Source organism: Nostoc sphaeroides (assembly GCF_003443655.1).
Taxonomy (GTDB): domain Bacteria; phylum Cyanobacteriota; class Cyanobacteriia; order Cyanobacteriales; family Nostocaceae; genus Nostoc; species Nostoc sphaeroides.
This window is the reverse complement of record NZ_CP031941.1, coordinates 1,210,928-1,441,613: the sequence shown is the minus strand read 5'-3', so window position 1 is coordinate 1,441,613 and position 230,686 is coordinate 1,210,928. Positions and strand designations below refer to the sequence as shown.

The window sequence follows — 230,686 nt, the reverse complement described above, 5'->3', positions numbered from 1 at the left end:
TGTAGAGGTTAATCTCTATGCACTCGAAGGTTTAGATGATGAAGCTTGGCGACAGTTTTTTAGTAGTTGCCACATCAACTGCGATTGTAGTATTCTCGGTGAAATGTGCAGAGCTTATGGAGGTAACGCCAAAGCAATGCAAATTCTGAGAGGAGCAATATTGACAGATTTTTATGGTGACATTCACGCCTATTGGCAAGAAAATTGTACAGATTTATTAGGAGAAAGAGAGTTAAAAGATTTAGTCGCCAGCCAATTTACTCGTCTTCAAGAACGTGACTTAGAAGCCTATCGCCTCCTCTGTCGTTTAGGATGGTATCCTTATCAAGATATTCTTACTTCAGTACCTATTGAGGGAGTTTTATGTTTGCTTTGGGATGTAGCAGAACAAAAACGTAGAGGTGTGATTAAAGCTCTGCAAGATTTGTCTTTAATAGAAGCGAAAAAAGGACAATACTGGCTGCATCCTGTCATCCGTGATGAAGCAATTAGTAGGTTAAGGTTAGTTAGTGAAGAATGGGAATTAGTAAATCTAAAAGCCGCAGAATTTTGTACGCAACGAGTTGCAGCTATTAAAAATATCACAGATGCTTTAATTAGAAGTTTATTATAGCAGTCCTAAATCATTCGTGAACAATAAGATCCCCGAAAACTTTTACGAAGTCGGGGATCTGAGACATCTCCGAAAAAGAATGTAGAGACGCTAAATTTCGCGTCTCTACAACGGTTGTGGATAATGCATATTTAATTTCTGGAGATGTCTATTAGATTTTAATGTTTATTCCTATTCCCGAATCACCTGACTAAACTCATTAACTGCATCATACTGATCAGCCATACGCGAATACTGGGCCAGCAATTCTATATCTAAATCTGGGAAAAAAGAACTTTTAGATGCTTTTTCATATTCCTCATCTCGCAAACAATAGACGGAAAGTAACCCATCTTCCCAAAACCAGACTTCGGGAACTTTCAGACGCTTGTATATCTCCAACTTATTAATGCCGCCACTGGTGACAGTAATTTCAATAATCAAATCTGGAATCGGTTTTTTAGCCCCAAAGTTATAAGACTCATCTGGTTCTCGTCGCGTACCATCTTTGCGTTTGCCGAGTGTAGCACTTCCTCTAACGTAGAAGCGAATTTTCTTTTCTCTCAGATATGCCTCTAACAAACGACTTGTAGTACTTTTAGCATCTTCATGGTCATCGGAAACTGGGGACATAATTTCTAAAATTCCATCTAAATAAGTTAGTCGCGCACCTGTACCTTCTAGGTCTACATCTAGCTTTTCTAGTTGATCCCAACTGACGTTATACAGCAAAACATAGGAAGTCTTTGGAGTGACAGGTTTGGCGATGACTGGGGAATTCATGGGGCGATCGCTCCTGGAGAGGTCTATAAGTATTACGGTATAGTAATTCTAGGCAAAATAAAGCGATCGCTCCTATAGAGGTTTTATGTCCCTAACCCTTGAAGACTTGGAAAAAATGCAGCAACAGCATCCTGACTTTCGCATGGAGCTAGTTAAGGGTAATATTATTGTTATGAGTCCATCAGGATACGAATCAGATGAGGTCGCAGCCGAAATGGTAGCCCAGTTACGTAACTGGGTTAGACCGCGCAAACTGGGGCGAACAGCAGCTTCTAGCGCCGGTTTTAGATTGCCTAATTCCGATTTACGCGCACCAGACGCCTCATTTGTTTTAGCCGAACGCTTGCGTCGCAGTCCCAAGTCTTTTGCTCAATTGGCTCCCGATTTGACTGTTGAGGTTAAGTCCCCTAGCGATAATTTAGACGATCTGAGAGCCAAGATTCAAGAATTTCTGAGTTTGGGAACTAAAGTAGGAATTTTGCTAAATCCAGATGAGCGGATTGTTGAACTTTACAATCTTGGACAAGAAGCAATAATACTTCGTGATGGCGATATTTTAACAGTTCCCGAACTGCTCCCAGGATGGGAAGTACCAATTGCAGATTTGTGGCCTCCAGAGTTTGACTAGGATAGTATGAAAAACACGGGGAAAGGGAACCCATATTTAAAAATATGGGTCTAAATTCCCATTACATACAAAACTTAATTACGTTAGCGTAGCGGTAGCGAGTATTCAAGCGTCATTACGAATTATTTAACCTTCACGAGTTTAAAAACTACCGAATAGGGACGTGTTTTGGAATTAAATAGCTTCCGATTGTTTTCTGCAAGATGGTATCGCTCTGGGGTAATTCTTGGTTCTTCAAATTCGTCCACAGAAAAACCTGCTGCCTTGAAAGCTTTCCAGTAATCGGAAAGAGGGCGGTGAAACCAGATAAATGGTGTTGTAAAATGGTTCCAAGGTTGGTCGCTATGTTGTGTCCTTTCAAAGTAAGAAGAAGTCCAACCATAAAAAACTGTTCCATCTTCATTTACAGTCGTCGAGTTACCTTGGGGAAAACAAGGATGTGAGAACACAAGGATTGCAATACCACTAGACTTCAGAACACGATTGAATGCCCTAATTGCTCCTTCGAGATCAAGCAAATCCATGAGAACATAATTCGAGATAATCATATCAAATTGTTGATCTGGAAGCGACTTGAGTTCAGTGCATGAATCCAAATGAAAATCTATATCTAGATTATTTTGGCTAGCTCTGAATTGGGCAATTTCTATCATCTGAGGAGAAAAATCTATACCAGTTACACTGGCCCCTTTAAGACAAAGCTGCCGTGCTAAATATCCTGTGCCACAACCAGCATCGAGGACAGACAATCCTGCAACATTACCAGCGAAACTCCATAGGACTGGATCTGAGTTCAGAATTCGATTGCTGTCGCCATCTTCGCCAACTTGAATATCCCAGTCTTTAGCTCTATTATCCCAGAGTTCAAGTATTTCTTTATCGTCAAAGTTTGCCATTATTTCTTCAGTCATATCTTCCTCCTGAAAACAATAACTTAATTATTTTCACAGATGGATCTGCTAAATTTATGCTGCATTTAACAAGTGGTGGGGGTTTAAGTCCCCAGTAAGACAGACAGCGCGTTTTGTGTCGGGGTCTAAATCCCCTTCACTTTCACGTATTGCGTTAGCGTAGCGGGGCGTTCGCTTTTAGCGTCTCCAAGAGTTGCCCATTGCGAATTGCGAATTGCGAATTGTTTTAATACCTAGCTGAATTGGCAGAGTAAACTCCAAGAACAAAATTTTACAATATACAGCAGATTGCAAGTTGGTGAGGTACAGATAATTGTAAGGGCATGGCAGTGCCATGCCCCTACGGGTGTACCTCATTTACCTGAAATACGCTGTAGCGATCGCTAATCCAAGAAAAAGGATAAAACTATCAAGATTTGGCAACTGCGATAGTTATTTAGTCCCGGATTAACTAAGGGACGGTAGAATATACCTAATTTTCGTAGCTTCAAAAGCCAAACTATGACGATGCATTCCCCACTCCAACGTGCATTTACTAACCGCCGCGTCCTGAAAGTGATTAGCGGCTTGAATAACTTCGACGCCGCTAGCGTCGCTGCTACCGTGAAAGCTGCTGAATTTGGCGGTGCTACTTTTGTCGATATTGCCGCCGATGCAGCCTTAGTCCAACTAGCTAAAAGTTTGACAAATTTACCAGTTTGTGTTTCAGCAGTAGAGCCAGAAAAATTTGTGCAAGCTGTAGCAGCTGGTGCTGATTTAATTGAAATCGGGAATTTCGATTCCTTCTATGCTCAAGGACGCCGCTTTGAGGCTCCAGAAGTGCTAGCACTGACTCAGCAAACCCGCGCTCTCTTCCCGGAAATTACCCTATCTGTTACCGTTCCCCACATTTTGGAACTAGATCAACAGGTGCAGTTAGCAGAAGAACTGGTGAAAGCTGGAGCAGACATTATCCAAACCGAAGGCGGTACTAGCAGTAACCCAGTTAACGCTGGAACACTAGGATTAATTGAAAAAGCTGCTCCCACCTTGGCAGCAGCTTTTGAGATTTCCCGTGTGGTGTCACTACCAGTATTGTGTGCTTCAGGCATTTCTAACGTTACCGCACCATTAGCGATCGCGGCTGGTGCTGCTGGTGTTGGTGTTGGTTCCGCCATCAACCAACTCAATAGCGAAATAGCAATGATTGCTGCTGTGCGTGGCTTAGTAGAAGCCTTAGCGACTGCAAATAATGAGTTAAGAGTTAAGAGTTAGGAGTTAGGAGTTAAGAGTTAAGAGTTAGGAGTTAGGAGTTAAGAGTTAAGAGTTAGGAGTTAGGAGTTAAGAGTTAAGAGTTAGGAGTGATGAGTTATGAGTTGAAGGATTTATTCATTCCTAACTTCAAACTTTAAACTCCTAACTTCAAACTCCTAACTTTAAACTCCTACCTCCCAACTCCTAACTCCAAAATTAAAACTCCTAACTCCTAACTCCTAACTCCTAACTCCAAAATTAAAACTCCTAACTCATAACTTCTTTCAGCGCATAAATCACCTGATCTTGCTGTTGTTGTGTCAGTTCTGGATACATAGGCAAGGATATAACTTCATGGCAAGCTTGCTCTGCTATTGGTAAATCCCCAATTTCATAGCCCAGATTTTGATAAACTGGCTGCAAATGTAAAGGGTGGGGATAGTAAATCATTGAACTCACGCCCTGTTCTTGCAATTGACTACGCACCCAATCTCGATATTTGGCGCTAGAACCATTGCGCCCTTCGCCGGAGATGCGAATAGTGTATTGATTCCATACCCCAATACCCTCAGGTAACTCTTGGGGCGGCACAATCCCCGGAACTTGAGACAGATACTGGTAGTAATAGTTGGCGATATCTCGTCGGCGATTGTTCCAAATATCTAAATAACGTAGCTTAATTTGCAAAATAGCTGCTTGGAGAGCATCCAAGCGGCTATTTACACCGATTTCTTCATGTAAATATCTAACTTTACTGCCATGATCTCGTAGTATTCGCAGTTTAGTAGCGATCGCAGGGTCATTAGTCGTTATTGCCCCGCCATCGCCGCAACCACCAAGATTTTTGGTAGGGTAGAAACTAAAGCAACCAATATGTCCAATGCTTCCTACTTTTTGATTAGCCCACATTGCCCCTGTAGACTGAGCGCAATCTTCAATTATTGCCAAATTGTGAGACTGAGCGATCGCCATCAATAATGCCATATCCACAGGTTGTCCAAATAGGTGAACTGGGATAATCGCTTTAGTTTTGGACGTAATCGCCGCCGCTACTTGCTCCACATCCAAATTAAACGTAGTAGCGTCAATATCAACGAAAACAGGCTTTGCACCCACGGCGCTAATTACTTCAGATGTAGCAATAAAGGTAAAAGGCGTTGTAATCACTTCATCGCCTGCACCAATTTCCAAGACTCGTAACGCTAAGTAGAGCGCATCAGTGCCAGAATTACAAGCCACACATTGAGTAACAGTATTATAAGCAGCAAACTGTTGTTCAAAGCCTTCGACTAAGGGGCCGCCAATATAGCGGCCAGAAGCCAGAACCTCTAAGACAGCTGCACTTACTTCTGCTTCGATGGTGGTGTATTGCTGCTTGATATCAAAGGCAGGGATAGGATTTACACTTTGGATCATGAGTTCTTATTTTATTGGGAGATACAAAGGATGCACTTCGAGAGTCAATTTTTGCTGATTGAATTGTTAATCAAAAAGGAGCTACTAAAAGACTATCGCCCAAGATACGCATCTATTAGGGTTTTTACTTAAACTGTGGCGCTAGAAACTACCGCACATTTAATTTACAGATAATAAGCATACTAGGTGTTTGCCACGTTAAGGTTGTACCATTTTTGAATTTTGAATTGATGAAGGTGATATATATCAACCAAGATCCAACACATCGGATCAAAGTTCCTCTTGTGTGGGCTGCTTTGAGAAGAAAATACCAGGAGATAGAGAAACCATGCAGGAGTTGATCAAGCTGGATTTCGTGGATTTAGCTATTGCTGTGGGATTGATGGCGATCGCCATTGGTTTATCTGCCTGGGAAAAATTAGGACTAGAGTTAAATTTAGCCCTTGCTACTGGGAGAACCATCTTACAACTACTTGTATTGGGATACATTTTAGATTTCATCTTGGCTTTGGACAATGCTTGGGCAGTTTTGGCGATATTAACAATAATGCTGACAATTACGGCGATTGTCGCACGAAATCGGATCAGCCAAAAAATTCCTTATGTGTTGCCTTTAGTGTGGGGTGCAATTTTAATTAGTACCGCCCTGACAGTGCTTTACACCAACTTCTTGATTATTCAACCAGAAAGATGGTATGAACCACAGTATATAATTCCCTTAGCAGGGATAGTTTTAGGTAATGCTACCAATGCAGCTGCGATCGCAGGCGATCGTCTTGTCAGCACCATCAATTCCAGCCATCTCGAAATAGAAACCCATTTGAGCTTAGGCGCAACACCCGAGCAAGCAGTTAGCCAGTATCGCAAAGACGCCATCAGAGCCGGATTGATTCCGACTCTCAATCAAATGATCCTCATCGGTATGGTGGCAATACCAGGAATTACCACCGGACAGTTGTTAGCTGGTGTGAAACCTCTGGATGCTGTATCCTACGAAATTTTGATTATGTTCATGGTGGCTTTTGCTAACTTGTTGACAACAGTTTTAGTCACAAAGGGGTTGTGTCGTCAATTTTTTAATTCCGCCGCGCAGTTGGTGAGGTGAAGCGGTTAATCTACCTGACAATTCAGGTTATCTGGAAAACCTCACTTCTATTTCTCTCTTCCTTTAAGGAGAGAGACTTTGAATTTTCCCCCTTAGAGCGACGAGTTGAGGGTTATACCAATTTAATGTGAAGCTGCACTAAATGAGTAACTCTCTATTCTTGGCGTCCTTGGCGTACTTGGCGGTTCGTTTAATATTCTGTGCATCTTCATACAGAATTGGTATTAGGGGGTTAGGTTTTTCATGCCCTTACGAAAGATGTGGGTTTTAAACATCTTGCTACTCAAGCCAAAATCAAATATTTAGATCGCGCAGAGCCAGACGAATTTGCTCCAAACGCCTGCGATTAACACCAAGATCCGACTCTCCCACGCGAGCGGCCGATCGCACATGAATTACTGACTCATTAGGAGGGAAATAAAACTCTACATCATCAATAAATTTGAAGATGCGGCTTTTAGAAAGAGCGTGGATGTAATTATCTGTCTGTTCTATAACTTCTGTGCGTGGAACAACGGTGAGAGCTTTGAGTAAGGTTTTTCGTGCTGCATCGCGATCTATATGATAAGCAATTGGGTCAATGGCATGTTTGGGATCACCATCTTGACTAACAACACAGTTGTCTGAAGCTGGACAAGAACTAAGATGACCATTATCAACTCCCAAACCAGAAGAGGCAGCCCAAGTGGCGGCAGGAAGTATTAAACTATTAATCAAAGTTAGCAATATTACCAAAGCGAGACTCCGCAGGAGTCGCTGCGCCAAAGCTGTTAGTAGACGAAACATTATAAATTCGCTCCTCAAGGTTTGAATAGCAGACAATCTCTAAATACTGAATCGGTGTTCTAGTGGTCTGTCTCATTAAATATCATGACTAAACTCATTCTTAGTTTTTCTTCCTTTGCGTTCTTCTCTGACGAGACGCTGCGCGTAGCTTGCTTCCCCGGAGGGGTATGCGTCTTCTCTGCGAGACGCTTTGCGAATGCGGTTCGTTTCTCAACCCCTTCAAAATTAAAGTCTTTTGAATGAGTGACTTTTGCCTTGCGCTACTAGTAGAGTATCACCCCTTGGTTATAAGCATTTACAAAACTCGTGTAGTCATACTCAACTTGAGTTGCATAGTCTACCGCAAAGTTAACAATTTCGTCTTTGAATACAGCCTTGTTACCACTGACAATATCAGTCACTTCTTTATCAACGCTTACGGGAATAATCGCAGCATCATAGTCTTTATCAGAGATTGCATGGTTCTTGGCAACCACCTTCCCCGCATATCCCATCGCATCCATGAATTTTGACTTAGTAGTTAGCAATGTATAGTCAAAGTCCACTTGGTAGGGTGATTTTTCATGTACCATAAAGGGGATGCTATTAACCGTAGTGTAGCCAACCAAAGGATCAGTATTAGAGAGCATTGCTTTAGTAGCGATTGCCACTCTGGCCCCTTCTTGATTGCCGTAAACTGAAGTTGGTAGCAAACCTGGAACTGCGATCGCAACTGCGCTACTGCCTTCCTGCTTCATCTGCAAAATGCGATCGTCGTCGGTTACTGAACTTGGCCCCTCAATCAGCAAGTAATATCGGTACTTACCAAGACTACCAGTGCCTGAACCTAATTTTAGCCGAATGTCTTTAAGAGCATAATAACTATTGTTGTAGCGTTTAATGCTAGGAATTGAGGCAATGTAACTGCTCATAGCCCCAGCAATGTCTGAATAGGTGCTGCTGGATACAGGCTGAAGTTCTGAGGTAGTCTGGAATACTCGATTGTTAGTGTTATTTAACTGCGTGTACTTACTTAGCAACCTAGAACGGTTCTTGTCTGATGCCTTTTGAACGCATCGCGGCAGTCCCTACCCTCAACTCTTAGTAGGGTAGGGATCAGAGCGGGTTATTGGAACGAAGTGGAAATAACCAATCCATATTTATTCGATTGGCGCATCTTGATCTTTAATGTATTGTTTTAATTTGTCGATTGGTGCGCCTCCACTTGACGCAACATAATAAGAGCTAGACCAAAACAGGGGTTTCCAGTAAAACTTGTCAATATGTTCTTTAAATTCTTTGCGAATAACCCTACTACTAGCAGACTTTAAACTAGAAGTGAAATCAGAAATATTGTTATCTGGATGGTAGTCTACCAACAAATGAACGTGGTCTTGTTCACCTGAGAATTCTATCAAAATACAATTAGTTTTAATGCAAATATTTGCAAAAATCTCATGCATCCTTTCAAGGATTGGTGCAGTAATTACCTGTTTGCGATATTTGGTAATAAAAACAAAGTGCAAGTGAATAGAGAAAACAGCATGTGACCCTTTGCGAGGAAGCATTTGACAAGTAACCGTGTCTGATGTATTCTGACTAATATACCAGATTTCGGAGGTTTACCCTGAGCGTAGTCGAAGGGAAACAAAAACATACTGTGGCAACAAGACGAATGACCTTTCGTTTATACCCAAATGAAAAAACTGAATTAACATTGCGGTATCACCGAAAGCTCCACAAGGACTTGTACAATGCCGCAGTAAACAACAGATTTAACCAGTACAAAATCTATAATCACAAAGTTGATTATTTTGAGCAGCAAAACTGTTTACCTGCGTTTAAAGAAGTTTGGTTAGAATATAAAGAGCTTCCAAGTCATGCACTACAAGCAACTTTAAAACGTGTTGATTACGCCTTTGAACGTTGGTTTAAGGGATTGGGTAAACGACCTAGATTTAAATCAATTCGGCATTATTCGGGATGGACTTATCCAGATTGTGCAGGTTTTAAGCTAGAGTCAGACGGAGAGAATGGGTATTTGGGTCTGTCTAAGATTGGGCGTATTCAAATGCGTGGACAGGCTAAATATTGGGGCAAACCAACTACTTGCACCATTCTTTATCGTAATGGTAAATGGTACGCCTCAATTACTGTCAATGTATTAGACCAAGCTCTCAAACCAGAGATTCTACCCTGTGGTGCTATTGGTATTGACTTTGGATGTAAATCTGCTTTATCAATTACTGATGGTGAAAATCACCAACAAATTGATGCTCCCAAGTTTTTGAGGAATGCAGAACATCTAATCAAAAAAGCATCTAAGGATAAAAGACGTAAACGTGCGCCGAATAGAAAGAAAAAAATAAAAGCTTCTAGACGGTTTAAAAAAGCTCAATTAAAGGTTAGTAAACTTAACCGCAAAGTTGCTAACCAACGCCAAAATTGGGTACACCAAGTTGCCACACAAATAACACGCAGTAATAGCATGGTGGCAACTGAAACTCTAGTTGTCAAAAACATGACTAGTAAACCTAAAAAAGGCTCTTCGCATAAACAAAAGGCTGGACTAAATAAGTCTATCCTTGATGTTGGATTTGGAATGCTACGCAACGCCATCAAATATAAAGTAGAACAAATTGGTGGTGTATTTATCGAGGTTCCAACCCGCCTTGTAAAGCCTTCTCAAACCTGCCCTAAATGTGGACACCAGCACAAGAAAACACTCGATATCCGAGTACATGAGTGCGGTGTTTGTAGTTATCGTCAGGATAGAGATATTGCTGCTGCCCAGGTTATGCTTTATTGGAGTAAAGGGAATCTGCCGGGGTCAGGAACTGTCCTCGCAGACGCAGAGTCGTCTAGCTCTACTTCATCCACCAAGGCGCGAAAGCAAGCTGGAAGTATGAGGCAACTAGGGGCGAAGAAGCGTCAGAAATCTCAAAGCAACTTTGCTAAAAACAAGCTAGAGGATGCAGAAACCTCTAGCTCAAGCGAAGCTAGCTAGAGGTAGTTCATTCAAATCTTTGACCACACCATTCGTATTGCCAGATTCCAAACGGTATGAAAGTTCGTCGTTGGTTCCCTTAAAGTCACTCATCTTGTTCAAATAAGCATCCAAAAAATTACGGACAATATCTTGAGCGTCACTTGAGTTAAGATTGTTCTCTCTAGCTGCCAACAGAATGGACACTGCCATCCGTCGCAAATCCCAAATGTAGGGGCCAAGATAGGCTTCATCAAAATCGGTGGTGTCAAAAACGTTGTTGTCGTTGCTATCTCTCATCCCTCCAAGATTTTGCAGATGCATATCTCCCTCTAACCAGATAGCTGAGGTTGAAGAATTCACAAATCCTGAACTTGGCAAGGTCTGTATATCACGATAAAAAATGTGAGCTGTTCCTCGATAAAAGGCGAAAGGGCTAGCTGTCATCTTTTGCATTTTTGTTGCCAGTTCTTGAGGCAATTGAGAAGCAAAGGGATGATTGTATTGATAAATTTCATTCTCGACCCAAGTTGAACGGGGAGTTGCAGCTTGAGTTGGAGATGCAAACCCTAAAATTAAAATTAAGACAAATACGATTGCAGATATCCGTTTGGGCATGATAGTCGCTTAGGTTTAAAAAAATTGACTCTTGTGTAGAGACAATTATTCAACAAAAATTCTTTTACCACCTTGAGGTATAGCTTAGAAAGTAAATTAAAGCACAATGCAACAACTATTTATGGCAAAGAATTCAAAAAGGTAAAATTATAAAGAACCGTCAGAATGTAATCATGTCAGCTATTCAAACAACTGTGGTTCTTGCGATGACGGCCGATGGAAAAATTAGCGCCGTAGATCCTAAAGCGCCTCGTGATTCCGATCCAGTTGATCAAGCACACCTAGAGTATCAAGGCTCCCTTGCCGATTTAATCCTGGTAGGAGCAGGGACGATTCGGGCTGAGGGGGGAACCTTTACAATTAGCAATCCCGAACTGTTGGCAGCACGCGAAGTTCGGGGTCAGTCTCCCCAGCCCATTACCTGCGTTGTCTCAGGTTCCCTTGACCTATCGCTGGACTTGCATTTTTTAAGCCAGGACATTGAGCGATGGATATTTACAACACGGACTGGTTTAGAGCGCAATTCTGATGTGACAAGCTTGCAAAAGCTGGCTGAATTAATCGATTTGGGAGAGACAGATATAGACTGGGATCGGGCCTACAGCTTGATGGCAGAGCGGGGTATTCACAAAGTCGTTGTTTTGGGAGGCGGCTCTTTAACAGCTGCTCTAGTAAAGGCAGGGCGAATTGACGATTGGTGGTTGACAATTTGGCCAGTCATTTATGGAGGAAAGGATGCCCCTACCCCAGTGGAGGGAGAGGGTTTTCTTCCCCAAGCTGCTCCTCATCTCCAACTCGTCGAAACTCGTCAGGTTGGAAGTCAGTTGTTTTTAAACTACCGCATACTCAACTAAGAATGCCCTGCCAGAATTAAGCGCTGTTAGGGGCTGACAAATAAAAAAATATCCAACTATTTATTGTGGGGTGGGCGCTCGTGTCGCCCACCCCACAAGATTGGATAATTTATTTCTTGGAAGTCCCTTATCATTTAATACGCTTGGGTTAAGCATTTTTTTGTTCTCTCTGTTCCCTCTGCGGTACCCTGCGGGAAGCCAGCCGTTCGCGTAGCGTCTTGTAGAGAAGCGTCTACGTTAAAAAATTTGACTTTGATAAAGAGTTTTAGCCTTAACCCAAGCGTATTGCCTTATCATTGATACTAAAAAGCGCCCTCCCTTTTGGGAGAGCGCTTTTTGATTTAGTTAGAGCTTAGAATTAACCGTTGATAGCAGGAGCGGTAAGAGCTACAGGAGCAACATCACCAGCAGCCAAATCTAAGGGGAAGTTATGAGCATTGCGCTCGTGCATTACTTCCATACCCAGGTTAGCCCGGTTGATTACATCAGCCCAAGTGCTGATGACGCGACCGCTTGAATCAATGATTGATTGGTTGAAGTTGAAACCGTTCAAGTTGAACGCCATTGTGCTTACACCCAAGGCGGTGAACCAGATGCCGATTACAGGCCATGCTGCTAAGAAGAAGTGCAGTGAACGGCTGTTGTTGAATGAAGCGTATTGGAAGATTAGACGACCGAAGTAGCCGTGGGCTGCAACTATGTTGTAGGTTTCCTCTTCTTGACCGAATTTGTAACCGTAGTTTTGAGATTCGGTTTCAGTGGTTTCACGAACCAAAGAAGATGTAACCAATGAACCGTGCATCGCAGAGAACAAGCTTCCGCCGAATACACCTGCTACACCTAATTGGTGGAAGGGGTGCATCAAGATGTTGTGTTCTGCTTGGAACACGATCATGAAGTTGAAGGTTCCGCTTATTCCCAAGGGCATACCATCAGAGAATGATCCTTGTCCGATGGGGTATACGAGGAATACTGCACTTGCTGCTGCTACTGGAGCAGAATATGCGATCGCAATCCAAGGACGCATACCTAAGCGGTAGGATAGTTCCCATTCACGACCTAAGTAGCAGAATACGCCAATCAGGAAGTGGAATATTACCAATTGGTAAGGGCCACCGTTGTACAACCACTCATCAAGGGATGCTGCTTCCCAAATTGGGTAGAAGTGCAAGCCGATTGCGTTGGAGGAAGGTACTACTGCACCGGAGATGATGTTATTTCCGTAAATTAAGGAACCTGCAACAGGTTCACGGATGCCATCGATGTCTACTGGAGGTGCGGCGATGAAGGCGATTACGAAGCAAGCGGTAGCGGCTAAGAGGGTGGGGATCATTACTACGCCGAACCAACCGATGTAAATCCGGTTGTTGGTGCTGGTGATCCACTCGCAAAACCGATCCCATACGTTGGCGCTTTCGCGACGTTGTAAGGTTGTTGTCATTGTTTTATAAATGCGATTATTTGTGAATGAATTAGGTAGGTTTGACTACCTGTTACACATCTTAAAGAATTTATTGCGTTTTGTAAAGTACTTTGAGAAAAAATTTTCTCTTGGGATTTACGCACCCAAAGTGGAAAATCCCTAACTCACTGAAAAAAGGGAGGCTCTGCTAATACCATTTCACTTTAATAATGATACAAATACCCTGGTAGGGGCATGGCAATGCCCACTGGTGTCAACTTAAGCAAAAACTCTTTTAAAACCTCGTTTCCAGCCTCTTGCTGGAAATGCACATCATTGGGCTGCTGCCGCAAGTCTTGAGGCGGAGCCTCTAGGACGGCATTCCCAGTCGGAGACTGGGAACGAGATAATCTCTAAAAGCTGATTATAGACTGGCTTTCACCTTAAGTTGACACCAATGGGCATTGCGCCTTGCCCCTACGAGAAATCTATATGTATCAGGATTTTCGTGAATTGGTATAAATCCCCGACTGAAACTGTCTTTAATTACGAATTACAAATTGCTTTAATTTACAGCTGGCTGCTGACTGGGTATTGCCTCTACACCCACTTCTGGTAGAGGTGGACGCACACACAAATAAATCAATGGCCCGAATAGCGGTATCAACGCTATTAACCGGAATATCTGTGGATTTTTCCAAACGCGACGCGCCATATCATCCTCTAGCAAAGCTGGAAATAATAGAGAAAGTAGACAGAAATCTAAACTCATCACATTGATGAAGCGGTTAGTTTGCCACTGTTGCACAAAATTGCTCCAATCTCCTCCTCTTAAACCGTAGGCAATTAGAAGAATCGTGGCTACAGTTAACACAACCCCAGTCACACGAGAATCTAGCAGCTTCAGCAAGGCATTCTTTTCACCAACAAACTTATTATTTGGTTCTCTAAGGGCTAAATAGGGTAACAAAGCAAATGCCCCGACTCCAAAAGAGGCAGTAGCAAATAGCCAAGCAGGTATTTTTTGTCCTCTACCATCAATAAATACTACTGCGCTGTAGATGAGAGGCCAGATGCCCATGAGGTTGAATAGTGCTGTGATTAACGGGTTAACGCCTTGCCACTGGCCAGTAGAAAGGGTTTTAATTAACTCGAATGTACCAGGTTGCTCAGGAGGAGCTAGGAAAAAGGCATAGATAGTGAATCCCAGCCACAGCAGGCCAAAGGCAATTTTTCTAACCATGAAAGAGTTAAAAGGTATTAATTATTGATTTTGCCACTATAAATTAGGCTGATCTACCTGCTATGGTATTGTTCTAGGGATTGAAATAACTGAAAGCTTCGGAGAGGTAATCAGCAGCAGATGCTACTACTGCGATCGCACTTTCATAATCTAGACGCGTTGGCCCCAAAACTCCCACACTTCCTACTGGTATTGAACCTCGGCGATAGGTAGAAGAAATCAAGGTGCAGGTGCGTATCGGTTCTAGAAGATTTTCTGCGCCAATGCGAACCGTTACTTTTGACTTACCCACATCCTCAAGCTCTGGTTCCTCAAATATTAATCGCCATAGTTGGTCTTGTTCTTCTTCCAGCAGATGGATAATTGTTTGTACCTGCTGTAACTGGGAAAATTCTGGCTGGCGCAAAACTTCTGACACACCCCGAACCATAATTTGGGTTGCAGTCGGCGCATGAGTACGACGAGTCAATTCGGCTACTGAATTTTTCAAGAATTCCCCGTAGCGTTGGAATTCCTGATCTAGTTCGCTCCAGTTGAGGTTGGCTAATTCTAACAGACTTCGCCCCCGTAAGTGGGTATTCAAAAAGTTAGAAACAATTTGTAACTCGCGATCGATTACCTCTGAATCCCGTTGTGTTTCCTCTGGTATTGGTGACAAATCCATCAACTTGGAATGTGTCTCATAACTATCGGTAACAACAATTAACATGATCCGCCCCGCTTCGATTTGCACTAGTTGCAGATGTCGCAATAGTGCTGTGGTAGTTTGCGGCATAGTAATCAAGCTAATGCAACCACTTAAGGTTGCTAAAATTTGTGCGGCTCCTTGCAGTAGGGTTTCTAAACTCCAATCTTCCCACTGGAGGCGCTTTTGTAGTGCTACCTCTACTTCTCGTCCTAAACTTTCCGTTCGCGCAGCGTCTCGCAGAGACGGTGTAATTAGCTGGTCAACATAAATGCGATATCCTGAATCTGAAGGGACACGTCCAGCAGAGGCGTGTGGTTGGTAGAGTAAGCCGGATTTTTCTAAAACGCCCATCACATTACGAATTGTGGCTGAACTTACACCCAGGTTGTACTCATCGACCAAAGCTTTTGAACCAACAGGCTCTGCTGTAGCAATGTAGTGACGTACCGTTGCCCAAAGTATATGCTGTTGTCGATTTGTTAACTGGACTTCCATAGGGTATGTAATGCTTGGCGGCAAATTTTAATCAAAGTCTGGAAAAATTTCTGGATTTGATTGAAAACTAAGAATATTAATAATTTATTAAGATAACAAATTATACAATTATATTGCGATCGCTAATCTTAAGGTTCATCTAGACCATTCTTTTAATGGATCTTTGGAGCAAAAGCTGAGAGTTTGAATTTACAACATCTTTTTATAGCTTATTTTTGCATAATTCTACACTTATAAAAGTATTATTGTATACGTATTTTTGCGGCGATCGCAGCTAAGATTGGGGTCGAAAAATTTCGTAAATATCTAGCCAGTGGAGAAAGTTATAAGCTTTCCTGGCAAGCCCCTAAGTTTATTTACTGCTATTTTTAGCATAGCAAAAGCTAGATGGAAGTTATTTATTCTTCCATCTAAGTAATGCACCTAGACACAAGTTAGTACTGGGGAATTGAATGGTCTACTAAGACGGAATAAGCATCAATACCACCCGAAATATTTTGCACATTTGTAAAACCTTGAGCAATTAACCACTGGCACATCTGGGCAGAGCGGATACCGTGGTGGCATAGTACAAGGGTTTCAGCTTGGGGATTGAAGAGGCTAGGGACTTGATCTCCCCATTCGGCAAATTGGCTTAAGGGTAGGTTGACAAAGCCCTCAATGCTAGCAATTTCCAATTCTTGTGGTTCGCGTACATCTACTAGCTGAATACTTACATCACCAGAAGAAAGACGTTGTGCCAGTTCTTGTACACTAATCTGGTTCATGGGTTAACTAAAAGAATTCCCTATAAACAGTCCTAATCCTATTTATGGTGACAGAAAATCTCTGCCTTTGCATGAGTATCCATTCTCAAGAAGGCTGATAAATCCTGGTAAGCTTTCTGCTTAAATGGCTGTAAACCGTCTTTTTAAAGGTTAAATGTGAATAGACAACGCTCATTTATTGGTTTTATCGTAGCAGGTGCGATCGCACTGCTAGTAATTGCGATCGCTAGTTTTTACTGGTTTTTCGCCAAAAGTCCGGCTAACCTCATCGCTTCTACCTCTCAGCCTAATGCAGCCATATTCGTGTCGAAACTGTCCCCTGTAATGGTTTCATTGCTGACGAATCCTGATCGGTTGCAGGCGTTGGAGGGTGAAGGAGAACTATCTAAACTCAAAACCAGTTTATTCGCCAAAAGTGGCATAGATTACAAAGAAGACGTTCAACCCTGGTTAGGGGACGAAATTACCTTAGCTATCACCACCTTAGATATTGATCGCGATCTAGAAAACGGACAGCAGCCAGGGTATCTATTGGCACTAGCAACCAAGCAACCCCAGAAAAGCCGTGAGTTTGTTGAGTTGTTATTTTCCAAACGGGCGTTAGGTGGGGCAAACTTAGCTGTTGAACAATACAAAGGTGTAAAGCTAATTTCTGACAATTCTCAACCAGAGCAGGATTTGCTTGCTGGTGCGGTTGTCGGTGAAGGCTTTGTGTTGTTTGCCAACGATCCGAAAGTGTTGCGAGATGCCATCAATAATGTCCAAGCGCCCGATCTGAATTTGACTAGCTCCCCCGAATACCAAAAAGCAACAAAACAACTTCCCAAAGGGGGTTTAGCTGTAGCTTTCTTGAATCTTCCCATCGTGGCAAAATGGCAAGGTTTAGAATTGCCAGAACAAACCTACGACAGCGAAATTATTTCTCTGGCGTTGAATCCTAAAGGTTTGCTAGCAGAAACCAGCTTTTTAACTTCATCGGAAATTGTTTCTCCATCTGCACCACTATCTAAACCTGTAGGAGCATTGCAATATGTTCCAGCGTCGGCAGGTTTGGCAATTTCTGGCTCAAATTTAAGTAATTTGGGTAACAGTGATTTAGCTAAACTCTGGAGACAAGCCACAGCTACTATATATGGTTCTGAGGAAGATGTAGTTTCTCGGTTAGCAAAACCTTTGGTGGATGTTCAAAAAAGCTGGGGTATAAACTTACCAGAGGATATTTTTAGCTGGGTACAAGGAGAATATGCGATCGCATTGTTACCTGGGAAAGAGCAAACAACCCCTCATTGGATTTTTGCGGTGGAAAAATCCGAGAGTGTGGAAAAAGGTGTTGCTCGATTAGATGCGATCGCTTCATCAAATGGACTCAGTATTAATTCCCTAACTCTGTCCAAGCAAAAAATCTCTGCTTGGACAGAGTTAACTACGGCTACAAAAAAAAGCGATGTTAAAGAGGGAACATCTTTCAAGATTGAAACAAAAGTACGAGGATTGCATACAACTTTAGGAAATTACGAAATTTTCACCTCTGACTTAGAAACGATGGATGAAATTCTCACAACTAAGGATAATTCTTTAATTGACAATCCCAATTTCAAAGATAGTATTGCTGCGATTCACCAACCAAATCAAGGCTATATATATCTTGACTGGACAAAAAGCCAGAATTTGTTAGAGCGTCAAGTACCGATTCTCAAACTAGTGGAAGTTTTAGGGAAACCGTTTTTTGATAATCTGCGATCGCTCACAGTTAGCAGTTATGGAACTGATACGCGATCGCTCAAAGGTGGCGTTTTCTTCAAACTCAATAATTCGTGAGATTTTCATGGAGATAGGACTTAAATCGAACCACAGAGCCGCAGAGGGCACGGAGAAATGAGAGTTTGAGAGGTATTTTGCGTAAGTCCTGAGAGAGTCAAAGTGCAGAAAGTTAAAAATTATTTTGCCTTCTGCATTTTATTATCCCGTGATATTTACGTAGATTTTCTGTAGCATTTGCTATTTGTATTTGTAATCTTTGGATAGGTACTGGCTGCTGCCTTAGAAATTTAGGTTCGATGTGGCAGTGAGTCTCAAATACATCAGAAATAATTTACACAATACCCAGGTAGCGATCGGTAATGGGCAAAGCAATTGGCATTGATTTAGGGACGACTAATTCTGTCGCCGCTTTTAAGTTAGCAGAAGTGGAAGTGGTGACAGCTAACGATAACACTCCCCCAGATAGGAAACTGACGCGATCGGTTGTTGCTTGTGAGCAAAATAAATTTTTGGTAGGAGATCCAGCTTATAACCAACTCAGGGCTAATCCTGAAAACGTGGTTGTTTCCATCAAGCGCCTAATAGGTAGAGGTTTTGGCGATCCAGCCGTACAAAAACAAAAGTCGGAATTTGGTTACAAAATTGCTGAACCGAGTCAAGGAACAGACAACGGTATTGCAGTGTGGCTAGGAGGTAAAGAATATCAGCCAGAGGATATTTCTGCTGAAATTCTCAAAAAAGTTGTGCAAAATGCCCAAGCTTATCGCCAAGGAATTGGTAAAACAGGCGAAGTCATAGATCAAGCAGTAATTACCATTCCTGCTTACTTCAACGATAAACAACGCCATTCTACCCGCACAGCTGCACTCAAAGCTGGAATCACTCCCTTAGAACTGCTACCGGAACCCACAGCCGCGGCCATATCTTACGGCTTTTCTCCAACTGGGGAAGATTTTAAAACGATTTTAGTCTTTGATTTTGGTGGTGGTACTTTTGATGCTTCGGTGATTCAAGCAGCAGGAACTTCATTTATTGAATTGGGAAAAGCTGGAGATTTATGGCTGGGAGGCGATGACATTGATTCTCGGATTATCAAATTTGTTAAACAGCAATTTGCCCAGCAAGAAAGAATTACTGATATTGATGGCTTGATTGCCAAAATGCCCCACTATCAACGGGTGCGATTTAATGCCGATTTGAAGTTAGCAGTAGAACGCGCCAAAGTTGAACTAAGCACTGCTACAGTATCTTGCATTGCTCCTGCGACTCAATTATTAGATGAACTGGGTATTGCTATTCCCATTGAAGTAGAAATCACCCGCAAGCAATTTGAGGAACTAATTTCTGATTTGGTAGAGCGATCGATTCAAATTTGCCGCCAAGCAGTAAAAGATGCTGAATATCACTTAGAGATGGTAGATGTAGTGTTATTAGTTGGCGGTTCTTGCCAGATTCCTGTAGTCCAACGCAAAGTCAGAGAAGCTTTTGGAGCAGATAAAGTAGTGGTACATCCCCGTCCGATGTATGCGGTGGCGGAGGGTGCAGCAATTGTCGCGGCTGGATTAACAGAGAAAGTCACAACAGTCTCTCGTGATTATTTTATCAAGCTGGTGGATGGCAAAGAGAAAGTAATTCAGAGGGGTGATATCTTACCACTGACCGAATCCCACACTTTTACTTTTAAAACTGCTGCTGATGGACAACGGTTGATTCACTTTCAATTTTTCAGCCCCGATCAAGTAAGGCAAGATTTGGATGGAATATATGAAGATGACAGTATTGGGGATATTTGGTTGGGTTTAAATCAATCCTATCCACGCGGGACGGAAGTCTTAGTCAAGTTGGAGTTAGATGAAAAACATAGTGGGCTAAAAATGACTGCCACATTAAAAAGTGACCCTTCAGAGAGAGTGAGTTGCACCTTTTCGCGGGGACGTTCAGACGAGAAAATATATAAAGAATTAGAGGAAACGATCGCAGAACTCAATAACCAAAACCTAACTCCTCTCGGTGTGGAAGAAGCGCTGAAGTTAGCATTACCAGTGGTGGAGTCAACCAACAAAATTATCGATCCGGATACGGGAGAAGAACGCGGCTATTTACGCGATGACGCTATTGCAAACTTGAAAAAATTTCAGGTATCCATGTCTAAGGAACGCCTAGAAGCAGAGTGTCTTGTCAATGAATGCGATCGCGTAGTTAAACTTTGCGGCTCGATAATTCCCCAAGCACAGCAGGAACGATTGCAAAAGCTGAGTCAAGAATTGCAAGATGCCATCAACACCAATAACCTCTCTAAGATGGAGTCTAAGAGTGAAGATGCAAGACGAGAACTTGACAATCTACCTAATGAAGTCCATATCATTGAAGCTTCTCTTTTAGCAATCCGTCAAGCCCACGCGGTTGCACCGACTCAAGCAAATGCCATGTCTGACAAACTTTCTCGGATGCTTGCAGCTATGAAAAGTGATGAGCAACAAGAAGCCAATCGCTTGTGGAGTGAATTGCAACCAGATATCCAACGTTGGCTAAATCAGGAGTTACCCAGCAACAGCATTGTCACAGGACTAATGCGATGAAGATTAAGCTGAACTGTCCTGTGTGTGATTACCAAGAAATTGAAGGTGACACTTGTCCTAACTGTGATACCGATCTTTCTGTAATTCGGATGCTCAAAGAATTACCGCAGGTGCAAAACCCTCTGCGACAATTAAAAATTACCAAATGGCAACTAGGAGTTGCTTTACTGCTGCTCATTATCGGGATTGGGTTGGGTGTAATAGGCAGTTTTATCTTCCTGCAACCACAGTTACCACCTGTCTCTTCTCCCAATCAAGTTAATCATGCCCCTGTGACAGCTAAGGAACCCCCAAAACCAATTACCTATACTGTCAAATCGGGAGATCACATCAGCGCGAATCGCTCAACAATTTTGTGGTGAGGGAACCTCTTGGCAAGTAATGGTTAAAGCTAATCCCCGACTCAAAGGACGGGAGGACTATATAGATGTAGGGGAGGTGTTAAAAATCCCCAACTGCAAGGAGCGCAATTGATGAGCATTCTTGATAGTTTCAACGCTTTAACTAAAACTTTGCTGGGAGTGGGTATTATTGATGCCTGGAAGCAAGCACCACAGACTAAAAAAGCCAGCGAAAAAGCATTACAATTAGCCCAAAAAAAACATCTGCGAGAAGCAGTAATTATTGCAGAAAAAGCTCTCGCTGTCTGGTCTAAAAAACCAGGTTTTTGGGAGCGTTTGATTTGTCAATTGCTACTGGGTAAACTGTTAGACAATCTTACTCAGCAACTAAAGCAGTGGCGCTATCAAGTGGCGCAAGTAGATAAACTAGCTGCTAATGCCAAAACCTTTCTCAAACAAGATACGGGCGATCCTTTAGAAACGCAAGCACTTACAAATGCGATCGCAATTTATCAACGCTGTACCAAAATTATCCACGACGATCGCATATCGCGGGTAATCAAACAGTGCCAAAAAGAATTGCAACGGCGACAGCAGTTCTTAAGTTTAGTGACAAAGGCACAGTCTCAGGCAGAAAATCGGTTTTATAAAAATGCGATCGCAGTTTACCGAGAGGCTGAAAAGCTTTATTCTACGGAGTCTCTACGACAGGCGATCGCTGCAAGTGTTGCTCAAGTCCAACAAGAAGAAATTTATGATGCTGCTTTTGAAAAGGTGCAACAAGCTGAAAGTGAAGGAAGATTACAGGGAGCGATCGCACTTTTAAAAAATGCTCTGACTAACTTTTCTCGCTCTGACGGAATTGATTTACTCCAAAAACTACAACAAACACTTAAAGGAAGAGAAAAGTTTCGCCAAGGACTAGCAGCAGAAAAAGCGGGTGATTTTAAGGCGGCTGCATCTTTTTATAAAAATGCTAAATTGCTCTTGCCTAACTCTACATCCTGCCAAATCCGGTTAGCACTTGTGGCAATTAAAACTCAAGCATGGGCGATCGCACTAACTTACCTAGAAGCTATACCTGGAGAACAAGCTGCTTATTTGCGGGGATTTGCCTACGCCCAACAAGAAGATTTACAGGTAGCTTATAAAGAATGGCAAAGGTTATCTACTGCTAACATTGCCAAGCAACGAGAGATTCTCAAAAATCTTTCCCAACGTCAACGCCTGCTAAAACTACAGAATATTGAGCAGTTGGTAGCGGCTGAAAATTGGGAGAAGGCTAAAGCAGAGAGTACCCAATTTCTCCAAAAATTTGGTTCCGATACTTTAGTAGAAGAAAATCTAAATGAGCATATTCAGCCACGTTTAGAAGCAGAACTATGGAAAGATAAGGAATGGAAAATTATTGCCGATCAAACTGAAGAAGCTTGGATTTCACAGCCGAATATTACTACATTACATAATTTGGCAGTAGCAAATTATTATCTTGCTCAAACTTCTCCGATAAATCTGTTAAATTTAATATTTTCTTTATCAACAGCTTTAGCAAATATAAGTGAAGATCCTAGCCTTCAAGATGTGCCTTGGCTAGAAAATAAACCTGTAGAATTTGCCGCCGTCTCTTTAGAATTAAAACGTCGAATAAAAACCGCAATAGACATGAAAGATACAAATATTATTGAGTATTTGTATCTGCGCGATCGCTACCGATTAGAAGTAGTATCTCTAAATCTCATGGGTGAGCCGCCAAAGTGGGGAATGAAAATAAAAGATGTATTTATCACACCTATTTGTTATCAATATTACCTTCCTCAATGGCAAAGTATTTTCGAGAATAAAATACATGCTAACCAAAAAATCTTAAGTTCCCTTTATACAAATTGGGGATTGGCTGTGGCTGCTTGTTTAGAAGGAGATTATCAAAGAGCAATTCAACTTAAACCCTCAACTACAGATAAATCTGATATTGCAGCATTTGCTCAGAAATTTGTCGCTTATCATGAAGGTTACTATCAGCTACAGCAACAAAAATGGCGAGAGGCAATTATTCCTCTCAAGCAAGCAAAGCCAGAAATTAAAGCTAATAAAGATTGGCAACAAGAAATAGACAGACTTTGCGGATTGCAACGTCAAGTTCTATCAAACTTTCAAGAGCATTTAGAGTTTGCCCAGTTTTGGTATAACCTTTTAGAAAGTCGAGATGCTAGAAGTTATCTAGCTGAGTATAAGGCGGAACAAATACGCGAACAAATTGCTAATGAACAAATTTCATCAGCAACAGCCCTGAGAGAACTACAAAAACTTAAAGAAATTGACAATCAAAATCCTATTGTAATTGACCTAATTGAGAGAATTGAGTTTAACCAAGAATTAGAATTAATTGATAATCTATTAAAAAATAATAAATTTGAAGAAGCTGTTCAACATGCTAAAGAATCCCAGCATCAACGTCTACGTAATATTGTGTCAGACATTTGCATAGAAATATTAATTAAGGGTTTCAAAAATCGTGATTTAGGATTTGAAGATATTTATCAATTAGGCTATTGGGCTTATGAACTTTGTCCAGATGATCCAAATGTCCAAGAAATTTACAGGTTTAGCCAAGAACTAAAGGATATTCAAAATCTGATGAAATGCGATCGCTTTGATGAAGCCGTTCATCGTGCCAAATACTCAGAACATGAATCTATTCGTTACTATGTCGCTGACTTTTTTATTAAGACATTACTTAAAGGTATCCAAAACCGCGATTTATCTTTTGATTTAGTTCAGCAATTAGGTAGCTGGGCTTATGAACTTTGTCCAGACGAACCTGCTTTTCAAGAAATGTACCATAGCCTGAAAATTCGTTAATTCAAGGTATCTAATGGAATATAATCCTTATGACATTCTGGGTGTATCCCCAGCAGCATCCAAAGCTGAAATTGCAAAAGCTGTAGCAGTGGCAATGAAGCAAAAAAAACATCCTGTGGATATCATTGCTAAAGCTCAAAAAAGCTTACTAAAACCAGAAGAACGCATCATAGCCGATTATTTGCGTCCCATACTGCCCACTATTAAGCACTTCAAATATAGTGATTTATCGGCTTTGCTTCAGCCAGCACCTAGACTAGTATTATTACCAGAATTTGATGGATTAGAGCAAGCGATCGCTCAATCTGCCCAAGAAGAGCGCCTAGAGCGATCGCCTTTACCAATGACCCTATCAGAGTTATTCACCAAGGGCATTATAGCTTGTAAAGAGGAACGCTACCCCAAAGCGATAAAATACCTCGAAGGCTACTGCCAAGGCTGTACAAACCGGAATAGTAAAGATTATATTCAAGCCCAAATGTGCCTGATTAAAGTGTATAAAATAGTTGGACAGTTAGAAAGAGCGATCGCGCTTTGTCAGCTTTTGAGTAACCATACCCATCCCCAAGTACAAACTTGGGCAACTAAAACTTTAGCGATGTTATCAAAAGAGGTTTCTCATGTCTAATTTTATTATCAGTCAAGAACAGCTAGACTTGACCACACAAGAAATTAACAACCTCAAAAAGGACAAAGTTTTACTACAACAGTCCTTGCGAGAACAGCAAACCAAAACCGCAGCAGATACAGAAGATTTATTCTTAGAAGTGCTAGAAATTGGTGATGCACTAGAAGCCTTATTGGACTACCTGAAAAACAACGCCGATCCCAACCCAGAATTTATCCAGCGTTTACCTCAGTCTGTAGGAGCGGTTAATCGTAAGTTTCTCAGTGTACTAAAAAAGCGCCAAGTCTTACCTATAGAACTGCAAAGTACACAGCCAGATTTTAATTTATGCCGTGTTGTTGATCGTGAAGTCAGAAATGATGTGGCAGACCAAACAATTACTAAAATAGTCCGTCGAGGGTTTTCTTTGGGAGAAAAGACCCTGCGTCCAACAGAGGTAATCACATCCAAATTAGAAGTTGGAGAATTGTAGCTGCTGTTTAATCAAGAAACAGCCTAGCAATTATCCTGACTTTTCACGTTATGTGGAAAAGTCTACCAAAAACCTAACCCCCAACACGTAGCGGGAAAGGGGAAAATTCAAAGTCTCTCTCCTTAAAGGAAGAGAGAAATAGAAGTGAGGTTTTCCAGATGCCGCTGAATTGTCAGAGCATTATCTACTTGCTTGAAAAATCTTTCATTGTGGCACATTTGAATGTGGCACAACCAACTGAAATTTCACTGGATTTTTTTCATTAGAATATGTATATATCATTACTAATCTAACAGCCTGTTGGAGGGCTACTATGAAATACTGTCGCCCCCGACTTAACTTTAGCGGCGGCTGGTTGTTGGCTATAATTGCCGCCATCACAGCTACGCCTGTAATCGCAGAGACAGCGAATTTTGGTACTATTACCTTGCCAACAAACTCTAATGCAGTACCAGTAACAGTGCAGGGGTTTACAGGTGGTTCTTACTCATTGTCTGCCAAAAGTAACCGCGATCGCGATCAAAAAGCATGTATTGGTTTTGCCGATCCCAATCCAGATCATATTATGGTTTTGGAAAAGGACTTTCCCCAGATGACAATACAAGTCGATAGCAACGGCAACGATACCACTTTGCTAATTCAAGGGCCAGACCAAAATACGATTCGTTGCGGCGATGACACTGGCAAAAGTAAAGATGCTAGCGTTAGCGATCGCAACTGGAAAAGTGGCACTTATCGGATTTGGGTAGGTACATTTAATCCTGGGGTTAAGCACGATTACACTTTGAAAGTAGAGCAGCAGTAAAGTGGGGAGTGGGGGATGAGGGAGCAGGGGGAGCAGGGGGAGCAGGGGGAGCAGGGGGAGCAGGGGAGGATGAGGGAGATGAGGGAGTGACGGACAAATGACAAATCCCCAATCCCCAATCCCCAATTTTTAGGTATAACGCCTGAGAGGATAATATGGGAGAGTAGCTTGTTGTGCTTTCCGAGGGTGCTATCTGGTGCTATCTATACTGCGTGCTGACTTTCGTATCATATTTGAACGTGACCCAGCTGCCCGTAACTGGTTGGAAGTTTTATTTTGTTACCCTGGTTTGCAAGCCCTGATATTCCATAGGCTAGCTCACTGGTTGTATAGTGTTGGTCTTCCCTTTATTCCCCGCCTGATTTCTCACTTGGCTCGGTTTTTGACTGGAATTGAAATCCACCCTGGTGCAGCAATTGGAAAAAGTGTGTTTATTGACCACGGGATGGGTGTAGTAATTGGTGAAACTGCGAATCGTGGGAGACTATGCCCTAATTTATCAAGGTGTCACCCTTGGAGGTACTGGTAAAGAATGTGGCAAGCGCCATCCCACTGTGGGGGAAAATGTCGTAGTTGGGGCTGGAGCGAAGGTTCTGGGCAATATCCAAGTTGGCAATAATGTCCGTATTGGCGCTGGGTCTGTTGTTCTCAGGGATGTCCCTTCTGACTGTACAGTAGTGGGGGTGCCTGGGCGTATTATATATCGTTCTGGAGTCCGAGTTGCACCTCTTGAACACAATAACTTACCAGATTCAGAAGCCGAAGTAATTCGTGCTTTAGTAGACCGGATTGAGGCGCTCGAAGAACAAATACAAACTCTTCAACGCACCAACTCTTCTGAAAAAACTCCTGTATTGGTAGGTTGTGTAGCTTCTAACCAAGCTGATTTTTCACAAAATGCTCCTGTGTGTAGCCTTAAAGATAAGTCAATACAGCAGTTTCTAGATGGTGCGGGTATTTAAATCAAGTTAGGAGTTAAGAGTGAGGAGTGAGGAATAAAAATTATCCTTGTACTTTCTAACTCGTGACTCCTAATATTATGTCCGGGTAATTAGTTAAGCTAATCGTCATTCATTTTTCCAAACTGATTCGCTTGTAGTAAGCGGCTCCAGCCCTGGTTTTATCGAACTTAAATGCTCATTAGCTTATGATTCCCATAGTTATTGCACCCCTTCCCGATGCGGGAAGGGGGAAATTCAAAGTCTCTCTCCTTAAAGGAAGAGAGAAAAGGAAGAGAGAAATAGAAGTGAGGTTTTCCAGATGACCTGAATTGTCAACCTGAACGAGAGCCACTTTTAAGAAGTGGGGCACGTAAGAACATGTTCCGCTTTGCTTCACGGCTCTTGGTTGGGGTCATTTCCCCCAGCTAAAAAGCCCCCTGCCTCTTCGTTGAACGAGTGAATGCGTGACTTCCCCAAACGCGAATTTACAGCGTATTTCAGGTAAATGAGGTATGGAGGTAGGGGCATGGCACTGCCATGCCCTTACAATTATCTGTACCTCACCAACTTGCAATCTGCTGTATGTTGAGCGAAGTCGAAACACAGCGTCTCCAAGAGTTGGGGCTGACCAAGCATAAGCGTAAAACGCTGACTGTAATGCAGTTTGTGAAGTTTTGTAAATAATTGGCTGACTCTGCATAAAACCATAAGCGGGAACTGATAAGTCAACAGACACTACACTATGCACTTATCAGGCAGGATTTTTTTATGAACTTTCTTAAATAATTGGCTAGCTCTGCATAAAACTTGTGCGCCCAACGTAAAGTAAACAGGCACTAGCTTGACGAACTTCAATAGTAAACAACTAATGATTGTAGGTGAAAGTTCAACATGAAAAAAGTGTTTGCATTAATTGAAAAAGAATCAGCCAAATTTGCTCAATTACCCTTTTTTGAGTTGATAGTAAATAAAAGCAATGCTTTTATACAAAGATTATCTTTTGGTTTTTGGTTTGCACTTTTTGTAATGGGATCTGGAGATTTCAACAAATTTCTTTGGTTAAAAGAAGCCACAGTTAACCCAATTCAATATATTGTTAACAAACAAATCCGTGAAGAAGAGAATCATTGGATATGGTTTTTAAAAGATTTAGAATTCTTCGCTTTTAACTTATTTTTAGATTTCACCGACTCTTTAAAATTTATTTCTAGACAAATAATTTATGAACTATATAGGCGAAGTTTTCAAGTAAATCCCCTTTATCGAGGAAAACAGGAGGAAAGCTGCCCTCTGTCTCCTGCCTTCGTTGATAAAATTTTTGGCGTTGCTGAATTGAAGTATGAATCTGGATGTAGAGACGTAGTTTTTATTCGTCTCTACAAGGATTTTGGTATTATGCAAAATCATTTTCATACATGGAATCAGCAACGCCAAATTTTTGAACTTTTTACAGCCTTGATGGTTGTTAATTTTGCTGAACAATATAATATTAAAAAATTATTAACTCGAAGTTTCGATGGCTCCGATTTTGCTCAGTTACTCTGCAAAAAGAAAGTTACAGTCGGGGTTTAAATTCCCTGATGTAACTCTCTTCTCTACGAAACGCTGCACTTCGGCAAAGCTCAGTGACCACGCGAACAATGTGTAAATTTTGAATTATTATAGTCGTTCTCAATGGCGATGGAATACAGGAAGGAATCTACACATCCGTTAGCAGTCTTGCTTTTCTCAGAATAAATGTCAGTAGGGTTTCTTTTTTGGAAATGATTTCAGCTGTAACTTCCATCCCTGCTTTAAGAGGATATGATTTATCGCTCTTTTTTAAATAAAGTTTCTCTGGCTGAATTGTCACCTCATAGTAAGGCGCAGTTGGAATGTTACCGTTACCCTGAGATGTAATGGCATCGGCACTAATGCCTCTGACAGCACCTTTGAGGATGCCATAATCTGGGTAAGGATAAGCAGAAACCCGCATTTGTACTTGCCCTTCTAAACATTTTGCTACTTGTGCGACTTTACACATCTGCACTTTACTAATATCTGAAGAGGGAACACGGGCTTTGATTACAAAAGGGGCATTGTTGGGAGCAATTTGAGCGATCGCATCTCCAACACGGACAACTTGCCCAGTATTTCTTAATACTAGTTGGAGAATTGTACCGCTCTCAGAGGTACGAATTACAGTTTTTTGCAGTTCCATAAAAACTTGTTTAAGTTCTTGTTGAGCGCTGCTAATTTGATTTTGGATTTCAACTTGACGCCTGATGAGTTCTTCTTTCTCTTTATTTAATTGAGCAATAGTAGACTCACCCTTTGTCAGTTCTTGAGAAATACGTTCTTGTGCGATCGCTACATTAGCATTACTGGGATTGAGTGCAGCTTTAGCGTTATCGAGTCTAGCAGTAGCAGCTTTAAAAGCTTGTTCTTTTTCTTTAATTTGGAGAGCAGCGATCGCCCCCGTATTTCCCAGCTGCTGATATCGCTTCAGTTCCTCTTTAGCTAATTCAACACCAGCTTCTATTTCTTGTACTTGTGCCAGACTGGTGATTTGTCTATCTTGATAATCTCTTTTGTTTCGACTCAAGTCTGCTTTGGCAGATGTGATTGCCTGCCTCATTGCATTAGATTCAGCAGCCATTTGATTTTCTAACGCTTTTAGTTGTGCATCAATTTGCGCTCGTTGTAACTGATTTTGTTCGATAGTTCCGAGTAGTTGGCTTTTTTTAGTTTGCAATTGCGAGTTGTCGATGAAGGCGATCGTATCTCCCTTTTTCACAACTTGATTTTCTTTTACTTTGATACTTGTCACCGTTCCCTCAGATGCTGCTTGCACTAACCGGATTTCTCCGGTTGGGCGGACGGTAGCATCAGCTTTTACTATTACGTTGTATTGAAATACACTGGCAAGGCTGAAGGCAGCGCCAACACTTCCAATTAAAAATATTCCTCCCAACCTCGTCCATATACTGACTGAGGGAAGATATTCGTCGTTTTGGACTAGGCGGAGAAAGTCTGGTTGGGGGTCTATGAGCATGAATACTAAAAAACATTTTGGTTCCGTAAATAATCTAACAAAAAAATCTACCTAGCGTTAGCGTGATGATCAAGATTTAGGTAGATACAAAAAAATAAAAGCTCTCTTCTGTTGCAAGAATATTTTTGGCAAAAATCTTATAATTTTGGCGTTTTTGCCTTTCAGGGCGAAACCAACAGCTTTTACTTTTATTACTGATAAGTCCCTTATCAGTATATAGTTAGTATGTAAATACAAGGTTTATATACAGCTAAATTTAAATAACAATTAGGCATTTTATTACGAACATGAAATCTTTATAATCTTTATCTAATATTTCATCTTTTCTTGATTAATTTACAAAAAAATAGGATAGTGACTACAACTTTTTTACAACTATATTTTCATTTATAAAATATTAAGTGAATTTACGCTCTTCTATATTAAAATAATTTATATAAATTCATTTTAGTTTTGTATATAAAAAGTTTTTATAAATAATTTTTACGTAAACACACTTACTTAAGAATGGATAACCCCAGTTGTGAGATTTATTTCTTGTTTAAGTACATATTGTATAGAAAATACACCGATTTTACTAAGTTTGTCTTGAAGTACGGTTATTTGCGTGATTTCTCAGTATTAATACTAAATATGTTTAACTTATGTATTTTCGGAAAAATACATCTTTTGGTTAGCCATATTTATATGAATATGAATATTGGCACTATCTGCTATTTTTTGATAATTGAAATTTTTCTAACTAAATTTGTATAAAGAAGAACTATGTAGTATTTTTTTTGAAGAGGTGTAATACATATTTCTTCAAAAATTAATTGCTTGACCTATTGAGCAAGAGTCGTATAATACTTTTAGCGGAACAAAAAAGTAATTAAATATACTCTTTAAATGTTTATATTAATGACTTTGAAGTGACGCAGTTTTAACCTCAACAATCAAGCGAGAACTAAGATTATGGAAAGCACATTGTTCACCACATTAACCGTTACCGAAGAAGCTAGTTTGTCTGGTGGTACTAGGAGGAAGTATCGCAAGCCCGCTCATAACCCCACCACTTCCACTCCAAGCACCCCCGCTCCAAGCACCCCCGCTCCAAAACCCCCAGTTACTATTACTGTAAACCTTCCTATCACCATTACACAAACCGCCGTTAATGTTAACACTGGTGACGTTAAGGGTGGTCTGACCCAAACAGCTGCGAACCAGATCGGAGTGTAGAACTGCGGTTTAGTTGAAGAGAAAGAATAAACCTAAAAACATCAACAATCAAGCGAGAACTAAGATTATGGAAAGCACATTGTTCACCACATTAACTGTTACCGAAGAAGCTAGTTTGTCTGGTGGTACTAGGAGGAAGTATCGCAAGCCCGCTCATAACCCCACCACTTCCACTCCAAGCACCCCCGCTCCAAGCACCCCCGCTCCAAAACCCCCAGTTACTATTACTGTAAACCTTCCTATCACCATTACACAAACCGCCGTTAATGTTAACACTGGTGACGTTAAGGGTGGTCTGACCCAAACAGCTGCGAACCAGATCGGAGTGTAGAACTGCGGTTTAGTTGAAGAGAAAGAATAAACCTAAAAACATCAACAATCAAGCGAGAACTAAGATTATGGAAAGCACATTGTTCACCACATTAACCGTTACCGAAGAAGCTAGTTTGTCTGGTGGTAAGTACCGCAGGAGTCACAAGCCCGCTAAACCCTCCACTCCAGCCACTCCAGCCACTCCAGCCGCCCCCGCTCCCAAACCCATTACTGTGACCCTGAATCTTCCTGTGATCATTACACAAGTAGCGATTAATGTTAACACGGGTAAAGTTGGTGGTGATCTGATCCAAACAGCTGCAAACCAGATCGGAGAAGTTTAAGATTTAGTATGAGGGAAAGAATAAACGTAAAGACACTATTAACAGCGTCTTTACTGAAGTGAAGTGTCTTAAACAAACTAACCTGCTTGAACAGAGTAGTTTGCCTTCTTACAAGACATTATCTTTGTTGCTTATCGCAGTTATTCTAGCATTACGTTTATTCCTACCGCATACTTTTGTTGAACAAAGTTAATAAAGTCTATCAACAGTTCCTATTAGGCAACTGTTGATAGACTCACTTAATGCTTTTGCTAAAAATACTGCTCACCTTGAACAGTTAAAGTAGAGAACTAAGGGCTGCTATTTGAGAAATCGCTCATATCCATGTTGAATCACTCTCGGCAAAGTAAAATCTCAAAACCTTTCATATTTAGGGTTATGTTTATTTGCCTTAGTTTCGGGGTTTATATCAAAATATGAGCATTTAATCCCTAACTATATCTGAAACTTCGGCATTTAGCCCTAATTGTTTTCATTCGAGAGTCATTAAAGAGGAATATTGATCAAAATTTACTAGTTTGCAAAAAAGAGCGAAAAAGATATAGCCATTTTTGTACGTGCTAACTCTCTTTATCTTTCAGTTGATGCAGATTTCCATCAAGTTGAAAACTCATAATTAACATCTGAGGTTAATTATAATCATGAAAAGCACTCAAATTTTTCCAATGTTTACCTCCCTGACTGAAGCTCAATAAGTAACTCTGTGTGGTGGTGAAATCAAGGCGGTTTCTTATACTCAAGTTACAATTGAGCAAAAAGGAGTAAAGAAACAAATTAAAAAAGTTGTGAAAACGAAAACTACCAAAGGAACAACTTCAGTATCAGGAATATTAAAAAGCCTGGGAATAAAGCTACCCTCCCTACTACTAAAATTTGATTGGTAGTGATAAGTAAGAGGGCGTGAATAATTAAAGTTTTGTGGTAAGCGGCTGGAGTCGCCTCAATATGGTTCGGTTAAGATCCCCCCGCCTGCGGCGACCCCCTTAAAAAGGGGGTAAAAGAGGGTTACGAGCAAGCCTTTTTTAAGGGAGGTTGGGGGGATCTTCGAGGAATAAACACGTTAACCGAACCGTATTGAGAGTCGCCTACTACTAAGGAATTTAATTAATTTTACATTACATAACATAGTTTGATTTTTTTGCTCAGTTACTTAGTAAAATTAAACTGTTGGTCAAATTATTAACCACGCAGGGACTAAACCCTGCTATTTTTTTAAGTTTTTTTACAATGCTATTGGGTAGTGGAGTCTGAAATGAAATACCAAGTTGTTACACAACATAGTGAAGAAGATTGTGGAGCTGCTTGTCTTGCTTCCGTTGCCAAACATTATCGACGTAATTTTACACTAAATCGCATCCGGGAAGCGGTAGGCACGGGGCAACTTGGAACAACATTGTTGGGATTGAGGCGAGGAGCGGAAGCACTTGGTTTCAATGCGCGTTCGGTCAGGGCATCAAAAGAAATATTAGACCGAATGAACCAAGCACCACTCCCAGCAATCATTCACTGGAAAGGCTACCACTGGGTTGTTTTGTATGGTCAGAAAGGCAAAAAATATGTAATTGCTGACCCAGCCTTTAACATCCGTTATGTCTCTAGAAATGAATTAACGGAGGCTTGGTCAGATCAAGTCATGCTTTTACTAGAGCCAGATGCGGTTCGCTTTTATGCTCAACCCGATGATAAAGTCAATGGTCTTTGGCGCTTTGCGCGGCGGGCATTGCCTTATGGGGGCATAATATTCGAGGCTTTTCTGTGTGCTATAGTTATCGGTCTGCTTTCGTTAACGTCTCCTTTCCTGCTTCAAATTCTAACGGATGATGTACTAGTTCGAGGTGATACCCAGCTTCTTATTGGTGTAATTATTGCAGTTGTGGTGATGAATTTGGTGGCAAGTAGTCTGCAATTAGTTCAATCTAACCTGATTGCCAATTTTGCTCAAAAGCTTGAGTTAGGGCTAGTTCTAGAATTTGCTAGGGCAATCTTGCGGCTGCCTCTGGCTTACTATGAATCACGTCGCAGTGGCGAGATTGTAAGCAGATTGCAAGATATTCAACAAATTAATCAGCTAGTTGCTCAAGCAGTTATCAGTCTGCCTAGCCAATTGTTTATCGGACTGATTTCTTTGGGTTTCATGGTGTTCTATAGCTGGAAACTCACCTTTGTTGCCGTCGTTGTTGCTATTGTGATGAGTTTATCTACGGTGGTTTTTCTGCCTACACTTCAACAAAAAATCAGAAGTATGTTGGTCTTAGATGCGGAAAACCAAGGTGTTCTCGTTGAAAGCTTTAAAGGAGCGCTGACACTCAAAAGTACTACTGCTGCTCCTCAATTTTGGGAAGAATTTCAAAACAGATTTGGTCGGCTCTCAAACATAACATTTCGCACAGTTCAGATTGGAATTATTAATAGCACCTTTTCTGGGTTAGTTTATGCTATTGGCAGCGTTAGTTTGATTGGTTTCGGCAGCGTCCTAGTTATTAGTAAAGAACTCAGCATCGGTCAACTGCTGGCATTTAACGGGATGAATGGGAATTTTTTGGCATTAATCAGTACTGTGATTGGATTTATAGATGAATTCACGCGTGCCAAAACTGCCACGGAACGCTTAACAGAAGTTATCGATTCCACACCTGAAACTCCAAGCGATAGTACCAAACCCTTTGCTCAAATTCCTAGTGATGGTGATATTATTTGCAAAAACCTAAACTTTCACTACGCTGGCAGGCTAGAGTTACTGGAAGATTTTTCCATCACAATTCCTGGCGGTAAAGTTGTTGCCCTAATTGGTACATCCGGCTGTGGAAAAAGTTCTCTTGCTAAACTGATTGCCGGATTATATACACCTAATTCTGGCAATATTCGCTTTGGGATGTATAACATGCAAGACCTAGCTCTTGATTGTTTGCGGCAACAAGTTGCTCTGGTTCCTCAAGACGCTCATTTTTGGAGTCGTACAATTATTGAAAATTTCCGCTTAGGTTCTCCTCACCTCACCTTTGATCAAATTGTCAAGGCTTGCCAAATTGCTGAGGCAGATGATTTTATTAGTAGATTACCTGAAAAATATCAAACTGTATTAGGTGAATTTGGGTCAAATATTTCTGGTGGACAACGGCAAAGACTGGCTTTAGCAAGAGCTATTGTTAACGATCCACCAATCTTGATTTTAGACGAATCAACTGCTGGACTCGATCCAGTTAGTGAAGCTCAAGTTTTAGATCAACTGTTGTTGCACCGCCAAGGTAAAACCACAATCCTGATTAGCCACCGTCCTAGAGTAATTACCCGTGCTGATTGGATTATTTTGCTTAATCAAGGCAAGTTACAAATTCAGGGGACAGTAGAAGATTTGCTTGCCCAACCAGGAAACCATTTAGACTTTTTAACCCCTTAATTGCTTTCAGTTTTAATTTGCTGGGTTGTAGACGCGAAATTTCGCGTCTCTACAGGGTTTTGGTAACAAACTAATCAATCAGAACTTATGAGACAGACCATTAGTGGTCTGTCTGATTAAATTTGATGAGTTCGTAGTAAGCACTGAAGTGCTTAAAAATCTAGTCGTAGTTACCAATAGCCCGCCCAGAAATAAATTTCAGGGCTGATAGCTGAAGTCCACTCAAGTGGACTAAATAATTAATTCAGTCCACTTGAGTGGACTTTTGCTATTAGACTCGGAATTCATTCTGAGGCGGGATAGAAACGCAGTGCAAGATTTATCTTAAGGTAAAACTCATGTCCCACAAGGAACTGAAGTTCCTTACTAATAGCTAAAGTCTACTGAAGTAGACTTTAGCTATGAGTCTCTGAAATTCATTTCTGGGCGGGCGTGGAAGCCAATAGATAAGCGATTTTTAGCTTAAGTTGACACCAATGGGCAAAGACCATTGGTGTCAACTTAACGTGAAACCCTTGTCAAGACGTGATATTCAGTTCTCTCGCTTAGTTTACTCACTGCGTTACCCCACCCTAACCCTCCCCTTATAAAGGGGAGGAAGCTGCATTTCTTTTCCCCCCAATCTATCGGGGGGATTAAGGGGGGTAAAACGTATCCCAGGTAAGTATTTGAGCTTAAGTTGACACCAATGGGCAAAGACTTGCCCCTATCAGCGTATTTATATCATTAGTAAAGTTAAATGGTATAATCCAACATTTCGGGTGCTTTGTTGGATTGCGCTTTGCTTAACCCAACCTTCTATTTTACAGGATCGGCAAGGGGGTTAGGCTAATCGTTAGCTTTTCAAGATGGCATGAATTGTCATACACCAGACAAGTCTCAAGCATTCCTTTGATGGACTCAAAGCTAACGCAAAGCAAGTTACCCTTTTTACTAAAGTTTTGGCAGATAAACATGCCGTTTTAATTTGCATTAAAGACAATAATTTGACTCTTTTTTATTCTTTAAAATAGAAATATCAGAAACCTATATTTTAAATAAAACCGTAAATATACTGATGTAAGTCTGCGAAATAGCTGAAAAACTGAGGTGTTGCAACAATAGACCAAAACCTCTATGTCTTTTTTGTTTCTTGGCTATGACTGAGATATTACAATTTCTCAAAAGAGGGCTTAATGTCAGGAAAGTAAGATATTTGTACTTAGGTATTCATAAAAACTTATTTAATAAAATCTTTGCCATATATATGCTTAGAGCTAACAACTATTAAGAAATTCTGATTAAAGAATATTGCAATAGCTTGATTTTATTGCTAACGTGTGTATGACAACGATGCTGATGAGCGCTCGGATCTAGGAGAAGTAAAATCTATGAGCTATATGCATTCAGCCAAGTCTGTTAGGCTTTGACAGCTTAAAAACGATAAATTTCTGCCTCGCATAGACAATTATGAGCGATCGCAGATTAACCAAGAAATATCTCGTTGCTTTCATGCTTAGTTTGAGTTTGATTTCAATTGCAATTGATTATTTGTCTTACCTTGTGCCGACAAGCGAGTAGCTCTTGCTTGTGTGTATCGGCAATAACGAAGAGTTTGGTAAGACTTAAATTTTGGAGGATAAAACCAATGGAGATTCAAGGTAAAGTTGCTCTAATTACAGGGGCTTCGCGTGGAATTGGACGAGCGATCGCTCTCGAACTGGCGCAAATCGGCATCAAGCGACTGATATTGGTAGCACGCGATCGCCAAAAGTTAGTTGAGGTAGCTAAGGAAATCGAAGCGATGGGAACAGAAACTGCGATCGTACCCTTAGATTTGACTCAAACAATAGAAGTAAATATCGCTGTTGCCCAACTGTGGCGCAATTACGGACAGATTCACCTGCTGGTTAATTGTGCAGGAGTGGCATACCAAAGCTCGTTTTTGCAATCTAAAATGCCCCAAGTTCAAGAAGAAATTTCTGTGAACTTGTTAGGAATGTACAATCTCACGAGTCTGATCGCTCGACGCATGGCCAGCCAAAGGCAAGGGACAATCGTCAATGTGTCGAGTCTGATGGGGAAAGTTGCAGCACCAACGATGGCGACATACTCAGCAACCAAGTTTGCCATCTTAGGATTTACCCAAGCCTTGCGCCAAGAATTAGCTGATTACAATATCCGCGTCATTGCATTACTGCCTTCCCTGACAGACACAGACATGGTGCGCGACTTAAAATTATTTCGCTGGGTGATCCCCATGACTCCCCAGCAAGTGGCTAAAGCACTCGTCACCGGAATGCAAAATGATTCAGCAGAAATTTTAGTCGGATGGCAAAGTCATTTAGCCGTGTTGTGTCAACGCCTCGCCCCTTGGTTGCTAGAGCTAATTTTACGAATAGCAACTCCGCCAGCACCAAGCAGACAACGGCCGAGTCAAAAACTTATCCCTTCGCGTAGCGTCTCGTAGACAAGGGGAAACGCCGAGGGCGATCGCGGACTCAACACTCCTGAACAAACTTGTCCAAAATCTTCAGTCGTTTGGCTTTACCCTTGTGCAACAAAGTAATGCTCACAGTGCCAAGAAATGCTAATAAGCTGAAAGTAGAAGTAGATTCAGGAACAGACTTGGGATTCTCAATTTTGAGAACTTGTCCCTGTCCTGGGCGATCGCCTCGGTTTGTTACGTAAATATCACCATCAGCACCAATAGTCAAAGCAGTAGGAGACTCTAATCCATTGCCACTAAGAATAGTTGTGCGAGTTCCATCGCTCGCTATTTTAATCACAGAACCATCTAGATTACCTTTCCAGAGTGACTGATTAGCGTACTGCAAAGCATATAAATTACCCTCGGTATCAAAATCTAAGTCAATAAGTTGGGTAAAGCCATCGGTATAAACTGTTGGTTGACCATCAGCACCAACTCGATAGATTTTTGCTTCACCTTCTGGAAAAGGAAAACCAGTTAATTGGCTAATATAATAAGCGCCATCTGGGCCTTTGGCGATATTTGTGGGTACTGCTTGGATTTCAAATGGCAATGATAATGCGCCAGAGGGGAAAATTGGATTAGTTAATGTCTGCTGGGGAATTGTGGCGATCGCCTTTAAATTTCTTCCATCAGTACCTACGCTGAGTAACTCATTGGCACCAGTATCAACCGCAACAATATTATTTCCATCTACAAGAAGAGAGAAGGGATTGCTATTTATATCACCTTGATCGGGATTATTTGCAAGTTCATAATTAGCTAAATCAGCAACACTAGTCCACGAATTTGTATTGAAATTAGCAGTGATGATTTTTCCTAAATCAGTGTTACCTAATGTGGCGCGAAATGTGGGATTTGAACCATACCCAATTGCAATATAAGGCTTGCCAGTAGCATCAAATTTGATATCTTGAGGCCCAGAAGTATCAGTACCATCTGGTAATGCTAAAGAAGGAAGTCCTGTAAGTATACGTTCTTGGATACCATTTCCAATTTTGGTGACTGCACCAGTTGTGCCATAACATAAAGATTGGCTTGCAACGCTCGGCGAAGGAACACAAGCTCCACTGCCGCCTGTTCCTGCTTCGGTGACGTAGAGACTCCCGTCAGTACCAAAAGTTAGACCCCGTGGACTATTAAGACCATCGGCAATTACCGAAAATGATGCCGCATCTGCTGCTTTAATTCCCGAAAAAGCAGCAATACAAACACTCAAAAATGTAATTCCAAATTGTTTTAGTTTCATTAGACCTGTCCTAAAATTAAATTTGCGTAACAAAAGATAGAATATAAAATTTTATCTTGATAAATACTAATATTTACTGTGTATAGTTTTTCGGGATTTTATAGCTTATTTAAAAGAACGAAACAGATTCCAACTCAGGAACCCAGATGAAATCTGAATTTTTCATTTCGAGTTGATCATACCATTTGCAAAAATCTTTGCAACATAATGAATCGGCTGTAGGGCGTACAGATGTAAGCTTATAGCAGCAGAATTAAGGATAGCTAGTGTATATTTTTCAATAAGTTTTGTATAAGTGTAAGATCCAAACTATTGAATTACACAGATATCGCGGGACTACAAGGCGATCGCAGTTTGCATCAATAAATAAAGTTGTAGATCAGAAATTGCTGTGCGATCGCATAATTAGACATACCTTGTTTCGGAGCAATCAGAAATGCTTTCCTTGCCCAAAATTCTTAGTAATTTGCCCGAAATCATTGATGGCTTGCCGAATATATCTGGTTGGGAAACAGAGGTTCTCTCTGTGGTTAACCATAATCAGCCAGTATTTTTACCAACAACGAATATCCGCTTAGAAAACGTAAATGCTGTGTTTGCGATCGCCTTACACATGCATCAGCCAACTATACCTGCTGGAAATGGTGGTACGCTGATCAGCAATCTGCAATATATGTTTGAACATCCTCATGAAGGGGATAATCACAATGCAGATCCTTTTGCATATTGTTACAGCCGGATGGGAGACTTGATCCCCGAACTTGTCAGTCAAGGTTGCAATCCCCGTGTGATGTTGGATTACTCAGGTAATCTTCTGTGGGGACTGAGACAAATGGGACGCAGTGATGTTCAGGGTAATCTCAAACGGATTACTTGCGATCGCACTTACCAACCTTATGTAGAATGGCTGGGTACAATGTGGGGCCATGCAGTTATTCCTTCCACACCCATAGCAGATATCAAATTGCATATCATCGCATGGCAACATCACTTTGCAGCAATTTTTGGCTGGGAAGCATTAGCGCGAGTCAAAGGATTTTCGCCCCCAGAAATGCACCTACCAAATCACCCTGATGCTCTCTTTGAATTTGTGAAAGCGCTGAAAGAATGTGGATATCGCTGGTTACTCGTTCAAGAACATTCTGTAGAAACTATTAGCGGTCAATCTCTCACTCATAAACATTTACCACATCGTCTAATTGCCCGTAATTCTCAAGGCGAAACAATTAGCATTACAGCTTTAATTAAAACCCAAGGTTCGGATACTAAATTAGTTGCCCAAATGCAGCCTTATTATGAAGCAAAAACATTATCAAAACAGCAAATTGGCAGTGTTTTTGTACCACCAATAGTTAGCCAAATTGGTGATGGTGAAAATGGCGGCGTGATGATGAATGAATTTCCTAGCGCTTTTAAACAAGCTTGGGGGGATATGGTCAATAATGGGGGAGGAAAATCTGGTGTAGTCGGGGTGTGTGGTACAGAATATTTAGAATTAATCGAAGCTGCTGGATGCAAACCTGAAGACTATCCAACTTGTCAACCACTGGGACAACATCAGATTTGGGAGCGAGTTTCATCAGACAATTGTCAACCGGAAGCTGTAGAGAATGCCATTCAAGAATTAAAGCAAATAAACTCTAATTTTCATTTGGATGGAGCCTCGTGGACAAATCATATCAGTTGGGTAAAAGGATATGAAAATGTGTTGTCTCCCATGTATCAACTAAGCAGTTTATTCCATCAAAAATTTGATCCATTACTGCAAACTGACTCAGCAGAACCTGTTACCAGACAATCTCATTACCGTAACGTTCTTTTACATAACCTGTTGTTGCAAACCAGTTGTTTTCGTTATTGGGGACAAGGTGCTTGGACTGATTACGCGCGGGAAATTTATCAACGTGGCGAAAATTTATTGCAGTGAAAAGGCAAGAGACGCGATAAATCGCCGTCTTTACAATAATCAGTCCTTTGTAGAGACGGCGATTTATCGCGTCTTTGTGATATAGGGTCTGTCATGAAATAAACCTTATCCGAACCGTATTGTCGTTTGTGTAGCCGCGAATTCCATTCGCCCTAGCTGTGGCTCCAAAATTTTTCATGCAGTTTTTGTAAATCGTTCTTGAGGCGGAAAATAAAAAGTCAGGTGAATTGAGATTTAGTTAAAACTTACTATGAGGTAGCTGTGTTTCAAGTTGTAGTTGGTCATAGCGACGATCCTGATTCTGAAAATGCGATCGCTGACAATGGATCTGGGATTCCTGAATCGATTCAAAAACAGATTTTTAATCCCTTCTTCACAACCAAACCTGTTGGTAAGGGAACAGGAATGGGAATGGCTATCAGCTATCAAATCATCACCGAAAAACATGGCGGCAAGTTAGAATTTTTTTCGACACCTGGAAAAGGAACGGAGTTTGTGGTTCAAATTCCTATCCAGCAGCAACTTTGTCCAGTAATCTAACGCAACGTTAATTCGTAATACTTCGGCTCCCTTCGGCTTACCTCGGCTTACCTCGGCACAAGTCGCTCGGCACAAGTCGCTCGGCACAAGACGCTCAGTACAAGTTCGTAATTCGTAATCAATTAAACTAAAGGCAATAAAATTTCAAATTTTGTACCTATACCAATCTGTGAATTGAAATTTAATTTTCCGCCATGTCTGAGGGTGATAATTCGATAACTTACTGCTAAACTAGTATTTTTACTATTTTTTGTTTCAAGAGAAAAAGACTCTATAATTTGCTGTTGCAATTCTTGAGACATTCCAGGCCCATTGTCGGCAATGCGAACTAATATCCAGCGAGAATCTGGTGCATTTGGGTTACTTGCTTCTTGCGAAATTACTTCTGTAGTAATCTCAATTCGGGGTTTTTGAACAGTCATTGTATCTTCTCGATGCAACTGCTGTCGCACTGCTTCATTGAGTAAAGTATCTACAACTTCGCTGAAAATATTCATCAAAACCTGGTTTATTTGCCCCATAAAGCAATACACTGGGGGTAATTGACCGTAGTATTTGACGATTTCAATTTCTCCTTGAAGACGGCTATTAATTAATAAAATAATACTATCTATACAAGCGTGTAAATCTACTGGTTTGGGATAAAGTTCATCGATATGACAGAAATTTTGTAAGCTGGTGACGAGTTTTTTTAATCTTTCCGCTCCCGTGCGAATACTAGCAAGCGATCGCGACAAATCTTGTTCTAAAAAATCAAATTCAATCTCTTCTTTAATCTGATTAATTGCCTGGGAAGCTGATGGTAATTCTTTGTCGTAAGCTGCTATCAGCTTGAGTAAATCTTGGCTGTAGGTTGAAACATAAATTATGTTACCCCAAATAAAACCCACTGGGTCTAAAATTTCGTGAGCTACACCGTCTACCAAACGTCCCAAATTTGCCATTTTATCATTTTGAATCATTTGGGCTTGGCTGCGTTCATACCGCACCAGATTGTCGATTCCTCGAATTTGCCAAGAAATAATATTCAATTCTTGGACATCTAACAATCTATAAGCACCAGATTCTGTTTCTACTACAATTGGTTCTGCTAATAATTCTGGCGATCGCTTTAAGCTAAGTTGCATCGCAGTTAAAATCGATGTTGTATCAGCCAGCAGCAACATCGGTATCCGCGCATAGCTGTAGAGAACAGCTAATGATTGCTGAACAAATAACTCTTGTCCGAATGGGCGAATCAAAAATTCCAGCAGTCGCCGCCGCGAAATCATCCCAATGAACTTTCCCTCTTCTACCAAAATTACTCCTGGTAGCAGGGGGTATTTTTCCAAAAAACTAGCCACTTCCATACCAGTGTGATTGATTTCCACTGGGAAGTTGTACATTGGTAGTTCTTGGAGGGTTGAATCTAAATCGATATCGCGATCGCTACCAAGAGACACAAATGGCGGTGAGATTTGGTAACTGAATTCTTCTGGCACTATACACCCTGAATTTTACAAATATTGGGTAAACAATAAGTTAATATTTTACATTTTGTCACCCTCTAAATCCGGTTTTGGTTTAGATATCTACCGCAAGGCGGAAGTCCATCTTAAGCCAGTGCGCTCTTGCAGCTCATCGCAAGCTACACTAAAAACAACCTTTACAAAAAGTGCAAAGGTAGCATTATGACCTCTGCAACCAATCCATCCACCGCCCTCACTCCTTTTCCTGACCATACACAGCTTCCTGAGTCTGATTGCACGTTTGTTAAAAATTGGCAAGAGCATCCCCAAAGTATCTTACTAACTGACTCGATTACACCTGTCATCAAGCAAATAAATCCTGAAGGTCAATATTGCATTGGCCAGGATTTAGGCATTTACTGGCGCTTGACTGATCCCCCTGAAAAAGGCGCAGAAGCACCGGATTGGTTTTATGTACCGAATGTACCGCCTACACTAGATGGGCAAACGCGACGTTCTTATGTATTGTGGCGAGAGTTTATTGCCCCGTTGATTGTCTTGGAATTTATCTCTGGGGACGGTAGTGAAGAACGAGATAAAACTCCTTGGAAGGGGAAATTTTGGATTTATGAGCAGGTGATTCGTCCTCCCTTCTACGGCATTTATGAGGCGAGTAAAGCCAGCCTAGAAGTTTATCATTTGATTGAAGGACAGTATCAGCTTTTAGCAGCAAATGAACGAGGACATTATCCCATAGGCCCCTTAGAAGTTGAATTAGGTTTATGGCTAGGAGTTTATCAGAATGTGGAATTACCCTGGTTGCGTTGGTGGGATTTACAAGGTAATTTGTTGTTGAGTGGCGATGAAAGGGCTGAACAAGAATTCCAAAGAGCAGAACAGGAATCCCAAAGAGCAGAAAAGGAACGCCAAAGAGCCGATCGCCTAGCTGCCCAATTGCGATCGCTCGGCGTTGAACCAGAAAGCTAATATTTTTCTATGAATTACGAATTACGAACTACGAATTACGAATTACGAATTAAATCTGTGGCTTAATTTGTTTAGACACAAATTTTACTCCTACCAGGGTAATCACGATGACAAATAGACCTCCTTCCGAACCTGAGTCATCCCAAAGAACTGCCCTTGGCTTTGATGAATTTATAGCCATTATGGTTGCCTTCGCCACTATCGGAGCAATTCTTTTTTGGTCATTTTCCCGCAGGGATTCTAGCTGGAACTTAAACGGGTTGCTGTCGCCTTCCTCTACTCCTTCTAGAAGTGTTCAACCAAATCAAGTATTGCCCTTCCCTACTGGCAAGGTAGAACCAAATGCAGCCCCCAAGAACGTTTTGCCGTCATCCCCACCTGAGGCTGTTGTTGAACCCAAGACACCTGAATTGCCAAATAACAGCGCAACTTCTTCTGGCGCAGTGTTACCATCGGCTCAGGTAATCCCAAGTCAATCCCCACAGACACCTGTATCCTCTTCAACAGGGCTTGAGTCATCAATTACATTATCAGCGTTGCCTTTAGTAACTCCGGCAAAACAAAAATCTATTATTCCGCCGCCAATTGCATTTAACGATGTGCCCAATAACTTTTGGGGTCGGCGTTTTATAGATGTTCTTTCTTCCCGTGGTATTCTCCAGGGGTTTCCTGATTATTCTTTTAGACCAAATCAGCCTGTAAACCGCGCCGAATTTGCTGTTATCCTGCAAAAAGCCTTTGAGCAAGAACCCTCTAAGACTGCGATCGCATTTCAAGATGTACCAGCAAAATTTTGGGCTACTTCAGCAATTGACCAAGCCATCAGTGCCGGATTTCTCAAAGGCTACCCGAAAAAAACCTTCAACCCACAACAAAATATTACGCGAGTGCAAGTTTTAGTTGCCCTTGTTAGTGGATTGAATTTGAAAGCACCCACTTCCCCAAATCAGATTTTGAGTGTCTATAAAGATGCTAAAGATATTCCAACCTATGCTACCAGCAAAATAGCTGCTGCTACAGCCAATAGTCTAGTAGTTAACTATCCAAATCCCCAAATTCTTGCTCCTAATAAAGTAGCTACTAGGGCTGAAGTGGCGGCGATGATTCATCAAGCTTTAGTAAAACGGGGCAAGTTGGAGAGAATTTCATCTCAAAACATAGTGCGTAGGCGTAGCCTGTCTCCAAAACTCTCGCCCACTCCAAAGCAGAACCTAAAAGGTAACTTGTCCACAGGAGGCTAGTGCCGCAAGTCAAAAGTCAAAAGTTAAAAGAATTGCTACCGCTTTTAACGTAATTCCTAATTCGTACAGGACTTACGCAAAATACCTCTCAAACTCTTATTCCTCCGTGTTCTCTGTGCCTAATAAGGTTCGATTTTCCGTTACCTGTGCGTAAGTCCTATCGTAAATCAAAAGATTTCTAAGAAGTTTTACTAGGCAAAACCCTCCCTCTCCGATTCGGAGAGGGACAGACTTGAACTAAAGTTCAAGCCAAGGAGAGGTTCATCGAACTTAGGTTAAACCGGAAGTCTGAGCGCCAGAAGTCGGCGATCAGACTTCGGTGATTTGCAATTAGAGCGTACTCCTACACAGGAGCAAGCTACGCATAGCGTCTCTAAGAGTTGCGATAATCACTATTAAGCTTCTGGAATTTGTTGACCAACCACTTGTGATTTAAGAGTGGTGATTTCAGTAGTTAACTCTTTCCTGGTTGAGGCTTTGAGTAAATAGCGGTAAACAAACCAAGCAGAGTAACCAATACCGATCAACTCAAAAGTAGGTGCTACCAAGGGGATATCATTCAAAGCATCTAATATTGCCAAGAGTACTTTAACCCCAACAATTGATCCCACAATTAAACCAACAGTGATCAGGGGTTGCTTATATTGATTAAAGAAGCTTCCCAGATATTCCGGCAATGTTGCTAAAAAGGTAGAAATTTGCTCACCATATTTTTGCCATTCATCTTGAGACTGTGCGGGAGGCTGGAGTTTGGTGATGGTTCCTGTTTGGCTGTTGATCTCTGCCACTGTAGTCTCTTTGGATGCGGTTTCGGTAAATTCTTGTTCTGGCATTTTCACTCCTATAAATTTGACAGTTGAGTTTTTCTAATCTGGATAATTACAACCAAAAGTCTGTTGATTAGGTAATGCACAAGTACATTAGTACAATTGCGTCAAGGGCACAAAAGGGTTTTAGTGTCCTATAACTATAATTGCCCCGTAATATCTACTGCATCAACTACAAGGTAGACACTCAGGAGGAGGATAGAACTAAGAACGCAGCAGAATGTATTCCGATCAGCTTTCTGAGTTCTTTTTTTCAATCAACTGGAATCCTCAGGTTGTGATTATCCCATTGCGTGTCATTCGCTCATAATCGTACTAAATTTAAGTACAAATCTGGCAAAAATCAGCCCACCTCTCATTTATATAAGCCTAAAACCCGATTTTAGCCGAGATTAAAGCTATCTTAAGCCGTGTCCGTCAATTAACGCATTCGTATTGATATTAATACGTAATAAAAATTTTTGTGTGTTCACATAGACTAGACTTTTAAGCTATTTTATGATAAACCTGCCTTGGAGATGAGGGAGCAGGGAGTAAGTAGCAGGGGGAGAAGAATTAAGGGAACTCCAAAAAATAAATTATTCCACATTCAAGTCGTTGACTGTTGACTGTTGACTGTTGACTAAAAACTCGTGAACCGTCAACGGTCAACAGTGAACAATAGCAATGGAATATTTTTTTACTTGGAAGTCCCTAATAACCAATGCCCAATGCCCTATGCCCTATGCCCTATGCCCCATTCCCAATGCCTAATGCTCAACGAATATCAAAGCTTTTGTTTTTTTCCTGATTGTATTAATTTTATAAGGAAGCAGTTAAGGTAGAGTAGTGGCATACCTGATGGCAAGAACTCATTGTTATCAACCGCATATTGAGGAAAGTGTTGTGTTAAGGCAAAGACAGTCTCAGATAGGTCTTTAGTGCAGGGAATTATTTATTGCTGCTAAAAAAAGTGAATTCTATTCGTTCTCAGTAATTGTATTTAGCGGAATTGCTATCAAAATTACTGATACTATACAACGTGATGTAAATTATATAGTAAGTAATGATTTGCTATTGCTATAAAAGAAGATAATGTAAATGTTAATCACCAATTAAAGTGTTTGCACAAGCTAAACTGATTTGGTGATTTTTGCGGGAAGGCAAGGAGGTTTGAGAAATGCCTACTCAAAAGCCAACCCCTATCGACAGCAGTTCAGAAAGCAAAAAAGTGTCAGCCGAAGAGCCATCGACAGACGAACTCCCGACCATAGAATTTCCCTCACAAGGGAAACTCAAAGCCAGTTCCTGGCGCATCCATCAAAAAATTGGCTATGGGTATTTTGTAGCTATCGGAATCGGCTTTTTTGGCTCACTGACTGGGTTAGTGATCGCCAATTACTACCGGGGAAGGGAAGTTAGGCAATTCAATCAAGCTTATGAACAAGGGCAACTACTGAGTAATTATAAAGATGCAGTAGTCGGGGCACAATTACATAGCTCTAACCTAGTTGCTGTGTTGGAAAATTCACAACAGCTACAAACCAAAAAAGCCAATTTTTTGAAGAATGTTGAAAAAGCCAAGCAACTAGAGTCAAAAATTGGCGGATTTATCGACAGTAAACCTAAAAGACTAGCCGCAACAAGTTCGACTTTACAGATGTTATTGGAGGATTACAAGACTAATTTAAAAGCTTACGTTGACCAAATAGAGGTCGTCTTACAGAAAATTGACTCCCAAAAAGTGCAGCAAGAGCAGATTTCTTCTGCCCGATCGCAGTTATTGATAATTATGCGTGGTGATACAGCCATCCGGCTAGAGCAGCTTTCTCAGAGCTTGACTAACATCCTGCAAACTGCCGAAGAACAAGAGCAAGAAAGGCAAAAAGCCGTTGAGCAGGCAAAAATAGTTGAGCGATTTATCGTGATCATCAGTATGCTGGTTTCGGTGGCGATCGCAGCCATTGTAGCTTGGCGTACCAGTCGAGCGATCGCTGAACCAGTTATCACTGTTACCCAAGTAGCGGAGCAAGTTGCAAGAAAATCTAATTTCGATTTGCGAGCGCCCGTCACCACTGAAGATGAAATTGGCCTACTCGCCAAATCTCTAAATCGTCTGATTGAGCGAGTATCTGAGCGAACAAAAGAACTACAACAAGCTAAAGAATTAGCGGAAGCTGCTAGCAAGGCAAAAAGCGTATTTTTAGCCAATGTCAGCCACGAATTACGCACACCATTAAATGCAGTCATTGGCTTGAGCCAACTTTTAGAAGACGACGCTACCGATCTTGGTTTATCAGCAGACTTTATCACAGACTTAGAAACAATTAACTCTGCTGGTAAGCATCTACTGCACTTGATTAACGAAATCCTCGACTTGTCAAAAATTGAAGCGGGGAAAATGACTCTTTATCCAGAGACATTCGAGATTGCGACGCTGATTCATAACGTTGTCCTCACAGTCAAACCAGCTATAGAAAAAAATGCCAATGTTTTAGAAGTGCATTTTGATGAGCAACTTGGCATGATGTACGCCGATCAAACTAGGATGCGGCAGGTGTTGTTAAACTTACTCAGCAACGCCAGTAAATTCACTACAAACGGCAAAGTGACGCTGACAGTCAAAAGAGAAAAGGATGAATTTCGACTGGAGGCTCCTTTGGGCATGATTACTTTTACTGTTACTGACACAGGCATAGGTATGTCTCAAAGTCAACAGCAGCAGTTATTTCAACCTTTTACACAAGGAGATACCTCGACTACGAAAAAGTATGGAGGTACGGGACTGGGGTTAGCAATTAGCCGCCACTTTTGCCAGATGATGGGTGGTGAGATTATTGTCAAAAGTCAGCCGGGAGTTGGTTCTACTTTCACCATTCGTCTGCCAATGACTGTCCAGGATTAAAGAAGGATGGGGCATAGGGCAATACAGTTCAGTTAAGGATTTGTGGCAATACTGCTCGGATAAGCAGGGGAGGCAGGGGAAGCAGGGGAGGCAGGGGAGGCAGGGGAGGCAAAAACTCAACGCCAGCCTCCATTTCTCCCCCTGCTATTGAACAGCTTGCCTCAACCAAGAAATTCCTTAACCGAGCAGTATTGGGATTTGTGGTACTGATTTTAAACCTGTAGAGACGCGAAATTTCGCGTCTTTACCAAGGTTTTTGGGCTTAACTGAACGGTATTGGGGCATAGGGCAATACGCTTGGGTTAACGCCAAAAACCTTAAACCGCGTAGGTTGGGTTGAGGAACGAAACCCAACATTTACCGAAGTTTTGTTGGGTTGTGCTTTGCTTAACCCAAGCGCATTGGGTTAATAAGTAATCAAGCGGACAAGTCTATTCGTTCAGAACACAAGTCCGTTCGTTCAGAACACAAGTCCGTTCGTTCAGAACACAAGTCCGTTCGTTCAGAACACAAGTCCATTCATTCAGAACACAAGTCCATTCGTTCAGAACACAAGTCCATTCATTCAGAACACAAGTCCATTCGTTCAGAACACAAGTCCATTCGTTCAGAACACAAGTCCATTCGTTCAGAACACAAGTCCATTCTCAACCATTTGTTCTTTAGTCTCGTGTAATTACTGAGCTAACAATTCGATATCGTTATCTCGTTCCCAGTCTCCGACTGGGAATGCCTTCAGGGAGGCTCCCGCCTCCCTGATTTGCGGCAGAGCCGCAATGACCAGCATTTCCAGCCAGAGGCTGGAAACGAGATTTTAAAGGGGTTTTAACTTAAGTTGAATTGTTTAATTCTTGGAAATCCTCTACCAAACTAAGTAATAATATTTACCTTACCTGTATCCAAATCATAACGACCGCCCACGATTTTCAATTTACCCGATCGCACTTGCTCAGTTAAAAGTTGCGATCGCTTCAACTGTTCAATTTGATATTGGACATTTGCCACCACAGCATTTTCAACCGCGTCACCCGGCTGACTCTTGACTTTTTCCACTGCTGGCTTAATTGCCTTCACAAAAGTACTAATATCACCGAGTAACGATTCGTTTTGCACGGCGGCGGTTACAGCCCCGCAACGTTCATGCCCCATCACCATCAATAACGGAGAGCCTAACAAAACAACCGCATATTCAATACTACCGATCGCTTCATGTGTAGCGATATTTCCGGCAATCCGAACATCAAAAATGTCTCCAATGCCTTGATCAAAAACAATTTCTGCGGGGACTCGTGAATCCGCACAACTAAGAATAGTTGCAAATGGATGTTGAGCAATAGCCACTTCTTGCAACCGCAGTGCTGACTGATCGGGGTATTGGGGTTGATGATCAATAAATCGCTGATTCCCCTCCATCAGCTTTTGCAATGCTGCATCGGGACTGAGGGATTCAGGGGAAGTTGAGGGTATTTCGGCAGCTTTAGCCTGTTCTACCCGCCAAAGCAAATCGCTGGCGGATAGCATCATTCCAAACGCCCCAGTCATTCCTAACTTTAAAAAGTCACGACGTTCCATGAAATGCTTCATTGATTTATAACTCTCTTACATCGACGCGACACATCTGACAGAGCGAATTTCCATGACATCGGAAACGTAGCAAGTCCCTCCAAACTTATTAAGGAGTGGTTTGATATTTTCTACAACCGGCTTGAGTTGTTCTGGCATACAAAAGGCGAGGATGTAAACATTATCAAGCATGGTCATGTCTAAATCTTCTGTCGTTCCTCGTAATCCTTTACCAGCAACATTGCGAATTACGGCATGGCTATGTACACCTGACTTGTCTAAACTATCTAAAATTTTGGCAAGTTCAAAGGAGTTGGCGATAATTTCTATCTTTTTAACTACGTGCATATTATTACCTCCAGAATAGGTTAATTCCGTAGAGATATAACGGAATTCCCACAATAATATTGAACGGAAATGTCACTGCTAGAGCGGTAGAAACATACAGACTAGGATTTGCTTCGGGAACAGTCATCCGCATAGCCGCCGGGACAGCGATGTAAGAAGCACTGGCACACAATACAGCGAATAACAGCGAATCTCCGCGAGGCATACCGATAAATTTGGCGATCGCTAACCCAATGCCTGCATTGAGTATAGGAATTAGTATGGCAAATAAAATTAGGAAAACTCCGGTTTTTTGCAAGTCTTTAATTCTTCTAGCAGCCACCAATCCCATGTCAAGTAAAAAGAAGGTGAGAACGCCATAAAATAACCCTTGAGTAAAGGGTTCTAATACTTTCCAACCGTGTTCTCCTGTCAACACACCTATTAATAGACTACCTACTAATAGAAAAACTGAACTATTAAGAAATGCTTCTTGCAAAACTTCCGGCCACGAAAACTCTCGCTTTCCATCGTTAGTGAATATATTCACCAAAATTAGACCAACTATAATCGCTGGAGATTCCATCAGGGCAAGGGCTGCCACCATGTAACCATCAAAAGCAATGCCAAGCTCAGTTAAAAAAGCGCTAGCTGTGATGAAGGTGACAGCACTGATAGAACCGTAGGTTGCAGCGATCGCAGCCGCATCGTAAGTATCCAATTTCCACTTCAGGATAAAAAAGGTGTAAATTGGCACAACACAAGCCATCATCATTGCTGCTGCGAGTGTTAGAACGACTTCCTGAGTTACACCGCTTTTGATTAGTTCTACCCCTCCTTTAAAACCAATGGCAAACAGCAAGTACAACGAAAAGAGTTTGGGCATTGGTGCGGGAATTTCTAAATCAGACTTGACAAAAACAGCAGTCATGCCTAAAAAGAAAAACAGGATTGGCGGATTCAAAATATTGGATACAATTAAGCTGATATCCATATCCACCCCTTTTTGTATTGGTTAAACCTGAAATTAAAGAAATTTTTCATCTTTAAAAACTTAACGGTTGAATCGTGATGTATTGTGTATCGCTACCCCATGTCAATTGGGTACTCAAGGAGTGAATTGTCCTATTTGTGACAATACTTATTGATTAGGTGTTAAACAGCGCTGAGAATAGAAAAAGTGAGAGCTTGCCCAACATTTTTTGATGTTGGATTCCCCGTCGCTGATCTTACGACAGAAAGTGTAGGGAGAACTCGCTATCAACGTATTTAGCGTATAAAAAATTAACGTATTGTAGGGGCAAATCATGAATTGCTCCTACAAAAACCTTGCTTAAATCCCAATATTTTTTGATTTACAACAGTTTTGTAAATCCTGCTTGCTCAAAATGACCAATATCTGTATCAACTGCACAGTTTTTAATCAACTGCCTCAGTTTATCCCAATCTGAGTCTTCTGGCATTGCTGGCTCAGGTGTGCGGTTTTCTTCGACAAACACAATTATCACTGACTGCCCCTCATGCCCTTCAATTGGTTCATTAGGATGAACCACACCGTTTTGGAATGTGCCTTTGACTGACAGCATAGCTTTCTCTTGCTTCTACATAAATCATGATAGAGTACCATTCTGGTTAAGAATATTGCCACACAATCTTTGTTGACCAAGTTTCGTTAGGATATTGTAACCTGGGCAATAGCAACTCTCTATTGATGTGACACCAGGCAATCGCTTTTTCACATCCATGACTACAACCCTCGACTTTCTCAGTCACCTTAACCCCAGCCAACGTCAAGCTGTTGAACATTACTGCGGGCCGTTGCTAGTCGTTGCTGGCGCAGGTTCCGGTAAAACACGGGCGCTGACTTATCGCATTGCCAATCTGATTCTGAAACACCGTGTTGATCCAGAAAATATCCTGGCGGTTACTTTTACCAACAAAGCCGCGCGGGAGATGAAAGACCGGATTCAACGCCTGTTTGCTGAACAACTGGCGATGAAACAACACGGTCAAAAGTTTGATTTGTTGACAGAATACCAACAAACACTACTGCGATCGCAAGTTTACAAAAACACTATCAAAGATTTGTGGTGTGGCACTTTCCACAGTCTATTTTCTCGGATTCTCCGTTTTGATATTGAAAAATACGTAGACGAAAAAGGACGGCGTTGGAATCGTAATTTTTCTATCTTTGATGAATCAGATGTTATCAGTCTGATCAAAGAAATCGTTAATAAAGAGCTAAATTTAGACGATAAAAAATTTGACGCTCGCTCTGTCCGCTACGCTATTAGTAACGCTAAAAACCAAGGTTTATCCGCCCAAGAATTTGAGCAAGAACAACCCAATTATCGCGGACGGGTGATTGCTCAGGTCTATAGTTTATATCAAGATAAGTTAGCACAAAATAACGCTCTCGACTTTGACGATCTGATTCTCGTACCAACTAGATTATTTCAACAAAATGAGCAAGTTTTAGGTTACTGGCATCGCAAGTTTTGCCATATCCTCGTAGATGAATATCAGGATACTAACCGCACTCAGTATCAACTCATCCACTTATTGGTTACTAATGGCGAAACCAGAAAGAGCGAATGGCAATGGCAAAATCGCTCAGTTTTCGTTGTTGGCGATGCCGATCAATCAATTTACAGCTTTCGGATGGCAGATTTCACCATCTTATTAGGATTTCAGGAAGACTTTGGCGACGGTTTAGTAGACGATGACACCCGAACGATGGTTAAGCTGGAAGAAAACTATCGTTCTTGTGAAAACATTCTGCAAGCAGCTAATGAACTGATTGAAAATAACACCCAACGGATTGATAAAATTCTGAAAGCGACGCGGGGGCCGGGTGAGCAAATTACTTGTCACAAAGCCGATGAAGAACTCGCAGAAGCGGCATTTGTGATTAATCAAATTAGCACTTTAAAAAACCAAAATCCAGAGTTAGACTGGGGTAGTTTTGCCATACTTTATCGGACGAATGCCCAATCTCGACCCTTTGAAGAATTGCTGGTGAAATATCAAATTCCTTACACAGTTGTAGGAGGAATGAGATTTTACGATCGCAAAGAAATTAAAGATGTCATTGCGTATTTAAGAGCGATCGCTAACCCAGCTGATACAGTCAGTTTATTACGAGTTATCAATACTCCCCGCCGGGGAGTTGGCAAAACCACTATTGATGCTTTGATGAACGCCTCCCAACAATTAGGGACAACCCTGTGGGAAATCCTCAGCGACGAAACATCAGTTAATACATTAGCTGGAAGGGCGACAAAAGCTGTAAATAACTTTGCCGCAATGATCAGCCGTTGGCAAGCACAAATCGCCACGCTTCCCGTAACTGAGGTTTTGCAAGGAATATTAGAAGATTCTGGTTACGTTCAAGACTTGATGAGTCAAGGCACAGATGAAGCCACAGATCGGGTACAAAACGTCCAGGAACTTTACAACGCCGCGCTGCAATTTCAAGAAGAAAACGAAGAGGTTTCCCTACGAGACTTTTTGAGTAGCGCCGCCCTCAGTTCCGATTTGGATAACTTAAAAGAAGGGCAAACGTCCGTTTCTTTGATGACTTTGCACGCTTCCAAAGGTTTGGAATTTCCCGTAGTATTTCTAGTGGGATTAGAACAAGGTCTATTTCCCGGCTACCGATCGCTGAGTGATCCCGCATCTTTAGAAGAGGAACGCCGCTTGTGTTATGTGGGAATTACTCGCGCCCAAGAAAGGTTGTATTTATCACATGCGCGGGAACGGCGTTTGTATGGTTCTCGTGAACCCGCCATGCGATCGCAATTTCTCGACGAATTACCAGAAGAGCTATTAACTACTAAACGTTTGAGTCGTCAAAGTTATACCAAAAGTGCCTCTACTTCTAATGATAAACAAGACTTAACACAGAATTGGCAAGTAGGCGATAGAGTATTACATAAAACTTTTGGACTTGGTGAAATCACTCATGTTTTCGGAACCGGTAGTAAGATGTCTGTAGCAATTAAATTTGCCAGTTTGGGACAGAAAATTGTTGACCCAAGAGTAGCGCAGTTGCAACGAGTAGAGTGATACAATCGCAGATCCCCGACTTCTTTGAGAAGTCGGGGATCTTGTTTTTCATATTTCAATTTCTTCAAAGTGTTCAACAGTGGGAAATGGCTCATAAAAATGATGTAGAAGTTTTTTCCACTCTTGATACTCAGCAGAATTTCTAAATCCGACAGTATGAGATTCTAAAGTTTCCCATCTGACAAGTAATAAGTATTTACTTTGGACTTCTATACATTTATGCAATTCATGTGATAAATATCCGTCCATTGAGGAAATTAATTTAGAAGCTTTTTTGAAAGTAGTTTCAAAATCTGATTCTAGACCAGGTTTAACATTAAGAATAACTGCCTCAAGAATCATAAAGTTTTGCGGTGATAATTAACCATAATTTTTACCCCTAGTTAATTAAAACTTTGTTTATCCGTGGTTAGTTGTTTTGTTGCTAAACCGCCAAGTCATGATTATTGCAGCGATCGCTAAACCCATAGCCAGTCCCCACCAAAGACCAATAGCTCCATACCCCGACGAGATTCCGAAAGTATAACCAGTCAATAAGCCAACACACCAATAAGCGAAAATACCAATTAACATAGGAATTCGAGTATCTTTTAATCCGCGTAATGCTCCCCCCGCAGTAACTTGCACACCGTCAACTATTTGAAAAATCGCTGCCACTCCCAGCAATTTCACTGCAAGGGCAACTACATCTGCATTGTTTGGATCGTTAATGTCAATATAAAGAGAAATAATCGACTTTGGCACTAACCAAAATGTAATGCCTATTACACCCATAAATAGAGCTGCAATGGCAATACCTACATATCCAGCCAGACGAGTAGCAAGCAGGTCATTCTGTCCAACTAACTGCCCAACACGTACTGTTGTCGCTAGAGAAATGCCTAGTGCAAGCTGGATTGATATCGAAATTGTTTGTAAAGCAATTTGATGGGCAGCCAGGGCACTTGTTCCTAATTGTCCTATTATGAAAGTAACAACGGTGAACAGTCCCCCTTCGACTGCAATCAGCCCCCCAATGGGCAATCCAACCTGAAAAATCTCGCCAATGATCCGGCGATGTTCTAGGGGAAAAGCTTTTTTAGATAAAGGTCGAAAAATATTATAAACTGCAAAGCGAGGCTGATTACATATATAAACTGTCAAAGCAATAAACATACTCCAAAGTGAGAGTGTGCTTGCCCAAGCGATACCAGCTAAACCCAGCGCCGGAAATCCCAGTTTGCCAAACATCAGCACATAGTTAGCTGTGATGTTGAGTAGAGTACCCAAAACCACAGTCACCATCACTAATTTTGGTTGGAATAGAGCAGAAAGAAAGCTTTTAAGTACTGCAAAGCCTAAAGCAGGAATAAAACCAAATGCGATCGCCCTTAAATAAATCTCTGATAGTGCTACTGTCTTAGCATCCTGCCCTAGTAGATGTAGTAAAGCACCTCCATTGTAAAGCAGCAATGTAATTGGTATTCCTAGTACCAGAGATATCCCTAGTCCCAGGCGGACAATTGTGCCAACTTTCTCTCTATTTCCGGCTCCGTATGCTTGGGCAGCTAACGGACTGACAGCAGAAACGATAGCAGTAACAATCAACAGAAAAAAACTAAAGATAGTAACTCCCAAAGCTCCAGATGCAATAGTCTGACTTCCCAACCAGCCCATCATCACCGTATCCACAAAACCAGTTGCAGATTGAGCCAGTTGTGCTGCTGCTAAAGGTACGGCTAAAACGAGACATTTTTTAACTTCAGAAAACATACGCTTATAACCCGATGTGAAGAACAAAGGGTTTTTCCAAAATCTAAACCCATGTTCAGAAGATGCTGCTCCTGTGAACTTGAATCTATCTTAATGGGATTTAGACAAACAAGAGGAGTAAAAAGGGGTATAATTCTTTTTCAGCCTAGCTTTCACCTCAAAGTAAGCTCCCATGAAAGAGACAACTCCCGCCGCCATGCCATATCACAATTGAAGGGAAAGCGAAATATTGCCATCGTCATGAATGCAGCGACTTTTTCACCAGCCACCGATATCGAATATTTTATCACCAATGTTTCTTCATTTTGGGCTTAATTTTCGTTTAAGTCCCGCTAGTTGAACAGTAAATATTTTGACGACAAGTTTTTGAACAAAAGACTAGGCACTGCAATTATTAAGTAACAGTAGTTATGGTAAAACCAGCAATTTTAACCGTAGATGATGATCCAGAAGTCTTACAAGCGGTGTCACGAGACTTGCGGCATCAGTATGGCCCTTCTGAGGGATTGAGTACAGTCTCAATACTTCTCGGTTAAGGGGAAAAGGGGAAGGGGAAAAGGGAAAGAAAAAACCTTTAACCCAACCCCAGTAACCTTTTCCCCAAACCAAATTCTGAGTTCAAAATGCTTAACCGAGTAGTATTAAGTACAGTCTTAATTGAGCGTGAGGCTCCGGGCGGACAAGCAGGCACGAGTTCACGCATTGAGAACTATCTGGGGTTTCCTGTTGGCTTGAGCGGCAGCGATTTAGCCAGGCGGGGAGTCACCCAGGCACGGCGATTTGGGGTAGAAATTCTCACTCCTCAAGTAGTAACCAAAGTTAAGCTGCAAGATCCTTATCGGGTTCTGCAATTAGGGGACAGCAGCGAGATTAGTTGCCATGCACTTTTAGTTGGGGACTTCCAAGTAAAAAAATATTCCATTGCTATTGTTCACTGTTGACCGTTGACGGTTCACGAGTTTTCAGTCAACAGTCAACAGTCAACAGTCAACAGTCAACGACTTTAATGTGGAATAATTTATTTTTTGGAGTTCCCTTGCAACGGGTGTTTCCTACCGTTGGCTAAATGTCCCAGGAGCCGAGAAGCTTACAGGGGCAGGAATTTATTACGGTGCTGCCATGACAGAAGCGATCGCCTGTAGCAATGAAGAGGTTTACTTGGTAGGCGGGGCAAATTCTGCCGGACAGGCAGCAATGCACTTTTCTAAGTATGCCAGCAAAGTGATTATGTTGGTGCGGGGTGAGTCACTTTCATCAAGTATGTCGCAATATTTGATTGACCAAATTGCAGCTACTGCAAATATCAAAGTTTGCAGTAGCTGCAGCGTCGTGGAAGTGAAGGGAGATGAACATCTTGAAGAAATTGTAATTGCCCATGCCAAAACTGGACAAACTGAAACTGTGCTGGCGCGTAGGCGTAGCCCGTCGTAGACATCGCTTTTTATCTTCATCGGTGCTAGCCCCAAAACTGATTGGCTCGATGGTGTTATTCAACGCGATGCTCAGGGGTTCATCCTCACAGGCCCCGACTTAATGCATAATGGCAAATCTCCTCAAGGTTGGCCTTTAGAACGCTCTCCTTTCTTACTAGAATCTAACGTCCCTGGAATATTTGCAGCCGGAGATGTGCGCTTTGGGTCAATTAAGCGGGTAGCATCCGGTGTCGGAGAAGGTTCGATTACTATTCAATTCGTTCACCGCTACCTGAGCAATGTTTAGCTACAAGACAAACTAAGGAGGTTGATTGATGATTGGCATTCCCCCAGATGAAATTAAACACATCTTTGAACCCTTCCATCGCGCTAGTAATGCAAGTAATATCCCAGGAATGGGACTAGTACAAGTCGGCGTAAATACGCCTACCATTTTCAAAGACTGCAAAGGTTGATTTTTTCAGGGTTTGTAATGGTGGGTTTATTTCCGCCATGCTGTACTAGGGATGTCCATCGTCAAGCAGGCTGTAGATTTACATGGCGGCGAAATTTCTGTCGAAAGTGCGATCGGTGCAGGAACTACCTTTACCGTAACTCTGCCATTTTCGAGAAATTTGAATATATAGCGGCTTGCACAGCTTTTAAGTCAATTTGGACTTTAGAAGACTTGATAAAAAATCAATCACTTTTATTTATTGAATTAAAAATAAAATATAATTGCTTCTATGCTAAAAAATCTTTAAACTAAGGTTAGCCGGTCGATAATAAGCTAATTGTAAAGTTTTTGTTAACAGTAGCTTAGGGAAAGCAACTGAAATACTTTGTATATTTAAGCATGAGTTTAAAATATTACGCCTGTGGTAATCTCTAACAAATCAGAATACGCACTTCTAGCCCTGTTAGAGTTGGCAAGCTGCTACTCTAACGGTGAAGCCCTGCAAATTCGGGAGATAGCGGCATTACAAGACATACCAAACCGCTATTTGGAACAACTTCTGGCCACATTAAGGCGTGGAGGTTTAATTAAAAGTATACGCGGAGCCAAAGGTGGCTATGTTCTAGCACGAGATCCCGGAAAGATTACAGTGTTAGATGCTTTTAGCTGCATGGAAGGATCAGATATCGTAGTCTCTAATCCTGAACCGACTCCCAACACGGTAGAAGGTGAGCTAATTCAGGAAGTCTGGCAGGAAGCGCGTCAGGCTGCTAACTCAGTTTTAGAAAAATATACACTGCAAGACCTTTGCGAACGAAGATCAATGCGAAAGCAAAAGGAACTCATGTATTACATTTAGTATTACCAGGTGTCTTCAGGAGAAAGAAGAATGCAATTAGTTGAGAGACATATCATAAAAAAATCACACAAAAATTACCCAGAAATAGACAGGCTTAGGACTTACCCATTGACATAAAAGCAAAAACAACAGGTAGAGCTTTCAAGGCTTCTATCTAGGTTTTTCAATCATATTTTGGCGATGCCTGCGGCGGGCTGCGCCTACGCCAGCAATCAAAAGCAACCTCCAAAAGCCTGGAACAAGGTATTTAGGTTAACACACAAGATGGTTTTTTTGTAAAGTGCGTAAGTCCTAAGGCTATGTTTTTTATCAAATCGCTGTAATACCCCTGCCTCAACGCTTCGTAGTTCGTGGATGTAAAGCGGTCAAAAACGAAACACCTTCTGACCAAAATTGAGCGTAAGCGAAATTAGGGAAGAAGGTAGTTGAGTTTTTGACAATCATGATCTACTATTTATGTAGCAAGAATAGACATAAATGATCGTATTTGAGGCAAAACTTGAAGGACAAAACGAGCAGTATCGAGCGCTTGATGAAGCGATTCGTACTGCTCGTTTTGTGCGTAATAGCTGCCTGAGATACTGGATGGACAATAAGGGCATTGGACGCTATGACCTAAATAAATTTTGCGCTGTACTTGCAGCCAGTATTGAGTTTCCTTGGGTTGACAAGCTGAACTCAATGGCAAGACAAGCCAGTGCTGAAAGGGCGTGGTCTGCAATCGCTCGGTTCTTTGATAACTGCAAAAAAGGTAAACCAGGGAAAAAGGGATTTCCAAAGTTTAAGAAAGAACAAACGCATGGTTCTGTTGAGTACAAAACCTGTGGATGGAAACTTTCTGATGACCGCAGGTATATCACTTTCTCGGATGGATTTAAGGCAGGAACCTTTAAACTCTGGGGAACTCGTGACCTGCATTTCTACCAGCTTAAACAGTTTAAAAGGGTGCGGGTTGTACGTCGTGCAGATGGCTATTATTGCCAATTTTGCATTGACCAAGAGCGAGTTGAAAGACGAGAACCAACAGGAAAAACTATTGGTATTGATGTTGGACTGAACCATTTCTACACCGATAGTAACGGAGAGACAGTCCCCAATCCTAGACATCTTCGCAAGAGTGAGAAGTCTTTGAGGCGGTTGCAACGCCGGATGTCTAAGACTAAAAAAGGTTCTCAAAACAGAATTAAGTTTAGAAATAAACTTGCACGGAAACACCTCAAAGTAAGTCGCCAGCGTAAAGACTTTGCCGTTAAGACAGCAAGGTGCGTGGTGAGGTCTAACGACCTTGTGGCGTATGAAGATTTGATGGTGCGGAATATGGTGAAAAATCACCCCTTGGCTAAGTCTATTAGTGATGCTTCGTGGTCGTTGTTTCGTGATTGGGTTGAGTATTTCGGTAAGGTGTTTGGTGTGGTCACGGTTGCCGTTCCACCTCACTACACCAGTCAGAATTGCTCTAACTGTGGCGAGGTTGTCAAAAAGACGTTCTTAACCAGAACTCATGTTTGTCCTCATTGTGGGCATACCCAAGACAGGGATTGGAACGCAGCGCGGAACATATTAGAAAAAGGATTGAGTACGGCGGGTCACGTCGGAACTAACGCCTCTGGAGAGACTGACCAATACTTGAGTGAGGAAACTCCTTCAAGCAAGTCAACTCGTGGAAAGAGGAAACCCAGAGAGCGATCTTTGGAATCCCCACCCTCAACGAAGTAGGGTGGGGAGGATGTCAATTAGATATTTGTCTATATAATTAGCAACTATAAAAGTAACAATCTGTGAGGCTGTTATATGCCTGAAGTCAATTCTCAACAGCCCATAAATAGTGCCACTACTCTTGTGGAGAGTTATGCAGCAGGAAAACGGGACTTTAGTAAAGCAGAACTGGGTAATGCTGATTTACAAGGCATTAACTTGAAAGGTTCTGATCTTAGTTATGCTGACTTGAGTGAAGCTAACCTGAGTGGCGCAAATTTGAGGGGAACTGATCTGAGTTTTGCCGATCTGGGTCAAGCTAATCTGAAGGATGCCGATTTGAGGGGAGCATTATTGATGTCAGCGAATCTTCGCCAAGCCGATCTCAAAAGAGCGAATTTAGAAAAAGCAGACTACGATCGCAGCACTCATTTTCCTCAAGATTTCGACCCAGTGAAAGCGGGTATGCAGATTAAATCTGAAAATTAATTAAATAAAGTTCACTGATCGTACTTGCCTCAAGATAGAGATATTTCTCCCAAAAGAGTTATATTTTGGTGAATAAAGCCTATCTATGAGGTTGACAATGGAGGCGAAAAGTGAAACCCTCAACCGACGCGCACCAATAATTACTGCTGGAATTTTCCTTGGTGTAGGTATTGGAGGGTTTATAGATGGAATTTTACTGCATCAGATCCTCCAGTGGCATCACATGCTCAGTAATATTCGACCTCTGACAAACATGGCGAATATAGATTTGAACATGGTATGGGATGGGTTTTTTCATACCTTTAATTGGGTATTCACCGTGGTAGGAGTTGTCTTGCTATGGCGTGCCGGAGGGCGTGAAGATGTTCCTTGGTCATCACAGACCTTTATTGGGTCAATATTGATTGGTACTGGGTTGTTCGACTTCGTTGAAGGTTTAATTGACCATCAAATTCTCGGTATCCATCATGTAAAACCAGGCCCAAATGAGTTAACTTGGGATCTAGGATTTCTTGCATTCGGTGTGCTACTTATTGTCATCGGCTGGATAATGATAAAAAAGTCAAGAGTCAAGAGCCATTAGTCATTAGTCATTAGTCATTGGGCATTGGGCATGGGGCATTGGGCATTGGGCAATATCATAGTTATTCTTCCCCTGCCTCCCCTGCCTCCCCTGCTCCCCCTGCTCCCCCACTCCCCACTCCCCACTCCCCACTCCCCACTCCCCACTCCCCCCTATGACAGATACTTTTGAAAAAACTAGCTGGAGTTGGCAGCTTTCTCAATTTCAACAACAAGTGGGAGAATGGTGGGAATACCAGTTTTACCGCTTTGAACGTGCAATACCCGAATTGCCTAGTGGATGGTCGATTAGCCCAAGGCTTGCTGAATTCCTGAAATTCCTGTTTTGGCTGGTAGTAGGTTTATTTATCGCTTGGGTGGGTTGGCGATTATGGCGAGAATTTAGTCCTTATATATATTCTTGGCTGAATAGAAGTGGCAATATCACTGATTTTCGTGTAAAAGCTCCCTCTAGTGAGGCATCCACTGCCCTTTTGTTGGAGCGATCGCAACAATTTTACCGTCAAGGTAACTACCGTGAAGCTTGCCGTTGTCTCTATTTAGCTATGTTACAGCAGTTACATCAAAACGCACTCGCACCCCACAAACTCAGCCGCACTGATGGAGAATATCTGCAATTGCTGCGATCGTCTGTGACTCCCATACAGCCTTATGAAACTTTAATTACCACTCATGAGCAATTATGTTTTGGTAATGCCGAGATTTTGCCAGACAATTATGAACAGTGTCGGCAAGCCTATCGAGAAATTTCCCCAGATTGAAGAGAACGCTGTGATAGTGATAAGTAGAGCGGCGTAAATAATTTGCATGTTCGTAATGTACCCCTGCGGGGAAGCAAGCTACGCGCAGCGTCTCGAAGAGAGGACTTTAGTCCTCAAATAAGGACTAAAGTCCCCACTACGAACTAATTTCAATATTTTTTACATTACTTAACTTAGTTTGATTTATTCTCGCCTACTTATTTACACCACCGCAAGTCAAAAGTCAAAATGCTTTAATTTTGGGCTTTCTGGATGTAATGAAATGGTAGATTTATTTTCGCCGATCTCTACTCAACACATAAATAGAGCAAAAAATCAATACTTTTATTGAAAATTAATCTAAAAATCAGAAAAAGCGAGAGATAGGCACAAAGACTTATCCTCGCTTTTTGATTACCTTAAGCTGTGAGAGTTGCGATCGCCTTATCTACAGCTTCTAAAGCAGTGTTTACTTCTGCTTCTGTGACAATTAGCGGTGGCACAAATCGGACTACTTTTGGCCCGGCTGGTACAAGTAATACACCTTCCTTGATGGCAGCATTGACGATATCTGCTGCGGTTAATTGAATATCGGCTCGCAACTCCAAACCGTTGATTAAACCCCAACCCCGGATTTCGCCAACCTGCTGAGGATATTTCGCTGCGATCGCCTTCAATCCAGATCGCAATTGTTCACCCCTGTCTTGCACATTCTGCAAAATATTTTCCCGTTCCAATGTCTGGCAAACACTGAGTGCTACACCACACACAAAAGGATTTCCACCAAAGGTGCTGGCGTGTTCCCCTGGTTGAAAAACATCACAGAATTTCTTGCTCATCATTGCACCAATGGGGATACCGCCACCTAAGCCTTTGGCACTGGCGAAAATATCTGGTTCAACGCCGAGATGTTCGTAAGCCCATAATTTGCCACTGCGCCCCATACCAACTTGCACTTCATCAAAAATCAATAAAATGCCAGTTTCGTCGCAAATTTGCCGAAGCTTTTTGAAATAGGCAACATCTCCCGGACGCACACCGCCTTCTCCCTGCAATGGCTCAATCAGAATTGCCGCTACCCGATAATCGCCTTCATCCAACTCGCTAATCGCCACTTCCACAGCGTTAATATCGTTGTAATTTACGTAGTGGAAACCAGGTACTAAGGGATCAAAATATTTTTGATACTTCGCTTGTCCCGTAGCGGTAATTGTTGCCAAAGTCCGTCCGTGGAAGCTGGCATTGGCGGTTAAAATAATCGGTTTGTCAATTTCTAATACTGTGTGAGCATATTTACGCGCCAGTTTAATTGCGGCTTCGTTAGCTTCAGCACCAGAATTGCAGAAAAATACGCGATCGGCACAGGAATGATCAACGAGCCATTTTGCCAATTCACCTTGCTCAGGAATGTAGTACAAATTAGAGACATGGTGCAGCTTCTGGATTTGGCGTGTCACCGCTTCTACCATAACTGGGTGGGCGTGTCCCAAAGTACAAGTAGCAATTCCCGCCACAAAGTCCAGATATTCCCGCCCCTGCGTATCCCAAACCCGGCATCCAGCACCCCGGTCTAGGGCTAAGGGAAACCGGCCGTAGGTAGACATGACAGCTTCATTAAAGCTATCTGTATCAAAGAGACTAGATGCTGACCCTGAATCTGGCGGGATGGTGGCTTGGTCAACGAGAGTTTGTAGGCTCACTACCGCTCCTCCTGAAAGTTTTTCATTATATAGTTATTTACTAGTTTCCTAGAAATCCCTAAAAAATACTTTTTATTTAGCACAACTTGTACTTCACTCTAACAATTTATTGTGGACTTGAATCAGTTCTCTAAACAGTAACCTTGCTCCTTTGGCTGCAATCCGATTTCTAACCAGCTTTACCGGACGACCCGCCAATTTTTCAGGGTCTAACTGTTCACCAGACACCTCGCCCCGTGGAAGCCCCCGGATTCATCCGTGGGGGCAAGGGGTAGGCGAATTTAAACGCCTTTCAAAAAATATTCTTCACATGTGATACAATTGATTGTATGGAACAAGTGCTGACATTGGTTTGCAAGCTTAACCCTACATCTGAACAAATTGTCAAAATAGAGGCGACATTGAAGGCCTACACTAGCCTTACCTGCCACCAATGTTTGCACATTGGATTGAGGTCTGATAAACGTTTCAAATGTGGTAATTGTGGTTGGCATGGTGACGCTGATTTGAATGGTGCGAAAGTGATTTCTTTATTGGGGCAATCTGTAAGTTTGCCCGGAGGTTCGAGATGTCTATGTTGTTCTCTCAATATAGATAGCTCAGGGCTACTACAAAGCCCCGCCCTAAAGGGCTGGGGTTAACTTACCCAAGATTTTACCAATATCATTTTTGAGACGCGACGATCGCGGTTCGATTCTCGTAAAAACCCACTGCCACAAAGACTTGCGACACAAATCAGATCCGCCTACAACTTTGGCTTTACGGCAATACGTTTTGCATCAGCGCTCAATTTCAAAAACGGACATTCGTAATAAAATTGACGTGGGTCTTCGGGCTTATCCGTGAGCAGACAAACCGAAACCGAGGACTAGTTCACGCAGTTCTTTTTTCCGTTGTCTGATTTCTTGCTCGAACTTTATCGCTGCATCCTCCCTAATTTTTCGCTCTACCATCTCCATGACGCGGGAAATTGACTCTTCTACGTCGTCCCCTTCAAAGACTTCTTCAGACAGTTCTAGACGCTTGGATTCGTAATTCCCCAGATTTAGTACCCGTTGGTAAGTAATGTTTTTAATTGCCATGATTATGTGATATTTTTTACTTGTCCACTGAAGTGTGGGAATCGATAAAGCGATCGCGTTCCTCCCAAAAGCGCGATCGCAATTTGGTTTTATCCCCCGAACTGCCTCCTCAGTCGCTCTAACTGGTAAGTGTCGTTTCTGTTTCGAGTTTTTGGGCTTATCTTCGGTCTTTGGTGCTGCTTTATTGCCGTTATAGGTGGTTTCTAGTGTTTCCATAGTCATTGCATAAGGGTATGATGCACGGTGTTAGTCTGTGCATAAGGCGGTTATAGTCCGTGCATAGCGGGGTTTAAGTGCCACTATGCACGGGCTTTAATACTGCGATCGCACAATCCAATTGAGTTTTATCAGGCGAGTCTAGCAATGCCTTGCATAATGTGATTTGTCACAGATCGGGGTAAATTTGGTCAACCTCATCCCACGCCTGAGAAGCAAGATTCTCCAATGCCATAGCCAAATACAGGGGATGGTCATATTCCCCCCGTTGCAAGCGCTCGAAGAATATCTCAATTTGCAGGAATAGGAGTTTGGCGTTCATAGAGCGTTGATAGCTCCCTTGACGCGATCGCTGTCAATTTCCATATACCGTTCTAGAGATTTGAAATCTTGGTGTCCGGTAATCTGCTTGATTGTGTACAAATCCGTTCCGTTGCGGTGCAGCTTAGTTATAAAAGTCCGGCGGGTGCTGTGGGTGCTGATACCCTTAACCACTAAACCGGCTCTATCAACAGCTTTACGTAAAATCGCGTCAGCCCAACGGCTAGTAATTGGTTCATCCCCTTCACGGTTAGGGAACAGCCACAGAGAATTAGTAAGAGCAATGTAACTCAGCAGTGATTCAGCCAATCGCTACTCCTGAACCTTTGCGCCGATAGGCTTCGAGCGCTGTTTTGCTGTTATGAAGCATTTCGGCTTCAGTAAGAGGTTGAAAATTTAATGCTGCGTCTATCTCACCGGACTCAAATGATTCTTCTGTGGTTTGAGTAGCTTGATTTGTTAGTAAGCGCTCAAAATCTTCTAAGGAAGCAGATGTATCAGTGAGCCATGTTAACAGGAGAGTTTTCACCTGTTCTCCGGGTAATGTTTCAATATGCTCTAAAATTTGCTGCCTAATATTGCTTGCTGTCATAAGCGTTTAATTGTGTAGTAGCTCAAGTAAGAATTCAGCAGCCAGGAGTCAGAATTCAGAATTTATAAGGAGTTTAGTATGATTGGAATATTCATTTAGGGAACTCCAAAAAATAAATTATTCCACTTAAAGTCGTTGACTGATGACTGTTGACTGTTGACTGAAAACTCGTGAACCGTCAACGGTCAACAGTGAACAATAGCAATGGAATATTTTTTTACTTGGAAGTCCCTTATCAAATCTTCGTCTTGATTTTTTAGTCGAATGTATATGGCAGATCCTTGCTAAAGTAATGGTTATGAACCTTCAAAACCACCACCCATCTTATATAGGAACTTATGGATCGCTATTAAATTATGTAGGGCGAACGATGGGAATTGAACCCACGAATGGTGGTACCACAAACCACTGCCTTAACCACTTGGCTACGCTCGCCATTCAACAATTTGAATTATAGCAATAATTTGCCAAGCGATCAAGAGTTTTTATTCAAGGAACGGACTCAGTTGATTTAGAGTCTCTGGAATCTAAGCAATTATAATGAATTTTTGGCAAATATGAAACCCTTAACGATCATTGCATATACTGGAGCAGCAGCAGGACTCGCCGCCTTGGGTGTGGCAATGGCGAAGACTAATCCCAGTCAGGTTGAGTATGAAGAATATGCAGTGCAACGGCTGACAGAATACTTAAAAAGCGATGTATGCAAAAAAACTACCAATATTATAGAAAATTTAATTCATTTTAATTGTGATAAGTTAGTTGACTCGGCTAACCCGCAAATCCAAGAAATTATTGCCAGGACTACAGAAAGACAAAATTATCTTATTTTTAGCATTTACCGTACAGATTTAAAGATCAACTCTTGGATACCTTCTTACAAATTTGAGACGGTGGGAGCTTTCGATCAATTTTATACTTACACTGCTGAAAAACAATAAGGCAGACGGTGGGAAGAAAATATGGCAGTCGTTGAGAATATTTTTAAATACAGATTCCTCAAAAAACCCTAGTATCGCTTGGCAAAAGTCAAAAGTCACGCATGTTTGAATTTTGAGCTTTCTGGCGTTTAAGCCACACACTAGAAACTTCTCTTTTAGGCAAAGTAGTAAGCTGACGCGCATCTAAATTTGATAATTTAGGGCTTGAAACCGTTTGCTGCTTTAGATTGCCCTGTAAAACTAGATGACGAACAGCTTACAACTTTTCCCCAGGTGACACCAACCCTCATATAGGACTCCTATTTGATTCTTGAAAAAACTTGCCCTCAACTCGAAAGGGCTGATTTCCTATTCTCCAGTACAGAGGCGATTAATCGCGTTTTTCTGCCTACGGAAATAATTTCAAAAATCAAATCGGATTGCTATGTCTCTATTTGATACTTGCAATATTAATGCTACTGAGTGATTTCGGCTGACGCTTGAGCATGAAAACTACACCTGAAATCCCAAACATTAATAAACTTAATACGGAGGAAGGTTCGGGTACACTGGCAGTCTGATCAATGCGGACGTTATCAATGCTAATAAATAAAACTCCCTCGTCTTCAGATCCAGATGCTACAAGTCGAAGTTTATCAAAGCTAACATCTGATATAGAAAGCTGGCGATAAAGTATACCTATATCATCAGTTTTGTCGAAATTCACTGAATTACTACCAACAAGTGTTCCATCCAAGTATGCTTCCAGCGTCAGAATATTATCAGTTGCAGGAAACTGCAAGTTGAAGATGTCTAAACTCGCAACCGATGCTAATTCTCCTGTGCTTATAGTAGCAGAACCAAATCGTCCAAAACTGGCACCAGGCCCAGGAGCATAGCCACCAACCGTGAGAATATTTGGTGGAGAGAAAGGCGATGTGAGCGATTCGTCAGCTCTTTCTATACTAAAGGTAGGAGTTGAACCCGATAGACGTTGATCCAAATCCGAGAATGTGATCCCTCCATCCGTCAGTACTGGTGTAACAAAACCTTCTGTAAAACTATCGAACGTGGCAAGAGCGGCTGTTGCAGGTGAAGCCACGCCACCAACACAATACACAAATCCAATTACAGAGAATCCCTTGCAGAGATAATGTTTTAGCGTATTTGATAGCTTTTTCATGATTGTCACAAAAACTACTATATTAGTGTATCGTATTATTACTGTTAACTGGAGTTTAAAAGTATTACGTAAGCAAGTCCAAAAAATAACAAATGCCCACAAAGCCGATTACTCACTCGGCGTCAAAAGGCTATAGCACAAATCAAAAACATTTATCCCGCAAATATGCAACCCCAAGAAAAGGTAGGATACTCCAGTTTTTCTTGATAGACTCTAAGATCAGAAAAATAGCAACTGAGAGTTCAAGCTTTGCCGATGTCATCTGCCTATCTGCTAGTATCTCACGGAAGTCGCGATCGCCGCCCAGAAATTGCTATGCAGCAACTAGCAAAGCTGGTATATAACAAATTGCCAGAAAGCCACAATGCATTAAATGGCGCACATCTGGTTGGCATAGCTGCTTTAGAAATGAATCCTCTGCCTTTACACGAGCAGATTCAAGAATTTGCTAAGAGAGCTTTTTGCGAGGGCAAACTCTCTCAAAACGAGAATCGCCTCAAAATCGTACCGCTATTTCTGCTGCCGGGAGTGCATGTAATGACAGATATTCCGGCCGAAGTAGCACTAGCACAACAGGCTATTAATCAGGATATCATCATTGAGTTGCAACCATACTTAGGCTCTCACCCTAATTTAGAGAAATTGCTGGCAAAGCAAATAGCTACTATAAAAGCAGAAGCATGGATTCTCTTAGCTCATGGTAGCCGTCGCCCAGGTTCTAAAGAAACTATCGAAGCAATGGCGGGGAATTTGTCAGCTGTGACTGCTTATTGGTCTGTCCCTGGTAGTTTAGAATCACGGGTGAAAGAGTTGGTAGCTGCTGGTTATAAAGAAATTGCAATTCTGCCATACTTTTTATTCGCTGGTGGAATAACCGATGCGATCGCAGCCTCAATAGAGGAGCTAAAATTACAATTTTCTGCGGTGAATTTCCAATTGGCAGAACCACTGGGAGCAAGTGCAGAATTAGCCGAGATAATTTGGGATTTAACAGATAGATGAACCGCACAGAAAAACAGGAGAACAAGTATTTGGGAAAGGTTTATTTAGTAGGTGCGGGGCCAGGAGATCCAGGATTAATTACCCTGAAGGCAAAAGGTTTATTAGAATGTGCAGATGTTGTTATCTATGATGCCTTGGTGAGTCCGCCAATTCTGGCAATGATTAATCCCGAAGCCGAGCAAATTAACGCTGGTAAGCGCAGGGGAAAACATTCGCTGTTTCAGGAAGAAACAACTCAATTGCTGATTGAGAAAGCGCAGGATCATGCAATTGTAGTGCGGTTAAAGGGTGGCGATCCTTTTATTTTTGGTCGCGGTGGCGAAGAGATGGAAGAATTAGTCAACGCGGGAATCTCAACGGAAGTTGTGCCAGGTATCACATCGGGTATTGCAGCCGCAGCTTATGCAGGTATTCCATTGACTCATCGGCTGTATAGTTCTTCAGTTACATTTGTTACTGGTCACGAGGCGGCGGGTAAGTATAGACCGAAAGTGGATTGGAATGCGATCGCTCACGGTTCCGAAACCATTGTAATTTATATGGGAATTCACAATCTGCCTTATATTGTGGAACAGTTAAGTGCGGCTGGGTTGAATTTAGAAACGCCCATTGCTTTGGTGCGCTGGGGTACACGCCCAGAACAAGAAGAATTGATTGGTACTTTAGAAACAATTGTCGAGCAGGTAGAGCAAACTGGATTTGGTGCGCCTGCGATCGCAGTTATTGGACAAGTAGTAAATATGCACAGTATTTTGTCTAGTTGTCGTCCAGTTTGATGGTTGGCGTATAACTTGATATATTAAGCGATCGCTCATTTACCAACTACTTTTGACCACACCAAGCGTCACTCAACGGAGGCTAAGTGTTTTAGAGGTATTCAATGCACACGCATACACAGCGCTCAAGTTCCAGCGTTTTTTAAAAGCTTTAAAGGGAAATTCCGTAACAATATGAAGTTTTGTAAAGGAATGCGTAATTGTTACTATTATAGCTGTATCCGCAATTATGAGCATTCATGAAAGAAACCTAATTCTTTCCTGTTCCTCTAAACTTGTTCCTTCATTGGCAAACTGTACTAATCGAATTTCTGTTAATTAGTACATTACAAAGTAAGTTCACACAATTACCAGAGTGCAATAAAAGTAAAAGTTATGGAATCTCAGAAAAAACAACAGTTAGTAGACGATATTAAGAGCGAATTGAGTGAAAGCCTAGACAATTGTGATCCAAATTCAAGTGATTCTAAGAGTGCTGTTAAGAAGCAAAAAATTCAGGCTTTTGCAATAGCATTTACATCTGAAAATAGTGCGCCATCAATGTGCGGAGTAGATGATGATGGTAATTGGGTATGTCACGAGTCATAATATTGTCTAGTCAATTACTCTCGCCTAAACTTATTAACAAGACTTAAACATTTTTGAGGACAAAACAAGCCTCAAAACCATACAGGGCAAGGGAAATACACTCTTCTGCCTAAAAACGTCTGAAACCCAGATATAGCAGTCTTAAATCATTCGGGAACAATAAGATCCCCGACTTCTCAAAGAAGTCGGGGATCTGAGCCTCTCGATTCTTATTAAATCTGCTATTCTGACAACAGATATAACATTTGCTAAGTTAAGCCTAATTGAATATATCTAAAACGTCATATTTATTCAGCAATTAGTATTCTTTTAAAGGGGTGTATATTTGGTATGAGTACTTTTTCTAACTTGTTTAAAAGTTTAGTGCTTGCAATAAGTGGTGTAATAACTTTATCCGCAATTCCTGCTATTGCTCAAATTATCCCAGATGGTACTTTACCTACTAATTCTCTTGTCAAAACACAGGGCAATACCATAATTATTGAAGGTGGAACTCCAAAAGGCAATAATCTGTTCCATAGTTTTAAGGAGTTTTCCTTAATTAATAACGGAAGTATAGCTGAGTTTGAATATGTTGGGGATATTCAGAACATTATTAGTCGGGTGACGGGGAAATCTGTTTCTGAGATTGATGGTATCCTTAAAGTTAACGGCACAGCCAACCTGTTTCTGATTAATCCTAACGGGATTATTTTTGGCCCCAATGCTTCTTTACAAATTGGCGGTTCATTCGTAGCAAGTACGGCGAGTAGTCTGAACTTTGCCGATGGAACCTTTAGTGCCACGGATATTCAAACAAAACCCCTCCTAACAGTAAATGTTCCCATTGGTTTACAATTCGGAGCAACTGCCGCCCCTATCAAAAATCAATCCCAAGCATTAAATTCAAATGGCGCAACTGTTGGTCTACAAGTACAGCCAGATAAAACCTTAGCACTTGTAGGAGGTGATATAACGCTCTCAGGCGGAAATTTAACAGCAGCGTCAGGACGAATAGAGCTAGGAAGTGTCGCTGCCAATAGTTTGGTCAGCCTGAAGCCAACAAACCAAGGTTGGCTCTTGGGATATGAAGGTGTCCAAAATTTCCAAAACATTCAATTAATCCCACGAACTGATAAAGGTTCTCAGATTCCATCTCAGGTAGATGCTAGTAACAAAGATGGCAGTGGAGGCAATATTCAAGTGCAAGGCAACTCCGTTGAACTTACTGGTTATCTTGTTCGTTTAAGAACTCAGACAACGGGTGCAAAAGATGGTGGAGATTTAACAATTAACGCCAATAAGTTAATCGTTCGGGATGGTGCAGCCGTATCAACTACTACTAGAGGTACTGCGAATGGAGGAAAGTTAACTGTGAACGCTTCTGAGTCTGTAGAGGTTATTGGTAGCTTTCTCTCACCAGATACTGGTTTAATTACACCAAGCTCATTATCTAGTGGAACTACTGTTGCAGGAAAAGCTGGTGATATAAATATTAAGACCAAGAGGCTGCTTATTCAAGATGGGGGACAGATTATAACAGAATCTAGTGCAGCGTTTCGGAACGGACAATTTATAGCAGGTACAGGTACAGGAGGAGATTTGACTGTGAACGCCTCCGAATCGTTAGAAGTAAGAGGTAAGAACAGCGGCTTGTTTGCTTCGACTAACACTTCTGGAGATGCTGGAAATCTGACAATCAATACAGGACAATTGATTGTCCGTGACCAAGCTGAAGTAACTGTGAGCAGTCTATTTAACAAACGCTACATCTACCCAGGAAACACAGTCAACTTAGGGAAGGCAGGCAATCTAAATGTAACAGCTCACTCCATACTTTTAGACAACCAAGGGACACTTACATCTAACAGTGATTTAGGTCGGGGCGGTGATATTACGCTAGAGGTGCGGGATTTATTATTGATGCGTCACAATAGTCAAATATCCACCAACGCAGGGAAGACAGGAAATTTAGGTGGCAATGGCGGTAACATCAATATCAACTCAAGATTTATCGTTGCAGTTCCCAACGAAAACAGCGATATCAGCGCTAACGCTTTCACTGGAACTGGTGGAAACATCCAAATCAACTCGCAAGGTATCTTCGGTATCGAGTCTCGGACAAAACCAACCGAGAAAAGTGATATTACTGCAAGTTCAGAATTAGGCGTATCTGGTGTCACAAATATCAATGCACCCAATAACAGTTTTATTCAAAACAGCTTCATCGAATTATTACCAAACGTCATCGATACCAAGGCACTTATTGCCAATAGCTGCATTTCACGCGGCATCAAGCGAGAAGAAAACTCTTTTACCATTACAGGTTCCGGTGCTTTACGCAATAGTCCGGGAGATGTATTAATTTCCATCTACCCAACTGGGGAAGTACGTAGTGTTGAACCAATATCGCGCCCTTGGAAAAAAGGCGACCCAATTATTGAGCCACAAGGATTGTATCGATTACCCAATGGGCAATTAATCTTGAGTCGAAGTTGTTAAACAGAAATATTGCACATCTTGCAAAAATCATATAAGGGACTTCCAAATAAAAAAATATCCAATTAATTCTTGTGGGGTGGGCGTCTCGCCCGCCCATGATTAGGGGCGCTCATGTTGCCCACCCTACAATATTGGATAATTTATTTCTTGGAGTTCCCTAATACTGAGCGCAGCCTCTCGTAAAGAAGTATGAGGCTGAATGCGTGACTTTTGACTTCCCCAAACGCGAATTTATGTTGAGCGGAGTCGAAACACAGCGTCTCCAATAGTTGGGGCTGACTCTTGTTAATGACCAAATTCTGTAACAATGGTTAACAATAAGCCAGAATACTGAATCAAAGCTACTCATGAGCCAGAGTTCTCAAAACAGCCCTTTGCCACGCAAAGCCGTTCAATCATATTTCCAGTGGTTATACGCTTTCTGGAAATTCTCCCGCCCTCACACGATTATTGGTACAAGTCTAAGTGTGTTGAGCTTGTATTTTATAGCCATTGCAAATAGTAAAAGTACTGATTCCCTATTCCCTACTCCCCATTCCCTATTCCCTGTCTTAGGCGCATGGATTGCTTGTGTGTGTGGCAATATCTACATTGTGGGGCTGAATCAATTAGAAGATGTTGATATTGACAAGATTAATAAGCCTCATTTACCGTTGGCATCAGGTGAGTTTTCCCAACAGACGGGGCAATTAATTGTTGCTTTGACTGGGATTTTGGCGCTAGTTGTGGCGTGGCTAACTGGGCCATTCTTATTTGGCATGGTAGCAATTAGTTTAGCCATTGGTACTGCTTATTCTTTGCCGCCAATTCGCTTGAAACAGTTTCCATTTTGGGCAGCGCTGTGCATTTTTTCGGTGCGCGGCACGATTGTTAATTTAGGATTGTATCTGCATTATAGTTGGGCGCTGAAACAAAGCCAAGGAATTCCACCTGTGGTGTGGGTGCTGACGTTATTTATCTTGGTGTTTACCTTTGCGATCGCAATCTTTAAAGATATACCCGATATAGAAGGCGATCGCCTCTATAATATCTCTACTTTCACTATCAAACTCGGTTCGCAAGCTGTGTTTAATCTAGCTCTTTGGGTGATAACTGTCTGCTATCTGGGAATAATTCTGGTTGGTGTGCTAGGTGTAGCATCAGTTAACCCCATATTTGTGGTAATTACTCATTTAGGGCTGCTAGCTTGGATGTGGTTGCGGAGTTTGGCGGTAGACTTACAAGATAAAAGTGCGATCGCTCAATTCTACCAATTTATCTGGAAACTATTTTTTATCGAATATTTAATTTTTCCTATCGCTTGCCTTTTGGCTTAGACAATGCTAGAAACCTTTCCCACTAGTTCTATTATCCCTGCTCTTGTAGTTGTTCTTAGTCTGTCAATTCTTGGCTATTTTGCTTGGAAAACTTTGATTACCTCAGACTTGTTTCAAAAAGGAATCAATCTTTCTCAAGCCAAAGATTACCAAGGTGCAGAAGCAGCCTTTCGTAAGGTGATTTCCCTCAACTCAACTAATGATGTGGTGCGCTTGTTTTTGGGAGATGTTTTAAACCAACAAGGCCAAATAGAAGAAGCAACAGAATTATTTCGGGAAGTGATTCGCCGCAGTCCAAAAAATCCTGATGCTTACTTGCGTCTGGCAAATATTCTCATGCAGCAAGAGCGAGAAGAGGAAGCTAAAATTAACCTACGACAAGCTAAAGATTTATTGCAAAAACAACGCCAACCTGAAAAAGCTAAAAAAATCACTGAACTGTTAGATAAAATGAGTGAGAAGTCAAGTAAATCTTAAGTCAGAATTGCGGAGATGAAATTTTTCTGTTCCTTCTCCTAATTTTTTTACCATTCCCCTCATGATGGGGAGAATGGGTTTTGTTTTGGAATTTACCAGTGTCTTTCGTAATTATGTCCGTAGCTTTCGCAAGTTTGACTACTCCCTTCATAGCCCTTAAAATTGCTATCTGATGCGCTATAAGCTCCATAGGCACGATAAGTTGATTTAAGGTTTAGAGGATGAAGGAATTTAGTATTAGATTCTATAGATTAAAAAAAATAAAGTGTTTATGTCAGACATGATATCAGAATTGTGGACTAATTTTTTTACATCAGGATCATTTATTCCACATGGACACTGCTATCTATGGCAAACAAATTTAGTTGGGTTACACATATTATCTGATGCGTTCATCGCACTAGCTTATTACTCGATTCCAGCTACACTTTTCTACTTTGTCCGCAAGCGGCAGGATTTGCCCTTTGATTGGATTTTTCTGCTGTTTAGTGCATTTATCGTAGCTTGTGGCACTACTCATTTAATAGAGATTTGGACGCTTTGGTATCCAACCTATTGGCTGTCGGGGTTTGTCAAAGCAGTAACTGCAATGATATCTGTAATTACAGCAGTACAACTTGTACCTCTAGTTCCCCAAGCATTGGCACTTCCTAGCCCTGCTCAACTAGAACAAGCAAATCAAGAACTTCAAACACAAATAGGCGAACGCTTACGGGTAGAGGAGGAACTGCGAAAATATCAGAATCATCTCGAAGAAATGGTTGCTGTTCGCACCAATGAAATTACCAAGACTAACGAGCAATTACAACAAGAAATCCTTGAACGCCAACGCATCTTAGAAATTCTTCGACAAAGCGAAGAACGCTACCGTTACTTGGCTGAGGCAATTCCTCAACTTGTATGGACAACCAATCCTAACGGTGAATGTGATTTTTTTAATCAAAATTGGTGCGAATACACTGGGTTAACATTAGAGCAATCCTTGGGTTCTGGTTGGTTGGCTGCATTGCATCCAGATGATATCCAAAATGCTGATGAAGTTTGGTCTAATGCTGTAAAAAATAGCACTATATATAACAATGAATATCGCTTTAAACGGGCTTCTGATGGCTCCTATCGTTGGCAGCTAGCGCGAGGTTTACCACTCAAAGATGAGCAAGGTATTGTAGTAAAGTGGTTTGGAACATGTACAGATATCCACGAACAAAAACAAATACTTGAAGAACGGGCACACCTGCTGGAATTAGAACAAATAGCACGAGCTAAAGCAGAAACAGCCAATCGAATTAAAGATGAATTTTTAGCTGTTCTTTCTCACGAACTACGCACTCCACTAAACGCAATTCTCGGCTGGTCAAAGTTGTTGCAAACTGGCAGGTTAAACCAAGCGAAAACATCTGAAGCACTAGCCACAATCGAGCGGAATGCCACCTTACAGGTTCAACTCATTGAAGACTTGCTAGATATCTCCAGAATTTTACAGGGCAAACTGACACTGGATATTACGAAGATTAATCTAGAGTCTACGATATTGTCTGCACTACAGACAATGCGTTTAGCAGCAGAAGCAAAGTCGATTGAGGTAAGTACAGTATTTGAACCCCTTATGGGGGAAGTTATGGGCGACTCTACTCGTTTGCAGCAAGTGGTTTGGAATCTCCTTTCTAACGCTGTCAAATTTACACCCAAAGGAGGAAAGATAGAAGTGCGACTAAAGCAAGCCGATGGCTATGCTCAAATCATAGTTAGCGATACAGGTAAGGGAATTAGCGCTGAATTTTTGCCATTCGTGTTTGATTACTTCCGCCAAGCAGATAGCACCTCTACGAGAAATTTTGGTGGATTAGGATTGGGATTGGCAATTGTGCGTAATATCATCGAGATACATGGCGGCATTGTCAAAGCAGATAGCCACGGTGAAGATAAAGGGGCAACATTTACTGTTAGTTTGCCACTTCTGCAAGATGAAAACCTAAGATTGACGGATGAACAAAACTATCCTGTATTATTAATTCCTAAGTCTTTACCTCTCGCTGGCATTCGGGTTTTAGTTGTCGATGATGAGCCTGATTCTCTAGATTTTACTGCTTTTGTTTTAGAGCAAGATGGGGCTTTTGTTATCTCTTTATCTTCTGCTTATGAAGCATTACAAACTCTAGCACAGGTAAAGCTAGATGTGTTGGTCAGCGATATTAGTATGCCCGATATGGATGGCTATATGTTAATACGTAAAGTGAGAACTTGGACACCAGAACAAGGTGGACAAATTCCAGCGATCGCTTTGACGGCTTTTGCTAGAAATGATGACCAGGAAGAAGCACTAAAAGCTGGGTTTCAGATGCATTTACCTAAGCCTTTTAACCCAGAAGAATTAATTGCAGCCATTGCTCAACTTGTTGAAGCAAAAGTGTCAGCAATTACCTAATTAATTAAAGCCTCAGCTATTGTGTACAAATGGACAATTATATGGAAGTAGACTTGTATCAAGTTAGGTTAATAACTTATAATTCCTGGTAGAACTCCGCCAAAGGTACGTTTTTACTCCCCTCCTGTCACACACACAGGCAATCCCGCCCAGAACTGAAGTTCAGGGCTGATAGCGAAAGTCCACTAAGCGTGGACTGAATTGATCATTTAGTCCACGCTTAGTGGACTTCAGCTATGAGACTCGGAATTAATTCCGAGGCGGGATAGAAAAGCAGTGCGAAATTTATATGTAAACCAAGCAGATAAGGTAATAAAAATGCTGAAAAACAAGAATCTAATGGTAGCAGCTATTATCGGCTTGTGTTTGAGTAATGGGAATACTGCCTTTGGTAAAGATATTCGCGTTGTTTTATCAAAAATTCCAAGCTCAGATCACGCAGCAGCTGCTAATAACAAAAACGCAGTTGCTAACTTTGAGCAAGGAACCAATCTCTATAAACAAGGAGATTTTAAAGGAGCAGAAGCGGCTTTTCGCAAAGCAATTGAACTAGAACCCAACTTTGCCCAAGCTTATATTGCTTTGGCAAATACTCTCGACGATCAAGGTAAACCACAAGAAGCGATCGCTATTTACAAAAAAGCCATTAGCCTCGATCCGAAAAACTCTGGAGCATACTTTAATTTGGGTTTGACTTTAGCAAGACTCAATCAGTTAGAAGCTGCGATCGCACAATATAAAAAAGCTATCACCCTTGAACCCAACTATGCAGACGCTCACTATAACTTAGGAAATGCTTTCTACGCTCAAGGCAAGCTCACAGAAGCAGCCACCGAATATACAGCAGCTATTCGCCTCAAACCCAATTATGCCCCAACTTATACCCGTCTGGGAAATGCTCTGTACGATCGAGGTGAGCTAGCAGAAGCGGTTACTCAGTACAAAAAATCTATTAGCTTTGATCCCAAATATGCAGAGGCTCACTATTACTTAGGGAACGCCTTGTATGCTATAGGATTGCCAACAGAAGCAATCGCCGAATATACAGTAGCGATTCGCCTCGAACCAAAAAATCCCGCAGGTTATAACGCCTTGGGAAATACTCTGTACGCTCAAGGCAAACTAGAAGAAGCGATCGCAAATTACCAAAAAGCCATAAGCTTCGATCCCAACTATGCAGACGCTCACTATAATTTAGCAAGTGCTTTTTACGCTCAAGGCAAGCTAACAGAAGCGATCGCCGACTATACCGAAGCGATTCGCCTCGATCCCAAACATGCACAAGCTTACACAGGTTTGGGAAATGCGATGGACGATCAAGGTAAACCACAAGAAGCGATCGCCCATTACAAAAAAGCCATTAGCCTTGTACCCAACGATGCATTCACTTACTATAATTTGGGGATCGCTTTGGGAAGAGAACAACAGCTAGAAGAAGCGATCGTTAATCTCAAAAAAGCCAGAGAGTTATTCCAAGCTGAGGAAAACAAGGAGATGGTTGAGCAAGTTGATCAGCTAATCGAAAAAATGAATATCCGAAGAATTGAATAATGGGGATTGGGGATTGGGGATTGGGGATTGGGGATTGGGGATTGGGGACTGGGGATTGGGGACTGGGGACTGGGGACTAGGAAAGAAGCACAGGAACAAGAACTATTGACTAATGACTAATGACTAATGACTAATGACTAAGACTCAAGAAAATGGCAAAGTTTATCTCGTAGGTGCTGGGCCTGGAGATGTAGCATACCTGACGGTAAAAGCTTACAATCTCTTAGCTGCTGCTCAAGTTTTAGTCTACGATGCCCTGGTAGATGCTCAATTGTTGCAGTGCGTACCATCTGATTGTTTGAAGTTAGATGTTGGGAAACGCGGTGGTAAACCCAGTACAACCCAAGCTGAGATTAACAAGTTATTGGTAAAGCATTGCCAGCATGGGAAACAAGTTGTACGGCTAAAATCAGGCGATCCGTTGATTTTTGGGCGTTGTACTTCCGAAATTGAAGCGCTGAAAGCATCTGGTTGTGATTTTGAACTAGTACCAGGAATTTCCTCAGCCCTTGCAGCACCTTTGTTAGCAGGAATTCCCCTCACAGATCCGGTGTTGAGTCGCACTTTTGCAGTCCTTACAGCTCATGAACCAGAAGTTTTAGACTGGGAGGCACTCTCACGGCTAGAGACACTGGTAATTTTGATGGGAGGGCAACATCTGCCAGAAATTGTACATCAACTGGTGCGACACGGGCGATCGCACTTAACACCCATTGCTATCATTCGTTGGGCAGGAACTCCTCGCCAACAAATTTGGACAGCACAACTGGGCAATATTGTAAAACAAACCACCGAATTATCCCTTTCTCCAGCAGTAATTGTCATTGGCGAAGTTGTTGGGCTACGGAAGTACTTACAACCTGAGAATATATATTTAGACGAAATTATCAGTCAGGAGTCTGGAGAAAGGCATTTCCAGGTTCCGGCTGTGAACGCGAGTATTTTTATACCCAAACCTATGTTAAGTAACTTCCCCTCATCTCCTCTTCCGCTCAGTGGCAAAACAATCTTAGTGACACGTTCAGTTGGACAATCGAGCCAATTTAGCGATCGCCTGATCGCATTAGGTGCAACAGTCATCGAAATGCCTACCTTAGAAATCGGCCCGCCCTCCAGTTGGGAAGCTTTGGATAATGCGATCGCTCATTTATCTGACTTCGACTGGTTAATTCTCACTTCTACCAATGCCGTAGACTACTTCTTTGAAAGGTTAAACGCCCAAGGTAAAGATAGCCGGGCCTTAGCAGGCGTAAAAATTGCCGTCGTTGGTGAGAAAACAGCCCATTGTCTCAAACAACATTCTCTCCAACCAGATTTTATTCCCCCCAATTTTATTGCCGATTCTTTAGTAGAAAATTTCCCAGAGGATCTGCATGGTAAAAAGGTTTTATTTCCCAGAGTTGAAAGCGGCGGCAGAGAAATTTTGGTTAAGGAATTAACTCTCAAGGGAGCAAAGGTGATAGAAGTTGCCGCATATCAATCTTGTTGCCCTACTAATATTCCACCAGAGGCACAGTTAGCTCTCCAAAATCGCAAGATAGATGTGATTACTTTTGCCAGTTCTAAAACTGTGCAATTTTTCTGTCAACTTACTGACAAGATATTTTCCAACGACTCTGATCCTAGCCAATTCTTAGAGGGCGTTTGTATTGCCTCTATCGGGCCTCAAACCTCGAAAACGTGTCATTTTTTATTCAGGCGCGTGGATGTAGAAGCCCAAGAATATACTTTAGATGGTTTAACCCAAGCATTGATAACATGGGCGACAAATTATTAGATGAGGGAGATGTGGTTCGACTTCGTTCACCAACCGGGAGATGAGGGAGCAGGGAGAGCAGGGGAGGCAGGGGGAGAATAACTAATGACTAATGACTAATGACTAATGACAAAACGTATAATCGGCTTAACTGGAGGTATTGCCACAGGCAAAACCACTGTCACCAATTATTTGGCTAGCGCTTATAACCTGCCAATTCTGGATGCAGATATTTATGCTAGAGAGGCAGTATCTTTAGGTTCGCCTATTCTTGGTGCGATCGCAGGGCGTTACGGCGAACAAATTTTATTACCAGATGGCAGCCTCAACCGCCAAAAGCTAGGCGAAATCATCTTTAATCGTCAAGATGAACGCAACTGGATAGACAATTTGATTCATCCTGATGTGCGCGATCGCTTTGAGGAAGCGATCGCCCTATCTTCCTCACCAACCCTGGTGCTAGTAGTGCCTCTATTATTTGAAGCTGGGATGACTGATTTAGTTACAGAAATCTGGGTAGTACGTTGTTCTCAAGAGCAACAGCTACAAAGATTGATACAACGAAACCATTTAAATAGAGAACAGGCACAAGCCAGGATCAACAGTCAATTATCTATAGAAGAAAAAGCGGCCCATGCAGATGTAGTTTTAGATAACTCTTCCACCCTAGAAGTACTACTGAAGCAGGTAGATGTAGCTCTAAAAATCATAAGTAGGGACTAAATACTATTTATCTTAGAAAAGATACATAGAATACATTCTCACAATATAAAAGGTTTATAAATTAAACATTAATGAATTGTTTTGACGTAGCACTGCTACGTTTCTAGAAGGGTTCTGAATAACGCATATTTAATTTCTGGAGATGTCTATTATTTAGTTAAGTAAAAAATACTCCTATCTAACCCAGATTTGTCCAATAATTCGGTGGTTTTACAGTTGAAGCTATAGTTTATAGTAATGTAAATTTAAATGGTTAATCAATGCTGCTATAGACCTCTGATATTATACTGGATAATATAATTTGAATGATACTTAAGCTTAAAAGGATAAAGTAATAAATAGTTAGCTTTTACCTGATATATGCAAAATAATGAATGACCTCCAAGGGTTATTGAGCAAAATATATCATTGGGTAAAAATTAAATCTTCATAACTCATAACTTAAGATTTAAGAAAACTTAATTGTAAATTATTAATCCTATTTTAAAATTACTTTATAAGTACCTTGTCAAAGAAGTGCTTATAATTTATTTTTTGCTCCTAGTGGGTGCAGGCACTGAATTAGACATTGGGTCATGTATTGGCTTTAATAGCTGTCAATGCGGTTGATTCCTAACTATATTGTCCACCTGTTCGGTTCTGGATTAATGATTGAAAGGAATTGAGATTCACCTAGAGTCCAGAACTCTTCGTTATAGATTTCTTCTTTGAGAGAACTCACTTATGTCTTTGCTCAGGACAGGTATGAACTTAAATTTGAATTTTTTCAGTAAGTTAAGTCTAGTTAGCTTTCCAGGAAACGAATTAAAACGCAAGCATAAAGTACACGATTATAGCCAACTAGTTTGTGGAAGCGACTACGTATTTGAGCGCCTCAATGAAGGGATGCTGGGGTATATGACTGGAATTGGGAAAGGTATTAAACCCCGCGATCGCATTGTTTTACGACAAGGTTGTGAATCTTCTCAATATCAAGTGGAGGAAATTGATTATTACTCAGATCCATCTGATATGTGGATAGCTTTACTCAAGCAAGTACCGATTGACTAAATATTAAAGTCAATATAATTCATAATTTATAATTCAGAATTCAGAATTCATAATTTAAATTTTGTTCAACGCGAATCGGTTTAAGGGACTTCCAAGTAAAAAAATATTCCATTGCTATTGTTCACTGTTGACCGTTGACCGTTGACGGTTCACGAGTTTTCAGTCAACAGTCAACAGTCAACGACTTGAATGTGGAATAATTTATTTTTTGGAGTTCCCTAATATTCTTTAAAATTAATCAACAGAAAAAGTTCTACGCCCTAGTCCAGAACTTTTTTTTACCCAATAAAGTGGGCTACTTGTTTTAATTAGATAAAGTCGAATTAAGCTGTCGAATAAACTGGATATTCAAATCTAGCTTTTCTCCTAACCATAAAGAATGAACTGCATGATCTGCTACAGCATCGCCTGTCTCAGGGTGAACGAGAATATCCAATCCCTCACGATTGAGCATTAACCAGGGAACGACTTTATCAAACTGATTCGGTAAGAAAGCAACTTGATACATTCCTTTTGGGTGGGGGCCGATGGGCTTGTCAAACCAGCGTCCGAGTTGCACGTCAAACCCAGCGCCCAATCCTTCACGTACACGCGCAGCTACATCCCGACTGGCGGGATCGAAATAAACATGAGCATGAAAACCAGTGATCTCGATAGTATCTTTATTCATAGATCCACTTTTCGCTCTCAACTCTAATTTTGGGTAGCGGACTTTTTCTTTCTTACTGAAAGATGTGTACGACGGGCTATGCCTACGCTCAATTTTAGCCCAATACCGTACAGTTAAGAATCGGTTGTGGAGATTGAGGAAGTAGGTAGGCGAGAATAAACCAAATTCAGAGTTTGGATCGCTCAGATTTATGCAATGTTAGTAATTAGTTAACGCTTAAAGTGCTTGTAGTTTCTTTGACAACTTCATGTGTTTTAGGACTAGCTGAAAGATGCACAACATGCACCGTACAAGCAGCATGGTGAAGAACATAGTTACTCACACTACCAAGAAATAGTTCCATCAGCCCAGAACGACCCCGACGCCCCATCACAATTAGGTCAGCGCCATAACTATGAGCTAAATCACAAATGATCCGGCCAGGATTACCAATATTTTGTGTAAATTCCGTAGTTACACCTGCTGCGTTAGCTTGGGTACAGAAAGATTGCAGCATCTGGATTCCTAAATTTTTAAAGGTATCCCACTGCTTTTGGTATAACTCGAAGCTTTGACTGCTCAATCCTGGATAGTAGTCAAAATTAGACAGCATGGGTACGTAAGGACTACCCTCTTCTTCGGTAGATAAGACATGCACTAGCATTAAGCTAGCTTGTGTTAACTTTGCTAAACCCAACGCTTCTTCAAAAACCTGTTGCCCTATTTCCGAGCGGTCTAATGCAACTAGAATTTTTTTGAACATCATAATAGACCTCCGATTTCATTGGTAATTGGTCTTTACGGTTTCGGGTTTCTAAATGCTGGATTGTCAAAAATGACTAATCCCTCAACTATGTTTAGCGACTTGTGAATTTTAAGTTTATTAAAGGTTTTCGCCCCTTATCTATGTTTATAGCAAAACAATTTGAGGAAGTTGTGAGGAAAGCAAGCATTGCTCTTTGATTATCAGGAATTATCCCGTTTTGGAAGAAACATCTTTAGGCCCTAACCCCAAATTTCTCTCCCAACTTTGAGAGAGGAACTTTGAAGCTGGTTTCGTGTTCGGGTAAGTTTACCAGCAGGGGCTAGGAGATGGGAACGAATACGTGCTATCAGTCAATCCGCTACACTACACAATCGTACTTGAGGAATGAGCGGTGCGATCGCAACACAATAATCACCTATCCTCATCCGATAAGCATTAGACCTCTTAATCGTTCAGGCAAATTCGCATTGTGGGAGATGAAGCTCGTAATTATAGAGAGTAACAATAAAATTAAACCTCAAACTAAATCTTTTTTGACGATTTCTATAAATAGAGGACAAAATTTAAAATAGCTTTATCTTACGTATATATACTTGTCTGGCAGTTAAAAAATATCAAATCTTTATCTTATAAAGGTTAATTATTTAAGGCAAATACATAGACAAAACCTATACTTGTAAGGAGATAAATAGGGAAATACCCGAAAAAATTTAGCCAAAGTTGTAAGTAATGAGCCATTCACCAATATTTAAAAGATTAGCCCGCACCCTTGGGATTGTCAGCTATTGTCAAAAGCGTAATATCTCAACGAGCGAAGGCATTGAACGCATTCATCAACTTGAAGAACTGATGTCATTGCGTAAGATTAAGCGGCGACAATTTCTGGCTGATTTAGGAAAATTGACAATATTGGGTGGAACAATTGGTGTAGGGTCTGGTTATTTCCATCGTACTTTAGCCGCACCTTCTTCAATGGATGCAAAGATAGCGATTGTAGGTGCTGGTTTAGCAGGACTCGCTTGTGGCTACGAACTCAAACGTCAAGGAATTAAAGCCACTATTTACGAAGCTAGTGACCGAGTAGGTGGACGCTGCTACTCACTTAATGGTGTCTTCCCTGGTCAGGTTGCCGAAAGAGGTGGCGAGTTTATAGACAATCTGCACAAGACCATGTTGGGATATGTAAACGAATTTAAGTTAGAAGTCGAAAATTTGTCAAAGCAACCAGGTGAAGTATTTTATTACTTTAATGGTCAACGTTATCGGGAATCAGCAGTAATTGATGAATTCCGAGATTTTGTGACGGCAATGAGAGTTGATTTACACACCTTTACACAACCTACTGCGGATAAATTTACTGCATCTGAGCGGTTATTAGACTTCACTAATCTCCAAGATTATCTTGATAGTCGTGGAGCGGGAGCTTTGCTGAAAAATGTGATTAAATCTGCATATACTGGTGAATATGGTCGAGAAATTGACCAACAAAGTTGTTTGAGTTTTCTCCTATTTATTCATGCAGATAGACGCTCCAAGTTTAAACCTTTTGGGGTGTTTAGCGATGAACGTTATCATGTTATCGGAGGCAATCAAAAGATTGTGGAAGGATTAAAAAACCGATTACTAGAACAGATACAGTATGGGAAAAAGCTGATTGCTGCCAGGAAAGATAGTGCAGGTAAAATAGAATTACTTTTTAACAATGGTTTAAGTGAAAAGTTTGATGCTGTAGTATTTTCTCTTCCTTTCTCAACTCTGCGAGAAGTAGATTTAATAGGACTTCAGCTACCTCAGTGGAAACTTGATAGTATTAATAATTTAGTTTATGGAACTAACTCAAAACTGATGGTAGGTTTTAATGGTCGTCCTTGGACTACCCTTGGTAGTAATGGTAGTGCCTATGCTGATCTTCCCAATCTCCAGGCTATTTGGGAAACTAACCCTAGCAAAGCTACATATAACCAGGCAGTCTTAACAGATTACACTGGCGGCAATTTAGGTGCAAGGCTTAACCCAAAAAATCTTCAACGGGAAAGTGGTAAGTTTATTAATGAACTGAAGTTTGTCTTTCCTGGTGCAGATATTTCGGCTGTACGGATCAAAAATACTGAGTATTTAGCTTATTTAGAAAACTGGTCATTAAATCCACTAACTAAAGGAAGTTATACCTGTAATCAACCTGGTTACTTTACAACAATTGCTGGTAATGAAGGCAAATCAGTAGATAACATCTACTTTGCAGGAGAACATACTAACTCATTTTATGAATGGCAAGGTTTTATGGAAGGTGCTGCAATTTCAGGTATTAATGCTGCCAAGCGAATTTTTAAAAGTTAAAAAATAAATCGCTAAGGCTCTCAATACGGTTCGGTTAAGGTTTTTTGATGAAAATTCTAAATCACAAAGACGCGATAAATCGCCGTCTCTACAAAGGATTAATTATTGTAGAGACGGCGATTTATCGCGTCTTTTGGCTTAACCGAACCGTATTGCTAAGGCTCTGATTCCAATCATCACTAAGCATCAGTGTAACTACTAAGGCTCCCACCATGACTCCGGCTACAGCACTCACAATCCGAATGGTTTAAACATTATGTGTGATCCAATACTGTTCGGTTAAGCCTAAAAAATAACTCCAATGTAGGTTGGGTTGAGGAACGAAACCCAACATTTTCAGGGATTTGTTGGGTTTCACTAAAGTTCAACCCAACCTACAAATCTTCTTAACCGAACAGTATTGATGTGTGATCTCTTCCCCTTTTCCCTAGAAAGCAAGAGAGGGTTGGGGGATTAAGTCTGTGTGCGAAGTGCGAAGGTGCGAAGGTGCGATCGCTTCATTAAGTTGCTTGATTGCTGCTTCTTGATTTATCCCTTGTCCTACCAGTCCATTTTCTAAGCATAAAGCAACTCAATAACCCGCACTCTTTCGCAAAACTGTTGTGTATAAGTCCATAAATGTGTATTAGTGGATAGCTGAAGCAATATTTAATTTTGGCAATTATTCATGATCCAAAACTAGCCACTTCTACAGGACGTTCAACAGCTAATCTTTTACGGTTAGTTTTGATTTGTTCAATTTTGTGAAGAGTTTCAGCAGTTAAATAACTTTCGCCGCAATGAGTACAGGTTATCACTGGAATGTTTTCTATTACTAGCAGGTCTTTACCCTTACTGTAAGTTCTAGTAATTCGGCGGACTTTTACACCTTCGCTTCCACAAATATCACACAGCATTTGCCGCTTTACTGGTATTAGGTTATGTATACAGTAATGATATAGCGGTGTGCAGTTCAGTGAGATACAAAAAAAATGCTGGAATGATTTGACAGCAAGGACTTTGGTGTTCTCATCCAATCGATAACCGCTATAACAAGTTTTCCAGTGCTTCAAGGAAAAATTCTGTAGATGTCTTTGCGGTGAGCAACTCGTTGGCAGATTAATGTTTTTGTTTCTTGATCAAGAGTAATGCCAATTCGATAATCACCAACTCGAATCTTATATTTATCGCTATAACCTTTCAGTTTTTCAATATATCCTAATTCAAACGGATTCTCTGATTCCAGTTCTTGAAACACGATAGGTTCTATGCGGCTTTGAATCTCAACTGGTAAAGCAGCAAGTTCTTTTAAGAACCTTTTGGTATATTCAACTTGCCACATTTTCTTCTTTTAGTGATTGATAATATTTTAGTGCTTCATCTTTTGATAGTGCTTTTTCTTCGTCTACTTCCTCCATGAGCTTTGCTAAACCGTAATTTTCAAGAATTTCTTCAATTTTTTCAAATTCAGCGATAGGAATTTGTACGGCAATAGGTTGTTGATTGTCATCGATAACATAGCTTTTGTTAAATTCAAGCATTTTAATAACTCCTATGTTTAGAAATCCATTGGTGTTCACCTGTTAAAATTTTGGTGTCAGGTAATTATATTTTAACAGTTTATCGCGATCGCATAGATTGTCCTCTCCCCCAAGCTCTCTGCAAAGCGGAGAGGGGAGCCAGATTTCTCCCCCTTCCCTCGTAGGGAAGGGGGTTGGGGGGTTAGGTCTGTGTGCAAAGTGCGAAGGTGCGATCGCAAGTCTATGAAGGACTTAACCAAGTGTTGGTATTCTTTGAATAAAATACTCTTTTTATCTAGGCCAGACTTTAATAGCTATATCAGCTAAGTATTCTGCACGCTTTTTGATTGCTTCTTCATTCCAAACATTTATTTGTCTCAAATAATGATTTAAAGACAAATTGCTAGTATTGAAATATACTAGCTTTCCTGAAAAAGGTTTATTACCCATCTCAGAGTTATATCCTGTTAATGTGAGGTTACCTAACGTATGTAGCCATTTTTTCTGAACAGAAGCATGATTTACCCCTAACATTGTTTTCCATTCTTTATTTAATGTCTGGGGCATGATATGTTCAATAGTTAAACTCTCTGACTTAACTTTTTCTTTAGTAAGAGATGACTCTAGACTCTCTAAAAGAAGCTTCGCTCTATCACTTAAACTTGTAGCGTATACACCCTTGGCAATAATCCCATCACGCAATGCATCATCATCAGGCCAAACTTTGCTCTTATCATAACCCTTCAAGACTTGTTGTAATCCATCAACCACATCAGTAGGATTTACTTTCTGGACTTCAGAGTACAAAGCATTGAAAACTGATCCTAAAGTTTTAGTGGAAATTCCAGCAAATAAACGACGTACAAAATAAGACTCTAGATAACGCAAAATTTCTTCAAACTTATCAAGCGATAAGCGTTTTTCTTCATACTCATGATAAACATTGAGTAGGAATATATGACAAGTTGTAAAGTCAAGCCTTTTTAATCGCTGGAAGCAATATCTTAATTTAATCTCTGGTTCTTGCTCACAAAAATTCAGACGCTGGTAATACTTGGCAAACTGTATAAGGTTTTGTAGCTCAGACTTTACACCAATCTCTGACTTATCAAAGCGTTTTTTGATATTTTTGTAAATTTCTTTTTGGTTAACTGCTTCACCATCTTTACGTAGATAAAACCAAAATGCATTTGTTAATTCGTCTGAATACACTTTTTGGCTAACACTAGATTTATAACTTTCTACAAAAGGTAACCATTCATTCTCATATACCTCTTCTCGCTCTTCATGCGGCAACCTCATAAATATATAGTTACGAACCAAGTCTACCTGAGTTAGTTCTTCTCCCTTATTATTTAAACTTTCAAAAATAAGATATGGGTTATCGTTTGCATCAGAAGTTATATTTACTATAACTAATTGCTCTAATATAATTTTTTTCAATTTTGTTAAATCAAGAGGTATATCTTGCTCAGGGACAGATTCTTTCAGCCGTTTATCAAAAAAATTATAAGCTTCATTTATTTGCCCTGACTGCGATTCTGGATTTTTGGTTTTAGCTGTTTTAGCTGTTTTAGCTTCAACTATATTTTTATATGCATCACGGTCATTTTGAGTAGGTAATACTTTAAAGTAATCGTCATTTTTATGATATTTGTTAATTAAATAAAATTCATATATCTGTTCAGACATTTGTTTATCATCTTTTTTAAGATGATTTCGTAATGCTGCTAAGAGAATACTAAGGGTGGTAAGACGTTGTTGCCCATCTATTACAACATATGGAGTGATGCCGTCAGCTGTTCCTAATTCAGCTTGTGTAACTATGGGGCCAAGAAAATAAGAACCTTGTACTTCATCATTATAGAGACTCATCAAATCTTCCCAAAGAGTCTTCCAATTTTCCTGTTTCCAAGAGTATGGTCGCTGAAAAAGAGGTATTTGAAACTGTTTACCACCTTCTAGTAAGTTACGGAGAGTTGTTTCTGATGCTTTCATGCTTGTTATTTGCTTTATGTATCATATACGATAATAACTAATTTTTTGTATTATCAAAGACTTCAATGTGAGAGATTTACATTAAAAAGCCCGCATTAGCGGGCTTTTTAATGTAGCCACAGATTAAGACCTGGGGCATTTCATGTTAATTATTACCTACCTCGCCGCCGTAGACATACCCAAAATATCCTCAAGCTTCGGCATATCTTCTAACGCAATCACACGCCCTTCATCCTCAAAACCGGCAATTTGATCGAAGTTCAAATACCGATACAAATCATCTGCAAAAGGATGAATTCTACTCGCCACAATATCCAAGTATTCCTGCACTGTGGGAAGCCGTCCCAGCAGCGCACAAACTGCGGCTAATTCTGCTGAACCAAGATACACTCGCGCATCTTTACCCATGCGATTATTGAAGTTGCGGGTAGAGGTAGAAAACACTGTTGTCCCATCAGCAACTCGCGCCTGATTACCCATGCACAAACTGCATCCTGGCATTTCTGTTCTAGCACCCGCAGCCCCAAAAACGCTGTATACACCTTCTTCTTTTAATTGGTGTTCATCCATGCGCGTTGGTGGTGCTATCCACAGGCGAGTTTTCACTTCACCTGCGCCTTCCAAAACTTTGGCTGTTGCTCGATAATGACCAATATTTGTCATACAAGAACCAAGGAATACTTCTTGTACTGGATCATTAGCAACTTCCGATAATAGCTTAACATTATCGGGGTCATTGGGAGCAGCAACAATTGGTTCTTTGATTTCGTTTAAATCAATTTCAATTATTTCGGCATACTCCGCATCGGCATCGCCTTCTAATAACACGGGGTTTGCTAACCATTCTTCCATCTTTGCGACACGGCGCAGCATGGTACGCGGATCTTGATAGCCCCGTGCTATCATATTTTTCAGTAGCGCAACGTTGGAACGCAGATATTCAGAAATTGTCTCTACACTCAGCTTAATTGTGCATCCGGCACAAGAACGTTCGGCGCTAGCATCGGTGAGTTCAAAGGCTTGTTCAACTTTTAAATCTGGCAAACCTTCTATTTCTAGAATTCGCCCGGAGAAGACATTTTTTTTGTTCTGCTTCTCTGCTGTCAACAAACCTTTTTGAATTGCCACGTAGGGAATCGCATTCACAACATCCCGCAGGGTGATACCTGGTTGCAATTCTCCTTTAAATCTTACCAAAACTGACTCTGGCATATCTAAAGGCATGACACCCAAGGCGGCTGCAAAGGCTACTAATCCAGAACCGGCGGGGAAGGAAATACCCAAGGGGAAGCGGGTGTGAGAGTCGCCGCCAGTTCCCACGGTGTCGGGTAACAGCATCCGATTTAACCAGGAGTGGATGATACCATCACCGGGACGCAGGGCGACACCGCCACGAGAGGCAAAGAAATCGGGGAGTTCGTGATGGGTTTTGATGTCTACTGGTTTGGGATAAGCTGCTGTGTGGCAGAAACTTTGGATCACTAAGTCTGCACTGAAACCAAGACAGGCGAGTTCTGTCAATTCGTCGCGGGTCATGGGGCCTGTGGTATCTTGAGAACCAACGGTAGTAATGATGGGTTCGCAAGATGTGCCGGGACGCACACCAGGTAATCCGCAAGCTTTACCTACCATTTTCTGTGCTAGGCTGTAGCCTTTCCCTGTATCAAAGGCTTGCTGGGGACGGGTGAAAACGGTACTGTGTTCTAAACCAAGTGCAAGACGGGTTTTGTCGGTGAGGGTACGGCCGATAAGTAGGGGGATGCGTCCACCTGCGCGGACTTCATCGAAGATGGTGTCAGGTTTAAGGGCAAACGTGGAAATGACTTCGCCTGTTTCGTTGGTGATTTCGCCTTTGTAGGGATGGATGGTAATTACCATGCCGGTTTCTAGTTGGGTGACATCACACTGAATAGGCAAAGCACCGGCATCTTCTGCTGTGTTAAAGAAAATTGGCGCGATCGCACCACCTAAAACATAACCCCCAGCGCGTTTGTTTGGCACAAAAGGTATATCATTTCCTGTATGCCACAATACTGAGTTAATTGCAGACTTACGCGAAGAACCAGTACCAACTACATCTCCCACGTAAGCTACAGGATGCCCTTTTTTCTTCAGTTCGGCAATGGTTTGTAAACTTCCCGGTTGCCGTGACTCTAACATCACTAAGGCGTGTAAGGGGATATCTGGGCGAGTTGTGGCGCTTTGGGCGGGGGATAAATCGTCGGTATTGGTTTCGCCAGGAACTTTAAAAACGGTGACGGTAATCGCTTCTGGAACTGTGGGGCGCATGGTAAACCATTCAGCTTCCGCCCAAGAGTCAACCACCCGTTTGGCAAAAGGATTGGTTTTAGATAACTCTAAAACATCGTGGTAAGCGTCATACACCAAGAGGATTTTGCTTAAGGCGTTGGCGGCGTAGGCGGCGATGGGTTCCTTTCCTTGTCCACCCATTACTAAAGGTGTTTCAGATGAGTCTGAGACGGATACAGTGGGCAATTGCAGCAAATCGATTAAAGCTTGCACATTGTAACCGCCTATCATTGTGCCCAGCAATTGCACCGCTTCTATGCGCGAAACCAAAGGACTGGTGATTTCCTTTTTGGCAATGGCGGTGAGAAATCCGGCTTTGACATAAGCTGCTGGATCAACACCAGGAGAAACGCGATCGCTCAATAAATGTAATAATATCTCCTCTTGACCCTTGGGCGGATTTTTCAGTAATTCACATAATTCTGAGGTTTGCTTCGCATCCAATGGTAAAGGGGGAATACCGAGTGCTGCTCTTTCGGCAACGTGTTTACGATATTGTTCTAGCATTTTTATGTTCTCCATTGGGATGTTCTCCCTTTAATTATGAAATATTTTTAGGCAATACTCGGCTATAAGAGTTTAGCTTACTTTTATGATGAAAGCCTTACTGGTAATCGGTTATTAGCAACTTTTTTTATACTGAAATTTTGGAAAGTATAAGGCGAATAGAATTTGCTACTACATAAACTTTCGTCTTCCTCCGTGGACTAAGAGGATGTTTGGAAAGTCATGATTGATGTATCAAATATTGTTTTACCCCACCCTAACACTCCCCGATATATTGGGGAGGGAACCGGATTTTCTTGTTTTCCCCCAATATATCGGGGGGATTAAGGGGGGTAATAATTCGATTTCTCAGGTGTAGTAATAATGAATTAGATTGATTGTTGGTTTAACCAAGTTTCTAAATCAGCGACGTTAGAAAAGTCTAGTAATGCTTCTCCTAAATTCTCTAATTGTTCAATGGATAAACCTTTAATTCGCCCGATTAATGATGCATCAATTTCACCAATACGGCGATTTAGTAGACGCAGTATTAAGTCTTCTTTTCCTTCTTGCCTTCCTTCTCGCCTTCCTTCTTGCCTGCCCTCTTGCCTTCCCTCTTCTTTGGCTTGTTCTCTGTCTCTTTGATAAAGTGGTTCTAATCGCATAATTAACTCCCTATCATCTGCTTCTAATTCTTGGTTTACTCTCAAGTTTTCGCGCAAGTTGTAAACTAATTCGAGAGTTGCTTTCTGGTATGGATGATCTAATGGTAACGCTTGCAATTCGATAATCGCTTGTGACTGCACACTTCCCCTACCTAAAAGCCTCAACCATAATGTCTCTGGTATTTGGGGTAGTTGGTGTATCGCTACAATTGCTGTTCGCAAGGCATCTGGCAGAAAATGCACTCCCGATAACCAACCTGCTTTTTGCATAGTTCCAAAGCTAGATAATCTGGTTTCAGATATTGTTGGTGTAAGAACCCACAATTTGGGAATTTCGGAGTCCTGAAGTTTGGTTTTATTGGCTTTAGCTTCTCGTCGTAATAAAGCCTTTATTTCTAATAATTTGAGAATACAGTCGCAGATTTCATCGGTAGAAGCTGGATTGCGGTAGGGTTCTATAATTGCAGGATGTTGGGCAAATCTCCCTAACAAACCCAGTATTTGTATATTAGAGGTTTGCTGTTTAGCAGGAGTGAATAAAACATCTATTTCTTTAATCTCTCCTGAGACTTTTTCTGATGCCTTGACTTCTCCGTAATCTTTTAATAATTCTTCTAGATAGTCTTTGGCGAATTTATCATGGATAAACCTGGTCATTCAATTTTAAGATTTCGGAAGTTCTGGGTTGATGCAAAGTCTTATTATATAGCAGTCTTGAATCATTCGTGATGAAATAGATCCCCGACTTCTTAAAGAAGTCGGGGATCTGCTGGACACTTTTAATTTTCACAGATATAGACGCGATTAATCGCGTCTCTACTTTTGACTTCCCGTTAGGGCGTGGCGGTTATTGCATTTTCATCTGATGTTTTATCTGTGTTAGATTTCAAGCGTGTCAATCTGCTTTTACGGACACGATCGCTGTCTCTAACGCCGCCTGCAAGTTCATATTCATTGCTGTTTTTGCCGTACTTAAAACCAACCCCCATCAGCATTTTATCTGAAACCTGACTTAAGGTTTTCTCCATCTCATCCAGTTTTTTTCTAGAAGAGTCAATCATAGCTAGAGCAGCGTTATACTCATCAAGCATATTATGAAAATTATCTATTAATTGAGTCAGGTTTTGCAAGTTGCAAGTATCATTAAAATTGATATTTGGATCGATAGCTTTCAGTCCGGCAACTCTAAACTCAGCTTTTTCTAAAATCCGGGAATTACGTTTTCTTCGAGGCATAATTTTACACTTTTAATAGTTTTACAGAGCTATTTTGTCACAATTAGCCTGGATTCAGGTTCAGCAAAAAGCGCATTTTTTTTAGTAAAAGTTTTTAGTTATGTCCGTGATTTCTCGGAATTTAATCATCAAAGGTTGATTTTTGGCAAAATAATATTTTGTTTAAACAATAGACAATAGGGCACGCATTGCTCATTAGTGTCCAAATAAGCAAAAGTGGGTTAACTGTTAGCTTGCTCACCCGCCTGGAACTAAAGTTCCAGGCTAATAGCTAAAGTCTACTGAAGTAGACTAAAGATTTTTCGGATTATTTAGTCATCAATAGAAGACTTGAGCTATTAGCAAGGAACTTCAGTTCCTTGCAGGACATGGTTTTTACGTTAAGTTGACACTTATGAGCAGCACTCTACCCCTACAAATGGTCTGTATTCTCTGTCAAGAGCGATCGCTTTAACTTTAAGCCTTAATGTTGTAACCTTAAGGCTTAAAGTTAAAGCTCTAAGGCTTAATGTTGTAACCTTAAGCCTTTATGTTATAACCTGAAGCCTTAATGTTGTAACCTGAAGCCTTAATGTTCTAGCTCTAAGGCTTAATGCTGTAACCTTAAGAGTCAACATTGTAACATTGATGACTAAAGTTCGTTGGTGAGTGCAACCATCGCTACATATAGGACTCATATTTGATTTTTGAACAAAACTCAGTACACCTTTATTCTTTCTTCCCAGTCCCCAGTCCCCAATCCCCAGTCCCTTACCTCTACAAGTGATTCAGAAATCAAATCGGATTACTATAGTGTATATTGTTGATTTACAGCGATCGCAGAGTTGGAAAAAATTTCAATCCAAGACATGGAACCAATGCCAAAAGGCAGACTTACAGATACAGTCTCTAATGAAACGCGAACGCGCATATTTTATAGTAAGCAAATTTAACTAATATATTTGTGTATTGTATAGTAAATAATGTTACTAATCTATAACTTATTCAGAATGAGTTGCTATAATTGCTACTCTTTAACCTAAAGTTTTATAGTAACATCTGGATATTTTTAACTAATTCAGATAAACTAATAAATTTGTCCGTTGCATCACGCTTGTTTTGTATATGCCCAAAATTTACACCGTAGAAATTGATCACCAAGGCAAAATTCATACCTTGCAAGTTCCTGAAAATGAAACGATCTTATCAGTTGCCGATGCTGCTGGTTTGGAACTGCCAAGTTCTTGCAATGCCGGTGTCTGCACAACTTGCGCCGGTCAAATAAGCGAGGGAACTGTGGATCAAACTGATGGTATGGGCGTTAGTCCAGATTTGCAAAAGCAAGGTTACGTATTGCTTTGTGTTGCCAAACCCCTTTCTGATTTGAAAATTAAGACGGAAAAAGAAGATGTAGTTTATCAGTTACAATTTGGTAAAAGCAAATAATTAGTAAAGCCTTGGCGACTAGAAGTCGCGGCTACACAGACTTGTGTTGAGCGAAGTCGAAATACAAAACCTGCCTCCGCAGGTTAAAAGCCCTTAATTTTTTCTTAGTCTACGGAGGAAGACGAAAGTTTGTGTATTAGCGAATTCTATTCGCCCAATACTTTTATTCTAGAAACTACAAATCAACAGGATTTACCAACATGACGACTCATTTTATTACCGCAGAAATTGATTTACAAGAAACTCCCGCAGAGTTACTAGAAGTAATTGAAACAGAGTTGAAGAAACAAGGGGAACCTCTGCGTTGGGCAATTACTTCTGTGGATGCTGACGAACAAAAAGCTACAGTTGAAGCTGTGGTGACAAAGAGTGCTGTTAGCGATAGCGGGGCATTGAAACAGTGCTAAGGGACTTCCAAGTAAAAAAATATTCCATTCCTATTGTTCAGTGTTGACCGTTGACGGTTCACGAATTTTCAGTCAACAGTCAACAGTCAACAGTCAACGACTTTAATGTGGAATAATTTATTTTTTGGAGTTCCCCAAGTTATAGCAATTCTGTATGAAAATACACATAATCAGTCCCCCCAACACATCGGGGGGACGGCGTAGCCGGGGGGTAAATATATGCAGCTTCACAAAGAAGCGGTATTAGAAGTTAAAAGTTGAGAGTGGGCAAGGGTATTTCATTTTCATCTAGCCCGCCTCAGAATGAATTCTGAGTCTAATAGCAAAAGTCGTCTCAAGACGACTAAGAAAAGGTTATAGCCGAATGGCACTAAGATAAGCCTTTCGGCTTGTGTCGTCTCGTTCCCAGCCTCCAGGCTGGGAATGTATTCAGAGAGGCTCTGGCTCACGTCAAGCTACTGGAGGCGGAGCCTCCCAAAATGGGTTAAGAGCCTAGAGACTGGGAACCAGTCAGGACAAGGGCTGTATCTTTTCTTAGTGCCATTCGGTTATAGCCCGTTTTAAGTAGTCGGACAAAAATATTTACAGTCATTGCGAGCGTTCGCGCAGCGTCTCGTAGAGAAGCGAAGCAATCCCAGCCCTTGCGATTGCTTCATTCCGCTTCGCTCCATTCGCAATGACCAATTATTCCTTGATGGTACAGAGCAACTAAATTTATTTATGGATAGATAAATTTTAAACAATGCAGGGTTCAGAGCAAGCGGATAAATCCTGGGGCTTTAATTGCGAATGGGCGAAAAAGCGAATTGCGAATTGTGCTGACATTGTGTAATTAATTCTGTCTGACTACTTAACAGACTTTAGTTCTGGGCAGTCTATGTCTAAAACAAAATAGCCCTGGAGAGTGGGAAATAACTTAAAATGAATCGTCCATACACGGCTATCTTAATCGTACCAACTGGCGTTGGGGCTGCCATTGGGGGTTATGCAGGAGATGCTTTACCTGTTGCCAAAGTTATATCACAGGTTTGCGATCGCCTAATCACTCACCCCAATGTCCTCAATGGCGCAAGTTTATACTGGAACCTCCCTAACGCTTTCTATGTTGAAGGTTACGGACTTGACAAATTTGCTTCTGGATGCTGGGGTTTGCGTCCAGTCCGCAGCAACAAGGTAGGTTTGCTTTTAGACCAAGGCATTGAGCCAGAGTTACGGCTACGACATATACAAGCCGCAGATGCAGTCAGAGCAACTCTGGGTTTGACCTTAACAGATTATGTAATTACAGATGCACCATTAAATGTAGAATTACGGACTACAGCATCGGGAGCTAGTTGGGGAACAATTGGCAACCCAGATAGTTTATTACGGGCAGCTGAGATATTAATTAAAAAAGCGGGGGCAGAAGCGATCGCAGTTGTAGCCCGTTTCCCCGATGATATGGACTCAGAAGCAGTACAGAAATATCGCCAAGGTGAAGGCGTAGATTCTTTAGCGGGTGCAGAAGCCGTAATTAGCCATTTGTTAGTGCGAACCTTTCAAATTCCTTGCGCCCATTCTCCCGCCCTTTTGAGCGAACCTCCACAACCTGATTTATCTCCCCGTTCCGCCGCCGAAGAATTGGGCTATACCTTTTTGCCGTGCGTCCTTGTCGGATTAAGTCGTGCGCCACAATTTATAATAGATAAAGGAGCGATTGCATCAGAGAAAGGAGATATTTGGGCTGATGAAGTGGATGCTGCGATCGTACCTGCAACTGCTTGTGGTAGCAGTGCCTTACTGAGTTTAAGCCAAAAACGATGTCAAATAATTACAGTAGAAGAAAATAAAACTCTTATAAAAGTTCTTCCTCAACCGTTGGGGATCAAATCTATACAGGTAAACTCATATTTAGAAGCAGTGGGTATATTAGTAGCACACAAAGCAGGTATTAATCCCGACGCTCTCCGTCCCAAATTATTACCTTTGCAGTCAGTAATTAAAAGTTAGGAGTTAAAAGTTAGGAGTTAAGAGTTAGGAGTTAGGAGTTAAGAGTTAGGAGTTAAGAGTTAGAAGTTTTTAATCTTCCCCTGCTTCCCCTGCTCCCCCTGCTCCCCCTGCTCCCCATGCCCCATGCCCAATGCCCAATGCCCCCTCTTTCTTAAAAACCCGTGATTGAACAACAAAAGCAAAAGCCAGAAATTCCATACCTGACGCGCATCCAAATACTTGGGGCGATGGGAGCGACTGCAATCATTTTATTGATAGTTGCTAAACTTTCGTTATACCTTGGCCACTTTTCCCTTTTTTCTTGGGACTTGAACCAAAGAGAGTTGCTGTTCGGTGTAGGGTTAGGATTGTCCATCACCGCGTTAAGTGGCGTAGTTTATCGCGTTTGGAGTGCCTATCGGAAAAGTGCAGATTATTATCTAGAAGTGATACTGAAGCCCTTAGCCTTACCTGACTTAATTTGGTTGGGGTTACTACCGGGGTTGAGTGAAGAATTATTATTTAGAGGTGTAATGCTGCCAGCTTTAGGCTTAGATCATCTGGCTGTCATTGTATCGAGTCTTTGCTTTGGCATCTTGCATTTTAGTGGTTCCCAACAATGGCCTTATGTGATTTGGGCAACATTTGTCGGGATGATATTCGCATATAGTGCCTTGCTCACGGGCAACTTATTAGTGCCGATTGTTGCTCACATTATTACCAATTGGATTTCTAGCTATTTCTGGAAAATGTCGCAATTACGACAATTAAAAAATAAATTTTGAGCTTTTATGAATTAGTGCTTTGCGTAGCTCAAGGCAGATATTGCACACTATCAACCATAGAATAAATTACGTGGTTTGATCGCTGTGGCTAAATGTTTTTTTGTAAACTGTGTTTGTGCGATGCCTGCGGCGGGCTACGCCTACGCAGCCACACAAATTTTTGGTCAATTAGACTACAATACATACATTTAATCCCAAGTCAACGAAAACCTGATACATATAAATTTATCGTAGAGGCATGGCATTGCCGCTCCGACCCAACGTATTTGTATCATTATTAAATTAAACTGAAATTATATAAACCCCAACTCCTTCCCGCACTTTGTGCCCCTACGCAAACGTAAGGAAAGCAAGTAGTAAGCTTATCTTTTCTCAAGAGCCTTAAGAAGCAACAAAGGCGTTATGAGGCATGACGTAAAAGGTTAGTACCGCAAAATATCCCTGAAAGCCAATCCTTGTTTAATAAGTTTTGTGTAGAATTTGGTGGAGAGGTTATTTACTTGATTCTCAATTGCAGCAATCCAGGTTTCATTTATGAATCAGTCTTTTTCTCAAAATCAAGCAAGACGAAATCGTGAACAAAGGCTGTGGCAACAAAAATGGAGTTTAAAGACTAAAGCAATTGTTTGGGCACTAAGCATTAGTATCCTTCCTGTGGTTGCAATTGGAACAGCTACTTACTACTATGGTATTAATTTAATTACCAAACAAATTCCGCAAGTAAGACTTGAAAGTGCAAAAAGTTCAATAGAAACTGAACTTGCTCTCCAGAAACAATTGTCACTCTTGTTAACTGGTATGGGAGTAACAGCAATTTTAACAGGTGCGATCGCTGTTTTTGTGACGAATCGAGCTATTAGTCGAGTCAGGAAAGCTGCGGCAATTTCTAATAATATCAAAAACAAGCTACGTCCAGACAGTGAGTTTACTCAATATTTCATCGCTAACGAAGATGAATTAGTGATGTTAGAGAGAAATATAAACTTATTCACAGAACTGCTTTCAGTTTTAGTAAAGGAAAAAGAAACCGAAGCTGATTACTCCCAACTATTGAGGAAAGTTACGCAATGGGTTCGAGAATCATTCAATGAAGAAGATGTTCTCAAAATTACCTCAGAAGAAATTCGTAAAGCTTTAAGCATTGACCGCGTAAGCATTTTTTGCTTCAACTCTAACTCTAATGGAACTTTTATCGCTGAGTCAGTAGCACCTGGTTTACCAAGAATATTAGGAGTTACAGTCTCTGAGCCTGGGTTCCAGGCAGGGTATATAGAAAAATACCAGAATGGTTCCATCCGTGCTATTGATAATATCTATCAAGCCGATCTCAGTGATAGTGATATTGAATTGCTAGAGCAATTTGCTGTCAAATCTAATTTAGTAGCACCTATTCTCAAAGGCAAACAGCTATTCGGTTTATTAATTGCACATCAGTGTTCTAGAATTCGCTTTTGGCAGCAGTCTGAGATTGATTTGTTAACTCAGATAGCTATACAAGTAGGATTCGCTCTTGACTACACCAAACTTCTAGAACAAGTTGATACAAAGGCAGATATAGCTCAGGTATTTATCGAAATTACCCGCAGCATTCGCCAATCGCTTAACGAAGAGGATGTCATCAAAATCACCGTGGAAGAAGTTCGCAAAGCACTGAGTAGCGATCGCGTACTGGTTTATACATTTGACGCTAGTTGGTCTGGAACTGTAATTGCAGAATCAGTGGTTCCAGGTTATCCCAAAGTTTTGCGGTCTGAAATCCAAGACCCATGTTTTGCTCAGGACTATGTAGAAAAGTATCAGTCTGGTCGCGTTCAAGCCATAAACAACATTTATGAAGCAGGTTTGCGTGATTGTCATATTAACCTGCTAGAATCCTTTGGTGTGAAAGCAAATTTAGTCGCACCCATTATCAAAGATGAACAGCTGTTTGGTTTATTAATTGCACATCAATGTTCCAGACCCCGTGATTGGCAACAGTCTGAGATTGATTTATGTGCCCAAATAGCGATGGAAGTGGGATTTGCTCTCGACCATGCAAGACTCCTGCAACGAATCGAGGCTGAGAGTGTGCAAAGTCAGTTGCTGGCGGATACTATCGGCAGCATTCGCCAATCGCTTAACGAAGAGGATGTCCTGAAGACCACTGTAGAAGAGGTTCGTAAAGTACTAAGTACTGACCGAGTGATGGTTTATAGCTTTAATGCTAATTACTCTGGAACTGTGATTGCCGAATCAGTTGTTCTCACTTACCCAAAAGTTTTGCGCTCTGAAATCCAAGACCTATATTTTGGTCAAGGCTATGTAGAAGATTATCAGTCTGGTCGCGTTTTAGCAATAAATAACATTTACGAAGCAGGTTTGGCTGATTATCAGATTAGCCTACTTGAATCCTTTGCTGTGAAAGCAAATTTGGTAGCTCCCATTCTTAAGGATGAACAGCTATTTGGTTTATTAATTGCACATCAGTGTTCCAAACCTCGTGATTGGCAACAATCTGAGATTGATTTATTTGGCCAAATAGCAATGCAAGTGGGATTTGCTCTCGACCATGCCAGACTCCTGCAACGAATCGAAGCTGAAAGTAGGCGAAGTCAGTTACTGGTGGATATTACCCGCAGCATTCGCCAATCGCTCAAAGAAGAGGATGTCATTAAAACCACTGTGGAAGAGGTTCGCAAAGCACTGAGTGTTGACCGAGTATTAGTTTATAGCTTTTACGCTAATTGGTTCGGAATTATAATTGCTGAATCAGTAGTTTCAGGTTATCCCAAAGTTTTGCGGTCTAAAATCCACGACCCCTGTTTTACTCAAGGCTATATAGAAAAGTATCAGTCTGGTCGCGTTGTCGCAATCAACAACATTTATGAAGCCGGTTTGGGTGATTGTCACGTTAAGCTGCTGGAATCCTTTTCTGTAAAAGCAAATTTAGTAGCACCGATTATCAAAGATGAGCAGCTATTTGGCTTGTTAATTGCACATCAGTGTTCCGGGCCCCGTGATTGGGAACAGCCGGAGATTGATTTATTTACCCAGATAGCGATGCAAGTAGGATTTACTCTCGATCATGCTAGGCTTTTACAAGCGTATGAAGCTACTGAAGCTAACTCTGGTGAATAGCTATAGCGGTTCCCATTTAGATGGGGTACAACATTACATCACGAGGTGTAGAGGCATGGCAGTACCCACCTGTGTCAACTTACAGCTATTTTCAGCTAAATAGACCACGCGGTAGGGGCACAGCAATGCTCATTGGTGTCAACTTAAGGTGAAAGCTAGCCTGGAACTAGCTTTTAGATTGTCTCGTTCCCCTGCTCCGACTGGGAATGCCCATCGTTGAGGCTCCGCCTCCCGAACTCGCGGCAGAGCCGCTAAGAGCAGCATTTCCAGCCAGAGGCTGGAAACGAGATTTGAAAAGGGTTTTAGCTTAAGTTGACACGTATGAGCAATGCTGTGCCCCTACGACAGATGTGGTTCAAATACATGAAAACTGCTGTAAGTTACAAATAGCTTAACTGTTGGCTAACTCACCCGCCCAGAAATAAATTTCTTTGGCTTTTAGCTAAAGTCTACTGAAGTAGACTAAAGATTTTTAGATATATATTTAGTCATCTTCAGATGACTTTAGCAATTAGCCAAGGAACTTCAGTTCCTTGCGCGACATAACTTTCACGTTAAGGGACTTCACAGTCAACAGTCAACAGTCAACAGTCAACAGTCAACAGTCAACAGTCAACAGTCAACAGTCAACAGTCAACGACTTGAATGTGGAATAATTTATTTTTTGGAGTTCCCTAAGTTGACACCTGTGGGCAGTGCCGTGCCCCTACGGGTGTACCTCACGTAAACGAGAACCGCTATAAGAATTTTTAATGAGCGTGGTCTTAAATCAGTGGAGAGTTCAGCAGCTACCACTGATTTAAATTATGAATTACTTTGACGAAGAAGCTGCTAGAGCGATCGCTAATGGCAAAATCCGATGTTCCTGAATTTGAATCCGGGCGTGGAGTGTTTCTGCTGTATCATCCGGCAATACTGGTACTGCGGCTTGCATTAATATTGGGCCACTATCCATTTCTAAACAAGCTATATGCGCTGTACAACCAGTGATTTTTACGCCAGATGCTAAGGCTTGTTCTACAGCATGGATTCCCTTGAAACTAGGTAACAAACTAGGATGGATATTAATAATTTTGTCAGGAAAGGCATCAATAAAAACTGATGTTAACAATCGCATCCAACCTGCCATAATCACCCATTCTACATCGTAGTGAAGTAATGTCTGCACAATTTTCTGATCAAACTCTTCTCGGCTTTGATAGTTGCGGTGATTTAATAAAACAGCTTCTACACCTCTATTGGCTGCTTTGACGGCTGCTTTTGCAGAGGGGTTATTGTAAATTAAAACTTGAATTTGGGCATTTAGCCGCCCATCTTGGATAGCTTGGGCAACTACATCAAAATTGCTGCCATTCCCAGAAGCCATAATTCCCAGTTTTAAAGGCGCGACTTGTCGGCATACATCGCTAATGTTGGGGGAAACCAAGCTAAGGGTAGAATCAGGGCGGAAGGTCATAACAGCTAAGAGGAAAAATTATAGATGCCAAAAAAATATACTAAATCGTGATTGGATAATGATACAGTAGGTGCCTAGATTTTTCTTGCATAAATAGGTAAAATTTCATCCTTTGATTTAGGAATGTCGTTGCTTCTTCTAGTTCAACGCAATATTCCTTTGAGGAGGAAGGGCAAGATTTATCGATTTACACTCGCTTTTTGGTTGAAGGTATTAAGTCAGGAAAAGCCGATCGCGATCGCCTCGATTTGCAAAATCCCCAGCAAATTTTGGGGCTGCGGAATGAGGACACGATGCCGATTGAGGCACTAGTAACTGCACGGTTTAAGACGCATCAACAAAACCTACAAGCATATCAGCAGGAGTTTACAACAGCACTGCGACAAGAGTTTCCCCTGAGTATGGCAAGCTGCGATCGCTTACGGCAAACCCAGCAGCAATTAGAGGATGTTTGAAAAGTCCTTCAGCGTGTGTTTCACTACCCTGGCTACCGAGAAACTGCTACGAGAGAATAGGAGTTTTGGGATTTGAGATCCCACCCCTGAGTCGCACTTGAGGCTCAAGCCGACCCTTTTCAAACATCCTCTAAATTATTCCACATTAAAGTTGTTGACTGTTGACTGTTGACTGAAAATTCGTGAACCGTCAACGGTCAACAGTGAACAATAGCAATGGAATATTTTTTTACTTGGAAGTCCCTAAGTATAAATAATTATGAACCAAGAGCAAACCCCAAGCGATCGCCTTAGAAGTTCAGCTATTCCACAGCATCGATTTACTAACTATCGATGAGCTTCCATATATGCTCGCAGTAAGGTACTGGTGAAGTATTAGGTAGTTTAAACGAAGAGATAATGGTACTAATTGATGCGGCGTTGAAATTGCATTTGGGATTGGTTTGAGTGTGCAGAAAAATAGCGATGTTTAAGTAAAGACTCCAAGTAGAGATAATTATGAACCAATAACTTACCGTAAGCGTTCAGGGGGTATAAAGAAGACGAAAAACCACCCCCAAAATCAAGGAATAAAATTATGCAGCAGTCAACAAGTCAGAATCATCAGAACAAGTAGTGGCTTCAGGAAGCAGAGAAGGAGTGGCTGTACCACCACGAGTAGCAACAACAGCCTGGGTCATAAACTCCAAAACATTACGTTTTTGAGACTTCAGGGTTGTTACCACAGTCAGCATCCGAGCCACAAAATTACTACCAGTCTGGGTTTGAGAGCCAAAACTAGTCCGTCGCCAGATTACAGCAGGACGGATAGCTCGTTCAGCAGCATTATTAGTGGGTTCAACACCTTGGGTGGTCACAAACAACCACATCGCCGGCTCAACTTTCAGTAGTTGACGACAGGTGCGAACAGTTTTTGCTAGGGGTGTTTTTTCCCGTGTACCAATAGAATAGTTATCAGCTTCAAGTAAAGTTGCTTTGATTGATGAGCGAATCTCTAGAACCAACTCACCAAAATCACAATGAGATAATGTGCCATCTCTAACTCGATGCCATAGTTCAAACAATTTTTCTTGCTGTTTAACCAGTGCAGTTCCTAATTGTGCCGAAACTCCAGGACGCTCGGAAATTTTGATAAATTCACGTCGCAGATGCGCCCAACACAATTGCCGACGTTCTAGTTCTACCCAATTGTAAGCACCATGACGGTCAGAGTTTAAAATTCCTCCAAAGTTATCACCCAATAAGTTCTGAGCTGCTTGGGTACAACGAGTTAGGGCAATTTCAAAAAATGTGACTAGGGGGGTGACAGCAACCCATAACCAAGCCTTTCTTTGTTGAGGATTAAAACCGTCAATATTTCCTTGGTTAAAGCTGGTTTCATCGGCTCCAACGATGTTTGCTTTTTGAATATAAAGTTTGGCTTCATCTACACAGGTCGCCACTGCGTTACTCGCTTCCAGTCGCAGTCTGTTGACTGTTCCCAATGATATTGAGATTCCAAACACCTCTTGCATTGCACTTTGTACCATCCTTTGACTGTTACGGTACACTCCACTCAGCAGTGCCACTAGAGCTACTACTCTGACTCCGTAACCACTTTGGTTCACGTCTTCTGGCAATTTTGCACGAGTACTACTGCCACATCCAGTACAGGTCAATTGATGTAAACGATGCTCGATGACTATGGGACTGATGGGTGGAATTTCTACTATCTGGTGACGATAGGGGTTTGTATCAACTCCACTGAGGGTTGCTCCACAATTCGTACATAATTGCGGATGATGTTCTATTACTGAGCTACATTCTTCTATGGGGTATAAGTCCCGGCTATTTCCTTTATGACCTGGCTGACCCCCTCGTTTTTTGCTGCTTTTCTGTTTGGGTGGCTTTTTGGAGAATCCTGGTGGGTCGCTTGAGGGGGGTGATGATGAGTTCTTTGATGTCTGATTTATTTTTTCTAATAGCTGTTCTTGAACTGTCAGGACTTCTGTTAGTTTCTTTTCCTGTTGTTCTATTTGCTGCGCCATCTCCTCCACCAGTTTTTTGACGCTGGTTGGAGTCTTTCCCCAATCTTCTGGGGGTATCTGTTCTAAATGACTGACGCGCTTGTGTTCCATGTCACTTAATTTATCAGATTTTGGGGGGAATTTTTAGCGATCGCTCTCCTACCCCCCTGAACGCTTACAACTTACCCAAGCGATCGCCTCAGAAGTTCAGCTATTCTGTTGAAGTACTTGAAAGTCGTGTTGAAGTACTTGAAAGTCGTGTTGAAGTACTTGAAAGTCGTGTTGAAGTACTTGAAAGTCGTGTTGAGGTACTCCGAAGTCGTGTTGAAGTACTTGAAAGTCGTGTTGAGGTACTCCGAAGTCGTGTTGAAGTACTTGAAAGTCGTGTTGAGGTACTCCGAAGTCGTGTTGAGGTACTTGAAAGTCGTGTTGAGGTACTCCGAAGTCATGTTGGAGTACTTCAAACTTTGTCGCACCGCAATCAAGTACAGAGGTGCGAAGCCGAATAGCCCGCACTTCGGGTGAGCTTCAGTGACCACCGTAGGCATCGCCTTTATAAATCTTCACAAACAAAGCGATCGCTTTGTCGGCATACATCGCTAATACTAGGAGAAACCAAGCTAAGGGTAGAATCAGGGCGGAGGGTCAAAATAATTCGTAATTGATAATTCGTAATTCGTAATTATTACCCCATGCATTTTAGGCTGGGGCTTGAATAAAGTTGGGGCTTTGCCCCAAGCATTTATTTTTCATAAATTTTAATTAGTTGCTCTGTCCCTCAATGAATTAATTATTAATTAATGCGAGGAATTTTTAATTACGAATTACGAATTACGAATTACGAATTATTCGGTCATAACAGCTAAGAGGGTTATAGATGCCAAAAATATATACTAAGTCGTGGTTGGATAATGATACAGTAGCTGCCTGGATTTTTCTCACACCAGCACTAATTTTGCTGGGCCTTTTTATCATTTGGCCGATCGCTTATTTGTTTTACCTCAGTTTCACTGCTGGTAGTTTCACTCTAAAAGGTATTTATTGGATAGGCTTAAAAAACTATACACGCTTGCTACTCGACCCCGATTTTTGGCAAGTTCTGGGTAACACCCTTTATTTTACTGTTGCCACCATCATTCCCAGTTTAGTTATATCTTTGGGATTGGCAGTGCTATTAAACCGCTCCATTCCCTTGCGGGGCATCTTGCGAAGTGCCTATTTTCTGCCTTCAATTATCTCACTTGTGGCAGCCGGTTTGGGATTTCGCTGGCTGTTTCAAACATCAGGGCCAGTTAACGGACTTTTAGATTTTTTTGGCATTCCAGCCATATCCTGGCTAGCAGACACATTTTGGGCAATGCCAGTAATTATTTTAATGAGTATTTGGAAACAACTCGGTTTCAATATGGTAGTTTTTTTAGCAGGGTTGCAAGCAATTCCTCCCAGTCGTTATGAAGCAGCAGATTTGGATGGAGCAAATGCTTGGCAACAATTTTGGTATATTACTCTGCCTGGATTGCGCCCGACTGTGATATTTGCAATCATCACGACTGCGATTTTTACATTGCGGGGTTTTGAACAATCTTATGTGATGACTGGCGGTGGCCCACTGAATTCGACTAATTTGCTGGTTTACTACATTTACCAAGAGGCTTTTGCTCAATTTGATTTTGGTTATGCAGCAGCAGCAGCAACCGTGTTACTAGCAGTGACGTTGGTACTTGTGTATTTGCAACTGCAAACTTGGGGAGAGGAGTAAGGGGGCAGGGGGCAGGGGGGAATTTTGGAAGTTGCTAAGGAATAATACCAATTTAATGTGAAGCTGCACTAAATGAGTAACTCTCTATTCTTGGCGCTCTTGGCGTACTTGGCGGTTCGTTTAAGAGGATGAATGAACAAGTCCTCTTGTCGGTATCAAAAATTTTAGATCCCCCTAAATCCCCCTTTTTAAGGGGGACTTTGATTCCGGTTCCCCCCAATTTATCGGGGGGTTAGGGGGGATCTAAAGTGCCTAAAGTCACAGCGAAATACTTGTTCATTCAACCTCTAATATTCTATGTATCTTCATACAAAATTGGTATAAGAATTAAATAACATACAATTCATGTCCCTGGTTTACCTCACCCTCAATCCCTCTCCGATATATTGGAGAGGGAAGCTAGAGACAGGATGAAGTTTTACATCTTATTTAATTAGAAACAGCTAGAGTTTTTACTTTTTATATAAACTACGATATTCCCAAGGATTCACAAATTTAGTATCACTCCAAACACCAAGCCGTTGTTGCTTGGCCTCAGCTTCGGCTTGTTGAACTAAGTCTTTGCTAGGACATTTGTTTAAATAGGGACGATACACTTTTGCTAAACCTTCTTGCAATAATACTTGTTGTACAAAAGTGCCATTTTTTAAACGAACTTCGGCAATTTTACGTCCATAGCGATCGCTATCGGTGATATTCAAAGTCACGCGATCGCCTCCTTGTTGTACCAGTTCTTGCACCCGTTCTTGGGCTTTCACACCCCAAGTAAATTGATTGCGATCGCTAGTGCGTTTACTCTGCTTTTCTTTGTTTGTATGAGCTATCTCTGGCGCATCTACACAAGCAAAGCGCACGGTAAAATTTTTGCCATTGGTATCTTTCACTACTAAGGTATCGCCATCACTGACTCGCTCAACCGGTTCTCCAGAAGTACCGACAAAGCGATCGCAGCCGATCAAACCCAAAATCATGATAGTTGCACAAAGCCAAAATCGCACTGGTTTAGTTAATTTATCCATCCAAACTTACCTGCATTACCTCTGTGGGATGATACTAGCAAAATGAAAAGATATATTTGTTAACCCTTGACATAATAAGAATTGTAACCTTCCAATTGTCTGCGGGAATTTCTGATGAACTTCTTGACTCACGTTCTGCATCTAGCTGGTTCAGGTGCTTTTGCCTATTACTCTGCTGCTGAAATTCGTGATTCTAAAACCCGCCCCAACATCATTGCGGGGTTTCAGTTGGCCGAATCTGGCTCTGTGCCATTTTTATCTGCACTTAGCGATCGCTCCGCTGCCGAAGGTGATACATGACTAGCCGAAAAACTAGCAAAACATGCATCAGATGAAACTAGGCATGGTCAAATTTTTGCCCACGCCTTACAACTCCCGGTTCGCTCATTTTTTTAGGAGTTAGGAAAAGAAGTATACCGAAACAGGACTTACGCAACTGGCACAGTGCGATCGCCTTTAATAGTACATAATTATTACTTTGCCGTTCTGAAAGCTTTGTATTCGGAATATAAATGGTATTAGTGAAGCACTATTGAAATATTTATGAGAAAATAAGTATATTAGTGTATTAAATAGGATTTGTTTGCGGTAATGAGATTTAGCTTATAAAAGTGGTCAAACACTTTATCAAATTAAGCATGGATTGTTGTCAAATTATTTAGTTCAACAACTAAAACGTTCCACTGTTACCATGTTTGCCTTTTAGGTTGTTTGGCGCTCGGCGCGGCGTAGCCGCACCATTGCTTGTGACAGTTGCGTAAGTCCTGTTTGGAAATCTTTAAGCTTTAACCTTAGCTTTTGACCAAACACCGTTTTCATCTTCATCATATTGCTGATGAACAGACTCCCAAGCAGCTTGTTCAGCTGTGAACTCGTCATTTTTCTCATTGAAGACAGTATTATAGCGCTCAATGAATGTGCGTTGAGCTTCATCAGAAAGATGAGCGCGAACTTCAGGAGACAAGTCTTCTGGGCTGTTGCACTGTCCAGGACAAGGACGAGCAAAAGTTTTTTCAATTGTGTGAATTTCTTCGCCACCAGCACTTTCGAGCAACAATTGAAATTCGCCAGTGCGATCGCTCGGTACTTCTGCCATCACTAAGAACTCGCCAGCTTGTAAGCGGGTTTGGTAGATAGCCGCTTTATCTTCTGGCATCCCCAAAGTAGTTAGAACTGATACTAGACCGGCACCTGCACTACCTGCGATCGCTCCACTAGCAGCCCCCAATAGCACTGCACCAATAGGCCCTGCTGCTACGATTGGCCCGACAAAGGGAATAAACAGTACGCCTACACCCGTGAGCAAGCTGAGAAAGGAACCAAACAGGGAACCAAAAACTGCCCCTGTTCTCAAACCTCCCAGAATCACATCTTTTTTACTAATAAAGCCAGCGATTCTAGTTTCGGACTGGAAATTTCTCCCCATGACCGAAATATGATCTCTAGGCACACCCCTGTCTAATAAACGCCGAATCACATCGTCAATTTGCTTCTGTTCTTTAAATACAGCAGAGATAGTCCGTTCTGCTTTATATACTTCTGCCACTTAAAACCCCCTGTTTGGTTTGTATTATCTTGTTTTTGTAATGAATATGGCCAATAGGTAGATGCAGGCAGATTAATTCTTTCACACCAGTTAGAAGGAGAAATCAATCCTCCTTCTAACTGGTTTTACAGACAACCATCCTCTAGTCAAACCTTATGAGCTACACACCTACAGGAGTCTTAGCCCCTTCTGCTGGCTGTCTACCATCTGGCCCTAGTGCTTCGCCTTCAATAAATGAACGCAGCATCCAAGCCATTTCCTCATGCTGTTCCATCAGTCCAGTCAGAAAGTCAGCAGTTCCTTGATCGTGGAACTGGTCGCCAGACTGATCCACATGGTCTCTTAAGTTCCGAATAACCTGCTCGTGATCATTTACCAGATTAGATACCATCCCCGTTGCTGTGGGAACATTACCAGCATGTTCCTTGAGGCTAGCAATCTTGAGAAATCCTTCCATTGTGCCAACTGGATAACCGCCCAAAGCACGAATCCGCTCTGCCAAAGCATCAATATTTAGAGTTAGCGTTTGGTAGTGTTCTTCCCAAAGCTGGTGCAAAGAGCGGAACTGAGGCCCAACGACATCCCAGTGATACTTTTTGGTTTTCACCAACAGTAGATAAGCATCTGCCAAATCTTGATTTAACAGATTAATTACACCTTGACGCTGTTCTTCAGTCAAACCAATGTTTATCGAACGCATTGTTTTCCATCCCTAAGCAAACTTATCTACTAACTTCTCAAATTTCAGATAGATTCCACATCAACCAAAGGTAACATTCTCATCTGAAATTAATTACTGCATTCCTGACTATGCCTATGCCTTAATAGGTAGTGTTAACCCAATAATCTAGTAGTTAGCGAACTTTATTGATTTTTTCAGCTACAACAATGAATCAATTCAAAATTCAAAATTCAAAATTCAAAATTCAAAATTCAAAATTCAAAATTCAAAATTCAAACATTTTAGACAGCCACCCACAACGGGCAGAGGGTTTCTACCTACCTTGGGAAACAATGATTCTTTCGCGCCACTTGCGGGCGAGGTTTTAAACCTCACTTCTTTTCAGAAAATATACTAAACATAATTATTAATTAATACCGTTTTTTTGTGAAGCTGCATATAATTCACCCCCCGGCTATCGCCGTCCCCCGATGCCTTGGGGGGACTACAGGGGGGTATTATTCTGTGCAGCCTCACATAGATTTGGTATAAGATATTTTTAATCAAAACTATGCAAAGCCAGTTTGACCATCCATGCTCAGTGTAAACATATTTTTATAATTAAATTGTAGTCTCCAGGTTAACAGTACTAATTAGTAATGGGTCACTGCTTTTATGCAATCACCCATTACTACCGAAAAATTACCAGAACTATTAATTTAGTTCTTACCTGTAACTTTCTCCAACACATTCTTTATATTTTCTTCTACTGAGGTTGCAGCCTGGGAATTTTCTGGACGCTTCTGCTTGTCAATATCAGCAGCTCCCTGAACCTCATTAAGTCCTTCGCTAGTCTCTTTTTGAGTTTTTTTCAATCCTATTGGTGGTGCTTTACCGGCTTCGTCAGTTTTGGCCTGAATATCAAGCAGTTGTGTAGTACCTTCGGTAGGTTCACTTTGGTAGCTATCGATCGCAAAAGCAGGAAAAGCACTAGATAACAATAGTAAGGCGCAAGTAAAAGCCACAACTAAGAAGCGTACTGGACTTAAGATAGATAAAACAGAAGCAATCATTTTCATTTGAAATCCTCGATAACAGCTTTAACAACGCAGAACTTTCACTGAAAGAGCGGAAGCTCACACCTTATTTGGTAAAGAGCAAAAATAGCAAGCTCCGCTTCAATCTAGAAGTTCTTTATAAACGAACCTGGCGAAGAAATTGTCTTGGGATTTCTGCATCGAAATTAGTCAGCGATAATAAGCAAATATCACCTTAATTCTTTAGCAAAATCATTACATTTTTTATTGACAATCTTCTTTCAAGGTTCCCTGTTTCTACTTGTACTTTGAAAATGCTAATGCCTGCATCAATCTCTAGAATGAAATTTCCTATATCTTTAGTTATAATAAAATCAGTCTCCAGGTATATCGACTTAATATAGTTTGGTTTCTGTAACCAACTTGGTGGAAATTGACCTTTTGAGACAAAGAGAGTCAATGCCTGTTATAAGATTAGGACTTACGCATTGACAAGAAATACCAAATATGAATAAAGGTTAAAAACCATATCTTTCGTAAGGGCACAGCATTGCTCATACGTGTCAACTTAAGCTAAAAGTAGCAAAACTTTCAGCTTCCTCACCCGCCTTCAACTAAAGTTCAAGGCGGGATATGGCTTTTACGTTAAGTTGACACCAATGAGCATTGCTGTGCCCCTACAGCATGGTCTGTTTACGTAGTTTACCGCCGTAGGCATCGCACGATAATTAAGAAAAGCCTAAAACAACCTAATTAATCCTTCATTCACATCACGATGCATTTGTACAGTGCGTAAGTCCTAAAGATGTGAAGCAATCAGCACAGGCGTAGCCCACCGTAGGCATCGTATTTCGCTTACAAGTGAGGTTTTGTAAAAATTGCCACTGCGCTTGACGCAACTTTTACCAATTGCAGACAACCTGAATAACTTTTCAAATATTCCTTAAGAGTCCCTATTCCCAATTTATTTTAAACTTGATAAGTCTGTCTTATTACCTCTTCTATCGAACTTACACGATGGAACATTTCTATTAATTCATGGGATCTTGTTTTTCGCTTCGCCAGCATTACTTTTAACGGCGTTAAATAATTAACATCTGGATCATCTTTTAAAGCAACTTCAGCTGCTTGCAAGACTTTTGTCGCATTGCCAAAAATATCTTCGTTGTCAAACCCTTCTTTTGCAGAAAGTTGGTGTAATGCTGCATCGGGTACAGTTGCTCTACCCAGTAAGGTTTCATCTAACACCAAACCTTTCAATAATGTCAGCAAAGCTGCATAGATTAAAAAGTTATCACAACTATCACAAGCCTTAAATTCAATGCGTCCCACTTCAGCCGGAATGCGGGCAATTTTTGTCAAGGAAGGTATGCTATTAATAAGTTGTTCTTGTTTCTGAATAAAAACCAGGGCTGCTGGTCTTTTTCCGGTTCTGATAAACGTTCGTACCGATAAACCATCCCATAATCCTCCCTGATAAAAAGGGGAACTATAACTAAAAGGGACGATATAGGGACTGTAATAAGTTAATTTTTTGCCAACATCAATCACATCTTCAGTAGACAAATTTGCCACTGAAATATTTAAATCTGGCCCATAAGACACCATGTGAATATTAGCAGTTTGTTCGTCAGGATAAGCCTGTAGCTCTTTAATTTCGTAATCGTTTAATGGGGGATGAGGCTCAAAAACCGGATTGTAGGGATTAAAACTAACTAAAACTGGTGAGAAACCAAAGTCAGCAGCAACCTCACGTAGTAAGTGAAAACTTTCTGACAATTCACTAATAGCGCCTTGAATATCAGAATGTATAGTCGTTCTAATTTCGATACCTTTAGCATGACAGTCTATCACCTTGTCGGAATCTGCAAATCTTTCAAATCCCTCAATGTACCATCTTTTCATCTTAATACCCGCATCGCCAACGCGTAGTTGAGGATAGTCGCTGGGGTATGTAGGTAGCCTTTCAATAATTTGATTGAAATCAGCAAATTTTGTGTGAGAAAAATCAGCAAACTTTCCTTCTTTGTTTAGGAAAGCGACTTCATGCTCAATGCCAAATAAAAACATTATGTATACCTTTCTTGTTTATTGAAGTAGGTGCGTACCCAGTTGCCCTGGATAGTTTCTCGTAAACAACAGTTTATCTGAGAAGATTTTGCAGTAGTAAGTTAATCAAATTCCTAAGCGATCGCTGCAATAATCTCAGATCATTTCGGATCTACTATAATTGTATCTGCTGCCTGAAGCTCACAAGCTCTAGCCCAGAGGAGAATTAGTAGTGTTTCTGGAATGATGCCGAGGTGAACTTTGGTTTTATTTATGAATACCTCCACAACACAAATTAAATCTTTTTTTCAGCTTAAGTAGAAATAATTCTCAAGATTAGTCTCAAATGGATTTTACCTCAAGACCGACTGTTGCGATTTGAAAACTTCTCTGATTTATTTATTGAGGCAGCGATCGCTACGCACTTTGGCTTGATTATTCTGTATTGCCACCACTATCTTCCTAGTCACTGGTTAGGCTAGCTTAGTAGTGACTGAGGAAAGCTTGAGACGTGAGTTTATGACAAGTACCGTTCAATCCCCCTACAGCAGCCAACAGATTGCCGCTTGGTTGCGTGGGCTGCTCACCATTGCTTGGGCTGATGGTAATTTTGATGCCCAAGAACAGGAATTAATTGCTAGCATCACCGAAAATGAATTAGCTCCTAAGATTAAATTCGATTCATTAGAGGTAATTACCCCAGAGGAATTAGCCGCCGTCTTGGGTAAAAGTACCCCAGCTGCGGAAAATTTTTTAAGGACAGCGATCATGGTAGCGATCGCAGATGGCACTTATTCTCCCAGCGAAGATCAGGTTCTGCATCAGTTCTGCCAAGCCTTAGAACAGCCAGAGAACTTACTAGAAGCCCTTCGCCACACCCTAGAATACCCACAGCTTACCCCCACTATCGCCAGCCCTGGACTTACAAAGCGTCAAATTGATGCACTACACCCCCTGCGCGACTGGCTGGATAAGCTAGATATCCAAGACCCAAGAGTAGCCCGCTTTTTGTGTAAAATGATTCCCTCCCAGTGTCCCTTTGAGCGGGATGTCACCTTATTTGGACGCAAGATTGTCCACATACCGCCGATGTGTAAAATTAACCCGTTGTATGAACAACTGGTGGGCTTACGTTTCCGCGCCCTTTCCTATCTGGCAGATAAATGCGGTGAAGATGTTTCACCCTATATTTAGTTAAAGTGAAGAGTGAGGAGTTATAATTTTTAACTCCTAATTCCTAACTCCTCACTTTTCACTATTATTTAAGTATGCAATTTATCGACCAAGCAAAAATTGAAGTTGAAGCTGGTAAGGGTGGCGATGGTATTGTCGCCTTCCGGCGAGAAAAATACGTGCCGACTGGTGGCCCCTCTGGTGGTAACGGGGGAAGAGGCGGTTCGGTATTTTTTGTTGCCGATGAAAACCTGCAAACCTTGCTAGACTTCAGATATAACCATCGTTTTCAGGCAGAAAAAGGCACTCGTGGTGGGCCAAATAACTGCACTGGAGCAGCAGGAAAGGATTTAATCATCGAAGTTCCCTGTGGTACAACAATTTATGATGCTGAAACTGGCGAATTGTTGGGGGATTTAATTGAGCCTAAGCAGAGTTTGCGGATTGCCCAAGGTGGTAAAGGCGGACTAGGAAATCAGCATTTCTTGAGTAACCGTAACCGCGCCCCAGAATACGCCCTTCCAGGATTACCAGGGGAAATAAAGCAGCTGCGTCTAGAGTTAAAACTTTTGGCAGAAGTGGGGATTATTGGCTTACCAAATGCTGGTAAATCCACTCTAATTTCATCTTTATCAGCTGCACGTCCAAAAATTGCAGACTACCCCTTCACTACCCTGATCCCAAATTTGGGTGTAGTGCGGAAACCTACTGGCGATGGTACTGTTTTCGCCGATATTCCCGGATTAATTGAGGGAGCGGCTCACGGTGCAGGGTTGGGACACGATTTCTTACGTCATATCGAGCGCACGCGAGTGCTACTTCACCTAATTGATGCCACTAGTCATGATGTAGTTAGAGATTACAACACAATTAAGGAAGAATTACAAGCTTATGGACGGGGTTTAGCAGAACGCCCGCAAATTTTAGCGCTGAACAAAATTGATGCAGTTGATCGGGAAACTATCGATTTGGAGGCGTTAGCCACCCAACTTAATCATCTCTCCTACGCCCCGGTTTTTGTGATTTCAGCAGTTACCCGCACCGGGTTAGAGCCGATGTTACAAGAAATTTGGGGAATTCTCGACCAAATGAAGGTTCCTCAAGAAGTGGAGGTATTGAGATAATTCGTAATTCGTAATTACTACTTTCAGAAGGGAAGTATAGCGGTTCCCATTCAGATGCGGTACAACATTAGGGAACTCCAAAAAATAAATTATTCCACATTCAAGTCGTTGACTGTTGACTGTTGACTGAAAACTCGTGAACCGTCAACGGTCAACAGTGAACAATAGCAATGGAATATTTTTTTACTTGGAAGTCCCTTATATCGCGAGGTGTAAGGGCACGGCAGTGCCGTGCTACGGGTGTACCTCACGTAAACGAGTTTTTTAACATCTTCTGGTATTCCCAATCCATTGTCGGCAATGCTAATTGTTACCTGATTAGGCTCCTATAGTTGGGTACAAAATGCGAATTGTCGGAATTGGGAATTGGGAAGAGCTGTATCGTCAAATTCGTAGACTAGACTAGAACCACAGGGTAACAATCAGAGGAAAATTATGATGAGCGATCGCGACTACACATTAATCATTGACAAAAGCGGTAGTATGTCCACGCCCGACCAAGTGGGTGGTAGAAGTAGATGGGATATAGCCCAAGAATCTACTCTGGCTTTAGCAAGAAAGGCCGAACAGTTTGACCCCGATGGCATTACGGTTTATTTGTTTTCGGGTAGATTTAAACGCTACGATGATGTCACCTCAGCCAAAGTCGCCCAGATATTTCTCGAAAATGACCCTTCTGGAACAACAAACTTAGCATCTGTACTCCAGGATGCCCTCAATAACTACTTTCAACGCAAAGCAGCCGGTAAAAGCAAGCCAAACGGAGAGACAATTTTAGTTATCACCGATGGTGAACCAGACGATCGCAAAGCTGTATTTGAAGTGATCATTCATGCGACTCGCCAGATGGAACGTGATGAAGAATTAGCAATTTCGATCATTCAAGTGGGTTCAGATCCCCAAGCAACTAAGTTCCTCAAAGCTTTGGACGATCAGTTGCAAAGTGTCGGCGCTAAATTTGATATTTGTGATACCGTCACTTTAGACGACTTAGAAGATATGAGCCTTGTAGATGTATTGACGAATGCAATAACTGACTAATTTTAGATTTTAAATTTTAAATTTTGGATTGAAGGATTCAAAATTTAAATCTAGTTTCAGTGCGACTAGTTTCAACTATGAAAATTAAAATCCCAAATTTCTTTTCAATACCCTACCTTTAGGTTAACGGTTAATCTAAAACCAAAATCCAAAATCCAAAATTGATTTACTCTTAATTGGAGAATTGAATCATGCTAGAAAATCGTGATTACACCTTGATTATCGACAAAAGTGGCAGTATGGCAACCCAAGATCAAAAGGGTGGTAGAACTAGATGGTTTGCAGCCCAGGAATCTACTTTAGCCTTAGCTAGCAAGTGTGAACAATTTGACCCGGACGGCATCACTATTTATGTATTTTCTGGTAAATTTAAGCGGTACGAAAATGTCACATCCAGCATTGTAGGGCAAATTTTCCGAGAAAATGACCCCTCTGGTACAACCGACTTAGCAAGTGTATTAAAACACGCAACTGATGATTACCTTCAACGGAAAGCAGACGGTCAAACCAAGCCAAATGGTGAAACAATATTAGTAATTACTGATGGTGAACCGGATGATCGCAAAGCAGTCATGAAGGTAATTATTGAAGTTTCTCGCCGCATTGATCGAGATGAAGAATTAGCTATTTCGTTTATTCAAGTTGGTACAGATCCACAAGCTACCCGCTTTCTCAAAGTCTTAGATGATGAACTCCAAAGTGCTGGTGCTAAGTTTGATATCTGTGACACCATTACTATGGAAGATATGGAAGATTTGAGTCTATCAGAAGTGTTACTCAATGCCATTAATGACTAGTACCGTTCGGCGTAAATCAAGCTACCATTTTAAAACTTGCAAAAGCCTTGATATACAAAATTTTTGAATGCGTGACTTCCGCCTTGCGGCACTAGCCATACTATTTTTTATTAGGAATTGCCAAAATGGATTCCATTGATAAGCTATTAGCTGAACTCCAAACCGAATACAAAGAAGTACAACCTCAACAGCAGCAGTCAAAATCAGCCACAGCCAAATCGTTTATTCCATCATCGCCAAAGTCGGCATCTTTCATGGATAACCTTTTGGCAGAAATTAAGGCTGATTTTGCCGAAGAGGATGCTGCTATTGAGTTAAAAAGGCAGCAAGAACTAGAACAAGAACGAATTCGGCAAGAACAACTCAAAGCCAAAGAATTAGAGGCTTTGAAAGTGGAAGCAAAAGAATGGTTAGCCAAAGTAGATCCACTTTCTTCCGAAGGGCTTTGGTTTGAAAGGTTTGCTGAAAGTTACCCCTCAAAATTAGAGGCAGCGATTGAATATTTGAGAAATAACTAATAAAATAATTCGTAATTCGGAGAAAGCTGCTAGTTAAAATTATAAGTTAGCAATTATTATTTATTAACTATGCTCAATATTGATGATGATTTTTTAGAGCTAACCGTTGCACAGCCCATTCATGCATAGCATAGAGAATTGGTTGTAAAGTTTCTCCTAAAGGCGTCAGAGAATATTCCACCTTGGGCGGAATTTGGGGATAAACTTCTCGATGAATAATACCGTCTTCCTCCATCTCTCTAAGTTGCTGAGTCAGCATCTTTTGCGTAACTCCAGGTAAAGCCCGTTGCAATTCACCAAATCGTTTTACGCCAGTCATTAATTCTCTAATAATCAAAACTTTCCAGCGTCCGCCAATCACCTTTAGGGTAGTTTCTACTTCACAAGTCAGCCTGCGATTATTTTCTGCTTCAGCTTTCATAGTTTTTTTATAGGAAGAACCTAACTCAGATTTGCTGGGTAGTACTGCTAGTTATCTGATTATTACTTGTTTTATAGCGGTTCCCATTCAGATGCGGTACAACATTATATCGCAAGGTGTAAGGGCACGGCAGTGCCCATAGGTGTCAACTGAAGCTAAAAATAGCAAAACTTTCAGCTTCCTCACCCGCCTTGAACTAAAGTTCCTTGCGAGATATGGCTTTTACGTTAAGTTGACACCAATGGGCAGTGCCGTGCCCCTATCGGAACCATAAGCTTGCCGTTGCGGCAAACTTATGGGAAAGTCACATGACAAATAATTAGTCACTGTATAACAAAAAATGGACGTAACTGGATTCGAACCAGTGACCTCTACGATGTCAACGTAGCGCTCTAACCAACTGAGCTATACGTCCTTAACCACACGATTATCAATAATAACACATACTTTCTTGATAAAGCAAGATAAAAGTGTAAATCCATCTGATAAGCGAAGTCCCATTCGAGTAGGGTGTATGATCGATAAGGTTATTCGGTTCTGCTGGGGAGCAGCTACCAGAGGTAACTCTTAAAGTTCGGTGCAAATCCGGCGCTTGGGAGCAACTGTAAACCCATTTGAGATGTCATCTAAAATCCCAAATTGAGTAAGTCAGGATGCCCGCCGAAATAGATTTATCAGTTCCACATATCTGCGAGGTACAGATGACTACTACTGTAAATATTTCCCCGACTAGTCCCTTGGGTGGTGCTGACCATACTTTATTTGTTTGCAAAACTTGTGCTAGCGTTTGGCAAGATGGAAAACGCTTAGGTGAAAGTGGCGGTGAAAAACTTCTATCTGAACTTCAGCAGCTTGCACAAGATTGGGACTTACGAGATGATTTCCCAATTCAGGAAGTTGAATGCATGAGTGCTTGTAATCGTTCCTGTGTAGTTGCCTTTGCTGCCAAGGGCAAATTAACATATCTATTTGGTGATTTAGCCGTTGATGGTAGTGCATCTGCGGTACTAGAATGTGCTAGTCAATACTATGGCAAAGCAAATGGTTTACTCCCTTGGTCAGAGCGTCCTGAAGCGCTGAAAAAGGGCATTTTGGCAAAAATTCCACCTTTATCTTAATGATGCGCCTTTTGATTCTGGGTGGAACGGGAGATGCCGCAGAACTAGCTGCCAGAGTGGCGGCTATCCAAGGGTTAGAAGCAATCACGTCTCTAGCTGGGCGCACCCGTGAACCATCAGTACCGTTGGGGGATTTACGGGTTGGAGGCTTTGGTGGTGTGGCTGGATTGGCTAGCTATTTGCGAGTCATGCAAATCGATTTATTAATTGATGCAACCCATCCTTTTGCGACTCAGATTTCTTTCAATGCGGCGGATGCTGCAACCGAAGTCGGAGTACCCCGTTTGATGTTAATACGCCCTCCTTGGGAAAAAGCAAGTGGCGATCGCTGGATTGAAGTTGGGAGTGTTGAAGCCGCCGCCGCATCTGTAGCAAACCAGGCACAGCGAGTATTTTTGACCGTTGGTAGGCAAGAACTCGCCGCCTTTGCTCACCTAGATAAAATTTGGTTTCTGATGCGGATGATTGACCCTCCTAGTGATGATGCTTTAGTGCCTCCGGGAGTGATATTGTGCGATCGCGGGCCCTTTACCCTCAATAATGAAAGGCAAATCCTGATTCATAACAAGATTGATACCATAGTGAGTAAAAATAGCGGTGGCGATGCAACAAAGCCCAAGATTATTGCAGCGCGAGAACTCGGCGTAAACGTTGTTATGGTAAATCGTCCAGCCATACCGCCAGGGGAGCAGGTTACTGATGTTGATGGTGCTTTGGCATGGCTATTTGACAAGTTGCACGACTAATGCAATAAAGAAAAAGCCGCCGATCAGAATCTAAGCCACTTCTCCCTATCCAGCATCCAAAATTCAAAAAAGAAATCCTAGTATTGTGTTAATTAAATAACGAACCGCAGAGGCACAGAGAACACAGAGAGAAAGAGAGAAAATTCTAAAACTTGGTTTACTCAGCAAAATTGGGTTGGTCGAGTGTTTAGCAGTGCTAAGATTTCCCTTTAGGAATTGACCCTTCAATTCCCTCAACATACCAATCCATCGCCAGTTGTCTGCGATCATCCAAAACCTTACCTTTTGGTACTCGCACCACCCCTTTTTGATCTTTCACCGGGCCATCAAAAGGATGTGCAGTCCCCTGAATAAACTCATCGCGCTTCCCATTCACCAGTTGTTGCACATCCTCTGGAATCGCCTGATTCATCGGCGAAATATCCACCATTCCTTGACCAATGCCATCCCAAACCTCTTGAGACTTCCAAGTATTAGTCATTACAGCCAAAGCTTTATCTGTATAGAATTTGCCCCATTTGTTAATAGCTGATGTCAGGTGGGCTTTTTGACCAAACTTACTCATATCAGTGTTGTAGCCAAAAGCATAAATGCCTTTTTCTTGTGCCAGTTGGACAACAGCACCAGAGTCGGTATGCTGTGTCAGTACATCTGCACCTAAATTCACCAAAGCTTGAGCCGCTTCTCTTTCTTTAGCTGGATCGTACCAACTTTGTACCCAAAGTACCTTAACTTTTGCTTGGGGATTTGTTAACCTTACTCCTTGAGTGAATGCACTGATTCCCCGAATTACTTCTGGAATTGGGTATGCGCCAATGAAACCAACTACATTTGATTTTGTCATCTTGCCAGCAATCATGCCGGTTAAGTAACGCGGTTCTTCAAAGCGTCCCAGATAAGTGCCGACATTGGCAGCACGTTTGTATCCTCTACAGTGTTCAAAGACAACATCACTAAAGTCCTTGGCAACTTTAATTGTTGGGTTCATATACCCCAAGGAAGTTGTAAAAATTAACTTGTTACCATCCAATGCTAATTGGCGAATCACCCTTTGGGCGTCAGCAACCCCGTTGACATTTTCTACAAAAGTAGTTTTTACCTTATCTTGAAGATTGGCTTCCATGTCTCTGCGACCTAAATCATGGGCATAAGTCCAGCCAAAATCACCCACAGGCCCGGTATAAACAAATCCTACCTTGAGAGGTTCATTCACCGCCACAGGCGACGCTGAGGGAGATACTTCACCCTGCGATTTGGAATTTTTGCCTTGAACACAACTAGTTAAGGCAAAGCTAGATCCTGCTAAAGTGACATACTTTAGAAAATTCCGACGATCCATATTTTATTAATAGGTTTACCTGTTAATAAGATTTTTATGATTGCTGCTAATGGCAAACACGGTCTAGATTAGCTATTTACTTAATTTTAACTTTTTATTTGTGCCGTCAACTTACTTGAGAAAGAAGGCAATTAATGGTAATATTATAAATAATCACAACATTTTTTCAAAAAGCGGATATTTAAAGGCAGCTTTTTGAGAAAAGTGCGATCGCAGACCGATAAAATTTGATTGAGCAGCAGGAAACTGACACAAAGGCTATCCTGCAAATAATCTTCCTCAGTTGAGGCAAAGTTCCTAGTAACTGTGTTGTAGAAATAACTAAAGCTGCTTTGATATCCTATTTATACCATGAGTAAATAATTCATATTTAATAAATGGGTACAGTACCCCACACTTAATTATCAATTATGAATTATGTTTTACTTAGCGATTTGCTACCAATTTTTGAGCGATTTTTTGCTTAAATAGACGATAAAAAAACAAGGGATTACCTATAATATAACGATCCCATAGACGAGTAGGTTCAGTAATTAAGCGTGTTAACCACTCAAAGCCATTATTCGTCAGCCATTCGGGGCCACGATATGTAGAGTTAGTATAAAAATCTAGACATGCGCCTAAAGGTAAAAATACACGAGCTTCAATTTTATTTAAGTTATCTATAATCCACTGCTCCTGTAATGGCATACCAAAACCAATATATAAAATATCTGGTCGGAAATTATTAATTTTTTCTATTATTAAATCATTCTCTTTTCCTGCTTTATCAAAGTAACCATGATGTCCGTCTATCCGAAGGTTTGGTGCAATGGATACTAACTTTGTAATTGCTTCATCCACTACGCCGGGTTTTCCAGCTAATAAAAATAAAGAAACATTTTCTTTTTCACATTTCAATGCTAAATCTTCTATATAATCTGGTGCTGTCATGCGATGTGCAGAATTCAGCGAATAACCGCTTAAGTTAGCTGCTAACAAGACACCAAATCCATCGCAAAATACTAAATCTGCATTATTTAAAAAATCTCGATACCAAGACTTTTCATAAGCAAAATTCATAGCTCTAATATTCACATTTTCGACAATTGTCTTTTTGGGCTTTTTGACTGATTCTACTAAATAGTCGATTAATTCTTGTACCTTAACTTGATGGAACCTTGTATCAAACAATTTGATTTCAGGAAAAGTTTTCGTATCCATGATTATTTCCTTTTTGTTTACTTTAGACAAGCTTTATTGAGAATATGGCTCTCAACCTACGACTGATGCATAAATGTATTTTAAAGATGTAAGATAAGTGTTGATATCTAAGTGTTTAACACTTAGGCGTGCATTATTTCCTAGAGATATTCTCAAATTTTTATCTGCAATTAAAGATTGCATTGCCTCTGACAAATGTTGAATTTCACCCGGATTCAGTAATAAACCATTCTGGTTTTGAGTAACTACTTCGGGTATTCCTCCTACTTTAGTAGTTATGACAGCTAAACCCCAACTCATTGCTTCTAGTAGTGCCATCGGCAAACCTTCGTTGTAAGAAGGTAAAACAAATACATCAGCTTTAGCTAAAAGCTCGTCGCGTTTTTCTTTGTCTACCCAGTCTAGGATAGTGATGTAGTCAGCAAGATTTAGAGTTTGAATCAAACTACGAGCTTTTTCTACATCTCCATCCCCTGCCATAACCAACTTTGCTTTACTTTTGTCTTGGGCAGGTATAGAAGCAAATGCGTTAATTAAATCAAATGCACCTTTGCGCTGACCTATGCGCCCTAAAAATAAGAAAAATACCTGGTTAGAATCTACACGCTCTGGGATTTGGGCGGGAATTCTTACCGCGTTAGGAAGAACAATAACTTGCTCTGGCTTCAAACCAAGATTTTCGATATAGAATTTTTTCCAGCTATCTGATAAAACAATAAAACGGGTACATTTTCTAAAAGACCAACTTAGCCATTGCTTAAGCAATTCAGGAAGCTCAGAGTAAAACAAATGAAAGTCAGCACTATGAGCATGAATAATTAGCGGCTTTTGAAATAGCCAACAAATAAGACTAGTGATTGAGTGACGAAAAGCGCTACCTCTCTCTGAAACATGAACATGAATTAGGTCGGCTTTTTTATTTAATAAGTTCCAAAATAACTCCCCTATTGCCTGCAAAAAGACTAATACTTTCTGGGGAGCAGAGCCATTCGGTAAAGTAGTAATATGTGTAAATTTAATATCAGAAGTAGCTTCAGTAGCTTCTTCAAGGATGAGCTTTTGCACAGAAACTATTCCACCTTGCCGCTCCAAGCTTTCGCCTAACATAGTAATTTTTATAGGACTCATAACAAAAGAGCTTATTTAGGGTAGATAAATTTATCAAATATTTATGTGCCGCACACCCTACTTAAACTATGATTAAGTTATGTATTTGTCAATGATAGTAATTAACAGTTTTAATGTAATAAATATTACCATGTCGCCAAGGACATGGCTCAATGTTGTTTACCGGTGGCGCGTACTTTATTCTTAAAACTGATTGAATCATCTGTTGACAGAGTGAAAAAACTAATGAACTTATTTGAGCTTTTAGCAGGGGAAGACAACGATCTAGCCCTAGTTACGCCTGAGGGGCGATCGCTGACTTATAAGCAATTACGCGAAAATATTGTTGAACTCGTATCCCAACTCAACAGCTTTGGATTGACACGGGGAAAACGCATAGCCATTGCCATGACTAACGGTTCACCAATGGCTATTACCTTTTTGGCTGCCGCCCTGTGTGGTACTGCTGCACCCCTAAATCCCAAATACAAGCAAGACGAATTTGCCTTTTACTACGAAGATACTCAAGCAAATGCCCTGATTACTTTGTCTGAGGAACCAGAAGCAGCGATCGCCGCCGTCACACCCGACATGATGCTGATTAATGCCAAGGTAAACACTGATGGTACATTGAGCTTTGAATTAGTCAAAACAGCCTCAAAACCAGCAGAATCCTCGAATTCCGCAGCCCCCAACGCCGATGATTTAGCGATGATTCTCCACACTAGTGGCACTACCAGCCGTCCCAAACGTGTGCCGATTCGTCATCGCAACTTAATCGCCTCAGCCAACAACATCATTGGTGCTTACTCACTCACAGCAGATGATATTACACTTTGCCTAATGCCCCTGTTCCACATTCACGGATTAGTCGGCTGTTTGCTGGCAACTCTCGCATCGGGTGGCACATTAATTTGCCCTAATGGTTTTAATGCCTTGGAATTTTGGAAACTGGTAGATACTTACAAACCTACCTGGTACTCCGCAGCCCCAACCATGCACCAGACAATTTTGGCCCGCGCTAGCCGCAACACAGAAATTGTCAAAGCTAATCGCTTTCGTTTCATTCGCTCTAGTAGCGCTCCCTTGGCCCCAATTATCATTGAACAACTAGAGGCAACTCTTAATGCTCCCGTCCTGGAATCTTACAGCATGACTGAAGCATCTCACTTAATGACTACTAATCCCCTACCGCCAAAAGTGCGGAAACCGGGTACTGTCGGTTATGGCTTCGGTGTAGAAGTCGGCATTATGGACTCCGAAGGCAACTTATTATCTCAAGGAAACTTGGGCGAAGTGGTGGTAAAAGCACCCAATGTCATCGATGGCTACGAAAACAACCCGGAAGCTAACGCCACAGCTTTTGTAAACGGATGGTTCCGCACAGGAGATCAGGGTACACTGGATGCAGACGGCTACCTCCGCTTAACTGGACGCATTAAAGAATTGATTAACCGGGGTGGGGAAAAAATTTCTCCTTTAGAAGTGGATGATGTTTTGCTGCGCCATCCCACCGTCGCCGAAGCCTTAGCATTTGCCGTCCCCCACAAATCTTTAGGAGAAGATATCCATGCTGCTGTTGTTCTCAAGGGAGAAGTCAGCGAAAAAGAACTTTTAGCTTACTGTTCAACCATGCTGGCAGACTTCAAAGTTCCCAAGCAAATTCACATTTTAGATCAACTACCTCGTGGTGCTACCGGGAAATTGCAACGGTTGGCTATGGCGAAATTGCTTAACCTAGCCTGAATCAGCGATACACTAAGGAAAATTCCTTGAGGAAGCTTTGATGGCACGAGCAAACGCGGTTACAAGTGAAATGTCTGCACAGGAATTGCCTACAATATCAAATGAAGATACAGTGACAATTGAAGATTTACCGGAAGCAGTGGAAGATGTCCAGGATATTGACGACATCTTGAACTCACTCAAAACCTTACTGAGTAGCCTAGAAAAACTCCAAAAAGTTCGGCAGGAAGTGGGCGATATCAAACCCTTAATCGGGCGGATGCTGGATGGAGAACTGGTTGCTGGTGAAGAACTTGAGCAACTCAAGGCAGGTGTGAGCAGTCTTGCTCGCCTTGTTAAGGCTTATAATGACCATCAAATAGCGTTGGCTAAAGCACAATCGGCTAGAAACTTGCTAGATCAAGTCCTTAAAGAGCGGAAAGCGAATTGAAATAAGAAGCGATCGCATTTTTTTTAAAGAGGCGATCGCTGTAAATTAAAAGACTACACCACTGTTATCCGTCCCGATAAAATGGTACATTTGTTGCCTATATACCAGTGATTTTCGGTTGTCATGCTTGAAGACAAACGCCAGATGAGGCCCGTCCTGAACTTGTCTATGTTTTTGAAATGATTTAGGAAGAATACGAAGAACAAGGACGTTCTCTACCCGAAGAAGTTGAACTGGTAATTGCAAATGCTAGCTTTAGCTAGTGAATTAGAACGGGTGGCGCGGAAACTTGGTTTTGAAAAAGTGCGACAAGAAAGACTCTCATGCTCGTTGGCAACATCGAGATGGACGAGCAATCACAATTCCTACACATTTTATGAAATTCTAAAGCAGTTGGATATTACAGAGGAAAATTTTAACCAACTGTGATAAATACTGTGTACTAGTACCGCAAGGCGGAAGTCAAAAGTCAAAAGTCAAAAATAATATGGAGTAAGCTTTTTAACGATTGGGAATGGTTGGTTTATTTACGCCGTGCTGTACTAGTATTGCAAAGCCGTATTTTACCTATTTATTGTCAAGCGATAATTTAATAAATAATAACTATCAAAATGAATCAACAATTAGAACTACCATTCGAGGAATTTTATTCTTGCACTTCTAAACCCTTAGACAGTTCATCTACATTCATTAATAACATGAAATTACCAGTTCATCGCTGGTTTAGATTTAGTGCAGGTTTCTCTGCACAATGGGTTGAAACTATAATTAGCCAAGCTAAAGAACGAGGAGAAATTACTGTCTTAGATCCATTCTCTGGTTCTGGTACAACTTTACTCGCATCTGAAAAGCTTGGAGTTGAATGTTTAGGAATTGAGGCTCATCCCTTTGTTGTGCGTATAGCAAGAGCTAAACTTTTATATCAAACTGACGCTGATGCTTATCTTGAACATATAAAAAAAGTTATAAAATGTGCCGAAAATGTTCAACCATGTGTAGATACATACCCAAAACTGATTCATGAATGCTTTAGTATATCTTCACTTGAGTCTCTAGATAGATTGCGCCAATCTTGGGAAAAACTTGCTGATGATTCATCTGAATCTCAGTTAGCTTGGTTAACGCTTGTATCAATTCTTCGTCATGTTTCTCATGCTGGAACTGCACCTTGGCAGTACATTTTACCAAATAAAAAGAAACAATATTCAATAGATGCAATGTCTGCTTTTGGGCTAATGGCAGAGAGTATAGCTACAGATATGAGAATTGCCGGAAAAATTGCGGCTTCTGTTGCTTGTCTTATTCAATCTGATGCTCGGACTTGCCAAGGTGTACCTGATAATTTTGCCAACTTGGTAATCACTTCACCACCCTATGCTAACAACTATGACTATGCAGATGCTACACGTCTAGAAATGTGTTTTATGAAAGAAATTTCTGGTTGGGGTGATTTACAAAGTGCGGTGAGGCAATACTTAATTCGTTCATGTTCGCAGCACGTAACCAATAAGAATGTAAACCTCGATGAAGTTCTAGCATCTCATGAATTATATCCAATTAAAGCTAGTATTATTGAAACCTGTCACAAATTATCCCAAGAACGACATTTGCATGGAGGTAAAAAGAATTATCACTTGATGATTGCCTGCTATTTTTTGGATATGGCTAGAGTTTGGATAGCACTTCGCAGAGTCTGCAAAAGTCCTGCAACAGTTTGTTTTATGATTGGCGATTCTGCTCCCTATGGTGTTTATATTCCGGTGATTGAATGGATGGGTTTATTAGCACAAGCAGCAGGGTTTAAATCTTTTAATTTTGAAAAAGTTCGTGACCGCAATGTAAAGTGGAAAAATCGCAAGCATAGAGTTCCTCTTTGCGAAGGTTGTTTGTGGGTTTACGGGTAGGGTAATCACAACACAAATTATTTTTGCACGAATGTAATGGCAGAGTCGTTTTCACATAAATGGGGTCAGATTTTAGGGCATTTCATCCAGGAATTTATTCGTGAGACACTTCAAAAAGTGGCTGATGAACATGGTTTTTACTTAGATTTTCAGAGAAAGCGCAAGGCACGAATCACTAAAAAGGTATCATGGCAGGATCGCTACGGTAATTATCATGACCTTGACTATGTATTGGAACGAGGAGGTACAGAAGATACTCTTGGTCTTCCAGTAGCATTTATTGAGACTGCGTGGCGGCGTTACACCAAGCATTCTAGAAACAAGGTTCAAGAAATTGAAGGAGCGCTTATTCCTTTGGCAGACACCTATAGTCACCTTAACCCATTTTTAGGAGCTATTCTAGCAGGTGTGTTTACTCAAGGAGCGCTTGACCAATTAGAATCTAAGGGCTTTAAAATTCTTTATCTTAAGTATGAAAACATCGTTAAATCATTTACATCTGTTGGGATAAATGCATCTTTCAATGAAAGTACGCTAGAAACAGACTTTTCAAATAAAATTGAGCAATGGAAAAAATTATCAGAGCAGGATATTACTAACATCAAGAATCAAATACTAAGTCTTGAAAAATTCCAGATAGATAAATTTATCAATACCTTAGAGCAGTCATTTGCTAGACTAGTCCAACAGGTAAATGTCATTGTCCTACATGGGCTATCTCAACAAAGTGCTACTGTCGAAAATGCTATTGAATATATTCATAATTATCCAGAAAATCAATCTACATTTGCTCCAGCATTAAAATACGAGATTGATATTCGTTATAATAATGGTGATTTAATTCACGCCATATTTAACAATAAAATTGAAGCACTCAAATTTCTCAGAACATTTATTTAAAGTGCTAATTATTCGTAATTAACTAATGATAAACGTTGCACCCGCCATTATAATACTAGGTCAAAATAGCGTCACAGTAGCACGCAAAATCATCACAGTCCTACCAGGGGCGACACTATACGGTCTAGCCGATCGCACATCGGGAGTTGATGTCAGCTTTACTAACTTTGGCGAGACGTTGCGCGAGTTATTTGCCCAAGGAACGCCGCTAATTGGCATTTGTGCCGCCGGCATTTTAATTAGGACGCTAGCTCCCATCCTCTCAGATAAACAACAGGAACCACCAGTGTTAGCTGTGGCTGAAGATGGTAGTGCTGTTGTTCCCCTCTTGGGCGGACTTGGTGGGGTAAACGATTTGGCCCGTCGCATTGCTGAAGCCCTTGATATCAAACCTGCAATTACCACCACAGGCGATATACGTTTGGGCACAACCCTGTTATCTCCTCCCCCCGGATACCATTTAGCAAACCCAGACGATGCGAAGAAATTTATCTCAGATTTACTAGCTGGGGCACAAGTTAAACTAGAAGGCACAGCACCTTGGTTAAGCGATCGCAAATTGCCCATAGATCCAAAGGGAGATTTGACCATTCAAGTTACAGAACGTTTGGTGACTCCTACAGCCAACTGCCTTGTCTACCACCCCGCAACGATCGCGATCGCAATTAGTGCCCCCATTGATGATGCAGTCACTTTAGTACAACAGCTACTAGCTGATGCCAAACTAGAAAAAGCATCAGTCGCCGGCATATTTGCACCCATCACCGCCGCCGCCGATCCCGCAATCCACGCCGTAGCTAGCGCCTTCGGAGTGCCTGCCCGCTTTTTTACCCCAAATCAGCTAGAAAGTCTGTTATCACAAGGTTATAGCCCCGCCGAAGCAATAGCGATCGCAGCTACAGGCACATCTCCCTTATCTTCCTCATCTCCCCAGATAGCGATCGCCATTGCCCCCCAACCAATAGACCCCAACACCATCGGTCAACCACGCGGACGGTTAGCAATTATTGGCACGGGCCCTGGTGGATCGCAATGGATGTCTCCCGAAGTGAAGGAGATACTCAAGTCGGCAACTGATTTAGTAGGTTATAAAACTTATTTAGATTTAATTGGTTCTCTGGCTGATGGCAAGCAACGGCATGAGTCCGACAACCGCGAAGAAGAAGCACGGGCAAAAATGGCCCTTGATTTGGCGGCATCTGGGCGATATGTAGCTGTAGTTTCATCTGGTGATCCTGGTATCTATGCAATGGCAACAGCAGTTTTTGAAGTGTGCGATCGCTATGCCTTACCCGAATGGGACACTATTGACATTCATGTAGCCCCAGGTATCTCCGCCATGCAAGCAGCAGCAGCAGCCATTGGTGCGCCCCTTGGGCATGATTTCTGTGCTATTTCCCTGTCTGACATCTTGAAACCTTGGTCTGCGATCGAACAACGAATTGCTGCTGCTGCTGAGGCTGATTTCGTAATTGCTTTCTACAATCCTGTTTCCAAAGAGCGTACCTGGCAACTAGCAGAAGCGAGAAATATTTTGCTGCGACATAGAACACCGGATACCCCAGTAGTCTTGGCCCGGAATCTCGGTAGAATCAGGGCAAACGGTGAAAGCGATCGCACTTGACCAGTTAGAACCAGCAAGCGCTGATATGCGGACAATTATTCTCATTGGTTCCACAAAAACCCGAACCATCAAGCGCAACGATGGTAATATCTGGGTTTATACGCCGCGTCGCTATACCGAATAGTAAGCATAAGCGGCGCTGTCAGCCAAGAGAGCTAGGGAGGCAAGATAGGTACTTTTTTAAGCTGACAATTCAACGGTATCTGGAAAACCTCACTTCTATTTCTCTCTTGCTTTAAGGAGAGAGACTTTGAATTTTCCCCCTTAGAGCGACGAGTTGGGGGTTAGGTTTTTCGTGCGCTTTTCCACATCAGGTGAAAAGTCAGTTTTCTAAGAGGTTATTTATAAAGTAATACCAATTTGAAAAAAGAATACGACAAATAGACCACTTGTAGAGACGCGATTCATCGCGTCTTTACCCAAGGATGGGTTGCAATCATTAATTGAAATGGTATAAAAATAAAATTTCTGTAGGGTGTGTTAGGCGCATATTTTCGATATCATTGGTCACGAAAAAGATAATTTAAGCGCCTAACGCACCGCCACATAATACGGTGCGTTAGGCTAAAGCCATAACACACCCTACCTTTTGATTGACTTCTAATCGAATACACGTAGAGACGTAGCACTGCTACGTCTCTACAAGGCTTTGGGTTTTATGTATAGGACTCCGATTTGATTTCTGAAAACATACTGAGACTGAAAAGCCCGTTTTATCAGGGTTTTATCTGAAATCTTGTTCAAAAATCAGATATGAGTCCTATATGTACTTCATTTACCTGAAATCTGCTGTAACTTCTGCTTTGAAGTTTCCGTGTTTCGTGCAGCCTGTAGCAACTTCTGTCTTCCCTGTAATAACTTCTGCTTTGAAGTTTCCGTGTTTCGTGCAGCCTGTAGCAACTTCTGTCTTCCCTGTAATAACTTCTGCTTTGACGTTTCCGTGTTTCGCGCAGCCTGTAGCAACTTCCGTCTTCCCTGTAATAACTTCTGCTTTGACGTTTCCGTGTTTTGCGCAGCCTGTAGCAACTTCTGTCTTCCCTGTAATAACTTCTGCTTTGACGTTTCCGTGTTTGGATTTTGGGCTATTCCTGATAGACATTTACTTGTAATGTAAGATTTAATCGGATAATCTGAGCGATCGCAATTGTTTTTTAAGAAAACCAATGAACAAATTCATACTGAGTTTACTTTCTTCTCCTGTGCTGATTAGCTCTATTCTCTCTATGGGAGTAATGCTCAATCACGCACAAGCTATGGAGCCAGAACCAGCAGCCAAAACCACAGATCGTCTATCTTGTATACGCAATAAACATAAAGTGGGTTTAGTATGTGCAAGGGCTTCCGTATTGGCTCAAATTCCTAACTATCAGCGTGAAATAGAGTTTTCTCAAGAAGATGCTCCCATGCTGGAGTTCAATGACGAAGAAAGTAATGTGGCAATCAACTTATTTGGCTGCGATTGTCCTGCTTGTATAAATTCTTTACGTCAGATGCGCGGCGCGACACCTTTGGTATATTAGGATTTTACAAATTTAACTTTGGGGAAAAGTTGGGATCAATGTGCAAAAATATACCGTGGCTTCTATAAAAACAGCCAGAACCTCTACATGGGGTAGCAAGTTTCTGGCTGGTAAAAAACTAAAACTTTCAAGCGAACTAAGTAAGTAAGTCGGCACAAGTCTCACCTGACCGAAAAGCAGTCAGGTGAGACTTGTGCCGATAAGTTACAGAATATCCGATATCTTCATGCCACACATGCACCTTTTCTGCATATTTGAGTGCAGTTTCCATACCTGGAGAATGCACTTAGGCGATCGCTCTATTGCAGAAAACTGTATAATTAACGAAGATTCGCTTGTCTATCATCCATTAGCGCTCTTTTATTACTCTCTCTGAAAAAATAAAATATTTGTAGGTTGGGTTGAACTTTAGTGAAACCCCAACAAAATCAAGGATTCTTGGTGTTGGGTTTCGTTCCTTAACCCAACAAAAGCCTAGATTTATAAAAACTAATCAGAAACCAATGTTTCTGATTTTTACCTCGTGAGAGTCATAAAAGAGCGTTAGTTAGGTGACAATACGCTTGGGTTAAGGCTAAAACTCTGTTATCCAAGTCAATTTTTTAACGAACCGCCAAGGCGCAGAGGACGCAGAGAGAAGAAAGAGAAGGAAAAAATTGCTTAACTGAACTGTATTGAGTCAGGTGAGGCAAATCGCCGAAGCGTAGCATCACCTTTTTCTTGATTTCGGCATTGTGAGAAACAGATTCTTCTGGCAAGTTTTTCAAAGAAGTGGTAATCATTAGGGTCTTAAATCGTTAGATAATTCCACAATACCCCTAGAGCCATCAATCCTTACCCGTTGACCATCTTGCAGTAGCCATGTAGCGCCGTGAACATCCATAACTGCGGGAATCCCATACTCACGAGCAACGATCGCACCGTGAGAAAGCCGCCCACCAGCTTCGGCAATTAATCCTCCAGCCTTTAATAACAAAGGGGCCCAGCCGGAATCTGTGTAAGGTACTACCAAAATCGTATCTCGATCAATCTCCGGCACGTCTTGTAAATTTCGCAACACCTTCACCCTGCCTTCAGCTTGTCCCTGACTGGCTCCAATCCCTTGTAAAATTTGGTCAGAGTAAAGTGCAGAGGGAGCTAAGGGGTGAGGGGGTGTATTGCCGTAGACTAAAAGAGGTATTTGAATGATCTCACTATCTTGGGCAAATTGCGATCGCCTCGATTCCACTAACTCATCTAACTCTTGAATTAACCTAGAATCGTCACCCACAATTAAACGCCGCACTTCATCAAACTCTAGAAAAAAGATATCTCCTGTTTTCTTAAGTAAGCCGGACTTTAACCAAATTTTTTCTAAAGCGACAAAACTCCACCGCAATTCAGCCAAAAGCCGTGAATAAACTTCGGTAACTCGTCCCTTGATATCCACACGCCGTTGCACAAATCCACGTTTGCGCTTACCAGCAAAAATGCTATTAATTGCGTCTTTAGCGCCTGATTGTGGTTCGTTCCCCTGCATTAACTGCACAAACATCTGCTTAATCATCTGGGGATTTTCCCGCCAAGTAGGAACGGAAATATCTGTTCCCACTTCACTTAAATAGCCGTAATCCTGAAGTAATTCGTCAAATTCTCGCAGGATCTTTTCTCCCTCTGGGGTTTGCTTTAATTGCTCAAATACCTGCTGTGGCTCAAACTCAAGCAATACTTGCTTGGCATCTGTTGCTATTGCACTGAGCGATCGCAATGCCGCCACCTCTGGAGTAACGCTATGATCAATTTGCCCATCCTTTACCCGAAAAATCCCCTGGCGGAGGGCAGCACTCAAGGGAGCTAAAATACTGTAGTATGTCCCATGCCGCAGCAACTCTAAAATAAAGTCAATTCTGATTAGCAACTTGGCTGGTTCCCAGTTATCTATATCTTCTTGTGCCAACTGCGACAAACCAGGAATGAAGCGTTTGTGATAATCCTGCTTGAAGTCTTTTTCTAAACTTAATTCCCGCCTCAGCAACTTCCCTAGTCCTGGCAAATTCTGCAAAGTTGACTGTAAGGATGGTTTACTTAATTTAGCTCCTCTAGTTAAAAATTCCAAACTTTCCGGTGGCAATCCCATGCGGAGAAAAATATCTCCTAACAGGGACGCATTAAAGTAGGCTCTAGAATAGTGTAGAGTTGCTGTTTCAGTAAAATCTAATCCTAAAGCGCGATCGCCCAAAACTAGAGTAAAAAAGTCTCCCCAAACTCCACAAGTTAAGGGACGATTAATCGACCATGTTAAGGGGTGAATTACTCCGGGAATCACTTCGGCGGCGATTTTGCGTGTCCAGATTGGTAGTAGAGTAGTGATCGGTCGAGATTGCAACACCCAGAGTGTTTGACCGTCGTAACTCCATTCAATATCTTGAGGAGTGCCATGATAACGTTTTTCGAGTCGATGAGCTAAGTATGCAACTTGCTTAATTAATGCTTGGGGGACTCGTCCTTGACCCTCTAATTGCACAGAGGAAGAATTTTCTGTTTCAATGACAAAAGCGCGATATTGTTCTGGTGTGACTTTTCCCGAAACGACTTGCGTCGGGCTACCGGGAAGGGCTTCAATGATGATCGCATCACCTTGCTGAGTAATAGGATCGCGGCTGAAAGCTACACCAGAATATACACTCTGGACTTGTTGTTGAATCAACACAGCCATTGCTGTATCCTTTAAACCGCGATCGCGCCGATATTGGACAGCAGATGGCTGATTGTAAGAAGCTTGAACTTGAGCGATCGCTGACTGTAATGCCTCTGGGCTGGTAACATTTAAAACTGTTTCATACTGTCCAGCCGCAGAAGCCTGTTGTGAATCTTCTCCAATGGCAGAAGAACGTACCACCAAGGGAGATAATTCTGATGGTTGGAGAAATTCTGTCAACACTTGGGGATTGTCGATTGGGGCTAGTACCCATCCCTTAGGGACTGGATAACCCCAGCGCTTAATTTGAGATAATGTAGCCGCCTTTTCTCCGACAATGGCAGCATCCAACTCTTCATCTAAAGAAACCATCGCGCGTTGGCGTAGCCCGTCGTAGACATCGCCGCGTAAAAATTCTAACATCCCTTGCGATTCTGTTTGTGCCTCTTGGGCTGGCAGATTCATATCATCAGGAATTTTAGTATAAATCCAGCCCATTAAACCAGCTAAAGCAACAGCAGCAAGTATTCTGGGATAATCGCCAAGGTGCAGAATCATCACAAACAGAGGAAAGAGAAGCAAAACCCCAAATTTTACTACCTTTCTCGATTGCAGAATTGTAAAAGTAATACCTGCAAAGAAGGATACAAATATTGCAACCAGTGGATCATGTACGACAAATCCCCAGACAACATTTGTCGTACCTGCCCCTCTACCTATCCAGTATCTACCTATTACCAGAGCGATCAGGGCGAGCAATTCCCAAGACGATCCCTCTGGGAAAAAAACCCGACTGAGTAAGACTGCTGCAACTCCTTTCAAAGCTTCTGACAATACTGCCAGAATTCCGACAAACTTACCGCCATGATAAAAGGCAGCTGATACACTAATGTTTTTTGTACCAACTTGTGATAATTGCTTGCCTGTTAGCGCGTAAGAGATCCATGCAATCAGGGGTAATCCGCCCAATAGGGGGCAGGCAATTAAAATAACTAAGACACCCCAAGGTTCAAACATTCGTGATTTTGGACTTTAGATTTAAATTTTCCATCTAAAACCTTAAATCTAAAATCTAAAGTTTTTCTAAAATTTTTGATGATAATTAGAGCGTTTTTATTTACTAGTTGCTGAAGGGACACTTGGCTACGACGGCAACCGTTTAAGACAAGTGTCCTTCTAAGCCACTAATGGTTTTAGTTTAGCGCATAGGCAGCTTGCAGCGCCCAGATTATCAGAGCAGCGATCGATCCCAGAAGCAACACGGTAGAGATAGTGACTACTTTTGGGGAATCTGCACCCTCAAACTTCATAATTCCGCGATTTAAGTCGGACATAGCTTTGTAATCCTCTTGTGTTGGAGCATGAAACATTTGTCCGTTTTGATTGTAGTCCTTCTCTTTGCGGATGACGTTAAATTCCTAATATTATTTTGTTTCAGCTTTGCAATTTTTCCATCACCACAATTGCTTACTTCTTGAGAGGTATTTAGTTTGATTTATACATAATGTGGGGAGTGGGGAGTGGGGAGTAGGGAGTGGGGGATGAGGGAGCAGGGGGAGCAGGGGGGACAAGGTGATTTGAGTGAGAACTTGCAACGAGTCTTTCTCCTTGTCCCCAAGTCCTCTTCCCTATTCCCCATTCCCTATTCCCCATTCCCCACTCCCTACTCCCTACTCCCTACTCCCCATTTTTTAGTATCCTGCTTGCTTGTCTACGACATTTCGCAAGGGCTGACCGGTTTGGTAGCGTTTGAGATTGTCGATAAATAGTTGTGCTATTCGCTCTCTGAGGCGTGGCGAAAGGGCTGAACAATGGGGGGTGATAAAGGCGTTTGGCAAAGACCACAAGGGACTTTCCGGCGGCAGAGGTTCTGTAGCTACTGTGTCTAATCCAGCACCCGCAATCCATCCCTCACGGAGTGCGGTGAGTAATGCGGCTTCATCTACGATCGCACCACGAGCAATGTTAATTAAGTAAGCTGACTGACGCATAGAGCGCAATGCAGTTTCATCGATCAAGCCTCTAGTTTCTGGAGTTAATGGTGTAGCAATAACTACATAATCTGCTGCTGGCAGGAGCGATCGCCATTCATCAGCACCCACAATTTTGTCAAAATTTGGTAGGGGTTCGGGATGGCGACGACTACCCCAAACTGTGACTCCAAAGGCTTTAGCGCGAGATGCGATCGCTTTACCTATATTCCCAGTACCGAGAATTAATAAATTCGCGTCTGCCAACTCTTCGAGAAATACTCCTCTTACCCAAGTGTGTTCATTCTGCAAAGTTTGCAATTTCCGCAGATTCTTGGCGTGATAGAGCATGAATGCTAGTACAAATTCCGAAATTGGAATCGCATGAACCCCTGCACCATTAGTGAGGATAATATCTTTTTGCAAAAAAGTTGGTGTGAGGATGTGATTCACGCCAGCACTCGGTGACTGTTGCCAACGCAGCGCGGGTGCGGCTGTCAGTACTTTGTCATGGGTAGAGGTTTTCAGGTAAAATCCGTTAACATAAACTTCTGCATCACTGACATCACCATCAAGATTACCTTCACTATCCACCTCCACAACATCTATATCAGATGGTAGGTGTGGCTCAATATCAGCAATGAGATGATCGGGTAAAATTAGTTTCACTATTTGCTACTCCCTCATTTCATTTTGGATTTGGGATTTTAGATTTTAGATTGTTCACAAAGATAAATCTAGAAGTATTAAGCTTTTGATGTTTTTGCTTAATCCCAAATCCCAAATCATAAATATAAAGTTGGCATTGTCATGAAGCACTTGTTAGATGTTTCGCAAGTTTTTCATTAGTGACAAATTCGCTAAAAGTACTGACGACTGGTGGAGTTAGCGGTGTCGGTTCACTCTGTAAAGGTAGGCGTGGAAATAATAATTCAGCAGTGCGATACGCTTCTTCTAAATGAGGATATCCAGAAAACACGAAAGTTTCTATGCCCAAATTGCGATATTCCAGCATCCTAGCCACAACGGTGTCGGGATCTCCAACTAGGGCTGTACCAGCACCACCCCGCACTAATCCAATTCCTGTCCAGAGGTTGGGGCTAATCTCTAAGGTTTTTCGACTACCACTATGGAGTTGACTCATGCGCCGTTGTCCTTCAGAATCAGAATTAGCCAAGTCTTTTTGAGAAGATGCGATCGCATCCTCATCTACATACTTAATTAGCTCATTGGCAGCATCCCAAGCCGCAGATTCGGTTTCTCGTACAATTACATGCAAGCGAATCCCAAAACGGACTGTTCTACCAAGTTCCGCCGCCAGTTGCCGAACTTCGGCAATCTTTTGGGCTACTTGTTCTGGAGGTTCACCCCAAGTCAGATAAACATCTATATGTTTAGCAGCAACCCGCTTTGCAGCAGCAGATGAGCCACCAAACCACAAGGGTGGATAGGGTTTTTGAACTGGTGGGAATAGGAGTTTACCACCTTTGATATCCAGGTAGTTTCCTTTAAAATCCACTGTTTCCCCACTGACGATACCCCGCCAAACTGTGAGAAATTCATCGGTTAAATCATAGCGATCGTCATGACTAAGATGCAAGCCATCCCCAGCAAGTTGCACCGGATCTCCACCTGTCACCACATTAATCAACAATCTTCCTTTAGAAATCCGGTCAAATGTTGCTGCCATCCGTGCAGCAGCACCTGGAGAAGTAATTCCTGGACGAATTGCTACAAGAAATTTCATCTGTTTGGTAACAGAGATGAAAGCAGCAGCCGTAATCCAAGCATCTTCACAAGAACTCCCGGTGGGTAACAATGCGCCCGTGTAGCCTAAATTATCCACAGCTTGGGCAATTTGCTGCAAATAATCAGGTGTGGCAATACGAGAGCCAATATCTGTGCCTAAATAGCGTCCGTCATGAGATCCAGTCGGAATAAACCAGAGAATTTGCATGTTTGTCAGGGTATGAGAAACTTAAATACCGTTAATTCGACGTAGTTGCCGTAGTTTTTATTAGTATTTTACAGGAAATTATTTAAAAAACCAGTGTCATGAACAGATAAAAAATAACTCTCTTAGGAACTTGCAATTAAAAAAATATCTAACTTGTAGGATGCGTTAGCCAGAAGCACAACGTACCGTAACAGATTAATATAGACGGTGCGTTAAGAAAGCAACGCCCCTACAAATTAAGATTGGATAATTTATTTTTTGGTAGTACCTAATAATTTATAGCTGTTCCTATTCAGAAGCGGTATAAGATTATATCGCCAGGTATAGGGGCATGGCAGCCCCCATTGGTGTCAGCTTAACGTAAAAGCTATGTCCCGCAAGGAACTGAAGTTCCAAGAATAATAGCGAAAGTCATCTGAAGATGACTAAATAAAATCTTTAGTCTACTTAAGTAGACTTTAGCTAAAAGCCAAAGGAATTTATTCCAAGGCGGGTGAGTTCGCCAACAGATAAGCGATTTTTAGCTTAAGTTGACACGTATGGCCACTGTTCATTGGTGTCAACTTAAGCTAAAACTCTTTTAAAACCTCGTTTCCAGTCTCTGGCTGGAAATGCTGATCATTGCGGCTCTGCCGCAAGTCTTGAGGCGGCAGCCCCAAGGACGGGCGTTCCCAGTCTCAGACTGGGAACGAGGCAATCCTAAAAGCTGTTTCTAAGCTGGCTTTCACGTTAAGTTGACACGTATGGGCACTGCTGTACCCCTACGGATATACCTCACTTTCCAAAACCAAGGTTTTCAAGAATTATTAAAAGGGAAATTTGCCAAAGATGGATTGTATTACAAAAAAAGCAGGAGTATTCTAGTGTGGAACTTGAAAGCTGGTATTTTAGTACTCACACTGAGTTGCATAATTGCAACTGGTATAGCAGTATATCTGATTGGCGGCATTGAACCAGCACAAATTCAAGCTTTGCTAAAATCTTCTGGTATCTGGGCACCTGTTATTTATGTTGCTTTGTATGTTGTGGCAACGATGTTAGTTTTGCCCTCAACAGTGCTAAATTTGACTGGAGGTGCAATTTTTGGCCCTTGGCTGGGTACTTTCTGGACTAGTATTGCAGCAGTCATTGCAGCAATAATTGCTTTTATTTTTACTCGGACTATTGGACGTAAAACAGTTGCAAAGCGACTAGCAGGACGCTGGCAAGCTATGGATTCTGAGGTGCGGCGTGGAGGGCTTTTTTATATGTTTGCCATCCGACTAGTACCAATCATGCCCTATGGCTTGGTCAACTTTGTGGCTGGACTAACTTCCATCAGCTTTAAAGATTATGTTCTAGGTACAACACTTGGTACTGTTCCTAGTGTATTACCTTTTGTATTACTAGGTAGTTCTGGTTTGAAGGCAGTCAAAACAGGCGATTTCTTGCCGCTAGTACTCGCCTTGGGCTTAACTGGAACCCTGGTAGCAGGGTCTACTTGGTATCGTCATCGTCGAAATTTTGCCAAAAAAGCTGTAGAAAGCCTTAAAGAATCAGATTCAGATTAAGTAGAGCGGTGTAAATAATTAAAGGTTCGTAGTGTACCCCTGCGGGGAAGCAAGCTACGCGCAGCGTCTCGTAGAGAGGACTTTAGTCCTCTCTACGAACTAATTTCAATATTTTTTACATTACTTAACTTAGCTTGATTTATTCTCGCCTACTTACTTACATAAATCCAAAGATTGACATCCTCCCCACCCTACTAAGAGTTGAGGGTGGGGATTCCAAAGATCACTCTTTGGGTTTTCTCTTTCCACGACCCGACTTACTTGGAGGAGTTTCCCCACCCACGCAGAGGTCGATGTCTCCAGAGACGTTAGTTCCGACGTGACCCGCCGTACTCAATGCTTTTTCTAATATATTTCTTGCTGCGTTCCAGTCCCTATCTTGGGTATGCCCACAGTGAGGACAAACATGAGTTCTAGTGCTAAGAGTCTTTTTAACAACCTCACCACAGTTAGAGCAATTTTGACTGGTGTAGTGGGGTGGAACTGCAACAGTTACCACGCCAAACACTTTACCAAAATACTCAACCCACTCACAAAACAGCGACCACGACACGTCACTAATCGATTTAGCCAAGGGGTGATTCTTGACCATATTTCGCACCTGCAAATCTTCATACGCCACGAGGTCGTTAGACTTCACTACGCACCTTGCTGTCTTAACAGCAAAGTCTTTACGCTGGCGACTTACTTTGAGATGCTTTAAGCCAAGTTTATTTCTAAACTTAATTCTGTTATTGGAACCCTTCTTAGTCTTAGACAATCGGCGTTGCAACCGTTTCAAAGACTTCTCGCTTTTACGAAGATGTCGGGGATTGGCGATGGTTTCCCCGAAAGAATCGGTGTAGAAGTGAGTCAAACCTACATCAATACCAATAGTTTTACCCGTTGGTTCTCGCCTTTCTACTCGTTCATGGTCAATGCAAAATTGGGCATAGTACCCATCCGCACGACGCACAACCCGCACTCTCTTAAACTGTTTGAGTTGATAGAAATGCAGGTCACGAGTTCCCCAAAGCTTGAAAGTTCCTGCTTTAAAGCCATCCGAGAAAGTGATATACCTGCGGTCATCAGAAAGTCGCCACCCACAGGTTTTGTACTCTACAGAACCGTGAGTCTGTTCTTTCTTGAACTTTGGGAATCCCTTCAATCCTTGTTTGCTTTTTTTGCAGTTCTCAAAAAACCGAGCGATTGCAGACCACGCCCTTTCGGCGTGTGCTTGTCTTGCCATTGAGTTCAGATTGGCAACCCAAGGAAACTCAATACTGGCTGCAAGCACAGCGCAGAATTTGTTGAGGTCATAGCGTCCAATACCCTTGTTGTCCATCCAGTATCTCAGGCAACTATTACGCACAAAACGAGCAGTACGAATAGCTTCATCAAGCGCTCGATACTGCTCGTCTAGTCCCTCAAGTTTTGCCTCAAATACGATCATTTATGTCCATTTTTGCCACATAAATAGTATATCATGATTGTCAAAAACTCAACTACCTTCTTCCCTGATTTCGCTTACGCTCAATTTTGGTCAGAAGGTGTTTCGTTTTTGACCGCTTTACATCCCCTGCCTACGAAACGTTGAGGCAGGGGTATTACAGCGATTTGATAAATAAATTATCGGAATGGGACTTGAATCTTGCTAGGTATATTTGTTAATACTGAGAACCAAAGCTTTACGATCGCAAGCAGTCTATCAGCTTGGCTGTTCAAAATTTAAACGAGATTCATTAGATGCTACCAAAGTATTCATTGATTGTTCCAATTTATAACGAAGAAGAAATTATTCCTGAACTATACCGCAGACTGAGTGCAGTAATGAATCGGCTCGATGGTGTTGTCGAATTAATTTTAATCAATGATGGTAGCCGCGATCGCTCCTTACAACTACTACGAGAACTCCATCAAAAAGATTCGCGCATTTGCTATCTGAGCTTTGCTCGTAACTTTGGTCATCAAATTGCAGTTACGGCTGGTCTGAATTTTGTCCGGGGTCAAGTTATCATCATCCTTGATGCTGACTTACAAGATCCACCAGAACTAATCCCCGACATGATTGAAAAATGGCGACAGGGCTATCAAGTCGTCTACGCTCAACGGACTCAACGCCTCAAGGAAAGATGGTTTAAGCGTTTTACTGCCTACTTTTTTTATCGCATCCTCAAAAAGCTTGCAGATGTAGAGATTCCTACTGATACTGGTGATTTTTGTTTAATGGATCGGCAGATCGTAGATATTCTCAATTCTATGCCAGAACGCACCCGCTACATCCGTGGTCTGCGTTCTTGGGTTGGTTTTGAGCAAACAGCAATTCGGTTCGAGCGCAACCCCCGCTTTGCTGGGGAAGTTAAATACACTTTCAGCAAATCTTTAGCACTTGCCATTAATGGTCTAGTATCCTTTTCAATAGTGCCACTGCGGTTATCAACCTACTTAGGGTTAGTAGCGGCGGCGGCGGCCATCTTCATGGCTTTATTAATCTTGTATTGGCGGCTTTTTCTCCCCCATTCGCCTTTAACCGGGTTTACGATTATTTTGATGGCAATTTTCTTTCTCGGATCTGTGCAGTTAGTCAGTGTGGGCATCTTAGGCGAATATATAGGGCGCATCTATGAAGAAGTTAAAGCTAGGCCCCTCTATACTTTGGCAGAGGTAGGTGGTTTTTATCACAAGTCCTCCAACTCAACGAGCAATTCTGACAAACTAGATAATTTAGAAGATCCTACTATTCAAAATCTAGACAAGTATTGACCTAAAAAAGACAGAGGACACTCGTTTAATCGAAAAGTCTGGGGATTCTTGAGTCTTAAGGCAATACGCTTGGGTTAAGGATAATCGTAGGTTGGGTTGAACTTTAGTGTTACCCAACAAAACACCGAAAATGTTGGGTTTCGTTCCTCAACCCAACCTACGCAGTTTAAGGTTCTTGGCGCTAACCCAAGCGTATTGAGTCTTAAGGGACTTCCAAATAAAAAATTAGGACTACCCCTGTCTTTTCATCAAGTTTTTTGGTTTGGAGTAGCTTAGACCATCCTAAAATTGGGTTGAGTGGCGATCGCAATTTATGAGAAAGAACTGCTAGAAACTCGTCTTTAATCAGGTTAGCGTTTTCTGCCCTCTACCATTACTTCAGCAACCTGTGCCGGAGTCAGAGATTCAGAAAGCGCAGCCAGCCGTAATGCCTTGCAGACGCGCAGTGCGAGATGCTGCCCGTAAAGCCGCCTGTTGAGATTGCTAAACCCCTAATATCGTTGCCAGTTTTACCTGTGGAAGTTTGAGGTACTGCCGAGTCTAACGAACTAACTATGCAATCCTTGGCTGTTCGATTGCAGGCATAAGCTAAATATTATTTTTATTTTTTTAGTAGATATTGGAATATGGCAGATGCTATAACTCTCACTACATCTATCTAGAGTTATAGAGGTTGTAAGTTGGTGATTATGTACTACATCAACTATTAGGCAACCTATTTAAGCTAGTTATAGAGTTGTTTCAATCTAGGGAATGAAAACATGAGGGTTTGGCTTGCCTGCTTTTTAGTGCTGTTTGCTTTGGCGGAACTGTTTGACTGGTTAAAAAAATTTAATTTGCCATTACCTATCTATATTTTGGGTGGAGCTTTTTTAGCCGTTGCTTCTAACTATGATAAGATATTCGACTCCTATTTTGCTGATTCAAGGATCGAAGCATCACTCGAACAATCCCAGTTAGATTCACTAACCCCATCTACTAATCCTATTTCTTTCCCAATTGCCAGTCCTGTTGAAGATGCTCAAACATCTCAAATGGATGATTAGCTGCATAGGGCAATCGCTTATCTAGTCTCTAAGCAGCAAGTAAACTGCTACATTAATATAGAAGTTCAGCTTAATCAGCTTTTAACCTAGAGTCAGAAAATTAACTTCTGTGCCTGCAACATCTACCCAATTCAGGCTACCGCCGCAACGCCGTGATTAGTGGACTATTAGAAAAATTCCGTGCGCCTTTTGTCAAAGTTCAGGATTCCCGTGAAATTTCCAAGAGCAAAAACTGGTTGCAAATGATTTTAGTTACCAGTGTAGGAGTTACCGCCTTTATCTGGGGAGTTCGGGAACTCAAATGGTTGCAGCCTTGGGAGTTGAGAGTTTATGACCAGATGTTGCGATCGCGTCCATCAGAAGCACCCGATCGGCGGATTTTGCTAGTAAAAATCACTGACGAGGATCTTAAACAAGATAAAGGGACTATATCAGATCGTAGAATCAATCAGCTATTAAAGAAAATAGAGTCTTATCAAGCGCGAATTGTTGGTTTATATCTTTTCCAACCAGAAAACAACTATTTGGCGGCTAATTTCCAAAATCAAGATAACATCTTCAGCACCTGTTTGTTCAACACCTTGGGTAAAGATGAAATCCCACCACCGCCAAACTTTCCTATAGATAATGTTGGTTTTAGCAATGTGGTTGCTGACAATGAAAACGACCAAATTCTCCGCCGCAGTTTGTTATTTGTTCACTCTCCAGAAAAAAAATGTACAACTTCATTTGCATTTGGTGCGCTTATAGCAATTAATTATCTGGATAAACAAGGCATTAAATATGACTTTATTAATAAAGGAGATTTTCAGTTAGGTAAAATTATCTTTCCGCGTTTACAACCGAATTCCGGTAGTTACGAACATCTGAATACAGATGGCTATCAAATATTATTAAATTACCGTCACCCCAACAGCCTCGCTGACGAAGTAACCCTCACACAAGTCCTCACTGGACAAGTCAAACCCAGTTTAATCAAAGACCGCCTTGTAATTATTGGCACTACAGCAGCTAATTTCGGTCAAAGTAGCTTTTATACACCCTACAGTGCTTTGCCAGATCAACCACCTAGAATGCCCGCCTTGCTAATTCATGCACAGATAGCAAGTCAACTCATTAGTACAGTATTGGATGGACGACCTCTAATTTGGTATTGGCCTGACTCGGCGGAACTTATTTGGATGTGGGGCTGGTCGCTTTTAGGTGGAATTATAGCATGGCGGTGGCAAAATCCGTTGCTGTTGCTAGTGGTGGTCGGGACAACTCTACTTGGCTTAGTAGGAATCTGCGTTGCTTTGTTTTTGCAAGGCGGATGGATACCATTAGTTCCCTCTGGACTGGCTTTGGTGATTAGTAGCATCTGTGTGATTACTTATACTAGCTACCAAAATCAGCGACAAACTCAGGTGATTATTCTGCAAGTTGAAAAACAACAAGAAGCGATCGCTCAATTAAATGTACTCTTAGAAGATAAAACAGCACTTCCCGACTCCTATCTTGATTTTCCTCCCCCAGTTGATTCACCAGAAATAAAATCAGGTGATTTGCTTTTGGGTGGACGCTACAAAATATCTCAAGTTCTCGGTGCAGGTGGATTTGGCCGCACTTATTTAGCACAGGATACTCAACGCCCAGGTAATCCGATTTGTGTAGTTAAAAAGTTAATGCCAGCCCGTCAAGATACACGATTTTTGCAAGTTGCTCGGAGGTTGTTTGATAGTGAAGCTGAAATATTACAATGTTTGGGTAAACATCATCAGATTCCCGAACTACTTGCTTATTTTGAAGATGACCAAGAATTTTATTTGATTCAACAATATATTGAGGGACATACTCTCAGTGAAGAATTACCACCTGTGCAGAATGTGCAGAATGAATCATTTGTAATCGAGATGCTCAAACAAGTTTTAGAAGTTCTAGAATTTATTCACCAGCATCGAGTTATTCATCGTGATATCAAACCGGCTAATATTATTAGATGCGCTCAAGATAATCGGCTGGTATTGATTGACTTTGGTGCTGTGAAATTGATGCAACCGCCGAGTAATGAGCAAACAGAATTAGCCACAGTAGCCATCGGAACGCGGGGTTATGCACCTCCAGAACAATTTGCTGGTCATCCGCGCTTATGCAGTGACATTTACGCTTTAGGAATGATTGCCATTCAAGCCATAACAGGGATACCACCACAAGACCTCCACCCAGATCCAGAAACAGGTAATATTATGTGGCGGCAAACAGTGCAAGTGAGCGAAGAATTAGCGGCAATTTTAGATAAAATGGTTTGTTATCATTTTAGCGATCGCTATCAATCAGCCACCGCAGTTTTACAAGATTTGAAACGTATGTAGTTCTCGTGTGTGGAGACATTGCATTGCAACGTCTCTACTCTCTGGAATAATTTAAGATATTTAGCTCAAATTATTGCAGAAATGATAACAGTTTATTTTTCATGGGATCTGGAAAAACTCTCTCTAAGTCTCTCTCCTAAAAAAAGAGAGACTTGGAATTTTCCCCCTAAGAGCATCGGGAAGAGAGTTAGGTTTTTCGTGGGTTTCTCTACATGACTTAAACCACAATGAGCAAAAAACTAATACCATTTCAATTGATGATTGCAACACATCGTTGGGTAAAGACGCGATGAATCGCGTCTCTACAAATGGTCTATTTGTCGCATTCTTTTTTCAAATTGGTATAACACTTTATGCCTACATCCTGAGCCTATAGCTTTTCGGATATCTTCCCAAATTCCTGATTAACACTTATGGCAATACTCATCGGTTAAGCATCAGCGTTACCCAACGAATAGCAAAATACCATTTTGACCACAACAGCCTTCTTGTGGAGCGTTGTTGCCGGAGTACGAACCAGTATAATAGCCTGGATGTTCTTGAAAAAATTTGCAGCGAGTCACTCTTGTCTTTGCGTCCTTAGCGTCCTTTGCGGTTCGATATCCTAAACCATGTCCATTCAACCCATAATCCAAAGCATATACACCGATGGTGCTTGCACCGGAAACCCTGGCCCTGGCGGTTGGGGAGTTGTCGTCTATTTTAGCGATGGTTCAATCCACGAAATGGGCGATGGTTCCCCTCATACCACTAATAATAAAATGGAAATGCAAGCTGCGATCGCAGCCCTGCAATTCCTGCAAACATCTCAACAAACCCAACCCATCACCCTGCATACCGATAGCGAATACCTAATTAACTGCGTTACCAAGTGGGTGAAAGGCTGGAAACAGAAAGGCTGGAAAAAGTCAGATGGTAAACCCGTCCAAAACCAAGAGCTTTTGGAAACTCTTGATGAACTCAATACCCAACAGGTAAAATGGCAATATGTTAGGGGACATTCTGGTAACATAGGTAACGAACGTTGTGATGCGATCGCTCGCAGCTATGCCAGTGGTAAAATTCCTTCGCTACAACAATTAACTCCAACAAATTTTTATAAATCTTTACCTTGCAAAAATGACTTAAATGTAGCAAAAGTAGCTGATTATGAAAAAAACTCTCGAATAATTAACCAAAGTCCCCAAGAAATCAGTACTTCTGCACCAGAAATAACCGTTATGGAACCATCTACTGGGCCAACTGCGGCCGCAACCGATGAAAAACCGCCAGAAATGAGGGTTTCGCAACTCCGCAGCTTGGTCGAAACTCTGCGTATCGCTGACGAAATTTCAGAAAAAGGCTACTTAATCACCAGTTCTGAGTTAGCAGACTTGATGGATGTCCACGCCAGTGCTGTTACTAGTCGTGGAGATCAATGGCGCTGGCGAAACTGGATAGTGTCACGGGTACGCCGTGAAGGAAATCAAATTCTTTGGGAACTAGAACGCGGGGATCAAGTAGGAGGTGAGGAGGAGTAGGGAGTTATGAGTTAGGAGTTATGAGTTATGAGTTATGAATTTTAACTCCTCACTCTTAACTGCTAACTCCTAACTATATTTACGTCCTCGCCACTCGCGTGGCTTGCGGAACGCAGACAAGAAGATTCGCAGCACGGCTAAGGGATCGGCAAAAGGGGAAAGCCAGAATAACCATGAGCCTTTGGCGCTTTTGCGATCGTAAGAAGGTGCGATCGCAATTAGCATAGCAAAGCGAATTACCACCAAGAATAAATTTAGTCCCAGCAGCAGAAGTGGGGGAGTGGGTAACGCGATTAATCGCGTCTGTAGCGAGTAAGAAAGTGGGGGAGAAATCAACGCAAAACTCAGGACAATTAAAAGAGGTAGACCTTGAACAGATGTGAGTAGCCATAAATCTCCCCACAACTGCGAAGGAGAAGTTGCATCTTTGAGGTCGAGACTCCGCCCCCATTCCTTCCACGTCTCCATCGCCCCTTCATACATCCGTACTTTCAGCACTTTTGCGCCATCTAAAAAGCCTACTTTATACCCTTGAACAGCAATATTTCGTGCCAAAGTGACATCATCACAAAAAGAACCACTCGCACTGCTATAGCCACCCACAGCAGCTAAAACGGAGCGGCGACACAAAAAACACTGTCCATTTGCCATCACCCGTTCTGGCTGCTCTGTATTGATCCCAGCCGGGTCAAATCGGTAAAGCAGAGTCATCAACAAAGCTGGTTGTAGCCAGCACTCTCCCGGATATTTGAGAATAAACTGGGGTGAAAGGGAAACGAGATCATAGCCCTGTGCTTCGGCCGTCTTCACCAAACCAGCAACCAAACCAGGATGCGGTTGAATATCAGCATCCAGCCCCAGAAACCACTGACTACCCTCAGAACTAGATAAAAAACCGTTATGCAACGCCCAAGGACGCCCCACCCAACCGGAGGGTAAGGGGTCATCTGTCATTACGCGAAAGCGCGGATCTTTCTGCTGTGTCGCTTTTACCAAGTCGGGTGTACCATCAACAGACTTGCTGTCTACAACAATAATTTCCCGAACTTCGTAGCTTTGATGACTTAAACCAGCCAACAACGGGCTAATGCGAAGTGCCTCGTTCAGTGTGGGAACGACGACGCTAACCTTACCCAAAAGCTCCAGTGTCGGCTGTTGCGGTTCTATTGGAGGAAGCCGCCTTGGCCCCTTTAGCAGGCGCGAAAACAGAATCGCCGTTGCTGGTACTTGGATAAGTACCAATAAAAGGGAAATGGCGCTTTCTATTATTAAAGCGTTGTCATTGGTCATTGGTCATTAGTCATTGGTCATTAGTCATTAGTCATTAGTCATTGGGAAAGAGGAGGCAGTTCTTGCTGGAATCAGAAGGCAGAAGTTCTTTAATTTTGAATTTTGAATTTTGAATTGATTTCTCCCCCTGCTCCCTCATCCCCCTATTCCCCACTCCCCACTCCCCACTCCCTAATTTATCGACTTATTTCAAGGCAACTTTAACGTTTCTTACCACCGAGACTTCCTTGTTTGCTGGTTCAACAGCAATTTGAGTGGGTGTGGTTGAACTGCTTAACCACAGAGCCACGGCGGGAACTACACCAAGGAATAAGCCGAGCAACACAGGGATAGAGAATCCAGCGGCCAAGCTTAGTCCGGCAGCGAAGGCAAAGTTAGTTAAATAAACGACTAAGGGTAGATTAAGTTGCGATCGCTCTAATTTAATCGAAGCGTTTCTCCACAACAATCCTGCCACACTCATAAATAGGGCACTAGTGCCAAACCAACCTGCATAGTTCTGGTAAGGTGTGCCAAAGAAAGCTCCTGGATGTTCCCAATACCAAAAAGGCAGAGAAGTTTGACTCATCGCTGGCTCAAGGGCAAAATCCCAGCAAGTGAAGAGTAAAGCACCAACGGCTATAGCCGCAATATGGCGTCCCAAACTGGGTTTTTGGGCCACTTTCAAACCAGTTCTCGCAATTAAATAAGACGACAGCCCAACATAGAACCAAGATAAAGGAATTGTGAAAGGAACTAGCCCCCCAATCTTATAACCCAAGCCACTCAAGTAGCTATAATCACCAAATGGAAAACCTGTGCTGGTTCCCAGTAGTTCACTCCCCAAGGAGATAAACATAGCTGGCAGCATAAATGCTAGCCAAGTTCCCAATCCCAGCGTCCGGTAAGCATAAATAGAGACAGCTATTGTCCCCAAGATGATATCAACTACACCGCCACCTGCCATACTTAACTGTACGGCAGTTTCTCCAACCTGCGATAAGTTGAAAAGTATTTCAGCATTAGGTACGACCAGTAGCATCCCTACCAGTCCAAAGGCTTTTGACACGATATGACCAATGAGGCATACGCGTTCAGCAATAACAAGTTGTCTCATGATAATTCCTTAACAAGATGTGACACGCGGCTACTCGGCTGCTAACAGTTTACAAATGTTTAACAACATATTTAACTACTTTGTGCCGCAATTCTCTACAAACTTGTTTGGCTTTCTTGGGAAGAGCATAACAGCCTATTGATTGAAGCTATAAAAAATATGATGATAGATTTACTAGTCTAAGCTATATAGTCAAAATCTACATAATTTCATCTGTAAAAACTTTGGGTTTCTTGTCCCACTGATACCCGTATGATGAAGAACTCCTTCCATGCAAGGATCTCTTTGAGGCAGGACAACCACCATAGATTAAGCAAGTTCTACAGTAAGTGTGAAGATTGACACATTTATCCCCAAAAATCACAACAGGGGCTACTAAGTATACCGTAATCTAGAGGTTGTTGATAAACAGCTTCTAACTGAATGACTAACAGACGCCAATTTTTAAAAGGGGTGGGAGGGCTTTCTGGCTTATCTTTAGCTGGTTGTGGCTGGAGGCTAGCTGAAGTCCGTGCTAACTCTAATACTTCGGGTCAACGTGACCAACTTTATATCTTTACCTGGACGCAATATACTGACAACCAATTATTGAAAACCTTTAGCGCCCAAACCGGCATGAAAGTGCTAGCGGATGTGTATGATTCCAATGATGTCATGCTGGCGAAATTGCAAGCTGGAGGCGGTGGCACTTATAGCATCATCTACCCATCCGATTACATGGTGCAGAAGATGGTAAAGAAAGGTTTATTAACAGAAATAGATCACGATCGCTTAATCGGTTTAGAGAATTTATTCCCCCGGTTTCAGAATCCTAGCTATGACCCCAATAACCGATATAGCATCCCTTTTAACTGGGGGACAACAGGTTTACTTTACAATTCTGAAAAAATCAAAGATGCACCACAAGATTGGGATTACCTTTGGCAAAACCAAAAGCAACTTAATCAGCAGATGACCTTGCTCAATGATGTTCGAGAAGTGATGGGTGCGACGTTACGGATGCTAGGTTACTCTTACAACTCAAAAAATGAACAAGAAATCAAACAAGCTTATGAAAAGTTAAAGGTGCTAAAATCTGCGATCGCACGTTTTGACACCGACGCTTGGCAAAATCAAATTCTGGCAGGAGATTTACTATTAGCAATGTGCTATTCAGCAGATGCGGTGAGAATCTCTAAAGAAAACCCTAAACTAAAATATGTAATTCCCCGCAGTGGTTCTTCATTATGGACAGACAGTATTGTAATTCCTAAAACAGCCCCCAATTTAGCTGGAGCCTATGCTTGGATTAACATGATTTTGCAACCAGAATTAGCAGCCCAAATCAGTCAACGTCTGAGTATTTCTACGCCTAATAGTGCTGGATTTGAGCAATTACCAAAAACAATCCAAAACAATAGTAGTTTATTTCCCTCAGAGTCCCTTTTAGCAAATTGTGAACGTGTTACTCCTGTAGGAGAATTTGAAGAGGTTTACGATCGCTATTGGACACAATTAACTAGCGGGTAAAATAGTTAGGAGTTAGGAGTTAGGAGTTAGGAGTTAGGAGTTAGGAGTTAGGAGTAGAGACGCGATTAATCGCGTCTGTTAGGAGTAGAGACGCGATTAATCGCGTCTGTACAATTTAGGAGTTACAAGTGATGAATTTTGAAACGAATGATATTTCTAAAATAGAAGAATTGCATCGTCCACGAGCGAATTGGCTGCAACCTTTGGTATTACTTGCACCATCTGGGATTTGGTTATTACTTTTGTTGGTGCTGCCAACTTTAATAATTTTCCAGTTAAGTTTAGTTGCAGACATCCGCCCAGGAGATTTAGTCAATCCCAACGGATTCAAAAATTACATTAGAATATTTGACCCTCTTTATGTGCAAGTAATTGTGCGATCGCTATTTTTTGCGTTTGGCACTACAATAATTTGTTTAATTTTGGGCTTCCCCGTCGCCTATTGGATTGCTCAGATAGCGCCGCAGCGTTGGCGAAATTTGCTGCTATTAGCCTTTGTCTTACCTTTGTGGACTTCCTCGTTACTTCGTTCTTATGCTTGGATTACAATTCTTCGTCCTACTGGTTTATTCAACAGTTTACTCAGCAATTTAGGCTTGCCCACTTTGGAATTACTTAACCAGAGTCAAGCTGTATTTATTGGCATGAGTTACAGCTTGTTACCCTATATGGTTTTGATTTTATATGCTTCTCTCGAAAAGCTAGACAAGCGATTGCTAGAAGCGGCGGCTGATTTAGGTGCAAATCCGGTGGAAACTTTTTGCCAAGTAACCGTACCGCAAATTTTTCCGGGAATTGCGGCTGCTTCTATGCTTGTATTCATCACAGGCTTGGGGGATTTTGTCGATCCAGAATTACTTGGTGGTGCTTCTAGTATGACGGCGGCGCGGTTAATTTATAACCAGTTTCTCGGAGCAACGCAAAATTGGGGATTTGGTTCAGCCTTAAGTATGACGTTAATTTTGCTTGTTAGTATTGCGATCGCACTTTTAATTAAGTTTGGCGAGGCTGCACCCAAACGCTAAACTTTTCGTCACTCATTTATATATAATAAGGGCATAAAACGCCAGCGAGACAACGGTTATGCTCTCACCTGATCTCAAAAATGCGTTACCAACTACTGATGAACTTCCCTGTTCAGACGATACGCCAGTGGATAACGAAGATCAAAATTTTTTGCCCAATATTTTACTCTTCTTACTCAACTCCATTTGGGCAAATCGTATGGATTGGTACTTCGGGGTAGATATGGGATTATATCACACCACGGGAGTAAATCCCAGAGTACCTGTAGTGCCAGATGCTTTTTTAAGTGTGGGAGTAGAACGGAAAAAGGGTGGCAAATCACGCAAAAGTTACGCGGTTTGGGAAGAAAATGGGGTAGTTCCAATATTCACATTAGAAATGGTATCCCATACCCCAGGAGGTGAATACGACGAGAAGCTAGATATATATAAAAAACTCGGTGTATTGTACTACGTAATTTATAACCCTGAGTTTTGGCTACGCGACCAACATCAACCCTTTGAAGTATATAAGTTAATAGATGGAAACTACCAATTACAAATAGGTGAACCTTATTTGATGCCAGAGGTGGGGTTAGGTATTGGGCGACACCAAGCTGTAATTGCCGGGATACAACAGGAGTTTTTATGTTGGTATGATCAGCAAGGAAATCGCTATTTGACAGATGCAGAACAGGCAGAACAGCAGCGACAAAGGGCTGAACAATTAGCCCAGTATTTACGTTCTCTAGGTGTAGATCCAAATAACCTACCTGGTAATTAAGGCGATCGCATTTACCAAAATATCAAACCGCAACGTGAGAGTGATTAGTTCTTGAGATACCACGCCCACTCTTTAACTTGGTTTGAATTAGCCTTTAATCAGAAAGTTTTTTTCGGCCACGTTAGCGAAGTAGAAGAAGCCCGGTACGAGGGATGTACCAAAACACAATGACGAATGACGAATGACTAATGACGAATGACTAATGACTAATGACTAAATGGTTTAAATCATCTGTATTACTGTTAATTAACTCCTTAATTGTAGAAAGAAACTCATGCTCTAAATAAGGCTTAGTCAAGTAAGCCTTTGCACCCAATTCTTGAGCAAGCTGGCGATGTTTTTCAGCGCTGCGAGAAGTGAGAATCACTACAGGTTTTTTTGCTAAATTGGGGTATTGGCGTAAGTTACCCAACAACTCAAAACCATTCATTCGTGGCATCTCTAAATCGGAGACGACAAGTTGAATTTCAGGATGTAACTGCAACTTTTCTAGAGCTTCTACACCATTTTGAGCCTGTATTACTTGATAGCCAGATTTTTGTAGAGTCAGAGACAGAGTTTGCCGGAGACTAATTGCATCATCTACTACTAAAACAACTTTTGATGATTGATTATGTGGTTCTTGAGAATAACTGGGTTGGATTTCTATAGTTGTTGTGAAAGTAGATGCAGCAAGTAATGGTGTAGATGAAAAAGTATGTCCTGATATCGCTAAGGCTTTTTTATTTGACAAAGAAGGTACTGGTAGCGCCATGACATCAAGTGTTGTTTGTTGAAGCTCGTTAGATACCAGTAATGAAGCATCAATCACTAAGATGAGATTACCATTAGCTAAACTACTACAACCATAAATGTATTTTGGCGGTGCGATCGCATTTCCTAAAGGTCTGATTACCAGTTCTTGTTCACCAATTATTTGGTCAACTTCTAAAGCAAACATTCCCTGATTTCGTCGTAGCAAAAGCACCGGATTTTTCGCTATGCTTGGATCATGATTACTTGATGTATTGTATAAAGTATCATTATTAAAGCATGAATTATTATAATTAATCAACTTTGAAAGTTGACAGAGGCTGACCATAGTCTCATCATTGTCTGTATTCCAATGTAAAACTTTTTTACCTTCAATTTCTTTAATCTGCTGCTCAGAGGGAATCAAGATTTTTTCGATGCTGTCCAAAAGAAGAGCATAAACAACACCTTTGGCTTGAACTAGCATTAGTTTTTCGGTAGTCATAGAAAAAGGAATTTTGAGTATGAATATTGTTCCTTGGTTAGGTAAGGATTGAACTGAAATAGAGCCATTAAGTGCGTGCATCTGAGTCCGCACGATATCTAACCCCATACCGCGCCCAGACATTTCACTCACTTTAACAGCAGTAGAAAATCCAGGTGAAAATATCATATCTAACAGTTGAGATTCAACCAGATTAGAAGCATAGGTTCTAGTTTTTTCTTCAGTTTGTATGGGATAAAATTCAGCAGCTTTTCTGCGAATTCTGTCTAAATTTAATCCTTGACCATCATCCCGAACCTCGATAACAGTTTGGCTACCCTGATGATAGGCGCGGATTTCGATTAACCCTTGTTCTGGTTTACCAAACTCTCGGCGAAGTTGCGGAGCTTCGATACCGTGGTCAAAAGCATTACGTACTAAATGTAACAAAGGATCGTACAGCTTTTCTGCGATCGCTTTATCTACTAGTACTTCAGTACCAGTAAGTTTCAATTCTACAAGTTTGGCATGAACATTCCCCAACTTATTTACCATGTGGGGGAAGCGATTCAGGATATTGCCCAAAGGCGACATTCGTGCTTCTACTAAGCTATCTATAATATTAAGAGTTAATTTTTCTTGTTTGTCACTAATTTGGACAGCTTGCGTCACAAGCAAGTCAAGAGACTCTGTGGTTTCTTGTAGTTGTAGTGTCTCTTCTATTGCTTCATGCAATGTCATCTGAAAATCTGTATATACATCCATTTCTAAAGAGTCAAATTTCACTGCAAAATTTTGCGTTTGTTGTGAGGCAATATTTTGTATTTGTAATGGTAAATCACGTAATTCATTTAAAGTTGTTTGGTGTCTAGTGAGTTGCTGGATTAATTGGCTAATTATTTCTTTGACTTGTTCATCTTGCAAACTATGCCGTTTTTGGTAAATCAACGATTCCCCAGCTAGATAATTGAGGTGTTGCAGTCTCTCTGTATCTACTCGAATAAATGAAGGTTGGCGAAAGTTTTTAGTTTGAACATACTGCGATTTATCTTCTATTTCTTTGTTGATTTGTGTAGCTAAATCAGGCATGACTTCAATAGCTGTTTCAGGAACATTTATAACTACCTGTTCATTGACAGTTAATGAATCAAGTTTTCCTGAAGAATCATCATTTGCGGTTGTTACCCCTTGCTCTGTAAGGTTTTCGCTAGCTTCTTCTCCCCATATTGCTTCTAGTAGGTTCTCAGTTGTTTGAGAAGATACATTAGGTATTTCTTTAAGCACTAAGAGTGTTTGTAATTTGGGACTATCAAGCCAATTTTTCTCTTTGCTAGTAACAGGAGGATAGTTTTTATATTCTTGTGCTAATCTATAAATTCGCTTTTGTAATATTTTGATTATTGAAATGTAGCTGTCAGATTTATTAACAGAATACTGGAATTTATTGACAGCAAATAAAATGATTAAAATTATCCCATGTCGATAAATAGAAAGGCTTTGACTATCTTGTTCATCTTGAATAAAATCAAGAAACTTTTTCAGCCAATTATCGATATAGTCAAGTAAAACTTCTTTTTCTAATCTGGGAACCATTAAATCAAAATTAAGCTCTGCCTCTGGTATTTTGATTTCGTGATTAAACCAGCCAAAAATGTAGCGAATGACTTTTAAATAAAACTTTGCAGTTGTAGGCTTTACTGATTCGTTTTTATCGTTATCAGATGTAGTGATAAATTGGTAAAATTGTTCTTCTGAATTATTTTGTAATTCTCCAGACAACTCATTATTTGCCACTGTCGTGAGTTTTTGCAAAGCTGGAGAAGTTTTTCCGCCAGAAGTGCGATCGCCTTCTAATACCAATTTTTGTGCTTCTTGCAAATCTGCAAGGGCAATTTCTGCAATTTGCTGCACCTGAGTGGGGTTTGCTTGCAGCGCTGACAGAATTGTTTGAGAAATTTCTCCCAATCCAGGTAAATTTAGAGATTCCGCTAAACCGAGAAACACCTCAGCTTGAGAGTGTAAAAACTCGATAAATTCGTCATGACTTGGCGGATTCTTAACAGCTTCAGCAATACTGTTTATACGTTGCTCTACTCCCACTTCAAAAATGGACTGGACAATATCAAATCCCAATTCTTCAGAAGTGGGAATATGAGTCTCAGCACCAAATGCATCACCCAGCTTTTCTTGCAACTGTGCAAACACTGAAGTCGTTCGATGAAGCAGTTCTTCATCATTAACAGTACTGCCGATTAATTCGGTATTTAATGCTATGCTAAGACACTCATAAGCTTGTAATAAAAGTGTTTGTAATTCGGCATCAACTACCACATTTGGATTATATAGAGCCTTAAATACATCTTCTAAAAAATGGGCTATCATCTTAATTACTTCTAGCCCAACATTAGCAGCGCCACCTTTAAGTGTATGAGTAGCCCGCATTAAGTTATGAACTTTAGCAATGCTATAACCTTCCGATAAGCTAAATAGTTCTTGTTCAATAATTTGGACTAATTCTGGGGCTTCAGCTAGAAAGTAGATGTATCCTTGTTCGCGGATTTCGTTATCTGTAATCATATTTTAGATTTTAGATTTTAAATTTTGGATTTTGGATTTGTTACGTAAAGTTTTGATTGATGCAACTGTCATTGCCAGAATTTCGGTATTTTCTGACATCAAGTTGCTTACTTTTTCTAAAGGTAACAAACCAACCTCAACAATAAGTTCCATCCAATAAAGACTTTCATCGGCTTCTTCCTCTACCAAGCTGAGTTTAGCAATGACATCGGCAGTTGATTTACCACGGCAAGCTGACCGATAGTTAGCTCCCACAGATGTTGCTGAACGGATTAGCTGCTTGCCAATTATCTCTGCCGTTCGACTCTGTGGAAGGGCTTCTACTAAGCGGATTACTCGCAATGCTAACTGCTTTGTTCTCCGCTTAAAATCTTCCTCATTCATAATCCAAAATCTAAAATCTAAAATCTAAAATTCATTTGACCTTAAACTTACTAGCAGTTGTTAATAACTCTTGCGCCATTCCTGATAAATCTTGAAACACAGTCGCAAGTTCTTGAGATTCAGCAAAAGTTTTATGGGCAATTTCTGCTACATCTTGCATTGATTTTGTGACTGTTACAGATTGCGTCATTTGCTTTTGAGTGGCTGCGGTAATTCGCTGGATTAACTGACTAATTTCGGCAGTTGCAGAAACGATCGCATTTAAGTTTTGGCGAGTATCACTGACAAGATTTGTACCTTCTACTACCTGCTGAATACCTGTTTCCATCGCTAATGCAACTTCCCCGGTTTCTGCTTGAATCTCTTGGACTAATTTTTCGATTTCGATGGTTGCTGCTGCTGACTGGCGAGATAAAGAACGGACTTCATCAGCTACAACTGCAAAGCCTTTGCCATATTCACCGGCACGAGTAGCTTCAATGGCTGCATTCAGAGCTAATACGTTTGTCTGTGTGGCAAAATTACCAATCAAATTCACCACTTTGGAGATTTTTTGCGAGGATTCGCTGAGGCGTTTAATCTTTTTGCTAGTTTGAGCAACGGTTTCTCGAATTCCTTGGATTGCTTTTACAGTCAGATTCATGGCGGTATCGCCAGACTCTACAGTTCGATTGGCTTGTTGCACTGCTAGTTGCACTAACTCTGCATTCGCCACTACAGCTTGAGTAGAGTCCACCATCTGTTGAATGTCATCTAAAGCTGCGGTAATTTCCTCAGATTGTTGTTGTGCTAGATTAGTCAGTCCAGCTAGTGAAGCGTCGCTATTGCTAGAAGTTTCGGCAACTTGTTGAGCAGCCCCCTGTACCTGAATAACGATTTGCCGCAGCGCTTGCAGGGTATTATTGTAAGCATCTGCGATCGTACCTAGTTCGTCTTCTGTAATGGGTGCGCGTACTGTTAAGTCGCCGTTTAGGGCAGGTCTAAGGGCTGTTAGGAGTTGAATAGATCGTTGTTGCAGTAATTCTTTGGCTGCTTTGTCGCGTGTAGCCGCTTCTGCTAATTTTGCTGATTGCACTTGTAGCTGTTGCAAATATTCAGTCTGTTGTAATGCCTGTCCTAACTGGTCGCTAATGCGTGATAATAAGGTGACTTGCGATTCTTCCCAATTACGAGTTCCAGAATTTTGATAAGCTGCCAGCAAGCCCCATAATTTTTCTCCAGTGAATACAGGAACAACTACATAAGCTTTAACTTCAAACTGCTCTAAAATCTCAATATGGCAGGGCGTAAGACCTATTTTATAGATATCATTTACGACAAAGGTTTCACCTTTGGTATATCGACCTCCCTGAGTTTCTTGTAAGTGGGTATCTTCCCAGACAACTTTGATATCAGGTCCTACTAGTTTTACCCAACTATGACCCATTGATTCAGCCACAAATTCGCCACTCCAGTTGGGGTTAAAGCGATAGACAGCAACGCGATCGCATTTTAAGAATTGCCGTACTTCTTGAGTGGTTGTTTTAAATATTTCTTCGACATCTAATGATTGTCGAATGCGGTTGATTAGCTTGGTGATTCCTTTTTCTTGTTCTGCTAATTGAGCTAGTTTTTGAGATTTTATCCGCACTTGTTCCAGATATTCTGCCTGTGATATAGCTACACCAAATTGCAATCCAATCTGAGTCAAAAAGTTGACTTCCCAAGGTTGCCAATCACGAGAACCTGAGTTTTGATAAGCTGCCAGCAAGCCCCACAATTTGTCCCCAGAAAATACAGCTACAGTTACATAAGCTTTAATTTCAAATTGCTCTAACATTTCTACGTAGCAAGGAAAACGACTGATCTGAGAAATGTCATTACAAACAAAGCTTTCAGTTTTGGTATATCGACTTCCCTGATTTTCTTGCATGTAGGTATCTGCCCAAACAGTTTTAATATCAGGGTCTACCAATTTTATCCAACCATGATCTACTGACTCAGCTACAAATTCACCACTCCAGTCGTGGTTGAAACGAAAGACAGTGACACGATCGCATTTTAGTAATTGCCGTACTTCGTGAGTGGTTGTTCTAAAGACGCTTTCTACATCTAAGGATTGTCGAATCCGGTTGACTATTTTGGTTAAAGCTTTTTCTTGTGCAACTATCTGAGTTAATTGCTCAGATTTTTTCTGCACTTGTTCCACATATTCTCTTTGTGAGACAGCTACACCAAATTGCAAGCCAATTTGAGTCAGAAAATTTTCTTCCCAAGGATGCCAATCACGAGGCCCAGAATTTTGATAAGCTGCTAACAAGCCCCATAATTTATCTCCAGTAAAAATTGGGGCAATGATATAAGCTTTCATTTGATATTGTTCTAAAATATCAATGTGGCATTGAGCATGACCCGCTTGATAAATGTCGTTGACTACAAAAGTTTCACCCTTGGCATAACGTCCTCCTTGGGTTTCTTGCAAGTGGCTATCTTCCCAGACCATATAAAAATCAGGCCCGACCATTTTTACCCAACCATTACCCACCGACTCAGATACAAACTCGCCACTCCAGTCAGGTTTGAAGCGATAAACACCTACGCGATCGCATCGTAGCAAATTCCGTATTTCTTGAGTGGTTGTTTGAAAAATATTCTCGAGACTTGATACGTGAAGAATTTTTTCGATAACTTGACCTACTGATTTTTTTGCCTGTGTTCGCTTTTGTAATTCTTTTTGAAATTCAAAGCTCTGCAATTTGTAGGTGAATTCTGTTGTAATTTGAGATAATAGGCTAATTTCTGCCTCCTGCCATTGCCGTGGTGAGGAGCAATTGTTTACTGCTAGTAAGCCCCATATTTTACCTTCTACTGTAATTGGTAAACTCAAACTAGCTTTGATTTGGAATTTCTCTAACAACTGCTTTTGATAAGCGGTAAGTTGTAGATGATTGATATTATCAATAGCTACAGGTTCTAAATAGTCTTGATTTGTGTAGTAACCAAAAAGAATTATCGGAATATTTTCGCCTAAAGCTGGTGTCCAATCTAGGGTTCTTGATTCTGCTAAAACAGTACCAGAATCAAAGGAAGTAAATTGATAAATCAAGGCGCGATCGCAACCAATCTTCTCTCTGATTTGGTCTACAGTGACTTTGACTAGAGTATCGATATCAGAGGCTTTACGCATCTGAGTTGCAATGTCTTGTAACTGTTTTCTACAACTTTTAAATTCTTGAGCGATCGCACTTAATAATGATATTTCGTTACTAACAATATTTACTACGTCCGCACTCCCATTCTGATTTTCTAATTCATTAGCTAGGGGATCATTCTTTCGATTCTTCTGATACAAAAACTTCATAACTCAACCTCATTAATTGTTAATTGTTAATCACGGGATAATCACAAAACAAAAAGCAAGTTTTGTTGATTTTCATTCTCCTATTGCCTCTGTCACTCCCTAATTAGTAATTGTTTGTTAATTATGAGTTTTCCATATAAGAGCTTGGATAATTGATATGGCATCTAAATTAAAAATCATCTCCTCGGAATCATTAATAAAGTATCCTTGCAAGAAAGGGGAAATTTTTGGATAAAATAATTCGGCTGTTGGGGCTTTCATTTGCTTAGTATCCAGGCACTCAATATCCATAAGCTGTCGCACCAATAGTCCCAAAAACTTACCCTCGTTTTCCAGAACAATTGCCATCATTCTCGAAAGTAAATTTGTTCCTTGCGAAATTGGAGAATAACCCAACATTGCCTCTAAATCAACTAACCAAAGCATCTCACCGCGCCAGTTATAGATACCCAAGACACAACTGGGCATTTGAGGAACGCCACATATTTCTGGTAATGATACTTGCAAAACTTCTGTGATGTGTTGTAACGAAATTATGGCTGTATCCCTGACTCCCAAATTAAAACTTAAAAACTTTTCCTTGGTTTCCAAAGCTATTGATCCTTTGTGCTTGATTATTTATCTTTAGCCACTATTTCCAGTTATTATTTTATCTTTGCGGAGGTTTTATGTTAAAAATAGTGACTTCTAGTGGTTGTCAATTTGTTAATTTTTACTAATTAAGTAATCGCTTTAAAATTACTAATAATTCTTCTCGATCAATCGGTTTTGATAGATAACCCTCAGCGCCCAACATATTACCCCAAATTTTATCTACATCACTATTTTTTGTAGAGCAAAAAATAACTGGTATTTTGCTAGTAGTGGGATTATTCTTAAGTTCTCGACAAATTTCAAAGCCACTTTTACCTGGTAAAATTACGTCGAGAAATATTAGGTCTGGCTTGTTTTTATCTATTTTGTCTTGAGCCTCTTCACTGCTTGTGGCGCTAATCACAGAATAACCGGCCTGTTGCAAATAACGGCTGATTATTTCCATATCTGTTAAGCCATCTTCAACAACTAAAACAGTATTCATGGTAATTATCCGTTAAAATCTTTTAAGAATGTAAACAAGTTAGAGATACAAATCCTAAATGATGTGTGGATAAACACATGCAAGGGACTAGAGACTAGAGACTAGCCCCTACCCCCTTGTCATAAAGAATATTTCACAACTCAAATAGGACTGCTATAAATACAAAAATTTGTATTTGTCTAATTTTGATTCAATCTTTATATATTAACCTCCGAAAAAGTACGTAATGAACAGAACTTAATATATGTTTTATTCACTTACTAAATATTCTATTGTGTAGAAAAAAAGTAGATGGCTTTAAGACTGCCACCTACTTGCCTCTTGTGAATTTGGACTTCTTATTTATCACCCCAGTAATTTTATGTTTACTGAGCTGGAAAAATTTATCGATTGTAAATATTTTTATTATGGCTATTGTTAAGCAATAGGCTCATGCTAAGGAATTAAATTTTCAAGCTAATCAGATTAGTTTATGATTAATCATCAAGAAAAATTATTAATTCTCCCTATTTACAAACTTCTAAATTAGCTTTACTCTTGTCGATGGGTACACTCAACGCAGGTAAATATTTACGTATTATACTCATTACCTTCTCAGGCACTACAGGTTTAGTGATGAAATCTGTAGAACCGACTACCTTAGCACGAACTCTATCTAAAAGACCATCACTACCTGTTAATATAATTACTGGTGTATTGGCGAAAGCAGATATTCGTCGCAACTGAGTACAAATTTCGTAACCACTGGCGACTGGCATAATCAAATCCAAGAAAATCAGGTCTGGTTTATCCTGAATAAGGGTTGGGAGAGCTTGTACAGCATCTTGAATCTTGATAAACCTTAGTCCATTGGAAGTGATAATATCTTCCAGCATTTTACATACCTGGGGGCTATCATCTACGCAGGCTATTAGTGGAGCAATCGATTTTTTCGGTTGTCCGGTGATAGGCTTATTGTTGGCCTCAGTCATTACTAATGGCATGTCAGGTATTTCCACCAATTCAATGATTCCTTTAAGGATATAGGGAAGCAATGAACGGGTGAGTGGCAGTACACTTTGCTTCATTTTCACGGCTAAATCTCGCAGAGTTAATTTGCCGTTGATTAAATTTACAAAGTTTTTATAGACAGATGGACTTACCATCTGTTGAAGTTGTTCTGGTCGGCGTAGAACTGGTGCCAAGTCAGGAGAAAAATTTGCTAAACCTGCTTCTGACCAAATTTTCCACGAGTCTTGCATGTGCTTTACAGACATTTCTGCACTCGTGAAGCTCATTGGTGTTTCTAAGATAACTTCTTGACTGCGATTGCAACTTATAGAAGCAAAATTTCCTTGCATAGCTAGGTCAAATAATATTTCTGCTATGGTGTTTTCGGCAATAGACTGAATTTGCTCTCTCTGAATTTTCTGTTTTTTATAAAAGATTTCTAGAATGCGGTAATCCCAGTAATCTAGTGATACGTCTTGCAAACGCAACTGCAATTTATCAACATCAATCTGGGGACAATTTTGAGCCATATTTCTACGCCAACGGCGGAAGGGATGAGTTCCACCTGTTGCCCAAACTATTCGCCCCAGCCGATAATAAAAAGTCCATTGGCTGCCTTTAGAACTTTTAATATTTAATTTGCCATTATATTGCAACTGAGTACAAGTTTTAAATTCATTAACTAGGTTATTTGAAAGAATAAGTTCGGAGTGGGTCATACTTTTTTCCTTGTATTAAAAAGCCAGCTATTGAAAAACCCACACTAGTACCGCAAGGTAAAAGTCAGCCACTGTGGGGAAGTCACCCTTCGGCTGCGCTCAGGGTAAAAAAGTCAAAAAGCTTTAATTTTGGGTTTTCTGGCTGTAATGAAATGGTAGGTTGGTTTCCGCGACATGCACTAGCTATATACTGGTTACCAGATACGTCAATAAGTGCAAATACATTTCGGATATAGCAGTCTAAATTAAATTTATTAAAATCTAGGGATATAGGAAAATACCAAAATCTTATTAGTAAAAAAGTCATGTTGCAGAGAGTTGATTATCGGTAAAATTTCCGACTAAAATAGGTTGCTATAGCCCCCATCATTAAAAAAGATGCATTCAGTGTTTATATATTATTTTAATAATTCCCATACAGAATTATATCCGTATAATTTCTGAATTTTTGTTTAAAAAAGATTGGCAGTCTCTATCTATATTTCATTTACTGAGATTGGCAATATATCTTAAAACTATTTATTTAAAGTTACATTTCTTAATAAGGTGTTACGCAAATAATATTGTACATTTACCTGATGAGTGATGAGTGATGAGTGATGAGTGATGAGTGATGAGTGATGAGTGATGAGTGATGACTGATGAGTGATGACTGATGAGTGATGACTGAAAACCCGTCAACAGTCAACAGTCAACAGTTAACGACATCAAAAAAGTATTTATTTAGGAGAACTTCTTTAAGGTTTTTTGGGGTTTTGATAGCTGATAACAGCTGCCCTAAGATTACTTTGGTGTTCTGAAAGAAGCCGATCGCCTTCGTCTTTTTCTAAACCAGTCCAGTGCATCAATAGCGCTAGCTTCACCCATTTACCACTACGTTCTAATAAAAAACCAGCAGCTTCCCGACTTAAGCCTGTGAGGTCTTGCAAAATTCGCAAAGCGCGATCGCGTAACTTTTGATTTGTTACCGCCACATCTACCATGCGATTACCGTAAACTTTGCCTAGTTTGACCATCACCCCAGAAGAAAGGATATTTAAAGCTAATTTCGTGACTGTACCAGCTTTCAGACGAGTTGAGCCAGCGATTATTTCTGGCCCTGTTAATAGGCGAATGTCAATATCGGCATCAAAGCTAACTTGTTCTGCGGGAACACAGGCGATAAAAATAGTCTTGGCTCCTCGCTGACGGGCAGCATGAAGGGCACCGTGAACATAAGGCGTTGTTCCACCTGCGGTAATGCCAACTACGACATCTAATTGGGTAATTTGCCGCCCTGCGATCGCAGCCTCCCCATCTTCGATGCTATCTTCTAAATCCTCCGAACTGCGTACCAGTGCGCCAGCACCACCAGCAATAATCCCCTGTACCAACTCTGGGGGTGTACAAAAAGTAGGTGGACACTCAGCAGCATCTAACACTCCTAACCTGCCACTTGTGCCCGCACCGATATAAAATAAGCGTCCTCCGTGGCGCAAACGCTCTGCGGTGCTATCAATTGCTTGTGCCAACTGAATTTTCGCCGCCGCAACCGCCTCGATTGCCTTTTGGTCTTCGCTATTAAACAGCTCCACCAATTCCAGAGAACTGAGCTGGTCTAAGTTAAGACTGTTAGGATTTACCAGCTCGGTTAAAAGATGCCCACGTTCCTGCAAGTTTGTCATTTGTTTTTTGTCCTTTGTCATTTGTTCTTTGTCATTAGTCAGTTAGCGACCAATGACCAATGACCAATACTTCGACTAGGCTCAGTACAAGTGACCAATGACCAATGACTAATGACTAATTACAACAATCCTTCTAATTTGCGACGCATCTTCTCTAGTTCAGAATCAGACAATTCTGGTTCTTCTAGTGGCTGTTGATTGAGAGGGAAGGTGTCTTCAACAGTATCCTCCTTCTGGGCATCTACTTGCCAGTCAGTTTGTTCGACGTTAAGTTCTGGAGGAGTTACAAGTAGATTGCTGTTTTCTGGGATGATTTCCCATTCATATCCAGCACTTTCGCAAAATTCCTTGATTTCCTCAGCATCGAACGGCTCTGGTGTAGGTGAGGGAAAATCCTGAGCTTCTAACATCAGGGCAAAGCGGGTGGCGTCGTCTTCTGACTCGAACATCAGAATTTTATTGCGTAGCTTGCCGCCTTCGGCATCGCCTTCCCGAATGGTATGAATTCCCTCATTTTCCGTCCGAGCATTAAAAATTAACACAAAAACACGCATAGGCGTAATCATAAAGTTAAACCAATACTTTCAGGTTGTATTTTTCTATCTTCTATTAATTTTCTAGTATTTAACCTTTTAGTACATTTGAACTACTTTTCTGGTAATTTGATCTATCTAGTAATTTTTTATTTTAGGTATAAATAATTACTAAATATCAATGCTCAATATATGCTCACATATTTCTCACCTCAGAAAAGACCATAAACATAAATATCCTAATATATATCAGTTACCCCGTACTTCTTAGACTATTACTCTAAGAACTTTCGTCACAAACAAACAAAAAAGACTCTATATAGAGTCTTTAGTTATTAATCTGAAATTTTTAAGCTACTTACTCACCTAATAAATACATGACTTCTTCTAGTTTCTGTTTTGCTATGTAGAGGTTAAGTAGCTTTTGCTGTTCCCAGGATAGCGGCGCACGTAATCTTCTCTCTTCCATCGTTAGCTTGATAAGTGCTGCTTGTTCATCAGTCGGATCATTTATCTGATCTAATGCTGCGCCAATATTCTGGAATGCTTCAAAACTTAACCTTTTTATTCCTCTACCGTCTTCCATCTGTTTAAGTGCGATCGCTGGAAATGACATCAAGCTTACAATGTAACTATTCTTGTAACCTGAGTTCCCAGTAGGCTTTAAGCCGTATCTTCTGCATAAGTCTCGTAGCTCCTGAATAGTTTTGCTTTCAAGTTCCGATCGTGTAAACATAGAGTAGCCATTCCTTAAAAGTGGTATCGGTGGTGTACTGTTTTCCAAGACGTGTGTCACCACCGATTTAAAACTCTATTCGATAGCTTCCTATCGATTCAACTTATATTTACGTTTCTACATAAATGCCTAACCCTAGAGGAACACCTGAGAATTTGCAGCCAGGGAAGAGAAAAGGTGAAGAACCGCTAACTGAAAAAATGAATATACGCATGACAAAATCCATGAAGGAGGAAGTACAGCAACAAGATGACCCCCCTGAATTCTGTAGAGAAGCTATTCAAAAAGCACTGGATGAAAAGAAAGGAAGGCAATAGTAATTAGAGCTTTATTTCTAAGATTCTGTCTAAACTACACAGATAGCTGAAAAGCAATATATATAACAAATTTAAGGCTAGAGTTTGAAAATTGACTCTAGCCTTAAATTTATAGCTGTATCTCTCACTATGTGAGAACCTTAGCGCATCCGTGCCGATTGATTTTCATCGCACTTCTGTAGACCCTGTATGGGGAAGGGGACAATCTTGCTTGATGACTTACAAAAAAGTTAGGGGTCGATTTCTTTTTCTAGATTTTTTATGTAGACCTCAAATTCTTCAATTGAAAAATTTTCTGTTATCCCTTTTCGTTGTACCTGCCATTCTATTGTCTGTTTTTCATGATTTACGTGTTCTCCACAACTAGATATTTCATATTTATCATCGTTCACTAGAACTTTACATTTATCAATCAACCTTTCTCTTCTAGCAAATTCTTCAGGAGTTGACATGATGTTATTTTTTACCTTAATTGAGTTAAATCAAAGTAATTTTTTCTGGATATATTAAAATATTAGCAATAAAACTTAATAAGAATTTTTAGATTATTTTTTTAACAATAGCAATTATGTATCTATTTCTGGGAATTATGTATATAGTTCTCTAAAGGAATGCTTTTTATGTCATGAGAAATCAAAATTTGTAACCAACCTCTATGGTTTTTAGCAGAACAATGCCATGAAAACGCCACAGCAGTTATTAAAGGATTTTTAGAGTTATTTAATTAGCAATAAAATAAGAAGTTACTAGTTCTAATTTAATAGAGTTTTTATGTCTGACTTAATAGTTTACCAACTATCTGATAAAACTGTGCTGAAAAAATTCAAACCAGAAACTATAGCGGTGTGCAGTTCAGTGAGATACAAAAAAAATGCTGGAATGATTTGACAGCAAGGATTTTGGTGTTCTCATCCAATCGATAACCGCTATAAGATGTCTTTAATAGTAGGGTCAGTAGAAAGACTAGATAACAGTGACGACCGTTTTGTAATACGTCAAATTGAAAGGAAGAGTAAAAATATATATTTTGATGGATTTGATGAATATCGTTGTGAACGAACACAGGAACATAAAGAAATTTATACAAATTATGTAACAGTTGAAATTGATTTAGAGTGGCGTAATAATCAACTAAAAATGATAGAAGATAATAAAAAGACAAGCGCAGGTCTTTTTTATTCTTCTTTAGGCGTATTGTTAATTTCATTTTTTATACATGGTTCTAATAGTCCAAATAAACAGCATTCTTCTAATTTCTTTATAGATATAATTTCGGGATTGAGTGTTATATCAACACCACTGTTAGGATTGACTTTTTGGGGTTATAATAGGCAAAAACATATATTTACTGAATTGAAAAATAATCAAGACTCTACTTGAAGATATCTTTTCAACTGTGTAATACGCTTTTAATATTTACTCTGTGCCTGTTTTACTTGTATGTCGTCAAATAGATATTTGACGACATTCTTGCTCACAGTCTATTTATAAAAATAGAATAATTTCATAGTTAAATCTCTTCTTAATTAGGGAATTCTAATTGGAGTAATTTCGACTACACTTCTCTATTTACTTAGATGTTTTTCAGTACTCTTTCCTTATCCGGTTGTAGATAATGCTTAATAAGAGTGTCTACACTGTTGCCGCAACTGTCAGCTAATAAACCCAAGTCAGCACCGTTTTGAATAACTGCTTAAATACTAAAATACCTTATGGGTATTATTTAACACTTAGTGTAATCATCTGTCTTTTTTAAGGTTTATATTAAAGTTCTAGGTTGTGCCTCAGCGAAAGTCACAGGAACAATTTTCATTCTATTGGGATCAGATTTACCTGAAAACGCCAATATTATGAAGCATAAGTATTGGATTAAGCAAATACCGTAACTCAACCAATGAGGTCTTGGGTTTAGTTGGCGTATCCTGGAAATGGCATACTGAATCAGCGTGCCAGTTAATGCTTGTGTGTGCTAGCGACATCTGGCAATTAATAATGTAAAAGCAAATGACTAAATCTCCCAATCAAGATATTCCCTCACCGTGCCCGATCCGCAAGCGTCTATGGTTGCTGGTGTTGAGTCGGGGTAGCATTGCTTTGGGCGGACTTTTGCTGTTAGGAGTTATTGTCGGTATTTGCCGCTTGTGGACTTTTGTCCAAACAGAGTTAACGCCGTTGGCACAACAAAATCTCACTACTACACTCAACCGTCCGGTAAAATTGGGAAAAGTCACACAATTTTCGTTGACGGGAGTGCAGTTTGGGGCTTCAGCTATCCCAGCCACATCCACAGATCCAGATCGGGCCGCAGTTGAAGCTGTAGAGGTGGGTTTTGACCCTTTACAACTAATCTTTAACCGCCATTTAAAGCTAGATGTTACCTTAGTCAACCCAGATATTTACATTGAACAGGATAAACAAGGGCGCTGGGTTTCCACTAATATAGCGCCGTCGCGTGAAGGCGCCGCTATTAAAACCGATTTGGACAAATTGTGGTTTCGCAATGCCAAGCTGGCGTTGATGCCGCAGAATAGGGCAGGGGGAGCAGGGGGAGCAGGGGGAGCAGGGGGAGGAATATCTTCCACGTCTCCCTTATCTCCTGTGGGATTTTCTCAAATCAACGGTTCTGCCCAACTTTTGGCAAATAACCAGTTCATCAGGTTTGATGTGGGGGGGCTAGCAGACAGTGGTGGCAGTATTTCTATTCAGGGAGAGACGCGTTCTAGGGTGCTAGCAGGGGACTTTCAAGTGCGATCGCAAGACTTGCTAGCTGCGGATATTTCTAGGTTAATTAAGTTACCAGTGAACTTACAGGCGGGTCGAGCCAATGGCGACTTGTTAGTTAGGTTAACACCAAGACAACGGACTTTATTGTATGGCAGTGCTGTTGTCCAAGGCGTAACAGTTCAAATACCCAAAGTCCCGCAACTGTTGACTGATAGCCAAGGAAATCTTCGCTTCCAGGGAACGGAGTTGCAGCTAGATAATGTTACTACCAACTACGGCAAAATTCCGGTAGTGGCTACGGGAATCATCGACACTCAAGCAGGCTTTAAGTTGGCAGGGCGGGTAAATGCGGTAAGTTTGGTTAATGCCCAAGAGACTCTCAAGGTAAAACTACCTGTGCCGATCGCGGGACAAGTACAAGCTGATTTGCAGATTACTGGATCAACTACCCAACCAATTCTCTCAGGCACAGTTACCACAATTCAAACTGCTCGGATTGATAAAGTTGATTTTAATACCATCAGTAGTAAGTTTGAACTTGCGACTAGTTCCTCTTTAATTACCCTGAAAGATATTCAAGGTAAAGCTAAAGTTGGTGGTGATATCACTGGCGCTGGGACAATTCAACTCGGTAAAAATCCGCAACTGGATATAAATTTCGCTGCCAAGAATCTTCCAGGGGATGCGATCGCAAAAGTTTATGAAATAACACCCAACTTCCAAATCGGCAATATCTCAGGTACTGCCCAACTAACTGGCCCTCCCACCAATGCCCAAACTGCGGTACAATACCAGGCTCCTAACGGAACTTACCCAGGAACTGGTGAAGTTGCGATCGCTCCAAATCGCAATGTCTCTTTCCGCAATGTAGCTCTGAATGTAAGTGGTGGTACAGTCCAGGCAACTGGTAGTTACGCCAATCAGCGTTGGCAAGCTGTGGCTGTTGCCTCTGGGGTAAAATTGGAACCCTTTGTAGACAAAAGTCAACTGCAAAATGTCTCTTTGGCGGAAGCACAGTATAATGGTCGTCTCATTCTCTCAGGCAGCACAGCACCATTTAAAATTGCTACGATTCGCACTGATGGTGGAGGAGTTCAAATTGGTGGCGGCACAGTTGCAGTTTCTAATATCCAACTACAAGACCAAAGCTTTTCTGCTCAACTTGTAGCTAATGGTGTGCGGTTGGGACAAATATTAAAACAGTCTCCCCCAGCTTTAAATAACCCATTGGCGGGTACGTTCCAAATCGCAGGCAACAGAGATAATTTCAGCCTGAAAACCCTCCGTGGCAGTGGCGAGGGTCGTCTTGCGATTGGCGGTGGTACGGTTACAGCCTCTAATATTCAAGTAGCGAATGGTGTATATCAGGCGCAAGTTCAAGCAAATAATGTCCCTGTGCAGCAGTTGGCAACAGTACCAAAGCAGTTCCAGGGAGCCTTAACTGGTCAGTTCAACGTCGCGGGTTCTGTTGATTCTTTTAAGCTGCAAACTATTCAAGCCAACGGTCAAGCGCAGATAAATGTTGCGCGTGGGATTATTACAGCCTCTAATATTCAATTGGCGAATGGTGTATATCAGGCGCAAGTTCAAGCAAATAATGTCCCGTTGCAGCAGTTAGCAGCAGTACCACCGCAGTTTCGAGGGACGTTAACTGGTCAAGCAAACGTGGCGGGTTCTGTTGAGTCCTTCCAACCGCAAACTATCCAAGCTAGTGGTCAGGGACGGCTGAATCTTGCGGGTGGAACGATCGCAGCTTCTAATATCCAGTTGGCTAATGGTCGCTATCAAGCTGTAGTTAATGCTTCGGGTGTAGAATTAAATCGATTAAATCAGCAATTGCGGGGTCAGTTTGGCGGTCAGTTGCAATTAGCTGGCAGGTTTGGATCATCCAAATTAGCTGATGTGCGTGCTGCTGGACAGGTGCAATTATCCCAAGGTATCCCTGGTTTTGAGCAACCCCTGACGGCTGCGATCGCTTGGAGTGGTGAAAGGCTGACCATTGAACGAGCAACTGCTCCCGGTTTAAGTGTGACTGGTAACATCTTAGCCAATGCAAGAAAGGCAGGTATACCGGAAATTACTGCCTTAAATCTCAACGTCCAAGCGCAGAATTACAACTTAAAACAGTTACCGATCAATCTTCCTAATCAGGTTGCTGTGGCGGGAAGAGTAGATTTTAATGGACAAATCACTGGTAAGCTACCCTTGCCAAATGTGGTAGGGCAAATTAATTTACGAGACTTGGTTGTTCAAAATATTGCTTTTGAACCGTTGTTAACTGGAAACATCGATTCAGCACAGGGACGTGGGTTAAATTTGAACTTGGCGGGTAATAGCGATCGCCTCACCTTCAATTTAGATGCCAATAATCGCCCGAAATCCTTCTTAGTAAAATGGCAGCAAGCATCAGCTATAGGTAATGCTCAAGGGAATAATTGGACGCTCAAACTTGCAAATTTCCCTTTACAAATCTTGAATTTGACTCCACCAGCAATTACTAGATTGGGTACTGGTAAGATAACTGGCTTGTTAACTGGGGATTTGCTCTTTAATCAGGAGACATTGGCAGCTAAAGGGAATTTAGCGATCGCAAATCCGCAAATTGGCCGGCTTAAAGGCGATCGTTTAGCTGCTCAATTCCTCTACAGTGATGGGAAAGGCACAGTCACCAGTAGCGAATTTGTCAAAGGCAAAAGTAGCTACGCCTTTGTCGGTAGTTTTGCTCAAAGCCGTAAAGGCCCTCAACTACAAGGTAAACTGAACGTCAACCAGGGAGAGATCCAAGATGTTCTAACGGTAGCGCAGATATTTGATTTACAAAACTTGCCAGGTGGTTCAGCAGAAATCTACGGCACAGCAGAGGATCTAACGACCACCCCCCAAGGAACGCAAAATCAACCTTTATTAACTCAAATCCAACGATTTTCTGAAATTGAAGCTTTGGTAGAAGAACAGGAAGAAAAGCGACTTAATTCTACTCCTATACCAGATTTGGCAGACTTAAAGGGGACTTTCAACGGGGAAGTGGCTGTAAATACAGCTACAGCCAATGGATTATCAGTGGATTTTAATTTGAATGGGCAAGACTTTGCCTGGGGTAAAAAGGAAGAACGAAATCGTTATTATACTGCCGAAAAAGTGATTGCCGAAGGCAACTTTGAAAATGGTGTTTTGAGTTTGCGACCTTTACGGCTTGAATCTGCAAACAGGTTGATTGCTTTTACGGGTAACGTTGGCGGTGATGAACAATCTGGCCAGTTGCGGGTGAATAATTTGCCAGTACAAGTACTGAATAATTTTGTCAAACTACCAGTTGGAATCACAGGTAATCTTAACGGTACAGCAGCAATAGCCGGCAGTATTGCTAATCCCCAAGCTAGAGGGGAATTGCAAGTTACAGAAGGATTATTGAATCAGAACAAAATAGATTCTGCGATCGCAAGTTTCAGCTATGCCAACGGACGCTTAAACTTTAATAGTACCGTAGCAGTTGCTGGGCCAAAACCTGTTGATATTACTGGTAGCATCCCTTATAAATTGCCTTTTGCAACCGTTGCACCAGACAGCGATCAAATCAGTTTAGATGTGAAGTTAGAAAACGAGGGATTGGCACTGTTAAACGCATTGACTAATCAAGTGGTATTTGAAAAAGGTGAAGGAGAAGTAGACCTCAAGGTGCGCGGAACGTTGCAAAAACCCGAAGTAAATGGAATTGCTACTGTCAATAATGCTACTTTTTCAGCCCAGGCTTTGCCAGGTAAGTTGAGAAGTGTTACAGGTAGAGTGCTGTTTAATTTTGACAGCATCTTAGTAGAAAATCTTCAAGGTAGATTTAGCCGTGGGAAGGTAGAAGCTGCTGGAGAAATTCCCATTTTCAACAATGACAACGTGACTATCAACAATCCCCTGACTGTTAATCTCGATCAGCTGGCGTTGAATCTGAAGGGACTTTACCAGGGAGGTGCTAGTGGCAATTTACAGATTACTGGTTCTGCCCTTAACCCAGTAATTGGCGGTAGAGTAAATTTATTTGATGGTCAGGTATTGCTGGCAGAATCTACCAACACTGCTTCATCTGCAAATAGTGGTTTTGGGGTAGTACCCACAAAAGCCAATAAGCAGAGTAAACCTGAAATTGGGAATGGAACACAAAAGGCGTCGGCGGCGGCCTTGCCAGTAGGCATCGCTAGATTTAATAATCTAGATTTAGAACTCGGTAAAAACGTCCAAATTACCCGTCCACCTATTCTTAGTTTCCGCGCAACTGGTAAGCTCATAGTTAACGGCTCAATCAATCAGCCAATACCCGATGGTACTATCCGATTAGAACAAGGTGGGGTAAATTTATTTACTACCCAATTTAACCTTGCTCGTGGCTATACACACACCGCAACTTTTAGTACGTCTCAACCCCGCGACCCTAACTTAGATATTCGGCTATATGCCAAGGTATTGGATGTAACTCAAAGTAATGACTTCAGCCGAGTAAATACCACAGGTTTATCAGCCTTAGAGAGTGTTCGAGTCGAAGCCACTATCAACGGTCTAGCCAGCAAACTAAATGAAAATCTAGAACTAACAAGTAGTCCGTCACGTAGTCAAACCGAAATTGTGGCACTTTTAGGAGGTGGGTTTATAGACACCCAAGGACGAGGTGACAGTACTTTGGGTTTGATTAACATCGCAGGTTCGGCTGTGTTCAACAATTTTCAGTCAGCTTTTAACCAGATTGGGAGTAGCTTTGGCTTAAGTGAACTGCGGATATTTCCTACCGTTATTTCTGATAATCCCGAAGCTGGAAAAAGCAGTTCAACTTTGGAATTAGCAGCAGAAGCTGGGGTTGATATTTCTTCTAAAATCTCGGTTTCCAGCATCAAGATTTTGACAACAAATGACCCCTTCCAATGGGGTGTTAATTACCGGATAAACGATATGTTTCGTGTGCGTGCTTCCACTAACTTAACCGATGATAGTCGTGCAGTAGTGGAGTATCAAACACGGTTTTAAATCAATCTCCTCAATTACGAATTACGAATTACGAATTACGAATTACGAATTACTTCCTGTTCCCTCTTCTCCTTGCTTCTCAATAGCTTGTCTTACCTGTTCAACATTCAATTCTAATGCTTGGGCGATTTGCTCTATACTTAAATCAAACTTCAGCAGACGGGGTATAGTCCAATACGGTTCAGTTAAAGCCAAAAACCTTGATACACGTAGGTTGGGTTGAGGAACGAAACCCAACATTTGGCGGGTTTGTTGGGTTTCGCTGTCGCTCAACCCAACCTACAATTTTCCTTAACTGAACCGTATTGGGGTATAGTCTCCAGTTTTGTTTCTTCCTTTACTTCTTGGTAAAATTTAGTTTGTCTCCAATCAGTTAATCCAAACATCGCTTCCAACTCCTGTTGAGTTTTGTTTACAAATTTATAGATAAGCATTCTCTCTCCTAAAAGGAGAGAGATTTAGAGAGAGGTTTTCCAGATGACCTGAATTGTCAGAAGATCCCCCCAACCCCCCTTAATAAAGGGGGGCAAAAGCCATTCAAAGTCCCCAATTTTTAATATATTTAAATTAAGTTAATATCAGATTGTGATATTATCTCCGCCTTCTTGATTGATAACTAATCGCAAAATTGATAATCCTAAAATTATCAAAAATAGCACTAAACCAATTGTGCAAGCATAGCTGATTTCCAAGTTACCAAAAGCTTGCTCATATAGATAATAAACAATCGTTTTTGAGCTACTGAGTGGGCCGCCTTGGGTCATAATGTATACTTCTTCAAAGACTTTGGTGGCAGAAATAGCCGAAATCACCGCCACTAGTGCTAAATACGGCTTCATCAAAGGTATGGTAATATCCCAATGTTTGCTGATACCATCAGAACCATCGATCGCAGCAGCTTCGTAAACATCAGCAGGAATTGATTGCAACCCCGCCAAATAAATCACCATGTAGTAGCCTAGCCCCTTCCACACGGTGACAGCCATGACGCTGGCAAGAGAAATTGGTACAATACCAAAAATTTTTTCTGGGCTAGTTAACCAAGGAATACCTTCTGGAAAAAGACCCAAAGCTTTCAAAAACTGATTCAGTAATCCGTTTTCTGCATACAGCCATTTCCAAGCTATTCCCGCAACCACCATTGAAATTACCACTGGGGTGTAGTACGCTGCTCTAAACCAATTCATCCCCCGCAGTTTCTGATTTACCAAAATTGCCAGCACTAGGGGAGCAATTACTAAAATTGGGACTACACCCACAAGATATAAAAAAGTGTTTTCCAAGGTTTTCCAAAAAACTGCATCCTTCCAAAGCTTGAGGAAGTTGCCAAAACCTATCCATTGTGGCGGTTGGGCAATATCTTCGTAGCTGGTAAAGCTGAGGTAAAACGCTTGCAGTGCAGGCCAAAATACTGTTAACACCAAAAGAACTAAGGCGGGTAGTAAAAATAAATAAGGGGTCAGTCGTTGTTTGATGAATATCCAATTTTTAGGTGTTAATTGATTCATAGAAGGTCTAATAGTTGTTTTGGGTTTGTCAGCAAGAATTTGGGGATGTGAGTAGATTTAAGCTTCAATATTCTAAAGGGATATATTTGCGTAGCGCTAATTAATAACTCGGAGATAAACTGCGATGGAAACTCAACACAACCCGCCAATTGAACATCAAAATGTCCCCATAAACCACCGTGGACTGCATGAATTTTTGTATAGTTCTGACGACGAACACACCGCCACTGAGGTGAGTATAACCCCTGAACTGGCAAACGATGGTACTGAAATCATTGAGCTTGAGGCTTGGAGTGCAGCTGCTCAGAACGCTAAAATTGCAGGTGTTTATGCAGTATTAGACGCAGAACGCTGTACGCAATACATTGGCTATTCTCGGAATGTGTTGCTTTCTTTAAACGGTCATGTGAGCCAAAATGGTCAGCAAAAGTGTGCTTTTATACGTGTGCAAGGGTTCAAGTTCCCCAAGCGTCAAGAAATGGAAGATTTGCGCGATGCGTGGATAGCAGAACTTGAAAGTACACCACCTGGTAATGCAACTGAAAGCGATATGTGGGCTAGTACGGTAGGGGAAGCTGCGAAGGCGGTAATGTCAGAGGCGGAACGTCAAGCTTACGAGGAGAAAAAGCTAAAACTGCGAAAAGCAATGGCTGACACAAGCCTTTCTAAAGAGTTAGAAACAATAGATGCGAGTATAGCCGAACGTCAGCGTCAACTTGAAGCTGCTGTGACAAATGATGACTGGAGTATAATTATTAACGCACAGACACAAGAAACCAAGTCTTAGGATGAGTGTTGAGTCGTCTCGTTATTTCTCCACTTGGATACCCCATCTTGTCAAAGGATGGGGTATCCAAGTGTTTAGAGGATTTCTCACAACTCATTTAGGATTGCTATAGGAATCGTATTTGATTTTTGAAATTATCTACGTAGGCGGGGAGTGGGGAGTAGGGAATTAGGCTTTTCGAGTAGAACCCGAGCTTTTTCAGAATTTATCAGGATTTTTGCGAATTGGTATAACGCTTGCTTGTTCTTGGCGATCGTATGGTGTCAGGCATAACGCGCCTGGAAGTAATTATTACATTAGTATCTATGTGTTATCACAATTAAACAATTTCGGTTTATACACAAAAAATCTTAATCCAGTACTTATTGCATTAGAGTATTTTTTTTGACAAGTTAGCTTCATGACATAGACCTTTTAGGAATCAGGAGTATAGATGAATATGGATTTATCTTTAAAAAGCCGTCGTCGATTTATGCAATTGATGGGGATGAGTTCAACCGCAATCATCCTCAGTGATTTATTCCCAAATCAAGACTCAGTAGCGGTAGCAGCATCATCTGCATGGGTAGCGCGTCATAGATTGACTTCGGCAGAATATCAAAGTGAATTTAACAAATACACAGCCCTGGGTTTTCGTCCGGTACAGGTGAGTGGTTACGCTGTAGGAAATCAAGATTTTTATGCTGTACTTTTTGAAAAAACTGTCAATGCACCTGCATGGGTAGCGCGTCATAGATTGACTTCGGCAGAATATCAAAGTGAATTTAACAAATACACAGCCCAGGGTTTTCGTCCGGTGCAGGTGAGTGGCTACGGAGTAGGAAATCAAGATTTTTATGCTGTACTTTTTGAAAAAACTGCCAATCCACCTGCATGGGTAGCACGTCACAGGTTGACTTCAGCACAATATCAAAGCGAATTTAACAAATACACAGCCCTGGGTTTTCATCCTGTGGATATTAGTGCCTACACTGTGGGCAATCAAGATTTTTATGCTGTACTTTTTGAAAAATCAGCTAATGCACCAGCATGGGTAGCACGTCACGGGTTGACTTCAGCAGAATATCAAAGTGAATTTAACAAATACATAGCTCAAGGCTTCCGCTTAATTAAAGTTAGTGGCTACAGTCTCAACGGTCAAGATAGATATGCTGCACTCTGGGAAAAATCTGGTAGTGGGGCTTGGATAGCGCGTCATGGTATGAGTTCCCAAGCATATCAAGACGAATTTGAACGTAACTTTTATCAAGGCTACCGTCCTGTATGGGTCAATGGTTACACCGTCAATGGTGAAGACAGATATGCAGCCATCTGGGAAAGTCAAAACGGCTATAATTCTTTAGAATTGACAGCTATCGATCAAACTGTGGCGCAGTTTATGCAAGATTATGATGTTCCTGGTCTTTCTTTGGCTATTGCTCGTGATGGACGCTTAGTGTTAGCCAAAACCTACGGCTTGGCGGATAAATCTACAGGTGAAAGAGTTGCACCTCGCCACAGATTCCGCGTCGCCAGTGTATCGAAACCTATTACCGCGATCGCCATCATGAAACTGGTGGAACAAGGTAAGCTAAAGTTAAGCGATCGCATTTTCGGTAAAAGTGGAATTTTAGGCACTACCTACGGCACAACTCCCTATAAACCCAATGTCGATCAAATCACTGTGCAGCATTTACTTAGCCATTTAGGTGGTGGTTGGTCTAACAGTAGCAATGACCCGATGTTTTCTAATCCTTCAATGAATCAGACCCAATTAATTAGTTGGGTATTAAATAACCGTACCCTAGATAACGCACCGGGAACCAAATATGCGTACTCTAATTTTGGTTTCTGTGTTTTGGGGCGAGTGATTGAAAAGGTGACGGGGCAAACCTACGAAAATTACGTAAAAACTAATATCCTTCAACCATCCGGTGTCACCGATATGCAAATTAGTGGCGATACCCTAGCCGAGAAAAAAGCCAACGAAGTTACCTATTACGGTCAAGGTGGTGAAAACCCCTACGGTATGAAAGTGGCAAGAATGGATGCTCACGGTGGTTGGATTGCAAAACCGATTGATTTAGTACGTTTGTCTGTGCGGGTAGATGGTTTAAATGCCAAACCTGATATTCTTGGTGCTAGTACGCTTGCAACTATGTATAAAGGCTCAAGTGTGAACCCTCTTTACGCCAAGGGATGGTGTATAAGCTCCATTGGTGGCAACTATTGGCACAACGGCAGCTTACCAGGAGAACAGGCGTTTCTTGTCAATACTAGTGATGGTTTCTCTTGGGCAGTGTTAGTTAATACCCGCAGTCAAAAATCAGCCTTCAGTGGCGACCTCGACCAACTCATGTGGAAAATTAGAAATAAAGTCACCATTTGGCCATCCTTTGATTTGTTTTAGCGATTAGCTAGGATAATCTTATTGCTGCAATTTAATCACTAAATTAAGTCATGATGACACAGCAGAAATGGCACAAACTTGTAATCCAACTGGTGTTTGAATAATTACTGATTCTACACCAAATACTTGAGCGATCGCATTTGGTGTCAGAACTTCTTCAGGTGTACCAATTTCCCAAATATGACCCTGTTTTAATAATGCAATACGGGAACTATACCGGGCTGCTAAATTCAGTTCGTGTAAAACTGTGATAATAGTTAATCCCTGCTGCTGATTCAGTTCTTTAAGCAGTTCCAATAGTTGCAATTGATAGTTGATATCTAAAAAAGTTGTCGGTTCATCTAATAGTAAAACTTTTGGTTCTTGCGCTAATGCTAAAGCTAAAAAAGCCCTTTGCTTTTCACCACCTGAGAGTTGCTCGACTAAGCGATCGCTAAATTTTTCTAGTTGCGTCTTTTTAATTGCAGCTTCCACTTTGACCCAATCTTCGGCGGTTAATTCCCATTGCCACCAAGGTTGATGTGGCGTGCGTCCTAAACTTACTAATTGTCGCACTGTTAAGCCAACAGGAACGGTTTGTTGTTGCGGTAATAATGCCAGTTTCTGTGCAACTAGATTTGGGGGTTGAGAATGAATTGCTTTGCCATCAAGTAGCACTGTTCCCTGTTGTGGGGATAGAATACGACTCAGCAATTTGAGTAAAGTAGATTTACCTGAGCCATTAGCACCAACTAAACTCAACCACTCTCCTGTTTGCAGAGTGAGGTTAATATTTTGAACAATTGGTACTAAGGTGTAACCGCCTGTGAGGTTTTGTAGTTGGAGTGGCATTTCAGAAGTTCAAAAATGAGAAACTTAATTTTACAGCATTTGAGTCGATTATTTAGCATTCTTATACCCCAATACACTTGGCTTTGTGGAAAATTGTAGGTTGGGTTAAGCTTTAGCGTTACCCAACAAAGTCCCGAAATGTTGGGTTTCGTTCCTCAACCCAACCTACACATTTCAAGGTTTTTGGCGCTAACCCAAACGTATTGCCTTATATCCGGTTAAATTCAATTAGACACATTGATTTAGCTCGGCTTTATCCATTTAATCGAATTGCGATCGCTAGTATGTAAATTACTCAAATGAGAAAGCAATATGCCTTTTTACTTGCTGAATCTACTGAAATGAGAAAGCAATCTTATATTTTTAAAGAATGTGAATTAAAAATAGAAAAACAATAGCATTGTGTGTTTTTTTGATGAAATTAAAGGATGCTTGCAAAGTCGTATACAATAAACCTCTCTCAGAAGCGGCTAGGGTGTTACACAAGTCAAATTACCCCCCTTAATCCCCCCTTATAAAGGGGGGAAAAAAGAATCTAGTTCCCTCCCCAATATATCGGGGAGGGTTAGGGTGGGGTAAAACTGAACTCCTAACTTTTCTACCCGCCTAAAGTCCGCGTAAAAATTATCTGACTTCGGGAATCATAGAGAAAAAGAGACAGGCTAGCATTGTCACTAATTACAGCTAAGGCTTCTCGTAAGATTTGCAAGTGATTGGTAACGTCAACAGCAGTATCCGAATTCTTAGAATAAGGAGTAGCCAAGTTATTTTGCCTTATTTGGTCATACTCAGGGGTTAGCCGGACAATAATTCCTGCATTGTCTATGCTAAAGGTGCAAATCCGAATTCCATTAATACAGGTTTTATCCAAGTCAGTGCGAGTTTGTTGCAAACGACTAATAACTTGTACTTTTTCTTGTGCTTGTTTGAGGGCTGTTGAGTAGGGTTCAATGAGAGACTGAGCCTGAGTGTAGTACAAGCTATCTTGGGAAACTTTTTTAGCAGTTTGCAAAGCCTGATCCCAATATGTCGCTGCTGCTTGCCATTGGTTTTGTTGCTCATATACTTTGGCTTGCTTGGCAGTGCTAAGGGCTTGTTGGTAGGCTTTAACAGCTAATCGTTCTTTAGTAGTGCGATCGCGTGCTGCTACTAATTTAGGTTTATAATCTACCAACAGCTTTTCGGCTTCTTGGTATCCAGGGTTAGTTGGGGGAATGCTATTTAAGGCATTAATGGCCACCAGCCAAGTAGACTGCACCTTTTGCCAGTCATTCAAAGATTTAGCAGTAGCTTCTTGCTTCTCGGCAGCATTAGCTACAGCTTTTGCTGCCGTTAGTTTTTTTAGCCATTTTTCCTCCGTAACTATCTGCTGATTTACAGCGTGCAAACGGACACGATAATTAAGTAATTTTCCTTGCACCAGTCCATAGAGTTCACTATTGGAACTTATAGTTTCTAGTGGCGCTATAGCCTGTCGCCATAAGTGTTGCCTAGCTTGTAATTCCTCTAGGCTAGATGCAGGAGTTTGAACTTTTTCTGTCGCCAAAGATCCCGTCTCCAAAGCCTTGACCACCTGGCTGATTTTTTCTGACCGTCCAGACAAACTTGCTTTTAGTTCTTCTGATACCTGGTAACGAGGCGACCAACTAGGAATTGCATTCAAGGCTGCACTGGCTGCCGCAAGTTGTTGTTGTACAGTTATTAATTCTTTTTCAGACTTGGCGCGGCGCATCAGTTGCGGGGATTCTGTTTTTAATTGCTCGGCATTTTGGATTTCTTTACACTCAGACATCACACAAGGGCGAGTCAATAAGTAAGCACCACCGCCTAAGACTACAACTCCCACCAAAGCTGCACCCAGTAATATAGATTTGATTTGAGATGCTGGCTTTAAAGTCGGCAAATTCGGCGCATCTGCAAACGGGTCAAACAGTTCCTCCTCCTCACCCTCATCGATCGATGGAGAATAAGTAATAGCTGATGAAGAAAGGGTAGAAAAGTATTGCGCCCCTGCCTCCTCTGCTTCCTCTGCCTCCCCTGCCTCCCCTGCCTCCCCTGCTCCCCCTGCTCCCCCCGTCTGCTTCAGAGCCAAGAGACATTTCGCATAAGGGAGTTGTTCACCAAAAACTCTCAGGAAACATTGCGCTCGCTGCTCTCTATGGGGTGCTAGAGACAGAAGTACTTCCTCAATTAATGCAAAGATTATCTGAGTATCAACTATTACATCTGATTCGTGTTGCGTTAAAATCATTAGCTCGTCTTTATTGACGACACACTTAACCTCGAAGACTTCAGCCGTTGAGACTTCTACAAGCAATTGTTCTTGCAAAGTTTTGGCTAAAAGCTGTAAATGTTCCTGCTGGACTGCTACTTTCATAGAGCTTTCCCGCTTAATTTCTATATTGTTTTGATTATGTTTAAGAGAATGAAATGAACTTTTTAGGTTTGTTGAATGCAAATGCACAGTTTAACCAACCACACACTGAAAATCTGAACGACCAACGTTCTAACACACATTCGGATTTTTCACCAAAAATAAAAAAAGCAATTATTGTTCGCGCCGCTACATTTTCACGATACTAGATGGAAAATTAAATTATCTGTCTTTAGATATAAATTACAAATAAAAAATGGGAATAATAGAATTTTTGAGTATTTTAACTGCATTATTTCGGGACAATAAAATACACAGGAGCTAATGCTCTGGAAAATTCTAGTTGCACATTTGTGACAAATTTATCCAAAGGCTAAGGAAACAATGCTATGTCAGAGGGTTTTGACAGAAATGGTAGTTATCTTCTATGCTTGTTACTTACTGAAGAGATAAATTACATGTTGTGACTCTAGCACCAACAGGTTGGCTATCAAAATTAATGTGCCTAATTGGCTGAAATCGATAAAATTGAACCGTGAAAAATAAATTTTTATAGCTGCCAAAAGCTTAATTCTAAAATAAAAGTGCTGCAAAATATTAAGACATCACTAAGCAAAGGCTGGGAAAGTGTGAATACAAGGTGTATCAATGGGGTGTATCAATGGATTTATTAGAGTATCAAGTTAAAGAATGGTTTGGCAAGATAGGCATTCCTGTATTGCCTTCCCAACGAATTGACCATCCCACAGATTTGAAACGTTTAAAAATTCGTTTTCCAATTGTACTGAAATCTCAAGTACATGGAGCGGAACGGGCAAAAGCAGGTGGAGTCAGGTTTGCGGAGACTACAATTGATGCGATCGCAGCTGCTCAAAATATCTTTAATCTACCAATATGGGGCGAATTGCCAGAAGTTGTGCTGGCAGAATCCCAATACGACGCCAACCAGGAATTTTATCTCGCGGTGGTTTTAGATACTGCTGTTTGCCGACCAGTCCTTTTAGGTTCCAAAGAAGCAAACATCGATTGGGAATCGGCTGGGGAAAAAATGCACCATGTTGTCGTGGAACAGGAATTCTCGCCATTTTATGCCCGACGACTAGCTTTGAAAATGGGTTTGCAGGGGACGCTAATGCAGTCGGTAAGCTGCGTTGTCCAGAAGATGTACCACTTATTTGTGCAAAAAGACCTGGATTTAGTCGAAATCAATCCCTTGGCAGTCAGTGCTACTGGTCAAGTTATGGCTCTTAATGGTAAAGTCAGGGTCAACGAACGGTCGATCAAGCGTCATCCCGACCTCACCGAGATGGCGGCAAAAATCATCAGTCGTCATCCCAGTACCGAGATAGATGGTATATCGGGCGACTGGGATGGTGTGAAAATGCACGGCAAAATCGGTATTTTAGGTAATGGTACTGGTTCAGTGATGGCAACTTTGGATTTAGTCGCTAATGCTGGTGGCAATCCAGGTCTTTGTTTGAATCTACGTCATGCTTTCCTCACTGATACTAAACCAACTACTTTTTGCGATCGCTTAGAAACAGGTCTAAAAATCCTAGAGGATGATAGCAGCATTCAAGTAATATTAATTAACTTTCTGGGTAGCATTCCTCAAACTGAAGAAGTAGTTGAAGTTATAGCCAGAGTTGTGCAGCAAGACAACAGCGAACTTAACTCACAAGTTGTACATTCTAATGGTAGTAAAAGTCGGCGAGAGCAGAATTTTTCACCCTTAGTTGTCCGTCTTGCTGGTTCAGAATTTGATGCTGCGAGAAAGTATTTAGCAACACTAAAAACCCACACCAATGCGCTCCTCGTGGTAGAAAATTTAGATGAGGCAGTAGCGGCAGCAGTTCGTCTGGCTAAACCAACGGCTAAGAAGAAGTAATGAGTGTCTCTTCGTTCAAATTCAAAATTCAAAAAAAATTGACTCAATACGACAGTGTAAATATGTCGTTTTTATGCCCAGTGCCATAGACTACTGGGTTGCCAAACTTACGGTAATTTTTTATGAACTTAACGCCAGACAGCAAAGTATTAATTCAAGGCTTTTGTGAATTTATATCAGGCACTCATGTTGCTCAAATGAAAGCTTATGGTACAAACTTGGTAGCCGGTGTCAATCCTGGATGTGGTGGACAGGAACTGCATGGACTGCCAGTATTTGACTTAGTAGAGGAGGTAATAGAACAATTAGGGGTAATTGACACAACAATTATATGTGTAGATCCATACGACGTGCTAGATGCGGCATTAGAAGCGATCGCATCTAATATTCGCCAAATCATTATTATCACTGCTGGCGTGCCGCCTTTGGATATGGTGCAATTACTCCGCAAAGCCGAAGCCTGTGAAACTTTGGTAATCGGGCCAAATAGTCCGGGGATCATTGTGCCGGGAAAAATTCTTTTAGGTACTCAACCTAGCGAGTTTTATACACCTGGGGCAGTAGGGATCGTTAGTCGTAGTAGTACGCTCACTTACGAAGTTGCTTACGAATTAACAAAAGCAGGTTTGGGGCAGTCGATTAGTGTCAGTATTGGTAGTGATGCGATCGTCGGTTCCTCTTTTCTGCAATGGCTGCAAATTCTCGATGAGGATGATACTACAGAAGCGATCGTTTTAGTCGGTCAACCTGGCGGTGGTAGTGAAGAAGCAGCAGCCCGGTATATTACCGAGGCAATTGATAAACCAGTAATTGCCTACATTGCAGGTAGACTTGCACCACCAGGAAAAACTTGGCGTCAAACTGGGACTTTAGCAACAGTTATCGGACGCGATCCTAACTTTGGCACAGCCCAAAGTAAATTAGCTGCTTTAAAAGAAGCGGAAGTTCCAGTAGCTGAACGTCCTTCTCAGATTCCAGAATTATTGAGAAAGGAAATTAGGTGACGTACCACACACTCCTATCGACGGTGAGTGTGGGCTTCTCAATGACTCCTCTTTGAGGACATTAATTGAGCTTTGAGGGCGTGCGTCCCACGCTCCTTTATGTTTATAGCCGCGTTCAAATCCCTGCACAAACTCGTATGACAAACAGGACAATTGTGCATTCTTTGAGATAACGCTTTTTTAACTTTGTGACCACAGTTAGAACATTCTTGGCTAGTACCGTTAGGATTGACAGCTATTACTTTTAAACCAGCATTTTCGGCTTTTTTTGAAAGTATGGTTATAAACTGTCCCCATCCAGCATCATTAATACTTTTAGCCAGTCTTGTTTTAACTAGTCCTTTGATATTCAACTTTTCAACAGCAACAACATCATACTTATCAAGCAGTGTTTTGGCTGTTTTAAAGTGAAAGTCTTTCCGGGTATCAGCAACTTTTTTATGTTGCCTACCCAGTTTTTGAATAGCTTTTTTACGTCGATTAGAACCTTTTTTACGCCTGGATACTCTACGCTGTGCAGACTTTAATCTACGTTCAGCTTTGCGTAGATGTTTTGGTGCAGCAATCCTAGAACTGTCAGATGCCACATAAAAATCAATCAGTCCAACATCAATCCCAACAATGTTGTTAGGGTTGAAATCAGATTTAATAGTTGGAACCGTTTGATCATCCAAGCTTAGTGTGACATAGTAGCCATTGGCTTTTTTGGTGACAGATACCGTTTTTATGTCAAATCCAGACGCTCCTACGTCGCTACCGCTTGGGCTATCGGGTATTGGGCGATGAACAATTACCTTGGTATCACCAATCTTTGACAGCGTGATTTTGTTATTAGTAAAATAATGCCGCTTAAATTGGGTGTAAGTGAAGGTTTTATACTGTCCTTTACCCTTGAATCTAGGTCTACCAGACTTTTTCCCATTAACATCGCCTTTTAACCATCTATCAAAAGCTAGTTCAACTTTTTTAGGGACTTCCTGCAATACTTGTGAGTGAATCTCTTTGTACCAAGGTCTATCTACTTTAAGTTGAACCAAGGATGCTTTTTGATTGTAGTAATTAGGTTGTTCTTTTAATTCTGGTATGTGACAAATCAATGGGCATCTGTCCCTTGGACAGCGATTCATTTCATACCAGTCAAACCTTTGAGCAAGCAAGTAATTATATTGATAACGCAGCATTTCCAGAGTTTTATCTATTTTCTCTGCTTGCTGTTTAGTTGGCTTGAGTTTGTACTGGTATGATGTCTTCATTTTTTATCTTTTGTTTTTCGACCGACAAACAGGATAACATAAATGTAAAGACAACGTGTAGGCGATGAGGAAAAATAAAGCATTAAAGTAATTCGTAATTCGTAATTCGTAATTCGTAATTAAGTTTTGTAATGGGGATTTAACCCCAACACAAAACTTGCCGGTTTTAGAACCGGGGGACTTAAACCCACGGAACTAGTTAAATTTGAGGATATCAGAGCGTAGATTGAACAAACTACGACTATACGCAAGTCAAAATGATAAAACCATGACTCATGTAATTGAGGACTTTATAGATTCGCTCAAAGTTAAAGATGGCGATTCCGACGCTCGTTCGCGGAGCGTGCCGTAGGCAAGACTCGCTTTCCGCTTCGCTTACATCGACCCCCTGCCCTGTCAATCCGTAGCATTGAATTAGTTGTGGGTCAATTCGTCATCGCCCAAAAAATTCATCTCATCACCTCCCAACGGCAACGGTGAGAGGCTTCTTTTTGTTCAAGCTAATTACAAAAAGCGAAGCAATAATCGAGAAAAGTATTAGGCGAATATAATTCGCTACTACACAAACTTTCGTCCACCTCCGTGGACTACAAAATCAAGGTTTTTAACCCACGGAGGCGGTCACTAGTCCTAAAAGCAATTGGCATTAAACCAACAATAATTTTTACGCCGACCTACTTATTGCCGCACAATAAGCCAAACCGAATTAACCCACGCTGATAACCGCGACGCATTAATCCCAGTGATAATGCCCCTTGGATGGTAGTCCAACCAGCATTTAGTAAGCCCCAAAAAGCTTGGGGAGTGAATGCCGAATCAATTACCACATTCCAAAAGGGGGCGACAGCTGTTGACCAATCGGCGGTGCGGATATTATGTAATGGTAGTTGATGTGCGATCGCTTCATACTCTGGCAAAGAAATCACATAAGGCAAACAATACACCCGATAAATATCCTGCAAATGCTTTTCCTCATCCGCCGTTAGTGGCGACTCATCAGTTGGCCGATGACACCAAGTCACCATAATTAACTTGCCACCAGGCTTCAATACTCGGTAGCATTCCTGGAGAAACTTGGTTTTATCTGGCATGTGTTCACCGCTTTCTAGCGACCAAACCAAGTCAAAAGAATTATCAGCAAAGGGCATTGCTTGAGCATTTGCGACTTGGAATTGTGTTTTCAGACTCAAATTAGCTTCCATTGCGCGTTCCGTTGCTCTGGCAGCTTGCACAGGACTCAGTGTAATCCCTGTAGCCTTAGCATTAAACTTTTGTGCAAGGTATAAAGAACTGCCACCAATGCCACAACCCACATCTAAGATATTGTCTGCTGCTTGTACCCCTGCCCAATTTAGCAGTTCTTCGATTAAATCAATTTGAGCCTGACGACGGTCTTTTTTCTCGATACCATCAGCGCCGTAATAGCCGTGGTGCATGTGTTCGCCCCAAATCTGTTCCCACAGCCCAGAGGAAGCATCGTAAAATTGCTGAATTTGCTTGTAAAGTGTTGCACTCATGAAAAAAGCAGTGTTAAGACAAAGCCGAATTTAAAAAAAAACATATATATAGTATCCCATGTATGTTTTTAATTAAATAAGGGTATTTTTGTTTCTAGAGAAGATCAACTGTAATGTATCCTGCTGGGAAAAATTTCTTAGTTTTACCTTAAAAAACTCTTCTTACTCAAATTAATACCAATCCTCTAAAAAAAGCGAACATATCCAACAAGTATAAACCCAGATTAAATCTAAATTTCTGAATTACGAATTACGAACTTGTACTGAGCGTAGCCGAAGTATTACGAATTAATTATGACTGTTGCTCGCACAATTTGTTTGGGATTTATGGCTGTCATCGCTGTAGGTACTATCCTGTTGATGATGCCTTTTTCAACTAGCAATGGTATGTGGAATAACCTGATTGTGGCGCTATTCACATCCACATCCGCAGTTTGTGTTACAGGTTTATCAGTAGTTGATCCTGGGACTTATTTTTCCTTTTGGGGTCAGTTGTTTATTGCGCTATTAGCTCAGATTGGCGGGTTGGGCTACATGACAACTACCACATTTCTGATTTTGCTTATTGGTCGGAGGTTTGATATGCGGCAAAAAATAGCCATTCAACAAGCTTTAGACCGACCAGGGATGAGTGGTAGCGCCCAAGTTATCCGTTCAATTATTGCCACAACTTTAATTTTTGAAATTACAGGTGTATTCTTACTACTACCAGCTTTCGTTCCTGAATATGGATGGAGTAAGGGACTTTGGTTAGCAATTTTTCATAGTATCAATGCTTGGAATAATGCTGGTTTTAGTTTGTTTAAAGATAACTTAATTGGATATCAGTCATCCTTCTTAGTAGTCTTCACCATCACCATGTTGATTATATTTGGAGGGATTGGGTATCAGGTAATTTTGGAAATGTACCTTTGGTTGCGCGATCGCATTCTCAAAAAAACTAAAAACCAAAGATTTTCTCTAGACTTTAAAGTTGCAACCAGCACAACCTTGATATTATTATTCATAGGGACAGTTGCCTTTTTCTGTATAGAAATCAGAAATCCTGAAACCTTTGGTTCTCTAAATTTACGCGACCAGATATTAGTAGCTTGGTTTCAATCAGTTACTCCTAGAACTGCTGGTTTTAACACTATAGATATTGGCAAAATGACTACTGCTGGTCTATTTATTACGATCGCGCTGATGTTTATTGGTGCAAGTCCAGGTGGTACAGGAGGAGGTATGAAAACAACTACTTTGAGAGTCCTGACGAGTTGTACCAAAACAATTCTCCAGGGAAAAGAAGAAGTTTTATTGTACGATCGCAAAATAGCAATATCTTTAATTTTGAAAGCTGTAGGTGTGTTGGTGGGTTCAGTAGCGACCGTAATTTTAGCTACTATTTTAATCAGCCTTACAGATCCAACATTAGATTTTATTCAAATTTTGTTTGAAGTAGTATCAGCCTTCGCCACTGTAGGGCTTTCTACAGGCATTACAGCAAGTATTTCTACAGCAGCAAAGCTCATCTTAATTATCACAATGTACGTTGGACGAGTAGGTGTTTTACTACTGATGTCTGCTGTACTAGGAGATCCACGTCCTACCAGAATTCACTATCCTGAAGAAAATTTACTCGTGGGATAGTTAGGGAGAGGGAGTAGGGGATGAGGGAGCAGGGGAGGCGTGGAGAGAATAACTAATGACCAATGACCAATGACCAATGACCAATGACTAATGACTAATGACCAAACTGATAAAATATACATTGGAAGGCAAAAAATAAAATTTTCAATTCAAGCGGTATAAGCGTTTTTTGCCCTAAATACAGGGAGCCATAATAAGGATAACAACGGTGAATCTGTCATCATTAAGTTTTTTTCGCAGTTTACGTAAAGATAACCAACAATTTGCTGTAATTGGGTTAGGTCGTTTTGGTAGGTCTGTCTGTTCCACACTGCACAATTTTGGTTATCAAGTGCTGGCAACAGATATTGATGAAAAACGAGTTTCAGAAGCATTAACTGAGGGAATAGTTGGTCATGCTTTGCAACTAGATTCTACAGAACCGGCCGCACTCAAAGAAGCTGGAATTTTTGAATTTGATACTGTAATTGTAGCGATTGGCAACTACGTTCAAGAAAGCATCATAACTACCCTAAATGTGAAAGAGGCTGGTGTACCTCATGTCGTTGCCAAAGCTTCTAGTGAAGTTCACCGTAAACTGTTGCGGCGAGTAGGAGCAGATCATGTTGTTTTTCCTGAGTATGAAGCTGGTTGTGCCTTAGCGCGTACACTTACCAAACCAGCAATCTTAGATCGGTTTGACCTAGACCCAGACAACAGTATTGTAGAGTTGATTGTGCCTGATGAATTTCACGGCAAAACAATCACTGAGCTTCAACTTCGTAACCGCTACGGTTTAAATTTGCTAGCAGTGAGCCAGGATGGAAAATTTCTAATTAATCCTGAACCGACCAAACATTTAGAGCGCGGATCAGCAATGGTAGTTATTGGCTGCAACAAAGATATCAATCGTTTGCCGATTTAAAAAAGTTAGGAGTTAGGAGTTAGGAGTAGAGACGCGATTAATCGCGTCTGTACAGGAGTTAGGAGTAGAGACGCGATTAATCGCGTCTGTACAGGAGTTAGGAGTAGAGACGCGATTAATCGCGTCTGTACAGGAGTTAGGAGTTATTATAGCGGTTCTCGTTTACGTGAGGTACACCCGTAGGGGCACGGCGCTGCCGTGCCCTTACACCTCGCGATATAATGTTGTACCGCATCTGAATGGGAACCGCTATAACTATCAAGGAAAATAAAAGTGCCAGTCCCCAGAATTGATGCTGAATTCTGACGACTGGCGGATGACTTCTTCTTTTATTTCTAACTCTGAGTTTTTATTGTCCGGGACTCGTTGAAGTAGACTGGAATTCAACTGAGACAGGCACATCGCCAGAGTTTGCTGGCGTTTCTGGTTGATTTGGCGTTTGTCGCTTAAGCTTTTGTACTAAATTACTTGTAGTAGCTGTCTGACTGGCTAGAGGCTGCTGTTGCTCACTTTTCTGGGCAATTTGCTGCATTAGCTGCTCAATTTTTTCAGCTTGCTCAATGTTCCCTTGCTGACGATACTCGTTATGGGCACGGTTCAAGACTCTACTAGCTTTCTTGATGTCGCCCTGATTATATAAAGTGACTCCCAAGTTATAGTAGGCTGAGGCATTTTTCGGATTTAGGCGAATAGCTTGCCGATAAACAGAAATAGCCTCAGCAGGTTGACCATGAATTGCTAGCAAATTTGCCATATTGTTGTAGGCTGTGGCATTTTTAGGATCTAGCTGCAAGGCTTGGCGATAACTGGCGATCGCAGGCTCTATCTGACCTTGTTGTTGCAAGGCGATCGCTAAGTTAAAATAAGCGTTGGCGTTGCTGCTATCTAAAGTAATTGCTTTTTGGTATGCTGCGATCGCATCCTCAAACTGTCCTTGTTCATACAGCGCCAAACCTAAATTATACAGCGCTGCTACCCTTGTGGAATCGATCACAAGACTCTGGCGATAAGCTATAATCGCTGCATCTTTTTCTCCTTGTCGGTGCAACACTAACCCTAAGTTGTAATAAGCTTCGCTAAAATTGGGATTAGCTTTAATCGCCTCTGTATATTCTTGTAAAGCTACATCCAGGCGATTTTGCTGCATAAATATATTACCCAGAAAATTCCATGCTGCCCCAAGGTTAGGATCTCGCTGCACCGCTTGGCGAAAAGCATATTCCGCGCCCTGTAAGTCTTGGCGGTTATAGCGCGTGACTCCTTGCTGGAAAAAGCTTGCTGCTTCGAGATCCTGAGAAACTGCGGTTTCTGCTAGCAGCTTGCTTCCTGGAAAATTAGTAATTGCCGGTGCAGCTAAGACTAAAAACACAGAGGAAGCAAACAGAAGTCTGAGCAGGGGTTCTTGCTGAACAGGGCTTCGGTGAAATGTCACCTGAAATAACCAATGTAACCACTGTTCAGGTTGAGATTTTTTAGACATGAGTGGTATACCTGTACTTATGCTTGGATCTTTATAAGTCAGAATACCCACCACAGCATCAAAAATTACAAATCAAAAACACTCTTATTATTGACACTCTCCGACCTAAAGGTACGGAGATTCTTAAGAGATTACGCTCTTAATATCCTGATTTCTCTCTCTTCCCAGGCTGAATGAATTAATATTTGCTTGCTACATAAAAACTGGGATGCTCCCTCCCGAAACTCCCAGTTTCTTTGATATAGCAGTCCTAAATCATTTGTGAAAATTATATATCTCTTTCTTCTTTCTTCCCTTTGCGTCCAACTCTTACGAGACGCTACGCGATGGCGTTCTTCTCTAACGAGACGCTGCGCGTTGGCGGAAGCCTCTCGTAGAGATGGCGGTTCGTTTTCTTATCTATATTTTTCACGACTCTAGGACTTACGCATTGACAGATATAGCCAAATGTGCATTACTTCTCGTTACAAGGCTCTGCCTTGTAATGCTATTCAGGGAGGCTCTGCCTCCTGTCAAACTGGAGGCAGAGCCTCCAAGTATCACATTCCCAGGCAGCAGCCCAGGAACGAGGTAGGGCAAGACTTTTATGTTAATAAGCTTGATATGCACATGATACTCAGTTTGTAAAGTGCGTAAGTCCTAGACTCATTTAGGATTGCTATAGTTGAACGAAATTCTGGTCTTCGGCAGAGCAGAAACCTAGTTTTGGAGATTAATGAATCGGTGTTCTAGATGGCTGACGGCAAAATTAGCATTGCATCGCCGAATGAATAAAAGCGATATCCAAAAGCGATCGCTTCGTTGTATATATTCAATAACCGTTGTCTGCCAATTAGCGCACTTACCAACATCAGCAAACTGGAACGCGGCAGGTGAAAATTAGTAATTAAACCATCCACCACCCGCCATTGGTAGCCGGGATAAATAAATAGGTCTGTTTTGCCGCAAAATGGTTGTAAATTCCCAGATTGAGCCGCCCCTTCTAAGGCGCGTACTGCCGTTGTTCCTACAGCAATAATTCGACCACCAGCTGCTTTAGTGGCGCGGATTTGCTCTACTGTATCGGCGGGGACTTCAATCCATTCTTCATGCATTTGGTGGGTAGTTACATCCTCCACTTCCACAGGGCGAAATGTACCTACACCAACGTGTAGCGTTATAAAAGCTTGATGGATATTGCGATCGCACAACTTTTGTAATAATTCTGGGGTAAAGTGTAATCCTGCCGTAGGAGCTGCGATCGCTCCTGGCTGTTTGGCATAAACTGTCTGATACTGCTCATCAGCAGCCGACGAGGTAGTAATGTACGGTGGTAGCGGCACTTCACCAAATACCTCTAACAGTTGCACCAAAGATTTTCCCTCTGGCACATCAAATTGCAACAAACGCCCCCCGGTTGCTGAGTCTGTTTCTAGAACCGTAGCCGTGAGTTGGGGACTGGGGACTGGGGACTGGGGACTAGGGACTAGGGAAGAATCTTCCCAATCCCCAATCTCTAATCCCCAATCCCCAGTCCCTGCTTGCGTTGCTTCAAAAATAATCTTCGCTCCCTGTTTGAAGCTTTTTCCTGGCTTAACTAAAGCTAACCAACAGTTATGCTGCCGTTCTTCCAACAGCAACACCTGGATTTTACCACCAGTGGATTTATGACCATAAAGCCGCGCTGGAATGACTCTTGTATTGTTCATAACCAACAAATCACCAGGGCGCAGCAGTGTAGGCAAATCATGAAAAATGTGGTGCAAGGGTGCTGTTTCGGTGCCTGTAGTCGGAGAATTAACCACCAGTAACCGCGAGCTATCTCTAGGAACTGCTGGGTTTTGGGCAATGAGTTCTGGAGCTAGTTCGTAGTCATAGCCAGCTACCGAGCAATCTAATTCGGAATTTTTTTCTTGTGGGCTAGATGTATCTTTCAAATTGACTTGTACTAGTTTTTGGTTTATTTAGTATTTATACTCTCTCAAAAAAGCTGGTTTGAGCTTTCCCTTATATTGGAACTTTAAGGCATCTTTGCTCAATTTTCTCGCTAGGCTATAAGATTGTTACTATTAGGTAACACGGAAAAATTAACATAAAAATTGGGTAAACCTCCCCATCTAAAAACGGGGGCTTTTACCCTACCGGGAACAGGCAATGATTGACGAATATAGATATGTAGGATTGGCTTTGATCCCAAGCACCAACAAACATGGAATACTTGTACTATCTGGCAAATGCCAGTCTAACCCTGAGGGTCGTTCAACACCTGCACGCTAGACCCCAGACACCAGTTTCTTTCGTCACCGTAATTCATCAAATTGATGGCTGGGTGGTTAGGATCAAACTCAAAGGTCAAGTCTCGCCCCAAGAAGATGGCGACTTTCGCGCTTTTCTAAATGAATTAGGAATTAGCTACGAACCGCCAATGAGGGTACAGATGGCACTTTGGAGTTTGGAAGCCGGACAGTGCCCTGTAGACGTAATGCGTCGCTATCAGGTTGCGATCGTCTCTCATGGTAGCCCAGAGAGAGATGAAATCGAGGCGTTCCGGCAACAATTTGTCCGTGGCTTAGGCTACTGTCCAGAAACCTTGGCGTGACTCTATTTGGTTATAACGCCACCACAAAATTATTGGTCATTGGTAATCAAAATATTTTATCGATTACCGATTAACCATTATCAATTGAAGAGTCGAAAGCTGCTAGAATGTATTCTTGCAGCTTAAACTTATATCCGGCGGCTGATGAAGTAGCTAGAGCTTCCTCGCTTGCTGTAACCCCAGTCAGATTTTTTGATATCCTTTGACAGTAGACAATAGCAACATCAAATCGACAAGAATAATCTGCCTTCTCAGGGCACTGAGCTAAAAACATTCCAGCCGTCCGCCAGATTTTTGCTTGCTTTTGTAGGGTGATTGCGCTTCTTCCCCCTGCATCCCAACTACCTGAACTGCGGGTTTTGACTTCCACAAATGCTAATAATGACTGGGGAGTGGGGAGTGGGGAGTGGGGACTTGTACTGAGCGACTTGTGCCAAGCGTTGCCGAGGTAAGCCGAAGTAGTGGGGTCTTCTCCCCTGCTCCCCTGCTCTTTCTTTGTTACTCCATGATATTCAGCAATAATATCGATTTCCCCCCAGCGACTAGAAAAGCGACGATGGAGAATTATCCAACCTGTAGATTGCAACCATTGGGCTACTAGGTCTTCTCCTAATGAACCAATATCTGGATAATGAGATGAAGGAAGGTTAGCCATTGACTAAAAATATTATGAATTTTATGAATTCTAGGTTAAGCGATGCCTGCGGCGGGCTACGCCTACGCATAACAGGTTCTAAGCTAAACTCATCCCGTACTGAGTTAGGGCGCAAAAAGTATAAAACAGACCATAAAATTTGGGCAAGTATACTTAGCTTATTCCTTTGGGGAATAGTTGGCATCACGGCAACCGTCGGTTTTGCTCCCACAGCTTTGGCACTTGAATATAATAAAGAAATTTTGGTTGACGCTGATTTCTCAGGACGTGATTTAACAGATTCCAGCTTCACCAAAGCTAATCTCCGCCAGAGCAACTTTAGCCATGCTAATTTGCAGGGTGTCAGTTTCTTTGCAGCAAATTTGGAGTCTGTGAATTTGGAGGGAGCTGACTTGAGAAATGCCACTTTAGACTCAGCTCGTTTAGTTAGAGCAAATTTGACAAATGCACTGTTAGAGGGTGCTTTTGCTGCTAACGCCAGATTTGATGGCGCAATCATTGACGGGGCAGATTTTACCGATACGCTGCTGCGTTCAGATGAGCAAAAAAAATTGTGCAAGCTTGCCAAAGGAACTAATCCCATTACAGGACGAGATACGCGTGACACGTTATTTTGTCCTTAGTATTTTCTAGCTGGGAATTGGGAATCGAGCATTGCTTATTCCCCATTCCCTACTCCCTACTCCCCATTCCCTACTCCCCACTTAGAAAATATTGAGCAACTACCAACCACTAGCACCAATCTTTTGACAAACAATTTTCATTCCTTTGCCTGGTGAAGAACTTGCTACAAAAGGGATTTCTCCTTTTTCCTTATCCTCTTCAAGTAGCTGTCCTTCTGGCCCGTAAATCGCAATGCGATCGCGAAACAGCCGCGATTCTTTGCACGATGCATCAAAGGTAGTCTCGAAGATGCCATCACCGTACATCCCGTAAAGCTTGTATGTCGTGCCCTGAATGGTTTCCGTGTCCAGAGCTACGCTGTTTCCCAATTTATCATGCCCTACAGTGATATATCTTTCTGCATCTTGAGCGAACGCACTGCCACTGCTCAATAGAATAGCGATCGCTCCCACTATACCGCCTATCTTAAAATACATACGCTTTAAAAATATAAGATTTCATATATTTTTATCCGCAATCAAAGTGGTTCTATCAGGGTAGAAGTACTGAAACAATATGTAGCAAGGCATTATAAATAGTTAGTTAGACCTTATTTGTAAGTATGAGAAGTCCTGCTGAAGTGAGTAGATGGTAATTCCAAAGCCAAGAACCTAAATTTTTGATCTATGAAAACATAGTGCAAGATAATTAATAATAGCTGCAATACTTTTCAAAGCATGAGTGAAATACTTGCTGATGTTGCCATACCGCCCCAGTTTCCCGATCACACTCAACTACCAGAGTCTGATGGTACGTTTGTGAAAAATTTTCAAGAGCATCCTCAAACCATCATTCTCACAGACTCAATTATTCAAGTTTTACAACGGTTACATCCAGATGGACAGTATTGCATTGGTCAAGATTGTGGTATTTATTGGCGAGAGACTGAACCACCAGAAAAAGGAGCAGCAGCACCGGACTGGTTTTATGTCCCTGGTGTACCACCAAGGCTAGATGGCAAAAACCGCCGCTCATACGTTTTGTGGCGGGAATACATACCGCCATTGATTGCGGTAGAACTAGCTAGTGGTAATGGCGATGAAGAACGAGATATCACTCCTTTACCTCTAGCTGGTAGTCGGGAAGGCGCAAAACCAGGTAAATTCTGGGTATATGAGCGAATAATCCGAATTCCCTACTATGCCATTTATGAAATTAGTAATGACAAACTAGAAGTTTATCACCTGGTAGATTTTTCTTACCACAAGATGCAGCCTAATGAACGAGGCCACTACCTAATTCCTCCTTTAGGAGTAGAACTAGGGTTATGGCAGGGAAGCTACTTGAATAATCCTGAGCAATTTTGGTTACGCTGGTGGGATTTAGAGGGAAATCTGTTACTGATTGGTCAAGAAGAAGCCGAGTTGCAAAGGCAAAGAGCCGAGCAAGCAGAACGAAAAGCTGCACAATTAGCAGAACGGCTCAGGGCAATGGGTATCGACCCAGATGTAGAGTAATATTTACCAAAGTTGTGGCAAGCCGAAAAACTTAGTAATTACAGGCAAAAGCTTACCAAAGACTTCAACCAGCTTTTCAGTAATAGGTAAATTAGCGATGTCTACGACGGTCACTGAAGCTCACTCGAAGTGCCGGCTACGCCAACGCACCTTTCAAGAACTTGAGGGCTGTTTTTGCTATCTTCTGCATAGCTCCATTTTATGGGTTTGGCAGTGGAGCGATCGCATCTGTGTTCAAATGGGAACCATAAGAAAACCTGAAGTCCAACTACAGCGCCGTCTATCACTGTGCCGTCCTGAGCAATGTACCACCAACTGCATAAACGGCATCAAAACCAATTCTTTCTCCCCAAAGTGCTGCATCGGTTTACTTGGATCGTAATCGAAGACTCGTTTCGACTAAATCATCACCGATTTCGTAATCTCCTGTTTCAACATTAATCGAGATAATTTTGCCAATGTTCTCTTGTGTCTCAACTTTGGCACGGATACTTTTTTGATAGAGTTCCTTTCCACGTCGGGCGACTTCTTGGCTACTGAGCGTCGGGTGGCTCATATCTTGCACCTCTACGTACAACCCCAGGTAATGTAAAAAGATGTGAGATAAAGCTACCTTATTTTTATGGGCTTTCATCGCTAAATCAAGGGTTTGGCTTTTTTACTGAGTAATAAAATTACATCAATTTTTCTTGGTGCAAGATGTGAGGTGGGACATAAATAAATCCCCTGTTTAAGCTGCTAAATTCTTCACTTCATTGTAGAGCAGAAGCTACAGAGATTAGAGAGAAAGGCTTAATTCTGTTGGAGGTAGGGGAGCGATCGCCTCAAAGCAGCAGAAGAGAAAAACGCTTAGGTTTATTTAATTTCTTAGCATACAATTTTTCCGACTCTGCATAGTGATACTTCATACAAAATTTTGGGAATCATAAGTTGGAAGTTGGAAGTTGGAAGTACAAATTGTACTCACCCACAAAAACTGGTGTTCAAAAAAAGAGAATATTTATGGAATATGCAAACTATGAATCCCTCAATCTTGAGAAACTGAGAAGCCAAAATACTCACTTTTCCCCTAACAGGGCAAACGCATCTAATTTTATTTGACAAATAATCATTTATATGTATTGCAAGTTACAGATGTATTTGGCAATTTATAAAAATGTAAAGTTGTGTATTTACTGCAATATCTTCATGAGAAAATTGTTTTAGACAACCTAAAACTACCATTTATAGCTAAATTTTCGACGTGAGAGAAGACTTAGATGGCTGCGATAACTTGAAGTAGGTAATTGTTATCTAAACCTGCGCGATATCTTTTCATCGCAACACTTCCACGCACCGTTTTATCTTTATCTAAAAGATTCAAAGATAAACGCCGTAGAACAGAAAAATTAAGAGGGGCATTATCTTTACGGATACGACTAGCATCTTCATGGAATGTCATGTCCAGTACCCAATGCACAGAATTTTCTATCCCCCAATGACTACGAACAGCATGAGCTAAAACAACAGCATCATGCTCTAAACTGCTAATATAAAAGCGAACTTCAATAGTTGTTTTATTCCAAAGCCTACGTTCGCACATGACCATTCCTACGCTCCTCAGTCCTGACCATTTTTCCTGGTTTGGTATCTCCCCTAGCTGTTCAACAGGGACACTCCAGTATTTGCGAATTTCAATCCGACCATGAGCGCTTTCGATTGTATGATGATAACTGTGGTCAACACCTTCAAAATTGTTGCTTTGAGCTTTTTCAAACCAACTGTTAACTGCACCCTCAAGTTTACTTTGATTTGCTTTGAGAGCAAGAACGTAATCTGCATTTTTTGCGATAATCTGGGCAGCGATTTCTTTCTGGCATCCCATCGCATCAATTGTAATGATACATCCAACAATATCTAGCAACTCCAATAATTTCGGAATTGCCGTTATTTCATTCGATTTGGAATCAACTTTAAGTTGACCTAACACCAGCCGATGTTCGCTTGCCCAAGCACTGACAACATGAATTGCTTTTTGTCCACTATTGCGGTCAAATGATTGCCGCACTGTTTTCCCATCAATAGGTATTACTTGAGCGCCAATAGCTTCAGTAATTGACCCCACCCACCGATGAAAGCATTGCTCAAATGCTTGGGGATTTAATCTGGCAAACACTCTTGCAATCGTGTCATGGGAAGGAATACCGTTGGGTAATGCCAGAAACGTTTCTAGCCATTCCCGTTTGGCTTGAGCATAAGTCTCAATTGCTACCCAGGTATCCGATCCACTGATAACTGCTAATATTGCGATTGCAACGATATCTACCAATTGATGTTGTTTAGTACGCTCAATTCTTGGATCTTCCAGGTTAGAAAAGTATTTGAGGATAGTATTGTCAAAGTTCGCACTCATAATTTGTCGATGTTGCGATCGCCTGAAATACTGGCAAAATTACAACCCTTCATTGTACCTCATCTTTGTCGCCAATTTTGATGCGTTTGCCCTGATAAAATAATGACTGATGGGGATGGTAGTAAAGCACCTGCATCTACATTTAAGCGTACACCTCAACCACCGAGGGAACTCACGGAAGAAGAAAAAGAACAAGTAAAAGAGCGAGACAGTTATGCTTGCCTATGTTGTGGAGTCAAGGCAGAAGGTAAATTACAAATTGACCATATTAAACCGTTTTCTATGGGTGGGGAAACATCTGTAGAAAACTCACAAACTCTTTGTGTTATTTGTAATAGATGTAAAGGCAAGAATGAAATTGATTTTCGGTGTAAGACAACAAAATTGAGTAATCCCAAAAATCTGGATTTATCATTTAGAACAGAAAGTCAACATTCTATAAGGACTCTAACAAGAATAGTTAATTTATTTTACCATTGCAAAGCAGTTGACAAAATAGAATGGAACAGATCCACACGCGGCTATAGTATATATTTACACCCCGGCAATAATTCTAAATCGTTACTTCAACATAAAGCAGAACTTCTCAAGTATATTCAAGAGAAGCTTGATCGTCAGGCTTACAACATTGAAGTTACTACAAAGAAATAAATGTAGCGAAAAGAGCGATCGCTAATCTCAGTCAAGCAATTCTGAACTAATTTGGTTCAAAACGTTGTAGTCTCTTCGTTTTTGAGCGGGTTGCATCAAGAATTGCTAGGCACTTCTCTAGGTGGTCTCCATGTCAAGTACCAGCAAATTTGAGCTTTATGATATTCAGGTAGCGATGCTGCTTTAACAGCGTGGTATTCTGTCATTGATAAAAAACTAAACTTAGTATCAATAATTGCTTGGATTAAATTTTCCGGCGTTTTAAGCTGCCCTTTCTTTCTTTTTATTTCTATTTCCCAAACACTAACAGCGCTAACAAACACTTTATTTGAAGAATCTAAAATTTGTTTGCTGACGAGCTTCAGGTAAAAGACAAGGGTTATCTTCAAGTGTCCATATTAAAGCACAGGTGTCAAGCAATAATTCCATTATCCTTCTATACCAAATTCAGAAAGAATATCACTTGATGTTTTATAAAAATCTTCTGATATTTCTACTTGCCCTTTCCAAATACCTAAAGGTCTAGGAGATTTTTGAGTAGAAGTAATTTCTTTTATTTCACCACCAATGTTAAAACTGAATACAATTGGTGAACTAAATACAGTCGATTCATTTCCACACAAGGGTTGAGGAATAGTTTTTTTATCTTTCAAACTATTTAATGGATGTAAAGTCAAAACATTCACATCAGTAATAGGATTAAGAAATTCGATAGTATTATACATTCGTTCATTTATATCTTCTTTAATATTGTCTACATTTTTTGTACTAATAATAGAATCAAGTTCTTGTTTTAACGATTGTAAGTCTGAAAGAGTTAAAGAAGATAGTATGGATGATATTAAACGTGCCTTATCGCTAATAGACATAATATTATCACGTGTAAAATTAACTACAGTTAACAGCTAAAGACGAAATTTTTATTTCACTACTATTTTAATCTATCTGGTTAGACTCTATATCCTGTAAGAGGATGAATGAACAACTCTAATTTATTACTAGCCCTGGCAACTGGAAGTCGCGGCTATACGAGACTTTATCCACGGAACTGGGTTGAAAACATTGATTTTTGGTTAGGTGGACAATGCTAGTGTAGTAGCGAATTCTATTCGCCCAAAACTTGTTCATTCATCCCCTAAAGCGTGTAGCAATGGTTGTTAATTGGCTCCCAATACGGTTCAGTTAAGGATTTTTGGTACTAATTTTAGACCTGTAGAGACGCGAAATTTCGCGTCTTTACCAAGGTTTTTGGGCTTAACTGAACTGTATTGAATTGGCTCCTACTTCTTCATTCGCTCCGATGTCGTTAAACCCACATTAAACAACATCAAGCGATCGCCTCATTAGCTAAAAAAGAGCGTTGGCGCTAGCCTTGTCGTCAGACATCGCACTCCACCAAATACAACACTAGTTGTACCTCCAAATTTATTTAACGCTCCTAAACCACTCAGTAATCCCCTGAGCGATCGCACCAGCCATTTTCTTCTGTTCTTCTGGGTTCACCACCTGCTCAAATTCATCAGGATTACTCATAAAACCCAATTCCAGCAACACTGATGGCGCAGCGGCGGGACGTGTCAGCGCTAGGTTGTTCCAAAACACGCCATAATAAGGCCTGCTGAGTTTTTTGACTACATAGTTCTGTAAAAATATTGCGAGGTTGTGAGCTTGGGGATGATACCAAAAAGTGCCGAATCCCTTAGTCTTTTCGGCATCGCCATCATCGGGTAGGGAGTTGTGGTGTATGGAAAGAGCGATCGCAGGTTCTTCTTGACTGATAATTGCCTGACGTTCTGCTAGAGAAAGTTCGCGATCGTCCTGGCGTGTCATCACTACCGTTGCTCCTCGCTTCACCAACTCATCCCGCAGCAACTTGGATACCACCAAATTCACATCTTTTTCTAAATATCCAGTTGGGCCACTGGCACCAGTTTCTTTACCTCCATGCCCAGGATCTAGTACAATCTTGAGATTAGCTAAAGGCTTGCGTCTTGTGTTCCCGATTTTCGGCGGATGACGCAAAGCCAAAACCAGGGTTGTACCGTCGTATCTCAGCTTATATCCCCACTGTTGAGCTTTTTTGAGGTTAAAGGTGTATTTTACTTGTTCTGGAGCCTCCTGTTGCCAATCTAGGCGAGAAATTAGGGGGTCATCATCCAGGCGAATAATGTCCGTTTGGGCAGTGGTATTGTAGAGAGTGAGAGCGAAAGTGCCCTCATTTTGTTGCACGCTCACAGGTACCGGAACTTGTAAGGGGAAAACGATCTCTGTCACACCAGGGAGTTGACGGTATCCGACACTGCGAATTATTGTCTGTGGCTCAATTGCACCAGGGAGAATGCGGGTTTCTTTACTATTAATCCAAGCGCCATAGTCTAGGCGCAACCATTCACCTTCCCTACCTGTTACTGTTGCGCGTGTGCCTTTGGGCAGTGGTGTAAGTCGAGAATAATCGGTGCTTGGGCCAGTGCGAGCAGCGCCTGACTCTACTGTAACCTCAGAAACTGGCAACTCTGCTCTTGAAAGGATTTGAATTTTACCAGTCCCTGGTTGAGTTATCGTCTTGCCATTGAGTGTCAGTTGAAACTGAGGTTGTCCCAGATCGGCTGCTGTTGCCACTGTGGTGCAACCCTTATAATTGCCTACGCTAGACTGGGCATAAGGCTGATTTTGCCCTGTCAAAGCTGCCAAATTACTTGGTAGTTGTGCCTGTTGAGGTTGGGGTGAAAGGGCAGTAGTTTGATTAGCCAACTTGACAGATACGCTAGCGTTAGGGGGTGCGATCGCACTAAAACAAATTAGCTCTCCCGGTAGTCTGGCAATGTCAACTGCGGGAGTCAGGGAATCTTTAGCAAAGGCTAACCCCTGTGGTAGCTCAGGCTCAGTGGTAAGCCTTGTCACTTTAATCTGGAGTTCTTGATTGTCGTGACGCACAGTAAAAAGATTCTCCCCCAACTGCAAGGGGAAACTAGGGGAAAAATGACCAGCTTTGCTGCGGGTAATTGGCTTACTATTGATCAAAACCTGACCATCTGGTGGTGCAGTCCCCAGAAAGAAGATTTTTTGGGAACTCGTCTGGTAGCTTGTTTGGGGAAAAACGACTTTAAGAGATGGGTCTGCCAATGCTACGGAGGAGGTGACAATACAGCCTAATATTACTAATCCGAAAAGATTTTTCACAAGCTCAATCACAGAAGATTACACCACAACAACTGTGGCACAATGACGGGATGTATTTTTAGAAGTTGTTAGAAATTCAAACTAGTATGACTAAGTTTATTTTTGTAACTGGGGGCGTAGTTTCCAGTATTGGTAAGGGCATTGTAGCAGCAAGTCTAGGGCGTTTGCTCAAGTCGCGCGAATATTCCGTGTCGATTCTCAAACTTGACCCTTATATCAATATCGATCCTGGCACAATGAGTCCCTTTCAGCATGGGGAAGTATTCGTTACCCAGGATGGTGCAGAAACAGATTTGGACTTGGGGCATTACGAACGCTTTACCGATACTTCGATGTCGCGGTTAAATTGTGTAACGACTGGCTCAATTTACCAGGCAGTTATCAATAAAGAGCGGCGCGGAGACTACAATGGCGGCACTGTACAGGTAATTCCTCATATTACTAATGAAATCAAAGATCGGATTCTGCGAGTTGCTAAAAGTACAAATCCATCTGTAGTAATTACAGAAATTGGCGGTACGGTGGGAGATATTGAATCACTACCATTTTTGGAAGCAATTCGCCAGTTCCGCAAAGAGGTGGGGCGGCAAAATGTGCTGTACATGCACGTAACGTTAGTACCGTGGATTGCCTCTGCGGGTGAAATGAAAACTAAGCCAACACAGCATTCAGTTAAAGAACTCAGATCCATTGGCATTCAACCAGATATTTTAGTTTGTCGGAGCGATCGCCCCTTACCCAAGGGATTAAAACAGAAATTGTCTGGATTTTGCGATGTGCCAGAAGAATGCGTCATCACCTCCCAAGATGCCAAAAGTATCTATGAAGTACCCCTAAATCTAGAACGGGAAGGAATGGCAGAACAAGTGCTGAACTTGCTGCAAATGGAACAACGCAAACCAGATTTGACACAGTGGCAAACCTTGGTACAACGGTTACATAGTCCCAAGCATGAGCTAGAAATTGCCATTGTTGGTAAATATGTGCAGTTAAGTGATGCCTACCTATCTGTAGTAGAAGCATTAAACCATGCGGCAATTTCCACTTATGGCAAACTGCGCCTGCGTTGGGTGAACTCAGAAGATTTGGAAACTGGATCAGTCGAAACTTATCTTAAAGGTGTCGATGGGGTAGTTGTGCCAGGAGGTTTTGGAGTTCGGGGGGTGGATGGCAAAATTGCCGCCATTAAATACGCCCGCGATCGCCAAATTCCCTTTTTGGGTTTATGCCTGGGTATGCAATGTTCTGTGATTGAATGGGCGCGGCACGTAGGGGGATTAACAGGTGCTAATAGTGCTGAATTTGACCCTCATACATCTGATCCGGTAATTAATTTATTGCCAGGACAGCAGGAAGTAGTCGATTTAGGGGGTACAATGCGCTTAGGGCTATATCCTTGTCGTGTTCTTCCTGATACACTCGCTTTCAAGCTTTATCAAGAAGATGTGATTTATGAACGACATCGACATCGGTATGAGTTCAACAATGCTTACCGCGATTTGTTGTTAAAGTCTGGCTATGTGATCAGTGGTACTTCTCCCGATGGACTCTTAGTTGAAATTGTGGAATTACCCAAGCACCCATTCTTTCTTGCTTGCCAATTTCATCCAGAATTTCAATCGCGCCCCAGTAGCCCTCATCCTTTATTTAAAGGATTTATTCAAGCAGCGATCGCTCTTTCTCTTTCAACTTTAGGTACACCAACAGCATTGGAGGTTTCGTAACAATTCATAATTCATAATTATTTTTTGCAATTTTGAATTGGCGCATAGCAACATTAACTTAAGGCTTCAGTAGATTTGGATATACAGGGTGCATCATTCGTAAATTTCAGACTTGGGGAGATGTTGTGGCGTACTGGGTGAAAATCCTTTACGAAAGGAGAGAATATGTAGTCAATTTTGAACGTGTCCATGCTTTTTGTTATGAACTAAATGGCAGGGTTACTTTTTGGTTACCCGATAGTGCCATTCCGATAGTGATTAACCCGCAAAGTAGCTTGGAAGACTATCAAAAGATCCTCGATTATTTAGAATGTGTGACTGGATTAGAATTAGATCATGCCCACTGGGTAAAAATCTATTACGATAAAAACGAATATGTAATTAATCTCAACTGCATCAGTTCTTTTTGTCATGAACCGAATGGTAGGATAACTTTTTGGTTGCCAGATGGCACTATTCCCATCATCATCAACCCTGTGAGTAATCCTGAATCTTATGAAAAAGTCGTGAAATATGTTAAGAAAGCAACAGGATATTCTTTGTCTTAATATTACTAATTACGAATTATATGATTATAATTTTTACTAGTACAGCACGGCGTAAATAAACAGACCATTCAAAATCAACGGAACGCTTACTCTGTCTTAATTTTGAATTTTGAATGCGTGAATTTTGAATTCCGCCTTGCGGTACTAGCTGTATATTTTATTCCTTGGAAGTCCCTAAGACTCTCATAACAAAAAACTTCGTTAGCCTGATTTAAAGTTAGTGTTCCCTTGAGAGCATTATTGATAACATGATTAATTTTTGGAACGGCAGAGGACAGGCTAAGGATGGTTCCACCTGAGTAGGAGATTTATTTACAACACGTCGCAATGACAAACTCCAGATTTGAAAATGGACGAGGTTTATAGTTCAAAAGGATTCAATAACTGCAAGCCCTCAATCCATTGAAAATCTCTGATATTTCGCGTGACTAGTTGATAATTGTGCGTTAATGCGGTTCCTGCAATAATGGCATCTCCCAAACTCACACGCTGCATCTGTCGTAGCGCTACTGCTCGCTCCAGTACGAGTTGAGAAATCGGAATGATTAGCGATACCGAGAAAAATTCTTCAAAGAACTGTCGTTCTATTTCGGTTAGACGATGATATCCCAATGTTTCTAAGTAGCTCAAAGCTGAAACCACAGGCTCGTGTTCTGCAATAAACTCGCGTAACTTGCCGTTTTCAGGTTGAGTAGCTTGACATCCTCCCCACCCTACTTCGTTGAGGGTGGGGATTCCAAAGAATCGCTCTCTGGGTTTCCTCTTTCCACGAGTTGACTTGCTTGAAGGAGTTTCCTCACTCAAGTATTGGTCAGTCTCTCCAGAGGCGTTAGTTCCGACGTGACCCGCCGTACTCAATCCTTTTTCTAATATGTTCCGCGCTGCGTTCCAATCCCTGTCTTGGGTATGCCCACAATGAGGACAAACATGAGTTCTGGTTAAGAACGTCTTTTTGACAACCTCGCCACAGTTAGAGCAATTCTGACTGGTGTAGTGAGGTGGAACGGCAACCGTGACCACACCAAACACCTTACCGAAATACTCAACCCAATCACGAAACAACGACCACGAAGCATCACTAATAGACTTAGCCAAGGGGTGATTTTTCACCATATTCCGCACCATCAAATCTTCATACGCTACAAGGTCGTTAGACCTCACCACGCACCTTGCTGTCTTAACGGCAAAGTCTTTACGCTGGCGACTTACTTTGAGGTGTTTCCGTGCAAGTTTATTTCTAAACTTAATTCTGTTTTGAGAACCTTTTTTAGTCTTAGACATCCGGCGTTGCAACCGCCTCAAAGACTTCTCACTCTTGCGAAGATGTCTAGGATTGGGGACTGTCTCTCCGTTACTATCGGTGTAGAAATGGTTCAGTCCAACATCAATACCAATAGTTTTTCCTGTTGGTTCTCGTCTTTCAACTCGCTCTTGGTCAATGCAAAATTGGCAATAATAGCCATCTGCACGACGTACAACCCGCACCCTTTTAAACTGTTTAAGCTGGTAGAAATGCAGGTCACGAGTTCCCCAGAGTTTAAAGGTTCCTGCCTTAAATCCATCCGAGAAAGTGATATACCTGCGGTCATCAGAAAGTTTCCATCCACAGGTTTTGTACTCAACAGAACCATGCGTTTGTTCTTTCTTAAACTTTGGAAATCCCTTTTTCCCTGGTTTACCTTTTTTGCAGTTATCAAAGAACCGAGCGATTGCAGACCACGCCCTTTCAGCACTGGCTTGTCTTGCCATTGAGTTCAGCTTGTCAACCCAAGGAAACTCAATACTGGCTGCAAGTACAGCGCAAAATTTATTTAGGTCATAGCGTCCAATGCCCTTATTGTCCATCCAGTATCTCAGGCAGCTATTACGCACAAAACGAGCAGTACGAATCGCTTCATCAAGCGCTCGATACTGCTCGTTTTGTCCTTCAAGTTTTGCCTCAAATACGATCATTTATGTCTATTCTTGCTACATAAATAGTAGATCATGATTGTCAAAAACTCAACTACCTTCTTCCCTAATTTCGCTTACGCTCAATTTTGGTCAGAAGGTGTTTCGTTTTTGACCGCTTTACATCCACGAACTACGAAGCGTTGAGGCAGGGGTATTACAGCGATTTGATAAATGATAATATTGCTATCCAAAAGCATTATTCATCTCGAAGAGGAAGTTGCCGATCTTGTCGTACTTCCCTTTGCCAAACAACTGGATCGATTCCTGCAAAAGCTTGTGCTTGTGATAGCTTCTCCAACGCAGCAGCCATCGGTTGCCCACGCCCATTAGTTTCAGCAATTGGCTGTTCTTCCAAAATTGTCACTAAAACTTGAACTGGGCGATCGCCTCTCAAATTTTGCCCCGCGTCGTCTTCCCATTTCAAAGAGTCACCTCTTAAGGTTGCTTTAAACGTGCGTAGCATAAGTTTACCGTAATTTTGCTTCCTCCAATTTTCATTATAGAGTTTCTGGAAATTTGGTAGTCATAAAATTACAAGAACTGTTCACTCTTAGGGGTTAACTTTTGGTCACAGCAGCACAAGTTAATGCTGGTTGCACACCAGGAGGAGATTTATCTGCAAATATCTCGATTTTGTCCTGGGCATTACGTCGCCAACCTGTGGCTTGCACAAGTACCTCTGGAGATTTGGGTATTTGTGCTTGTACTGTCTGTGTACTGCGATATGCAGAGAGATCGCGGATATCAGACCAAGTGCGATCGCTCCCTATTTGCTGATTGGGATTTTGCGGTACACCACCCCTTCCCGTGGCTACAAAGCGACTGCCTTCATTGCTTGTGCAGCCTGTAGCAATCTGCTGCGATGCATCAACTAAGTTGATTGGGAGTTGCATCAACCCAGAATTGGGATCGACATCAGGGTTAGTAATTTGAACATTCCCGTTAACTCCAAATTGGGAACTGGCGGTAATATCATTTTCAGAAGTAAGTTGAGTGCGATATTTTAGACCAAAAATACCCTGAGTGGTAATTTGAATATTGCCACCCTTGCCCTCAAAAGCATTGGCAATAATATCACTATTTTCTAACCCGATGATGAAGGGAGCCTTAATGGTGATGTTACCACCGTTTCCACTACCACCTGCTTCTGCTGTTATCTTACTGCCATGACGGAGCAAGAGAATATTTGCAACATTTAAATTTATATCGCCACCTTGCCCAGAGCTTGTGGTTGCCCGAATCCGACCGTTATCCAAAGAAACTTGATCTGCTTGGATGCTTAATTGTCCAGCATTACCTGTCCCATCGTTGGCAAGGTTCACGTAGCCATTATCGCGTACTATGAGGCTGTTTGTAGTGATGCTCAACCTACCTGCATTACCCGTAGGAGCATCCGGTAAACCATAAAATTGCCTAGTAGTCTTATCTGTAATGGGTGCGCTAGCAGCAATCCCAGAACTGAAGATATTCTTCCCTTCTATTAAAATGTCATTTGCCTGGACAGTTAATTTGCCTGCATTGCCCGTAGATTGAGTGATTGTATTGATTGATGCACCATCTTGGATAACCAAGTGATTGGCTCGAACTGTCACATCCCCAGCTGCACCATTTCCTAATGTGTTGCTTCCTAGAACAGTCGGAGCTTTAGTGAATTGATTTATCCCTGTGATGGTTAGGCGATCTGCCACATTCACGGTGACGTTACCACCATTTCCTAAATTATTAGACTGTTTAGTGTCGCCAAATATGCTCACTACTGGCAAACTACTTGCCGCCAAGATGGCTCCAGCTTGTAGTGTCAAGTTTGGCGTAGTCACAGACAGATTACCTCCATTCCCTGAGCCTGTAGTAAAGTTAGCGATAGTGCTAATGACGGTTGGTGAAATTGGGTATGTACCTGCCATATCTATGGCTTGCCGTGCCACTACCGTTATATCGCCCGCATTCCCGACACCGGTTCCGGGTATTCCAGCGAGCCGAATAGAACCGGAGAAAATTGCTCCTCCATCTAAGAGGTGTAATGTCCCTGTAGAGACATTGATATTGCCGCCATTGCTAACTCCTAATGTGTAAGCATTAATTCCACTAGCAGTGAAGCTGATGGGATGTGCTGCGATCACCGAAATATCTTCTGCCACATTGACGGAGATATTGCCACCACGCCCAGTAGCCCCAGGAAAGACAGCCGTTAAAATTCCCCCACTTTCAAAGAGAGTTAGTTGCCGCGCCGCTACAGTCACATCTCCCCCAGATCCTGATGCGTAAGTTTCACTGCTAATACGGCTATTGCTGCTCCCAATCGGTGCTAAGGGAGATTTTAGAGCAACCGCACCACTGGCGGTAATAGTATCTGCTCGTACTTCTACTTTGCCTGCGGCTCCTGCACCCAGGCTCAGGGTTTCAATTGCTGCACCATCTTTTAAAGTCAATCGTCCGGCTTGAATATTCACTGCTCCCCCGTTCCCCATCGCTTTGGGCGCTACCTGATTGACAATCCAAGCACTGGGAGCATAAGCATTGGCATTGACACCACCTAAAAAGAGCGATCGCGCTGCATTCACTGTAATATTACCACCTTGTCCGGTGCCGGCGGTGACTGCGGCAATTTGGGATTGATTCAGGTGAATATCCCTACCCACCACTTGAATACCACCAAAAGGATTGCCCACAGGGTAGGGATTCCACAGGGAGGAACGCTGTGTAAAGTTAATATCTCGAAAATCTTCCACTTGTGCATAACCTAGCTGCCATCCTGCGGGTGTCGGTGTCAGGCTCACTGTGCCACTACCCACTGCACTAATTTCAATTCGACCCACAGGGGCAGTAATTACACCACCTGTAAATGTGATATCTCCGCCAACTAAGGCGATGGTCTTTCCCGGACTTGCTACTATTCCTAAATTATTGGTAGGTACAATGTAATCATTACCTTTACCTTGTACCTGGATCTGACTTGCAGAACTACCCAGTTGCAAACCAATGGGTACACTCATAGTTAATAATGGTGGTGCCGTTGAATTTACTGCACTAAACTCCAGCCCATCAGCAAACTGAATGCTGTTTGCCGTAGTTCCGATAAACGATCCGCCAATATTCAACGCCGCATCTTTACCAAAGACAATCCCCGCAGGATTCATTAAAAACAAACTTATCGGCTTACTAGTATTTGCTGTGCGAATTAATCCATCAATATTGGAAATATTTCCACCTGTAACCCGACTAAATATGGTTGTAATATTTGGCGTATTAACTAAATCAAAAGTGGCTGAACCATTAATTGGTACTGAGAAATTAGTGAAGCTGTGAAATAAATTATTACCTTTTTCAATCCCATTCAGAATATTAAAATTATTACCACTTGGGTTGACAATGGTGTTGGTAGTCCCGTCGGATATTACCTGAGCATAAGCCGATCGCATCATACCTGGAGTAAATAACCCGATTGTGAGTGTAGATAAAAAAGCGTAAGCGTAGCCCGTCGTAGACATCGCTCTCATCACCAAAAACTTCCTTTAACTGATTTCAAGTTATAGTTCCCTTTTAGGGCATGATGAATAACATGATTAAATTTTGGTAACGGCAGCACAGGTTAATGGTTGTTGTACCTGAGTAAAAGGTTTATCTACAACTAACTCAATTTTGCCCTGGCTCTAACTCACTTCGTAAACCTCTCCACCTGCGATCGCTGACCTCACCAGCTACGGATTGATCAGTTTGGCGGTAGTCACTCTCTGTTGATTGCATTTGCTCTAGGATTGCATCTGTAAAGGTAGTAAATCACCTATAGACAGTTGTTAACCCACTATGTAGGGCTTGCAGTAACTTACGTTGAAAAGGGCTAAGGGGGGGCAACTTTATTGTTTGAGCTAAAATCCTGAATAGTGTTGCCATGCTAACTTTGCTGCACCTACTATCCCAGCAAAATTGCCTAACTCGGCAGGCAATATTTGTAAACCCACCCGTGATAAAGGCTGAACTCGCTTCTCAATTTCTGCCTTCACTGCTGGGAAGAAAAACTCAAAGCTGCCACTTATACCGCCACCAATCACGATCGCTTGCGGTGTGAGTACATAAATTAAACTCGTCAAACCAATTCCCAAATAACTACCATATTCTTGCCAAAAAGTCAATGCTGCGGTATCTCCTTGTTGGGCAAGAAAACCCAATTCGATGGGTTCTTTGAGAGTGCGGCGACGAATCGCAGTAGCACAGGCATATTGTTCCAAAGAGCCTTGATTGCCACTATTACAAATTGGCCCATTTGGATTTAATGAAATTAAACCCAATTCCCCGGCGGCTCCTTGATGTCCAACAAATAGTTTGCCATCAAGGATAATTGCGCCACCAACGCCAGTACCTAAAGTTAGCAGAATCAGATTTTGAAAATGGCGACCGGCTCCCAGCCAAGCTTCTCCCAAAAGAGCGCAATTAGCATCATTAGCGATCGCAGTAGGTTTGTCAGTTTTGGTTTCTAACCAATCTGCTAAAGGCACATCGATCCATCCAGGTAAGTTAATAGCGATTTTGGCAATGCGTCCCCTTGCATCAGATGGGCCAGGAGTCCCAACACCAATAGCAACAGCTTGATTATCTGGATCAATTTGCGCGATCGCATCTACGATCACCGCCAGCACAGCCTCTGGTGTTGTCGGTTGGGGAGCCGCCACAGTCAAGGATTGCAGACAAGTACCGTCGGGTGTAAAACGCCCCAGCTTAATTGCTGTCCCCCCCACATCAATGCCAATTACTTGAATTTTGTCATTTGTCATTTGTCATTTGTCATTTGTCATTGGGCATTGGTAATTGGTGAACAGCTATTCCCTATTCCCTATTCCCTATCTGTTAGCGCAGCGTCTTTGCTTGGGAGAAGACGCGCGGCTTTCAACTCCGATTTCTGTAAATTAGCAAAAGTCGTGCTGCGGAAACTCGATTGCTCTTGCCAACCTGTAACTGGCGCACCTCTTAAGATACCAGCAAGTGCAACGGAAAGGATAAACCCGCCAGTAGCGGCAGCAATTAACGTTAGATTATCTTTCATACAAATCTCTCTATTGTTTATTTGTCATTTGTCATTTGTCTTTTGTCCTTTGTCTTTTGTCCAATGACCAATGACTAATGACTAATGACTAATGACTACTTTCGGATTCTATTTTCTCTTCGTAACCGGGGATTGACAAATTCATTTAACCCTTCACCAAGTAGTGATAACCCTACTACCATGAATGTCATGGTTAAACCAGGGAAAAGTGTAGTCCACCAAATTCCAGTAGGTAAAGCTTCTAAGGCTTGTTTTAAATCATGTCCCCATTCTGCCACTTCTTCGGGAAGTCCTAGCCCCAAAAAGCCCAAACCTCCCAACACCAAAATTGCATCAGCAGCGTTGAGTGTGAATAGGACGGGTACGCTTTGAATGACGTTAAAAAATAAATAACGAGAAAGCACAACCCAAGTAGAAGCGCCCATTGCTTGAGCAGCTTCGATGAATACTTCAGTTTTCACGCTCACGGTGTGGTTGCGAACGACGCGGTAATATTGGGGAATGTAGGCAATGCTAATAGCGATCGCTGCATTTAATATCCCCCGCCCCACCACAAACGCCAGTGTCACAGACAGCAGTAGCCCTGGTAGAGTGTAGATGCTATCCATAATAAACAGCAACACTTTATCCAACTTCCCGCCGAGATAACCACTGAGCATCCCCAAAGGCACACCGATAATCATACTCAGCGCTGTTGCCAAAATCACCACCTGCAAAGCAGCTTGAGCGCCGAACAATGTCCGGGAGAACACATCATAACCCAAACGACTAGTACCAAACCAATGTTTAGCTGAGGGTGGCTCGTGAATTGGATTAGAGAGAAAATCTTTCGGGTTTTGCAGCCATCCCCAAGCCTGGAATACGGGAGCGAAAAATGCCAGGAAGATGAAAAATAGGGTAATGGCTAACCCGATGAGCATGAGTTTTTGCGAAAGATTGAGACTGTTGCCAAACTGTAAAAATGTCGGTAGTCGCCGTTTTGTAATGGCCATAAAGCGATCGCTTGGATCAAAGCTTGATACGCTGACTATTTTACATATCAGATAGGGTATTGCGTAAATATCCTGGATAAAAGTCTGGCTCTTGAGTGGTGGTTACAGAGCTAGACTGAGTAATAGGTGAGATTATGCCTAGAGATAAATTACCAGCTAAGTAAGTCGGTGAGAATAATTCAAACTATATTAACTAATGTAAAATTATTGTAATTCAGTTCGTAGTAAGGACTTCAGTCCTTCTTTTAGGACTAAAGTCCTTACTACAAACATTTAATTATTTCCGCCGTCCTACTTAGTGTCACCACAGAGGTTAATCATTTCCAGTAGAGAAATACAAGTTAATGGAGGAATTATGAACGCTTATAAAAAATACATCACCATTACAGATCCCAGTCAATTAATATTATCTGATTTACCTTTTCAGGTAGGACAGAGAGTAGAAATAATTATATTAGCGGAGGACAACCCAAGAGCAGAGATCAGTAAAAAATTGAGAAATTTATTTGATAAAACACAGTTAATACCAGGATTGCAAGATATTACAGAAGCAGAAATTGAAGCAGAAATTGAAGCTTACCAACGCGGAGAATGAAAGTTGTTATTGATACTAACGTTTTAGTTTCTGCTGTCCTTAAGGGTAGAGTACCAAGGGAAGTTATTCAGTTTATTTTTGATAATCCTGATTGGCAATGGATAGCCTCTGAAGAAATTATTGTGGAATACAAGGAGGTATTAAGCCGCAGAAAGTTTAAGTTGACGGATGAGGTGATATGTGAGTGGTTTGAAATTATCGATACATTTATAACGCGAATTGATGTAAATTTGGAAGTTGATTTTCCCAGAGATAGAAAAGATGAAAAATTTTTAGCTTGTGCTATGGCAGCAGAAGCAGATTTTTTGATTACGGGTGATTCAGATTTTAATCAGGCACAAATTTTGGTAAATACAACAATTATTTCTGTTTCTTTATTTAACAGATTAGTTTGCGATGTAGGGGGGTGAGTATTGGGCATTAGTAACCGTCCTCCATTCCCCACTCCCCATTCTCTTAAAGGTTGCTCTCAATCAACTGCCGGTATTCGCTCTTTTGCTTCACACCTTTAACTTCCTTCACCAATTCCTTGTTTTTGAACAATTGAACCGTTGGCGTTCCTGTCACACCAGCATTTTCAGCAATATCTCGGTCTTTGTCGATGTCAATTTCCACAAAGTGAATAATGCTATCAAATTCATCCACCACTTTATTTAAAATCGGCTTCAGGGTATGACAAGGGCCACAACCAGGAGAGACGTATTTAACAAGAAGTAAGCGATCGCTTTCATGGAACAATTTCCGTAAAGCATAACCTCCCTGATGGCGTGTCCCATCCAAGTTAAATCCAGCTTCTTCCTCGGCTTCAGTCTTTTTGGCTGGCTGATGTTCTAATTCATTATCTGCTGTTTCTGGCTGTTGATGGAATTCTTGAATCAAGCCACTAGAAGACAACCAACGTTCTGCCAACATCGCCGCCATACAGCCAGTACCCGCAGCCGTAATTGCTTGCCGAAACTCATGATCTTGTACGTCGCCAGCAGCAAAAACGCCTTCTACACTGGTTTCTACAGAACCGGGCTTAGTGACAACGTAACCGACTTCATCCAGTTCTAACTGACCTTTAAATAAAGAGGTATTGGGAGTATGACCAACAGCGTAAAATAAACCCTTAGCGTGCAATTTGCTCTCTTCACCAGTTTTGGTATTGCGGACTTTCACCCCTTCCATGTGGCCGTTACCGAAGATATCCACGGCTTCTGTGTTCCAATGCACTTGGATTTTCGGGTTGCTCAAAACGCGGTCTTGCATGGCTTTAGAAGCCCGCATTTTATCGGTGCGTACCAACATATTTACCTTGGAACCGTATTTGGTGAGGTAAATTGACTCTTCCGCCGCCGAGTCACCAGCACCAATTACAGCCAATTCTGCACCGTGGAAAATTGGTGTTGCACCATCGCAAATTGCACAAGCGGAAATACCCCGACTCCAAAATTCATGTTCGCTGGGTAAACCTAAACGCTTTGCAGTTGCACCCGTAGCAATGACGATGCTGTTGGTTTTTATTTCCCTTTCTTGCGATCGCACTGTAAATGGACGCTGACTCAAATCAACTGATATAACATCTTCAGTATATAGTTCAGCCCCCCAGCGCTCTGCCTGCGCCTTCATCTGATCCATCAGTTCCGGCCCGGTAATCCCTTGGGGAAACCCTGGAAAGTTCTCAACTTCCGTCGTTGTCATTAATTGCCCACCAGGTAATCCCCCGGCTTGGAAACCTTCAAATACAACGGGTTTCAGGTTAGCGCGTCCGGCATAAATAGCTGCTGTGTAACCTGCTGGGCCAGAACCGATAATTACCAAGTTTTCTGTTGTTGTGTTAGCCATGAAAATATACGAACTCATAACGACTACGTTTAATATAGCATAACAAATTGCGATCGGCTACATCATGGTGGAAGCGATCGTAAAATGCCTATGGTGCTATACGCTCAATACTTGTCAAACAGCCTCTTAACTCCTAAGACTGTTCTTGCAGATGCTTCCTGATAATTTCAACGTCTAGTTCTAAAAATTCTGCTATTTCTTGAATGCTCATACCTCTCTCAACACATTTCCCGACATATCACCCATAATTTAAAATCTCATGAAGCTAGATCCAACTCAGACATATACCTTTAGCAAATATTTTGAAAGCGGTTACTATTCTGAAGACTTGGCTCAAGCCTTCGGTTATTCACTAGAGTACAAAGTATTTCAATTGCCACAATACTCAGGCGAATTGGATAGATTGCTCGAATTGAGAGAAAGGATAGAAGAATCTCTCCCTTATGTAGAGTTGACTACTGAGTTAGCGAGAAGGGAAGTAATAATTTCTAGAATAGTCTTAGAGTTGATACATTACACGAAGGCAAAACTAAGAATAGAATTTAGCCTGAGAGTGAATAATCAACTTCAAGGTACACTAGATTATTTAATTAGAACGACCCAACCAAATCAACTATTAGTCATAGAAGCAAAACAAGCTGATTTAAGTAGAGGCTTCACTCAATTAGTAGCCCAAATAGTTGCACTTGATTTTTGGGAGGATTCCCCAACTGTTGCAGAACAACCTATATTAACTGGTTGTGTCACTACAGGAAGTTTGTGGCAATTTGCAAGTCTAGATAGAGTAAATAAACATTTTACTCTAGGGATTAATAGCTACAGAGTTGTCGAAGATATTGAGGAATTGATGAGAATATTAGTAAGGTTATTGAAAAATTGAGAGATTGGCAGGAGCGTTAATAAATTCATAAAAAATTACATCTGTTTTCATTGATGCTACTAATGGCAAACTGTGGAGTCGTTTTCCTTTGAATATAATACATTGTAGCTTTCTGAGAGTAGCGGCAATTCATGAATTGCCGCTACTTATGATACATATAGCGGTTCCCATTTATATGCGGTACAACATTACATCACGAGGTGTAGAGGCACGGCAGTGCCGTGCCCCTACGGGTGTACCTCACGTAAACGAGAACCGCTATAAGAGTATTTTCTGTAATATTATGTCTTTCACCATCACCGATTTAGAGCAGCTACAAAGTGAGCATCCAGAATGGCAGATGGAACTGGTAGAGGGAAAAATCATAGTTTCTCCGCCATCAGATTACGAGTCAGAGGAAATTGGCGCACGGTTGAGTACCTTCTTAAATATCTGGGTCATGCCGCGCAAACTAGGGCGTGTAACTGGTTCTGGCGCAGGGTTTATCCTACCGAATATAGAAGAGGACGACTTAGAAAAAAGAAACCTGCGATCGCCTGACGTGTCTTTTGTTCGGGCTGATCGGCTGAAGAAGACCAAGCGCGACTTTGTGGAGTTAGTTCCAGACTTGATGGTTGAGATTAAATCTAAAAGCGACAGAATCAAACCGCTTGAAGAGAAGATTCAGCTATTTTTGCAACTTGGGTCTATAGTCGGCATATTGATTGACCCTGACAAATTGACAGTAACGGTTTATCGAATCAACCAAGCTCCAGTGGTATTGCAGAATGGAGACACACTTACATTACCGGACTTGCTACCAGGTTGGGAACTGGCAATATTAGAGTTGTGGCCACCTGAGTTTGAATAAGGCAATCCGACTATTGAAATTGAGAATCTAGCCCTTGGTGTAGACCAGGGGCTTTTAGTTGCAAGGATTTTGGATTGTGTAACCGCATCTACCCAAACTTTTTTTCTGAAGGTGATAGGAAAGCGATCGCACTTGGGTAAGTTGTATCTAGAACACACAACCACATCCTACACCAGGGAAAACACTTATGAAAACCGAACTAAAGGCCAAGTTTCTTCAACACATCCTCGCCAAGAAGAAGGGAGATGAGGGTTTTACACTTATTGAATTACTAGTAGTAATTATCATCATCGGTATTTTGTCGGCTATTGCCCTACCTTCTTTCTTGAACCAAGCAGCAAAAGCTAAACAATCTGAAGCGAAAACCTACATTGGTTCAGTTAACAGAGCGCAACAATCTTACCGGATCGAAAACCCATCGTTTGCTGGCACTATTGACCAGCTGCAAATTGGTATCCCTTCCTCAACCGTGTCCTATGCTTATACAATATCTCCAGCAACTCCAACTAGTGTAAGTACAACTTTTAATGCAGCAGCTAAGGATGCAAACTCTCTCAAAAGCTTTGCTGGTGGTGTCGTAATTCTCACAAGTGGACAAACTTCTGCTGTTGCTTGTCAAACAACTGGAGTTACTGCTACTCCTCCCACACTTGCACTGGCAGCTGGTGCTGTTGCGTCCTGTACGACTGGGGAAGAGATGAAATAAGGTTTAATCCTTTGTGTTTAAAAATGCTAGATGCACTTCAATTCATCTAGCATTTTTTTTGATATAAGTTATTCACATAATTTAACTATTAACAAGTGTTAATCCCTAAGTTAATTTGGATTTTGGAGCTTATTTTAAATCAGGTTTAATCTCACTTGGCAACAAATTTCAAAACAAATTTAAGGTTTTCAATCATGACCATCCAGTTAGATAATCAAATTTATTCAATCCCAACCTTGTTAACTATTCAACAATATGAACAAAATATTACTGAAAATCCCGAAGAAGTTTATAATTATTGGTATTTAGGATTAGCCTTATTATTAGAGGGAAGAGAAGAAGAAGCGCAGATTACTTGGATGACTCCATTTCTCGAATCTGGAGAACAAGAGTCAGAACAATCGCTGCAACAATTAACAGAGATTTTATTAAATGCTGCTCAACAACAAGAAGCCAATTCTAACTATCAAATAGCTTGGGTAGTTCGTCAGCACATTAGAGAATTTGTTCCTGATGATATTAATAATCTTTTAAAAATAATTGAACTAAACATTGATTTAAAGATTCATGATCAGGAAACGAATATTAATCAATTAATTAAAACTATATCTCAACTAATAGAAACCCCTGTTTTTGATGAAAATTTATTAGTTAAGGTGATTGAAAAGTTAGTTCATCCTGACCCGGTTAGTCCTCCTCCCTCTATAGATAAACTGGTGGAAGCATTTATACCTTATTTATTAACTTCTGAAACTATTATTAAATTATTGACAGAGAAAGCTGATGCCTATCATTATTTTTTTTACCAGCACATGGCAATTTATCTTGTAAAAATTGCGCTCCGGCTAGAACCGAATAATTTAGAATGTATTAGAAAAATTATTTCTCCCCTGCAAAGACTAGGACTAGATTATACTAAAGAGTCTATTTATTGGGCAAATAAATATTTAGAAATTTCTCAAGAACCCATTGATCAAATAGTCGGCACTCAATTTTTGCTGGAAGCACTATTAACTTCTTGTGATAGTTGGGAAAAAATAGTTCAAGCTTATCAAAAACATAAACTGTTCTTATCTAATCTTGTCATCAGTCAAATAGAAAGCGAAAGTTTAGTGCAAATTTTAGCTATTGGGGCTTTTTTACTATATATGGAAGATAATCCCCAGGAAAATAGATTAATTCGCAATAAAATAGCTGCTTTATGTCAAGAACTGATATTGAAAAAGTTTCCTGGATATATCAGCACTTATCAACAACGTTTTCTCTCACCTCGTCCTTCTTTGAGTGAGCGTCCCCTCAGAATAGGCTATTTATCAGGATGTTTTCGTACTCATTCTGTCGGTTTTTTAGCTTGGTGGTTATTAAAATATCATAACCGTCAACAATTTGATATTCATTTATATTCCTTAGGCGAGGTTTCTGAAGATCCACTACAACAAGCTTATAAAAACGAATTTGGTGATCATTTTTATCAAGGATCTCTTCCGATAGTGACAATTACAGATCAAATTAACCAAGATGAAATAGATATTTTAGTTGATTTAGATAGTTTAACTTCCTATGGAAATTGTGCTATTGTCGCCCTGAAACCGGCACCAATTCAAGTTACTTGGTTAGGGTATGACGCGACTGGTTTCCCAAACGTTGATTATTTTATTGCTGATAACTACGTATTACCAGAATCAGCACAAGATTATTATAGTGAAAAGATTTGGCGACTCCCTCAAAACTATATTGGTATTGATGGCTTCACTGTAGGAACACCAACTATCAGCAGAGAATCTTTAAATATTCCTGATAATGGGATTATTTATTTTAGTTCCCAACTTGGAGTAAAACGTAATCTCCATAATATCCGGTTACAAATGCAAATTATTAAAGAAGTCCCTAATAGTTATTTTCTACTTAAAAGTCATCGATCTAACCATCAAGATTTAAAAGACTTGATTACGCCAATTGCTAAAGCCGAAGGAGTAGATTTAGAATGCTTAAGGTTTCTACCTTCTGCACCTACAGATATGGAACATCGTGCCAATTTAGCCATTGCGGATATTGTCTTAGATACCTATCCCTACAACGGTGCAACCACAACCCTAGAAACATTATGGATGGGTATCCCCATAGTCACCAGAGTGGGAGAACAATTTGCAGCGCGTAACAGCTACACAATGATGATGAATGTAGGAGTTACAGAAGGTTTAGCTTGGAGTGATGAAGAGTATGTAGAGTGGGGTGTGAGGTTGGGTAAAGATGAGAAATTAAGACAACAAATTGCGTGGAAACTGCGACAGTCAAGACAAACTTCACCTCTGTGGAATGGTAAGAAATTTGCCCACGAAATGGAAAAAGCTTATCAGCAAATGTGGCAAAAGTATATTGAGGGAAAATAAGCTAGTAGTGAGGGCTTCAGCCCTCAAAATAGATTGTTAATAAGGGCTGAAGCCCTTACTACGAACATTAAAAATTATCCCAATCTTTACCATAATCTTGCACTGTATACTGAGTCAAACAATCACGCAGCCATTGCCGTCCACAAGCTTGTAAATACCAGTGAACACTACTTTCAACCCAGTCGTAAGGAGATTTGACTAAACCATGTTTAACTGGGTTGTAATGAATATAGTTAACAGTTGTATAGTAATGTCTTTCCGAGCGAATAGCGCGATCGCTCCAACTATACCAAATTTTTCTCTTAGTAATATTGTCTTCTATATTCCACTGTCGAGAAAGCGCACCATGTATTCTCCGAAATAATTCACCTAATACATCAAAATTTTCAACATCAATCAGTAGATGATAGTGATTAGGCAAAACCACCCAAGCACAAATTCTTAAGTTCGTAGTGAGCGCTTTAGCGCTCCTCTCTTCATTTACACTCCCACCAAACCTATCAAAAATCATATCTAGCAATTGCTGACGACGAGATTCAGTGTGTATATGACACTGATGTTCATAACAAGCTACAGTTAGCAAATAAAATTGTTTATCTCGGACTTCATGTGGTGGTGAGTGTGGTGGATAACCCTGGCTTAAGCGATATTTCACTAGTTCAGCTTTTTGTTCTGCTGTAAGCTTCCAATATTCATACATAGATTTTTTTAGCACTGAAGTGCTTACTACAAACTTTTGAATTGTTTGTAGTGAGGACTTTAGTCCTCCTCCTCTGTAATTACAAATTTAAGCACTGAAGTGCTTACTACAAACTTCTTTATAAAAGGCTTCTAAACCTGCGACACAAGCTTTATCATCAAAGAGACGATCGTGATTTTGGGCCATTTGCTCTGCAATGCTGCGTCGCCAAGCTTGGTCTAGTCCTAATTTGACAGCAATTTCAATATATTCAGTTTCATTTTCAGCAATAGTATCTGTCACTCCTAGCATTTTCAGAAAGCTGTCAGAATGACGACCCCGCATAAATTCCCCTGGACAAGTAACAATAGGTAAGTTACAAGCGATCGCTTCTAAGCTAGTATTTACCACCAGACCAGGTGAAGGTATCTAGATAAACGTCTGAAAGTAAGTTAATCATTAGATAGTCCAGTCGCTCTGCAATACTGATAAATACACAATAATCCTCGCTGTTCAAACCGATAGCAGCAAAAGCCCGCTTCAGGCGTGGCTGAAGTAAAGTACCACGCAAAAACACAAATTTAGCTTGCGGAACACGCCGAGCAATTTCAGCAAAAATAAAATCATATTGCGGTAGATACTTGAAAGGAGCTTGACAGCATAAATAGATAACCGCATCATCTAGTAGCTGAAAATCTGAGCGAGTTTTGATAACTGGTGGAATATACGGTTTAGGATAAGAAACGCCAATATTAGGCAAGCGAATTAATTTTTCTGAATAATGCTCTTGGCCATTTTCAGGTTCCATTAACTCGCTAGATAAAAAGTAATCAATTGTAGGTAAGCCAGTTGTTACCGGATGTCCCCAAGCGACACATTGCACAGGCGCAAGCCGCAGACCTGCCATTTGCAGAGTTTGCGGATTCATCCCAACTTCGGGAAAAACTAAAATGTGCAGCTTATCAGCAATTATTTGTTCACAGGCTGCTGATAAATTATAAGGAATATGGTGGAAAACATCACTATATTCTTGAAATTTTTGGGTAATTGGATCTGGCTCATTTCCTGTGTAATAGCAGTAGATTTCAAAGCTTTCATGATTGCTCTGACGCAACCAACCTGTTAACCAAAGTGTCCCACTATAACAATCTGACTTTTCCCGTTAAGTCATGAAACAACGAAGCAGCAGGAGTTTCAGATTATAGTTTATTCTCAATAACTTAATATTAGTGACAATAAATCACGAGAGAATAGGGCTTTGAGCTAGGCGTATAGTAAGCGATCGCTCAATCAAGGAGATAACGGGAAAAGTCAGCTATAACAATGTAGGTAATGGGAAGCGTAACCAATACGAATTTTGTCATTAGGCTGAAGCTTAGGCATAGATAAAGGAACCACCCATTGTGGATAGTTAACACCCATAATTTCATGCGCTAAGTTTCCATATTGGCGTTGCAAATCTATATCATTTTGTGCTTGATATGATAAGAAAAAGTTTGTGAGGCGAGCTATACCTGCTAAAGCACTATGTTGTTATTGTGTAGTTTTAAGAGATGTATACTGAATTAACTTTTGTAGCCCTTGGGTGTAGCGCTGGCGAAAAAAGTTAATTTCCGCCTGATTCTCATATATTGATGGAACTGTTAAATATTTGAGGAGTTGAAAAGTATAATCATCAGGGAAGCATTTAGCAGCATGATCGGCACTTAAAATTGATTCTTGAATACGTCCATTCTGCCGCAAATCGATGATTAATGAAAAATGTAGTCTTTCATCTGTAGGGTAAAGCTTAATTCCTTGCTGGAGAGTACTAAAATATTCATCTAGCAGGTTTAACTGTCTATAGCAATAGCTTATAGCGGTGTGCAGTTCAGTGAGATACAAAAAAAATGCTGGAATGATTTGACAGCAAGGACTTTGGTGTTCTCATCCAATCGATAACCGCTATAAGTTACAATAAATATCTGCATCACCTGATTGGATTTTTAGGAATTTTTGATATTGCGCGATCGCTTCTTGATATTTACCTTGAACAAATAAGCTATTACCTAGCTTAAAAAAAACTGTACTGTACTTACTTCTTTTAAATTTTTTAGAAAATATGAAGGAATTTGCTCTACTTGTTTGCTGACAATTATCTTTTGATTTTCATGTTTTAAAGAAATTCTCGCATTAATAAGAGGGAGTAAAGTTTGCCACTGAATTTCCGTCAAATCAACTATTAAGGAAATTGTTAATTCCTCAGTTATATCTATTTCTTCTTGCATCATTATATTCATAGCTATAGCCGCTAGAAAAATATCGGCTTCTTCACCCGAAGTATCGCTAGTATCAATTAAAAGTGTAATTTTGCTCTTATCTGGGTGAGTAGCTATACTTTGAATAACTTGTTGTATTTCAACACCTAAATCGTCTTCATCTACTGACCAATCTGGAAAAATGACTATATTTATTTCCTTCAATTTAAAATCATTTATAAAATTGCTGTTTTGCTGTTTTTCTGAAGTACAATCTAAATTAAAATCTTGAGATAATTTATTTAAGACAGGAATAAGAGAAGTTTTTCCATGAAATCCAAAAGTATTTTCCCAAGAAAAGTTGTCAATTTCTTCTATTGGTTGCTCAAAACTAAATTTGACAGCTATTTCTAAAGGTGCAAATTTAATATCTTGATCTTTAAACCAGTCATAAAAATAATGGCAGATAATCAAATCTTCCGATAACGAAGATGTTTTTAGGTTATCAAAATCTAACTGTGAAGATACTTCTAGTAATTTTTTACTTCTTAGGGAAAAACCACCATTGCCTACTCTATTTTTAGTTAAGTCAAGTATATCTACAGTTTTACCTTGAGAATTAACTAGATGAGTTTGTTTACGCCAAGGTGCAGCAATATAATCATAATTTAAAAATTCCTCTGACCACAGCTGAGGATTGATAATAAAACCATCTCCTTGTGTAACTAAGCAAAATTCAGTATCTATAAATGAATTAAGCTCTTTGATAACAAATCGGCTATATTCAACTAAATTTCCTATAGGAGCAATTTTAATAATTTCTAATTGTGGGAAAAATTCTAAATACCTTTGATCAATTTCCTCAGATGTGAAAAATAATACTCTATTAAAGTTTGCGTTTAAATTAGAAATTACTAAGCTCAGTAAAGTGAGTTCTATATCTACGGAAGATATGGTTACTAAAGTTGTATTTTGCAGATTTATTTTATTTGTGTTTATAGCAAGTAAATAAATAGCATTATTCAATAATTTTGTGATATTAATAGCCTGTTCTATTTTAGGTAAAGTTCCACTATAAAAAGTTCTTTCAGTAAAATTATCTGCTAGGGTATCTCTGATTATAAAAGGAGGATGTTTTAAGGGAAACTGTATTTCTTCAACAGGTATATTAGATAGTATACTATTTGAATCTGTTGCATGAGTTCCTTCTTTTCCAAAACCAATATTAGAAACTAAATTTATATTTGGTAAAACACTTAAACCTTGATTTATATAACAAGCAAATAGCCAAGGATAATTCCAACTATCAAATCCTTCATAGATACCTTGGAAAGTTGCTGACCAGTATCTAAATGCTTGTTCATCTTGGAGAATATCAAATAGCCAATTTTCATCTCTCACTTGAGGCCAAAGTGCCATAGTATCATCATAATATTGCCATGCTCTTTTCCAAGTAGCCCATCCCCAACAATGGTTATAACGAGAAAAATAATAACTATAATTTCGTGTTTTTTGTCCAAACTGGAGATTCTGTCCAGAAACCAACATGATTCTGGAATTATGACGATACTTTTCTAATAACTCTTCACAAAAGCGGAAGAAGCTAGAGTGAGGAAGACAATCATCTTCTAAAATAATCGCTTCTTCAACTTGAGAAAATACCCAATCTAAACCACTACTAACTCTTTTTCGACAACCTAAATTAACATCAGAGTAATTAGTTAATACTTCACATTCCCAATCAACTTGATTAATAATTGCTCTTGTAGCGGCGCATTTTTCTGCTTCTCCCTGATGAGCTACTCTCGCTCCATCTGCTACTACTAATAATTTAGGCGGTTTAGCTTGACGGATTGCTTCAAATACCCTCGTAGTAGTATCAGGGCGGTTAAATATTAAAAACGCAACGGGGGTTGTTAATTTAGATTTAATTTCCGAAGATGTTTGTTTTTGGTAATGTTCAATTTTGGCATCACGGAAGATTGTCTCGGCAGCCCAAGGATTAAAGTGAATCAGTTTTTTTGACGGTAAATGTGGGCGCATAAATAACTTTCCTTGTTCATTTAAAATCGCAGCAGCGAAAGAAAAAGAACTGTTAGAAATTGCTAAAATATCACATTTACTAAGTAAGTAAAAGTCTAGATAAAAATCTGCTTGATCTAATTCACAATTTAAATCTCTAGCTGTTACCGGATTATATGGACTAAAATCTTGTTTGACTTTATCTATTTCATCACTGGCAATGAATAATACTGGTTCATCCAGGGTTGCCCAAATATTCTCTAACCATTCCAGATACCATTGACTCGGTGCGATGAAAAAATGTTGATAACCATAATCTCCTCGCCGTAAATGAATCCCAATTACAGTTTTTCCTTTATTACGAAGACTTTGAACCCCTTGCTCAACTTTCGCTTTAATTTCTGCTACTGGCTGAAATAAAGAACGAAAATACTCTTTATGTGGAGCATAGTATTTAGTGTTGTATTGAAAATATCCCCAAAAATCAACATTCTTAAATACTTGGTCTGTATTGGGGATGATTGCATCCTTGATATTATTGGTTATTTCTGGAAATACTGGTAGTAATTGGGAAATAGGTGGCTCATTATGTTCAAAAAGAGTCTGTCCTATCCAAGATGGTGTTTCTACTCTCAGATTATGTTCCTGGGCATATATTTTTAAAAAAGCATATTGAAAAATTTGATTAGCAAATCTCCCATTTTTTCCTAGAGTTGACATGGTGATTATTGCTTTTTTAGTATAAAAAGCATCTCCCCAAGATGAATGATAAGGTGTAGTTGTAGCTATTCTTTCAAAATCATAGGTTTCTAAAAAGTCATCTATTTCATCAATTAAGGCACATCCGGCATAAAGCTCTTCATAGTTGACTTCTGTGTTAATAGCTTCGATGTATTTTAATGTTTTAGTTGCCCCTTGTAATGCTAATAGTTCTGCTCCTTGAATATCAATATTGAGGATATTAAAGTCAGCCGGATTTAGGTTGAATTCTTCTAACAAACTATCAAGAGTTTTACACGGTACTGTAATTTGCTCAGTTTCCTTAATCATGGGATATATTTCCGACGATACTTTCAAAGGCAAAATAGAGCTGCTCTGATCCATTGAAGTTATACGTAAAGTAACTGTACCATTCTCGTTACCAATAGCACAACAAACTGCTTGAACGTTAGAATAATTGGCTATGTTTTTCTGTAATCTTTCAAATACAATTGGGTTAGCTTCGATATAAAGTATCTTTTCTACCCCCATTGCTAAATAATCACTCAATTCTTGTCCTTCATGCGCTCCAACATGAATCACACCTCTGGGTTTTACAGAGTTACTGGCACAAAGTTCCGCTAAGGGAAGCATTTGAGGCTTTTGTCCTAAAATAGCTGATTTGAAGCGTTCATTAATTGCTAAGTAATTACTATATTCAAAATTTTCATATTCCGGTAAAAACTCTGGTATATAAATTAAATTTTCTACCTCTATTTTTAACAAAAAATATCTGAAATTTTGTAAATAATTAAATACTTGTTTTAAAGTAATACTAGCATCTTGAAATGTCCCGCCATATTCAAATTGTATATAATCAATTTTGCCTTTTCTAAGTAATTCTTTTACTCCATAGAGAACATCTAATTCTCCTCCTTCAGTATCAATTTTTAAGAAGTTAATTCTGTTGATTTGTAATTGCTGACAGTATTTATCAATAGTTGTAGTGACCACTGGTAATTCAATGGGTGGTTTAAGACTATATTGTCTTTCCACATCGAAACGGCGATAAAAGGTACTCCATGCCGGATTATCTTCATAGTAATAAAAAGTTTGTGTATTTTCGTGGTTAGCTACTGCAATTTGATTAGGGTGTATATTTTCTTTTTCTAACCACTCTACTAAGTTATTATTCAGTTTCTTATAGTTATCAGGTACAGGCTCAAACAAATGTATTTGAACTTGCTCATGCTTTTGTAAAACCGTTTTGCTCCAACTCCCTACATTAGCACCAACATCAAAAACTATATTTTTATCACCAATAAATCTTTCAATAATTCCGATTTCACCTGTTGAGCAAAATTCTTGATTTTTATCGAAATTCATAATTATTTATTCTCAGAAGTTTAATTAGAAACATAAAGCTTTGCCAAAACACAATCGTATTATAGTAAATCTTTAAAAAATGCTTTATAGCATGAAACGCTTAAGTCAAAAGTGAAGATGATTTTGTTTGGCTATATAGTTTAATTAGACAATAAATCTCAATTAAGTTTGTTGAACTATTTGTCTAGCGATCGCTCTCCTGCTTCTTCACATCCGCCAACACAGTCTGATAATCCTGCCTGTTAGGATGCAATTTCACCAACCTCTCCATTAATGCGATCGCACCCTTTATTAATTAGACTTCGGCTCGTTATTTGTCTGGGAATCGCTATTTCCCTCTTGCTTCTTAATCTGCTTTAATACAACTTTGTAATCTTGCCGATCAGGGTGCAACTTCACCAGCTTCTCCAAAAGTGCGATCGCACCCTTAGCATCCTTCAAGTGCAACCGCACTATAGACAGTTTCTCTAGAGCAAGTTGGTTTTCTGGTTCCCGTTGTAAAACCAACTCATAGCCCCGCGCCTGTTGTTGTAATTCTGACTCAACAGAAGGAGACGCACTTACTGGCTTAGGTTGACTAGCCTGTTGGATTGCCGGAATTACTGCAAACACCGTAGAACCAACAAACGACACTAACGACACTATGGTTACAATCTTCTGTCGCCGCTCAATCTGCTTTTTACGGATAATTACGTATTCTTCCCCAGAACCAGCCATGCCTCATATACTTGCTGCGGTAAATACTTAGGTAGTAGCAAGCCTCCCGTTATGAGGTTACCCATCTCCCCAAGGAAACTAACATCTTCGCTAGAAATTTTTTACACAAACTTCAAATGCTGACTCTGAAGACAAAAAAGCTATATGGTGAGCTTATGGCTGTACCGCCAATTTTGCCATGCGTAGTTTACCGCCGTAGGCATCGCTCCTATCGTTCAAAGCAAAACCTCCAATGGACGAAAAATTAAGATTATATAAAGATTTGCGATGATTCAGCCTAAAGTTAGATGTTTGCGATATTGTAAATAACGTTTAAATAAATA

At 41.2% G+C, this 230,686-nt stretch carries 195 protein-coding genes, 2 tRNA genes and 10 pseudogenes (1 of these 207 only partly in view); 105 read left to right on the top strand and 102 right to left on the bottom strand.

Annotated features, from left to right (window positions below; translation table 11 throughout):
* Positions 1 to 613 carry the 3' end of an ATP-binding protein gene (locus tag D1367_RS06705; protein ID WP_181985087.1) on the top strand. Its footprint begins 800 nt before the window's first position, so 613 of the gene's 1,413 nt are visible here — the last part of the coding sequence; its start codon lies off the left edge, out of view; the stop codon is at positions 611 to 613.
* 171 nt (positions 614 to 784) lie between these two features.
* Here the strand turns inward: D1367_RS06705 and D1367_RS06700 are convergent, their stop codons facing one another.
* Positions 785 to 1,375, bottom strand: a complete 591-nt coding sequence (locus D1367_RS06700) for a Uma2 family endonuclease (protein WP_118164947.1) — start codon at positions 1,373 to 1,375, stop codon at positions 785 to 787.
* Positions 1,376 to 1,460: 85 nt separating this feature from the next.
* On the opposite strand from D1367_RS06700, the gene D1367_RS06695 reads away from it, so the two are divergent.
* Positions 1,461 to 2,003 (top strand): Uma2 family endonuclease, encoded by a 543-nt coding sequence (locus D1367_RS06695; protein WP_118164944.1) that lies wholly within the window; start codon positions 1,461 to 1,463, stop codon positions 2,001 to 2,003.
* Positions 2,004 to 2,125: 122 nt separating this feature from the next.
* On the opposite strand, the gene D1367_RS06690 is transcribed toward D1367_RS06695, so the two are convergent.
* Positions 2,126 to 2,914, bottom strand: a complete 789-nt coding sequence (locus D1367_RS06690) for a class I SAM-dependent methyltransferase (protein ID WP_118164941.1) — start codon at positions 2,912 to 2,914, stop codon at positions 2,126 to 2,128.
* Between the two features lie 501 nt (positions 2,915 to 3,415).
* Between D1367_RS06690 and D1367_RS06685 the strand changes: the two genes are divergently transcribed.
* The gene (locus D1367_RS06685; protein WP_118164937.1) at positions 3,416 to 4,168 is read left to right on the top strand and encodes a DUF561 domain-containing protein; all 753 of its coding nucleotides are present in this window, start codon (positions 3,416 to 3,418) and stop codon (positions 4,166 to 4,168) included.
* A 246-nt stretch (positions 4,169 to 4,414) separates the two neighbouring features.
* On the opposite strand, the gene D1367_RS06680 is transcribed toward D1367_RS06685, so the two are convergent.
* Positions 4,415 to 5,563 carry a DegT/DnrJ/EryC1/StrS family aminotransferase gene (locus D1367_RS06680; RefSeq protein ID WP_118164934.1) on the bottom strand — a complete coding sequence of 383 codons (1,149 nt, stop codon included), beginning with the start codon at positions 5,561 to 5,563 and terminating at the stop codon, positions 4,415 to 4,417.
* A gap of 328 nt (positions 5,564 to 5,891) precedes the next feature.
* Here D1367_RS06680 and D1367_RS06675 point away from each other — a divergent pair, with 328 nt between their 5' ends.
* A complete protein-coding gene (locus D1367_RS06675; RefSeq protein WP_118164931.1) occupies positions 5,892 to 6,668 on the top strand; it encodes an ABC transporter permease in 777 nt (258 codons plus the stop codon).
* 294 nt (positions 6,669 to 6,962) lie between these two features.
* Here the strand turns inward: D1367_RS06675 and D1367_RS06670 are convergent, their stop codons facing one another.
* The 3 genes from D1367_RS06670 to tnpA form a co-directional block, all read right to left on the bottom strand.
* Positions 6,963 to 7,454: a DUF1499 domain-containing protein gene (locus tag D1367_RS06670; protein WP_118164927.1), complete on the bottom strand. Its 492-nt coding sequence runs from the start codon at positions 7,452 to 7,454 to the stop codon at positions 6,963 to 6,965.
* Positions 7,455 to 7,717: 263 nt separating this feature from the next.
* Positions 7,718 to 8,473 (bottom strand): DUF2252 family protein, encoded by a 756-nt coding sequence (locus D1367_RS06665; protein WP_244944986.1) that lies wholly within the window; start codon positions 8,471 to 8,473, stop codon positions 7,718 to 7,720.
* A 120-nt stretch (positions 8,474 to 8,593) separates the two neighbouring features.
* The gene (tnpA, locus tag D1367_RS06660) at positions 8,594 to 9,001 is read right to left on the bottom strand and encodes an IS200/IS605 family transposase (RefSeq protein ID WP_118164924.1); all 408 of its coding nucleotides are present in this window, start codon (positions 8,999 to 9,001) and stop codon (positions 8,594 to 8,596) included.
* A 107-nt stretch (positions 9,002 to 9,108) separates the two neighbouring features.
* On the opposite strand from tnpA, the gene D1367_RS06655 reads away from it, so the two are divergent.
* The gene (locus D1367_RS06655; protein ID WP_118164919.1) at positions 9,109 to 10,440 is read left to right on the top strand and encodes an RNA-guided endonuclease InsQ/TnpB family protein; all 1,332 of its coding nucleotides are present in this window, start codon (positions 9,109 to 9,111) and stop codon (positions 10,438 to 10,440) included.
* Here D1367_RS06655 and D1367_RS06650 read toward each other — a convergent pair.
* A complete protein-coding gene (locus D1367_RS06650) occupies positions 10,423 to 11,037 on the bottom strand; it encodes a DUF2252 family protein (protein ID WP_228674613.1) in 615 nt (204 codons plus the stop codon). The genes D1367_RS06655 and D1367_RS06650 overlap by 18 nt on opposite strands.
* A gap of 173 nt (positions 11,038 to 11,210) precedes the next feature.
* On the opposite strand from D1367_RS06650, the gene D1367_RS06645 reads away from it, so the two are divergent.
* Entirely contained in the window at positions 11,211 to 11,891 is a 681-nt protein-coding gene (locus D1367_RS06645) for a RibD family protein (RefSeq protein ID WP_118164915.1), read from the top strand.
* 358 nt (positions 11,892 to 12,249) lie between these two features.
* Here the strand turns inward: D1367_RS06645 and psbA are convergent, their stop codons facing one another.
* The 4 genes from psbA to D1367_RS06625 all read right to left on the bottom strand — a co-directional run bounded on the left by psbA (position 12,250) and on the right by D1367_RS06625 (position 16,486).
* The gene (gene psbA / locus D1367_RS06640) at positions 12,250 to 13,332 is read right to left on the bottom strand and encodes a photosystem II q(b) protein (RefSeq protein ID WP_118164911.1); all 1,083 of its coding nucleotides are present in this window, start codon (positions 13,330 to 13,332) and stop codon (positions 12,250 to 12,252) included.
* Between the two features lie 526 nt (positions 13,333 to 13,858).
* On the bottom strand, positions 13,859 to 14,536 hold the full coding sequence (locus D1367_RS06635) for a DUF2834 domain-containing protein (protein WP_118164908.1): 678 nt from the start codon (positions 14,534 to 14,536) through the stop codon (positions 13,859 to 13,861).
* Between the two features lie 73 nt (positions 14,537 to 14,609).
* The gene (hrcA, locus tag D1367_RS06630; RefSeq protein ID WP_118164904.1) at positions 14,610 to 15,719 is read right to left on the bottom strand and encodes a heat-inducible transcriptional repressor HrcA; all 1,110 of its coding nucleotides are present in this window, start codon (positions 15,717 to 15,719) and stop codon (positions 14,610 to 14,612) included.
* Between the two features lie 434 nt (positions 15,720 to 16,153).
* Positions 16,154 to 16,486, bottom strand: coding sequence for a rhodanese-like domain-containing protein (locus D1367_RS06625; RefSeq protein WP_118164901.1), 333 nt, complete (start codon positions 16,484 to 16,486; stop codon positions 16,154 to 16,156).
* Positions 16,487 to 16,642: 156 nt separating this feature from the next.
* Between D1367_RS06625 and D1367_RS06620 the strand changes: the two genes are divergently transcribed.
* The 9 genes and pseudogenes from D1367_RS06620 (at position 16,643) to D1367_RS06580 (ending at position 28,444) form a co-directional block, all read left to right on the top strand.
* A complete protein-coding gene (locus D1367_RS06620; RefSeq protein WP_118164898.1) occupies positions 16,643 to 18,304 on the top strand; it encodes a DUF3352 domain-containing protein in 1,662 nt (553 codons plus the stop codon).
* A gap of 302 nt (positions 18,305 to 18,606) precedes the next feature.
* Positions 18,607 to 20,826 carry an Hsp70 family protein gene (locus D1367_RS06615; RefSeq protein ID WP_118164895.1) on the top strand — a complete coding sequence of 740 codons (2,220 nt, stop codon included), beginning with the start codon at positions 18,607 to 18,609 and terminating at the stop codon, positions 20,824 to 20,826.
* A complete protein-coding gene (locus D1367_RS06610; protein ID WP_244944985.1) occupies positions 20,823 to 21,188 on the top strand; it encodes a hypothetical protein in 366 nt (121 codons plus the stop codon). Before D1367_RS06615 ends, D1367_RS06610 begins: the two co-directional genes overlap by 4 nt.
* A 111-nt stretch (positions 21,189 to 21,299) precedes the next feature.
* Entirely contained in the window at positions 21,300 to 24,026 is a 2,727-nt protein-coding gene (locus D1367_RS06605) for a tetratricopeptide repeat protein (RefSeq protein WP_118164892.1), read from the top strand.
* A gap of 13 nt (positions 24,027 to 24,039) precedes the next feature.
* Positions 24,040 to 24,654 (top strand): J domain-containing protein, encoded by a 615-nt coding sequence (locus D1367_RS06600; protein WP_118164889.1) that lies wholly within the window; start codon positions 24,040 to 24,042, stop codon positions 24,652 to 24,654.
* Entirely contained in the window at positions 24,647 to 25,126 is a 480-nt protein-coding gene (locus tag D1367_RS06595) for a nucleotide exchange factor GrpE (RefSeq protein ID WP_118164886.1), read from the top strand. Before D1367_RS06600 ends, D1367_RS06595 begins: the two co-directional genes overlap by 8 nt.
* A 313-nt stretch (positions 25,127 to 25,439) precedes the next feature.
* Entirely contained in the window at positions 25,440 to 25,931 is a 492-nt protein-coding gene (locus D1367_RS06590) for a hypothetical protein (RefSeq protein ID WP_118164882.1), read from the top strand.
* Between the two features lie 196 nt (positions 25,932 to 26,127).
* Positions 26,128 to 26,893, top strand: a pseudogene (gene cysE / locus D1367_RS06585) (serine O-acetyltransferase).
* An 870-nt stretch (positions 26,894 to 27,763) separates the two neighbouring features.
* On the top strand, positions 27,764 to 28,444 hold the full coding sequence (locus D1367_RS06580) for a hypothetical protein (RefSeq protein WP_118164879.1): 681 nt from the start codon (positions 27,764 to 27,766) through the stop codon (positions 28,442 to 28,444).
* 127 nt (positions 28,445 to 28,571) lie between these two features.
* Here D1367_RS06580 and D1367_RS06575 read toward each other — a convergent pair whose 3' ends face one another.
* Positions 28,572 to 29,906, bottom strand: coding sequence for an HlyD family secretion protein (locus D1367_RS06575; RefSeq protein WP_118164876.1), 1,335 nt, complete (start codon positions 29,904 to 29,906; stop codon positions 28,572 to 28,574).
* Positions 29,907 to 30,860: 954 nt separating this feature from the next.
* Here D1367_RS06575 and D1367_RS06570 point away from each other — a divergent pair.
* From D1367_RS06570 to D1367_RS06550, 5 genes are all read left to right on the top strand, one after another.
* A complete protein-coding gene (locus D1367_RS06570; protein WP_118164873.1) occupies positions 30,861 to 31,124 on the top strand; it encodes a hypothetical protein in 264 nt (87 codons plus the stop codon).
* A gap of 67 nt (positions 31,125 to 31,191) precedes the next feature.
* Positions 31,192 to 31,455: a hypothetical protein gene (locus D1367_RS06565; RefSeq protein WP_118164873.1), complete on the top strand. Its 264-nt coding sequence runs from the start codon at positions 31,192 to 31,194 to the stop codon at positions 31,453 to 31,455.
* A gap of 67 nt (positions 31,456 to 31,522) precedes the next feature.
* Entirely contained in the window at positions 31,523 to 31,780 is a 258-nt protein-coding gene (locus D1367_RS06560) for a hypothetical protein (protein WP_118164870.1), read from the top strand.
* Positions 31,781 to 33,032: 1,252 nt separating this feature from the next.
* Positions 33,033 to 35,177 (top strand): peptidase domain-containing ABC transporter, encoded by a 2,145-nt coding sequence (locus D1367_RS06555; protein WP_118164865.1) that lies wholly within the window; start codon positions 33,033 to 33,035, stop codon positions 35,175 to 35,177.
* Positions 35,178 to 36,804: 1,627 nt separating this feature from the next.
* Positions 36,805 to 37,626, top strand: a complete 822-nt coding sequence (locus D1367_RS06550; RefSeq protein ID WP_118164863.1) for an SDR family NAD(P)-dependent oxidoreductase — start codon at positions 36,805 to 36,807, stop codon at positions 37,624 to 37,626.
* A 31-nt stretch (positions 37,627 to 37,657) separates the two neighbouring features.
* Here D1367_RS06550 and D1367_RS06545 read toward each other — a convergent pair whose 3' ends face one another.
* The gene (locus tag D1367_RS06545; RefSeq protein ID WP_118164859.1) at positions 37,658 to 38,896 is read right to left on the bottom strand and encodes a ScyD/ScyE family protein; all 1,239 of its coding nucleotides are present in this window, start codon (positions 38,894 to 38,896) and stop codon (positions 37,658 to 37,660) included.
* 436 nt (positions 38,897 to 39,332) lie between these two features.
* Between D1367_RS06545 and D1367_RS06540 the strand changes: the two genes are divergently transcribed.
* Complete coding sequence (locus D1367_RS06540) at positions 39,333 to 40,823, top strand: glycosyl hydrolase family 57 (protein ID WP_118164855.1); 1,491 nt, start codon at positions 39,333 to 39,335, stop codon at positions 40,821 to 40,823.
* A gap of 261 nt (positions 40,824 to 41,084) precedes the next feature.
* Positions 41,085 to 41,363, top strand: coding sequence for a sensor histidine kinase (locus D1367_RS06535; RefSeq protein WP_244944984.1), 279 nt, complete (start codon positions 41,085 to 41,087; stop codon positions 41,361 to 41,363).
* 122 nt (positions 41,364 to 41,485) lie between these two features.
* Here D1367_RS06535 and D1367_RS06530 read toward each other — a convergent pair whose 3' ends face one another.
* Positions 41,486 to 42,844: a sensor histidine kinase gene (locus D1367_RS06530; RefSeq protein ID WP_118164852.1), complete on the bottom strand. Its 1,359-nt coding sequence runs from the start codon at positions 42,842 to 42,844 to the stop codon at positions 41,486 to 41,488.
* Positions 42,845 to 43,033: 189 nt separating this feature from the next.
* On the opposite strand from D1367_RS06530, the gene D1367_RS06525 reads away from it, so the two are divergent.
* Together D1367_RS06525 and D1367_RS06520 are read left to right on the top strand one after the other, a co-directional pair.
* A complete protein-coding gene (locus D1367_RS06525) occupies positions 43,034 to 43,798 on the top strand; it encodes a Uma2 family endonuclease (protein WP_118164848.1) in 765 nt (254 codons plus the stop codon).
* Between the two features lie 107 nt (positions 43,799 to 43,905).
* A complete protein-coding gene (locus tag D1367_RS06520; protein ID WP_118164844.1) occupies positions 43,906 to 45,039 on the top strand; it encodes an S-layer homology domain-containing protein in 1,134 nt (377 codons plus the stop codon).
* 395 nt (positions 45,040 to 45,434) lie between these two features.
* Here D1367_RS06520 and D1367_RS06515 read toward each other — a convergent pair whose 3' ends face one another.
* Entirely contained in the window at positions 45,435 to 45,872 is a 438-nt protein-coding gene (locus D1367_RS06515) for a CAAD domain-containing protein (RefSeq protein WP_118164840.1), read from the bottom strand.
* Between the two features lie 1,153 nt (positions 45,873 to 47,025).
* Between D1367_RS06515 and D1367_RS06505 the strand changes: the two genes are divergently transcribed.
* Entirely contained in the window at positions 47,026 to 48,750 is a 1,725-nt protein-coding gene (locus D1367_RS06505; protein ID WP_118164834.1) for a sensor histidine kinase, read from the top strand.
* Positions 48,751 to 48,927: 177 nt separating this feature from the next.
* Here the strand turns inward: D1367_RS06505 and D1367_RS30535 are convergent, their stop codons facing one another.
* From D1367_RS30535 to D1367_RS06480, 5 genes are all read right to left on the bottom strand, one after another.
* A complete protein-coding gene (locus D1367_RS30535; protein ID WP_118164831.1) occupies positions 48,928 to 49,107 on the bottom strand; it encodes a hypothetical protein in 180 nt (59 codons plus the stop codon).
* A gap of 513 nt (positions 49,108 to 49,620) precedes the next feature.
* Positions 49,621 to 50,322 (bottom strand): carbonic anhydrase, encoded by a 702-nt coding sequence (locus tag D1367_RS06495; protein ID WP_118164828.1) that lies wholly within the window; start codon positions 50,320 to 50,322, stop codon positions 49,621 to 49,623.
* A gap of 27 nt (positions 50,323 to 50,349) precedes the next feature.
* On the bottom strand, positions 50,350 to 50,661 hold the full coding sequence (locus tag D1367_RS06490) for a P-II family nitrogen regulator (protein WP_118164823.1): 312 nt from the start codon (positions 50,659 to 50,661) through the stop codon (positions 50,350 to 50,352).
* 4 nt (positions 50,662 to 50,665) lie between these two features.
* Positions 50,666 to 51,634 (bottom strand): sodium-dependent bicarbonate transport family permease, encoded by a 969-nt coding sequence (locus D1367_RS06485; protein ID WP_118164819.1) that lies wholly within the window; start codon positions 51,632 to 51,634, stop codon positions 50,666 to 50,668.
* A 361-nt stretch (positions 51,635 to 51,995) separates the two neighbouring features.
* Entirely contained in the window at positions 51,996 to 52,226 is a 231-nt protein-coding gene (locus D1367_RS06480) for a hypothetical protein (protein WP_118164816.1), read from the bottom strand.
* Positions 52,227 to 52,383: 157 nt separating this feature from the next.
* Between D1367_RS06480 and pcrA the strand changes: the two genes are divergently transcribed.
* Positions 52,384 to 54,708, top strand: a complete 2,325-nt coding sequence (pcrA, locus tag D1367_RS06475) for a DNA helicase PcrA (protein WP_118164811.1) — start codon at positions 52,384 to 52,386, stop codon at positions 54,706 to 54,708.
* 48 nt (positions 54,709 to 54,756) lie between these two features.
* Here the strand turns inward: pcrA and D1367_RS06470 are convergent, their stop codons facing one another.
* Together D1367_RS06470 and D1367_RS06465 are read right to left on the bottom strand one after the other, a co-directional pair.
* Positions 54,757 to 55,050, bottom strand: a complete 294-nt coding sequence (locus D1367_RS06470; protein WP_118164808.1) for an antibiotic biosynthesis monooxygenase family protein — start codon at positions 55,048 to 55,050, stop codon at positions 54,757 to 54,759.
* A 57-nt stretch (positions 55,051 to 55,107) separates the two neighbouring features.
* Positions 55,108 to 56,460 (bottom strand): MATE family efflux transporter, encoded by a 1,353-nt coding sequence (locus D1367_RS06465; protein WP_118164803.1) that lies wholly within the window; start codon positions 56,458 to 56,460, stop codon positions 55,108 to 55,110.
* Between the two features lie 410 nt (positions 56,461 to 56,870).
* Here D1367_RS06465 and D1367_RS32690 point away from each other — a divergent pair, with 410 nt between their 5' ends.
* The 11 genes and pseudogenes from D1367_RS32690 (at position 56,871) to D1367_RS06415 (ending at position 62,715) form a co-directional block, all read left to right on the top strand.
* Positions 56,871 to 56,996 carry a hypothetical protein gene (locus D1367_RS32690; protein ID WP_267255547.1) on the top strand — a complete coding sequence of 42 codons (126 nt, stop codon included), beginning with the start codon at positions 56,871 to 56,873 and terminating at the stop codon, positions 56,994 to 56,996.
* Between the two features lie 105 nt (positions 56,997 to 57,101).
* A pseudogene (locus D1367_RS06455) lies at positions 57,102 to 57,347 on the top strand (NAD(P)/FAD-dependent oxidoreductase); the annotation flags it as partial.
* A 50-nt stretch (positions 57,348 to 57,397) separates the two neighbouring features.
* Positions 57,398 to 57,526, top strand: a complete 129-nt coding sequence (locus tag D1367_RS32685) for a hypothetical protein (protein WP_267255548.1) — start codon at positions 57,398 to 57,400, stop codon at positions 57,524 to 57,526.
* A pseudogene (locus D1367_RS06450) lies at positions 57,496 to 58,179 on the top strand (NAD(P)/FAD-dependent oxidoreductase); the annotation flags it as partial. The gene D1367_RS32685 and the pseudogene D1367_RS06450, both read left to right, overlap by 31 nt.
* Positions 58,180 to 58,207: 28 nt before the next feature.
* Positions 58,208 to 58,348 carry a sensor histidine kinase gene (locus D1367_RS32075; protein ID WP_118164795.1) on the top strand — a complete coding sequence of 47 codons (141 nt, stop codon included), beginning with the start codon at positions 58,208 to 58,210 and terminating at the stop codon, positions 58,346 to 58,348.
* 51 nt (positions 58,349 to 58,399) lie between these two features.
* Positions 58,400 to 58,519 (top strand): ATP-binding protein, encoded by a 120-nt coding sequence (locus D1367_RS32070; protein WP_276469598.1) that lies wholly within the window; start codon positions 58,400 to 58,402, stop codon positions 58,517 to 58,519.
* A gap of 231 nt (positions 58,520 to 58,750) precedes the next feature.
* Positions 58,751 to 59,188: an RrF2 family transcriptional regulator gene (locus D1367_RS06435; protein WP_118164791.1), complete on the top strand. Its 438-nt coding sequence runs from the start codon at positions 58,751 to 58,753 to the stop codon at positions 59,186 to 59,188.
* Positions 59,189 to 59,665: 477 nt separating this feature from the next.
* Positions 59,666 to 60,904: an RNA-guided endonuclease InsQ/TnpB family protein gene (locus D1367_RS06430; protein ID WP_118164787.1), complete on the top strand. Its 1,239-nt coding sequence runs from the start codon at positions 59,666 to 59,668 to the stop codon at positions 60,902 to 60,904.
* Between the two features lie 75 nt (positions 60,905 to 60,979).
* The gene (locus D1367_RS06425; protein ID WP_118164782.1) at positions 60,980 to 61,372 is read left to right on the top strand and encodes an Alr5209 family pentapeptide repeat protein; all 393 of its coding nucleotides are present in this window, start codon (positions 60,980 to 60,982) and stop codon (positions 61,370 to 61,372) included.
* 97 nt (positions 61,373 to 61,469) lie between these two features.
* Positions 61,470 to 61,955, top strand: coding sequence for a DUF2243 domain-containing protein (locus D1367_RS06420; protein WP_118171174.1), 486 nt, complete (start codon positions 61,470 to 61,472; stop codon positions 61,953 to 61,955).
* 154 nt (positions 61,956 to 62,109) lie between these two features.
* Positions 62,110 to 62,715 carry a DUF4129 domain-containing protein gene (locus tag D1367_RS06415; protein WP_118164777.1) on the top strand — a complete coding sequence of 202 codons (606 nt, stop codon included), beginning with the start codon at positions 62,110 to 62,112 and terminating at the stop codon, positions 62,713 to 62,715.
* Between the two features lie 398 nt (positions 62,716 to 63,113).
* On the opposite strand, the gene D1367_RS06410 is transcribed toward D1367_RS06415, so the two are convergent.
* Both D1367_RS06410 and D1367_RS32680 read right to left on the bottom strand, forming a co-directional pair.
* Positions 63,114 to 64,394 (bottom strand): aspartate aminotransferase family protein, encoded by a 1,281-nt coding sequence (locus tag D1367_RS06410; RefSeq protein WP_118164774.1) that lies wholly within the window; start codon positions 64,392 to 64,394, stop codon positions 63,114 to 63,116.
* Between the two features lie 93 nt (positions 64,395 to 64,487).
* Positions 64,488 to 64,622 carry a hypothetical protein gene (locus tag D1367_RS32680; RefSeq protein ID WP_267255549.1) on the bottom strand — a complete coding sequence of 45 codons (135 nt, stop codon included), beginning with the start codon at positions 64,620 to 64,622 and terminating at the stop codon, positions 64,488 to 64,490.
* A gap of 101 nt (positions 64,623 to 64,723) precedes the next feature.
* Here D1367_RS32680 and D1367_RS06405 point away from each other — a divergent pair, with 101 nt between their 5' ends.
* Entirely contained in the window at positions 64,724 to 65,035 is a 312-nt protein-coding gene (locus tag D1367_RS06405) for a zinc ribbon domain-containing protein (protein ID WP_225892330.1), read from the top strand.
* A gap of 195 nt (positions 65,036 to 65,230) precedes the next feature.
* On the opposite strand, the gene D1367_RS30530 is transcribed toward D1367_RS06405, so the two are convergent.
* The 5 genes from D1367_RS30530 to D1367_RS06390 form a co-directional block, all read right to left on the bottom strand.
* Entirely contained in the window at positions 65,231 to 65,692 is a 462-nt protein-coding gene (locus tag D1367_RS30530; protein WP_194198701.1) for a hypothetical protein, read from the bottom strand.
* Positions 65,693 to 65,861: 169 nt separating this feature from the next.
* The gene (locus tag D1367_RS30525) at positions 65,862 to 66,014 is read right to left on the bottom strand and encodes a hypothetical protein (protein ID WP_181985085.1); all 153 of its coding nucleotides are present in this window, start codon (positions 66,012 to 66,014) and stop codon (positions 65,862 to 65,864) included.
* Positions 66,011 to 66,322: a tyrosine-type recombinase/integrase gene (locus D1367_RS06400; RefSeq protein ID WP_118164771.1), complete on the bottom strand. Its 312-nt coding sequence runs from the start codon at positions 66,320 to 66,322 to the stop codon at positions 66,011 to 66,013. Before D1367_RS06400 ends, D1367_RS30525 begins: the two co-directional genes overlap by 4 nt.
* On the bottom strand, positions 66,315 to 66,605 hold the full coding sequence (locus D1367_RS06395) for a hypothetical protein (protein WP_118164766.1): 291 nt from the start codon (positions 66,603 to 66,605) through the stop codon (positions 66,315 to 66,317). Before D1367_RS06395 ends, D1367_RS06400 begins: the two co-directional genes overlap by 8 nt.
* Positions 66,606 to 66,967: 362 nt before the next feature.
* Positions 66,968 to 67,040: transfer RNA gene (locus D1367_RS06390), tRNA-His, on the bottom strand.
* A gap of 122 nt (positions 67,041 to 67,162) precedes the next feature.
* Between D1367_RS06390 and D1367_RS06385 the strand changes: the two genes are divergently transcribed.
* Positions 67,163 to 67,546, top strand: coding sequence for a DUF4359 domain-containing protein (locus tag D1367_RS06385; RefSeq protein WP_118164762.1), 384 nt, complete (start codon positions 67,163 to 67,165; stop codon positions 67,544 to 67,546).
* A 430-nt stretch (positions 67,547 to 67,976) separates the two neighbouring features.
* Here D1367_RS06385 and D1367_RS06380 read toward each other — a convergent pair whose 3' ends face one another.
* Positions 67,977 to 68,708 carry a PEP-CTERM sorting domain-containing protein gene (locus D1367_RS06380; RefSeq protein WP_118164759.1) on the bottom strand — a complete coding sequence of 244 codons (732 nt, stop codon included), beginning with the start codon at positions 68,706 to 68,708 and terminating at the stop codon, positions 67,977 to 67,979.
* A gap of 255 nt (positions 68,709 to 68,963) precedes the next feature.
* On the opposite strand from D1367_RS06380, the gene D1367_RS06375 reads away from it, so the two are divergent.
* The 11 genes from D1367_RS06375 to D1367_RS06320 all read left to right on the top strand — a co-directional run bounded on the left by D1367_RS06375 (position 68,964) and on the right by D1367_RS06320 (position 82,853).
* Positions 68,964 to 69,710, top strand: coding sequence for a sirohydrochlorin chelatase (locus tag D1367_RS06375; protein WP_118164754.1), 747 nt, complete (start codon positions 68,964 to 68,966; stop codon positions 69,708 to 69,710).
* Positions 69,707 to 70,486, top strand: a complete 780-nt coding sequence (gene cobA / locus D1367_RS06370; RefSeq protein WP_118164749.1) for a uroporphyrinogen-III C-methyltransferase — start codon at positions 69,707 to 69,709, stop codon at positions 70,484 to 70,486. The genes D1367_RS06375 and cobA (D1367_RS06370) overlap by 4 nt, the downstream gene beginning before the upstream one ends.
* 375 nt (positions 70,487 to 70,861) lie before the next feature.
* Entirely contained in the window at positions 70,862 to 71,074 is a 213-nt protein-coding gene (locus tag D1367_RS06365) for a hypothetical protein (protein WP_118164744.1), read from the top strand.
* A 330-nt stretch (positions 71,075 to 71,404) separates the two neighbouring features.
* Positions 71,405 to 73,555, top strand: coding sequence for a two-partner secretion domain-containing protein (locus D1367_RS06360; RefSeq protein WP_118164740.1), 2,151 nt, complete (start codon positions 71,405 to 71,407; stop codon positions 73,553 to 73,555).
* A gap of 347 nt (positions 73,556 to 73,902) precedes the next feature.
* Entirely contained in the window at positions 73,903 to 74,871 is a 969-nt protein-coding gene (locus D1367_RS06355) for a homogentisate phytyltransferase (protein ID WP_118164737.1), read from the top strand.
* A 3-nt stretch (positions 74,872 to 74,874) separates the two neighbouring features.
* A complete protein-coding gene (locus D1367_RS06350; protein WP_118164733.1) occupies positions 74,875 to 75,348 on the top strand; it encodes a tetratricopeptide repeat protein in 474 nt (157 codons plus the stop codon).
* A gap of 271 nt (positions 75,349 to 75,619) precedes the next feature.
* Positions 75,620 to 77,773 carry a hybrid sensor histidine kinase/response regulator gene (locus D1367_RS06340; protein WP_228674619.1) on the top strand — a complete coding sequence of 718 codons (2,154 nt, stop codon included), beginning with the start codon at positions 75,620 to 75,622 and terminating at the stop codon, positions 77,771 to 77,773.
* Positions 77,774 to 78,091: 318 nt separating this feature from the next.
* Entirely contained in the window at positions 78,092 to 79,324 is a 1,233-nt protein-coding gene (locus D1367_RS06335; RefSeq protein ID WP_118164724.1) for a tetratricopeptide repeat protein, read from the top strand.
* Between the two features lie 133 nt (positions 79,325 to 79,457).
* The gene (gene cobA / locus D1367_RS06330; RefSeq protein WP_118164719.1) at positions 79,458 to 81,101 is read left to right on the top strand and encodes a uroporphyrinogen-III C-methyltransferase; all 1,644 of its coding nucleotides are present in this window, start codon (positions 79,458 to 79,460) and stop codon (positions 81,099 to 81,101) included.
* A 105-nt stretch (positions 81,102 to 81,206) separates the two neighbouring features.
* Complete coding sequence (coaE, locus tag D1367_RS06325; protein WP_118164715.1) at positions 81,207 to 81,803, top strand: dephospho-CoA kinase; 597 nt, start codon at positions 81,207 to 81,209, stop codon at positions 81,801 to 81,803.
* Between the two features lie 723 nt (positions 81,804 to 82,526).
* The gene (locus tag D1367_RS06320; protein ID WP_118164712.1) at positions 82,527 to 82,853 is read left to right on the top strand and encodes a hypothetical protein; all 327 of its coding nucleotides are present in this window, start codon (positions 82,527 to 82,529) and stop codon (positions 82,851 to 82,853) included.
* 304 nt (positions 82,854 to 83,157) lie between these two features.
* Here D1367_RS06320 and D1367_RS06315 read toward each other — a convergent pair whose 3' ends face one another.
* Both D1367_RS06315 and D1367_RS06310 read right to left on the bottom strand, forming a co-directional pair.
* Positions 83,158 to 83,523, bottom strand: a complete 366-nt coding sequence (locus D1367_RS06315; RefSeq protein WP_118164709.1) for a DOPA 4,5-dioxygenase family protein — start codon at positions 83,521 to 83,523, stop codon at positions 83,158 to 83,160.
* Positions 83,524 to 83,728: 205 nt separating this feature from the next.
* On the bottom strand, positions 83,729 to 84,265 hold the full coding sequence (locus D1367_RS06310) for a universal stress protein (RefSeq protein WP_118164706.1): 537 nt from the start codon (positions 84,263 to 84,265) through the stop codon (positions 83,729 to 83,731).
* 732 nt (positions 84,266 to 84,997) lie between these two features.
* On the opposite strand from D1367_RS06310, the gene D1367_RS06305 reads away from it, so the two are divergent.
* Positions 84,998 to 86,605, top strand: coding sequence for a flavin monoamine oxidase family protein (locus tag D1367_RS06305; RefSeq protein WP_118164703.1), 1,608 nt, complete (start codon positions 84,998 to 85,000; stop codon positions 86,603 to 86,605).
* Between the two features lie 665 nt (positions 86,606 to 87,270).
* Here D1367_RS06305 and D1367_RS06300 read toward each other — a convergent pair.
* The 8 genes from D1367_RS06300 to D1367_RS32675 form a co-directional block, all read right to left on the bottom strand.
* Entirely contained in the window at positions 87,271 to 87,501 is a 231-nt protein-coding gene (locus tag D1367_RS06300; protein ID WP_118164699.1) for a type II toxin-antitoxin system MqsA family antitoxin, read from the bottom strand.
* Positions 87,502 to 87,653: 152 nt separating this feature from the next.
* The gene (locus tag D1367_RS06295) at positions 87,654 to 87,926 is read right to left on the bottom strand and encodes a type II toxin-antitoxin system RelE family toxin (protein ID WP_118164695.1); all 273 of its coding nucleotides are present in this window, start codon (positions 87,924 to 87,926) and stop codon (positions 87,654 to 87,656) included.
* Entirely contained in the window at positions 87,913 to 88,164 is a 252-nt protein-coding gene (locus tag D1367_RS06290) for a hypothetical protein (protein WP_228674620.1), read from the bottom strand. Before D1367_RS06290 ends, D1367_RS06295 begins: the two co-directional genes overlap by 14 nt.
* A 231-nt stretch (positions 88,165 to 88,395) precedes the next feature.
* On the bottom strand, positions 88,396 to 90,102 hold the full coding sequence (locus D1367_RS06285; protein ID WP_118164686.1) for a DUF262 domain-containing protein: 1,707 nt from the start codon (positions 90,100 to 90,102) through the stop codon (positions 88,396 to 88,398).
* 156 nt (positions 90,103 to 90,258) lie between these two features.
* The gene (acnB, locus tag D1367_RS06280; protein ID WP_118164683.1) at positions 90,259 to 92,919 is read right to left on the bottom strand and encodes a bifunctional aconitate hydratase 2/2-methylisocitrate dehydratase; all 2,661 of its coding nucleotides are present in this window, start codon (positions 92,917 to 92,919) and stop codon (positions 90,259 to 90,261) included.
* A 368-nt stretch (positions 92,920 to 93,287) separates the two neighbouring features.
* On the bottom strand, positions 93,288 to 94,220 hold the full coding sequence (locus D1367_RS06275; RefSeq protein ID WP_118164680.1) for a DUF4351 domain-containing protein: 933 nt from the start codon (positions 94,218 to 94,220) through the stop codon (positions 93,288 to 93,290).
* 176 nt (positions 94,221 to 94,396) lie between these two features.
* The gene (locus D1367_RS06270) at positions 94,397 to 94,798 is read right to left on the bottom strand and encodes a hypothetical protein (protein WP_118164678.1); all 402 of its coding nucleotides are present in this window, start codon (positions 94,796 to 94,798) and stop codon (positions 94,397 to 94,399) included.
* Between the two features lie 787 nt (positions 94,799 to 95,585).
* Positions 95,586 to 95,708: a hypothetical protein gene (locus D1367_RS32675; RefSeq protein ID WP_267255550.1), complete on the bottom strand. Its 123-nt coding sequence runs from the start codon at positions 95,706 to 95,708 to the stop codon at positions 95,586 to 95,588.
* 194 nt (positions 95,709 to 95,902) lie between these two features.
* Between D1367_RS32675 and D1367_RS06265 the strand changes: the two genes are divergently transcribed.
* The 6 genes from D1367_RS06265 to D1367_RS32670 all read left to right on the top strand — a co-directional run bounded on the left by D1367_RS06265 (position 95,903) and on the right by D1367_RS32670 (position 103,156).
* Positions 95,903 to 96,223 carry a 2Fe-2S iron-sulfur cluster-binding protein gene (locus tag D1367_RS06265; protein ID WP_118164676.1) on the top strand — a complete coding sequence of 107 codons (321 nt, stop codon included), beginning with the start codon at positions 95,903 to 95,905 and terminating at the stop codon, positions 96,221 to 96,223.
* 200 nt (positions 96,224 to 96,423) lie between these two features.
* Positions 96,424 to 96,630: a hypothetical protein gene (locus tag D1367_RS06260; protein ID WP_118164674.1), complete on the top strand. Its 207-nt coding sequence runs from the start codon at positions 96,424 to 96,426 to the stop codon at positions 96,628 to 96,630.
* A 921-nt stretch (positions 96,631 to 97,551) separates the two neighbouring features.
* Positions 97,552 to 98,619: a DUF3326 domain-containing protein gene (locus D1367_RS06255; RefSeq protein ID WP_118164671.1), complete on the top strand. Its 1,068-nt coding sequence runs from the start codon at positions 97,552 to 97,554 to the stop codon at positions 98,617 to 98,619.
* Positions 98,620 to 98,780: 161 nt separating this feature from the next.
* On the top strand, positions 98,781 to 99,383 hold the full coding sequence (locus D1367_RS06250; RefSeq protein WP_118164667.1) for a CPBP family intramembrane glutamic endopeptidase: 603 nt from the start codon (positions 98,781 to 98,783) through the stop codon (positions 99,381 to 99,383).
* A 534-nt stretch (positions 99,384 to 99,917) separates the two neighbouring features.
* Complete coding sequence (locus D1367_RS06245; protein WP_118164662.1) at positions 99,918 to 102,500, top strand: GAF domain-containing protein; 2,583 nt, start codon at positions 99,918 to 99,920, stop codon at positions 102,498 to 102,500.
* A gap of 533 nt (positions 102,501 to 103,033) precedes the next feature.
* Positions 103,034 to 103,156, top strand: a complete 123-nt coding sequence (locus D1367_RS32670; RefSeq protein ID WP_267255552.1) for a hypothetical protein — start codon at positions 103,034 to 103,036, stop codon at positions 103,154 to 103,156.
* A gap of 155 nt (positions 103,157 to 103,311) precedes the next feature.
* Here the strand turns inward: D1367_RS32670 and purN are convergent, their stop codons facing one another.
* A complete protein-coding gene (gene purN, locus D1367_RS06240; protein ID WP_118164657.1) occupies positions 103,312 to 103,956 on the bottom strand; it encodes a phosphoribosylglycinamide formyltransferase in 645 nt (214 codons plus the stop codon).
* Between the two features lie 200 nt (positions 103,957 to 104,156).
* Here purN and D1367_RS06235 point away from each other — a divergent pair, with 200 nt between their 5' ends.
* Complete coding sequence (locus tag D1367_RS06235) at positions 104,157 to 104,411, top strand: hypothetical protein (protein ID WP_118164654.1); 255 nt, start codon at positions 104,157 to 104,159, stop codon at positions 104,409 to 104,411.
* A 575-nt stretch (positions 104,412 to 104,986) separates the two neighbouring features.
* Here D1367_RS06235 and tnpC read toward each other — a convergent pair.
* Positions 104,987 to 106,528, bottom strand: a complete 1,542-nt coding sequence (gene tnpC / locus D1367_RS06230; protein ID WP_118164650.1) for an IS66 family transposase — start codon at positions 106,526 to 106,528, stop codon at positions 104,987 to 104,989.
* Positions 106,529 to 106,548: 20 nt separating this feature from the next.
* Here tnpC and D1367_RS30520 point away from each other — a divergent pair, with 20 nt between their 5' ends.
* Together D1367_RS30520 and D1367_RS06220 are read left to right on the top strand one after the other, a co-directional pair.
* Positions 106,549 to 106,926, top strand: a complete 378-nt coding sequence (locus D1367_RS30520; RefSeq protein WP_181985084.1) for a hypothetical protein — start codon at positions 106,549 to 106,551, stop codon at positions 106,924 to 106,926.
* A gap of 368 nt (positions 106,927 to 107,294) precedes the next feature.
* Positions 107,295 to 108,176, top strand: a complete 882-nt coding sequence (locus D1367_RS06220; protein ID WP_118164643.1) for a carbohydrate ABC transporter permease — start codon at positions 107,295 to 107,297, stop codon at positions 108,174 to 108,176.
* Positions 108,177 to 108,628: 452 nt separating this feature from the next.
* Here D1367_RS06220 and D1367_RS06215 read toward each other — a convergent pair whose 3' ends face one another.
* Positions 108,629 to 109,195, bottom strand: coding sequence for a thermonuclease family protein (locus D1367_RS06215; protein ID WP_118164638.1), 567 nt, complete (start codon positions 109,193 to 109,195; stop codon positions 108,629 to 108,631).
* 114 nt (positions 109,196 to 109,309) lie between these two features.
* On the opposite strand from D1367_RS06215, the pseudogene D1367_RS06210 reads away from it, so the two are divergent.
* Positions 109,310 to 109,567, top strand: a pseudogene (locus D1367_RS06210) (ferritin-like domain-containing protein); the annotation flags it as partial.
* 223 nt (positions 109,568 to 109,790) lie between these two features.
* Positions 109,791 to 109,901, top strand: a pseudogene (locus D1367_RS33230) (IS701 family transposase); the annotation flags it as partial.
* Between the two features lie 72 nt (positions 109,902 to 109,973).
* Here the strand turns inward: D1367_RS33230 and D1367_RS06200 are convergent.
* From D1367_RS06200 to D1367_RS06180, 4 genes are all read right to left on the bottom strand, one after another.
* Positions 109,974 to 110,741, bottom strand: a complete 768-nt coding sequence (locus D1367_RS06200; RefSeq protein ID WP_118164634.1) for a ChaB family protein — start codon at positions 110,739 to 110,741, stop codon at positions 109,974 to 109,976.
* Positions 110,742 to 110,901: 160 nt separating this feature from the next.
* Positions 110,902 to 111,441, bottom strand: coding sequence for a Dps family protein (locus D1367_RS06195; RefSeq protein WP_118164630.1), 540 nt, complete (start codon positions 111,439 to 111,441; stop codon positions 110,902 to 110,904).
* Positions 111,442 to 112,121: 680 nt separating this feature from the next.
* Positions 112,122 to 112,481 carry a hypothetical protein gene (locus D1367_RS06190; protein WP_118164626.1) on the bottom strand — a complete coding sequence of 120 codons (360 nt, stop codon included), beginning with the start codon at positions 112,479 to 112,481 and terminating at the stop codon, positions 112,122 to 112,124.
* 927 nt (positions 112,482 to 113,408) lie between these two features.
* Positions 113,409 to 114,509: a glutamate-cysteine ligase family protein gene (locus D1367_RS06180; protein ID WP_181985083.1), complete on the bottom strand. Its 1,101-nt coding sequence runs from the start codon at positions 114,507 to 114,509 to the stop codon at positions 113,409 to 113,411.
* 498 nt (positions 114,510 to 115,007) lie between these two features.
* Here D1367_RS06180 and D1367_RS06175 point away from each other — a divergent pair, with 498 nt between their 5' ends.
* The 5 genes from D1367_RS06175 to D1367_RS06155 all read left to right on the top strand — a co-directional run bounded on the left by D1367_RS06175 (position 115,008) and on the right by D1367_RS06155 (position 119,141).
* Positions 115,008 to 115,682, top strand: coding sequence for a Mo-dependent nitrogenase C-terminal domain-containing protein (locus D1367_RS06175; RefSeq protein ID WP_118164616.1), 675 nt, complete (start codon positions 115,008 to 115,010; stop codon positions 115,680 to 115,682).
* Positions 115,683 to 115,756: 74 nt separating this feature from the next.
* Positions 115,757 to 116,785 carry a GTPase ObgE gene (gene obgE, locus D1367_RS06170; RefSeq protein WP_118164612.1) on the top strand — a complete coding sequence of 343 codons (1,029 nt, stop codon included), beginning with the start codon at positions 115,757 to 115,759 and terminating at the stop codon, positions 116,783 to 116,785.
* Positions 116,786 to 117,220: 435 nt separating this feature from the next.
* Complete coding sequence (locus D1367_RS06165) at positions 117,221 to 117,826, top strand: vWA domain-containing protein (RefSeq protein WP_118164608.1); 606 nt, start codon at positions 117,221 to 117,223, stop codon at positions 117,824 to 117,826.
* A gap of 191 nt (positions 117,827 to 118,017) precedes the next feature.
* Complete coding sequence (locus D1367_RS06160; protein WP_118164603.1) at positions 118,018 to 118,623, top strand: vWA domain-containing protein; 606 nt, start codon at positions 118,018 to 118,020, stop codon at positions 118,621 to 118,623.
* A 125-nt stretch (positions 118,624 to 118,748) separates the two neighbouring features.
* Positions 118,749 to 119,141, top strand: coding sequence for a salt stress protein, Slr1339 family (locus D1367_RS06155; RefSeq protein WP_118164600.1), 393 nt, complete (start codon positions 118,749 to 118,751; stop codon positions 119,139 to 119,141).
* Between the two features lie 73 nt (positions 119,142 to 119,214).
* Here D1367_RS06155 and D1367_RS06150 read toward each other — a convergent pair whose 3' ends face one another.
* The gene (locus D1367_RS06150) at positions 119,215 to 119,562 is read right to left on the bottom strand and encodes a winged helix-turn-helix transcriptional regulator (protein ID WP_109008692.1); all 348 of its coding nucleotides are present in this window, start codon (positions 119,560 to 119,562) and stop codon (positions 119,215 to 119,217) included.
* 341 nt (positions 119,563 to 119,903) lie between these two features.
* Positions 119,904 to 119,977, bottom strand: a tRNA-Val gene (locus D1367_RS06145).
* Between the two features lie 286 nt (positions 119,978 to 120,263).
* On the opposite strand from D1367_RS06145, the gene D1367_RS06140 reads away from it, so the two are divergent.
* Positions 120,264 to 120,680 carry a DUF1636 domain-containing protein gene (locus D1367_RS06140; protein WP_118171167.1) on the top strand — a complete coding sequence of 139 codons (417 nt, stop codon included), beginning with the start codon at positions 120,264 to 120,266 and terminating at the stop codon, positions 120,678 to 120,680.
* Positions 120,681 to 120,682: 2 nt separating this feature from the next.
* Positions 120,683 to 121,426, top strand: coding sequence for a cobalt-precorrin-6A reductase (locus tag D1367_RS06135; protein ID WP_118171164.1), 744 nt, complete (start codon positions 120,683 to 120,685; stop codon positions 121,424 to 121,426).
* Positions 121,427 to 121,622: 196 nt separating this feature from the next.
* Here D1367_RS06135 and D1367_RS06130 read toward each other — a convergent pair whose 3' ends face one another.
* The 3 genes from D1367_RS06130 to D1367_RS06120 all read right to left on the bottom strand — a co-directional run bounded on the left by D1367_RS06130 (position 121,623) and on the right by D1367_RS06120 (position 125,096).
* The gene (locus D1367_RS06130) at positions 121,623 to 122,765 is read right to left on the bottom strand and encodes a BMP family ABC transporter substrate-binding protein (RefSeq protein WP_118164596.1); all 1,143 of its coding nucleotides are present in this window, start codon (positions 122,763 to 122,765) and stop codon (positions 121,623 to 121,625) included.
* Positions 122,766 to 123,191: 426 nt separating this feature from the next.
* The gene (locus D1367_RS06125) at positions 123,192 to 123,968 is read right to left on the bottom strand and encodes a WecB/TagA/CpsF family glycosyltransferase (protein WP_181985082.1); all 777 of its coding nucleotides are present in this window, start codon (positions 123,966 to 123,968) and stop codon (positions 123,192 to 123,194) included.
* 51 nt (positions 123,969 to 124,019) lie between these two features.
* Positions 124,020 to 125,096 carry a glycosyltransferase family 4 protein gene (locus D1367_RS06120; protein WP_118164593.1) on the bottom strand — a complete coding sequence of 359 codons (1,077 nt, stop codon included), beginning with the start codon at positions 125,094 to 125,096 and terminating at the stop codon, positions 124,020 to 124,022.
* A gap of 225 nt (positions 125,097 to 125,321) precedes the next feature.
* On the opposite strand from D1367_RS06120, the gene D1367_RS06115 reads away from it, so the two are divergent.
* The 6 genes and pseudogenes from D1367_RS06115 (at position 125,322) to cobJ (ending at position 131,803) form a co-directional block, all read left to right on the top strand.
* A complete protein-coding gene (locus D1367_RS06115; RefSeq protein WP_118171158.1) occupies positions 125,322 to 126,821 on the top strand; it encodes an acyl--CoA ligase in 1,500 nt (499 codons plus the stop codon).
* Between the two features lie 40 nt (positions 126,822 to 126,861).
* Entirely contained in the window at positions 126,862 to 127,251 is a 390-nt protein-coding gene (locus tag D1367_RS06110) for a hypothetical protein (RefSeq protein WP_118164590.1), read from the top strand.
* Between the two features lie 246 nt (positions 127,252 to 127,497).
* Entirely contained in the window at positions 127,498 to 127,680 is a 183-nt protein-coding gene (locus tag D1367_RS06100) for a type II toxin-antitoxin system HicA family toxin (protein ID WP_228674622.1), read from the top strand.
* A gap of 182 nt (positions 127,681 to 127,862) precedes the next feature.
* Entirely contained in the window at positions 127,863 to 129,155 is a 1,293-nt protein-coding gene (locus tag D1367_RS06095; protein ID WP_118164586.1) for a DNA methyltransferase, read from the top strand.
* Positions 129,156 to 129,191: 36 nt separating this feature from the next.
* Positions 129,192 to 130,055, top strand: coding sequence for a DNA methylase (locus D1367_RS06090; protein ID WP_118164580.1), 864 nt, complete (start codon positions 129,192 to 129,194; stop codon positions 130,053 to 130,055).
* 25 nt (positions 130,056 to 130,080) lie between these two features.
* Positions 130,081 to 131,803: pseudogene (gene cobJ, locus D1367_RS06085) on the top strand (precorrin-3B C(17)-methyltransferase).
* 651 nt (positions 131,804 to 132,454) lie between these two features.
* On the opposite strand, the gene D1367_RS06080 reads toward cobJ, so the two are convergent.
* Positions 132,455 to 132,778, bottom strand: coding sequence for a hypothetical protein (locus D1367_RS06080; RefSeq protein ID WP_118164572.1), 324 nt, complete (start codon positions 132,776 to 132,778; stop codon positions 132,455 to 132,457).
* A 64-nt stretch (positions 132,779 to 132,842) separates the two neighbouring features.
* On the opposite strand from D1367_RS06080, the gene D1367_RS06075 reads away from it, so the two are divergent.
* On the top strand, positions 132,843 to 133,199 hold the full coding sequence (locus D1367_RS06075) for a hypothetical protein (protein ID WP_118164567.1): 357 nt from the start codon (positions 132,843 to 132,845) through the stop codon (positions 133,197 to 133,199).
* Between the two features lie 136 nt (positions 133,200 to 133,335).
* On the opposite strand, the gene D1367_RS32665 is transcribed toward D1367_RS06075, so the two are convergent.
* The 6 genes from D1367_RS32665 to ssuD all read right to left on the bottom strand — a co-directional run bounded on the left by D1367_RS32665 (position 133,336) and on the right by ssuD (position 139,803).
* On the bottom strand, positions 133,336 to 133,470 hold the full coding sequence (locus D1367_RS32665; protein WP_267313644.1) for a hypothetical protein: 135 nt from the start codon (positions 133,468 to 133,470) through the stop codon (positions 133,336 to 133,338).
* A 331-nt stretch (positions 133,471 to 133,801) separates the two neighbouring features.
* Complete coding sequence (locus D1367_RS33225; RefSeq protein WP_410477539.1) at positions 133,802 to 133,981, bottom strand: hypothetical protein; 180 nt, start codon at positions 133,979 to 133,981, stop codon at positions 133,802 to 133,804.
* The gene (locus tag D1367_RS06065; protein ID WP_118164561.1) at positions 133,981 to 136,893 is read right to left on the bottom strand and encodes a glycerol-3-phosphate acyltransferase; all 2,913 of its coding nucleotides are present in this window, start codon (positions 136,891 to 136,893) and stop codon (positions 133,981 to 133,983) included. Before D1367_RS06065 ends, D1367_RS33225 begins: the two co-directional genes overlap by 1 nt.
* 176 nt (positions 136,894 to 137,069) lie before the next feature.
* On the bottom strand, positions 137,070 to 137,246 hold the full coding sequence (locus D1367_RS30515; protein ID WP_181985234.1) for a hypothetical protein: 177 nt from the start codon (positions 137,244 to 137,246) through the stop codon (positions 137,070 to 137,072).
* Positions 137,247 to 137,567: 321 nt separating this feature from the next.
* The gene (locus D1367_RS06060; RefSeq protein ID WP_118164556.1) at positions 137,568 to 138,518 is read right to left on the bottom strand and encodes a D-2-hydroxyacid dehydrogenase; all 951 of its coding nucleotides are present in this window, start codon (positions 138,516 to 138,518) and stop codon (positions 137,568 to 137,570) included.
* A 136-nt stretch (positions 138,519 to 138,654) separates the two neighbouring features.
* Positions 138,655 to 139,803 carry an FMNH2-dependent alkanesulfonate monooxygenase gene (gene ssuD / locus D1367_RS06055; RefSeq protein ID WP_118164552.1) on the bottom strand — a complete coding sequence of 383 codons (1,149 nt, stop codon included), beginning with the start codon at positions 139,801 to 139,803 and terminating at the stop codon, positions 138,655 to 138,657.
* A 743-nt stretch (positions 139,804 to 140,546) separates the two neighbouring features.
* Between ssuD and D1367_RS06050 the strand changes: the two genes are divergently transcribed.
* Positions 140,547 to 141,353 carry a TVP38/TMEM64 family protein gene (locus tag D1367_RS06050; protein WP_225892333.1) on the top strand — a complete coding sequence of 269 codons (807 nt, stop codon included), beginning with the start codon at positions 140,547 to 140,549 and terminating at the stop codon, positions 141,351 to 141,353.
* Between the two features lie 223 nt (positions 141,354 to 141,576).
* On the opposite strand, the gene D1367_RS06045 is transcribed toward D1367_RS06050, so the two are convergent.
* Positions 141,577 to 142,785 (bottom strand): RNA-guided endonuclease InsQ/TnpB family protein, encoded by a 1,209-nt coding sequence (locus D1367_RS06045; protein WP_118164548.1) that lies wholly within the window; start codon positions 142,783 to 142,785, stop codon positions 141,577 to 141,579.
* Positions 142,786 to 143,078: 293 nt separating this feature from the next.
* Here D1367_RS06045 and D1367_RS06040 point away from each other — a divergent pair, with 293 nt between their 5' ends.
* Positions 143,079 to 144,095 carry a glycosyltransferase family 2 protein gene (locus D1367_RS06040; RefSeq protein ID WP_118164544.1) on the top strand — a complete coding sequence of 339 codons (1,017 nt, stop codon included), beginning with the start codon at positions 143,079 to 143,081 and terminating at the stop codon, positions 144,093 to 144,095.
* A 241-nt stretch (positions 144,096 to 144,336) separates the two neighbouring features.
* Here the strand turns inward: D1367_RS06040 and D1367_RS33220 are convergent.
* A pseudogene (locus D1367_RS33220) lies at positions 144,337 to 144,459 on the bottom strand (histidine kinase dimerization/phospho-acceptor domain-containing protein); the annotation flags it as partial.
* A gap of 397 nt (positions 144,460 to 144,856) precedes the next feature.
* Between D1367_RS33220 and D1367_RS06030 the strand changes: the two are divergent.
* The 3 genes from D1367_RS06030 to rnhA all read left to right on the top strand — a co-directional run bounded on the left by D1367_RS06030 (position 144,857) and on the right by rnhA (position 149,012).
* Positions 144,857 to 145,141 (top strand): hypothetical protein, encoded by a 285-nt coding sequence (locus D1367_RS06030; protein ID WP_118164540.1) that lies wholly within the window; start codon positions 144,857 to 144,859, stop codon positions 145,139 to 145,141.
* A 152-nt stretch (positions 145,142 to 145,293) separates the two neighbouring features.
* Positions 145,294 to 147,492 carry a CHASE2 domain-containing protein gene (locus D1367_RS06025; protein WP_118164537.1) on the top strand — a complete coding sequence of 733 codons (2,199 nt, stop codon included), beginning with the start codon at positions 145,294 to 145,296 and terminating at the stop codon, positions 147,490 to 147,492.
* 611 nt (positions 147,493 to 148,103) lie between these two features.
* Entirely contained in the window at positions 148,104 to 149,012 is a 909-nt protein-coding gene (gene rnhA / locus D1367_RS06020) for a ribonuclease HI (protein WP_118164533.1), read from the top strand.
* A 69-nt stretch (positions 149,013 to 149,081) separates the two neighbouring features.
* Here rnhA and cruG read toward each other — a convergent pair whose 3' ends face one another.
* Entirely contained in the window at positions 149,082 to 150,302 is a 1,221-nt protein-coding gene (gene cruG / locus D1367_RS06015; RefSeq protein WP_118164530.1) for a 2'-O-glycosyltransferase CruG, read from the bottom strand.
* Positions 150,303 to 150,486: 184 nt separating this feature from the next.
* Entirely contained in the window at positions 150,487 to 151,398 is a 912-nt protein-coding gene (gene cruF, locus D1367_RS06010) for a gamma-carotene 1'-hydroxylase CruF (protein WP_118164525.1), read from the bottom strand.
* A 423-nt stretch (positions 151,399 to 151,821) separates the two neighbouring features.
* On the opposite strand from cruF, the gene D1367_RS06005 reads away from it, so the two are divergent.
* The 3 genes from D1367_RS06005 (at position 151,822) to D1367_RS05995 (ending at position 154,695) form a co-directional block, all read left to right on the top strand.
* Positions 151,822 to 152,907, top strand: coding sequence for an ABC transporter substrate-binding protein (locus D1367_RS06005; RefSeq protein WP_118164522.1), 1,086 nt, complete (start codon positions 151,822 to 151,824; stop codon positions 152,905 to 152,907).
* Between the two features lie 131 nt (positions 152,908 to 153,038).
* On the top strand, positions 153,039 to 153,932 hold the full coding sequence (locus D1367_RS06000; protein WP_118164519.1) for an ABC transporter permease: 894 nt from the start codon (positions 153,039 to 153,041) through the stop codon (positions 153,930 to 153,932).
* A 58-nt stretch (positions 153,933 to 153,990) separates the two neighbouring features.
* On the top strand, positions 153,991 to 154,695 hold the full coding sequence (locus D1367_RS05995) for a Uma2 family endonuclease (RefSeq protein ID WP_118164516.1): 705 nt from the start codon (positions 153,991 to 153,993) through the stop codon (positions 154,693 to 154,695).
* A 199-nt stretch (positions 154,696 to 154,894) separates the two neighbouring features.
* Here D1367_RS05995 and D1367_RS05990 read toward each other — a convergent pair whose 3' ends face one another.
* From D1367_RS05990 to D1367_RS05945, 9 genes are all read right to left on the bottom strand, one after another.
* The gene (locus D1367_RS05990) at positions 154,895 to 158,488 is read right to left on the bottom strand and encodes a hybrid sensor histidine kinase/response regulator (RefSeq protein WP_118164511.1); all 3,594 of its coding nucleotides are present in this window, start codon (positions 158,486 to 158,488) and stop codon (positions 154,895 to 154,897) included.
* A 3-nt stretch (positions 158,489 to 158,491) separates the two neighbouring features.
* On the bottom strand, positions 158,492 to 158,872 hold the full coding sequence (locus tag D1367_RS05985; protein WP_118164507.1) for a four helix bundle protein: 381 nt from the start codon (positions 158,870 to 158,872) through the stop codon (positions 158,492 to 158,494).
* 31 nt (positions 158,873 to 158,903) lie between these two features.
* A complete protein-coding gene (locus D1367_RS05980; RefSeq protein WP_118164504.1) occupies positions 158,904 to 162,212 on the bottom strand; it encodes a GAF domain-containing protein in 3,309 nt (1,102 codons plus the stop codon).
* Positions 162,213 to 162,329: 117 nt separating this feature from the next.
* Positions 162,330 to 162,803, bottom strand: coding sequence for a chemotaxis protein CheW (locus D1367_RS05975; RefSeq protein WP_118164499.1), 474 nt, complete (start codon positions 162,801 to 162,803; stop codon positions 162,330 to 162,332).
* Positions 162,804 to 162,927: 124 nt separating this feature from the next.
* Positions 162,928 to 163,290 carry a response regulator transcription factor gene (locus tag D1367_RS05970; RefSeq protein WP_118164495.1) on the bottom strand — a complete coding sequence of 121 codons (363 nt, stop codon included), beginning with the start codon at positions 163,288 to 163,290 and terminating at the stop codon, positions 162,928 to 162,930.
* A gap of 506 nt (positions 163,291 to 163,796) precedes the next feature.
* Positions 163,797 to 164,999 carry a response regulator gene (locus D1367_RS05965; protein WP_118164492.1) on the bottom strand — a complete coding sequence of 401 codons (1,203 nt, stop codon included), beginning with the start codon at positions 164,997 to 164,999 and terminating at the stop codon, positions 163,797 to 163,799.
* A gap of 737 nt (positions 165,000 to 165,736) precedes the next feature.
* Complete coding sequence (gene murQ / locus D1367_RS05955; protein ID WP_118171152.1) at positions 165,737 to 166,663, bottom strand: N-acetylmuramic acid 6-phosphate etherase; 927 nt, start codon at positions 166,661 to 166,663, stop codon at positions 165,737 to 165,739.
* Positions 166,664 to 166,782: 119 nt separating this feature from the next.
* Positions 166,783 to 167,229, bottom strand: coding sequence for a DUF3110 domain-containing protein (locus tag D1367_RS05950; RefSeq protein WP_118164485.1), 447 nt, complete (start codon positions 167,227 to 167,229; stop codon positions 166,783 to 166,785).
* A 325-nt stretch (positions 167,230 to 167,554) separates the two neighbouring features.
* Positions 167,555 to 167,995, bottom strand: a complete 441-nt coding sequence (locus D1367_RS05945; RefSeq protein ID WP_338042143.1) for a hypothetical protein — start codon at positions 167,993 to 167,995, stop codon at positions 167,555 to 167,557.
* A 62-nt stretch (positions 167,996 to 168,057) separates the two neighbouring features.
* Here D1367_RS05945 and D1367_RS05940 point away from each other — a divergent pair, with 62 nt between their 5' ends.
* Positions 168,058 to 168,249 carry a hypothetical protein gene (locus D1367_RS05940; protein ID WP_118164477.1) on the top strand — a complete coding sequence of 64 codons (192 nt, stop codon included), beginning with the start codon at positions 168,058 to 168,060 and terminating at the stop codon, positions 168,247 to 168,249.
* A 230-nt stretch (positions 168,250 to 168,479) separates the two neighbouring features.
* Here D1367_RS05940 and D1367_RS05935 read toward each other — a convergent pair whose 3' ends face one another.
* Positions 168,480 to 168,701: a hypothetical protein gene (locus D1367_RS05935; RefSeq protein WP_118164473.1), complete on the bottom strand. Its 222-nt coding sequence runs from the start codon at positions 168,699 to 168,701 to the stop codon at positions 168,480 to 168,482.
* A 481-nt stretch (positions 168,702 to 169,182) separates the two neighbouring features.
* On the opposite strand from D1367_RS05935, the gene D1367_RS05930 reads away from it, so the two are divergent.
* The gene (locus tag D1367_RS05930; protein ID WP_118164468.1) at positions 169,183 to 169,629 is read left to right on the top strand and encodes a hypothetical protein; all 447 of its coding nucleotides are present in this window, start codon (positions 169,183 to 169,185) and stop codon (positions 169,627 to 169,629) included.
* A gap of 624 nt (positions 169,630 to 170,253) precedes the next feature.
* Positions 170,254 to 175,980 carry a translocation/assembly module TamB domain-containing protein gene (locus D1367_RS05925; protein ID WP_118164465.1) on the top strand — a complete coding sequence of 1,909 codons (5,727 nt, stop codon included), beginning with the start codon at positions 170,254 to 170,256 and terminating at the stop codon, positions 175,978 to 175,980.
* Between the two features lie 42 nt (positions 175,981 to 176,022).
* Here D1367_RS05925 and D1367_RS33060 read toward each other — a convergent pair whose 3' ends face one another.
* Entirely contained in the window at positions 176,023 to 176,253 is a 231-nt protein-coding gene (locus tag D1367_RS33060; protein ID WP_118164461.1) for a hypothetical protein, read from the bottom strand.
* 305 nt (positions 176,254 to 176,558) lie between these two features.
* Positions 176,559 to 177,488 (bottom strand): carbohydrate ABC transporter permease, encoded by a 930-nt coding sequence (locus tag D1367_RS05915; RefSeq protein WP_118164458.1) that lies wholly within the window; start codon positions 177,486 to 177,488, stop codon positions 176,559 to 176,561.
* A 124-nt stretch (positions 177,489 to 177,612) separates the two neighbouring features.
* Between D1367_RS05915 and D1367_RS05910 the strand changes: the two genes are divergently transcribed.
* Together D1367_RS05910 and D1367_RS05905 are read left to right on the top strand one after the other, a co-directional pair.
* A complete protein-coding gene (locus D1367_RS05910; RefSeq protein WP_118164455.1) occupies positions 177,613 to 178,275 on the top strand; it encodes a GIY-YIG nuclease family protein in 663 nt (220 codons plus the stop codon).
* A gap of 439 nt (positions 178,276 to 178,714) precedes the next feature.
* Positions 178,715 to 180,664, top strand: coding sequence for a serine hydrolase (locus D1367_RS05905; RefSeq protein ID WP_220451008.1), 1,950 nt, complete (start codon positions 178,715 to 178,717; stop codon positions 180,662 to 180,664).
* Between the two features lie 48 nt (positions 180,665 to 180,712).
* Here D1367_RS05905 and D1367_RS05900 read toward each other — a convergent pair whose 3' ends face one another.
* Together D1367_RS05900 and D1367_RS05895 are read right to left on the bottom strand one after the other, a co-directional pair.
* Positions 180,713 to 181,495, bottom strand: coding sequence for an ABC transporter ATP-binding protein (locus tag D1367_RS05900; RefSeq protein ID WP_118164451.1), 783 nt, complete (start codon positions 181,493 to 181,495; stop codon positions 180,713 to 180,715).
* 598 nt (positions 181,496 to 182,093) lie between these two features.
* Positions 182,094 to 183,872 carry a hypothetical protein gene (locus D1367_RS05895; protein WP_118164447.1) on the bottom strand — a complete coding sequence of 593 codons (1,779 nt, stop codon included), beginning with the start codon at positions 183,870 to 183,872 and terminating at the stop codon, positions 182,094 to 182,096.
* A 658-nt stretch (positions 183,873 to 184,530) separates the two neighbouring features.
* Here D1367_RS05895 and D1367_RS05890 point away from each other — a divergent pair.
* Entirely contained in the window at positions 184,531 to 185,757 is a 1,227-nt protein-coding gene (locus tag D1367_RS05890; protein WP_118164442.1) for a succinate--CoA ligase subunit beta, read from the top strand.
* A gap of 122 nt (positions 185,758 to 185,879) precedes the next feature.
* Positions 185,880 to 186,761, top strand: a complete 882-nt coding sequence (locus D1367_RS05885) for a succinate--CoA ligase subunit alpha (RefSeq protein WP_118164439.1) — start codon at positions 185,880 to 185,882, stop codon at positions 186,759 to 186,761.
* A 38-nt stretch (positions 186,762 to 186,799) separates the two neighbouring features.
* Here the strand turns inward: D1367_RS05885 and D1367_RS05880 are convergent, their stop codons facing one another.
* Complete coding sequence (locus D1367_RS05880; RefSeq protein WP_118164435.1) at positions 186,800 to 188,014, bottom strand: RNA-guided endonuclease InsQ/TnpB family protein; 1,215 nt, start codon at positions 188,012 to 188,014, stop codon at positions 186,800 to 186,802.
* 674 nt (positions 188,015 to 188,688) lie between these two features.
* Entirely contained in the window at positions 188,689 to 189,531 is an 843-nt protein-coding gene (locus D1367_RS05875) for a methyltransferase domain-containing protein (protein WP_118164432.1), read from the bottom strand.
* A 294-nt stretch (positions 189,532 to 189,825) separates the two neighbouring features.
* On the opposite strand from D1367_RS05875, the gene D1367_RS05870 reads away from it, so the two are divergent.
* Complete coding sequence (locus D1367_RS05870; protein WP_118164429.1) at positions 189,826 to 191,160, top strand: TrkH family potassium uptake protein; 1,335 nt, start codon at positions 189,826 to 189,828, stop codon at positions 191,158 to 191,160.
* 208 nt (positions 191,161 to 191,368) lie between these two features.
* A complete protein-coding gene (locus D1367_RS05865; RefSeq protein WP_118164425.1) occupies positions 191,369 to 192,064 on the top strand; it encodes a potassium channel family protein in 696 nt (231 codons plus the stop codon).
* A gap of 349 nt (positions 192,065 to 192,413) precedes the next feature.
* Here the strand turns inward: D1367_RS05865 and D1367_RS05860 are convergent, their stop codons facing one another.
* Complete coding sequence (locus D1367_RS05860) at positions 192,414 to 193,544, bottom strand: tetratricopeptide repeat protein (RefSeq protein WP_118164423.1); 1,131 nt, start codon at positions 193,542 to 193,544, stop codon at positions 192,414 to 192,416.
* Between the two features lie 728 nt (positions 193,545 to 194,272).
* Positions 194,273 to 195,460, bottom strand: coding sequence for a tRNA preQ1(34) S-adenosylmethionine ribosyltransferase-isomerase QueA (gene queA / locus D1367_RS05855; RefSeq protein WP_267255555.1), 1,188 nt, complete (start codon positions 195,458 to 195,460; stop codon positions 194,273 to 194,275).
* Positions 195,461 to 195,732: 272 nt separating this feature from the next.
* Between queA and D1367_RS05850 the strand changes: the two genes are divergently transcribed.
* Complete coding sequence (locus D1367_RS05850; RefSeq protein ID WP_012412259.1) at positions 195,733 to 196,122, top strand: hypothetical protein; 390 nt, start codon at positions 195,733 to 195,735, stop codon at positions 196,120 to 196,122.
* A gap of 70 nt (positions 196,123 to 196,192) precedes the next feature.
* Here D1367_RS05850 and D1367_RS05845 read toward each other — a convergent pair whose 3' ends face one another.
* Positions 196,193 to 196,777 (bottom strand): YraN family protein, encoded by a 585-nt coding sequence (locus tag D1367_RS05845; RefSeq protein ID WP_118164416.1) that lies wholly within the window; start codon positions 196,775 to 196,777, stop codon positions 196,193 to 196,195.
* 23 nt (positions 196,778 to 196,800) lie between these two features.
* On the opposite strand from D1367_RS05845, the gene D1367_RS05840 reads away from it, so the two are divergent.
* Entirely contained in the window at positions 196,801 to 197,400 is a 600-nt protein-coding gene (locus D1367_RS05840) for a pentapeptide repeat-containing protein (RefSeq protein WP_118164410.1), read from the top strand.
* A 99-nt stretch (positions 197,401 to 197,499) separates the two neighbouring features.
* Here the strand turns inward: D1367_RS05840 and D1367_RS05835 are convergent, their stop codons facing one another.
* Positions 197,500 to 197,877 (bottom strand): hypothetical protein, encoded by a 378-nt coding sequence (locus D1367_RS05835; protein WP_118164406.1) that lies wholly within the window; start codon positions 197,875 to 197,877, stop codon positions 197,500 to 197,502.
* 240 nt (positions 197,878 to 198,117) lie between these two features.
* Here D1367_RS05835 and D1367_RS05830 point away from each other — a divergent pair, with 240 nt between their 5' ends.
* Positions 198,118 to 198,897: a Uma2 family endonuclease gene (locus tag D1367_RS05830; protein ID WP_118164403.1), complete on the top strand. Its 780-nt coding sequence runs from the start codon at positions 198,118 to 198,120 to the stop codon at positions 198,895 to 198,897.
* A 283-nt stretch (positions 198,898 to 199,180) separates the two neighbouring features.
* Here D1367_RS05830 and D1367_RS05825 read toward each other — a convergent pair.
* Together D1367_RS05825 and D1367_RS05820 are read right to left on the bottom strand one after the other, a co-directional pair.
* Positions 199,181 to 199,453, bottom strand: a pseudogene (locus D1367_RS05825) (hypothetical protein).
* Between the two features lie 699 nt (positions 199,454 to 200,152).
* Positions 200,153 to 201,289, bottom strand: coding sequence for an ISAs1 family transposase (locus tag D1367_RS05820; protein ID WP_118164400.1), 1,137 nt, complete (start codon positions 201,287 to 201,289; stop codon positions 200,153 to 200,155).
* Between the two features lie 102 nt (positions 201,290 to 201,391).
* Here D1367_RS05820 and D1367_RS05815 point away from each other — a divergent pair, with 102 nt between their 5' ends.
* A complete protein-coding gene (locus tag D1367_RS05815; protein WP_118164396.1) occupies positions 201,392 to 201,940 on the top strand; it encodes an HNH endonuclease in 549 nt (182 codons plus the stop codon).
* Between the two features lie 95 nt (positions 201,941 to 202,035).
* Here D1367_RS05815 and D1367_RS30510 read toward each other — a convergent pair whose 3' ends face one another.
* From D1367_RS30510 to D1367_RS05800, 3 genes are all read right to left on the bottom strand, one after another.
* On the bottom strand, positions 202,036 to 202,329 hold the full coding sequence (locus D1367_RS30510) for a PIN domain-containing protein (RefSeq protein WP_181985081.1): 294 nt from the start codon (positions 202,327 to 202,329) through the stop codon (positions 202,036 to 202,038).
* Positions 202,330 to 202,368: 39 nt separating this feature from the next.
* Positions 202,369 to 202,809: a hypothetical protein gene (locus tag D1367_RS05805; protein WP_118164391.1), complete on the bottom strand. Its 441-nt coding sequence runs from the start codon at positions 202,807 to 202,809 to the stop codon at positions 202,369 to 202,371.
* A gap of 556 nt (positions 202,810 to 203,365) precedes the next feature.
* Positions 203,366 to 205,120 (bottom strand): N-acetylmuramoyl-L-alanine amidase family protein, encoded by a 1,755-nt coding sequence (locus tag D1367_RS05800; RefSeq protein WP_118171146.1) that lies wholly within the window; start codon positions 205,118 to 205,120, stop codon positions 203,366 to 203,368.
* 86 nt (positions 205,121 to 205,206) lie between these two features.
* Here D1367_RS05800 and D1367_RS05795 point away from each other — a divergent pair, with 86 nt between their 5' ends.
* The gene (locus D1367_RS05795) at positions 205,207 to 206,844 is read left to right on the top strand and encodes a CTP synthase (protein ID WP_118164388.1); all 1,638 of its coding nucleotides are present in this window, start codon (positions 205,207 to 205,209) and stop codon (positions 206,842 to 206,844) included.
* A gap of 125 nt (positions 206,845 to 206,969) precedes the next feature.
* Positions 206,970 to 207,392: a hypothetical protein gene (locus D1367_RS05790; protein WP_118164385.1), complete on the top strand. Its 423-nt coding sequence runs from the start codon at positions 206,970 to 206,972 to the stop codon at positions 207,390 to 207,392.
* 360 nt (positions 207,393 to 207,752) lie between these two features.
* Here the strand turns inward: D1367_RS05790 and D1367_RS33055 are convergent, their stop codons facing one another.
* The 7 genes and pseudogenes from D1367_RS33055 to D1367_RS05755 all read right to left on the bottom strand — a co-directional run bounded on the left by D1367_RS33055 (position 207,753) and on the right by D1367_RS05755 (position 215,375).
* On the bottom strand, positions 207,753 to 208,034 hold the full coding sequence (locus D1367_RS33055) for a PIN domain-containing protein (protein ID WP_118164380.1): 282 nt from the start codon (positions 208,032 to 208,034) through the stop codon (positions 207,753 to 207,755).
* Positions 208,035 to 208,139: 105 nt separating this feature from the next.
* Positions 208,140 to 209,345, bottom strand: a pseudogene (locus tag D1367_RS05780) (RNA-guided endonuclease InsQ/TnpB family protein); the annotation flags it as partial.
* A gap of 196 nt (positions 209,346 to 209,541) precedes the next feature.
* Complete coding sequence (locus D1367_RS05775) at positions 209,542 to 209,808, bottom strand: hypothetical protein (RefSeq protein ID WP_118164377.1); 267 nt, start codon at positions 209,806 to 209,808, stop codon at positions 209,542 to 209,544.
* Positions 209,809 to 209,902: 94 nt separating this feature from the next.
* Entirely contained in the window at positions 209,903 to 212,842 is a 2,940-nt protein-coding gene (locus tag D1367_RS05770) for a two-partner secretion domain-containing protein (RefSeq protein ID WP_118164373.1), read from the bottom strand.
* Positions 212,843 to 213,211: 369 nt separating this feature from the next.
* A complete protein-coding gene (locus D1367_RS05765; protein WP_118164370.1) occupies positions 213,212 to 214,114 on the bottom strand; it encodes an ROK family protein in 903 nt (300 codons plus the stop codon).
* Between the two features lie 59 nt (positions 214,115 to 214,173).
* A complete protein-coding gene (locus D1367_RS05760; RefSeq protein ID WP_118164367.1) occupies positions 214,174 to 214,383 on the bottom strand; it encodes a hypothetical protein in 210 nt (69 codons plus the stop codon).
* Between the two features lie 95 nt (positions 214,384 to 214,478).
* Positions 214,479 to 215,375, bottom strand: a complete 897-nt coding sequence (locus D1367_RS05755) for an ABC transporter permease (RefSeq protein ID WP_100901440.1) — start codon at positions 215,373 to 215,375, stop codon at positions 214,479 to 214,481.
* Positions 215,376 to 215,730: 355 nt separating this feature from the next.
* On the opposite strand from D1367_RS05755, the gene D1367_RS05750 reads away from it, so the two are divergent.
* The gene (locus D1367_RS05750; protein ID WP_118164363.1) at positions 215,731 to 215,970 is read left to right on the top strand and encodes a hypothetical protein; all 240 of its coding nucleotides are present in this window, start codon (positions 215,731 to 215,733) and stop codon (positions 215,968 to 215,970) included.
* On the top strand, positions 215,967 to 216,380 hold the full coding sequence (locus D1367_RS05745; RefSeq protein ID WP_118164358.1) for a putative toxin-antitoxin system toxin component, PIN family: 414 nt from the start codon (positions 215,967 to 215,969) through the stop codon (positions 216,378 to 216,380). The genes D1367_RS05750 and D1367_RS05745 overlap by 4 nt, the downstream gene beginning before the upstream one ends.
* A 46-nt stretch (positions 216,381 to 216,426) precedes the next feature.
* On the opposite strand, the gene trxB is transcribed toward D1367_RS05745, so the two are convergent.
* Entirely contained in the window at positions 216,427 to 217,797 is a 1,371-nt protein-coding gene (trxB, locus tag D1367_RS05740) for a thioredoxin-disulfide reductase (protein ID WP_118164355.1), read from the bottom strand.
* A gap of 259 nt (positions 217,798 to 218,056) precedes the next feature.
* Between trxB and D1367_RS05735 the strand changes: the two genes are divergently transcribed.
* The 4 genes from D1367_RS05735 (at position 218,057) to D1367_RS05720 (ending at position 222,623) form a co-directional block, all read left to right on the top strand.
* On the top strand, positions 218,057 to 218,677 hold the full coding sequence (locus D1367_RS05735) for a hypothetical protein (RefSeq protein WP_118164352.1): 621 nt from the start codon (positions 218,057 to 218,059) through the stop codon (positions 218,675 to 218,677).
* Positions 218,678 to 218,960: 283 nt separating this feature from the next.
* A complete protein-coding gene (locus D1367_RS05730; RefSeq protein ID WP_118164349.1) occupies positions 218,961 to 219,527 on the top strand; it encodes a Uma2 family endonuclease in 567 nt (188 codons plus the stop codon).
* Positions 219,528 to 219,714: 187 nt separating this feature from the next.
* Positions 219,715 to 220,233, top strand: coding sequence for a type IV pilin-like G/H family protein (locus tag D1367_RS05725; RefSeq protein WP_118164344.1), 519 nt, complete (start codon positions 219,715 to 219,717; stop codon positions 220,231 to 220,233).
* Between the two features lie 194 nt (positions 220,234 to 220,427).
* Positions 220,428 to 222,623, top strand: coding sequence for an O-linked N-acetylglucosamine transferase, SPINDLY family protein (locus D1367_RS05720; protein ID WP_118164340.1), 2,196 nt, complete (start codon positions 220,428 to 220,430; stop codon positions 222,621 to 222,623).
* A 67-nt stretch (positions 222,624 to 222,690) separates the two neighbouring features.
* On the opposite strand, the gene D1367_RS05715 is transcribed toward D1367_RS05720, so the two are convergent.
* The 6 genes and pseudogenes from D1367_RS05715 to D1367_RS05680 all read right to left on the bottom strand — a co-directional run bounded on the left by D1367_RS05715 (position 222,691) and on the right by D1367_RS05680 (position 230,363).
* The gene (locus tag D1367_RS05715; protein WP_118164337.1) at positions 222,691 to 223,323 is read right to left on the bottom strand and encodes a transposase; all 633 of its coding nucleotides are present in this window, start codon (positions 223,321 to 223,323) and stop codon (positions 222,691 to 222,693) included.
* Between the two features lie 87 nt (positions 223,324 to 223,410).
* A pseudogene (locus D1367_RS05710) lies at positions 223,411 to 224,443 on the bottom strand (O-linked N-acetylglucosamine transferase, SPINDLY family protein); the annotation flags it as partial.
* 392 nt (positions 224,444 to 224,835) lie between these two features.
* Positions 224,836 to 225,186, bottom strand: a complete 351-nt coding sequence (locus tag D1367_RS05705; RefSeq protein ID WP_118164334.1) for a hypothetical protein — start codon at positions 225,184 to 225,186, stop codon at positions 224,836 to 224,838.
* Between the two features lie 60 nt (positions 225,187 to 225,246).
* A complete protein-coding gene (locus D1367_RS05700) occupies positions 225,247 to 225,405 on the bottom strand; it encodes a tetratricopeptide repeat protein (RefSeq protein ID WP_118171144.1) in 159 nt (52 codons plus the stop codon).
* Entirely contained in the window at positions 225,351 to 229,646 is a 4,296-nt protein-coding gene (locus tag D1367_RS31665; RefSeq protein WP_220451007.1) for an FkbM family methyltransferase, read from the bottom strand. Before D1367_RS31665 ends, D1367_RS05700 begins: the two co-directional genes overlap by 55 nt.
* A 291-nt stretch (positions 229,647 to 229,937) precedes the next feature.
* Entirely contained in the window at positions 229,938 to 230,363 is a 426-nt protein-coding gene (locus D1367_RS05680; protein ID WP_118164330.1) for a tetratricopeptide repeat protein, read from the bottom strand.
* Positions 230,364 to 230,686: the final 323 nt, after the last annotated feature.

Bases quoted from the DNA above. Each gene is read 5' to 3' on its own strand.
- D1367_RS32070 (WP_276469598.1), top strand. From the start codon at position 58,400: ATGTCCATCGTCAAGCAGGCTGTAGATTTACATGGCGGCGAAATTTCT.
- cobA (WP_118164749.1), top strand. From the start codon at position 69,707: ATGAACCGCACAGAAAAACAGGAGAACAAGTATTTGGGAAAGGTTTAT.
- psbA (WP_118164911.1), bottom strand. From the start codon at position 13,332: ATGACAACAACCTTACAACGTCGCGAAAGCGCCAACGTATGGGATCGG.
- D1367_RS32675 (WP_267255550.1), bottom strand. From the start codon at position 95,708: ATGCGCGTTCGCGTTTCATTAGAGACTGTATCTGTAAGTCTGCCTTTT.
- D1367_RS06140 (WP_118171167.1), top strand. From the start codon at position 120,264: ATGACTACTACTGTAAATATTTCCCCGACTAGTCCCTTGGGTGGTGCT.
- D1367_RS30515 (WP_181985234.1), bottom strand. From the start codon at position 137,246: ATGTTTCATGCTCCAACACAAGAGGATTACAAAGCTATGTCCGACTTA.
- D1367_RS06515 (WP_118164840.1), bottom strand. From the start codon at position 45,872: ATGCCAGAACAAGAATTTACCGAAACCGCATCCAAAGAGACTACAGTG.
- D1367_RS06695 (WP_118164944.1), top strand. From the start codon at position 1,461: ATGTCCCTAACCCTTGAAGACTTGGAAAAAATGCAGCAACAGCATCCT.
- D1367_RS06090 (WP_118164580.1), top strand. From the start codon at position 129,192: ATGGCAGAGTCGTTTTCACATAAATGGGGTCAGATTTTAGGGCATTTC.
- D1367_RS06405 (WP_225892330.1), top strand. From the start codon at position 64,724: ATGGAACAAGTGCTGACATTGGTTTGCAAGCTTAACCCTACATCTGAA.
- D1367_RS06700 (WP_118164947.1), bottom strand. From the start codon at position 1,375: ATGAATTCCCCAGTCATCGCCAAACCTGTCACTCCAAAGACTTCCTAT.
- D1367_RS05880 (WP_118164435.1), bottom strand. From the start codon at position 188,014: ATGAAGACATCATACCAGTACAAACTCAAGCCAACTAAACAGCAAGCA.
- tnpC (WP_118164650.1), bottom strand. From the start codon at position 106,528: ATGGAACACAAGCGCGTCAGTCATTTAGAACAGATACCCCCAGAAGAT.
- D1367_RS06590 (WP_118164882.1), top strand. From the start codon at position 25,440: ATGAAATACTGTCGCCCCCGACTTAACTTTAGCGGCGGCTGGTTGTTG.
- D1367_RS06600 (WP_118164889.1), top strand. From the start codon at position 24,040: ATGGAATATAATCCTTATGACATTCTGGGTGTATCCCCAGCAGCATCC.
- D1367_RS30530 (WP_194198701.1), bottom strand. From the start codon at position 65,692: ATGGAAACACTAGAAACCACCTATAACGGCAATAAAGCAGCACCAAAG.
- D1367_RS05735 (WP_118164352.1), top strand. From the start codon at position 218,057: ATGAAGCTAGATCCAACTCAGACATATACCTTTAGCAAATATTTTGAA.
- D1367_RS06045 (WP_118164548.1), bottom strand. From the start codon at position 142,785: ATGATCGTATTTGAGGCAAAACTTGAGGGACTAGACGAGCAGTATCGA.
- D1367_RS05765 (WP_118164370.1), bottom strand. From the start codon at position 214,114: ATGACAAATGACAAAATTCAAGTAATTGGCATTGATGTGGGGGGGACA.
- murQ (WP_118171152.1), bottom strand. From the start codon at position 166,663: ATGACAAACTTGCAGGAACGTGGGCATCTTTTAACCGAGCTGGTAAAT.
- D1367_RS06150 (WP_109008692.1), bottom strand. From the start codon at position 119,562: ATGAAAGCTGAAGCAGAAAATAATCGCAGGCTGACTTGTGAAGTAGAA.
- D1367_RS05915 (WP_118164458.1), bottom strand. From the start codon at position 177,488: ATGAATCAATTAACACCTAAAAATTGGATATTCATCAAACAACGACTG.
- D1367_RS06635 (WP_118164908.1), bottom strand. From the start codon at position 14,536: ATGGTTAGAAAAATTGCCTTTGGCCTGCTGTGGCTGGGATTCACTATC.
- D1367_RS06395 (WP_118164766.1), bottom strand. From the start codon at position 66,605: ATGACAGCAAGCAATATTAGGCAGCAAATTTTAGAGCATATTGAAACA.
- D1367_RS05775 (WP_118164377.1), bottom strand. From the start codon at position 209,808: ATGCTACGCACGTTTAAAGCAACCTTAAGAGGTGACTCTTTGAAATGG.
- coaE (WP_118164715.1), top strand. From the start codon at position 81,207: ATGACAAAACGTATAATCGGCTTAACTGGAGGTATTGCCACAGGCAAA.
- D1367_RS06385 (WP_118164762.1), top strand. From the start codon at position 67,163: ATGAAACCCTTAACGATCATTGCATATACTGGAGCAGCAGCAGGACTC.
- D1367_RS05980 (WP_118164504.1), bottom strand. From the start codon at position 162,212: ATGAAGTTTTTGTATCAGAAGAATCGAAAGAATGATCCCCTAGCTAAT.
- D1367_RS06470 (WP_118164808.1), bottom strand. From the start codon at position 55,050: ATGATTCTTGAGGCAGTTATTCTTAATGTTAAACCTGGTCTAGAATCA.
- D1367_RS06685 (WP_118164937.1), top strand. From the start codon at position 3,416: ATGACGATGCATTCCCCACTCCAACGTGCATTTACTAACCGCCGCGTC.
- D1367_RS06080 (WP_118164572.1), bottom strand. From the start codon at position 132,778: ATGTCTATCAGGAATAGCCCAAAATCCAAACACGGAAACGTCAAAGCA.
- D1367_RS05715 (WP_118164337.1), bottom strand. From the start codon at position 223,323: ATGTATGAATATTGGAAGCTTACAGCAGAACAAAAAGCTGAACTAGTG.
- D1367_RS32690 (WP_267255547.1), top strand. From the start codon at position 56,871: ATGGTAAAACCAGCAATTTTAACCGTAGATGATGATCCAGAAGTCTTA.
- D1367_RS05885 (WP_118164439.1), top strand. From the start codon at position 185,880: ATGAACTTAACGCCAGACAGCAAAGTATTAATTCAAGGCTTTTGTGAA.
- D1367_RS06300 (WP_118164699.1), bottom strand. From the start codon at position 87,501: ATGCTGTGTGATATTTGTGGAAGCGAAGGTGTAAAAGTCCGCCGAATT.
- D1367_RS05720 (WP_118164340.1), top strand. From the start codon at position 220,428: ATGACCATCCAGTTAGATAATCAAATTTATTCAATCCCAACCTTGTTA.
- D1367_RS06245 (WP_118164662.1), top strand. From the start codon at position 99,918: ATGAATCAGTCTTTTTCTCAAAATCAAGCAAGACGAAATCGTGAACAA.
- D1367_RS06270 (WP_118164678.1), bottom strand. From the start codon at position 94,798: ATGCCTCGAAGAAAACGTAATTCCCGGATTTTAGAAAAAGCTGAGTTT.
- D1367_RS06120 (WP_118164593.1), bottom strand. From the start codon at position 125,096: ATGAGTCCTATAAAAATTACTATGTTAGGCGAAAGCTTGGAGCGGCAA.
- D1367_RS06465 (WP_118164803.1), bottom strand. From the start codon at position 56,460: ATGTTTTCTGAAGTTAAAAAATGTCTCGTTTTAGCCGTACCTTTAGCA.
- D1367_RS06570 (WP_118164873.1), top strand. From the start codon at position 30,861: ATGGAAAGCACATTGTTCACCACATTAACCGTTACCGAAGAAGCTAGT.
- trxB (WP_118164355.1), bottom strand. From the start codon at position 217,797: ATGGCTAACACAACAACAGAAAACTTGGTAATTATCGGTTCTGGCCCA.
- D1367_RS06100 (WP_228674622.1), top strand. From the start codon at position 127,498: ATGCTAGCTTTAGCTAGTGAATTAGAACGGGTGGCGCGGAAACTTGGT.
- D1367_RS06180 (WP_181985083.1), bottom strand. From the start codon at position 114,509: ATGTTTTTATTTGGCATTGAGCATGAAGTCGCTTTCCTAAACAAAGAA.
- D1367_RS06110 (WP_118164590.1), top strand. From the start codon at position 126,862: ATGGCACGAGCAAACGCGGTTACAAGTGAAATGTCTGCACAGGAATTG.
- D1367_RS32075 (WP_118164795.1), top strand. From the start codon at position 58,208: ATGATTGGCATTCCCCCAGATGAAATTAAACACATCTTTGAACCCTTC.
- D1367_RS05750 (WP_118164363.1), top strand. From the start codon at position 215,731: ATGAACGCTTATAAAAAATACATCACCATTACAGATCCCAGTCAATTA.
- D1367_RS06625 (WP_118164901.1), bottom strand. From the start codon at position 16,486: ATGAACCAGATTAGTGTACAAGAACTGGCACAACGTCTTTCTTCTGGT.
- D1367_RS05970 (WP_118164495.1), bottom strand. From the start codon at position 163,290: ATGAATACTGTTTTAGTTGTTGAAGATGGCTTAACAGATATGGAAATA.
- D1367_RS06175 (WP_118164616.1), top strand. From the start codon at position 115,008: ATGACAAGTACCGTTCAATCCCCCTACAGCAGCCAACAGATTGCCGCT.
- D1367_RS05730 (WP_118164349.1), top strand. From the start codon at position 218,961: ATGTCTTTCACCATCACCGATTTAGAGCAGCTACAAAGTGAGCATCCA.
- D1367_RS30535 (WP_118164831.1), bottom strand. From the start codon at position 49,107: ATGTTGGGTTTCGTTCCTCAACCCAACCTACGCGGTTTAAGGTTTTTG.
- D1367_RS06030 (WP_118164540.1), top strand. From the start codon at position 144,857: ATGAGGGTTTGGCTTGCCTGCTTTTTAGTGCTGTTTGCTTTGGCGGAA.
- D1367_RS05995 (WP_118164516.1), top strand. From the start codon at position 153,991: ATGCTCTCACCTGATCTCAAAAATGCGTTACCAACTACTGATGAACTT.
- D1367_RS06675 (WP_118164931.1), top strand. From the start codon at position 5,892: ATGCAGGAGTTGATCAAGCTGGATTTCGTGGATTTAGCTATTGCTGTG.
- D1367_RS06505 (WP_118164834.1), top strand. From the start codon at position 47,026: ATGCCTACTCAAAAGCCAACCCCTATCGACAGCAGTTCAGAAAGCAAA.
- D1367_RS06310 (WP_118164706.1), bottom strand. From the start codon at position 84,265: ATGTTCAAAAAAATTCTAGTTGCATTAGACCGCTCGGAAATAGGGCAA.
- cruF (WP_118164525.1), bottom strand. From the start codon at position 151,398: ATGAGACAACTTGTTATTGCTGAACGCGTATGCCTCATTGGTCATATC.
- pcrA (WP_118164811.1), top strand. From the start codon at position 52,384: ATGACTACAACCCTCGACTTTCTCAGTCACCTTAACCCCAGCCAACGT.
- D1367_RS06490 (WP_118164823.1), bottom strand. From the start codon at position 50,661: ATGCACGTAGTTAAAAAGATAGAAATTATCGCCAACTCCTTTGAACTT.
- D1367_RS05930 (WP_118164468.1), top strand. From the start codon at position 169,183: ATGTCTTTAATAGTAGGGTCAGTAGAAAGACTAGATAACAGTGACGAC.
- D1367_RS06575 (WP_118164876.1), bottom strand. From the start codon at position 29,906: ATGCTCATAGACCCCCAACCAGACTTTCTCCGCCTAGTCCAAAACGAC.
- D1367_RS05820 (WP_118164400.1), bottom strand. From the start codon at position 201,289: ATGAGTGCGAACTTTGACAATACTATCCTCAAATACTTTTCTAACCTG.
- D1367_RS06115 (WP_118171158.1), top strand. From the start codon at position 125,322: ATGAACTTATTTGAGCTTTTAGCAGGGGAAGACAACGATCTAGCCCTA.
- D1367_RS05905 (WP_220451008.1), top strand. From the start codon at position 178,715: ATGGATTTATCTTTAAAAAGCCGTCGTCGATTTATGCAATTGATGGGG.
- D1367_RS06560 (WP_118164870.1), top strand. From the start codon at position 31,523: ATGGAAAGCACATTGTTCACCACATTAACCGTTACCGAAGAAGCTAGT.
- purN (WP_118164657.1), bottom strand. From the start codon at position 103,956: ATGACCTTCCGCCCTGATTCTACCCTTAGCTTGGTTTCCCCCAACATT.
- cruG (WP_118164530.1), bottom strand. From the start codon at position 150,302: ATGACCAATGACAACGCTTTAATAATAGAAAGCGCCATTTCCCTTTTA.
- D1367_RS06615 (WP_118164895.1), top strand. From the start codon at position 18,607: ATGGGCAAAGCAATTGGCATTGATTTAGGGACGACTAATTCTGTCGCC.
- D1367_RS06135 (WP_118171164.1), top strand. From the start codon at position 120,683: ATGCGCCTTTTGATTCTGGGTGGAACGGGAGATGCCGCAGAACTAGCT.
- D1367_RS05910 (WP_118164455.1), top strand. From the start codon at position 177,613: ATGGAAACTCAACACAACCCGCCAATTGAACATCAAAATGTCCCCATA.
- D1367_RS06350 (WP_118164733.1), top strand. From the start codon at position 74,875: ATGCTAGAAACCTTTCCCACTAGTTCTATTATCCCTGCTCTTGTAGTT.
- D1367_RS06265 (WP_118164676.1), top strand. From the start codon at position 95,903: ATGCCCAAAATTTACACCGTAGAAATTGATCACCAAGGCAAAATTCAT.
- D1367_RS06605 (WP_118164892.1), top strand. From the start codon at position 21,300: ATGAGCATTCTTGATAGTTTCAACGCTTTAACTAAAACTTTGCTGGGA.
- D1367_RS06420 (WP_118171174.1), top strand. From the start codon at position 61,470: ATGGAGGCGAAAAGTGAAACCCTCAACCGACGCGCACCAATAATTACT.
- D1367_RS06545 (WP_118164859.1), bottom strand. From the start codon at position 38,896: ATGAAACTAAAACAATTTGGAATTACATTTTTGAGTGTTTGTATTGCT.
- D1367_RS06295 (WP_118164695.1), bottom strand. From the start codon at position 87,926: ATGTGGCAAGTTGAATATACCAAAAGGTTCTTAAAAGAACTTGCTGCT.
- D1367_RS06375 (WP_118164754.1), top strand. From the start codon at position 68,964: ATGTCATCTGCCTATCTGCTAGTATCTCACGGAAGTCGCGATCGCCGC.
- cobA (WP_118164719.1), top strand. From the start codon at position 79,458: ATGACTAAGACTCAAGAAAATGGCAAAGTTTATCTCGTAGGTGCTGGG.
- D1367_RS06125 (WP_181985082.1), bottom strand. From the start codon at position 123,968: ATGGATACGAAAACTTTTCCTGAAATCAAATTGTTTGATACAAGGTTC.
- D1367_RS05725 (WP_118164344.1), top strand. From the start codon at position 219,715: ATGAAAACCGAACTAAAGGCCAAGTTTCTTCAACACATCCTCGCCAAG.
- D1367_RS05940 (WP_118164477.1), top strand. From the start codon at position 168,058: ATGCCTAACCCTAGAGGAACACCTGAGAATTTGCAGCCAGGGAAGAGA.
- D1367_RS06000 (WP_118164519.1), top strand. From the start codon at position 153,039: ATGAATTTTGAAACGAATGATATTTCTAAAATAGAAGAATTGCATCGT.
- D1367_RS06155 (WP_118164600.1), top strand. From the start codon at position 118,749: ATGGATTCCATTGATAAGCTATTAGCTGAACTCCAAACCGAATACAAA.
- D1367_RS05965 (WP_118164492.1), bottom strand. From the start codon at position 164,999: ATGACCCACTCCGAACTTATTCTTTCAAATAACCTAGTTAATGAATTT.
- D1367_RS06065 (WP_118164561.1), bottom strand. From the start codon at position 136,893: ATGTTTGAACCTTGGGGTGTCTTAGTTATTTTAATTGCCTGCCCCCTA.
- D1367_RS06540 (WP_118164855.1), top strand. From the start codon at position 39,333: ATGCTTTCCTTGCCCAAAATTCTTAGTAATTTGCCCGAAATCATTGAT.
- D1367_RS06130 (WP_118164596.1), bottom strand. From the start codon at position 122,765: ATGGATCGTCGGAATTTTCTAAAGTATGTCACTTTAGCAGGATCTAGC.
- D1367_RS05890 (WP_118164442.1), top strand. From the start codon at position 184,531: ATGGATTTATTAGAGTATCAAGTTAAAGAATGGTTTGGCAAGATAGGC.
- D1367_RS06645 (WP_118164915.1), top strand. From the start codon at position 11,211: ATGTCAGCTATTCAAACAACTGTGGTTCTTGCGATGACGGCCGATGGA.
- D1367_RS06565 (WP_118164873.1), top strand. From the start codon at position 31,192: ATGGAAAGCACATTGTTCACCACATTAACTGTTACCGAAGAAGCTAGT.
- D1367_RS06425 (WP_118164782.1), top strand. From the start codon at position 60,980: ATGCCTGAAGTCAATTCTCAACAGCCCATAAATAGTGCCACTACTCTT.
- D1367_RS05990 (WP_118164511.1), bottom strand. From the start codon at position 158,488: ATGATTACAGATAACGAAATCCGCGAACAAGGATACATCTACTTTCTA.
- D1367_RS33225 (WP_410477539.1), bottom strand. From the start codon at position 133,981: ATGATTACCACTTCTTTGAAAAACTTGCCAGAAGAATCTGTTTCTCAC.
- D1367_RS06335 (WP_118164724.1), top strand. From the start codon at position 78,092: ATGCTGAAAAACAAGAATCTAATGGTAGCAGCTATTATCGGCTTGTGT.
- D1367_RS31665 (WP_220451007.1), bottom strand. From the start codon at position 229,646: ATGAATTTCGATAAAAATCAAGAATTTTGCTCAACAGGTGAAATCGGA.
- D1367_RS06380 (WP_118164759.1), bottom strand. From the start codon at position 68,708: ATGAAAAAGCTATCAAATACGCTAAAACATTATCTCTGCAAGGGATTC.
- D1367_RS05840 (WP_118164410.1), top strand. From the start codon at position 196,801: ATGAATTCTAGGTTAAGCGATGCCTGCGGCGGGCTACGCCTACGCATA.
- D1367_RS05925 (WP_118164465.1), top strand. From the start codon at position 170,254: ATGACTAAATCTCCCAATCAAGATATTCCCTCACCGTGCCCGATCCGC.
- D1367_RS06260 (WP_118164674.1), top strand. From the start codon at position 96,424: ATGACGACTCATTTTATTACCGCAGAAATTGATTTACAAGAAACTCCC.
- tnpA (WP_118164924.1), bottom strand. From the start codon at position 9,001: ATGCTTCCTCGCAAAGGGTCACATGCTGTTTTCTCTATTCACTTGCAC.
- D1367_RS06650 (WP_228674613.1), bottom strand. From the start codon at position 11,037: ATGCCCAAACGGATATCTGCAATCGTATTTGTCTTAATTTTAATTTTA.
- D1367_RS30525 (WP_181985085.1), bottom strand. From the start codon at position 66,014: ATGAACGCCAAACTCCTATTCCTGCAAATTGAGATATTCTTCGAGCGC.
- D1367_RS06160 (WP_118164603.1), top strand. From the start codon at position 118,018: ATGCTAGAAAATCGTGATTACACCTTGATTATCGACAAAAGTGGCAGT.
- D1367_RS05770 (WP_118164373.1), bottom strand. From the start codon at position 212,842: ATGAGAGCGATGTCTACGACGGGCTACGCTTACGCTTTTTTATCTACA.
- D1367_RS06285 (WP_118164686.1), bottom strand. From the start codon at position 90,102: ATGAAAGCATCAGAAACAACTCTCCGTAACTTACTAGAAGGTGGTAAA.
- D1367_RS05900 (WP_118164451.1), bottom strand. From the start codon at position 181,495: ATGCCACTCCAACTACAAAACCTCACAGGCGGTTACACCTTAGTACCA.
- D1367_RS06195 (WP_118164630.1), bottom strand. From the start codon at position 111,441: ATGCGTTCGATAAACATTGGTTTGACTGAAGAACAGCGTCAAGGTGTA.
- D1367_RS06520 (WP_118164844.1), top strand. From the start codon at position 43,906: ATGACAAATAGACCTCCTTCCGAACCTGAGTCATCCCAAAGAACTGCC.
- D1367_RS06255 (WP_118164671.1), top strand. From the start codon at position 97,552: ATGAATCGTCCATACACGGCTATCTTAATCGTACCAACTGGCGTTGGG.
- D1367_RS05745 (WP_118164358.1), top strand. From the start codon at position 215,967: ATGAAAGTTGTTATTGATACTAACGTTTTAGTTTCTGCTGTCCTTAAG.
- rnhA (WP_118164533.1), top strand. From the start codon at position 148,104: ATGTCCATTCAACCCATAATCCAAAGCATATACACCGATGGTGCTTGC.
- D1367_RS06340 (WP_228674619.1), top strand. From the start codon at position 75,620: ATGTCAGACATGATATCAGAATTGTGGACTAATTTTTTTACATCAGGA.
- D1367_RS06495 (WP_118164828.1), bottom strand. From the start codon at position 50,322: ATGGAACGTCGTGACTTTTTAAAGTTAGGAATGACTGGGGCGTTTGGA.
- D1367_RS05795 (WP_118164388.1), top strand. From the start codon at position 205,207: ATGACTAAGTTTATTTTTGTAACTGGGGGCGTAGTTTCCAGTATTGGT.
- hrcA (WP_118164904.1), bottom strand. From the start codon at position 15,719: ATGGAAGTCCAGTTAACAAATCGACAACAGCATATACTTTGGGCAACG.
- D1367_RS05850 (WP_012412259.1), top strand. From the start codon at position 195,733: ATGGAATACTTGTACTATCTGGCAAATGCCAGTCTAACCCTGAGGGTC.
- D1367_RS06040 (WP_118164544.1), top strand. From the start codon at position 143,079: ATGCTACCAAAGTATTCATTGATTGTTCCAATTTATAACGAAGAAGAA.
- D1367_RS05755 (WP_100901440.1), bottom strand. From the start codon at position 215,375: ATGGCCATTACAAAACGGCGACTACCGACATTTTTACAGTTTGGCAAC.
- D1367_RS05815 (WP_118164396.1), top strand. From the start codon at position 201,392: ATGACTGATGGGGATGGTAGTAAAGCACCTGCATCTACATTTAAGCGT.
- D1367_RS06215 (WP_118164638.1), bottom strand. From the start codon at position 109,195: ATGGATAAATTAACTAAACCAGTGCGATTTTGGCTTTGTGCAACTATC.
- D1367_RS06430 (WP_118164787.1), top strand. From the start codon at position 59,666: ATGATCGTATTTGAGGCAAAACTTGAAGGACAAAACGAGCAGTATCGA.
- D1367_RS06610 (WP_244944985.1), top strand. From the start codon at position 20,823: ATGAAGATTAAGCTGAACTGTCCTGTGTGTGATTACCAAGAAATTGAA.
- D1367_RS06320 (WP_118164712.1), top strand. From the start codon at position 82,527: ATGTCTTTGCTCAGGACAGGTATGAACTTAAATTTGAATTTTTTCAGT.
- D1367_RS05835 (WP_118164406.1), bottom strand. From the start codon at position 197,877: ATGTATTTTAAGATAGGCGGTATAGTGGGAGCGATCGCTATTCTATTG.
- D1367_RS05680 (WP_118164330.1), bottom strand. From the start codon at position 230,363: ATGGCTGGTTCTGGGGAAGAATACGTAATTATCCGTAAAAAGCAGATT.
- D1367_RS06075 (WP_118164567.1), top strand. From the start codon at position 132,843: ATGAACAAATTCATACTGAGTTTACTTTCTTCTCCTGTGCTGATTAGC.
- D1367_RS06275 (WP_118164680.1), bottom strand. From the start codon at position 94,220: ATGACCAGGTTTATCCATGATAAATTCGCCAAAGACTATCTAGAAGAA.
- D1367_RS06680 (WP_118164934.1), bottom strand. From the start codon at position 5,563: ATGATCCAAAGTGTAAATCCTATCCCTGCCTTTGATATCAAGCAGCAA.
- D1367_RS05935 (WP_118164473.1), bottom strand. From the start codon at position 168,701: ATGTCAACTCCTGAAGAATTTGCTAGAAGAGAAAGGTTGATTGATAAA.
- D1367_RS05860 (WP_118164423.1), bottom strand. From the start codon at position 193,544: ATGTCTAAAAAATCTCAACCTGAACAGTGGTTACATTGGTTATTTCAG.
- D1367_RS06580 (WP_118164879.1), top strand. From the start codon at position 27,764: ATGAAAAAAGTGTTTGCATTAATTGAAAAAGAATCAGCCAAATTTGCT.
- D1367_RS05805 (WP_118164391.1), bottom strand. From the start codon at position 202,809: ATGTCTATTAGCGATAAGGCACGTTTAATATCATCCATACTATCTTCT.
- D1367_RS06360 (WP_118164740.1), top strand. From the start codon at position 71,405: ATGAGTACTTTTTCTAACTTGTTTAAAAGTTTAGTGCTTGCAATAAGT.
- D1367_RS06690 (WP_118164941.1), bottom strand. From the start codon at position 2,914: ATGACTGAAGAAATAATGGCAAACTTTGACGATAAAGAAATACTTGAA.
- D1367_RS05895 (WP_118164447.1), bottom strand. From the start codon at position 183,872: ATGAAAGTAGCAGTCCAGCAGGAACATTTACAGCTTTTAGCCAAAACT.
- D1367_RS05830 (WP_118164403.1), top strand. From the start codon at position 198,118: ATGAGTGAAATACTTGCTGATGTTGCCATACCGCCCCAGTTTCCCGAT.
- D1367_RS06525 (WP_118164848.1), top strand. From the start codon at position 43,034: ATGACCTCTGCAACCAATCCATCCACCGCCCTCACTCCTTTTCCTGAC.
- D1367_RS06220 (WP_118164643.1), top strand. From the start codon at position 107,295: ATGCCAAAAATATATACTAAGTCGTGGTTGGATAATGATACAGTAGCT.
- D1367_RS06050 (WP_225892333.1), top strand. From the start codon at position 140,547: ATGGGCACTGCTGTACCCCTACGGATATACCTCACTTTCCAAAACCAA.
- D1367_RS06190 (WP_118164626.1), bottom strand. From the start codon at position 112,481: ATGAAAATGATTGCTTCTGTTTTATCTATCTTAAGTCCAGTACGCTTC.
- D1367_RS05875 (WP_118164432.1), bottom strand. From the start codon at position 189,531: ATGAGTGCAACACTTTACAAGCAAATTCAGCAATTTTACGATGCTTCC.
- D1367_RS06165 (WP_118164608.1), top strand. From the start codon at position 117,221: ATGATGAGCGATCGCGACTACACATTAATCATTGACAAAAGCGGTAGT.
- D1367_RS06655 (WP_118164919.1), top strand. From the start codon at position 9,109: ATGACCTTTCGTTTATACCCAAATGAAAAAACTGAATTAACATTGCGG.
- D1367_RS06355 (WP_118164737.1), top strand. From the start codon at position 73,903: ATGAGCCAGAGTTCTCAAAACAGCCCTTTGCCACGCAAAGCCGTTCAA.
- D1367_RS06305 (WP_118164703.1), top strand. From the start codon at position 84,998: ATGAGCCATTCACCAATATTTAAAAGATTAGCCCGCACCCTTGGGATT.
- D1367_RS06365 (WP_118164744.1), top strand. From the start codon at position 70,862: ATGGAATCTCAGAAAAAACAACAGTTAGTAGACGATATTAAGAGCGAA.
- D1367_RS06480 (WP_118164816.1), bottom strand. From the start codon at position 52,226: ATGCTGTCAGTCAAAGGCACATTCCAAAACGGTGTGGTTCATCCTAAT.
- acnB (WP_118164683.1), bottom strand. From the start codon at position 92,919: ATGCTAGAACAATATCGTAAACACGTTGCCGAAAGAGCAGCACTCGGT.
- D1367_RS06550 (WP_118164863.1), top strand. From the start codon at position 36,805: ATGGAGATTCAAGGTAAAGTTGCTCTAATTACAGGGGCTTCGCGTGGA.
- D1367_RS05845 (WP_118164416.1), bottom strand. From the start codon at position 196,777: ATGGCTAACCTTCCTTCATCTCATTATCCAGATATTGGTTCATTAGGA.
- obgE (WP_118164612.1), top strand. From the start codon at position 115,757: ATGCAATTTATCGACCAAGCAAAAATTGAAGTTGAAGCTGGTAAGGGT.
- D1367_RS05870 (WP_118164429.1), top strand. From the start codon at position 189,826: ATGACTGTTGCTCGCACAATTTGTTTGGGATTTATGGCTGTCATCGCT.
- ssuD (WP_118164552.1), bottom strand. From the start codon at position 139,803: ATGCAAATTCTCTGGTTTATTCCGACTGGATCTCATGACGGACGCTAT.
- D1367_RS05985 (WP_118164507.1), bottom strand. From the start codon at position 158,872: ATGAATGAGGAAGATTTTAAGCGGAGAACAAAGCAGTTAGCATTGCGA.
- D1367_RS06670 (WP_118164927.1), bottom strand. From the start codon at position 7,454: ATGTTTCGTCTACTAACAGCTTTGGCGCAGCGACTCCTGCGGAGTCTC.
- D1367_RS06315 (WP_118164709.1), bottom strand. From the start codon at position 83,523: ATGAATAAAGATACTATCGAGATCACTGGTTTTCATGCTCATGTTTAT.
- D1367_RS06555 (WP_118164865.1), top strand. From the start codon at position 33,033: ATGAAATACCAAGTTGTTACACAACATAGTGAAGAAGATTGTGGAGCT.
- D1367_RS05950 (WP_118164485.1), bottom strand. From the start codon at position 167,229: ATGATTACGCCTATGCGTGTTTTTGTGTTAATTTTTAATGCTCGGACG.
- D1367_RS05760 (WP_118164367.1), bottom strand. From the start codon at position 214,383: ATGAAAGATAATCTAACGTTAATTGCTGCCGCTACTGGCGGGTTTATC.
- D1367_RS06095 (WP_118164586.1), top strand. From the start codon at position 127,863: ATGAATCAACAATTAGAACTACCATTCGAGGAATTTTATTCTTGCACT.
- D1367_RS06595 (WP_118164886.1), top strand. From the start codon at position 24,647: ATGTCTAATTTTATTATCAGTCAAGAACAGCTAGACTTGACCACACAA.
- D1367_RS06485 (WP_118164819.1), bottom strand. From the start codon at position 51,634: ATGGATATCAGCTTAATTGTATCCAATATTTTGAATCCGCCAATCCTG.
- D1367_RS06415 (WP_118164777.1), top strand. From the start codon at position 62,110: ATGACAGATACTTTTGAAAAAACTAGCTGGAGTTGGCAGCTTTCTCAA.
- D1367_RS06005 (WP_118164522.1), top strand. From the start codon at position 151,822: ATGACTAACAGACGCCAATTTTTAAAAGGGGTGGGAGGGCTTTCTGGC.
- D1367_RS32665 (WP_267313644.1), bottom strand. From the start codon at position 133,470: ATGGAAACTGCACTCAAATATGCAGAAAAGGTGCATGTGTGGCATGAA.